Genomic DNA, 200,621 nt, shown 5'->3' with positions numbered 1-200,621 from the left:
CGCGCCATCATGACGGAGATGGGCGAGATGGGCTTCCTCGGCGCCATGCTGCCGGAACAGTACGGCGGTTCCGAAGCGTCGCACGTCGCCTATGGCCTGATCGCGCGCGAGGTCGAGGCGATCGACAGCGGCTATCGCTCGGCCATGAGCGTGCAGTCGTCGCTGGCCATGTACCCGATCTACGCCTTCGGCTCCGAAGAGCAGAAGATGAAGTTCCTGCCCAAGATGGCGGCGGGCGAACTGGTCGGCTGTTTCGGCCTGACCGAGGCCGACGGCGGGTCCGACCCGGCGTCGATGAAGACCACGGCGGTGGCGGTCGACGGCGGCTATCGCCTGAACGGCGGCAAATACTGGATCACCAACTCGCCCATCAGCGACCTGGCCATCGTCTGGGCCAAGCTGGACGGGACCATCCGGGGCTTCATCGTCGAGCGCGATTTCGACGGCTTCACCACGGGCAAGATCGGCGACAAGCTGTCGCTTCGCGCCTCGATCACCGGCGACATCGGCCTGAACGACGTCTTCGTGCCGGAAGCCAACATCCTGCCGGGCGTGCAGGGTCTGCGCGGGCCGTTCTCCTGCCTGAACAAGGCGCGTTTCGGCATCGCCTGGGGGGCGATGGGCGCGGCGGAATTCTGCTTCCACGCCAGCCGCGACTATGTGGCCGAGCGCACCCTGTTCGGCCGCCCGCTGTCGGCGCGCCAGCTGGTGCAGAAGAAGCTGGCCGACATGCAGACCGAGATCTTCCTCGGCTTCGAGGGCGCCTATGCCCTGGGCCGCCTGCTGGACACAGGGGCCTGGGTTCCCGAGGCCATCAGCCTGATGAAGCGCAACAACTGCGGCAAGGCCCTGGCTGTCGCGCGCGAGGCCCGAGACATGCACGGCGGGGCCGGGATCACCGGCGAACTGCACGTCATGCGCCACGCCATGAACCTGGAAACCGTCAACACCTATGAAGGCGCCCACGACGTCCACGCCCTCATCCTGGGCCGCGCCATCACCGGCGAAGCCGCCTTCTGATCCAAGCGTTGCAGAAAACGCGCGGCGGGCCGATCTTTTGCCGTCGTCGCGCGTTTGTCTCGCCTGCGGGGCGGCGGTCCTCGCCAGTCTGTCGGTCCAAGGCGGTCGGCGCGTGAAGGAAATCGGAATGACCAAACACAGCCTGCTGGCCGGCGCCGCCCTGGCGATCTTCAGCTTCAGCGGCATGGCCCAGGCGGCGCCCGTGATGGCGGCCAGCGCGGCGGTGCAGTCCCCCGTCGCCGCCATGCCCTATGACGCCCGGCGCGGCGTCTTCACCTTCGCCGCCGGGCTGGAGGAAAGCCTGCCCGCCGTGGTGCAGGTGACGACGCTGGGCCAGTCGCGCGGCCCCAGTTCGGCGCGCAATCCCAAGCCGTCGCAGGGCGGCTCGGGCGTGATCATCGACGCGCGCGAAGGCATCATCGTCACCAACCATCACGTCATCGAGAACGGCCAGAAATTCACCGTCGACCTGATCGACGGCCGCCTGTTCGACGCCACCCTGATCGGCGCGGACAAGGCGACCGACATCGCCGTGCTGAAGATCGACGCCACAGGCCTGTCGCAGGTGACGACGGTGGATTCCGATACCCTGCGCAGCGGCGATCTGGCCTTTGCGGTCGGTTATCCGCTGGGGCTGGATCAGACCCTGACCATGGGCGTCATCTCGGGCCTGAACCGCTCGGGCATGGGCGACGCCATCGAGGACTATATCCAGACCGATGCGGCGGTGAACTCGGGCAACTCGGGCGGGCCGCTGCTGGACAGCCGCGGGCGGCTGATCGGCATCAACACCGCCATTCTGTCGGGCGGTTTCGGCGGCGGCAACGACGGCATCGCCTTCGCCGTGCCGACGCGCATCATGATGTTCGTGGTCGACCAGCTGCGCGCCTCGGGCGAGGTCAAGCGCGGCCGGGTCGGCCTGGGGCTGGGCTCGCTGACAGCCGAGCGGGCCCGCGAGATCGGGCTGAACATCGTGCGCGGCGCCGTGGTCTATGACGTCGAGCCGGGCTCGTCGGGCGAGCAGGCGGGGCTGAAGCCGGGGGATGTGCTGACGCGCATTCAGGGTCGCCCCGTGGCCAACGCCGGGTCGGTTCAGGCCACGGTGGGCATCGCCCAGGCCGGAACCCGGATGCCCGTCGTCTATCTGCGCGACGGTCGCGAGGCCTCGACCCAGCTGACGGTCGAGCCGTCTGATCCGGCGGCGGTGCGTCTGGGGGCGCAGGCCGCTATCGCGCGCGGCCTGACCCTGCGCAATCCTGCGTCGGGCCGGGGCGCCCAGATCGCTGTGGTCGAGGCCGGATCTTCCGCAGCCGCCGCCGGTTTCGAAGCCGGGGACGTGGTGGTTCAGGCCGGCGGCGCCGAGATCTCGGACATGAAGGATCTGGCGCAGCGCCTTCAGGCCGCAGGCGAGGCGGTCGTGCCGATCATCGTCCTGCGCGACAATGAACGCGTCGAGATCGACCTTCCGGCCTGATCGGCGCCATCTGAAGCTCTACGGCATCGCCCGCGTGACCAGGGGTTGCGCGGGCGAAGTCTTGTGCGGATGCGGGTAAGCAGGCAGCAAAACGCCCGCGCTGCCGGGAGGGGGAGGGGAGGCAGGCGCGGGCGTCGCTTGGAGGAGGCATCGACCCGCCGATGCCCTGTAAGCGGAAAAATCCGGGGGGCTGGGGGGGCTGTTCAGGATCCGGGACTTTTCCAGGCTCCGACGGGCCGATGCTGCTTTTGTGAGCGCCCTTCCGGGCGGACGAAGGACCGAATGGGGGCGTTTTCGTGTCGCTTCAGATTTTTGCGATCGGTGAAATCAGACCTTGGACAGGATCAGGCTGGCGTTGGTGCCGCCGAAGCCGAAGCTGTTGGACATGACGTGCTTCAACTCGCCGTCGTGGCGCTGACGCAGGATCGGCATGCCTTCGAATTCGGGGTCCAGGTTTTCGATGTGGGCGCTCTCGGCCGCAAAGCCGTGCTTCATCATCAACAGGCAGTAGATGGCCTCCTGCGCGCCCGCCGCGCCCAGCGAGTGGCCCGTCAGCGACTTGGTCGAGGAGATCATCGGCAGGTCGTCGCCGAAGACGTTGCGCACCGCGCCCATCTCCTTGCTGTCGCCGACCGGCGTGGAGGTGCCGTGCGGGTTCAGGTAGTCGATCTTCGGATTGCCCGCCATGTCCAGCGCGATCTTCATGCAGCGCTCGGCGCCCTCGCCCGACGGAGCCACCATGTCGTAGCCGTCCGAGTTGGCGCCGTAGCCGGTGACTTCGGCATAGATGGTCGCGCCGCGCGCCACGGCGCGTTCGTACTCTTCCAGCACGACGATGCCTGCGCCGCCCGCGATGACGAAGCCGTCGCGGGTCGTGTCATAGGCGCGGCTGGCCTTGTCCGGCGTGTCGTTGAAGTTGGAGGACATGGCGCCCATGGCGTCGAACATGTTCGACATGGACCAGTCGATATCCTCGCAGCCGCCGGCGAAAACGACGTCCTGCTTGCCCCAGGCGATCTGCTCGGCGGCCGCGCCGATGCAGTGGGCGCTGGTCGCGCAGGCCGAGCTGATCGAATAGTTGATGCCCTTCAGTTCGAACCAGGTAGCCAGCACGGCCGAGGGGCCTGACGCCATCGCCTTGGGCACGGCGAAGGGGCCGACGCGCTTGGGCGAGCCCTTCTCGACCGTGGTGGCCGCAGCCTGCAGGATGACCTGGGTCGAGGGGCCGCCCTCGCCGACGATCAGGCCGATGCGCTCGTCCTTGATTTCTTCGGCGGTCAGGCCGCTGTCCTTCAGCGCCTCTTCAAAGGCGATGTGCGCCCAGGCCGTGCCGTTGGCCAGGAAGCGGGCCGCGCGGCGGTCGACCAGCGGCGCCCAGTCCTCGGCCGTATGACCCAGGGCGGGGGGCGCCCAGACCTGGGAGCGGAAGCCGTATCTGGCGTGGTCGGGCGCGTGCTGAACGCCCGACTTGGCGTTGCGCAGCGAGGCCGCGACCTCGTCCTGGCCGGTGCCGATGGAGGAGACGATGCCCAGTCCGGTGACGACGACACGCCGCATGGTGTTTCCAATCCTACAAAGTCTTCGGACGCCGCGTGGGCCGCGGCTGTCCATCAAGTGGGGTCAGGCGGCGCTCGGTTCCACCGGAGCCGCGCCGCCGAACAGGCCGACGCGCATATCGGCGCAAGTATAGATGACCTCGCCGTCCGCTTCGAGCACGCCGTCGGCGATGCCCATGACCAGCTTGCGGTTGATGACACGCTTCAGGTGGACCTTATAGACCACCTTCTTGATGTCCGGGGTCACCTGGCCGGTGAACTTGACCTCGCCGACGCCCAGCGCCCGACCCTTGCCGGGGCCGCCGATCCAGCCCAGGTAGAAGCCGACCAGCTGCCACATGGCGTCCAGACCCAGGCAGCCCGGCATGACCGGATCGCCGATGAAGTGGCACTGGAAGAACCAGAGGTCCGGGTTGATGTCGAGTTCGGCCTCGACATAGCCCTTGCCGTAGTCGCCGCCGTCGGCGCTGATGGTCTTGATGCGGTCGAACATCAGCATGGGCGGCGCGGGCAGTTGGGCGTTGCCCGGGCCGAACAGCTCGCCCCGGCCCGAGGCCAGCAGGCCTTCGTGATCGAACGACGACGGATATTGCGACGACTGGCTCAAGATTGATCAGCTCCGAAAGGTGTTGCTGGCGGGTTACACGACCCGAAGGCCGCGCTCAACCGTGCCGTCAATATGGAGGATCAGGAGGCGCGGCCGGTTCCGGCGGGGCGGGCGGCGTTGCACAGGGCGCGTTCCTGGGATCCGAAGACGGCCCTCTGCTGCACCCAGCCGCGCAGCTTGCGCGCCCGCACGCGGCACCAGCCGTCCTCGCACTCGTCCAGCGACACCAGGGCGTGCGGCGAAAGCAGGGCGCGGACCGAGGCGGTTTCCGACCGGCCCGATCGGATGGGCACAGCCTCGTCCGAGCGGTTGAACACGCTGCGGCGGCCCGAGGCGACGGTGCGGTGGATCCAGGCCACGGAGCCGTCGGGGTCGCAGATCTTTCGCCACTCGCGCGTCTCCGCGATCACCTGAACGGGCAGACCGGCGGCGCGGTATTCCCACAGGATACGGTAGTCGAGGCCCGGCCCCTGACGCGCCCTTACCTGCGAGGATTTCAGCGTCACCCAGCGCGGCACCTCCAGCCCCGTCGGGGTCGGGCGGCCATCAGGCATGGTCGATCCCGCCGCCAGCAGAACCCCGGTCATCAGGACCGCGGCGAGGGCCGCGACGCGAGGCGCCCTTTTGTTCCTGACCGCAGCTTTGCTAGACACCGAATATCGACCCGTTCCGAACGGGCGCCGCCCGTGGAAAACCCAGGTCCCCTATGTCCGCTCGCAAGCTTAAGGTCGTATTAACCAGACGCCTGCCTGACGCCGTCGAAACGCGGATGCGCGAACTTTTCGACGCCGAGCTGAACCTGACCGACCGGCCGATGTCGCGCGCTGAACTGGCCGCCGCCTTGCAGCGGGCCGAGGTGCTGGCCCCGACCATCACCGACCAGCTGGACGCCGAACTGATCGCAGGCGCGGGCGAACAGCTGAAGATGATCGCCAACTTCGGCGCAGGGGTGGACCACATCGACATCGACGCCGCCGTCGAGCGCGGGATCATCGTCACCAACACGCCCGGCGTCCTGACCGAGGACACGGCCGATCTGGGCATGAGCCTGATCCTGGCGGTCAGCCGCCGTATCGTCGAAGGCGCCGCCGTCGTCGAGGCCGGGCGCTTCGAGGGCTGGAGCCCGACCTGGATGTGCGGCCGCAAACTGTGGGGCAAGCGTCTGGGCATCGTCGGCATGGGCCGCATCGGCCAGGCCCTGGCCCGCCGGGCCAAGGCCTTCGGCATGCAGGTCCACTATCACAACCGCAAGCCCGTCCCGGACATGATCGCCGAAGAGCTGGGCGCCACCTGGTGGGACGACCTGGACCAGATGCTGGCGCGGATGGATGTCGTCTCGTTGAACTGCCCGGCGACCAGGGAGACGCATCATCTGCTGTCGGCCGAGCGTCTGGCCCGGCTTCAGCCGCACGCTATCGTGGTCAATACGGCGCGCGGCGAACTGATCGACGAGGCGGCCCTGGTCGAGGCGCTGAACCGCCGCGCCCTGTTCGGCGTCGGTCTGGACGTGTTCGAGCACGAGCCTAAGGTCCACCCCGGCCTGATCGGCCGTCCGAACGTGGTGCTGCTGCCTCACCTGGGCTCGGCCACCATCGAGGCGCGTCAGGACATGGGCGACCGGGTCATCGCCAACATCATGACCTATCAGAACGGCCACCGCCCGCCGGATCGGGTCATTCCGGCGATGCTTTAGGCGTGAGCTGACCCACAGACCGGGCAGGCGGGGTCGGCGGCGATCTTCGCCACGCGGCTGGTTCCGGCCAGACCGTCATAGAGCATCAGACGGCCGGTCAGCGGTTCGCCCGCGCCGGTGATCAGCTTGATCGCTTCCAGCGCCGCCATCGCGCCGATGACGCCCGCCAGGGCGCCCACCACGCCGACGCGGGCGCAGGTCTCGGCGTCGGGTGGAACCTCTGGAACCAGACACTGATAACAGGGACGCCCCTCGAACACCGACACCTGCCCCGACCAGCGGCCCAGGGCGCCCGACACCAGCGGCTTGCCCGCCGCCACGCAGGCGGCGTTGACGGCCAGACGCGTCTCGAAGTCGTCGGTGCCGTCCAGCGCCAGGTCGAAGTCCTGCATCAGGGCCGCTGCGCTGTCCGTCGTCACGCGCCGGTTGAAGGACTGCACTGTGACGTGCGGGTTCAGGGCGTTGAGGCGTTCGGCGCCCGCCTCGACCTTGGCGCGGTCGGGGTCGTCGGCAGTGAAGGCGATCTGGCGCTGCAGGTTCGACAGGGCCACCGTATCGTCGTCGATCAGCCCCAACGTCCCCACCCCGGCGGCGGCCAGATAGAGGGCGGCCGGGTTGCCCACCCCGCCCATGCCGACGATCAGCACGCGGGCGCGCTTCAGCGCCTGCTGGCCGGGGCCGCCGATCTCGGACAGCACCAACTGGCGGGCGTAGCGCTCGACCTCTTCGTCGGAAAAGCGAACCGGGGCGGCGGGGGCGGAAGGCTGGGTCACGCCGAACTGTCTAGCGCAGTCCGGCCGATGCGTCAGGTTGGATCCTTTTGGCTGGATCCTTCAGGCTGGGTTCTTCAGGCCGAAAGCGCCAGGACCTCGGAGGCCGTGACCAGCAAGGCCTCGGCCTGGGCCGCGCTCAACTGATCCAGCGAGGGGCGACTCATGTGCGGCCAGACAGGGCGAGGCATCTCCACCAGCGTCATCGGCCACTCCTCGAACAGGCGCACTGCGGTGTTCTGGTCCGACAGCAGGCGGATGTTCTCATGGCGCGGGTCGGCGCGCAGCCGGTCCATCAGCCGGTCCACATCGGCGCGGCGTCCTTCGATGGCCTGAAGGAAGCGTCCGTCGTGGCGCATCAGCACGCCCGTGACGCGGTCCCTGCGATTGTTTCTGATCGAGGCGCCGAGAATTTCGGCGAGAACCAGCAGACTCGTCGCGGCGTCGCCGACGGCGTCGCTGACGTAGATGGCGCGGTGCAGAGGCAAGAAGAACTCGAAGGAACGCGTACGGGGAGGGGCTCCTGTCACGCGGGCGCGCCAGAGGCAAGCGGAGCCATGAGCGTCCAGAGCGATCCCCTGCGGCGCAGGGCCGTCTTGCGGCGACGCCGGTTCCTCGCCATCTGACCCGCCATGAACACGACCGCTTCCAACTTTCCCGACTGGCACGGCACTACCATCCTGGCGGTGCGCAAGAACGGCCGCACCGTCATCGCCGGCGACGGCCAGGTCTCGATGGGGCCGACCATCGTCAAGGGCGCTGCGCGCAAGGTGCGGACTTTGGCGAACGGCAAGGTGCTGGCGGGCTTCGCCGGGGCCACGGCCGACGCCCTGACCCTGATCGAGCGTCTGGAAGCCAAGCTGGAGCAGTATCCGGACCAATTGGCCCGCGCCTGTGTCGAACTGGCCAAGGACTGGCGCACCGACCGCTACCTGCGCCGTCTTGAGGCCATGCTGCTGGTCGCCGACAAGGACACCATTCTGACGGTCACCGGCGTCGGCGACGTGCTTGAGCCGGAATACGGCGTGGCCGCCGTCGGCTCGGGCGGCAACTATGCGCTGGCCGCCGCCCGCGCCCTGATTGACGAGAACACCGAACTGGACGCCGAGCAGATCGCCCGCAAGGCCATGAAGATCGCCGCCGACATCTGCGTCTACACCAACGGCAATCTCACCATTGAAAGTTTGTAGGGCGCTATCACTCGCCGCGCGGCGGCTTGCTGCTTGAGCGCCTGATACGCGTATTTCTGGACCGTCTGAACCATGACCGACCTGTCTCCTCGTGAAATCGTCTCTGAACTGGACCGCTTCATCGTCGGTCAGGACGACGCCAAGCGCGCCGTCGCCGTGGCCCTGCGTAACCGCTGGCGCCGTAAGCGCGTGTCGGACGACCTGCGCGACGAGGTCACGCCCAAGAATATCCTGATGATCGGTCCGACGGGCGTGGGGAAGACCGAGATCGCCCGGCGTCTGGCGCGGCTTGCCGGCTCGCCCTTCCTCAAGGTGGAGGCCACCAAGTTCACGGAGGTCGGCTATGTCGGCCGCGACGTGGATCAGATCATGCGCGATCTGGTCGAAAGCGCCCTGGTCATGGTGCGCGACAAGCGCCGTTCGGGCGTGAAGGCCCGCGCCGAAGGTCAGGCCGAGGAACGCATCCTCGACGCCCTGGTCGGACCCGGTTCGCAGCCTGCGACGCGCGAGGCCTTCCGCAAAAAACTGCGCGCGGGGGAACTGGACGACAAGGAGATCGAGATCGCTCTGGCGGACACGACCTCCCCGCTGCAAGGGCTGGATGTGCCGGGCGGCGGCGGCAATGTCGGCCTGCTGAACCTGTCGGAGATGCTGGGCAAGATGGGAGGCGGCCGCACCAAGACGGTCAAGCTGACCGTGCGCGACGCCCTGGCGCCCCTCGTCACAGAAGAGAGCGACAAGCTGCTGGATCAGGAGAGCCTGACCAAGGAGGCCCTGCTGCTGGCCGAGAACGAAGGCATCGTCTTTCTGGACGAGATCGACAAGGTCGCCGCGCGTCAGGATCGCGGCGGCGGCGCCGACGTGTCGCGCGAAGGGGTGCAGCGCGACCTGCTGCCCCTGATCGAGGGCACGACCGTCTCGACCAAATATGGGCCGGTGAAGACCGACCATGTGCTGTTCATCGCCTCGGGCGCCTTCCACGTCGCCAAGCCGTCGGACCTGCTGCCGGAACTTCAGGGCCGCCTGCCGATCCGGGTCGAGCTGAAGGCCCTGACCCGCGACGACTTCAAGCGCATCCTGACTGAGCCGGAGGCCAATCTGATCCGTCAGAATCAGGCCCTGCTGGCGACCGAAGGGGTCGAACTGGTCTTCACCGACGACGCGGTCGAGGCGATGGCCGACGCCGCCGTGGCCGCCAACTCCACCGTCGAGAACATCGGCGCGCGCCGTCTGCAGACGGTGATGGAGCGGGTGCTGGAAGAGACCAGCTTCAAGGCCTCCGACCTGTCCGGCCAGACCCTGACCTTCGACGGCGACAAGGTGCGCGAGAAGGTCGGCGATCTGGCCAAAAACGTCGACCTGAGCCGGTTCATCCTGTGATGGCTGACGCCTTTCCTCCCCACGATGTGGGGAGGGGGACCACGAAGTGGTGGAGGGGCAAGGGCAGCAGAACCAAGTCGCCCCTCCGTCTCGTCGGCTTCGCCGCCGATCCACCTCCCCATTGCATGGGGAGGATAAATCAGCCCCGCATCGCCTCCACAGCATCGATCAGCCGTTCCAGCTCCGCAGGGCTCGACAGCCGGTGGTCGCCGCCCTCGATCAGGTCGAGCCGCAGGTCGCCGCCGTTCAGGCGTTCGGCCAGCTCGACCTGATGGCGCCACGGCACCACGTCGTCGGCGCGGCCCTGCAGGATGTGAACCGGGGCGCTGATGTCGATCACGCCGTCCAGCAGCAGCCAGTCGCGGGCCTCATCGAACATCCGCCGGGTCAGGACATAGGAGCCCAGGCCTTCTTCGGTGATGACCGTCTCGCCGTCGCGCAGGATGGCCTGGCGCTCGTGGTCGGCCAGACCCGGCCACATCAGCTTTTCGGTGAAGTCCTGCGCCGGATTGACCAGCACCACGCCCTTGACCCTTTCCGGCCGCGCCAGCGTCGCCAGCAGCGCCACCCAGCCGCCCATCGATGATCCGACCGGGATCACCGGCCCCTGAAGGCTGTCGATCAGGGCGATCGCGTCCTCGCGCCAGCGGCCGATGGTCGCCTGTTTCCAGTCGCCGCTCGACACGCCATGGGCGAAATGGTCGTAGCGGACGTAGTTCCAGCCGCGCTCGCGGGCGGCGGCGTCCAGCGCCAGGGCCTTGGTTCCCTCCATGTCCGAGCGGAAGCCGCCGATCCAGATGACCGTCGGGCCGTCGCCCTTGACCGCCTTATAGGCCAGGGTCTCGCCGTCGTGGCGGTTCAGGGTCTGGACGTCGGACATGGAAACTCCTCGGACTGTCATTCCTCACGGAATGGCTTTAGCAGAGACGATGATTGTTCACAGAGGCCGCGAGGCGCCCGCTTGTCTGCTCCCAAAGCCCTGTTCGTCAGCTCCAACCGCATCGGCGACTGCGTCATCTCCTCTGGCGTGCTCCGAGAGATTGCGCGCCAGTTGCCGGGCGTTCAGATCACAGTCGCCTGCGGCCGGCCGCCCGCCCCCTTCTTCCGTTCGGCGCCGAACGTCGAGCGCGTCATCATCCTCGACAAGAAGAAGGCCGCCGGACACTGGGTCGATCTGTGGAAACAGGTGCGCGGGACGCAGTGGGACATGGTCGTGGACATCCGCGGCTCGGCCCTGGCGTATCTGATCCCGGCGAAGCGGCGCATCGTCTACAACCGCCGCTGGGAGACGGGTCTGCGCAAGGTCGAGATGGTGTCGCGCCTGATGGGCTCGGATACGCCGCTGGACCCGGAAATCTTTCTTGACGATCAGGCGCGCGCCGAGGCGGCCGCCGTCATCGACCCGCAGCTGGCAGGCGGCGCCGGTCCCGGCCCGATCATCGCGCTCGCCCCCATCGCGCACCAGCCCGGCAAGTCGTGGCCCGCCGACCGCTGGGGCGCGCTGGTTGAGAAGCTCAAGGCCGAGCCGCGCTTCGACGGCTGGCGTTTCATGCCGGTCGGCGGCCCCGGCGACCGGCCGCCCGCCACCCCGGCGCTGGAGGCGGCGGGGCTGCGCGGCATCGACTGCGTGGGCAAGGGCGACATCCTGTGCTCGGCAGCCGCCATTGACCGGGCGACCCTGTTCGTCGGCAACGACAGCGGGCTGATGCACGTCTCGGCGGCGCTGGCGCGACCGACACTGGGCCTGTTCGGTCCGACCGAGTGGTGGCTCTATGGGCCGTGGGGCCCGAAGACGCGCACTGTCGCCTCGAATGAGACGCGCGGCCAGTTCGCCCCGATCGAGGACCTGAGCGTCGATCATGTGTTCGACGGGGTGCTGGCCTTGCACGACGCCTATGTCGCAAACGGGTTTAACCCCGAGAAGCCTTGAAATCCGGGCCTTCTATCGCCATATTCGCGCCGCTCGAAGGGAATGGCGCCTAGCGTCGATCGCCTTCGACCGCTCATTTCGCCTATCTTCTGATCACATAAGGAAACGACGCCCATTCGCCGTCCCATGCAAGCGCCGCCCGTAAAGGACGGGCCGCCCATCAACCAGGATATCCGCGCCGCCCGCGTTCTGCTCATCGACCAGAATGGGGAAAAACAGGGCGTCATGCCTTTGTCCGCCGCGCTGGAGGCCGCCGAAGAGGCAGGCCTGGACCTGGTTCAGATCGTCGCCAACGCCGAAACGCCGGTGTGCAAGATTCTCGACTACGGCAAGCATCGTTTCCAGGAACAGAAAAAGAAGGCTGAGGCGCGCAAGCGTCAGAAGGTCGTCGAGCTGAAGGAAATCAAGCTCCGCCCGAACATCGACAGCCACGACTACGATGTGAAGGCCAAGGCCATGCATCGCTTCTTCGACGACGGCGACAAGGTCAAGGTGACCATCCGCTTCCGCGGCCGCGAAATGGCCCACCCCGAACTGGGGATGAAGCTGATGCACAAGGTCCAGGCCGATTTCGAGGAAGAGGCCAAGGTCGAGTTCGCGCCCAAGATGGAAGGCCGTCAGATGATCATGATCCTGGCGCCGCGCTGATCTCGCATCGCTGATATCGCGTTTCAAAAACCCCGACCGAAAGGTCGGGGTTTTTTAACGCCTTGCACGCTGGGCGAACGCTGTCAGGTTAGGTGCGGTTCACGGGCGCCGACGGGAGGGGCGGAATGGGAGGCTTGCGGGCAGGGGCGATCGTCCTGGCGTTGGTTCTGGCCATGTCGATTTGGGCAGGACGTGTCGCGGCCGACGCGCCCGCGCTTGACGCCTATGGCGCCGCCCCCGCCGTTGACCATGTGGAGCTTTCGCCCAGCGGCGACCTGATCGCCCGGGTCATGGTGGTCGGCGAGAAGCGGGCCCTGGCGGTCAGCCGGATAACCACCGGCGAAAGCGTCTTCGCCGCCTCGATCGGGGAGGCCAAGGTCCGCGATCTGCGCTGGATCGGCGAAGAGCGGATTCTGATCATCACCTCGCAGACGCACAGCCTGCCGCTTCTTGGGGTGCCGCGCTCAGAACTGTTCTTTGGCATGATGCTGGAGTTGAAGACCAAGGACATCGTCCAGGTGCTCCGCGCGACCCCCGATGTTCTGGCGACCCTTTATGGCGGCGCGGCCGTTCGCCGGACGTCGCAGGGCGAGGCTGTCTTTGCGCGAGGCGTCAATGTCCTCACAGGTCAGATCGACCTTCACAGAATCAATCTGAGCAGCGGACGCGGCCGGTCGGTTTCCGCGATGGACCGCGATACGGAAGATTATGTCCTGAACGCCGAGGGCGAGGTGATCGCCGAGTCGCGCTATGTCGAACGTCATGGCCGTTGGTCGCTGCATCTACGTGAAGGATGGCGCCTGCGGCAGGCATGGGCGGTCGATGCGGCGCTGGATACGCCCAGTCTGGTCGGCATGGGGCGCAGCGCCAATACGGTCATCGTCAGCGCCAGGCGGCCCGACCTTTCCGACACCGCCGAATCCGAGACCGGCCATGTGCTGTTCGAGGTCGATGTCGCGAGCGGCGACTGGGTCCGTCTCCCGTTTGAGCGGCATCCGACCCGGCTGATCCACCATCCCCGCACCGGTCTGTTGATCGGCGGGAGTTATCAGGATGAAGACGGCGTCGGCTACGAGTTCCTGGACGCTGCGGCGGGGCGCCGGTGGCAGGCGATTGCGCGGGCCTTTCCCGGCAAGGCTCCGCAACTCATATCCTGGACCGATGCCTTGAATCTGGTCGTGGTCTTCATCGATACGGGCGAGTCAGGGGTCTATCAGCTCGTCGACTTCGATGCGGGCGAGGCCAACATCGTGGCCGAGGCCTATCCGACCATTCTGGCCGAGCAGGTCGGCGTTGTGCGGCCGATCACATATACAGCGGCGGATGGGTTGGAGATTCCCGGCTATCTGACACTGCCGCCGGGCGTGGAGACGCCGACGAACCTGCCCCTGATTGTTCTGGCGCACGGGGGGCCGGCGGCTCGCGACGTCGCCGGGTTCGACTACTGGGCTCAGGCTCTCGCATCCAGAGGCTATGCTGTTCTGCAGCCCAACTTCCGGGGCTCTTCGGGGTATGGGCGCGCCTTCATGGAGGCGGGCTACGGCGAATGGGGGCGCAAGATGCAGACGGACCTGTCGGACGGCGTGCGCTGGCTGGCGGCGGAGGGCGTCATAGATCCTGCGCGCGTCTGTATCGTCGGCGGCAGCTATGGCGGCTATGCGGCGATGGCAGGGCTGACGATCGATAAGGAGCCGTATCGCTGTGCGGTGTCCGTCAACGGCGTTTCCGACCTGAGGCGGATGGTCAACCGCGTGGCGAACCGTCAGGGCGAGCGGAACAGCCATGCCGTGCGCTACTGGAACCGCTTCATGGGCGCCGAAAAGCTGAATGATCGGGCGCTGGACGCCCTGTCTCCCGCCATGCTGGCGGATCAGGTCGAAGGCCCGCTGTTGCTGATCCACGGCAAGAACGACACGGTGGTCAGTATCGAGCAGAGCCGCGTCATGGCCGACGCCATGCGCCGCGCGGGCAAGCCGGTGGAGCTGGTCGAGCTGGAAAGCGAGGATCACTGGCTTTCCCGACCTGAGACGCGTCAGAGGATGCTGCGCGAAACCGTGCGCTTTCTGACAGTCCATAACCCGGCCGATTGAGCCATGGCGGCGGCCGAGGCGCTCTGTGATTGTCCGACGTCAGCTTCGGATAATTTTCAGCCGCCGTTCTAGTGACGGTTGATTCCGACCGAGCCGAAAATGGTCTAAGGCGGGATCATGTCCGTTTCCCTGTCTCCCAAGGCGCAGGCGCCGACCCTGGCGGTTCTGTTCGCCGTGGTGTTCATCAATCTGGTCGGGTTCGGGCTGGTGGTGCCGTTGCTGCCGTTCTTCGCGCAGAGCCTGCAGGCCGAGCCGTGGCAGATCACCCTGATGTTCTCGGCCTATTCCCTGGGCCAGTTCTTCGCCGAGCCCTTCTGGGGGCGGCTGTCGGACCGGATCGGGCGCAAGCCGGTGCTGCTGGCGACGCTGGCGGCCAACGCCGTGGGCTATCTGCTGCTGGCGTTCGCGCCCAACATCTGGGTCGCTGTGGCGGTGAGGCTGTTCACGGGCCTGGGCGCAGGCAATATCTCGACGGTTCAGGGCTATATCGCCGATGTCACCCCGCCCGAGCGCCGGGCCGGGCGCATGGGATTGATCGGCGCGGCCTTCGGTCTGGGCTTCATCGTCGGGCCGGGGCTGGGCGGCCTGCTGGCCCAGCCGCAGATGGGCCATGTCGGTTATCAGCTGCCGATCTTCGCCGCCTCAGGCGCGGCGGTGGCGGCGGCGCTGGGGGTGATGTTCTTCCTGCGCGAGAGCCGCACCAGGGCGGACCCGGCCGCGCCGCGTCCCGCCTTCCTGTCGGGCGTCAGCTTCGCCCGCACCGATGAGGTGATCTCGCGCGTCCTGATGGTCAGCCTGATCTATCTGGCGGGCTTTTCGGCGATGGAGGCCGCCTTCGGCCTGTGGGCCGAGCATCGCTATGCCTGGACAGCGCGCGAGGTGGGGCTCAGCTTCATGATCGTGGGGCTGATCTCGGCGGTGAACCAGGGGCTGGTGGCCGGGCGGCTGGCGCGGCGCTTCGGCGAGGCGCGGGTGCTGGCGGTCGGCATGCTGCTGTTCGGCCTGTCGATGGTGCTTCAGGTGGCGGCTCCGGTCGCCTGGTTCCCGGCGGGGCGGATCGACCTGGTGCTGTTCAGTCTTCCACTGGTCGCCGGGTGGATCATTCCGGTCATCATGGGGATCGGGGCCTGCGGCATGTCGCTGGCCATGCCCAACATCTCGGCCATGATCAGCCGCTCGTCGCCGCCGGACCGGCAGGGCGCCATGCTGGGGCTGAACATGGCGGCGGGCTCGATGGCGCGCATCGTCGGCCCTATCGTCGCCGGGGTGCTGTATTCGGCCGTCGGGCCGAACTGGCCCTTCCTGGCCGGCGCCGCCCTGACCGTTCCCGCAGCGGCCATGGCGATCAACGCCGGGCGCGCCGTGCGCCGTCGTTCGGCTCAGGCGTGACCGGGCCAGCGCGGACTCTTCTTGCCTCTGCCCGCCTCTTGGCGTAAAAGCCGCGCCTTCGCGTACCGGACCGCCGGGCGAACAGGCATGCCTGGGCGGTCTTAAATCAGGTTAGCGCTGGTCGGGCTCAAGTAGCTCGAAGAGCGGTAGCCCTCTAAAAGACAGAGAGTGAAAATGCCGAAGCTGAAGACGAAGTCGGGCGCCAAGAAGCGCTTCAAATTCACCGCGACGGGCAAGGTCAAGGCTGGCGTGGCCGGCAAGCGCCACCGTTTGATCAGCCACAACTCGAAGTATATCCGCCAGAACCGCGGCACTTCGGTCATGGCCGACGCCGACGCCAAGAAGATCAAGTCCTACATGCCGTACGCCTGATCGGCGCACGCAGACACGATCTCTCAACCGCATAGAATTTGAACTAAGTCCCTCAAGCAGCGAGGCCCCGCGGGCCGAGCGGTAGGGACTTCCCGAAGGGAAAAATCACAATGGCTCGCGTCACTCGGGGCGTTACGTCCCACGCCAAGCACAAGAAAGTCCTGAAGCAGGCTAAGGGCTTCTACGGCCGCCGCAAGAACACCATCCGCGCCGCCAAGGCCGCGGTGGATCGCGCCGGTCAGTACGCCTACCGCGACCGTCGCAACAAGAAGCGCTCGTTCCGCGCCCTGTGGATCCAGCGCATCAACGCTGCGGCCCGCACCGAAGGCTTCACCTACTCGCAGTTCATGCACGGTCTGAACAAGGCGGGCATCGAGCTGGACCGCAAGGTTCTGGCCGCCATCGCCGCCGATGAAGCCGGCTTCAAGGGCATCGCCGACAAGGTTCGCGCGGCCCTGGCCTAAGCCTTTCTCCCTCACGGGATGAAGCAAAAGCCCTCCGGTTCGCGCCGGGGGGCTTTTTGCTTTCGTTCCTAGCGGCTAGACGACCCTCATGACCGATCTCGCTCAACTGGAACTGGACCTCATCAACGCCATCGGCTCGGCCGAGAGCGTGGCGGGTCTGGAGGACATCCGCGTCGCCGCCCTCGGCAAGTCCGGCTCGATCTCGGGCCTGCTGAAAGGCATGGGGGCGCTGAGCCCCGATGAACGCCGCGAGCGCGGCCCCGTCATCAACGGCCTGCGCGACCGGGTGTCGTCGGCCCTGACTGCGCGCAAGGCCGATCTGGAAGCCGCCGAACTGGACGCCCGCCTGCAGGCCGAGCGCGTCGACCTGACGCTGCCCAGCCGCCCGCGCCGCAAGGGCGGGGTGCATCCGACCATGCAGGTGATGGACGAGATGGTCGCGGTCTTCGCCGACATGGGCTTCTCGGTCGCCGAGGGGCCGGACATCGAGGACGATTTCCATAACTTCACGGCCCTGAACTTCCCGCCCAAGCATCCGGCGCGGGAGGTGCACGACACCTTCTTCCTGAAGCCCGACCCGGAAACGGGCGAGCGCAAGGTGCTGCGCACCCACACCAGCCCGGTGCAGGTCCGCACCATGATGTCGCAGACGCCGCCGATCCGCATCATCGCGCCGGGCCGCACTTTCCGTAAGGATTCGGACGCGACCCACACGCCGATGTTCCACCAGATCGAGGGCCTGGTGATCGACCGCGACATCCACATGGGTCACCTGAAGACGACGCTGGAAACCTTCATCGCCCGCTTCTTCGAGCTGGACGACGTGCACGCCCGTTTCCGCCCGCACCACTTCCCCTTCACCGAGCCGTCGGCCGAGATGGACATCCGCTGCGACCGCTCGGGCGGCAAGCTGACCCTGAACGAGGGCGAGGACTGGCTGGAGATCTTGGGCTGCGGGATGGTGCACCCGAACGTGCTGCGCAACTGCGGCATCGACCCGGACGAGTATCAGGGTTTCGCCTTCGGCATGGGCGTCGACCGCCTGGCCATGCTGAAATACGGGGTGCCGGATCTGCGCCCCATGTTCGAGGCCGACACGCGCTGGCTGGCGCACTACGGCTTCTCCGCCTTCGCCGCGCCGAACCCGGCGTCGGGCCTCAGCTGAACTGGAACACGCCAATGACCGACCAGACCACGATGTCGCCCGAAGAAAAGCTGGGCCGTGAGATCGTCGCCCGCACCGAGTTTGAGAAGGAAGCCGTCTGGCTGCCGTCTCTGGCCGTGCATCACATGAACGCCGGACAGGTCTTCATCGACGGCAAGACCTTCACCGAATGCCTGATCGAAGGCCCGGCGGTCATGGCGATCATGAACGGCACCAGCTTTGACGGCTGCAATATGGGCGTGGCCGAAGACCCGCGCACCCTGCTGCTGGACCCGCGCGGCGAGATGATCGCCGGGGCGATCGGCATGTCCAACTGCCGTTTCGTGCGCTGCCGCTTCGTGCAGGTGGCCTTCACCGGGGCCAAGGAGGCGCTGGACGACATGGAGCAGGGCCTCTTGAGCGCGCGCGCCGAGGCGAGAACTCAGGCGCAAACGAAGGGATGAGGTCTGCAGGCGCCGGGAGCGGCGCCGCCGGCTTCCCTTCTGGTTTTTGAAAGATCACCCCAATGACTGACACCACCATCACCCTCGAAGCGCTCGGCCCCGGCCCCACCTATGTCGGCAAGAACGTGTGGCTGCCCCAGCTGTTCATGGAGACGGCGCGCGCCGGCCTGCCCGTCATCGAGAACCGCCGCTTCGAGAACTGTCTGATGGAAGGGCCGGCCGTCCTGCTGCCGCTGGAAGGCTGCAACTTCGATGGCTGCAACATGGGCGACGCCAAGGGCGATCCGCGCAACCTGATGCTGACGCCGCTGGGGCCGCAGCGCGTCACCGGGCCGATCCCGTTCAAGAACTGCCAGTTCATCAACTGCAACTTCCTGGGCGTCGGCTTCACCGGCCCGTCGGAGTTCATTGACAACATGGTGGCGGTTCTCTCCCAGCCGGGACCGGCGCAATGAAGTTCACGCTTTCCTGGCTGAAGGCCCACCTCGACACCGAGGCGCAGGTCGATCAGGTCGCTGAGGCCATGACCATGGCCGGGCTGGAAGTCGAGGAGGTCCATGACCCCATCGCCGCCCTGGCGCCTTTCACGGTCGCCAAGATCGTGTCGGCCGAACGTCACCCCAACGCCGACCGCCTGCAGGTCTGCCAGGTCGAGACCGTGGACGGGCTGAAAGAGATCGTCTGCGGCGCTCCGAACGCGCGCGCAGGGCTGACGACCATCTACGCCCCCATCGGCGCCTATGTGCCGGGCCTGGGCGTGACCCTGATCGAGAAGCCGGTGCGCGGCGTGGTGTCCAACGGCATGCTGTGCTCGGGCGCCGAGCTGGAGCTGCCCGACGACAGCGACGGTATCCTGGAGCTGTCCGACGAACTGCAGGTCGGGACCCCGGCGGCGGGCGTCTTCGGCGCCGAGCCGGTTGTCGACTTCGAGGTGACGCCGAACCGTCCCGACTGGCTGGGCGTGGCGGGCATCGCCCGCGACCTGGCCGCCGCCGGGCTCGGCAGGCTGACGACGCCGGAGATCGTGCCGGTCGCCGGGGCTTTCGACAGCCCCGTCTCGGTGACGCTGGAGGCGCCCGAACTGTGCCCGGTCTTCGCCGGTCGCGTGATCCGCGGCGTCCGCAACGGCCCGTCGCCGGAGTGGCTGCAGCAGCGGCTGACGGCCATCGGCCTGCGTCCGATCAATCGCCTCGTCGACATCACCAACCTGATTTCCTACGACCGCGCGCGGCCGCTGCACGTCTATGACCTGGCCAGCCTGTCGGGCGACGGGATCGTCGTGCGCGCCGGTCGCGGCGAGGCCGATCAGATCGAGACGCTGGACGGGAAGACCTATGCGCCGGGCGGCGCCGACTGCGTCATCGCCGACGCCGGGGGACAGCGCGCCATCGGCCTGGGCGGCGTCATGGGCGGCGTCTCCACCGGCTGCTCGGACGAGACGGTCGACGTCTTCGTCGAAAGCGCCTGGTTCGACCCCATCGCCACGGCCCAGACCGGCCGCTCGCTGGGGATTAACTCGGACGCGCAGTATCGCTTTGCGCGCGGAGTGGACACGGCCTCGGTCGTGCCTGGGCTGGAGCTGGCGACGCAGCTGATCCTCGACCTGTGCGGCGGCGAGCCGTCGACGGTCACGGCAGCGGGCGCCGCGCCGGCCGCACCCGCCGCCTTCGCCTTCGATCCGGCCTATGTGAAGCGCCTGTCGGGCATGGAGCTGAGCGACGACCGGATCTTCGAGATCCTGTTCGCCCTGGGCTTCACCGTCATGCGCGGCTCACCCTGGTCGGTGACGCCGCCGTCCTGGCGTCGCGACATCGAAGGCCCGGCCGATCTGGTCGAGGAGGTCGCCCGCATCGAGGGCTACGCCGCGTTGCCGGATACGCCCCTGCCGCCCGTCGCACCGGCCCCCGGCGGGGTGCTCAGCCCGCGTCAGGCGCGCGTGCGCACGGCCCGTCGCGCCCTGGCGGCCCTGGGCTATGCCGAGGCCGTCACCTGGTCCTTCACCAAGCAGTCGATCGCGGCCCTGTTCGGCGGCGGCGACGAGCGTCTGGTGCTGGAGAACCCCATCGCGGCCGATCTGGACTGCATGCGGCCCTCGGCCCTGCCGAACCTGATCCAGGCGGCGGCGCGCAACGCCGCGCGCGGCCACGCCGACGTCGCCCTGTTCGAGATCGGCCCCATCTATCTGGACGACCAGCCGACCGGCCAGCGCACCGTCATCGCCGGCCTTATCGCGCCGCACGCCGACCGTCACTGGGGCGGGACGGGGGAGGACCCCCTGTTCGCGCTGAAGGGCGACCTGCTGGCCGTGCTGGAAGAGATCGGCGCCCCGGTCGCCTCCCTGCAACTGGCGCAAGGGTCGAACCGCGACTGGTGGCACCCCGGCCGTTCGGCCCGGCTGCAACTGGGCCCCAAGAACGTCATCGTCGAGTTCGGCGCCCTGCACCCGCGCGTGCTGAAGGCGCTGGACGCCGACGGCCCCCAAGAATCGGGCATGCTGGCCTTCGAGATCGTGCTCGATTCCGTACCGGAACCGCGCGGCAAACCCGGGAAGGCGCGCGCCGCGGCGGACCTGCCGAACCTGATGCCCCTGACCCGCGACTTCGCCTTCCTGATGGACGAGGCCAGGGCCGTGGGCGACCTGACCCGCGCCGTGGCGGGCGCCGACAAGGCGCTGATCGCCGATGTCCGCGTGTTCGACGTCTATCGCGGCCAGGGCGTGCCCGAGGGCCAGAAGTCGGTCGCCATCGAGGTTGAGATCCAGCCCCGCGCCGCCACCCTGGCCGAGGCCGGGATCGAGGCCCTGATGGCCAGGGTCAAGGCCGCCGCCGCCAAGGCGGGCGGAACGCTGCGCGCCTGAAGACAGAAAAAACCGGCGGTCTGAGACACGGGCCGCCGGAACTTCTGCGGCCAAGCAATCTTCGGTTAACCTTAAAGCCCCAAGGCTGCCGTAAAAGGCACGGACGGTAGGCCAAGCCCGCGACGTCGGGCGGACCGTCCTTAGCCGGGAGCCTCGACCATGCACCGCCGCCAACTGATCCGCACCAGCCTCGGCCTCGCCGCCGCCGGAGCCCTGCCCGCCGGCCTCGGCGCCTGCGCCAGCCGCCCGCCGGCTGATCCCAATTATCCGATCGCCTCGGACAACAACGCCCAGGCCTATACCTTCGACGAACTGGTCGCGGCCGGGTCGCGCGAGCTGGGCATCGCCGCCGAGGCCGTGGGCGGCGCCATCGAGCGCATCTTCGCCGAACAGGGGGACCGTCCGACCGCCTATATCGCGGGCGAGGAAGGCGCGGGCGCCGTCGTCGCCGGCCTGCGCTACGGCCGCGGGGCTCTGCATATGAAGGACCTGTCGGCCTCGCAGGAAGTCTATTGGCAGGGCGCCTCCATTGGATGGGACTGGGGCGGCAACGCCAGCCGGGTCTTCACCCTGGTCTACGGCCTGTATCATCCCGACATGCTCTATCGCCGCTATCCGGGCGTTGAGGGCTCGGCCTATCTGGTCGCGGGCCTTGGTGTGAATTATCAGCGCGCCGACGGCATCGTCCTGGCGCCGATCCGTACCGGCGTCGGCGTGCGTCTGGGCGCCAATGTCGGCACCATGAGCTACAGCCGCCAGCGCAACATCCTGCCATTTTAAGTGTCGCTATGCTCGGGTCGCGGACCCTCGCGGCTTGAGCGACGCGGGGCGTTGATGCTTGCGAGCCGGGGCGACGACGCCATATCCCCTTGAGCTTCAAGGGAGATCGCTGATGACTGCTGCGTCCGACACGCGCGCTTTCTGGGATGAACGCTATGCCGGTGACGCCTATCGCTTCGGCGAGGCGCCCAACGCCTTTCTGGCGCGGCAGGCGGAGCGGCTGCGGCCGGGGCTGAAGGCCCTGTCCGTCGCCGATGGCGAGGGCCGCAACGGCGTCTGGCTGGCGCAGCAGGGGCTGGACGTCCTGACCTTCGACATTTCCCCGCGTGCGGTGGAGAAGGCGCGGGCGCTGGCGACGAAACGCGGCGTGGCGCTGGATGCCCAGATCGGCGGGCTCGACGACTGGGCATGGCCCGAGGGGACGATGGACGTGGTCGTCGGCGTCTTCATCCAGTTCGTCGGCCCGGCCGCGCGCGACCGGATGTTCGCCCGAATGAAGGCGGCGCTGAAGCCCGGCGGCCTGCTGCTGTTGGAAGGCTATCGGCCCGAGCAACTGGCCTATGGCACGGGCGGGCCGGGGGTGGAGGAGAACCTCTATACAGAGGCTCTGCTGCGCGAGGCCTTCGCCGACTTCGATATCGAGCGGATCGACATCTATGACGCCGAACTGAACGAAGGCCCGGGTCATTCGGGCGTCTCGGCCCTGATCGACCTGATCGCGCGCAAGCCGGGCTGACGTCAGGCTTCTGACGTCAGGATCGCCTCCAGTCCCTCGCGGTAGGAGGGATAGCGGGGGCGCCAGCCCAGTTCGGCCTTGGCGCGGGCGTTGGAGACGCGCTTGGAGTCCAGATAGAAGCGGCGCATGGCCTCGCTGACCTCGGGGGCGGTCCAGTCGACTTCGGGCGGACGCGGCAGGCCCAGGCGCTCGGCGGCCCATGCGGTGACGACGTCTGCGGCGGTCGGCTCGTCGTCGGTCAGATTGTAGACGCCGCCTGGGCGCGGTCGGGCCATGGAGGCGAACAGGCCTGAGACGATGTCGTCCACGTGAATGCGGTTGAATACCTGGCCGGGCTTTTTCACCAGACGCGCGGTTCCGGCGCGCAGGCGGTCAATGACGCTGCGGCCGGGGCCGTAGAAGCCGGGCAGGCGGAAAACCTGCAGCGTCAGCCCCATGCCCTGCGCCCCGTCCAGCCAGTCGCGCTCGACCCGCGCGCGGCGGGCGCCTTCCAGCGTGGCGGCGTTCAGCGGATCGCCCTCGAAGGCCCAGCCGCCCGCCCGGTCGCCGTAGACAGAGGTGGAGGAGACATAGCCGATCCAGTCGGGCCAGGCGTCGCCCGCCAGCGGCGTCAGGGCGCGCAGGGCGGGGCAGCCGTGAGCGTCCGGCGGCGTGGTGATCAGCACGGCCTGTGCGGCGGCCAGGGCCTCGCCCAGAGCCTTGGCGTCAGCCGGATCGACCGGCGTGATCCCCTGCGCCGCCAACGCCTGACGGGTCTGTGGATCGCGCGAGGTCGCGAAGGCCGCGCCGCCGCGCTGCAGGGCCTCGCGCGCCGCCGCCTGTCCCAGATAGCCGCCGCCGAACACCAGCAGGGACGGGGCGGCGGCGGGTTCGGTCATCAGGCTTCGGTTTCTCAGGCGGACAGGATGCGGACGGGGGCGGCGGCTAAGGCCGTTTCAGCCTCGTCGCGGAGGGCGTCGGCGCGGCCGGCGTTCCAGGCGGTGACGCAAGGGATCTTGCTGCGGTCAGCGCGGTCGGCGTAGCGGCGGGCGATCTCGGTCACATCGGCCATCAGGCCCTCGGCCAGGGTGATCGGCTTCAACCCCAGTTCGCGGAACTGGTCATTGGCGACGACCAGTTCGTTCTCGTCAGCCTCCTGACGCGGATTGGCGACGTTGTGGACCGGCGCGCCCGTCATCTCGGCCACCATCTGCGCCAGATCGCGGACACGGCGGCTCTCGGTCATCTGGTTGAGGATCTTGACCCGGTCGCCGCGCTTGGGCGGGTTGTTCAGCGCCAGCTCGACGCAGCGCACCGTGTCCTGAATGTGGATGAAGGCCCGCGTCTGGCCGCCCGAGCCGTGCACCGTCAGCGGATAGCCGACCGCCGCCTGCATCAGGAAGCGGTTCAGCACCGTGCCGTAGTCGCCGTCATAGTCGAAGCGGTTGATCAGGCGTTCGTCCTGCTTGGTCTCCTCGGTCTGGGCGCCCCAGACGATGCCCTGGTGCAGGTCGGTGATCCGCAGGGCGTCGTTCTTGGCGTAGAACTGGAACAGCAGGGCGTCCTGCGTCTTGGTCATGTGGTAGATGCTGCCGGGGTTCGGCGGGAACAGGATCTCCTGCTCGGTCGGGCCGTGGTCGGTCTCCACCGTGACCTTCAGATAGCCTTCGGGGATGCGCAGGCCCGCTGTCGTGTAACCGTAGACCCCCATGGTTCCCAGATGGGCCAGGTGGACGTCGCGGCCGCTCTCGACGATGGCGGCCAGCAGGTGGTTGGTGGCGTTCAGATTGTTGTCGACGGTGTAGAGCTTGTGCCGCGCCGACTTCATCGAATAGGGGGCGGCGCGCTGCTCGGCGAAGTGGACGACGCTGTCGGGCGCCCAGTCGCGGATCAGGGCGACCAGGCGGTCGAACTCCTTACCGACCGTCAGATTGACGAAGTCGATGGCGCGGCCCGAGACCTCCTTCCACGCGGCGATACGCTCGCCCATGGTGCGGATCGGGGTCAGGGAGCGGATCTCCAGCTCATTGTCGATGTTGCGGCGGCTGAGGTTGTCGACGATCAGCACGTCCCAGCCGCGCGCCGAGAGGTGCAGGGCCGTGGGCCAGCCGCAGAAGCCGTCGCCGCCCAGAATCATCACGCGCATCAGTCGAACCTCGTTTTCAACGTCTTCTCCTGCCTAGCCGAACGCGCGAGGGGGCGAAAGCGTGGCGCGTGAGGAGCGGCTAAAGCGACGCAGGACGGAAAAAACAGAGTCCAATTCGTCTGAATCGTCTGAAATCGGAGGGATTGGCTGGGGCCGCGCAGGGATAATGCGGCGGTGGGGCGGTAAGGCGGGCTAGACAGGGGAACGCAGAGGCCGGACCTTGAAATAAAAGAAGTTTTCAAAGCCTGATGTGCAGGCGCTGTTCGTCCTTCTCCCCTTGTGGGAGAAGCTGCTCAAGCAGCCGAAGGCGGTAGCACGCTTAAAGCCTTCTCCCCTTGTGGGAGAAGGTGGCAGGCGAAGCCTGACGGATGAGGGGTGGCGACGGCGCGTTTGCAAACCTGCCGCTACTGTCCCGCCTCGTCGTCTAAAGGTCGCGCTCACACCCCTCATCCGAGCGCCTTCGGCGCCCACCTTCTCCCACAAGGGGAGAAGGGAATTAAAGCAGGCTTTCGATCGCGGTGCGGGCGGCATCGCCGAGATCGGGGCGCTTCAGGGCGAGGGCGACGTTGGCGCGCAGCAGGCCGATCTTGTCGCCGCAGTCGTGGGTCACGCCTTCATACTCATAGGCGGTGAAGGTCTGCGACTGCATCAGCCGGGCCATGGCGTCGGTCAGCTGAATCTCGCCGCCGGCGCCGCGCTCCTGCGTCTCCAGCAGGTCGAAGATTTCCGGCTGCAGGATGTAGCGGCCCGAGATCGACATGGTCGACGGCGCCGTGCCCTGGGCTGGCTTTTCGACCATGCCCTTCATGCCGTAGCGGCGGCCGTCGTGGGAGGCCGGGTCGATGATGCCGTATTTGTGGGTGTCGGCCTCGGGCACGGCCTCGACGCCGATGACGTTGCCGCCGACCTCGGCGTAGACCTCGGCCAGCTGCTTCAGGGCGCCCGGCTGCGAATCCACGATCACGTCGGGCAGGATGACGGCGAAGGGCTCGGGACCGATGATGTCGCGGGCGCACCAGACGGCGTGGCCGAGGCCCTTGGGCTGCATCTGGCGGGTGAAGCTCATCTCGCCGGCCTGGGCCAGTTCGGCGTTCATTGTGGCCAGAATCTCGGTCTTGCCCTTGGCCAGGAGTTGGGCCTCAAGCTCGATCTGGTGGTCGAAATAGTCCTCGATCGCCTGTTTTGCGCGGCCGGTGACGAAGACGATGTGCTCGATCCCCGCCTCGCGCGCCTCTTCCACGATGTAGGAGAGGATCGGCCGGTCGACGACGTTCAGCAACTCCTTCGGCGTGGTCTTGGTGCCGGGCAGAACCCGCGTGCCGAGACCGGCTACGGGCAGGACCGCCTTGCGCAGAGGGGCTGGGCGAAGGCGGGCGGGGGAGGTCGTCATGGATCGTCCTGATCAGCCTTGGGGCCGCCTGTCATAGGCGGAAAGTGTGACGGTACCAAACATCTCCTCCCCATTGCATGGGGAGGTGGATCGGCGGCGCAGCCGACGAGACGGAGGAGCGTCTTCGTTCTGCCGTCCTAGCCCCTCCACCACTTTGTGGTCCCCCTCCCCATGAAATGGGGAGGAGAGGGCACGATCACTCTACCGTCACTGACTTGGCCAGGTTGCGGGGCTGGTCGACGTCGGTGCCCTTCTGGACGGCGGTGTAATAGGCCAGCAGCTGCATCGGCACGGCGTAGACCAGAGGCGCGATCAGGGCCGGGCAGTCGGGGGCGTGGACGCGGCGGATGCCGGCGCCGTGCGGGTCAGGCGCTTTTTCGGGGGCGATCATGATGACCGGGCCGCCGCGCGCGGCGACTTCCTGAAGGTTGGAAGCGGTCTTCTCGAACAGGTCGTCCAGCGGGGCCAGGGCCACGGTGGGGGTCTCCTCGTCGATCAGGGCGATGGGGCCGTGCTTCAACTCGCCCGCCGCATAGCCCTCGGCGTGGATGTAGCTGATCTCCTTCAGCTTCAGCGCGCCTTCCATCGCCAGGGGGAACATGGGGCCGCGACCCAAGAACAGGACATCGCGCGCCTTGGCCAGGTCCAGCGTCAGGGCATGGATGCCCGCATCCATCTGCAGGGCTTCGGAGATCAGACGAGGCGCCTCGAACAGGGCCTTGACCAGCTCGGCTTCCTGAACGGCGTCGATCTTGCCGCGCGCCACGCCCGCCGCGACGGCCAGCGACAGCAGGGCGGCGACCTGGGCGGTGAAGGCCTTGGTCGAGGCGACGCCGATTTCGGGCCCGGCGTGGGTCGGCCAGAGGGTTTCAGCCTCGCGCGCCATCGAGGAGGTGTGGACGTTGACGACGGCGGCGGTCTTCAGCCCCTGCGCCTTGCACCATTTCAGGCCCGCCAGGGTGTCGGCGGTCTCGCCCGACTGGCTGACGGCGACGGCCAGCGTGCCCGGCGACAGGGCCGGGTCGCGATAGCGGAACTCCGAGGCGATCTCGACGTCGCAGGGCAGGCCGGCGTATTTCTCAAAGGCGTATCTGCCGATCTGGGCGGCGTAGAAGGCCGTGCCGCAGGCGACGATCTGGATGCGGCTCAGGGCGGCGAAGTCCACGGCCTGAACCTTGGCCTTGCCAGAGACCAGGTCGAGGTATTCCGACAGGGTGTGCTGGACGCTGTCGGGCTGTTCGTGGATCTCCTTTTCCATGAAGTGGCGGTATTCGCCCTTCTCGACCAGGGCCGAAGAGGCGGAGACCTGCACCACGGCGCGGTCGGCCGGGCGGCCCGAGGCGTCGAACATGTGCGCGCCGGTGCGGGTCACGGCGACGTAATCGCCCTCTTCCAGATAGGAGATCTTCTGGGTGAAGGGGCCGACGGCCAGGGCGTCAGAACCCAGATACATCTCGCCCTCGCCCCAGCCGACGACCAGGGGGCTGCCGCGACGCGCGCCCAGAATCAGCTCGTCCTCGCCCTCGATCAGCACGGCCAGGGCATAGGCGCCGGTCAGACGGTCCAGTGTGGCCTTGAAGGCGTCCAGCGGCGCCATTCCGGCCGCAAGCTTGTGGTCCAGCAGGTGGGCGACGACCTCGGTGTCGGTCTGGCTTTCAAAGGTGCGACCCTCGGCCTCCATCTCGGCCTTCAGCTCGGCGAAGTTTTCGATGATGCCGTTGTGGACCAGGCAGACGCGTCCGGCCTTGTGCGGGTGGGCGTTGGTCGTGGTCGGGGCGCCGTGGGTGGCCCAGCGGGTGTGGCCGACGCCGACGGTCCCGGCGACCGGCTCGGCGGCCAGCACGGCTTCCAGTTCGCGGATCTTGCCCTTGGCGCGGCGGCGCTCGATGCGGCCCTCGAACTGGACCGCGATCCCGGCGGAATCATAGCCGCGATACTCAAGTCGCTTCAGGCTGTCGATCAGGCGAGGGACGACGGGGCCGGTTCCGGTGACGCCGATGATGCCGCACATGATGTCTGCTCCGAACGGAACGCAGCCGCCGCTCTTTGCGCCGGGCCGCGAAATTGAGGTAAGCGAGAGGGTTCAGTCTCCGCCCTTGGATATCCGCTCTAGGAAATCGCGGGGGCGGCGACATCAAAAAATGGGTTTCGGAAGGTTTCTTTGCAATTCCGGGGCCGCCAGCGAGGGACGGCCTCTTGGGCGAGAGAAAATACTTCGGCACCGACGGCATTCGTGGCCGCGCCAACACCCATCCGATGACGGCCGAGGTGGCCCTGCGCGTCGGCCTGGCCGCCGGGCGTTTGTTCCGCACCGACGACGACCGGCGCCATCTGGTGGTGATCGGCAAGGACACGCGCCTGTCGGGCTATATGATCGAGCCCGCGCTGGTGGCGGGGCTGGCCTCGGTGGGCATGGACGTGCGCACCTTCGGGCCGCTGCCGACGCCGGGCGTGGCGATGATGACCCGCTCGATGCGGGCCGATCTGGGCATCATGATCTCGGCCTCGCACAACGACTACGCCGACAACGGCATCAAGCTGTTCGGCCCGGACGGCTACAAGCTGTCGGACGAGATCGAGCTGAAGCTTGAGGCGATGATGGACGGGGCTCTGGACCAGGACCTGGCGCCGTCGAACAAGCTGGGCCGGGTCAAGCGCATCGACGACGCCCCGCCGCGCTATATCGAGATCGCCAAACAGGCCTTCCCCAAGCGGCTGAGCCTGAAGGGCCTGCGCATCGCCATCGACTGCGCCAACGGCGCGGGCTACCGCGTGGCGCCGACGACCCTCTATGAACTGGGCGCCGAGGTCTTCCCCGTCGGGGTGGAGCCTAACGGCCTGAACATCAACGCCGAGTGCGGCTCAACATATCCGGCCACGGTGTCGGAGGCGGTGAAACGCTATCGCTGCGACATCGGCATCGCGCTGGACGGCGACGCCGACCGGGTCATCATCTGCGATGAGAAGGGGCATGTGGTCGACGGCGATCAGATCATGGCCCTGATCGGTCTGGACTGGGCCAAGCGCGGGCGGCTGAACGGCAAGGGCGTGGTCGCCACCGTCATGTCCAACCTGGGGCTGGAGCGCCGCCTGAAGGCCGAGGGCTTGACGCTGGAGCGGACCAAGGTCGGCGATCGCTACGTCATGGAGCGGATGCGCGAGGGCGGCTTCAACATCGGCGGCGAACAGTCGGGCCACATCATCCTGAAGGACCACGCCACGACCGGCGACGGCCTGATGGCGGCGCTGCAGGTGCTGGCCGTCCTGGTCGAGGCGGGCGCGCCGATGAGCGAGCTGGCGCGCCAGTTCGAGCCGGTCCCGCAACTGCTTCAGAACGTCCGCTATACGGCTGGAAAGCCGCTGGAGGACGCGAACGTCAAGGCGGCGATGGCCGAGGCGGAAGCCGCCCTGAACGGCGCGGGCCGTCTTCTGGTCCGCCCCTCGGGCACGGAAAAGCTGATCCGCGTCATGGCCGAGGGCGACGACGAGGCCCTGGTCAAGCGCGTGGTCAATGATGTGGCCGAGGCGGTGAAGGCGGCGGGCTGATCGCCCGCCGCTTGCGCCGTCAGATGGCGGACAGGGCCTGATCCAGGTCGGCCCACAGGTCCTCGACGTTCTCGATCCCGACCGACAGGCGCACCAGATTGTCGCCGATGCCGCTGCGCGCCTTGGCCTCTAGCGTATAGTCCGAATGGGTCATGCTGGAGGGGTGGGAGGCCAGGCTCTCGGCGCCGCCCAGGCTGACGGCCAGTTTGAACAGGCGAAGCGCGTTCAGCGTGCGGAAGGCCTCGGCCTCGCCGCCCGGCAGTTCCAGCGAGAAGGTCGAGCCGGAGCCCTTGCATTGGGCTTCGAAGATCGCCTGCTGTTCTGGCGAAGCGTCCGGGCCGCCCGCCGTCAGGACGGCGCTGACGCGCGGATCGGCGCGCAGGCGTTCGGCCAGGATCAGGGCGTTGTCCTGCGCGCGCTCCATGCGGATGTGCAGGGTCTCCAGACTGCGCAGCAGCAGCCAGGCGGTGTGCGGGTCGGCGGTCGTGCCGCAGATGGTCCGCATCTCGCCGACGCGCGCCATGAGGTCCGCCCCGCCCATGCAGCCGCCCGCGATCAGGTCCGAGTGGCCGCCGACGTATTTGGTCAGGGAATAGAGGACGAGGTCGGCGCCCAGCTCCAGCGGGCTCTGCCACAGAGGGCCGAGGAAGGTGTTGTCGACGGCGACTGCCGGAGGTTCGGCCTGATCCAGGGCCCTGGCGCCCGACACCGCGCGGGCGATGTCGACCAGTTGGTTGGTTGGGTTGGCGGGGGTCTCCAGATAGACGGCGGCCAGGCGTCCGCCCGTCGTCTTTGCATCCGCGGCAGCCGCGATCATGGCCGCGTCCAGGGCGTCGGCGCCCTCGGCGGCGGGGACGCTGATCGCCTTGACGCCGTAGCGGGGCAGGATGCGGTCGAACAGGTATTCGGTGCCGCCATAGGCCGGGGCCGTATAGACGATGACGTCGCCGGGCCGCACCAGGGCCAGCATGGCGGTCGAGATCGCGGCCATGCCGCTGGAGAAGACCAGAGCCTTGTCCGCCTTGTCCCAGACGGCGAGGCGGTCTTCGAGAATTTCGAGGTTCGGGTTGTTGATGCGCGAATAGATCAGGCCCAGCGCCTCGTCCGGGTCACGCTGGCGCAGGCCATAGGCGACTTCGAAGAAGCGTTTGCCGTCCTCGGCCGATTTGAAGACGAAGGTCGAGGCCTGGAACAGCGGCGCCTTGATCGCGCCCTCCGACAGGGCCGGATCATAGCCGTAGCCCATCATCAGGGTTTCAGGCGCGAGGGTGCGGTCGCCGAGGACGCGCGTGCGGTGGCGGTTCATTTTTATGTTTCCTCTCCTGACCTGGTGATAGCCGACCACGGAAAGGCCCGCCAGCGGCTAGACTGTGGAGGAGGTTGCGTGGAGGCTGGAAAATTCGCCCCTAGCTGTGGACGACGATCAGGCGCTCAGGACGCGGGTCAGCGCCTCGATCCGCTGGCGGATGTCCGGCACGGCGATCGTTTCCCAGAAGGCGGCGCGGGCGGGGGGGCCGAGAGCGAACAGGACGGGATCAGGGGCGCCGCCGGCGTGCAGGACGCGTCCGTCTGAGTCCAGGTCGAGGCCGAGGTCGACCGCGTCGAGGCGGGCGCGGCCTTCAGCGATCAGGGCGGCGGTCAGCGGCGCGCGAGCGGCGTCGTGGCCGGGGCCGGTGCAGTCGATTAGCCAGGCGGCGGACAGCGTCTGTGTCGCGCCATTCCGTGTACGGACGGTCAGCGTCGCGCCTTTGCCATCAGCGGCGACCGCCTGGGCGCGGCCGGGGATGACCGTCAGGCGGCCTGCCGCCTTCAACGCCTCGAGTTCGGCGGCGACCTCAGGCGCGATGCGGTGGCGATGCACGTCCCACCAAGGGCGCAGATGGCGCAGGAAGCGGGCGCGCTCGGCGGATGTTGCGGCGCGCCACAGGTCGAGGGTGATCGGGCGATAACCCTCCATCACGCGGCGCCAACCGTGCTCGCGCGCCAGCCGACGGGCGGCGGCCAGACGGTCGGACAAGGCGCCGGTCAGCGCCTCGGGCGGCAGGTCGAGGGGGGCGTCGTGATGGGCGCCGTGGGCCAGCGGCAGCAGGCCGCGCCGCGATACGACCGTCGCATGGCCGCGCCAGTTCTGGGCCTGAAGCGCCAGGACGACATCGACCATGGTCAGGCCCGAACCGAGGATCAGTACGTCGTCGTCGACGGCGATGGCGCTCAGAGCGTCGGGGCTCCAAGGGTTGGCGATGCGTCGGGCAGCGACGCCCGCCACGGCTGGGCGCGGCGGCGGATTGCCGGTGGCCAGCACCATAGCGCGGCCGGACAGGCGGGCGCCGTCGGCGAGGATGACGGTCTCGCCCTCGATGCGGACAGCCTGGCCCTTCACGTGGCGGATCAGGCCGGGATGGGCGGCCTCGGTCTGCGCAAGCCGGTCCTGCACATAGCGGCCGTAGAGGCGGCGCGGCGCGAAGCCGTTGGGATCGGCGAAATCGGGGGCGTGGAGCGCCAGCCAGTCGGTGAAGTCGGCCGGCCGGTCGGGGCGGGCGCTCATCCGCTCCGAGCGGACGTTGAGGCGGTGCGCGTCCAGCACAGCCGAATAGGCGACGCCGAGGCCGACCTGTTCGCTGCGCTCGATCAGAACCGAGGCCTGCCCCTGTTCGGCCAGGCGCGCGGCCAGCATGGCGCCGGAGAACCCGCCGCCGACGATGACCACGGGGAGGGAGGCGGCGTCGTTCATGGAACGACCATTGTCCACGACGCCGCCGCCGGTCAAACCGGAATCAGATTTCCTGGTTGAAGGCGCCGATTTCCGGGTGGGCGGCGAGGCGCGGCTTCACCTCCTTGCGGAACAGGTCGCGCATGTCGTCGGCCGAGCGCATGCTCTCGACCACGACGACCAGTTCCGGCTTGTTGGAAGAGGCGCGGACCAGCACCCAGGAGCCGTCCTCCAGGTGGACACGCACGCCGTTGACGGTGATGGCCTCGACGATTCTGCGGCCCAGGATCGAGCCGCCGGACGCCGCCAGATCCTCGTATTCCTTCACGATCTTCGCCAGCACGTCGTACTTCAGCTCGTCGTCGCAGTGGGGCGACATGGTCAGGCTGGTCCAGGCGTCAGGCAGGGCGGTCTTCAGTTCGCTGAGGCTCCTGCCGGGATTGCGGTCCAGCATGGCCAGCACGGCGCCCGCCGCCACCAGGCCGTCGTCATAGCCGTGGCCCAGATCGCCCGACAGGAAGAAGTGGCCCGACTTCTCGAACCCGGCCAGGGCGCCCAGTTCGGCGGTCTTGCGCTTGATGTAGGAGTGGCCGGTCTTCCAGTAGACGGTGGTCGCGCCGTTGGCCTTGAGCACCTCGTCGGTCTTGTACAGGCCGGTCGATTTCACATCGACGACGAAGGTGGCGTTCGGGTGGATGGCGGACAGGTCGCGGGCCAGCATCAGGCCGATCTTGTCGGCGAAGATCTCCTCGCCCGTGTCATCGACCACGCCGCAGCGGTCGCCGTCGCCGTCGAAGCCCAGAGCCAGGTCGGCGCCCGTCTCCTTCACCTTGGCCGCCATCTGCACCAGCATGGCGTGATCTTCCGGGTTCGGATTGTATTTGGGGAAGGTGTAGTCGAGGTCGGTGTCCATCTCGATCACTTCGGCGCCCATCAGGCGCAGCACCTCGGGGGCGAAGGCCCCGGCCGTGCCGTTTCCGCAGGCGGCCACGACCTTCAGCGGGCGGGACAGCTTCACCTTGGACGCCACGTCCTTGATGTAGGTCTCGCGGAAGCCCTCGACGCGCTCGAGCCTGCCGCCGGGGCGGGCGACGCCCTGACCGTTCAGGACGATTTCCTTCAGGCGGCCCATCTCGTCAGGGCCGAAGGTCAGAGGCGCCTGTGCGCCCATCTTCACGCCAGTCCAGCCGTTCTCATTGTGGCTGGCGGTGACCATGGCTACGCAGGGGCAGTCCAGGGCGAACTGGGCGTAATAGGCCATCGGCGACAGGGCCAGGCCGATGTCCAGCACCTCCATCCCGCCTTCCAACAGGCCCAGGATCAGCGCCTGCTTCACCGACAGGGAATAGCCGCGGAAGTCGTGGCCGACGGCGATCTTCGGCGTCTGGCCGATCTCGTGGACATAGGTGGCCAGGCCGAGGCCCAGGGCCTGAATGCCCAGCAGGTTGATCTCTTTTTCCAGAATCCAGCGGGCGTCGTATTCGCGAAAGCCGGTCGGTTTGACCAGGGGCAGGGTTTCATACTCCGCTGTGTTGGGGCGGATGTCCTGACGGGGCTTTTGCATGGTTATTCCTGGATAGGCCGCTGAGAGGCGCGGGGTCGCAAATCTGTCTGGCCCTATAGCCTTGCCCCGCTCGAGAGGCCACAACGCGCGACCCTTGTTATGGCTGCCGTCTTTATCCTGATGCGGCGAAACCTTGACCGCCCCCGCGTCGGGGGCCTAGCGAGAACCTCAAGATACGGATGCTCCCGGAGACCCTGATGACCCGCCTGATCCTGCTGCGCCATGGCCAGAGCCAATGGAACCTGGAGAACCGCTTCACCGGCTGGGTCGACGTCGACCTGACGGCCGAGGGCGAGGCCCAGGCCCGGCGCGGCGGCGAGCTGATCGCGCAGGCGGGGTTCAAGCCTGCCGTCATGTTCACCTCGGTGCTGAAGCGGGCCAAGCGCACCGGCGCCCTGGCGCTGGACTCGGCGGGTCTCAAGAACGTGCCGGTCATCGAGGACTGGCGCCTGAACGAGCGCCATTACGGCGGCCTGACCGGGCTGGACAAGGCCGAGACGGCGGCCAAGCACGGCGAGGATCAGGTCAAGGTCTGGCGCCGCAGCTATGACGTGCCGCCGCCGCCGCTGGCGCCGGGCGGCGAGTTCGATTTCGCCGGCGATCCCCGCTACGCCGGTAAGGAGATCCCGGACACCGAGAGCCTGAAGACGACGCTGGACCGGGTGCAGCCCTATTGGGACGCCGAGATCGCCCCGCGCCTGAAGGCGGGCGAGGACGTGCTGATCGCCGCCCACGGCAACTCCCAGCGCGCCATCGTCAAATTGCTGTTCGCGGTGCCGGACGACAGGATCGTCGACGTTGAGATCCCGACCGGCAACCCGCTGGAGATCGATCTGGACGCGGACCTGAAGCCGGTCGCCGCCCGCTATCTGGACGAGGGGCGGGCGCAAGCCCTGCCAGTTATCGCGTGAGCGGGGCGGCGGACGACGCTGTCTTCATGCGGCGGGCCATCGATCTGGCCCTGAGCCGCATGGGCGAGACCTGGCCCAATCCGGCCGTAGCCTGCGTTCTGGTCAAGGACGGGGTCGTGCTGGCCGAGGCGGCGACGGCGCCGGGCGGACGCCCGCACGCCGAGGAACAGGCCGTGCCCGAGGCGGGCGAGGCCGTGAAGGGCGCGACTGCCTATGTGACGCTGGAGCCGTGCGGCGCCCGCTCGTCGGGCCGCAAGTCCTGCGCCCACTTTCTGGCCGAGGCCGGGGTCGAGCGGGTGGTGATCGCCGCGCTGGACCCGTCGCCCTTCGCCTCGGGTCGGGGCACGGAGCGGCTGCGCCAGTCGGGCCTGAAGGTCGAGACGGGACTGCTGTCGGAAGAGGCCGCCGTCCTGTGCGAAGGCTTCCTGCATCGGCTTGAAACGGGCCGTCCGATGGTGCGGATCAGCGAGGACGGCGCGGGCTTCGACGGCCGCTTCGCCGCCGCGCCGCGCGCCGATCTGACGACCGAGCTGAACCGGCTGGGCGAGGCGGGCTATACCCGCCTGTGGACCCAGGACGGCGAGCTGGCCGAGGCCCTGCGCGAACAGGGGCTGCTGACGGAGTAGGCGGCCCGGCCGTAGAGACGGGTCGGGAAAAACCCTTGTTTCCGAAAAGCTTCCTTAATCCGGCGTAAGCCATAAACGGCCCCATGAGCGAGGCCGTCGAACCCGTCCGCAGGAAACTGACTCAGGAAGAGGTCGACGCCGTCTGCCTGAAGCACGACCGGCTGTGGCAGGCGCGGCCGGGCGGGGCGCGGGCGGTCTTCGCCTGGATGGACCTGTCGGGCGTGTCCCTGCGCGGGCGGAACCTGGCCGACGCCGACTTCACCGCCGCCTGCCTGATCGGCTGCGACCTGACCGGGGCCAAGCTGGACAACGCCAACTTCTTCGGCGCGGACATGCAGGATGCGACCCTGGTCGACGCCAGCCTGCGCCGGGCCGATCTGCGCGGGGCCTGTCTGCGCGGCGCGGACCTGTCGGGCGCCGATCTGTTCGAGGCTGACCTGCGTGAAGGGACCATCGCCGCCAAGGACGCCAAGCTGGGCTTCCGCGTCGTCGAGGCGCGCAAGCGGTCGGAGACGGAGGCGCAGGGGGCCGTGCTGGCGGGCGCCAATCTTCAGCGGTCGCGCATGACCGGCGTGATCGCCGTGGCCGCCGACTTCACCGACGCTGTCATGAAGGACTGCAAGCTGGTCCGGGCAAATCTGAAACAGGCCAGCTTTCGCGGCGCCGATCTGGCCGGGGCGGACCTGTCGGGCGCCGACCTGTCGGGCGCAGACCTCAGCGACGCCATCCTGGTGGGGGTCAAGGCGGCCATGTGGCGGACCGACGGGGCCAATATGGACGGCGCCCTGGTCGATAATCGCCCGGCGGGCGAGCCGGTCAGCGAGATGCCTGCCGCCGAGATGCTGCGCGAACACGCCCAGTGGTGCGAGACGGGCGGCGCCGAGGGCCAGCCCTCGGTGTTCGACGGGGTCGACCTGCGGCCGCTGGAGAGCATTCGCGGGCTGAACCTGACGGCCCTGTCGGCCAAGGGAGCGGTCTTCTACGGCCTGGACATGGAAGGGGTTCAGCTCCAGGGGGCGCAGCTGGAAGGCGCCGACCTGCGCTCGGCCAATCTGCGTCGAGCGGACCTGCGCGGGGCGCGGCTGACGCGGGCGCGGCTGAACGGAGCGGACCTGCGCGAGGCGCAACTGGGGCCCTTGATGCTGACGGCGGATCGGCTGATGCCCGCCGATCTGAGCGGGGCGAACCTGCGCGGCGCCGACCTGACGGGAGCGGACATGCGTCGGGCCGTGCTGAGCGAGGCGGACCTCAGCCGGGCGATCCTGCACGGCGCCCAGACCCGGCAGGCCGACTTCACCGGGGCCCAGACCAGCGGCGCGCGCGGGCTGGACCTTTCCGACCTGAACGCGGGTTAGCATCCGCCCACGAAAAAGGGGCGACGCGAACGCCGCCCCTTGGATCGGTCACTCAGGCGAGAAGGCCTTAAGCCGCCTTCTTGGCCTTGGGTTCGGCCTTGCCCTCGATCAGGGGCGAGCCGGCGGCGATCTCGATGTTGCGGGGCTTGAGGGCCTCGGGCAGTTCGCGCTTCAGCTCGATGGTCAGAAGGCCGTGGGCCAGGGCAGCGCCCTTGACCACCACATAGTCGGCCAGCTGGAACCGGCGCTCGAAGTCGCGCTCGGCCAGGCCACGATGCAGGAAGGTGCGCTGGGCGCCGTCGCTGTCATTGGCGGCCTTCTTGCCGGTGACGGTCAGCAGGTTTTCCTTGGCCTCGATGTTCAGCTCATCGGCGGAGAAACCGGCGACGGCGATCTCGATGCGATAGGCGTCCTCGCCCGTCGTTTCAATGTTATAGGGAGGCCAGCCGTTTTCCGGGCCGGATCGCGCGGCGGTTTCCAACTGACGGACCAGACGGTCGAAACCGACGGCGGAACGGTACAGCGGCGAGAAATCATAGGTACGCATGGGTCATCCTTCTGACATTCAGCAAGGTTGAGCCGCCCGGCGATTTGGCCCCGGACGACGAAGGGTTTCAGCCCCGGCGGTCCGCATTCGGCCCCGTCAGGTCTGGAGAGCCCGAGGATCGGCGCTCTCGGATGAAGAGGTAGGAGGCCGTTTTTCGGGCGCAAGGGGCCGCGCGAAATCGCCGCTCCGCCGCATCGACGCCTTGCGGCGGCCGCGAAGCGCCGTAAGGATTTTACTTTCAGTATTGGGAAGCGGCCGGAGCCTTCATGCGAACCCTCGCCTTCATCGCCCTCGCCGGGGCCGTTCTCGGCTCGCCCCTTGTCGTCACGGCCGCCCTGGCGCAGGCGGCGCCGTCCGAGGCGGCGGCCCTGCCGCGCCGTCAGGGTCTGTCGATGGAGATGCCGACCCTTAGCGAGGACGCGGCGCTTCAGGCGGCCGTGGCCTCGACCGCCCGACCTGAGGCGGACCGCGCCCGCGACGGCGACCGCCACCCGTTCGAGACCCTGACCTTCTGGGGGCTGCAGCCGGGCCTGACGGTGGTGGAGATCGAGCCGGGTCGGGCCGGGTGGTGGCGCAACATCCTGGAGCCCTATGCGGCGGCGACCGGCGGGCGCTATGTCCCGATCAACCGTCCGACCGAGGGCATGGGCGTCGCCGACGGAACGGCGGACATGGTCGTGGTGGCCCGCGCCTTCCATAACTGGTCGCGCGACGGTCGGGCCGAGCCCTATCTGGCGGCCTTCTTCACGGCGCTGAAGCCTGGCGGAGTGCTGGCGGTCGAACAGCACCGCGCGGCCGATGGGCTGAACGTCGCCGATACGGCGCCGACCGGCTATGTCCCCGAAAGCTGGCTGATCCACGCCGCCCGCCGCGCGGGCTTCGAACTGGAGGCCCGTAGCGAGCTGAACGCCAACCCGAAGGACGATAGGGATCACCCCTTCGGCGTGTGGAGCCTGAAGCCGACCCGCACCTCGGAGCGCGACGGGCGGACGCTGACGCCCGATGAACGCGCGGCGCTGGACGCGATCGGCGAAAGCGACCGCATGACTCTGCGCTTCAGCAAACCCTACGCCGCCGACTGACGCGCCTTATGACAATGCAGTGCGTGGTTTTGACCCTGGCGCAGAAGCGCCTTAAGCCCCAGACGAACACCCTGAACGAGCAGGCAGGCGGCGAGAGGAAGCGCGCATGACAGAACGATCGACGCGGCGATCCGTCCTGGCCGGCGCCAGCGCCCTGGCCCTGGTCGCGCCCCTGTTCGGCCTGGCCGCCTGCGGCCGCAAGGACGAGGCGCCGACGCCCGCGCCTGAGGCGCCCAAGGGCCCGCCCGAAGGCTCGCTGGAATGGGCGGTCGCCGGTTCGTGGCGCACGGCGGACGACAAGGCGCGCGACGTCTGGCGCCACCCGGTCGAGACGCTGCGTTTCTTCGGCCTGCAGCCGAAGATGACGGTCGTGGACTTCTGGCCCGGCAGCGGCTGGTACGCCGAGATCCTGGCCCCCTATCTGAACCGGGGCGGCGGGACTCTGTATCTGGCGGGCTTTGTCGAGGGGCCGAACGCCGACCCGGCCCAGGTCGCCATCAACAATGCGCTGAAGGCCCGTATCCTGGGATCCAAGAAGCTGTACGGGCCGGTGCAGTTCACAGCCTTCGGGCCAGGCTCGGACCCGGTGGCTCCGGCAGGCACGGCCGATATGGTGCTGTTCATGCGCTATATTCACGCCTGGATGGCGGCGGGGATCGCCGAAAAGGCCTTCGCCGACGCCTTTACGGCCCTGCGGCCGGGCGGAATCCTGGGGATCGAACAGCATCGTCTTCAACCGGACGAGGATCAGGACCCGGCCGCCGCCAACGGCTATGTGCAGGAAGCCTTCGTCCGCCAACTGGCCGAAGAGGCGGGCTTCGTCTTTGTCGAGGCGTCCGAGATCAACGCCAATCCGGACGACACCAAGGATCATCCGTTCGGGGTCGAGACCCTGGCGCCGCGCCGTCTGACGGCGCCGATGGGCCAGCCCGCCGATCCCGAGTTCGACCGGACGAAATATGACGCCATCGGTGAAAGCGACCGCATGACGCTGAAGTTCAGGAAACCCGAGTGAGCCGCCCCGCCGCCTTCGCCGCTCACGCGCCGCTGATGGGAGTGCCGGGCGCCGCCTGTCCGCCGGGCGGCCAGGGCGACTGGTTCCGGGGCGCCGGGGGCCTGCGACTGCGCGCCGGTTTCTGGACGCCTTCGACCCTGCAGGCCAAGACGCCGCGCGGCACGGTGGTGCTGAGTCCCGGCCGCACCGAGCCGATCGAGAAGTATTTCGAGCTGATCGGCAACTTCCTGGCGCGCGGCTTCTGCGTGCTGGCGCACGACTGGCGGGGGCAGGGACTGTCGGCGCGGCTGCTGCCGGACCGGCTGCGCGGCCACGCCCGGGCGGTCGAGGAGTTCCTGGACGACTACGCCCGCCTGCTGGACGCCTATGAGGCGCGCGCGCCGAAGCCCTGGATCATGGTCGGCCATTCGATGGGCGGGTGTCTGAACCTGCTGACGCTGGAGACAGGCGAGAGCCGGTTCGGCGGCGCCGTCCTGTCCAGCCCCATGCTGCGGATCAAGACCGGCAAACGCTCGATGTGGACGGTCAAGCTGGCGGTGCGCTGGGCGCTGCGCCACGGCAAGGGCGGCGACTATGTGCTGGACGATCCGGACGACCCCTTCGACCACACCTTCGACAACGACGCCCTGACGTCCGACCGGGCGCGCTACGACCTGTGGCGTCAGCAGCTTTACGCCTGTCCGCACCTGGCCATCGGCGGACCGACCTGGGGCTGGCTGGCCTTTGCCCTGGATGCAGGCGAGCGGGCGCTGAAACCGCGCGCGCTCAAGAGCGTGAAGATTCCGGTCTGCGTGGTCCAGGCGGCCGAGGACGACAAGGTCTGGAAACAGACCAACCGCTGGGCGGCCCGGCGCATGGGACGCGGCCGCTATGTCGAGGTCCCCGCCGCCAAACATGAGGTGATCATGGAGGTCGACGAGCTGCGCGGGGTCTTCCTGCACGAGTTCGACGCCCTGGCCGACTATGTGGCGCCGGGGCCTGAGGACGCTCCGGCCTCTCCGGCGGCGCGGACGGCCGAACCCGCCTGATCGGTCAGGCGGCGGCCAGCAGGGGCAGGGCCTGATCCGTCAGGCGGGCGTCGCCGACCGCCAGGACGCGGCCGTCGGCCTCATGCGGGGGCTGGCCGCTCCAGTCGGTGAACCGGCCGCCCGCCGCCTCGACCAGAGGCTTGAGCGCCGACCAGTCCCAAACCTGAAGCTCGCTCTCGGCCACCAGGTCGATGCTCCCCGCCGCGACCATGGCGTAGGCGTAGCCGTCGCAGCCCAGCCGGGCCAGGCGGGCCGAGGCGCGCAGCCGGTCCCAGGCGGCCCGGTCGGCGCCGGTGAAGATTTCGGGGTCGGTGGTGGCGATCAGCGCCTGATCCAGTTGAGGGCAGGAGCGGGTCCTGAGCGCAGTCTCGCTGTCGCCTTTCAGAAGGCGCGCGCTGGACGGTCCGCCCAGGAATATCTCGCCCAGATAAGGCTGGCCGACGGCGCCGATGACGGGGGCGCCGTCCCGGCGCAGGGCGATCAGGGTGGTCCACAAAGGCAGGCCGGCGATGAAGGCGCGGGTGCCGTCGATGGGGTCCAGCACCCAGACGTGTTCGGCGTCGGGCCGATCCTCGCCGTACTCCTCGCCGATGACGCCGTGGTCGGGATAGCGGGCGGCGATCAGGCGGCGGATGGCGGCCTCGGCCGCGCGATCGGCTTCGGTGACGGGGTCGAAGGCGCCGGGGACGCCCTTGTCTTCCTGAGCGAAGGCGCCGCGGAAGAAGGGCAGGGCGACGCGCGCAGCCTCACGCGACAGTTCGACGGCGAAGGATTCCAGCTCGGTCATGCGACCCGGATACACGGTCCTTTGACGCAGGACGAGGGTCGGCAGATGGGAGGAGCGAGCGTCAGGCGGCGTTGAGCGTCGGGTGCAGGGGGGAGGTCGGCAGGGCGGCGGGCTCGGCGGACAGGCCGTCGTAGAAATAGGTGACGGGCGTTTCCAGCGCTTCGGCCAGTTCCCACAGACGGGCGGCGGACAGGCGGTTGGCGCCGCATTCGTATTTCTGGATCTGCTGAAAGCGGACGCCCACGCGATCGCCCAACTGCTGCTGGGTCAGGCCCAGAAGACGGCGACGTCGGCGCAGGCGACGGCCCAGGTGCAGGTCGATTTCGGCGGCCATGACCCTATCCCATCGTGGAGGCTGTGCCGGTTCGGCACGTGACAGGAGGAAGCTCGCAAACGGCGTGCCGACTTCCCCTCAGCGGGGAAGGCGCATGACATGAGGCAACCGCCGCGGCCTACGCGCATTAACGGCCAAGGCGGACAGCCTTTTCAGGAAGGAAGAAACATGGGTGGATTTGGATTCATCGCTTGGATCATCATCGGCATCGTCGCCGGATGGCTGGCGGAGAAGATCATGAAGCGGGACCACGGCCTGCTGACCAATCTGATCGTCGGCGTGGTCGGCGCGCTGATCGGCGGGTTCCTGGCCAATAATCTGTTGGGCGTGGACGCGGCCGGCAACTGGATCGTCGGCATCATCGTCGCCACGATCGGCGCCGTGGTGCTGCTGTTCCTGCTGGGCCTGGTGAAGCGACGCGCCTAGCGCCGGTCGTACGACCACGAACTAAGGGGCGGCCCGAAGGGCCGCCCCTTTTGTCGTGAACCAGACTTTTAGTAAGGTTCGTCGGTCGGTTCATCGCCGGTCGGCTCGTCGCTGCTCGGCGCATCAGCCGGAGCGGAGTCCGGGGTCGGCTCGGCCGTATCCGAAGGAATCGGCGGGGCCGACTGGACATCCGAAGCGCTGGCGTCGACAACGATGTCAGAGCCGTCCTGGCGGATGCCGGCCAGCGGCACCGGGCGGACCTGGCCATCGGCGGTGCGGACCGTCAGTTCCTGGCCGTTGGCGCCGTTCTGGACGCCGACCAGCTTGCCGATCTCGGAGCCGTCAGCGCTCTTGACGGTCGTACCCGGCGTCAGGGTCAGGCTCTGCGGTTGAGCCGCAGCCGCCTCAGCGGGAGCCGGTTCGGGCGTCTGCGACGTCGTGGCGTCCTGGGCGAAGGCAGGGGCGGCGATGAACAAGGCGCCGGCGATGCCGGTCAGCAGGGCGGTTTTGCGGATCATGAGAAACTCCTGGAAGGCGAGCTCGGCGCTCGCGAAAAAATGAACCCCTGTGATCGCGGATGGTTTCGTCTGCCCTGAAATGACCTTTTACTGGCCCCAAACGGCCGATTCTTGCTCACCGGAGGGTGGTTGACCAAATCCAGCGCAAAACATGACCCGTGGCGCATCACGCGCCGCCTCGCGGGCCTGGCTTATGAGTTGACGCCGCAGATGTTTGCGGCCGCCACCTTCCTGCTGGGCGGGGTGATGTTGCTGTCGGCGGTGACGCCGGCTTTCAATGACCGGCTGGCGGCGCTGGGCCGTTTCTATCCGCCGCTGCTGATCGACCTGTCGCACTTCGCCGCCAGCGTGACCGGTTTTGTTCTGCTGCTGATCTCGGCGGGGCTGTGGCGACGGCGGCGCGGCGCCTATTATGCGGCGCTGGCGGTCCTTCTGGTCGGAGCGGTCTTTTCGTTGCTGAGGGGGCTGGACTGGGCCCAGGCGATCGAACTGACGGTGGCGGCGGCCCTGTTGACGCCATGCCGGGCGGCCTTCAATCGCCGCTCGCGTCTGGGAGAGCCGCTGCGGCCGGGGTGGCTGCTCATGTTGGCGGCGGCGGTGGCGGCCATGCTGTGGCTGGGCTTCTTCGCCTATCGCGACACCGCCTATACGGACGAGCTGTGGTGGACCTTTCTGGTCGACAAACAGGCGTCGGGCTTCCTGCGCGCCGGGGCGGTGCTGACCCTGGCGGTGGCCATACGTTCGCTGACGACGGCGCCGGGCGCCAGCACCCACGGCCCCGCCGCCCCGGAAGAGGTCGAACGCGCCCGGCAGGCGCTGAGGAGCGCTGAACTGGCCGCTCCCGAGGCGGAACTGGCCCTGCTGGGCGACAAGGCCCTGTTGTTCAGTCCGTCCGGCCGCAGCTTCATCGCCTATCGCGTGCGGGGGCGCCGCTGGATCGCCATGGGCGAACCGGCGGGCCTGGCGGCGGAACGGCTGGAGCTGCTGTGGACCTTCGCCCAGCTGGCCGACAGTTACGGCGGGGCGGCGGTCTTCTATTCGGTGGGCGAAGGGCTGCTGGCGGACCTGGCGACCCTGGGTCTGGCGGTCCGCAAGGTCGGGGAGGCCGCCGTGATCGACACCGCCCGTTTCACGACCGAGGGCAAGGGCAGGCAGAACCTGCGCACCGCCGTCAACCGCGCCGAACGCGAGGGCGCCGGTTTCGAAGTGGCCCCGCCCGGCGCGGCGCGCGGGCTGGAGGCCGAACTGCGCGCCGTGTCGGACGCCTGGCTGAGGCACCATAACGGCTCGGAGAAGGCCTTTTCGCTCGGCCGGTTCGATATCGACTACCTGGACCGCCAGCCCCTGGCCCTGGTGCGCGAGAACGGCCGCATCGTCGCCTTCGCCAATCTGTTGAGCGGGGCGGGCGGCGGGGAGGTCATGATCGACCTGATGCGCTACGACCCCCAGGGACCGAACGGGGTGATGGACTATCTGTTCACCCGCACCGCGCAGTGGGCGCGCGATGAGGGACTGGCGCGGCTGGATCTGGGCATGGCGCCGCTGTCAGGCCTTGAGGACCGGCGGACGGCTCCGGTTTTCGCCCGGGTCGGCGCCCTGGTGTTCGAGGAAGGCGGCGCCGTCTACGGCTTCCAGGGCCTGCGCGCCTACAAGGCCAAGTTCGGCCCCGCCTGGCGATCAAAATTCATCGCCGCCCCGCCCAGCACGCCGCTGCCTCTGGCCCTGCTGGACGTGGCCCTGCTGACCAGCGGCGGCTGGCTGGGGCTGGTGGGGTTGAGGCGATAGCGATCTTTTCCCTTCCCTTCATGGGGAGGGTGGCGCGCAGCGCCGGGTGGGGAGGGCTGCGTGAAACGGCCATGCGCTTCTGCATCAGGCAAGACAAAGGCGGCGGGCTGTTCGCCGCGCCGCCCCCACCCGGCCTCGCCTGACGGCTCGGCCACCCTCCCCATGAAGGGGAGGGAGATATCGCATCAGTCGGCGCGGACGCGCTTCTTGCGGAAGGAGGGGTTCAGGACCTCCTTGCGCAGGCGGATCGACTTGGGCGTGACCTCGACCAGTTCGTCTTCCTCGATATAGGCGATGGCCTGTTCCAGGCTCATCTTGCGCGCCGGGGTCAGGCGCACGGCCTCGTCCTTGCCCGAGGCGCGGACGTTGGTCAGTTGCTTGCCCTTGATGGGGTTGACGTCCAGGTCGTCAGAGCGGCTGTTCTCGCCGATGATCATGCCCTGGTAGGTCTTTTCGCCGGCGCCGACGAACATGACGCCGCGGTCTTCCAGGTTCCACAGGGCGAAGGCCGCCGTGTCGCCGTCCGAGTTCGACACCAGCACGCCCTTCAGACGGCCCTCGATGGCGCCCTTGTGGCCCTCATAGTGGCTGAAGACGCGGTTCAGCACGCCCGAGCCGCGCGTGTCGGTCAGGAATTCGCCCTGATAGCCGATCAGCGAACGCGACGGGCACTTCAGCTGGATGCGGGTCTTGCCGGCGCCCGAGGGGCCCATGTCGGTCAGTTCGGCCTTGCGGGCCGAAAGCTTCTCGATGACCACGCCCGAGAACTCGTCGTCGACGTCGATGACGACGTCTTCGATCGGCTCCATGCGCTCGCCGTTCTCGCCGGTCTGATAGACCACGCGCGGACGGCTGATCGATAGTTCGAAGCCTTCGCGGCGCATGTTCTCGATCAGCACGCCCAGCTGCAGTTCGCCGCGACCGGCGACTTCATAGGCGTCGGAGTCCGGCGTTTGGGTGATGCGGATGGCGACGTTGGCCTCGGCTTCCTTCAGCAGGCGGTCGCGGATGACGCGCGACTGGACCTTGTCGCCTTCGCGGCCGGCCAGCGGGCTGTCGTTCACGCCCACGGTCATGGAGATGGTGGGCGGATCGATCGGCAGGGCGTCCAGCGCCTCGGTCACTTCCAGCGCGCACAGGGTGTCGGCCACGGTGGCCTTGGACATGCCGGCGATGGCGACGATGTCGCCCGCCTCGACGCCCTCGTCGATCGGCTGGCGCTTCAGGCCGCGGAAGGCCAGCACCTTGGTGATGCGGCCCTGTTCGATGGTCTTGCCGTCGCGCGACAGGGCCTTGATGGCCATGCCCGGAACCGCCTTGCCCGAGTGGATGCGGCCGGTCAGCAGGCGGCCCAGGAAGGGGTCGCTTTCGATCAGGACGTTCAGGATCTGGAACGGCTCGTTGACGCGCGCCTGGGCGGCCGGGGCCGGGACGTGGTCGACGATCAGGTCGTACAGCGGGTGCAGGTTGTCGTTCGGCTGGGCCAGATCCAGCGTCGCCCAGCCCGAACGGCCCGAGGCGTAGATGACCGGGAAGTCCAGCTGCTCGTCCGTGGCGCCCAGGGCGGCGAACAGGTCGAAGGTCTCGTTCAGCACGCGGTCCGGGTCGGCGTGGGCGCGGTCGACCTTGTTGATGCACAGGATGGGACGCAGGCCCATCTTCAGCGCCTTGGTCAGCACGAACTTGGTCTGGGGCATGACGCCCTCTTCGGCGTCGACCAGCAGGACGCAGCCGTCCACCATGCCCAGGATTCGCTCGACCTCGCCGCCGAAGTCGGCGTGGCCCGGCGTGTCGATGATGTTGATGCGCGTTTCGCCCGCCTTGCCGTTCCAAAGGATCGACGTGCACTTGGCCAGGATGGTGATGCCGCGCTCACGCTCCTGATCGCCGGAGTCCATGGCGCGTTCGGTCGTCGCCTCATTGGCGCGGAACAGGCCGGACTGGGCCAGAAGGGCGTCCACCATGGTCGTCTTGCCATGGTCGACGTGGGCGATGATAGCGACGTTACGAAGGTTCATGTCGGGCTCGGGCGGACTGTGTTCGGTCACGGATAGGCCGCGCCGCTGCAAGAAGATTGCAGAAAAGGGAAGGGTTCGGGGCGCCTCTTACAGGGATGCGGGCCAAAACGCCAGTCCGGTGCGCGTCCTGCCGATCAACCCAGCGGAAGGAAGGCGATCACGCCCAGGGCCAGGACGCCGATCAGCAGGGCGGACAGGGCGGCGACGGCGGCGACGCGCGGTCCGGCCCGGACCACGGCGCGCGGATCGACCATCAGCCCCAGCGCCGCCATGGCGATCAGCGTCAGGGCCGAAACCGAAACCTGCAGCGGCGGCAGGATCGCTTCCGGCAGCCAGCCCAGCGAGCGGGCGGCCATCAGGGCCAGGAAGACCAGGATGAACCAGGGCGCCATCTGGTGCAGCCTGGGCCCGCGTCCGCCTGCGGCCTGTTTTGATCGCATCAGGCCCAGCACCAGACAGACGGGCCCCAGCATCAGCACGCGCACCAGCTTGACCACGGCGCCCGTCTGCACGGCGGCCAGACCGGCGGGGGTGGCGGCGGCCAGCACCTGCGGCACGGCGTAGACGGTCAGGCCCGCCAGCACCCCGACGCGCGTGGCGTCATAGCCCATCAGGGCGCCGACCACGGGGACCAGAAGCACGACGGCGATGCCCAGAACGGCGGTGAAGCCGATGGCGGCGGCGACATCCTGTCCCTCGGCCTCAATGACGGGGGCGACGGCGGCGATGGCGGAGTTGCCGCAGATGGCGTTGCCGCAGGCGACCAGCAGGGCCATCGCGTGCGGCAGGCCGAAGGCCCGGCCCAGGGCGTAGCCGCCGAGGATGGCCAGGGCGACGACGCCGACGATGGCCAGCAGCAGCCACGGCCCCAACGCCGCGACGGCAGCGCCCGAGACGGTGGCGCCCAGCAGGGCCACGGCCACCTCCAGCAGGGTCTTGGCGCTGAAGCTGACGCCCGGCGACCACAGCGAAGACGGCGTCCAGACCAGACGCAGGGCGGCGCCGATCAGGATGGCCAGCACCAGCCCCTCGATCCACGCCTGCCCGAACAGGCGCGCCTCGAACAACTGAAGGCCGAAGGCGACGGCGCCGATGGCGGCGGACAGGGCCACGCCAGGCAGCAGCCGCAGAGGGCCGATCAGGCGGCGAGAGGGGGCGGCGGGGTCGAGGGCAACGGTCATGACCGCCGTATCGGCGCTGTCATCTGATCAATCCAACGCGTAGTTATGGACTTAACGATCAATATATTTCATCAATTACGCATGACGCTGGAACAACTCCGCATCTTCGTCGCCGTGGCCGAGCGCCTGCATATGACGCGGGCGGCCGAGGCGTTGCATCTGACCCAGTCGGCGGTCAGCGCGGCGGTTCAGGCGCTGGAGACGCGGCACGGAACGCGGCTGTTCGACCGGGTCGGGCGGGGGCTGGCGCTGAATGCGGCGGGGACGGCCTTTCTGCCGGAAGCCAGGGCGGTGCTGGCGCGGGCCGAGGCGGCCGAGCGGCTTCTGGACGAGCTGGCTGGGCTGAAGCGCGGCTCGGTGCGGCTGTTCGCCAGCCAGACCATCGCCGCCTATTGGCTGCCGCCGCGCATGGCCGCCTTCGCCCAGAGCCATCCGGGCGTGGAGCTGCATCTGTCGATCGGCAACACCCATCGGGTCGTCGAGGCCGTGCTGGCGGGCGAGGCGGAACTGGGTCTGATCGAGGGCGCCGAGGATGCGCCGCGTCTGGAGCGGATTCGTATCGGCGCCGATCGGCTGATCGTGGTGGCGGCGCCGGATCATCCGCTGGCCGGACGCGAGGCGGCGCTGAGGGCGGCGGACCTGAAAGCGCTGGACTGGGCCCTGCGCGAGCCGGGCTCGGGCACCCGCAGCGAGTTCGAGGCGGCCCTGCCGCGCGGTATCGCCGCGTTCGACCTGAAGACAGCGCTGGTGCTGCCGTCCAATGAAGCCATCCTGACGGCGGTGGCGGCCGGCGGCGGCGCAGGGGGCGGCCTTGTCACCGCCATCTCTGAACTGGCCGCCCGGCCCCTGATCGAGGCGGGGCGGCTGGTCCGTCTGCCGCTCGACCTGCCCGAGCGGCCCTTCTATCGATTGCGACACCGCGAGCGCGGCGCCAGTCGGGCGGCGGAGGCGTTCGCCGCCGCCCTCTAGTTCGGCTTAGACCTTGGCGGCGCGGCGGCGCACCCAGGCGTACAGGGCGTAGGTCAGAACCACGAAGGCGATCAGCCCCGCCCACATGGCCGGCCAGCCGCTGTCGGCCGGAAGCAGGGCGAAGGGCGCTTCGTTCTTGGCGCTGACGATCACGGCGGCGGTGAAGACGCCGAACAGGCTCTCGCCCACGATCAGGCCGGACGCCAGCAGCACGCCCATGCGGCGGGCCACATCGGCATAACGGGTCGACCGGACCGCCCGGTCGTACAGCCAGCCGCAGACCGCGCCGATGACCAGCATGGTGGTGACGGCCGCAGGCAGATAGACGCCGATGCCCGCAGCCAGCGGCGGCAGCTTGATCTTGTCGTTGGTCGTGCGGCGCAGGACGACGTCGAGGATGATGACCAGAACGCCGACCACGGCGCCGATGCCGATCAGGTCCCAGCGCAGGTCGCCCGAGATGACCCCCTTGGCCAGGGCCGAGATCAGGGTGGCCTGAGGCGCCGCTAGGGTCTGTGATCCTTGCACGATGGCGGGCGGGCCGCCTTCGAAGCCAAAGGCCTGGTTCATCATGTCCAGCACGAAGGGGATGACCAGGGCGCCGGCGACGACGCCGACCAGCAGGGCGGTCTGCTGACGCCAGGGGGTTGCCTCGACCAGTTGGCCGGTCTTCAGGTCCTGCAGATTGTCGTTGGCGATGACGGCCACGGCGAAGACGATGGCGGTGACGATCAGGGCGAAGGCGATCACGGATGGATCAGCGGGCACGCCCGCCACGGCGAGGACGCCCAGCATCAGCAGCGATGCAATGATGATGGCCAGGATGCCGACGCCGGAGACGGGGCTGTTGGATGAGCCGATCAGCCCGGCCATATAGCCGCAGATGGCCGCCACGGCGAAGCCGATGACCACGACATAGACCAGGCCGCCGATGACCAGCAGGGGCGCTGAACCGGCCAGGGCCGTGCCCTGGGCCACGATCGCCAGCAGGACGGCGATGCCGACCAGGGCGGCGACCGACAACAGGCCGACGATCTTGATGGGGATGTCTTGCTCGGTCAGCTCCAGCGCCTCGCCGTGGGCGCGACGCGATTGGGCGGTCAGGGCCGAGGCCAGACCCGCCACCAGCGGCCTGGCCAGCTTGGCCAGGGTCCACAGGGCGGCCACGCCGATGACCCCGGCGCCGATGAAGCGGACCTCCTGCGCCCAGACGGTCATGGCCAGGCCCTCGGCGCCGGCGTCGGCCGGGACGGAGGCGGCGACCGACGGCATGCCGTGGGCGGCCGCCCAGGCCGCGAACTCTGGCGAGGTCAGGATGGGTACGAAGATCAGCCAGGCCAGAACCAGGCCGAACAGCTGCGTCAGGCCGACGGCCAGGCCGATCAGGTGACCGGCGCCCAGAAGGGCGAACTGCATGGAGAAGCCGACGCCGGTGGCCCCGCCGCCCAGCGCGGCAGGAAGGCGCAGGAAGGCGGCGGTTTCGGCGGCGAAGACCCGCGCGGCGGCCAGGAAGCCGAAGAAGGCCGAGGCGATCGCCCCGCCGATGACCACGAACAGGCCCGAACGGTTCTCGCGCACGGCCTCTTCGGTCTGTTCAGCGCCGGGCGAGCCGACCTTGAGCACCTCGGCGGCGGCGACGCCTTCGGGGTAGGGCAGGCCGCCCTGAACGACCAGGGTGCGGCGCAGGGGGATGGAGAAGGTCACCCCCAGCACGCCGCCGAGGATGCAGATCATCACCGATTCCCAGAACGGGAAGTCCATCCACCAGCCGATCATGACCAGACCCGGCAGGACGAAGATGATCGAACTCATGGCGCCGCCGACCGAGGCGACGGTCTGGACGGTCATGTTCTCCCAGATGGTCGAGCCCCGGAACGCCCGCAGCAGGGCCATCGAAATGACCGCCGCCGGAATGGCCGAGGCGAAGGTCAGGCCGACCTTCAGGCCCAGATAGGTGTTGGCCGCCGTGAAGACCGCCGCCAGCAGACAGCCCAGGATCAGGGCGCGGATGGTCAGTTCGATGCGTTTGCCGGTTCCGGCGGGCGTGTCCGTCATGCGGGGCTCTTTTTCCGTTGTTGCGCGGAGGTAAGCCCGAAAGCGGTCTCGTGACAACGGGGGCCGCGCATCGCGACTGCGCGGCGATGACGGGATGACACCTTGGGGCGAATGCGGCACAACGCCCGCCATGTTCGACCCTCGCCCGACCGACGCCGCCTTTCCGACCCTGGACGAGGCGCGGCGCCTGCTGGAGCGGGTCTGGGGCCATGCCGACTTTCGGGGCCTCCAGGCCGATGTGATCCAGGAGGTTCTGGCCGGACGCGATGTGATGGCCGTGCTGCCGACCGGCGGCGGCAAGAGCGTCTGCTATCAGGTGCCCGCCATCCTGCGGCCCGGCGTCGGCCTGGTCGTGTCGCCGCTGATCGCCCTGATGACGGATCAGGTCGAGGCGCTGAAACAGCAGGGAGTGGCCGCCGCGCGTCTGGATTCGGGCCTGACGATGGACGAGCGTTCGGCCGTGTGGCGGGCGGCTCGGGCGGGCGAGCTGGACCTGCTCTATGTCTCGCCCGAAGGGCTGGCGTCCGGCGCCATGCTGGACCGGCTGGCCGAACTGCCGATCAGCCTGATCGCCATCGACGAGGCGCACTGCGTGTCTCAGTGGGGCCATGACTTCCGGCCCGATTATCGCACCCTGGGCCGCCTGGCCGAGACCTTCCCCGGCGTGCCCCGTATCGCGGTGACGGCGACCGCCGACGCCCGCACGCGCGACGACATCCTGGCCTCGCTGCGGCTGGGCGAGGCGCGGGTCTTCGTCGACAGCTTCGCCCGGCCCAATCTTCAGCTGTCCGCCGAACGCAAGGTCAACGGCTCGCGCGCCCGCACCGACGCCGCCGTCATCGAACTGGTGCGCGAACGGCGCGGCAAGTCGGGTGTGGTCTATTGCGGAAGCCGTGACGGCTGCGAGCGGGTGGCCGACGCCCTGAGAGACGCCGGAAGCAACGCCATCGCGTATCATGCCGGATTCGACGCCCGCGAGCGCGACCGGCGGCTGGAGCGCTTCCTGGCCGAGGACGGCGCCGTCATGGTCGCGACCATCGCCTTCGGCATGGGGGTGGACAAGCCGGACGTGCGCTTCGTCATCCACGCCGATCCGCCCGGTTCTCTGGAGGCCTATTGGCAGGAGATCGGCCGCGCGGGGCGAGACGGCGAACCGGCTGAGGGAATCACCCTTTACGGCCCGTCGGACATCGCCTGGTCCCTACGTCGCCTTGAGGGGCGGCCGATGGCCGAGGAGGTCAAACAGGTCCAGACCCGCAAGGTGCGCCAGCTGTTCGCCATGCTGGACGGCGCGACCTGTCGGCCCCAGGCCGTGCGCCGCTATTTCGGCGAGCAGGACGCCCAGCCGTGCGGCGTCTGCGACATCTGCGGCGACCCGCCCGCCACCTTCGACGCCGTGGTGCCGGCTCAGAAGGCGCTGGCGGCGGTCCAGCGTCTGGGCGAACGCTTCGGCCGGACGCGCGTGGTCGATCACCTGCTGGGCAAGACCAGGGACGTCCAGCCGTGGGAGGCCGGGCTGTCGACCTGGGGCATCGGCGCCGACCTGTCGCTGGCCGCATGGCGCGATGTGATCGACCATCTGCTGTTCGAAGGCCTGCTGGTCGAGGACCCCAACGACGGCAAGCCGATCATCCGATTAGGCGAGGCGCAGGCGGTAAGGGCCGTCTATCGCGGCGAGCGGCCGGTGCAGGTGCGTCAGGCGCCGATCCGGGCCTTGGCGCTGGACAAGCCGCGCCGCAACGCCGGGCGCAATCTGGCGGTCGAGGGGCTGGACGCCGATGTGCGCGCCCGCTTCGAGGCCCTGCGCGCCTGGCGCCGCGACCGCGCCGTTGAACAGCGCGTGCCGCCCTATGTCATCTTCCAGGACAAGACTCTGGTCGAGATCGCCCTGCAGGAGCCGCGCGGGCTGGACCAGTTGGCCGTCATCTCCGGCGTCGGCGCGGGCAAGCTGGAACGCTATGGCAAGGGCGTGCTGGAGGCGCTGGCCGCCTCTGACTGACCGGCGACCATGACCAAAGCGTAACTGGAAGGCCCCTCGCCGCCCTGTCATTTCTTGCTCCACACCGGGAGAGAGATTGGAATGAAGCGGTTTCTGGCGACGGGCGCGGCCTGTCTGGCGATGGCGAGCGCGGCTCAGGCTCAAGAAGCGAGCGACGCGGCCAAGCCGATGGACCAGCCGCGCGACTGGTCGGCGACCCTGGTTCAGGACGCCACCGGCCTGCACGACATCATGATCGACAGCCACCCCGGCACGTATGACCCCCTCAACCCCGCCTTCAGGCCGCGACTGGAGGAAGGCCTGACCGTCGCGCTGGAGCGGGCCAGGACCACCACCGACGCGGGCGGCTGGTGGTGGGCGCTGCGGGCCTATGTCGCCAGCTTCGAGGACGGCCATGTCGGCATCAACGTCACCCAGCCGAACTACGGCTTCGCCACGCGCTGGCCCGGCTTCCTGACCGTCTATCGCGGCGCCGATCAGGTGGTGGCAGACCGCGACGAAGCCGACGCCGCTACGCCCCCGATGGGCGCCAAACTGATCGACTGCGACGGCGTGGCCGCCGAGGCCCTGGCCGAGCAGCGCATCGGCCAGTTCCGGGGTCGCTGGTTCCTGGAGGCCCAACGCGTCCTCTTCGGCGAGTGGCAGTTCCTCAGCGCCCAGAATCCGTGGATCAGCGAGATGCGTCAGTGCCGCTTCGAGGCTGACGGCGCGACCCGGACCTACGCCCTCAGCTGGCGCGCCACGCCCGACGACCTCGGCGCCCGCCGCGCCAAACTGGCCCAGCGCGCCTGGCCCGACTTCGGCCTGAAACATTTCGACGACGGCGGCATGTGGATCTCGACGCCCTCGTTCAACGGCGATCCGTCCAGCGAGACCCACGCCGAGCTGACCGCGCTGATCGCCGACATGAAGACCAAGCAGGAGGCCCTGCGCGCGGCCCCCTATGTGGTGCTGGACCTTCGCGGCAACGGCGGCGGCTCGTCGCACTGGAGCCAGCTGATGGCGCAAATCCTGTGGGGCGACGACTGGATGATCGCCCACCCCGAGCCGGCCATCGAAGCCGTCGAATGGCGCGCCTCGGACGGCAACATCGCCCAGATTTCGGATTTTCTCGGCCAACTTCGCGCTTCGAACGGCTCTCCCGAGTACATCACCTGGGCCGAGACCGCCGTGGACGGCATGAAGACCGCCCAGGCTGCCGGTCAGACCTATTGGCGCAGCGCCAACGACGAAGCCCCGGAAGACGCCGGCCCGCCCCCGCCCGCGCCCCAGTTGATGGCGGGCCGGGTCTATGTCCTGACCGATTCCAGCTGCGGCTCGGCCTGCCTTGACGCCGTCGATCTGTGGAAGACCGCGGGCGCGGTCCAGGTCGGTCGCGAGACCTCGGCAGACACCGTTTACATGGAAATCCGCAACCCGACCCTGCCCAGCGGCCTGGCCCAGATCGCCGTGCCGATGAAGGTCTATCGCGGGCGGGCGCGCGGCAACAACGAGCCGCAGCGGCCCCAGTATGTCATCGAGGGCGACATGAGCGACGACGCCGGCCTGCTGGCCTCGATCCGCAGGCTTCAGCCGAACTGAAGCCTCAGCGCAGGAACCGGTCGACGGCCTGCTGGAACTGACGCGGTCGGTCGATCATGACCATGTGCTCGGCGCCCTCGATCCGCTCGAAGGTCGCCGGGCGGGGCAGGGAGCGGTAGCCGTCGCGGAACAGGCCGTCGACGTGGCTGCGCGGGCTGTCGGCGTCGGGGCTCCAGCCATAGACGACGGTGACCGGGGCCTGGATCAGAGGCAGGCGAGAGCGCAGATCCACCGTCATCACTTCGTACAGGCCCTGAGCCAGAACGCGCCGGTCGCCCCCCTGCCAGCCCAGGCCGTTGAACAGGCTGTCGGCGGCGCCGCCCAATTCAAGGCCCAGAGAGGCGGCCTGAGTGCGCAGGGCCTGATCGCCCAGCAGCATCAGGCCTTGATAGGCCAGCCGCGCCAGAGGCTCGACATCGCCCACCGTCGAGCCGGGGCTGATCAGGGACGGGAAGAAGGGCGAGGCGTCCACCACCATGACCCGGCCGACGCGGGGCCCGCCCTCGGCCGCGACGCGCAGGGCCATCTGCCCGCCCATCGAATGGCCGATCAGGGCGGGACGATCCAGACCCGCTTCATTGATGTAACGCAGGATCTCCGCCGCCGCCGGGCCGCCGATGCGGCCTTCGGCGTTGCCGGCCGCCGCCAGCGGGCCGAAGCCGCGCACCGTGATCAGGTGTACCCGGTAGCGGTCCTGCAGCGCGGCCGCTGTGCGGCTCCAGACCGCCGAGGTCGAGGCCAGGCCGGGGATCAGCACCACGTCCGGTCCCTGTCCGCGCGTCTCAACGACGATGCGCGAGGATTGGAAACCGGCGGGCGCGACGTCGGGGCTGACGGTCGCGACGGCGGGCGAACGCGCCGCAGCGGGCGCCGCCACGGTCGTCAGGCTCAGGAAAAGGGCGGTCAGGACAGCGGAAAACCGGCTCATGGCGCCAAACTGCCGTCAGATAGCGGCGAAACCTCGGCGACAGGCTTTTGGCGCGATGGATTGAAATTTGCGAAGATCAGGAGTGAAATCACCGGACCTGGGGAGGTTCTCATGAAGAAATCCATCATTGTCCTGTCCTCTGTTCTGGGTCTGGCTGCATCGCCCGCCCTGGCCGAGAACTGGAACGTCATTTCACGCAGCTCGGCCACCGCCTTCATGGTGGATGTCGATTCCATAGCCCAGGCCGGCGGCGTCACCAGCGCCCGGCTGGCCCGCGTCCCCGCCAAGGGCGAGCCGACCGATCTGTCGCACAGCATCGGGACCGTCAGCTTCCGCTGCGCCGCCAATCAGTCGAAGGCGGGCGAAGAGGTGTACTACGGTCCGGACGGCGCCGAGCAGGAGCGGATCGACGACGGCTATGATTTCGAGCCGGTCGTGCGCAATTCTCTGGACTCCTACGTCAAGGAGATCGTGTGCGAGGACAAGCGCGGGACGGCGACGTTCCCGACGATCCGCGCCTTTATCGAAGCCGGGCGCCCCGACTCGCGCTGACCATGAGGCGAGGCCCGGTCGGCTTGTCCGCCTGATCGCTTGGGGTTAAGGCCGGCCGGGCGTCGATGCGACGCCGCGTAACAGTATCGAGCCGTATCTTGCAGCCTTCATTTCCGGCGCTTGCCGACACTCAGGACGCCGCGCAGTTCGGCGTCGCCGATCCGGCGTCGGTGCGCCGCCTGCGTCAACTGGTTCAGGACCACGCCGAGGCCCTGGTGGCGGCCTTCTACGATGCGCTGCTGGCGCATGAGGAGGCGCGCGCCTTCCTGCATCATTCGGTGGTGCAGGAGCGGCTGAGCCCGTCTCTGCGTCGCTGGCTGATCGACCTGTTCGCGCCCGAGGTTGATGGCGACGAAGCCGCCTTTGTCGCGCGCCAGGTCAAGATCGGCGAAGTTCACGCCCGCATCAAGATTCCGATGCATCTGGTCATGGCGGGGGCGGCGGTGCTGAAGGGGCGACTGGCGGACGTCCTGGTCTGCGACCCGGCCGCCTTCGACCTGTTGCGGCTGTCCGGCGAGCGCATCGACCACGCCCTGCGCCTGATGAGCCAGTCCTATGAAAAGGGTGCCAGCAATCGCGCGCGGCTGGACGAGGCCTATCGCCTTTTCTCGTTGGACCAGGACATCCATTTCGAGCGCGAGAGCCAGCGCGCGGGCCTGATGGAATGGAGCCAGAAGACACTGTTCCGCATCCTGGCGTCGGGCGGGGTGGAGGGGGCGGGCGCGCTCAGCGCCTCGCCTTTCGGCCTGTGGATCCGTCACCGGGCCGACTTTCTGTTCGACGGCTCGCCGCATCTGGCGCGTCTGAACGCGGCTATGGAGCGTATCGACGGCGAGTTGTTGCCCCGTTTCACGCCGGGCGCGGCCTCGTCTGAACTGGTCGGGCCGCTGGAGGCGCTGGAGGCGGCGGTGGACGAGGTCGCCTTCCTGCTGAACGAGATGTTCCAGGGGCTGGCGGGGATGGAAGGCGGACGGGACCCGCTGACGCGCGCCCTGAACCGGCGCTTCCTGTCGTCGATCCTGAGCCGCGAGATCGGTTTCGCTAACGCCAACCACACGCCGTTGTCGGTGTTGCTGCTCGACGTGGACCATTTCAAAAGGATCAACGATACGCACGGCCACCCGATCGGCGACGAGGTGCTGCGCCAGGTGGCCGAGGCCGTGACCGAGAACGTGCGGCCCAGCGACTTCGTCTTCCGTTACGGCGGCGAGGAGTTCCTGATCGTCCTGGTTGAAACCGGTCTGCGTCAGGCCGCGATCATCGCCGAACGGATGCGTCAGGCCCTGGCGGCCAAGGCCATCACGGCGTCGGGCCTGGCGCCCTTCCACGTCACCGTGTCCATCGGCGCCGCCGAACATGGCGGCCATCCGGATGAGAACTATCTGGTCAAGCAAGCCGACGACGCCCTGTACCGCGCCAAGCAGAACGGCCGTAACCGGGTCGAGATCGCCTAGACGAGGCCCTCCCAGCGCCCTCGGCAGGCTGAACGAATAAGCGCTTTCGATCTCAAAAAACGGGGTTACTAATGCGTCCCGACGATCGGGGGACGCTATGCAGGAATTCGACGCGCTCTTCGCCTTTTACGCCCTTCTGCTCGGGCTGGCGGTGGCCAATGTCGCGACGGCCTTCGCCGAAATGTACAAGGCGCGCGGCCGGGTGATGATCGGGTGGACGGTCCCTCTTCTGGGCGCCGTCGTGCTGACAGCGGCCTGTCAGCAGTGGTTGTCTCTGTTCCGCGCCCAGGCCGACATGAGGCTGGGGGCGGGGGAGCTTTTGGTCTGTCTGGCGATGGCCCTGCCGTACATCTTCATCAGCCAGTCATCCGGCCCCGCTATGATGAAGTCGCGTCGCTGGAGACCTATTACGTCCAGCACCGCACGGTGCTCGTCGGCGCCCTGCTGATCCCGGTGCTCGCCAGCACCATCGTCAATGTCGCCTATATTCTGAAGCTGAACGAGCCGGTCGCGCCGGTTATCCCGATGATGCTGATCTATCAGGGCGTCCGTTTCGCCTGCATCATCCCCATGCTGATCTGGCCGGGCGCGGCGGTGCAGCGAGCGGGACTGATCGTCCTGCTCGCGCACACGGTCATGGTGATGCTCTAGGCGATTGTTTCGGAGCTGGGGTGACATCCGATCGCATGTGAACCGATTTCGCTCCAGCCGTCAGGCGTCGACGGCGGCGTCGAGGGCGTTTTCCTGAATGAACTCGCGGCGGGGCTCGACCACATCGCCCATCAACTTGGCGAACAGGTCGTCGGCGTCGTCGCCATGCTCGACCTTGACCTGAAGCAGGGTGCGGGCGTTGGCGTCCAGCGTCGTCTCCCACAGCTGTTCCGGGTTCATCTCGCCCAGACCCTTGTAGCGCTGGATGGCGATGCCCTTCTTGCCCGCGTCCAGAACGGCCGCCAGCAGGTCCAGCGGGCCGCGGATGGTCGTGGTCTTATCCTTGCGGCGATAGACGGCCGGCGTGGCGAACAGGCCGTCGAAGGCGGCGGCGCGCTCGGCCAGACGGCGGGCGTCCAGCGAACGGCCCAGCACCTCGTCCAGCACGATGGTCTCGCTGACGGCGCGGCGCACGCGGGTGAAGGCCACGCCGCCCTGGGCGGCCAGTTCGCCGCTCCACGGACCGTCGCCCTCTTCGGCGTAGAGGTTCAGCCGCTCAGCCGCGCGCACGGCGCGGTCGGACAGTTCGCCTGTGCTCTCGTCGAACAGGCCCGCCAACGCGCCCTGTTCGATGGCGAAGGCGGGGGCGCGGCTGGCCAGACGGTCGACCAGGGCCTTGAACGCCTTGGCCTCGCGAACCAGTTCCTGCAGGTCCATGCTGGCGCGCACCTCGCCCGAGGCCAGCTCCAGCGTCGCCTCGGCGCTGCCTTCCTCGATCAGATAGGCGTCCATCTCGGCCTGATCCTTGATGTAGCGGTGCTGCTTGCCCTTGGAGACCTTATAGAGCGGCGGCTGGGCGATGTAGACATGGCCGCGTTCGATCAGCTCCGGCATCTGACGATAGAAGAAGGTCAGCAGCAGGGTGCGGATGTGGGCGCCGTCGACGTCGGCGTCGGCCATCAGGATGATCTTGTGATAGCGCAGCTTGTCGGCGTCGAAATCGTCGCGGCCGATGCCCGTGCCCAGCGCCAGGATCAGGGTGCCGATGGTGTCGGACGACAGCATCCGGTCGAAGCGGGCGCGCTCGACGTTCAGGATCTTGCCGCGCAGGGGCAGGACGGCCTGGTTCTCGCGGTTGCGCGCCTGCTTGGCCGAGCCGCCGGCCGAGTCGCCCTCGACGATGAACAGTTCGGACTTGGCCGGATCGCGTTCCTGACAGTCGGCCAGCTTGCCGGGCAGGGAGGAGATCTCCAGCGCCGACTTGCGGCGGGTCAGGTCGCGCGCCTTGCGGGCGGCTTCACGGGCGGAAGCGGCCTCGATGATCTTGGAGACGACCAGCTTGGCCTCGACCGGGTGTTCCTCGAACCAGGTCGACAGACCCTCGGAGCACAGGCTTTCAACGGCCGGGCGCACCTCGGACGAGACCAGCTTGTCCTTGGTCTGGCTGGAGAATTTCGGGTCGGGCACCTTGACCGACAGGACGCAGGTCAGGCCCTCGCGCGCATCCTCGCCCGAGACGGAGACCTTCTCCTTCTTGGCCAGCCCCGAGCTTTCGATATAGGCGCCCATGACGCGGGTCAGGCTGGCGCGGAAGGCCGACAGGTGGGTGCCGCCGTCGCGCTGGTTGATGTTGTTGGTGAAGCACAACATCGTCTCGTGGTAGGAGTCGTTCCACCACAGGGCCAGGTCCAGCTCGATGCCGTCCTTCTGGCCGCGGATGACGATGACGTCCTTCAGGATCGGCGTCTTGGACTTGTCGAGGTGGCGCACGAAGGCTTCGACGCCGCCTTCATAGTGCAGCAGGATCTCGACCGGCTCGGGCCCGCGATTGTCGCTCAGCTTGATGACCACGCCTGAGTTCAGGAAGGCCATTTCGCGCAGGCGGTGCTCCAGCGTCTTCAGGTCGAAGTCAATGTGGCTGAAGGTGTCGATCGACGGGTAGAAGGTGACCTCGGTGCCGGTCAGCAGACGGCCCTTGTCCTCGCGCATCGGCGCGTCGCCGATGACGGCCAGCGACCGCACGGTGTCGCCGCGCTCGAAGCGCACGCTGTGCTTCTTGCCCTCGCGATAGATGACCAGCTCCAGCCAGTCCGACAAGGCGTTGACCACCGAGACGCCCACGCCGTGCAGGCCGCCGGACACCTTGTAGGAGTTCTGGTCGAACTTACCGCCGGCGTGCAGCTGGGTCATGATGACTTCGGCCGCCGAAATGCCTTCCTCGGTGTGGGTGGCCACCGGAATGCCGCGCCCGTTGTCGGTCACGGTGACCGAGCCGTCCTCGTTCAGGGTGACGGTGACCAGATCGGCGTGCCCGGCAAGGGCCTCGTCGATGGCGTTGTCCACCACCTCATAGACCATGTGGTGCAGGCCCGAGCCGTCGTCCGTGTCGCCGATATACATGCCGGGGCGCTTACGCACCGCGTCCAGGCCTTTGAGAACCTTGATGGAATCGGCGCCGTACTCGGGCGAGGGAGCAGTCTGTTCGGTCATGAAAACGTCGGCTCAGGGTCCGCAGGCGGACAGGGAAGAGGCGACACGCAGGCCGCCCGTCTCAGGCGTGCAAATCAGCACGTCCCGAAGTCTCCGATATATAGGAAATTTGACGGGAAAAGCGAGCCTTTAAGCCCTTCTCCCTCCCCTTCATGGGGAGGGTGGTCGACGCGGAGCGGAGACCGGGTGGGGAGGGCTTTGGCGATCCTGGTCTCGCCGCTTGAATAGCCTTGCCGCCCCCACCCGGCTTCGCCTTGCAGGCTCAGCCACCCTCCCCATGAAGGGGAGGGAGAAGGTCGAGCGCTGGCCTTCAGCTTGACAGCCCGCCGCCTTCCACCGCCACGAACTGCGCACGGCCTTCCAGCGCCGCGAACAGCGGGCGCTCCGTCCCGGTCATGAAGGCCTGAAGCTTCAGCGCCTCGATCTCGTCGAACAGGGCGGCGCGGCGGGTTTCGTCCAGATGGGCGGGGGCCTCGTCCAGCAGGAGGATCGGTTGGGCGGGGCGCCCGGATTCAGGATGGGCCAGGCGCGTCACCTGGGCCAGGATCAGGTTCAGCACCAGGGCCTTCTGCTCGCCCGACGAGCCTTCGGCGGCGGGCCGGTTCTTCTCGCGGTGCAGGGCGGTGAGGTCCGAGCGGTGCGGGCCGAACAGGCTGCGTCCGGCGGCGGCGTCGCGGACGCGGGCGCGCATCAGGCCTTCGCCCAGCGCCTCGATGATGTCGGCCTCGTCCGCGCCCGCCGCAGCCATCTCTTCGGCCGGACCGGCCAGCCCCAGATCGGCCTGAGGAAAAGGGCGGTCGGCGCGGGCGTCGATCCCGGCCTGAAGCTCTTGCAGGGCAGAGGCGCGCGCCACGGCGGCGCGGGCGCCGCTTTCGGCCAGCCGGGCCTCCAGCGCGTCCAGCCACAGGGGATCGGCCGGGCGTGTCTCGTCGGTCAGCAGGCGCAGCCGCTCGCGCAGGGCCTTTTCATAGGTCGAGACGACAGCGGCATGATCAGGATGGGCGGCGAAAACCAGCCGGTCGAAGAAACGCAGCCGCTCGACCCGCGCATCCGAGAACAGCCGATCTTGCTCCGGCGTGGCCCAGACGGGGCGCAGATGATCCAGCAGCCGCCCCGGCGGCGCTGTCTCGCCGTCGATACGCACGATGCGTCGCGCCGAAGGGCCCATCGTCTGGACGCCGGTGCCCAGACGCACTTCGTCGCCGTCGGCTGCCTGCAGCGTCGCCGCCACCGCCCAGGGCCGCCCGACCGCCTCGCCCGGTTCGCGCCGCCCCATCTCCGCTGCCGTCGCCCCGCGCAGCCCCTTGCCGGGGGTCAGCAGGCTGATGGCTTCCAGCAGATTGGTCTTGCCCGCCCCGTTCGGCCCGTGCAGCACCACCGTCCCGCCGGAAACCGGCAGGGTCGCGCCCGCGTAAGAGCGGAAGTCGGTGAGGGCGAGGGAGGTGAGGCTCAATCTATCCGCTCATCCCGGCGGACGCCGGGACCCAGTGCTTTGGCCGCAAGCGGCGCGGTTCAAAGGAGCGTCTCGAACAGATCAGCCCATTCAGGGTTCATACGCTCGATCAGGTCCAGCTTCCACTCGCGCCGCCATTCCTTGATGCGTCGCTCGCGAAGAAAGGCGGTCTCTCGACTGTTATGAGCCTCATACCAAACCAAACGAGAGACAGCGTAGCGGGCGGTGAACCCGTCGCGCAGCTTCTCGCGATGCTCGGCGACCCGTTTCAGCAAGTCATCCGTAGAGCCGGTATAGAGCGTGCCGTTGCGGCGACTGGCCAGAATGTAGACGTAGAACATCCGGCCGACCGTCCCCGGTTCTCACTGGGTCCCGGCGTCCGCCGGGATGAGCGGAAGAGGGGGCAGCACCGGCTAGCCCTACACCCGCAGCGGCATCAGCACGTACTGGACGCCCACGTCGGCCGGGTCGAGGACCAGCGTCGGGCTGGCCGGATCGGCGAACTTGAAGTGGGCGGTCTCGCCGGTGATCTGGCCGGCGACGTCCAGCAGGTAGCGGGCGTTGAAGCCGATTTCGAACGGCTCGTCGGAATAGCCGATCTCGACTTCTTCCTCGGCCTGACCGGCCTCCATGTTGCGGACGGTCAGCTTCACCCGGTCGTTGTCGAAGGCCAGCTTCACCGAGCGGCTCTTCTCGGCCGAGATGGTGGCGACGCGGTCCACGGCCTTGGCGAACAGGCTGTTGTCGATGTCGGCCTGTTTGTCGTTGCCCTTGGGAATGACGCGCAGATAGTCGGGGAAGGCGCCGTCGATGACCTTGGAGGTCAGGCTGGCCTCGCCGAACTCGAAGCGGATCTTCTGGGCCGAGACCTGGACCTCGACCGGGCCGGCGCCGTCGTCCAGCAGGCGGCGGACCTGATCCACCGTCTTGCGCGGCACGATGACGCCGGGGCCGCCCGCCGCGCCTTCCGGCGCCGGGGTTTCGGCCAGGGCCAGGCGGTGACCGTCGGTGGCCACGGCGCGCAGCAGCGGAATGCCGCCGTCGGCCACGGTGTGCAGATAAAGGCCGTTCAGATAGTAGCGCGTCTCTTCGGTCGAGACGGCGAAGCGCGTCTTGTCGATCAGGCGCGCCAGGTCTTCCTTGGGCAGGGTGTAGCGCGCGCCCGACGCCTCGGTCGACATGACCGGGAAGTCGCCCGCCGGCAGCACCGGCAGGTTGAAGCGCGAACGGCCCGCCGCCACCACCAGACGCGGATCGTCGCCCGAATAGGTCAGCGACACCTCGGCCCCGTCCGGCAGCTTGCGCACGATTTCATACAGGGTGTGGGCCGGGGCCGTGATCTGGCCCTCGACGTTCACCTGGGCCTCGGCCTCGTCGACCATCTCCATGTCCAGGTCGGTGGCGGCGAACGACAGGCGGTCGCGCCCGGCGCTCAGCAGCACGTTGGACAGGATTGGAATGGTGTTGCGACGCTCGACCACGCTCTGGACGTGCCCCAGGGCCCGAAGAAGCGCGGAACGTTCGATGGTCAGCTGCATATGGTCTCGCCCGGTCGCGGCCCTGTCGAAGCAGCGCCGCCGTAAATATGGGCGGGAACACTAGCGCATTGAGCGAAAGGGGCAACGGGCAGAGGCGCTTGCCCCCGATTTCCACAGGGTGGATTCTCTTTCCGTCATTCTCCGGCAAGCCGCGGAGCGGCGCAGACTGGGGAACCCAGCGGCGCGCGTCAGCGCGAAAGACGCGCGCACAACGCTTGCGGCCAAGATCGCCTTCGGCGCCGCTGGGTCCTCCGGTCAAGCCGGAGGATGACGAAGGAAAGGGTTTGGTCGCTCGGCTTACCCGCGCAGTTTGCGCGTCAGGGCCTCGACGTCGCGGGCGATCTGGTCGTCCTTGGGCATCAGCTCCTCGATCTTGCGGACCCCGTGCAGGACGGTGGTGTGGTCGCGCCCGCCGAAGCGGCGGCCGATGTCGGGGTAGGAGCGGGTCGTATGTTGCTTGCACAGATACATGGCGATCTGACGCGGGCGGGCGATGGCGCGGGTGCGGCGCTCGCTCAGCAGGTCGGCCTGTTTCAGGTTGAAGTGCTCGGCCACCGTCTTCTGGATCTCGTCCACGGTGATGCGGCGCTCAGGGCCGGTGCGCAGGGCGGCGCCCAGCAGGGTCTGGACTTCGTCGACGGTCAGGGTCGACAGGCGGCTTCCGGCCACGGCGGCCAGGGTGTTCACGGCGCCTTCCAGCTCGCGCATCGAGCCGGGGGTGCGGTCCACCAGATGTTCCAGCACCTCGGGACGGGCCTCGCCGGTGACGACGCCCAGCTTGGCCAGGGCGTTCAGACGCGACTGGGCGACGGCGACCTTCAGATCGCGATCCGCCGCCTCGACCGGGCAGGTCAGGCCCGCGGCCAGGTGGCTGCGCAGGCGCGGCTCGACATCGGTCAGGGCTACAGGCGCGCGGTCGGCCGACAGGACGATGCGTTTGCCGTCCTCGATCAGGGCTGTGAGGGTGTTCAGCAGTTCTTCCTGGGTGCTCGTCTTGCCGCCCACGAACTGGACGTCGTCCAGCAGCAGCATGTCGGCTGAGCGCAGGCTTTCCTTGAAGGCGGCGGTCGAGCGGTCCTGCATGGCGCGCACGAAGGTCGACAGGAAGCGTTCGGCGGTCAGATAGACCACCTTGGCGTCCGGGCGCAGGCGCTGCGCCTCCCAGGCGATGGCGTTCAGCAGGTGGGTCTTGCCGTAGCCGTAGGGGCCGCAGAAGAAGACGGGGTTGAAGTGGCCGTCGGCCCAGGACGCCACCTGTTTGGCGATGGCCAGGGCGAAGGCGTTGCCGTGGCCCTCGACGAAGCTGTCGAAGGTCAGGCGCTCCTGCAGGCCCGCAGCGCGCACGGCGCGGGCGCCGTCGGTGGCCGGGGCGAAGGCTGGGGCGGTCGGGGCGGCCGCAGGCGCGGCGCTGATCGAGGACAGGCGCGGGGCTTCACGCGAGGCCGAGGCCGGGGGCACGGAGCCCATCTCGGCGCGGCAGCGGACCTCCAGACGGCGCGACAGGCCGTCCAGGCCCAGCCACAGCTCGTTCATCCGACGCAGGGCGTTCTTGCGCACCCAGTCGCGCGCATAGGCGGTCGGGGTTACCAGGATCAGATTGCCCTGAGAGTCCACGCGCACCGCCGAAGGCGCGATATAGCTGCTGAAGGGTCCGTCGCCGATCTCAGCCTTCAGGCGGTCCGCCGCCTCAGTCCAGATACGGTTGGGATCCGTCATACCCGCCATCGCCACGCCCCCGATCATGAAGAACACCCGCCACAAGAGTTATCACCGACGAACGCCCTTCGAGACGAGGTCCGGGGACGACTTCTCTCGTCTCGCGAAGCCGGGCTTCGCAAGCGGGGTCGTACTCACAGACAGACATCTCGCGCCGGGGGAAATCATTGATTTCCCTCGTCTTCATCCAGAAAGGACGGAAGTGCGTTACCCCCTCAACTTACCCCCGGAACGGCGGAGATCAACGCTGATTCGAGTCGAGATTCGCACTTAAATTGATTGACTCCAGCAAACCCCGGCAGGGCTTAGGAAAATGGCGATTTCGCCTCAATCAATAACTGGAATCGGCAAGCATGACTTAGAGGCGGACAGCAAGACGGCGAGGGAGCTTGCGCTTCCTCGCCGTTGAAATTCTTACATTCTTTTACGAAATGCTTGTTAAGGGCCTTCCGTAGCCGTCGCATTGCGTCGTTTGACGAAGCCGTGAAGACCCGTCCGAGCGCCCGTGCGAAATCAGGCGGCCGACAGCTTCTTCAGCTGGGCGGCCAGACGGCTGACCTTGCGCGAGCCGGTGTTCTTGTGAACCACGCCCTTGGACACGGCGCGCATCAGTTCCGACTGGGCGGTGATGAACGCAGCCTTGGCGGTTTCCACGTCGCCGCCCGTGACGGCTTCCTGGAACTTGCGCAGGTAGGTGCGAACGCGGGTGCGGCGGGCCTTGTTCACTTCGGTCCGCGCTTCGATCTTGCGGATCGCCTTGCGGGCGCCTGCATTGTTGGCCATCGGGTAAAAACCTTCGAACGAAAACGCCGTAAACCACACGTCCACGGCGAGAAAATCTCAAGAGCGGGCGGCTATAGCGGAAAGCCCCCGAACGGTCAACGCGATCCGGCGGGAATTGAGTCGGGGCCGAGGTTTGCGCCTCGTTTCATCCGGCCCCGACATGGATTCAGCGGCCGGTGAAGGCGGGCTTCCGCTTCTCGACGAAGGCGGCCATGCCCTCCTTCTGGTCGTCGAAGGCGAACAGGGAGTGGAACAGGCGACGCTCGAACACCACCCCTTGCGCCAGGGTGGTCTCAAAGGCGGCGTTGACCAGTTCCTTATTGGCCATGACGGCCAGGATCGACTGTCCGGCGATCTTGGCGGCGGCGGCGCGCGCCTCGTCCAGCAGGGCGTCAGCGGCGACGACGCGGGACACCAGACCCGAGCGTTCGGCCTCGGCGGCGTCCATCATCCGGCCGGTCAGGCACATGTCCATCGCCTTGGCCTTGCCCACGGCGCGGGTCAGGCGTTGCGAGCCGCCGATGCCGGGCGCCACGCCCAGGTTGATCTCGGGCTGGCCGAATTTCGCCGTGTCCGAGGCGATGATGAAGTCGCACAGCATGGCCAGCTCGCAGCCGCCGCCCAGGGCATAGCCCGACACCGCCGCGATGATCGGCTTCCTGAAGTTCGCCACCCGGTCGTGCGCGCGAGCGAAGAAGTTGCCGCGATACATGTCGGCATAGGCCTGATCCGCCATCTCCTTGATGTCGGCGCCGGCCGCGAAGGCCTTGGCCGAGCCGGTCAGGACGATGCAGCGGACGCTGTCGTCGTCAGCCACGCTTTCCAGGAAGTCGCCCAGTTCGCCGGTCAGGGTGGTGTTCAGCGCGTTCAGCGCCTCGGGCCGGTTCAGGGTGACGACCGCATAGCCGTCCGCGCAGCGTTCGATCAGCAGGGTGGAATAGGCGTCGGCCATCAGGCGCTCCTCTCAACTCGTTCGGGGCAGGTCTAGCGTCTCGGGCCGCTCACAGGAACACCCCTCAACCCTTCTGGCAAACCGGACAGAAGAAGGTCGAGCGGCCGCCCTGGACGATGCGTTTCACCACGCCGCGACAGCCCTCGGTGCGGCACGGCTCATGCTCGTGGCCATAGACGTCGAAGCGATGCTGGAAGTAGCCCTGGCCGCCCTCGACGTTGGCGAAGTCCTTCAGGGTCGATCCGCCCGCCGCGATGGCGTCGGCCAGGACGTTGCGGACCTCGACCGCCAATCGCTCCAGTCGGGGGCGGCTGACCTTGCTCGCCGCCGTCAGGGGTGAAATGCGCGCCCGGTAAAGCGCCTCGCACACATAGATGTTGCCCAGACCCGCCACGATGCTCTGGTCCAGCAGGCTGACCTTGATGTTCTGCGCCTTGCCCGCGAAGGCTTCGGCCAGATGGGCACCGGAGAAGGCGTTGCCCAGAGGCTCTGGTCCCAGTTTGGCGAACCAGGCATGGCCCTCGACCGCCTCGGTCGGGATCAGCCCCATGAAGCCGAAGCGCCGCGCATCGGCGTAGCCCAGCCGTGTCAGCACGCCGCTGCGATCAGCCGTCAGGCTCATATGCTCATGCTTGCCGACGACGGGGGCGTCCGTCTCGAACAGGCCGGGGACGACGCCTTCCAGAGTAAAGCGGCCGGTCATCCCTAGGTGTGTGATCCAGGTCTCGCCGGTCGACAGGGGGAACAGCAGGTATTTCGCCCGCCGGTCCAGCCGTAGCACCGTCGCCCCGTCCAGCCGCTCGACGAAGCGTTCGGGAAAGGGAAAGCGCAGGTCCGGCCGGTTCTGGCGCGGCGCGCTCAGGCGAGCGCCTTCCAGCACGGGTTCCAGGCCGCGGCGGACGGTTTCGACTTCAGGTAATTCGGGCATGGACGACAGCTTAGGCGCGGGCGGCTTCTCGGGCGAGGGGGGAAGGGACTATAGGCGGGGGATGACCATGCTCCTCTACGGCCGCCCGCCCGCCGTGTTCGATCCGCCCGCGACGGCGACCCAGACCTCGCCCCTGATCCCCGGTTCTACGGCGTTGGAGGCGATCGCGCCCGGATCGGCCGACGGGGTGATGCTCTACGCGCCGCCGGGCGCGGTTGAGCGGCGCTATACGCTGGCGTTGTCGTTGAAGGCGTTGAAGCCCGGCGGGCGGCTGGACGTCATGGCGCCCAAGGACAAGGGCGGTTCGCGGTTGGGCAAGGAGCTGAAGGGCTTCGGGCTTGAGGTCGCTGAGACGGCCAAGGCCCATCATCGCCGCTGCATCGTCATCCGCCCCGAGACGGTCGAGGGACTGGACGCCGCCATTGAGGCGGGCGCGCCGCGCGTGGTTCCGGGGCTCGAGGCCTGGTCGCAGCCGGGCGTCTTCGCCTGGGACCGGATCGATCCGGGCACGGCTCTGTTGGCCGAAGTCCTGCCGCCTTTGAAGGGGGCGGGGGCCGATCTGGGCTGCGGTTTCGGGGCGCTGTCGACGGTGGTGCTGCGCGCGCCCGCCGTGACGGCCCTGCGGCTGATCGACATCGACCGGCGCGCGGTCGAGGCGGCGAAGCGCAATGTCGAAGATACGCGCGCCGGCTTCGGCTGGGCCGATGTGCGGACGCTGGAGGCGGCGGGCGACCTGGATTTCATCGTCAGCAATCCACCTTTCCACGACGGCGGCGCCGAAGACCGGCGGCTGGGTCAGGCCTTCATCCGCAAGGCGGCCGAGATGCTGAAGAAGGGCGGGACCGCCTGGATCGTCGCCAACCGCCATCTGCCCTATGAGGCCGAACTGGACGTGGCCTTCAAGCGGGTGCGGATGGTCCTGGATCAGGGCGGCTACAAGATTTTCGAGGCGGTGAAATGAACCCGCCCTCAAGCAGCCCGAAGGGCGTTAGGGCATGAGCAAGAAGATTCCAACATCCCGCGTGGACAAGCTGTTGGGCTCGATGGGCTACGGCTCGCGGGCCGAGATGGCCCGGCTGGGCAAGGCGGGCGGCATCGTGCTGGACGGCGCCGATCTGACTGACGTGTCCAGGCGCATTCCGGTGACGCCAGACCTGCCGAGCCGCATGGAGATCGACGGCGAGCCGTTGGATCCTGTGCCGGGCCTCGTCATCCTGTTGAACAAGCCGCTGGGCATGACCTGCTCGCACAAGGAGGACGGGGCGCTGGTCTATGACGTCCTGCCCGACCGCTGGCGGCGGCGCGACCCGGCGATCTCGACCATCGGGCGGCTGGACAAGCAGACGAGCGGCCTGCTGCTGCTGACCGACGACGGCGACCTGCTGCACCGGGTGATCAGCCCCAAGCGCCATGTAGCCAAGGTCTATCGCGCGACGCTGGCGCGGCCGCTGAACGGGACGGAGGGCGCGCTGTTCGCCTCGGGCGAACTGGTGCTGGAGGGCGAGGACAAGCCGCTGGCGCCCGCCGTGCTGGAGGTGGTGTCGCCGACCGAGGCGCGGTTGACGGTGACGGAGGGCCGCTATCACCAGGTGCGCCGGATGTTCGCGGCGGCGGGCAATCACGTCGAGGCGTTGCACCGCGAGAGGCTGGGCGGGCTGACGCTGGGCGACGATCTGGCGCCGGGTGCGTGGCGGCTGCTGAACGAGGATGAGATCGCTTCGATCTTCGCCTAAGGAAAGGGGCTGGGCGTGCTTGACCTCTTCCCCACAGTCGCGCACCTCCCTGTCATGACCCTGACCAAGATCTGCGGCCTGACGACGCCGGATACGCTGGATGCGGCGCTGGACGGCGGGGCGGCCTTTGTCGGGGCGGTGGTGTTTCCGAAGAGCCCGCGTCACATCCCGCCGCTGCACGCCGCCACCCTGTTCGATCGGGCGCGCGGGAAAGCCAAGGTCGTCGCCGTTCTGGTCGATCCCGACGACGCCCTGCTGAGCGAAGTCGCCCTGATCCTGCGGCCCGACTTCATCCAGCTTCATGGCCATGAGACGCCGCAGCGCGCGGCCCAGGTTCGTCGGTTGACGGGGGCGGGGGTCATCAAGGCCCTGCCGATCCGGGACGAAGCGGACTTCGCCGGCGTCGCCGACTGGACCGGCGTCGCCGATCACCTGCTGTTCGACGCCAAGCCGCCGCAAGGGGCCGATCTGCCCGGCGGCGTGGGGGCGTCGTTCGACTGGAGGCTGATGCAGAACCGGGCGCTTGCGGCAAACTGGTTCCTCGCGGGCGGGCTGTCTGCGGAAAATCTCACCGAAGCGGTGCGGATTTCAGGGGCGCCGATGGTTGATGTCTCCTCTGGCGTTGAAAGCGCGCCGGGTGTTAAGGACCGGGCCCTGATCAAAGCTTTTCTGGACGCCGCATCGCGGTCCTGATTTCGTCGCCTTCCTCCCTGAAGACTTTCGTGTGCCCGATATCGTGAACGCCCCACTGTCGAACTCCTACGCCTGGCCCGACGCCGAAGGGCGCTTCGGCCCCTATGGCGGCCGCTTCGTGCCCGAGACGCTGATGCCGCTGATCCACGAGCTGGACGCGGCCTATAAGGCGGCCAAGGCGGACCCCAGCTTCCAAGCCGAACTGGACGGCTATCTGGAGCACTACGTCGGCCGCGCCAGCCCGCTCTATTTCGCCGAACGGCTGACCGAGCATTTCGGCGGCGCCAGGATCTGGCTGAAGCGCGAGGACCTGAATCACACCGGCGCGCACAAGATCAACAACTGCATGGGCCAGATTCTGCTGGCCCGCCGCATGGGCAAGACGCGCATCATCGCCGAGACGGGGGCCGGTCAGCACGGGGTCGCCTCGGCCACCGTCTGCGCCCGCTTCGGCCTGCCCTGCACCGTCTACATGGGCGCCGTCGACGTGGCCCGGCAGCAGCCGAACGTCTTCCGCATGAAGCTGCTGGGCGCCGAGGTCTCGGCCGTCACGGCGGGGGCGGCGACGCTGAAGGACGCCATGAACGAGGCGATGCGCGACTGGGTCACCAATGTCGCTGACACATATTACATCATCGGCACGGCGGCGGGCCCGGCGCCCTATCCGGCGATGGTGCGCGACTTCCAGTCGGTGATCGGCAAGGAGATCAAGGCGCAGGCCCAGCGCCAGATCGGTCGCCTGCCCGACGCCGTCATGGCCTGCATCGGCGGCGGATCGAACGCCATCGGCGCCATGCACCCCTTCATTGAGGACGAGGCTGTTCGTCTGATCGGGGTCGAGGCGGCGGGCCACGGTCTGGACACCCCCGCCCACGCCGCCAGCCTGAAGGGCGGGCGCTCGGGCGTGCTGCACGGCAACCGCACCTATCTGTTGCAGGACGCCGACGGTCAGATTCTGGAAGGCCACTCCATCTCGGCCGGGCTCGACTATCCGGGCGTGGGGCCGGAACACGCTTGGCTGCACGACCTGGGCCGGGGCGAATATCTGTCGACGACCGACGATGAGGCGCTGGAAGCGTTCCAGACCCTGTGCAAACTGGAAGGCATTATCCCGGCGCTGGAGTCGTCGCACGCCCTGGCGCGCGCCGGCGAGGTGGCCCGGGAACTCGGCAAGGAGGGCGATCTGGTCATCGTCCTGTCCGGCCGGGGCGACAAGGACATTAACACCGTGGCCCAGCATCTGGGCGTGGAGTTGTAATGATGAAGACCCTGCTGATCGCCGCCGTTCTGACGGCCGCCTCGCCGAGCCTGACCCTGGCGCAGAACACCGCGGCGCCCGCCCCTCAGGCGCCGGTGCAGACGGCGCCGACCGTCCCGCCCGGCCCGGCGGCGACAGGAATGCCGGTCCTGCCTCCGGCGACCGAGGCGGCTGACTGCGGCGGCCTGCTGCGCAGCCCGGCCTTCTGCGTGACGGCGCAACTGGACCAGATCGGCGCCCTGGCCGACGCCTATACGGAACATCTGGCCTCGCTGAACTGGCTGGCGGCGGACGGCGACGACAACCGCGTCATCTTCGTGCGGCGCCGCGAGGGCGGCGGCTGCGACGGCCTGCAGATGATCGCCTTCTACGACGAGAGCAAACCGGCCGAGGCGACGGCGCCGGGCTATCTGGGCTTCGCCGTCATTCCAGGCGACGTCTGCACCTCGGGCCCGGCCTCGCCGGTCGCGGGAACCCTGCCGCAATGACAACTGCCCGTATCGACGCCCGTTTCGCCAAGCTGAAGGCTGAGAACCGGGCCGGCTTCGTTCCCTATGTCATGACCGGCGACCCCAGTCGGGACGAGGCGCTGGAGATCCTGAAGGGCCTGCCAGCCGCCGGGGCCGATCTGATCGAACTGGGTCTGGCCTTTTCGGACCCGATGGCCGAGGGGCCGCCGATCCAGCGCGCCGCCCTGCGCGGGCTGAAGGCGGGGATGACCCTGCGCGGCACGCTCGATCTGGTGGCCGACTTTCGCAAGGGCGATCAGGACACGCCGCTGATCCTGATGGGATATCTGAACCCGGTGGAATCCTACGGCTATGAGGTCTTCGCCCGCGATGCGGCCGAGGCCGGGGTGGACGGCATCATCGTCGTCGACTGCCCGCCGGAAGAGGCCGGGCCGCTGTCCGCCGCGCTGGACGCGGCCGAGGTTTCGCTGATCCGGCTGGCCACGCCGACCTCCGATGACGAGCGGCTGAAGGTCATCGCCGAGGGCACGTCCGGCTTCGTCTACTACGTCTCGGTCGCCGGGGTGACTGGGGTGAAGGAGGCCGTCGCTGCCGAAGTGGCGCCCGCCGTAGAGCGCGTGCGCCACGCCTCCGGCCTGCCGGTTGCGGTCGGCTTCGGCGTCCGCACGCCCGAACGCGCCGCCGAGATCGCCCGCGTCGCCGACGCCGTCGTCGCCGGTTCGGTTTTCGTGAACGAAGTCGCCGCCGCCCTTGAGGCGAACGAACCGGCTGTCCCGCGCGTTCTGGCCAAGGTGAAGGCGCTGTCCGATGCGGTGAAAACCGCGCGGACGAGTGCATCCCAAAATAGTGCTTTCCTCGCGGAAACCGTCTAAAGGCCCGCCCATGGTCGATAAGAATCCCGAGAACAAGCCGCGCGGCGGTTGGCTGTCGCGTTTCGCGCCGGGCGTGCGCAAGATCGTCAGCCCGCGCGACACGCCGGACAATCTGTGGGTCAAGGATCCCGACACGGGCGAAATGCTGTTCCGCTCGGACCTGGAGGCGGCCCTGTGGGTCACGCCGTCGGGCCGTCACATGCGGATCAACGCGCCGACGCGCCTGAAGGCCACCTTCGACGACGGCCTGTATGAGGCCATCGACACGCCCGACGTGCCCGAGGATCCGCTGAAGTTCTCGGACGGCAAGCCCTATCGCGACCGCCTGTCGGCGGCGCGCAAGGCGGCGGGCCGCAAGGACACCATGGCCATCGGCTATGGCCGCATCGGCGGCGTCCCCGCCGTGGTCATCGTTCAGGACTTCACCTTCATGGGCGGGTCGCTGGGCATGGCGGCGGGCGAGGCCTTCATCGCCGCCGCGCGCGAGGCGGTGAAGCGCAATGTTCCCTTCGTCTGCTACACCGCCGCCGGCGGGGCGCGGATGCAGGAAGGCGCCCTCAGCCTGATGCAGATGGCCCGCACCACCCTGGCCGTTCAGGAAGTGAAGGCGGCCAAGCTGCCCTACGTCGTGGTGCTGACCGACCCGACCACGGGCGGGGTCACGGCTTCCTACGCCATGCTGGGCGACGTCCACCTGGCCGAGCCGGGCGCCCTGATCGGCTTCGCCGGTCCGCGCGTGATCGAGACCACCATCCGCGAGAAACTGCCGCCGGGCTTCCAGCGCGCCGAATACCTCAAGGACAAGGGCATGGTGGACAAGGTGGTGTCGCGCGGCGACCTGCCGACCACGCTGGGCCTGATCCTGTCCATGCTGATGAGCGGAACCGCCCAGAAGCAGAAGGCGGCGTAAAGCCAGTCCCCATGGACCCGATCTCGGAACGCCTGCGCGCCCGGCATCCCCAGCGCATCGACCTGTCGCTGGATCGGATGCGGGCCCTGTGCGAGGCGCTCGGGAATCCGCAGGACAGGCTGCCGCCGGTGGTCCATGTCGCGGGCACGAACGGCAAGGGCTCGACGGTCGCCCTGATCCGCGCCATCGCCGAGGCGGCGGGCCTGCGGGTCCACGTCTATACCTCGCCGCATCTGGTGCGGTTCAACGAGCGTATCCGACTGGCCGGGACGCTGATCAGCGACGACGCCCTCAACGCCATCCTCGACCGGGTCGAGGCGGCCATGGCTGATACGGACGGCGAAGCCACGGTGTTCGAAAGCACCACGGCGGCGGGCCTTCTGGCCATGAGCGAGACCCCTGCGGACCTGGCGATCATCGAGGTCGGCCTGGGCGGATCGCTGGACGCCACCAACGTCATCCCGCGGCCCCTGCTCAGCGTCATAACGCCTGTCGATCTGGACCACGCCGAGTTTCTGGGCACGACCATTGAGGGCGTGGCGGGCGAGAAGGCGGGCATATTGAAAGCGGGCGCACGCGGCGTCGTGGCGCGCCAGTCCGAGGCGGCCATGGCGGTGATCGCGCGCCGTGCGGCCGAGGTCGGCTCGCCCCTGACCGTCATGGGCGTCGACTTCGACGCCTGGGCCGAACGCGGCGGCCTCGTCTATCAGGATCAGGAGCGGTTCCTCGACCTGCCCGCGCCTGCCCTGTCCGGCGCGCACCAGTTCGACAATGCCGGCGTCGCCATCGCCGCCGCGCTGGAGCTGGACCTGCCCGAAGCGGCCATCGCCGAGGGACTGAAGGCCGTGCGCTGGCCCGCGCGGATGCAGCGGCTGACGGCCGGCCCCTATGCCGACAAGGCCCAGAAGGCCGACGCTGAACTGTGGCTGGACGGCGGGCACAACCCGCACGCCGCCCGCGCCCTGGCCCGCGCCCTGTCCGACCGTCAGGCGCGTGCTCCACGCCCGACGGCCCTGATCGTCGGCATCCTGGCCAACAAGGACGCCGGCGGCTTCTTCGAAGCCCTGAAGGGGATCGACGCCCAGGTTTTCACCGTCGGCTTCGAGGGTACGGCCGCCGAGCCGGAGGCCCTGGCCGCCGTCGCGCAGGGACGGGGTTTCGGCGCCATGGCGGTTGAATCGGTGGACGCCGCGCTGGACCGCGCCCTGGCCCTGGGCGCCGGAAGGGTGGTCATTTGCGGCTCGCTCTATCTGGCGGGCGAGGTGCTGGGCGCCAGCCGCGAGACCTGGCCGGTCTGAATCAAATGCACCGCCTCTCCCTCCCCTTCATGGGGAGGGTGGTCGCGCAGCGACCGGGTGGGGAGGACCGGGCGATCATTGGCGCGACGGTCAGCCTATAGCCAAAGCACTGGATCCCGGCGTCCGCCGGGATGAGCGGGATAAAGAAAAAGGCGGCGCCCCGTTCGCGGCGCCGCCTCCACCCGGTTTCGGCCTGACGGCCTCAACCACCCTCCCCCATGAAGGAGAGGGAGAATTCTCAGTCCGCCTTCACGCCGGCTTCGGCCAGCCATTCGACGATCTTGCCCTTGGGCATGGCGCCGACCTTCATCGAGGTCATCTGGCCGTCCTTGAACAGCATCAGGGTCGGGATGCCCTTCACGCCCATCTTGGACGGGACCATGGGGCTGTCGTCGATGTTGACCTTGGCCACCGTGACCTTGCCTGCCAACTCGTCGGCGATCTGCTCCAGCGCCGGGCCGATCTGCTTGCAGGGGCCGCACCACTCGGCCCAGAAGTCCACCAGCACGGGGGTCGAGGACTTCAGGACGTCGGCGTCGAAGCTGTCGTCGGTGACTTTCACAGTCGCCATGAATGATCTCCTTAAGAGCGCTATCGCTCGCCGCGCGGCGGCTCGCTGCTTGAGCGCATTTGATAATCGCGCGCTGACGGTAGCGTCAGCGTTCGGCCACAGATGTGGGTGCGAATCCCCGACAAATCAACGCGCATTTTCGAGAGCGGCGTCCATCAGGCGTTGCGGGACCGCCATCAGCTTTGGCCCGTCGGTCCAGACCAGGGCCGCCTCGACCGCGCGCTCGGGATAGAGGCGGCGCAGGACGGCGACGTAGATGGCCATCTGCAGAATATAGGCCGGATCGGCGTCCTCGACGTGGTCGGGCGCGGGGCGGTTGGACTTGAAGTCGATCACCAGCACGCGCTCGGGCGTAATCACCAGTCGGTCGATGCGGCCTGAGATCGAGACCCCGCTGGGCAGGTCGGGCGCGGTCCCGGTCAGGGCGACCTCGGCGCGGCTGCCGGGGCCGAAGACGGGGGCGAAGCGGGCGTCGTCCAGAACGCCGAAGGCCGCGGCGATCATTTCGGCGCGCTGGTCCTCGCTCAGGTCGCGCTCGCGTGCCAGCATCCGGTGCGCGGCGTCTGGGCGGTCGTGCGAGGGCAGCTCAGGCAGACGCTCCAGCAGGCGGTGGATCAGGTCGCCGCGCCGGAAGCGGCCCAGCCCGGCGCCCACTCCCGAACTTGGGCCTTCGCCGCGCGCCAGGGGCGACGGGGCGGGGATGCGCTTCTGCTCCTGCATCGACGAGGGCGAGGCGAAGCGGGCGGCGGCGTCGCGCGGCGGGTTGGTCCCCGCCCAGGCGGGGGCCTCCGCGCGCATTTGGGCAGCAGCGACGGCGGCGGGCAGGCTGTCGGGGTCGGCGCCGTAGCGGCGAACGCCGCCGTCCAGTTCCCGCACCTGATCGCCCAGCCGGTTGAAGGTCTCTTCGATCACCGACCACCAGTCACCGGCCTCGGGCGCGCGTTTGGAGCCGCGTCCCATGACGATCACCCTGTCCCGCGCGCGGGTCAGGGCGACGTAGAGCAGGCGCAGAGATTCATCGCCGACCCGCGCCTCACGCGCCGCGCGAGCGTCGGCCGAGACGGGGCAGTCCTCCTTCGATGAACCGGGACACATCAGCCAGGCTTCGCCGCTCTCGGTGGCGACCGGCATCAGGGACGGCCCCTGCGCCTTCGCCTTCATCGTCGTGTCGGGCAGGATGACGACCGGCGCCTCCAGCCCCTTGGCGCCGTGGACGGTCATGACGCGGACCTCGCCGCGCGGGCCTTCCAGTTCGCGCTTCACCTCGACGTCGGCGGCTTCCAGCAGAGCGAGACAGGTCTCCAGATCGGTCCCGCCGCGTCCCTCGGCGGCCAGCACCTGATTGAGGGTCTCGTCTATGGCTTCCTCGGCTTCGCGCCCCAGACGGGTCAGGATGCGGGCGCGGCCTGATTGGCCGGTCGTATCCACCCGGTTCAGCAGGCGGGAGAAGAAGCCGAACGGATCGAGGTCGCGGGCGCTGCGCGCCGTGCGCAGCAGGTCCAGCGCCCGGCCCCACTCGGGCCGTTCGTCCGCTCGGCGCTTCAGTTCGCGCCACAGACCGTCGCGCTTCTCGCGGCCCGCGAGCTCGAACAGGCTGTCCTCGTCAACGTCGCAGAAGGGGCCGCGCAGCACCTCGGCGAGCGTCAGATCGTCGCCGGGGAAGAGGGCGAAGCGGGCCAGCGCCTTCAGGTCGTCGAAGACGATGTGCTGCGACAGTTTCAGCCGGTCGGCGCCCGCCACCGGCGCGCCCGCCGCCTTCAGGGCGCGGATGATCTCCTCGAACGTCGCGTCGCGGCGGCGGACCAAAATCAGGAAGTCTCCGTACCCACAGGGACGCGGCGTCCCATCCTTGGCGAAGACGACGGCGCCGGTCTCGACCTGACGCTTGATCTCGAGGGCCAGGGTCTGGGCCATGCGTTTGCGGGCGCTGGCGGTTCCTTCCTGATCGACGGGATCGGTCCAGGCGTCGCGCTCGGGCGGGGCCTCGTCCACGAACAGGGGCCACAGCTCGACGGCGCCGGGCTGGCCTTTGCGGGCGGCGGTGTGGTGGGGAATCTCGCCCGTCTCCCCGACCAGTGCGCGAGCGCGTTCGGGCGTGGCGAAGACTGCGTCCACGAAGGTCAGCACCGCTTCGGTCGAGCGGTAGGAGGTTTCCAGCGGCACGCCTTCAAACGCGCCGCCGGCTCCGGTGATCAGGCTGTCATAGACCTGCGCTTCCTGCCTCAGCCGCTCGGGCCGGGCGCCCTGGAAGGAGTAGATCGACTGCTTCTCGTCGCCGACCGCGAAGACGGTGCGGTCGGTCTCGGGGACGGTGAAGAACTCGCCGGTCAGGGCGCGCATGATGGCCCACTGTTCGGGGGCGGTGTCCTGAGCCTCGTCGATCAGCACGTGATCGACGCCGCCATCCAGCTTGTACAGCACCCACGCGGCGGTCGAGCGAACGGTCAGCAGTTCGACCGTGCGCGCCACCAGGTCCGAGAAGTCCAGCGCGCCGTGCGCCGTCTTGGCCGCCTCGTAGAGGGCGGCGTGGGCGTTGGCGAGGGTCAGCAGCTTGACGGTGTCATCGGCGACCTTGGCGGCGCGCAGCTGGTCGCGCGCGGCCAGGAACTTGTCCTGAAGGTCGGTCAGCCAGCCTGTGGCGTCGGGCGGCGCCTGCTTGGTCGCCATCGACTTGCGAGGCGAGCCGGAGCCGGTCAGGAAGACGACGCCAAGACCGTGGAAGCTCCAGTCGTGGTCGAGGGCGTGGATCAGTTCGGCGGCCCGGTCCTTGTCGGTCTTGGCACCGGTCGCCATCAGCTCGGCCATGCGGCGGACCTCGCCCCGGTCCAGCCAGCGCAGGAAGTCGGCCTCGATGTCTTCGGGCGACTTTTGCGGGTCTGAGCCGGTCAGGACGTAGGGGCCGGGCGCGCGGCCGTCGGCGACGCGGGCGACATAGTCGGTCAGTTCGGCGCGCTTGTTCTCGATCAGGGCCAGCAGATCCTGGAAACGACCCCAGTCCAGCTCGACTGCGAAATGGCTGTAGGCTTCGCCGATCGGCCCCTCGGCGTCGGCGAGGGCGGCGCGGGCCAGGTCTTCGCGCGCTGAGTGGGACAGGGCGATCGCCGCCTCGTTCTCCAGCACAGTGAAGCGCGGCGACACCCCTGCCTCGATGGGAAAGCGGCGCAGCAGTTTTTCGCAGAAGGCGTGGATGGTCTGGATCTTCAGCCCGCCGGGCGTCTCCAGGGCGCGGGCGAACAGGCGGCGCGCCTCGGACAGGCGGGCGGGGTTGAGGGCGGCGGGGTCGCTGTCGTCCAGCTTGGCCAGTTCCGCCGACAGTTCTCCGTCGTCCATGACGGCCCATTTGCCCAGCGTCTCGAACAGGCGGGCCTGCATCTCGGCGGCGGCGGCCTTGGTGTAGGTCACGCACAGGATGGCCGAGGGCGCGGCGCCGCCCAGCAGCAGGCGCGCCACCCGGCTGACCAGGGTGGTGGTCTTGCCCGATCCGGCGTTGGCGGTGACGAAGACCGAGCGGGCCGGGTCGGCGGCGCGGGTCTGAGGGTTGAGGCCGTCGCGGACGTGGAGGTTCATTCCGCCTCTCCTTCTTCGCCGCCGCCGATGACGTGCCATTCCCAGACGCGGGCCAGCAGGTTGTAGGGGCTGTAGCTGCCCATCAGATGAGGCGCGGCCCACGAGAGGTAGGGCGTCTCCGGCCGGTCGAACTCGGCGACGCGGGCCATCAGGCCTTGCAGGGCGGCGTCGGACAGGGCCTGCGCCTCCGGCCCGGCGGCGCGCACGGCGACCTCGCCCGCCTTCTTGCGGCCGACGACGCGGACATAGGTCAGTTCTTCCGGCGGGACGGGGCCGTTGGTCTCCTTGAAGCCGCCGGCGGCCAGTATGGAGCCCGTCAGGGTCAACTGGGGGGCGAAGCCTGCCTTGATCTGTTTGGCGGTCGGGATCTGGCCGGTCTTGAAGTCCATGACGGCGGCAGACAGGGCGCCGACCTCGATGCGGTCGGCGTAGGCCTTGACGGTGAAGGGGCCGCCAGGCGCGTCAAACTCCAATGCGCCCTGCTGCTCGATCAGCAGGTCGACGCCGCGCGCGCGGCGCTCGGTTTCGAACCCCGCCAGCCAGCGGGCGGCGTTTCTCGCCAGCGGCGCCTCGCGGGCCATGGCGGCATCCTCGAAGCCGTGGGCGCCCAGCTCCTCCAGCAGCAGACGCTCGATCACCGCGTCGAGATCGTCGGGCAGCAGGTCGGGCCAGTCCTCGGTCAGGCGCTCGATGGCCTTGTGCACGGCGTTGCCGCGCGCCAGGGCCTCGGCCGAGGCGCCGGGGCGCTCCATCGGTTCGAGGTTCAGGATGCGGCGGGCGTAGAGGGCGTAGGGGTCGCGGACCCAGCGTTCGACCCCGGTGACATGGAGGCTGCGCGGGCGGCGCTCGACTGGGGGCGTGGGCGCGGGACGCGGAGCGAGCTGTGCCGGGCCGGGCGGCGGGGCGTCCAGCGCTTCAGTCCAGTCGGCGACGCTCTCCGGCGCGCTGAGCTTGACCGGAGTGTCCGGGGCGTCGGCGCCGCGCGTCAGCATCTCCAGCCGCCACAGCCAGCGCGAGCGCACGGCGGGCTGGCCGCCGCGCCGTTCGCAGTGGACCAGGATGGCTTCATCGGCGCAGGCGGCCTGAACGAAATCCTGCGCCGTCTGGCCCAGGCGCCGCTCGGGCGCAGGCAGGGGCAGGGCGGCGCGCATCGGCCGCGACAGGAAGGGATCGACCGGGGCGGCGTTGGGCCAGACGCCTTCCTCCAGCCCGGCCAGGATCATGCGGTCGGCCCGCGCCAGCCGCGCCTCGATGGCGCCGAGGATGCGCAAGGACGGATGGGTGGCGCCGCCGGTCCGCACCGTGGTCTCGGCCAGCAAGGCGGCGATCAGGTCGGCGAACTCGGTGGGCGTGGTCTGTCCCAGCGGACCGCCGCCCTCGATCAGGGCCGACAGCAGGGAGGCCGCCGCCTCGCCGTCCGGTCCGGCCCAGGCGTTCTGACCGGCCAAGGCCTCGATCAGGGCGGTCAGGGTTCGCGCGGCCTGGTCCGGCGGACAGGGGCGGGCGGTCGCCAGCATCTCCAGCCGGCCGGAGAGCGCCTGCGCGCCCTTGAGGCGGGCCAGCTTCCAGTCGGGCAGGGGCAGGCCGCCGCGTCGAGGCTCGGCCGCCTTCAGCAGCTTCTCGCGCAGTTGGGACCAGCGGCGAGGGCGCGGGCCGCGCAGGGCGTGTTCCTCCAGCGCCTCGGCGGCGTCGGTGAGCGACGTCTCGCCCAGATCGAGGCGGACCAGCGGATGTTTCAGAAGGGCCAGCAGGGTCTGCGGCTTCAGCGGCTCGGCCAGGAAACGGGCGCCGAGGTCGATCAGGACCCCAGCCGTCATCCGCGACAGCGGCTGGCCGGTGGAGGAGTCCGGGACTATGCCCCAGCGCGCCAGTCGGGCCTCGACCCGGCGCGACAACTGCAGGTCCGGCGTCACCAGGGCGCAGGTGATCGGGCGGCCGTCGGGCGTGCGCTGCTCCAGGCTCTCGCGCATCATCAGGGCGACGGCGGTCGCGGCCTCCTCCTCGGCGCGGACGGACAGGACGGTCAGGCCCGACAGGCCCTCGGCGATGGGGTCGGCGGCGCGGCCGGCCTCGGCCGAGCGGGCGCGCAGGCGCTTGATCTCGCGGCGCCAGTCGTCGGTGGCCTCGGCGGGGCGCAGGGCTTCGTTGATCAGGCGCTGGCGGGCCAGACCGCGCGCCTCCACGGCGGGGTCGAGCGATGGCTGGAACCACGGTTCGACGGCCTCGCGCGCGACTTCGGCGCGGGTCAGCAGGGCCTTCAGCGCGGCCTGAGGGTGCTGATCGTCGATGCGGTCCCAGGCATCGGCGGCCAGATCAAGGTCGAGGCCGGGCAGGACGACCACGCCCTGCGGCGCCTTGGCCACGGCCTTCAGCACGTCTGCGGCGGCGGGAACGGTGCCGGTGGACCCGGCGGCGATGACGGGGGCCTGCGGCGGGCGGGCGTCCCAGGCCTCGGCCAGACGACGCAGCAGGGTCGCACGGCGCCAGGCGGGATCGACCAGTCCCAGCGCCTCCAGACGTTTGGGCCAGGCCTCGACGGCGAGGCCGAGGAAGCGGGCGCTCTCGCGCCAGTGCTCGGCCAGATCCTGTTCGGCCAGGGTCGTGATGCGCGACAGGTCGGAGACTTCTTCCAGTTGGCAGGAATCGAGGAAGGCGCCGAGCGCATCGGCCATTTCGAGCGCGCGCAGGGGCTTCATCCCCGGCTCGAAGTCCTCGGCGATCATGCGCGCCATCTCGAAGCGGCGTGTCAGGGGGGCGATGGCGGGCGGCAGGTCCAGACCCAGTTCGCCGGGGGCGAAGGGCGGCTCGTCCTCTTCCAGATCGCCGAGCGGTCGCACCTGCGGCAGCAGCACGGGGCGCTCGCCCGCCAGCTTGCCGAGCGCGAAGGAGAAGGCGCGGGCGGCGCGGCGGTTGGGCAGCAGGATGGTGGCGTCGGTCAGGGTCTCGGGCGGGGCGTCGCCCAGCCAGTCCAGCACCCCCGCCGCGAGGTCTTCGAGGAAGGGCCGCCAGGCGGGTACGGCGCGCCAGCGCGGCCCGCTTCCGGCGAATGGATCGAAGCGCCCCCCCGTCATGGTCAGGTCTCCGCCTTCAGCCGGGCCTCGGCTTCATCGCGCGCCTGCGGGTCGCCGACGTGCATCCAGTCGCCGTCCAGAACGCAGCCGAACAGGCGTCCCTCGGCGGCGGAGGCGCGCCACAGGGGGCTGAGGGAGAAGGGGCCGTCGGGGCCATGGTCGGCGTAATCGGGGCGGGTGATGTGGACGCCCATATAGGCGTAGGGCGCGCTGGCCGCCTCGCCTCGGAAGGTCAGGGCGCCGTCGTCGCCGAGGAAGAAGTCGCCGCCGCCCTCGAAGCCGATCGAGCCTTCGCGCCGGGCCAGCAGCAGGGCGGCGTCCATGCGCGCGGAATCCCACAGGCGGATCAGGTCGGAAAGGGCGTCGCCCCGGTCGATCCAGACGCTGTCGATATTGGCGACGAAGACGGGATCGTCGCCGAGCAGGGGACGGGCCTTCTTCAAGCCGCCGCCGGTCTCCAGCAGTTCGGCGCGCTCGTCGGAGATGCGGATCGTCGGGCGCGTGCGGGCGGCCAGATGGCTTTCCAGCCGGTCGGCGAACCAGTGGACGTTGACCACGGCGTCGGTGACGCCAGCCTCGGCCAACCGGTCGAGAACATGGTCGATCAGCGCTTTGCCGCCGACCTCGACCAGCGCCTTGGGGCGGTCGTTGGTCAGGGGGCGCATCCGCGTGCCGAGCCCGGCGGCGAGAACCATGGCGGTTGTGGGAGACGTCATCGACGCACATCCTTCGACACGTGGCGGTCCATCCAGGCGGCGACGGCTTCGAGGCCCGGCGCCTTCAGATTGGCGGTCAGGTGCGCCCACATGCGCGGCATGAAGGCGGCGTAGCGGGGCTTGCCGTCGCGGGCGATCAGGCGGGCGAAGATGCCCAGAATGCGCGCCTCGTTCAGGGCGGCCAGACCGGCGTAGGCGGCCATGAAGGTCTCGCGGTCGGTCTCGGGGCGCAGGGTGAAATAATGGTCGAGCGCGAGCGCCTCCAGTTCGGGCGCCACGTCGCGGCGCGCGTCCTGCAGCAGGGAGTGCAGATCCCATGACGGGTGGGCCTTCACCGCGTCCTGGAAGTCGATCATCCCAACCGAGGCGGCGCCGGTCCTGCCGTCCAGCCGGATCAGGTTCTCGGCGTGATAGTCGCGGTGGGCCATGACGGTCGCGCCCGCCTCGCCCGCCGCCGTGATTGGGGCCCAGGCCGCGCGCCATTCGGCGATGGCGGCTTCATCGAAGCTGAGGGCGGGGATCAGCTTGGGCAGCCATTCGACGAACAGGTCGGCGCCGCCTTGCAGCGCGGTCTGGTCATAGGTCAGCAGGGGCCAGTCGCCTGCAGGGCCGGTCAGGACATCGGGCGTCGGGGCGGCGTGCAGGATGGCCAGGGCCTCGACGGCGGCGCGATAGAGGGGGGCGGGGTCGGCGCCGTCCTTGATGACGCGGGCGAACAGGGCGTCGCCGAAATCCTCGATCACGGCCAGACCGTTCGGGGCGTCGACGGCGATGATTTCGGGCGCCGACAGGCCCAGCGACTTCAGGTGGGCGGCGACGGCTGCGAAGGCCTCGATGCGGCCGGCCGACAGGCGGGCGACCGCGTTCCAGCCGTGCGCATGGCGCTGTTCCGGCGTCCACGATGGATCGCAGGGCTGGCTCTCGGCGGCGGGGGCCTGATCCATCAGCATCAGGGAGGCGCCCGAGGGCGTGGTCAGCCGCTCGTAGCGCCGCGTCGAGGCGTCGCCGGGCAGGGGCGCGCGGACGGCCTCGGCCAGACCGGCCGAGCGCAGGAAGTCGAGACGGAGGGCTTCGCGTTCAGACATGGAGTTCCTTCAGTTTGGCTTCCCACGAGCCTGTGCCGGAAACGGTCGCAACTCTTCCAGAGAGGCCCCTATCGCCGCCCTCGCGGAGGGCGGCTGCTTGAGGGGCGGGTTCCGAGATTTCGATCGTCAGCCGGTCGGGACCGAGCATCCGGCCGGGGTCGTCGCCCAGCCGTTCGGGCCATTCGATCAGGGCGCAGCCTTCGTCCAGCGCCTCGTCCAGACCAATCTCAAAGGCTTCTTCGGGACGGCTGAGGCGATAGAGGTCGAAATGGGCGATGGGTGGGTCGCTCTCATAGAACTGGACAAGGGTGAAGGTCGGCGACGGCACGTCCTCGTCGGGGCGCGTCAGGGCGCGGATCAGACCCCGCGCCAGGGTCGACTTGCCCATGCCCAGCGGGCCGTACAGCAGGACGGCCTCGCCCGGCGCCAGCAGGGGGGCGATGGCTTCGCCGAGGCGGGTCGTGGCCTCGGCGTCGGGAAGGGTGAAGGTGTTCATGCTGGGGTCATCAGGCGAAGGTCGCGTCAGGATCGGCGGCCAGGGTCCACTCGACGAAGGTTTTCAGTTTCAGGGTGGCGGACTGGGCGTCGATGTCCAACGCCAGCGGCCGGATGGGGCGGCCGACGATCAGGTCGAAGGCGCGCCCCTTCTTGTTCAGCAGTTCGTGGAAGAGGGTGATGTCGCGCAACTCCTGCGACACATTGTCGAACAGGTGGAACAGGCGGCTGGTCGGACCAGAGACGTGGATCGGGATGACCGGCGCCTCATATTTGCGGGCAAGCGAAGCGGCGGTTGCGGCCCATTCGGGGTCGGTCAGCAGGCCGTCCGGGCCGACGCGGGCCAGGCGTCCGGCCGGGAACATGACGACGCAGCGTTCGGCCTCGAACGCCTCCCTGGCGGCCTGAAGCGTGGCTCGGGTCTTTTCGCGCGTGCGCTTGGCCGTGACCCATTCGACCGGGACCACGGTTTCCGACAGGCGCGGCGAGACGCGCAGGGCGTCGGCGTTGGCGAAATAGATCAGGTCGTTCCGCACCGTACGCAGGGCGTCATGCACGGCCAGGCCATCGGCGATGCCGGTCGGGTGGTTGCACACCACCAGACATCGACCCGAGGCGGGCAGGCGGTCCAGATGCGCCGTTCGCACCGTCAGCTCCAGCAGGTCCGAGACATAGTCCAGCGCCTGGCGACCGCCCATGGGGCCGATGGCGTCGGCCATGCGGCGCGCCTTGGCGTAGTCGAGCAGGCCGTAAAGGGCGGGGCGGACCAGCGGCCATGCGGCCGATCCCGTCAGCCGCGGCGCGCGCTCGGCGATCAGGACGTCGACGATGTGGGGAGCCGGACTCATCGCCTGCTTGTCGCCGAGGCGGCGGCGGCGGGCAAGCGCCATCCCGCTTGGCGCTGGCTGTAGGGCCGCCTATGCAGGAAGCCTGACCATTCATGGGGGAGTGTAGCGTAATGACCCGATCACATTGGATGACGGCGGCGGCTGTCCAGATGCTGTTGCTGGCGGGCGGTCTGGCGGCGACGCCGTCGCTGGCGCGCGAAGCGCCCGTCGCGGCTGCGGCGTCGGCCGAGGCTCCGGCGTCCGATCGTCTGGGCTTGAAGGATCTGGCGATGATGGAGCGCGTCGGCGACCCGCGCGTCTCGCCGGACGGGCGTCGCGTCATCTACGCCGTCACCACGACGGACTGGGCGGGCAACAAGAATCAGACCGGCCTTTGGATGGTCGATGTCGACGGCGCTGCGCCTGCGCGTCGTCTGCCGATCTCCGACGGCGGCGTCTCGGGCGCGCGCTGGGCGCCGGACGGACAGTCGATCTATTTCATGTCCGCACGCGGCGGGTCGAACCAGGTCTGGCGCGCGGACCGCGACGGCATGGCGGCGGCTCAGGTCACCACCCTGCCGGTGTCCGTGTCGGGTTTCCGCTTCACGCCGGACGGCCAGGCGCTGGTGCTGGGCGTGTCGGTCTATACCGACTGCGAGACGCTGGACTGCACAAAGGACCGGCTGGCCGCGCGGGCCAAGTCGACGCAGCAGGTCTATGAGCGGATGCCGCTGCGCGTGTTCGACCGCTGGGCCGACGGGCGTCAGAGCCATCTCTTCCTGCAGCCGCTGAACGGCTCGGGCTTCGCCGAGGGCCAGCCGCGCGACCTGACCGCCGGGCTGGATGCCGACGTGGGCGTCGGCGAGAGCAGTTTGACGATCTCACGCGACGGGCGCTCCTTCATCTATTCGGCGCGCAAACAGGCGGACCGCGCGCCTTTCACCAACGACAGCGACCTGTATCGACTGAGCCTGGACGGCGGCGCGCCGGTCAATCTGACCGAAGGGCATTCGGGGCCGGACGGGGCGCCCGCCCTGTCGCCGGACGGACGGCGGCTGGCCTGGCTGGCGGCCCCGCGTGAGAACGTCGGCGGCGATCAGCCGGTGGTCATGGTGGCCGATGCGAACGGCGCGAACGCTCGCGCTCTGACGAACTGGGATCGCGGCCCCAGCGGCCTGACCTGGCGTTCGGACGGCCGGGCGCTTTACGTCACCGCCGCCGACGAGGGTCAGAACCGCCTGTTCGAGATCGACGCCCGCACCGGCGCGGTGAAGGCCCTGACCGACATCGGCTCGGTCGGCGACTTCGACGAGGTCGGCGGCGTTCTGGCCTATGCGCATGAGAGCTTCACGGCTCCGACGCAGGTCTTCATCGCCAAGAACGGCCAGCCCGCGCGCCAAGCGACGCAGCACAACGCCGAGCTGCTGGCCCGCATCGACCTGCCCCGTCCCGAGGAGATCCGCTTCCCCGGCTGGAACGACGAGACGACGCACGGCTGGGTGTTCAAGCCCGCAGGCTACGTCGAAGGCCGCAAATATCCGGCCGTCTATCTGATCCACGGCGGGCCCAAGTCGCCCTGGACCGAAAGCTGGTCCTACCGCTGGAATCCGCAGGTCTATACAGCGGCGGGCTATGCGGTGGTGATGGTCAACTTCCACGGCTCGCCGGGTTATGGCCAGGCCTTCACCGACGCCATCAACGACCACTGGGGCGATCGTCCTCTGGAAGACCTGCGCAAGGGCTGGCAGGCGGCGCTGGCGGCCAATCCGTGGATCGACGGGGAACGGGCCTGTGCGCTCGGCGCCTCCTACGGCGGCTATATGGTCAATATGATCGCGGGCCAGTGGAACGAGCCGTGGCGCTGCCTGGTCAACCACGCCGGGGTGTTCGACGTGCCGCAACTGATGAACGCCATGGACATCTCGACCTTCATCCATGAGTTCGGCGGCGCGACCTGGGACCGCAAGGCCGTCTATGACGCCCACAACCCCGAGACCTACGCCGGCGACTGGAAGAAGCCGATGCTGGTGCTGCACGGCTCCAAGGACTTCCGGGTGCCGATGGAGCAGGGGCTGGCGACCTTCTCGGCCCTGCAGCGGCTGAACATTCCCAGCCGCTTCGTCCATGTGCCGGACGAGAACCACTGGGTGCTCAAACCGCAAACCTGGGTCGAGTGGCAGCAGGAGATTCTGGACTGGACGGCCGACTGGACGAAGGAAGGTCAGCAAACGGCCCCTTAAACAGGAGGCTTTGCGGGCGGCGCGCGGCGGTGTTAGGCCTTCGGCCAGACTTCACATCCGCATGAGGAGCGCCTGAATGCGCCGCCTGCCCCATCTCCTGTCCGGCCTCAGCGCCGCCGCCCTGCTGACCGCCACGGCCCTGCCGGCCCTGGCCGAGGGGGCGCTCGCCGCTCCGGCCGCAGCGACGGCCCCAGCGACGACCCAGGCCCGCGCCGCCTTCACCTATCAGGACATGATCTCGGCCAACCGGCTGGGCGACCCCCAGGTGTCGCCGGACGGCGAGTGGGTGGTCTATTCGCTGACCCAGACCGACGTGGCGGCCAACAAGCGCTCGAGCGCCCTCTACATCCTGGGCCTGAAGGGCGAGGCTCAGCCGCAGAAGCTGGCCATCTCCGAAGGCGGCGCCAACACCGCCCGCTGGGGCGCCGACGGCAAGCTGTATTTCCTGTCGGGCCGTTCGGGCTCGAGCCAGGTCTGGGTCTCGGCCGACAAGGGTGCGACGGCGACGCAGATCACGGCCCTGCCGACCGACGTCAACGCCTATCGCATCAACACAGCGGGCGATGCGGTCGCCGTGTCGCTGGCCGTCTATCCCGACGCGGCGGACCTGACCGCCTCGGTCGCGCGCGGCAAGACCGAGGCCGAGCGCAAGTCGACCGGCCAGGTCTATGACCGCATGTTCGTGCGCCACTGGGATACGTGGAGCGACCACACCCAGAACCACCTGTTCGTCCAGTCGATCGGCGCCGACGGCAAGGCGGGCGGCGAGCCGGTCTGGGTAACCAAGGGCTTCGATGGCGACACGCCCTCCAAGCCGTTCGGCGATGAGAGCGAATTCACCTTCGCGCCCGATGGCCAGTCGCTGGTCTTCTCGGCGCGCAAGGCCGGGAACAGCGAGCCGTGGAGCACGAACTTCGACCTCTACAGCGTCACAGTCTCTGAGCCCGGCCAACTGACCAATCTGACCGAGGCCAACCAGGCCTGGGACACCGGCCCGGTCTTCTCGCCGGACGGCCAGACGCTGGCCTATCGCGCTATGGCTCGTCCGGGTTTTGAAGCAGATAAATATTCGATCTTCCTGCGCGACGTGGCCACCGGCCAGACGCGCCAGATCGCGGCCAACTGGGACCGTTCGGCCGACACCCTGCAGTGGTCGAAGGACGGGAAGACGCTCTATACGACAGCGGGCGATGTCGGTCAGACCAAGCTGTTCGCCATCGACACGCGCAACGGGGTGGTCACGCCGCTGACGGGCGAAGGCCACGTCGGCGCCTTCGGTCAGACGTCCTCGGGCTTCGTCTTCGCGATGGACAGCCTGACCTCGCCCAGCGACCTCTACTTCAAGACCTGGCGCGGCCGCGAAATGCCGCGCCGCCTGACCAATGTGAACCCGCAACTGGCGACCAAGGCCTTCGGCGAGGCCGAGCAGTTCAGCTTCCCCGGCTGGAACGACGAGACGGTCCACGGCTACGTCATCAAGCCCGCTGACTATGTCGAGGGTCAGAAGTATCCGGTCGCCTTCCTGATCCACGGCGGTCCCCAGGGCTCGTTCGGCAACTCCTGGTCCTATCGCTGGAACCCCGGCACCTATGCGGGCGCGGGCTATGCAGTGGTGATGATCGATTTCCACGGCTCGACCGGCTACGGTCAGGAATTCACCGACGCCATCAGCCAGCACTGGGGCGACCGCCCGCTGGAAGACCTGCAGAAGGGCTGGGCCTTCGCCCAGTCGAAGTATGACTTCCTGGACGGCGACAACGCTTGCGCGCTGGGGGCCTCCTACGGCGGCTATATGATCAACTGGATCGCGGGCAACTGGCCGGGCGAGTTCAAATGCCTGGTCAACCATGACGGCGTCTTCGACACCTTCGGCATGGGCTACGGCACCGAGGAGCTGTGGTTCACCGAGTGGGAATACGGCGGCACGCCGTGGGAAAATCCGCAGGGCTATCAGAAGTTCAACCCGGCCAACCACGTGCAGAACTGGCGCGATCCGATGCTGGTGGTTCAGGGCGACCTCGACTTCCGCATCCCGACCTCGCAGGGCCTGTCGACCTTCACCGCCCTGCAACGGCGCGGGATCGAGAGCCGCCTGGTCTTCTTCCCGGACGAGAACCACTGGGTGCTGAAGCCCGCCAACAGCCTGCAATGGCACAACGAAGTGTTCGGCTGGCTGGACAAGCACCTGGCCAAGTAAGGTTCGGCCTGACTTCGGGGCGCGGTTCGTCAGGGCCGCGCCCTTCGTCTTTCGGGGAGGACGCATGACGCGACGAGGGCTTCTGGCGCCGCTGCTGGCGACTGTGGCGACGGCCGCTTGCGCGCCGTTGATCGGGCAGGGGGCGATGGCGCCGGCGCAGTTGGGGCCGCCCGGCTGGCGCACGGCGCGCGCAGCCTATGGCGCCGATCCGCGTCAGACCTTGCGCCTCTATCGATCGGCAGGGGCGAACCGCTTGCCGATCCTGATCCTGTTGCCGGACGGCGCGCCTGAAGCGGCGGACGAGCGGGCCGCACGCGATCTGGCCGAGGGCGGCTTCATTGTGGTCCTGGCCGACCGACGCGAGGCGCCGGACAGTCCGCACCCGGCCTTCATTTCCGACGCGGCGGCGGCTGTCGCCTGGGCGGCGAAACGGGTCCAAGATCTCGGCGGAGACGCCGGACGGATCGGCGTTCTGGGCCTGGGCGAAGGCGGCGGCGCGGCCCTGATGCTGGTCTTGGATCGACGCTATATGGCGGCGGCCGGCGCGCCTGCCGCCGTGTGCGCGGCGGCGGCCCTGAGCGCAAATGCAGGGCCGGACACGACCTTCACCGACCCTTCGGCCTATGGCGTCGCCTCTGATTCAGCGCCTGTGTGGCGTGGAGCGACGGGCGATATGGCGGGCGCAGTCGCCTTCCTGCGCGAAGCCTTGGCTTAGGTCTCGGTGGTCAACTGTCATGTCGGCGTGTTTCCCCTGTCTCGCCAAGGTCACGGTTTTCCGCTAGAGGAAGCCATGACAGACAAGATGACCCCCCAGGCGGCGCTGGACCGCCTCGAAACCCTCTACAATCAATCCGTCGCCAATCTGCGCCAGGCCGTGAAGACCTTCCTGGCGACCGGCGAGCGCGCCGAACCCGAAGCCCGGGCGGCGGGCCTGTTCGCCTATCCCCGTCTGACGGTGACCTGGCACGGCGAGCGGCCGCAGAATCTGGAAACCCGCGCCTATGGCCGCCTGTCGTGGCCCGGCGTCTATTCCACGACCATCACCCGACCTGACCTGTTCCGCCCCTATCTGCTGGAGCAGCTGACCCTGCTGGCGAGCGAATACGGCGCCGATTTCAAGGTCGAGCCGTCGGATCAGGAAATCCCCTTCCCCTATGTGCTGGACGGATCCGACGTGGTGCTGGACCGCACCATGACGGCGGCCATCGCCCGCTGGTTCCCGACGACGGAACTGGCTCACATCGGCGATGAGGTGTCCGACGGCCTGTGGGAGCCGGGCGAGGAGCATCCGCTGGCCCAGTTCGACGCCCTGCGCACCGACTTCTCCCTGGCGCGGCTGCGGCACTACACCGGCACCTCGGTAGAGGACGTGCAGAGCTTCATCCTCTTCACCAATTACAACCGCTACGTCGACGAGTTCGTGCGCTGGGCTACGGCCCAGATCGCTGATCCCGACAGCCCCTATGAGGCCCTGTCCTGCGCCGGGGGCGTGGTGGTGACGCGCGCCACCGACGATCCGGAGGCGGCCATCATGGACGCCGCCTGGCGCAAGCATCAGATGCCCGCCTATCACCTGACGCGGCCGGACGGTCAGGGCATCACCCTGGTCAACATCGGCGTCGGCCCGTCCAACGCCAAGACCATCTGCGACCACCTGGCGGTCATGCGGCCGCACGCCTGGATGATGATCGGCCACTGCGGCGGCCTGCGCGGCAGCCAGACCATCGGCGACTATGTGCTGGCCCACGCCTATCTGCGTGACGACCATGTGCTGGACGCCGTCCTGCCCGCCGACATCCCCATCCCCAACATCGCCGAGGTGCAGCGCGCCCTCTATGACGCGACCAAGCTGGTCTCGGGCGCGCCGGGCGAAGAGGTCAAGAAGCGGCTGCGCACCGGCACCGTCGTCACCACCGACGACCGCAACTGGGAACTGCGCTATTCCAAGTCGGCCCTGCGCTTCAACCAGAGCCGCGCCGTCGCCATCGACATGGAAAGCGCCACCATCGCCGCGCAGGGGTATCGTTTCCGCGTGCCTTACGGGACGCTGCTGTGCGTCTCGGACAAGCCGCTGCACGGCGAAATCAAGCTGCCGGGCCAGGCCAACCGTTTCTACGAGGGCTCGATCTCCGAGCATTTGCAGATCGGTATTCAGGCGGTGGAACTGCTGCGGGCCGAGGGCGCGCGCCTGCACTCGCGCAAGCTGCGCGCTTTCGACGAGCCGCCTTTCCGGTAAGAGGGCGCTATCGCGCGACGCGGTCGCGCGCTGCTTGAGTGCAGGCGCGGCGCCTCTCCCTCCCCTTCATGGGGAGGGTGGCTGAGGCCGTCAGGCCGAAGCCGGGTGGGGGCGGCTAGGCTGCTGATCAAGCTCCGCGGCGCTCTGCGCTCATATCGCCTGGCCCTCCCCACCCGGTCTCCGCTTCGCTGCGACCACCCTCCCCCTGAAGGGGAGGGAGAGGCTTGAGTTTGTTTTAAGAAAGAACTTTACAACATAAAGTTCTTGGCTCATCTTCTGCATCACAGGCAGGGAGAGACGCCATGACCCGCGACCAGGTTCAATCCGTTCACGACGACATCGCCTATATGAAGGCCCTGGCCCAGGAAGGGCGGCATGCGCCGCTGCTGGGCGGGCGCATCCTGATCATCGCCGGACTGGTGTTCGGCGTGGCGGCGCTTGCCCACTACGGCGTCCAGAGCGGCGTGATCGAGGTGTCGCCCATGGCCTATCCGCTGCTGTGGGGCGCAGCCATGGTGATCTTCTTCGGCGCCCTGATGGTCGAGATCAAGCGCTGTGGCCACAGGCCGGGCGCGCGGTCGGCGGGCAACCGCGCCGCCGGCGCGGGCTGGATGGGCGTGGGGCTGGCAACCTTCGTCATGTTCCTGTCGATGGGCGTGATCGCCTGGATGACAGGGCGCGGCGACGCCTTCGCTATCTTCCCGTCGCTGATCTTCGCCCTCTACGGCTCCGGCTGGGCGGTCTCGGCGACCATGAGCGGCCAGAGGTGGCAGTGGCGGCTGGCCATCGGAGCCTGGATCGCCGCGCCCCTGATCGCCTTTTTGATCGGCAGCCCCCTGTTGTGGCTGGGCTATGCGGCGGGGCTGTTCCTCTTTGCTTTCGTTCCCGGCCTGATCCTGGCGCGTCAGGAACCGGCGGAGGTGGTCTGACATGACTGCCGCAGAACCGGCTGACGATTTCGACATCGGCCGCATCGACGAAGTGATCCACGGCCGGGTGCGTCTGGGAATCATGGCCTATCTGTCGGGCGTGGAGAGCGCTGACTTCGGCGAGCTGAAGGCCCGGCTGCAGACCACGGACGGCAATCTGTCGGTGCATCTGCGCAAGCTGGAGGAGGCGGGCTTCGTCGCCGTGTCCAAGAGCTTTCAGGGCCGCAAGCCCCTGACGCGCGCCAGCATGACGACGGCGGGGCGCGACGCCTTTCTCGCCTATCTGGACGCCATGTCCGCCTTGGTGGCGGGGCGCTGAGGGCGGCTGGCGTCGGACGCTGAACCGTCTATGGAAGGCGGGTATGAGCGAACGCCCTTCATCCTCTGAGGCAGGCGGCCAGGCGCCATTTTCGGCGCTGGCTGTCGAGCCGTGCGTCTGGGTCGATCCGGTGGCGGTCGTGGCGGGAATCAATCTGCGCGAGGGGGCACTGGGGCTGATCGCCGGGGCCGGCGATCCGGCCGCGCATGGGGGGCGGATGTCCTTCGTCGCCTGCGAGCCGGATCTGTGCGTGATGGGGCGGGTGGACGAAGCGGCGCCTTTCGAGGCTATGCGGAGTCCGGCCTTTGCGGGCGGCGGGGTCGTCGGCCTGATGAGTTATGATGCGGGGGCCCGCCCGGCGACGGGCGAGCGGGGCGGGGACTGGCCCGATCTGATGCTGGCCCGTTATCCGGCCCTTCTGGCCTTCGATCACCAGAGGAAAGAAGTGCGCGCCGTGGGGCGGGGCCGCACCGGGGCGCAGGCGCGCGAACAGGCGCGTCGGGCGGCGGCCTGGCTGACGCAGGCGCGGGCGCCGACGACGCCGTCAGCGCCGGCTTCCGCCTTTGAGGGCGAGGCGGCGCCGGAGGTCTATGAGGCCGCCGTAGCGGATGTCGTGGGGCGCATCGCGGCGGGCGAGCTGTTCCAGGCCAACATCGCCCGCGCCTGGTCGGGCGGGCTGGCGGCGGGGCGTGATCCGTTCGATGTCTTTGTGCGGCTGTCGGCGGCGCGCGGCGCGGCCTACGGCGCTTTCTGGCGGCTGGGCGATCGGGCGATCGTGTCCAATTCGCCAGAACTGTTTCTGACCTTCGACGAGGCGAGCAGGCGGATCGAGGCCCGCCCGATCAAGGGAACGCGGCCGCGCGCTTCCGATCCGGGCCGTGACGACGCCCTGGCGGCTGAACTGACCGCCAGCGCCAAGGATCGGGCCGAGAATCTGATGATCGTCGATCTGATGCGCAACGATCTGGCGCGGGCGGCGCGGCCGGGCACGGTCCGGGTCGAGGGGCTGTGCGAGCTGGAACGCCACCCCACGGTGCATCATCTGGTCTCAACCGTCAGCGCCGAGGCGGCCGCAGGGTTCGGTCCGGCTGAGGTGCTGGAGGCGGCCTTTCCGCCAGGTTCCATCACCGGGGCGCCCAAGCATCAGGCCATGAAGGTGATCGCGGCGCATGAACCGCCGCGCGGGCCGTGGTGCGGCTCTCTGTTCGGCTGGGGACTGGCGGGCGACCGCCGTCTGACGGCGTCGGTGCTGATCCGCACGGCGACCTTCGTTGAGGGTGCGGCGGGCTGGCGCTGGCGCGCTCAAGCCGGGGCGGGCATCGTCGCCGACAGTGATCCGCACGCCGAGCGGCTGGAGACCGAAGCCAAGATCCAGGCGCTGCGCGAGGCGCTGGCGGGGTAGGTCAGCAGTCGGTGCAGACGACGCGATCAACTGTGCGAGGCCGCAGGAAGTAACGCCGCGACAGGGTGACCGGCTTGGGCAGGACGGCGGCGAACGGCGACCTGTAGATATACTGGGTCTCGCCCATGATCACCGTCTGCTCCTTCTCGACCACGTCGGGCGGCAGATCTGTGACGCGATTGCCGCGCTGGAGAGGCGACAGCGCCTTGCCGTTGCCGTGGCTCCACTCGATTGTAGCCACGCCCCGAGCGTCGACGGAGATGCTGGTGGTGCGGATGGACAGTTCGGCGGCGGGGAAGGGGCGCATGATCAGACCCCCGACGGCGTAGATGGCGTTGATACCGGCCCGATTGGTTCTTTCGCTCTGGGCGACCAGGTCCGACACGACCGAGGCGGCGTGACTGGCGCGGCGCTGGGCCATGAAGCCCTGGCTGAACTCGACCAGGCCGAAATAGAGCAGGATCATCACCGGCGCGATCAGGGCGAACTCGATCGCCGTGGCGCCGTCCCGGTTACCGAGCAGGCGGGCCAGGGGCGGCAGACGCAGGCGCCGGCTCATTGATAGGGCTCGTTGCGGAAGGCCAGGGTGGTGGTCAGCATCACCCGTCCGTCCTTGGTGCGCGACACCGCCTGGGCGATCATCGGCGTGACGATCGGCTGCTCGTACCAGATGCGGACCAGCACCCGCTCGCCGGGGCCGCCGGGCTCGAACTTCAGGCCGGTGGGGTCGAACAGGTCGCCGCTGGTCGGGTCCGGCGGGGCCTTGCTCGGGTCGGTCAGGGAAAAGTCGTCCAGTACGCGCACGTCGATGAAGGCACGGCGGCCGCAGTCGCCGGAAAACAGGCTCATCTCGGCGCAGAACTTGTCCTTGAACTGCTCGGGCGTCAGTTCCTGGGTCTGGGCCTGGCCGGTGCGCACCTGGCGGGCGGCGTCCGAGGCGGCGGTCTCGACCAGGGCGTCGACCAGCAGCATCAGGCCGATCTCCAATATGCCGAACAGCAGCAGGAAGAAAGGAAGGGCGACCAGGCCGAACTCGATGGCGTTCGAGCCCTCGCGTCGTTTCCGGTCGTGAGAACGTCGCGCCAAGGCCCGGCCTTTTAAGAGCCGCGCCCGGCGGGCGCAGCAGGGGCGCAGGTCGCGCCGCAGGTCACTTCGGTCGTCTCGCGGCCGCGCCAGACCCGCACTGTTCCGGCGCTGCTGGGCGCCACCACGATCTGGCGCTGGAACAGGGGGCGGCCCAGACCGTCCACGGCGATGACCTCGGTCACCCCATAGGCCTTTCCGGTGATGAACAGGGTGCGGGCGTCGGTGACGGCGACGTCGGCGATGGCGGGATTGGCGACGATGACGGACCCGGCGGCGGCGCCCAGCTGGACGCGTGTCGCCTGATGGATCGGAACTTCCAGTTGACGGCTCTGCGCCGTCGCCGCCGTGGCGCCCAGAACAACCGGCAGGCCGACAAGCAGCAGGCGGATCAGGGTCGCCCTGTGGGGCTGGGCCGATGCCGTCATGTCGGAACCTCCGAAGTCAAAAGAACGGGCGCGCGCGACGCCGCGCGTGAACTGTCGCGCGCAAAGGTCAAGATTTCCTGAAATTCGCGTGTCCTCGGAAGATTGGATCATTTCGTAGTAAACATATAAGTAACCATCATAATTTTGCGACAGGTGGCTAGATTTTACGCGTCCTTAATCCGATCCGGCGCACGATCATCAGGCATACGGGGATCAAGCGGGCAGAAAACCGGTGACCCTGAATGGTGGGACTGTTGCTCGCTCTGAACAAAAGGAAGACAACTCATGCGCAACTTCATCAATCGCTTCGCCAAAGACGAATCCGGCGCCACGGCCATCGAATACGGCCTGATCGCCGCCCTGATCTCGGTGGTCATCATCGGCGCGCTCGTCGCCATCGGCCCGAAGGTTCAGGCTATGTTCGGTACGGTTAAAACTGAACTTGAGACGGTGGTTCCCGACGAAGGCTAAGGTCTTTTTGGACTTAAGTGCGACGGCCGGAGTTTTTGCTCCGGCCGTTTTTCTTTGCAAGTGAGTTTAGTGTTGAGCGCTTCGCAATCGAGGAAACCGAGTTTTAAAGACTTGCTATCAGGGTGGTGAGATGGATTCTCTTTCGTTCCTTCTCCTCGCCGCTCTGCCGGTGCTCGCCGTCGTCGCGGCTCTGCACGACCTGACGACGATGAAGATCCCGAACTGGATCTCGATCGCGCTCGTCGTCGGCTTCTTTCCGACGGCGCTGGCGCTGGGGCTGCCGCTGAGCGTGGTGGGCGTTTCCGCCGGGATGGCGTTGGCGGCGCTGTTCATCGGCGCGGGGATGTTCGCCCTGAACTGGATCGGCGGGGGCGACGCCAAGCTGCTGGCGGCGGCGACCCTGTGGATGGGGCTGTCGGGCACGCTGCACTTTCTCCTCTATACGGGCCTGGCGGGCGGAGCCTTCTGCATGCTTCTGCTGACGGCGCGCAGTCGCCTGCCCATCCTGGCCCAGACGGGGCCGGGCTGGATGATGCGGCTGATGCAGCCCAAGGGCGACATTCCCTATGGCGTCGCCATCGCGATCGGCGCTCTTCTGGCCTATCCCGCCAGTCCGTTGATGGCCGCCTTCATCGCCGGTTGACCTGCGTTCGCCAAGGACTGTCCCGCTTAGGGACGCGTTAACCTCGATCCCTCATCATTGTTAACGGCAGGGGGCGGCCCGCGCGCTATCGCGTCGTCGCGTCTGCCGGAGACCGTCGATGAAGCCCGCCAAGATCGCCGTCATCTGTATCGCCGCCCTGGCTGCCATCGGCCTGGCGCTGGTGGTGCGCGCCATGGGCTCGCCCGGTCGGGAACCGGCGACGGCCTCGGCCGCCGTCGAGGCGCGGCCGATGGCCAAGGTGCTGGTCGCCGCGCGCGACCTTGAGGCCGGTCGACGCCTGGCCGACGCGGACCTGAGCTGGAAGGACTGGCCGGCCGAGGAACTGAATCCTCTCTTCATCACGGACGGCTCGACCCCGCCGCCCGCCAAGCCCGAGGGCGCCGCCGCAGAGAACGCCGCCGTCGACGCCAAGGGCGAGCAGAGCCGTGAGCAGGCGCGCGCCCATGCGGTCGAGCGCGCCTTGAAGGCCGCCGCTGAACTGAACGGTCCGGGCGCCAAGTCCGACTATATCGGCGCCGTGGTGCGCGAACCCATTCTGGCGGGCGAGCCGATCGTGGCGCGCAAGATCGTCCGCGCCGGGGACAGCGGCTATATGGCCGCCTATCTGGAGCCGGGCACGCGCGCCATGGCCATCCGCGTCAATGTCGAGACCGCCGCCGGGGGCTTCATCCTGCCCGGCGACCGGGTGGACGTGCTGATGACGCGTGAGATCAAGAACAACGACAGCGGCGCCGGGCCGCGTTTCACGACGGCGACCATCATGCGCAACATGAAGGTCCTGGCCATCGACCAGACCACCCGCGCCGCCGAAGACGAAAAGGCCGTGGTCGGCGCCACCGCCACCCTGGCCGTCAGCGAACGCGACGCCGAGCTTCTCGCCCTGGCGCGGTCCGAAGGGGACCTGTCGCTGGTGCTGCGCTCCTATGCCGATACGGCGGGGCCGTCGGGCCACGTTCCGGGCGCAGTACGGCGCGGCGGCGAGCGGACGGGCGCGGTGGTCAAGGTTTATCGCGGCGGCGACGCTCAGGAAGTGGCGACGCCATGAGGATTTCGCGCATGAATCGTTTCGCCGTCGTCGCCAGCGTCGCTGTGCTCGCTCTGGGCGGGGCGGGGGCGCCGATGGATCAGGCGGGCGCCCAGACGACGCGCGCCGCCATTACCGCGGGCTCGGCGCCGCAACTGGTCAACCTGCCGCGCGGGACCTCCTTTGCGGTCGACCTGCCGTCTGATGCGCGCGACGTCATCATCTCCAACCCGCGCGTGGCTGAGGCCATGCTGCATTCGCCGCGCCGCATCACCATGATCGGCCTGGAGGGAGGCGAGACGGACGCCGTGTTCCTGGACGCCGCAGGCCGCACCATTCTGGCGCTGCGCGTGCGGGTGGATGCGGGCGTCAGCGCCCTGCAGGATACGCTGAACCGCATCGCGCCCGGCTCGGACCTGCGGGCCGAAGCGGTCAATGACAGCATCATCCTGAGCGGTCTGGCCGCCAGCCCGGCCGACGCCGACCGCGCCGCCCAGGTGGCGCGCGCCTTCGTCAGCGCGCCCGAAAAGGTCATGAACATGATCTCGGTCGCCGGTTCGGACCAGGTGACGCTGAAGGTCCGCGTCGTCGAGGTGCAGCGCAATGTCATCAAGCAGCTGGGCTTCGACACCCAGGCCGTGATCGGCCGTGTCGGCGATACCCAGTGGCTGTTGGGCAACAACGCCACCTGGGGCGTCAACGGCTCGCTGCTTGGCGGGCTGGCGGGCGGGATCGCGCGCGACACGACCAAGAACTTCCAGATGCAGGCGCCCTGCATTGGGCCGGGGTGGCCGGAAGGCGCCCTATGCCCGGTCATTGTCGATGGCAGTCCGGGCGATCCTCCGAACTGGGAAACCGCACAGCCGGGCACCGGTCCCGGCTCCGACGGTCTGAACAAAGGCTCGGCGACGCTGAAGGCGTTCGAGCGCGTCGGTCTGGTCCGCACCCTGGCGGAGCCCAACCTGACCTCGGTCAACGGCGAGGCCGCCAGCTTTCTGGCGGGCGGCGAGTTTCCCGTACCCACCGGCCGCGATCGCGATGGTCAGGTCACGGTGCAGTACAAACCCTATGGCGTGGCGCTGGGCTTCCGCCCGGTCGTGCTGTCCGAAGGGCGCATCAGCCTGCAGGTCAAGGTCGAGGTGTCGGAGCTGACGCCCAGCGGCGGTTTGACGATCGGCGCCGGAACGCCGTCGTCGATCACCCTGCCGGGCCTGACCGTGCGGCGCAGCGAGAACACCATCGAACTGCCTTCGGGCGGGTCGATGATGATCGCGGGCCTGTTGCAGGAAAGCACGCGTCAGGCGGTGGATTCCCTGCCGGGCATGACCAACATTCCCGTGCTGGGGCAGCTGTTCCGCTCCCGCGACTATCTGATGGGTGAGACCGAACTGGTGGTCATCGTCGAGCCTTATGTCGTCACGCCGACGGCGCCGGGGCGGATGCAGACGCCGGCCGACGGCCTGCGCATCGCCCATGACGCCCAGACCATCTTCTTCGGCCAGCTGAATCAGGTCTACGGCTCGCCCGCGCCGACCGCCCAGGCGGGCCCCGGTTGGCGCGGCCCCGTCGGCTATGTGATCGAGTGAACGCCATGACCCGACTTTCCTCGCGGTATCTTCCCCTGATTGCTCTGACGGCGGGCGGATTAGCCCTGTCGGCCTGCGTCGGCGGCCCGGCGAGCCTGGGCGGCGAACCGCCGCTGACGCCCATGTCGCGCTATTCCCTCCAGGTCGAGGCGGGACTCGAGCGCATCGCTTTGGCGGTGCATGAGACGGGCGTCTCGGCCAATCAGCGCGCGGCCCTGGGCGATCTGGTCAACCGCTTCGCCATGGAGGGGGCGCCGGTCCTGGTCATCGAAGCCCCGTCCGGCGGCGACCCCGTGGCGGCCGAGGCGGCCTGGGGCGTCCGGGCGATCCTGCAACAGGCGGGGGTGCCGGAGAATCGCATCCAGGTCGCGGCCTATGTCGCGCCTGATCCGCGCGCGCCCGTGCTGGTCGGTTTCGAGACCGTCCGTGCGGTGGTGCCTCAGTGCGGAACGCAATGGGGCAATCTGGGCCGCAGCGGCGACAATCAGTCCGCCTCCAACTTCGGCTGCGCCGTCAACGCCAACCTGGCCGCCCAGATCGCCGATCCGCGCGATATCGTGGCGCCGCGCGGCATGACGCCGTCCGAGGCCGGGCGACGGGCGGTGGTGTTCGACGCCTATCGCAAGGGAACGGCGACCTCGGCGGCGCGTGAACCCCTGCTGTCGCAAATGCGCATCTCACAGGCCATTCAATGAGCAAGCTGGCCGATACCCATTCGAGCGGGTTCGACGCCCTGGACGGCTTTGATCTGGACGACGAGTTTCTGGATCTTGATGACGGTCGGCCCGTTCCGGCGCCGACGCCCACTCCCGCCGTCGCGCCGATGTCCGCCCGTGCTGAAGGCGCGTTCGTGGAGGCGGCGCCGCCCGCCGTTGCGACGCCTTCGGCCCTCAGCCCGGTGAGCGGGGCGGTGGAAGTCGCCATTCCGCGCATCGCGGTTCATATCTTCGCCGAGCGGCAGGACACGGCCGCCGCCGGCGAGCGCGCCGGTCAGGACCGCCGCATGGCCCGCGCCGCCACCCAGATCCGTCTGGGCGGGGTGCAGGCGGCCATCGAGGCCTATCAGAGCGAACCGACGCCGCCCCTGGTGATCGTCGAAAGCCTGAAGGACCCGCAGAGCCTGCTGGCCGAGATCGATCAACTGGCCCAGGTCTGCGATTCCGGCACCAAGGTCGTCATCATCGGCGCGGCCAACGACATCCTTCTTTATCGCGAACTGATGCGGCGCGGCGTCAGCGAGTATCTGGTGGCGCCGATCCAGCCGTTGCAACTGATCGCGGCGATCGGCGGCCTGTTTGCTGATCCGGCCCAGCCCTTCGTCGGTCGCACCATCGCCTTCGTCGGCGCGCGCGGGGGGGCCGGGGCCTCGGCCGTGGCGCACAACACCGCCTATGCGATGAGCGAGCGGATCGGCGTCAACACCGTCATCGTCGATTATGACCTGCCGTTCGGCACGGCGGGGCTGGACTTCAACCAGGATCCGCTGGGCGGGGTCGCCGACGCCCTGAAACAGCCTGAACGTCTGGACGCCACCCTGCTGGACCGGATGACGGTGCGCTGCACCGACAAGCTGAGCCTGTTCGCAGCGCCCGCCACCCTGGACGCCGACTGGGACTTCAGCCCCGACGTGTTCGAGGAAGTCACGGGGCGTATCCGCGCCACGGCGCCCTTCGTCGTTCTGGACCTGCCGCACCTGTGGTCGGGCTGGATGCGGCGAGCGCTGATTTCAGCGGACGAAGTGGTGGTGGTGGCGACGCCGGACCTGGCCTCGCTGCGCAACGCCAAGAACATGATCGACCTGATCAAACAGGGGCGACCCAACGACGCGCCGCCGCGTCTGGTGCTGAATCAGGTCGGCCTGCCGGGACGGCCCGAGATCCCCGTCAAGGATTTCGGCGCGGCGCTGGGCGTGCATCCCAGTCTGATCATCCCCTTCGACGCCAAGGTGTTCGGCACGGCGGCCAACAACGGCCAGATGATCATCGACTCGGCCGCCAAGACCAAACCGGCCGAGGCGTTCGAGACCCTGGCCCAGATCGTGTCTCATCGCGAACTGCCGACCGCTGGAAGCCAGACGCGGGCCAAGGTCGCAGCGGGCGGTTCGTCGCTGTTCGCCGGTCTGTTCAGCCGGAAGCGGGCCTAGGTGTTCGGCAAGCGGTCAGCCCCGGCGGCGGTTCAGGCGGCCCCGCGTCCGACGGTGGCGCCGGACCCCAGTCTGGCCGAGGCTGCGTCCCGGCGTCCGGCGCTGGATCCTGTCGACGGCTTTTCGCCTGAGGAACTGGACCCTCTGACGCCGACGACGCCCAGGCGTCCCGATCCGTTCGAGCACGCGCTGGGACAGTCGGATCAGTCGGCGCGTCCGGCGGCGGGCGGCGCCGGGCCGCGCGCCACCGCCGGCCTGGCTCAGCTCAAGAACGCTCAGGCCGTCGCCGAGATCGTGCGCGAGCAGAGCGATTATTATCACGCGACGAAGACGACCATCTTCAACGCCCTGATGAACACCATCGACCTGGCCCAGCTGGCGCAGCTGGATCAGAAGGCGGCGTCCGAGGAAATCCGCGACATCGTCGCCGAGCTGGTGGCGATCAAGAACGTCTCCATGTCGGTCGCCGAGCAGGAGCACCTGGTTCAGGACATCCTGAACGATGTGTTGGGTTATGGGCCGCTGGAGCCCCTTCTGGCGCGCGACGACATCGCCGACATCATGGTCAATGGCGCAGGACGCGTCTTCATCGAGGTCGGCGGCAAGGTGCAGCTGACCAACGTTCGCTTCCGCGACAACATCCAGCTTATGAACATCTGTCAGCGGATCGTGTCGCAGGTCGGCCGTCGCGTCGATGAAAGCTCGCCGATCTGCGACGCCCGTCTGCCCGACGGCAGCCGCGTCAACGTCATCGCCCCGCCGCTGGCCATCGACGGCCCAACGCTGACGATCCGGAAGTTCAAGAAGGACAAGCTGACGATGCGCAATCTGGTGGAGTACGCCTCCATCAGCCCCGAGGGCGCGCGCGTTCTCGGCGTTATCGGCGCGGCGCGATGCAACTTGGTCATTTCGGGGGGCACCGGCTCGGGCAAGACGACGCTGCTGAACACCCTGACGGCTTTCATCGACCCGACCGAGCGCGTCATCACCTGCGAAGACGCCGCCGAGCTGCAACTGCAGCAGCCGCACGTCGTGCGCCTGGAGACCCGCCCGCCGAATCTGGAAGGGCAGGGTCAGATCACCATGCGCGACCTGGTGAAGAACTGCCTGCGGATGCGCCCCGAACGCATCATCGTCGGCGAGGTGCGGGGTCCTGAGGCCTTCGACCTGCTGCAGGCCATGAACACGGGCCACGACGGCTCGATGGGCACGCTGCACGCCAACAGCCCGCGCGAGGCGATCAGCCGTCTGGAATCCATGATCACCATGGGCGGCTACGGCCTGCCGTCCAAGACCATCCGCGAGATGATCGTCGGCTCGATCGACGTCATCGTTCAGGCCGCGCGCCTTCGCGACGGCAGTCGCCGGATCACCCACATCACCGAGGTGGTGGGGCTGGAGGGCGACGTGATCGTCACCCAGGACCTGTTCGTCTACGACATCACCGGCGAGGACGCGCACGGCAAGATCACCGGGCGCCACCGCTCGACCGGCATCGCCCGCCCGCGCTTCTGGGATCGCGCCCGCTATTACGGTCTGGAGCGCGAGCTGGCCGAGGCCCTGGACGCGGCGGAGTAGGGCGGATGCTGCTTCCTGTGCTTGCGGCGGTTCTGGCCTTCATCACCATCGGCGGCGTCGGCTGGGTGCTGGTGGGCGGCGACGATTCCTCGGGTCAGGCGGTCAAGCGCGCCAAGGTTCTGGCGACCAGCCGCACCGAGTCGGTGGCGGCGGCCAAGCGGGCGGCGGCGGCCAATACGCCCGAGGCCCGACGCAAGCAGATCATGGTCCAGTTGCGCGAGGTCGACCGCCGCGAGCGCAAGGCGCGCATGACCACCAGCGCCAAGCTGAAACAGGCGGGGCTTGAACTGTCGCTGCGGACCTTCGTCATCATCAGCGTGGCGATGGGGCTGATCGGCGCCCTTCTGGCCTTTGTCCTGGGCGGCAACATCCTGATCGTGCTGGGCGTCGGGATCGCCATGGGGCTGGGCCTGCCGCGCTGGGTCGTGAACATGAAGGCCAAGGCGCGGATGAAGAAATTCGCCCTGGCCTTTCCCGATGCGGTCGACGTGCTGGTGCGCGGCATCAAGACCGGCCTGCCCGTCCATGACTGCTTCAAGGTCATTGCCCGCGAAAGCCCTGAGCCTCTGGCGGGCGAGTTCCGCCTTCTGGTCGAGGGGATGGGCGTGGGGCTGACGCTCGCCGACGCCCTGGACAAGATGTACACGCGGATGCCGACGCCGGAGCTGAAGTTCTTCGCCATCGTCATCGCCATCCAGCAGAAGTCGGGCGGCAACCTGGCTGAGGCCCTGAGCAACCTGACCTCTGTGCTGCGCGCCCGGCGGATGATGGGCGAGAAGATCAAGGCCATGTCGTCCGAAGCCGTGGCTTCGGCGGCCATCATCGGCTCCCTGCCGCCGGCGGTCATGATCATGGTGACCCTGACCAGCCCCAGCTACATGATGCTGCTGTTCACCGACGTGCGCGGCCACGTGATGCTGCTGGGCGCCGTCCTGTGGATGGCGACCGGCGTCTTCGTGATGAAGCGCATGATCAACTTCAAGTTCTGAGGAAGGGGCCAGGACCGTGAACGCCTTCATGCGCTTCATCACCGATCCGCAGAACCTGCTGAGCATCGGCGTAGGCGTGGCCGTCTTCGCCAGCGTCCTGACCCTGCTGTCGTCCTTCGTCGGCGGCGGCCCTCGGCTGGACAAGCGAATGAAGGCGGTGGCCGAACGCCGCGAGGAGCTGCGCCGTCGCTCGCGTCAGGCCCTGCGGGGCGGCGGGGGCGAGACGGGCGGCGGGCTGCGCCGCACCGACGACAGTTTCCGCAGCCGGGTGGTGGCGCGGCTGAATCTGGTCAAGCTGCTGGAAGACCCCAAGGTCGCCGAAAACATGACCCAGGCCGGCTTTCGCGGGCCGGGGCCGGTGAACACCTTCTACTTCTTCCGCTTCGCCCTGCCGTTCATCCTGATGGCGTTGACAGCCTTCTATCTGTTTGTGGTGATCAAGCCGGACCTGCCGGGCTTCACCCTGTTTTCCTTCGTGATCCTGGCGGCGGGCGTCGGCTTCTATGCGCCGAACGTCTATCTGAAGAACCTGATCGACAAGCGGCGTCAGTCGATCGTCGCGGCCTTTCCCGACTCGCTGGACCTGCTGCTGATCTGCGTCGAATCCGGCATGTCCATCGAGGCGGCGATCCAGAAGGTCAGTCAGGAGGTCGGCGGCCAGTCGATCGAACTGGCCGAAGAGCTTTCCCTTCTGTCCGCCGAGCTGAGCTATCTGCCGGAACGGCGCCTGGCCTATGAAGGCATGGCCAAGCGGACGCAGCATCCGGGCATCCGCGCCGTGGCGACAGCCATGACCCAGGCCGAGACCTACGGCACGCCTCTGGGCAGCGCCCTGCGGGTGATGGCCAAGGAAAACCGCGACCTGCGTCTGGCCGCCGCCGAGAAGAAGGCGGCCGCGCTTCCGGCCAAGCTGACCGTGCCGATGATCCTGTTCTTCCTGCCGGTTCTGTTCGTCGTCATCCTGGGACCGGCGATCATCAACATCACCGATACGATCAAGGGCGGCTGACGGCTGACAGGGGGAGACGTCAGCCCTGTTCGGCGACCTGTTTCAGCTTCTCGCTGATGGCCTCATAGGCCGGACGGATGCGGCCGCGATGCTTGTCGTGGAACAGTTCGGCCCGCAGCCCGGTGAAGACCATGCCGTGCGAGACGATGCAGGCGCCGCGATCCAACTCCTCGATCTCATAGTAGCGCAGGGTGCGGAACAGAAAGGCGCGGCGCTCGACCCAGACCAGCTGGGCGTTCGGCTCCCACTCGCCCAGATGCGCCTGCACCTGGCGTTCGCCCAGATCCGGCAGCCGCTCGGTCAGGCTGATCGGCGCGCCATAGCCCAGGGCGCCCTGAACCTCGACCTCATGGGGATTCCAGCGCTCCCAGCCGGAGAAGTCCGTCAGCACGTCCCAGAGGCGTTCAGCCGTGGCGCGCACGCCGATGCGGTGTTCGATGCGGATCGTTTCCATGCGCTCCCTGTGACATGGCTTTTTCGGTTTAGGAAGATGGTGCGGGCCTGAGCTTTCAGTCGAAGCGGCGTTTGTCCTTGGAGCGGCGCCGCCGTCGCGTTAAGGCCGAGGGCGAAGCAAGGAGCCGTCATGATCGCCCGCATCCAGCCCGAACGTCGCATGAGCCAGGCCGTGATCCACGGCGACACCATCTATCTGGCCGGTCAGGTCGGCGAGCCGGGCGAGGACGTCGTCGCCCAGACGCGCACCGCCCTGGCGGAGGTCGACGCCCTTCTGGCCGAGTGCGGCAGCGACAAGTCCAAGATCCTGTCGGCCCAGGTCTGGCTGGCCGACATCGCCGACTTCGCGGCGATGAACAGCGTGTGGGACGCCTGGGTCGATGCGGCCAATCTGCCCGCCCGCGCCACCTGCGAGGCGAAGCTGGCCACGCCCGACTATCGGGTCGAGGTCGTCGTCGTGGCGGCGCGCTGACATGGCGCGCGTCATCTCGAACGAGAGCGAGTTGGAACGGTTCAAAGCGACCCGAGTAACCGCCCTGTACCGCCTCGATCTGATCGAGAAGGGGGCGCAGCTGACCTATGAGGACGGCACGCCGGTCGACATGGCGTCCGAGGCGCAGCGCCTCAAAGATCAGGTCGCCGACATGGACCGCCGCATCGCCCGGCTGGAAGCGGCAGGCGAGGCGTGAGCCTGGACAGCGTCCGCGCCTTCTTTGCGGAAACGGCGCCGGACATCGCCATTATCGAGCTGGAGGTCAGCACCGCCACCGTGGCCGAGGCGGCGGCCGCTCATGGCGTCGAGCCGGGACAGATCGCCAAGACGCTGTCGTTGCGTGCGGGCGACCGCATCGTGCTGTTGGTGACGACGGGCGACGCCCGGCTGGACAACGCCAAGGCCAAGGCGGCCTTCGGCGGCAAGGTCAGGATGCTGGACCTGGCCGAGGTCGAGGGCGTGACCGGCCATCCGGTCGGCGGGGTCTGCCCCTTCGGTCTGGCGACGCCCCTGCCGGTCTATTGCGATGCGTCGTTGAAGGCCTGGGACGTGGTGATCCCGGCGGCCGGGGCCATCCACTCGGCCGTCCGCATCAGCCCTGAACGCATGGCCGAGCTGACAGGCGCGCAATGGGTCGACGCCTGCCGCTGAGCCTGATCAGGCGGCCAGTCGTTCCAGCACCGTGATGATGACGCGCTCATAGGCGTCGGTCAGGGCGCGCAGTTCGGCCTCGGGCACGCGCTCGTCGACCTGGTGCATGGTCTGGCCGACCAGGCCCAGCTCCAGCACCGGGCACAGGGCGCGGATGAAGCGGGCGTCCGAGGTGCCGCCGGTGGTCGAGGCTTCGGGGCGGCGGCCCAAAACAGCCTCGACCGCGTCCTGCACGGCGCTGATGAAGACGCCGGGTTCGGTCAGGAAGGCCTCGCCCGAGCACATGTGCTCCAGCTCGATCCGCAGACCCGTTTCGGCCTGAAGCATGCCCGCCTCGCGGTTCAGCCAGTCGATCAGGCCGTCGCCGGTGTGGGTCGGGTTGAAGCGGATGTTCAGCCGCGCCCTGGCCTCGGCCGGGATGATGTTGGTCGCTGGATTGCCCACGTCGATGGTGGTGACTTCGAGATTCGACGGCGGGAACTCGGGGTAGCCATCGTCCAGCACATGGGCGTCCAGCCGGGCCAGCAGGCGAGCGATGACCGGGGCCGGATTGGCGGCGCGATCGGGATAGGCGACGTGGCCCTGTTTGCCGTGGACGGTGATCCAGGTGTTCAGCGAGCCGCGCCGTCCGACCTTGATCATGTCGCCCAGATGGTGGGCCGAGGAGGGTTCTCCGACCACGCAGGCGTCGATGACCTCGCCCTCGGCGGCCAGGGTCTGGACCACCCGTTTGGTGCCGTGCAGGGCCGGGCCTTCCTCGTCGCCGGTGATCAGGAAGGACAGGGAGCCTTCGACCTCGCCTTCCGCCAGCACGCGCGAGACGGCGGCGACCCAGGCGGCGATGCCGCCCTTCATGTCCACGGCGCCTCGCCCATAGAGGACGCCGTCGCGGGTCTCGCCCTCGAACGGACCGGCGCTCCAGGCCTTCAGGTCGCCGATCGGCACCACGTCGGTGTGACCCGCGAAACAGAGGTTGGGCGAGGCCGTCCCGCGCCGGGCGTAGAGGTTCTCGATCCGGGCGTCATGGCCCACGCCGGTCGGCCCCTCGAACACCATGCGGCGGCAGGCGAAGCCCAGGCCGGTCAGGGCGCGCTCCAGCACGTCCATCGCCCCTTCGTCGGCGGGGGTGACGGAGGGGATGCGGATCAGGTCGCGGGTCAGGTCGACAGGATCAATGACGGAATGTGATGCGGCGCTCATGCCGCTATGCTTTAGGCATATCGCGCACCCGCGAGAAGGCCCGACGGCCGCGACAGCGCTCCCTTGTTTGAAGACGCCCCACGACCGTGACGACCGAAAGCATCGACACCGCCCCGACGGTTCCGCCTCAGCCGCCTCTGCCGCCTGGACCCCCGCCCGGTTCCTCTCATGACGACGGGCCGTCCAGTCCGTGGGGCATTCGCGACTTTCGTCTGTTGTGGCTGGGGCGGATGGTGGCGGTCCTGGGCATTCAGATCCAGTCCTCGGCCCTGCTGTGGCAGGTCTATGAGATCGCCCGGCGCGACCATCCGATCGAGGAGGCCAGCCTCTATCTGGGGCTGGTGGGCCTGTGCCAGTTCCTGCCGCTGCTGGCCTTCACCCTGCCGGCCGGGGCGATGGCCGACCGGCGCGACCGCAAGCATACCGTCACCCTGTCGATCATCGTCGAGGGGATGTGCGCGGGTGCCTTCCTGATGATGGCGCTGCACGGATCGCCGCCTCTGTGGGGCCTGTTGGCGGTCGCCGCCGTCTTCGGCGCGGCGCGCGCTTTCCTTGCTCCGGCCAGCCAGGCCTTCCTGCCGATGGTGGTGGGTCGCAAGGCCCTGCCGCCCGCTATCGCCGCCCAGTCCATCGCGTTCCAGACCGGCGCCATTGCGGGGCCAGCGCTGGGCGGGGTCATCGTCGGCGTGAACGTGCCGCTGGCCTACGCCTCGGCGATGGCGCTGTTTCTGGCAGCAATCGCCTGCTTCATCTTGATCCGCACCAAGGGCAAGCCTCAGGTCGATCCGTCCAAGCTGGGCCCGGTGCAGCAGGTCCGCGAAGGCTTGGCCTATGTGTGGAAGACCAAGATCGTGCTGGGCGCCATTTCGCTGGATCTGGTCGTCGTCCTGCTGGCCGGGGTGGCGCTGCTGACGCCGATCTTCGCGCGCGACATCCTGCATGTCGGGGCCATCGGTTTCGGCCTGCTGCGGGCCTCGTTCGGGGTGGGGGCGCTGATCATGGCCTTATATCTCAGCCGCTTCCCCATCGTGCGACACGGCGGGCGCTGGATGTTCGGGGCGGTGGCCGTGTTCGGCGTCTGCACCCTGATCTTCGGCCTGTCCAAGAGCGTCTGGCTGTCAGGGGCTGTGCTGTTCCTGGGCGGGGCGGCTGACATGATCAGCGTCAACATCCGCCAGACCCTGATCCAGCTGGCCACGCCCGATCACATGCGCGGGCGGGTGTCGTCGGTGTCCATGCTGTTCATCGGCGCGTCCAATGAACTGGGCGAGGCCTATTCTGGCGTCATGGTGCGCCTGCTCGGACCGATCGGCGCGGCGGTGTTCGGTGGTTTCGGGGCGCTGGCCGCGACGGGTGTCTGGGCCAAGGTCTTTCCTGATCTGAGGAAGGCGAACAAGCTGACCTAGAACCGCAAGAAAAAGGCCCCGTGATCCTCTGATCTCGGGGCCTCCATGTCTCTGGCGGTCACCCCCAGGGGCGGAAGTGTTTCGACAGCTTGAGCCCCTGGCTCTGGTAGTGGCTGCCGCCTTCGCCATAGAGGCGCGACGGGCGTTCCGTCAGCGGCTCATAGACCAGTCGGGCGACGATCTGGCCGTGTTCCAGCAGGAAGGGGGTGTCGTGGGTGCGGACCTCCAGCACGCCCTTTGAGCCCGCGCCATGCGCCTCGTCCGTGCCGAAGCCGGGGTCGAAGAAGCCGGCGTAGTGGACGCGGAACTCGCCGACCGAGGGGTCGATCGGGGTCATCTCGGCGGCCTGATCGACGGGGATCTCCACATCGTCCGACGAGGCCAGGATGTAGAACTCGCCCGGATCCAGCAGCAGCTCGCCCCGGCGCAGGGTCAGAGGCTCCCAGAAGTCGCGCGGGTCGTGGCCGTCGATGTGGTCCATGTTGACGACGCCCGCGTGGCGGCGGCCGCGATAGCCGACGACGCCGTTGTCGCCCGCGCGCAGGTCGACGCCGACGCTGCGGGTCTCCAGCTTGGGCGGCTCGCCTGCCTTGAGGCGCAATTGGTTCAGGCGGGTGCCCGGCTTGACCAGGATGGAGAATGTCTGAGGGGCGATCTCGAGATAGAGGGGGCCGTCATAGCCCTCGTCCACGTCGTCGAAGCTGCCGCCCTGATCGGTCAGCAGGCGCACGAAGACATCGACGCGTCCGGTCGAGCTCTTGGGATTGGCGCGGGCGTTCAGGCCGCGCGGCAGGTGCAGACGCTCCTGCAGGCGGGCGATGTAGACGCAGCCCTTCTCCATCACATAACCGCTGTCGGGCAGGTCGATGGCGTGCATGGCGACATCGGCGATGCGTTCCTCGACCTTGCGCTGGCCGGGCAGGAAGGAAGCGCGCACTCGCCAGGCCTGGTCAGACAGGCGCAGGTCCAGACTGGCGGGCTGGACCTGATCGACGTCGAAGGGGGTGTCGGCAGCGATGGCGCCGATCGCGATCAGGGTCTCAATACCCTGGAAGGGAAGGATGCCGGGCTGGTCGGGAATCTGAAAGCTGGTCATGCCGTCCTGTTCTCACATGGATTTTCCCGTCTGTGTAGCTTGTCGGCGACGACAGACGCTTGAACCCCGCGCACGGCGGGCTGCATATAGCGCATGCACTCCGCTCCTGCCTACTCCGCCGAGACCGAAGGCGTCGTCGTTCGCGTCCGCCCCTCCTATCTGGCGGGCCAGTCGGACCCGGCCGAGGGGCGCTGGGTCTGGGCCTATCAGGTCGAGATCGTCAATCTGAGCGGCGGCCCGGTGCAACTGGTGGCCCGGCGCTGGACCATCACCGACGCGCTGGGCCGGGTCGAAGAGGTGCGCGGTCAAGGCGTGGTCGGCGAACAGCCGGTGATCGAGCCGGGCGACAGCTACGCCTATGCTTCGGGTTGTCCGCTGACGACGCCATCCGGCTCTATGGTCGGCGCCTATTTCATGCAGGACGCAGAGGGGCGGATGTTTGAGGCCGCCATTCCCGCTTTCAGTCTCGACGTGCCCGATGCGCGAAGGGTGCTGAACTAGAGCGAGGGGCGCGGCAGGGGCGCCTAACTCGGCCCTCAAGCAGCGCGAAGCGCGGTAGGGCGCTATCAAGCCCTCAAGCAGCGCGAAGCGCGGTAGGGTCAAATAAAAAACCCCTTGCCAGAGCCGAGGGGGATGGGACTGCGTCAACCCGGAGAACCGCAGTCCCGCCCCGGAGCCCGCAGGAAACCGGCGGGGCGGACGGCGGCCCCTCTAGGGGGCGTTCGTGTCGGCCGTGGGGCCGAAAGGCGACGACGCGGCGGCTGCTCAAGTAGCGAACCGCCGCGTGGCGAGCGGTAGCAGGCCTTAAAGCTCAAGCAGCGAGCGACCGCGTCGCCGCGTAGCGAACTCCCTGCTCAAGCAGTGAGCCGCCGCGCGGCGAGCGATAGCAGATCTAGATGTACCTGCGCAGGCTGCGGGCCAGGTCGGAGGAGGCGTCCTTGCTGGCGCTCTTGCGGACCTGGGGCTGGTAGGCGACGCGGGCGTGTTCGACGCAATAGACGCCTTCCGAGGCGCGACGGCCGCAGAAGCTGAAGTCGCTGGTCGACGGGTCGCCGATCGGCCATTTGCACATGTGTGCGCCCAGGGTCAGCACGGTGGCGGTGCCCGGCAGTTCCGGCGCGGGGGCCGGGGCGGGCGACTGCGGCGCGGCGGCGGCGATCGGGCGCGGGGCGACGGCCTCGATGCGGCGCGGGGCCGACGGGGCCTGCACCGGCGCGGCCGGGGCGGCGGCGCGGGGACGGGCGGGGCGGAAGGTCGTGCGCGCGGGCTGCGAGGGGGCGGCCCGGCCCGACAGGCCCAGGCGGTGCACCTTGCCGATCACGGCGTTGCGGGTCACGCCGCCGCCCAAAGCCTTGGCGATCTGGCTCGCTGACTGGCCTTCCAGCCACAGCTTCTTCAGCGCGCCGACGCGGTCTTCGGTCCAACCTGGGTTCATGTCGTCCTCCTGCGGAGACGTCAGATTCAATATCTTGTGTCGGAGTCCGAATTTCGGCCCCTCATCACGCCTCTAATCGTAAATCACCTCTTAAAACACGCAATATGTGGGAATTCACCTGTCCACAGAAACTATATGTAGTATGGTTAATGTCCCGATTTGAATCAGTTTCTTGGCCTTCATCCACAGGGCGGGCGCCTTGCGAAACGGCCTCGCCTGTCGCATCTGAGGCCGCATGACGCACCTGACCGCCGGTTCCGACGCCCCTCATGGCCTCCCCCAGCCCCGCCGCTACGACGGGATCAACTGGGTGGGCTTGCGCACCCTCTACCTGAAGGAGGTCCGTCGTTTCTGGAAGGTGGGCGCCCAGACGGTGGCGGCGCCGGTGGTGACGACCCTGCTCTACATGATGGTCTTCGTGGTGGCGCTGAAGGGCGCCCGGCCGCCGCTGCACGGCACGCCCTTCGCCGAGTTCGTCGCGCCGGGCCTGATCATGATGGCCATCCTTCAGAACGCCTTCGCCAACGCCTCGTCCAGCCTGATTCAGGCCAAGATCATGGGCACGGCGACCGACTTCCTGACCCCGCCGCTCAGCCCGCTGGAACTGACCATCGGCTTCACCCTTGGGGCGGCGACGCGCGGGGTGGCGGTCGGCCTGGTGACGGCGATCTGCGTCATGCCGTTTGCCAAGCTGGGTCTGGCCAACATCGCCCTGATCGTCTGGTTCGGCCTGATCGCCTCCCTGCTGATGGGCATGATGGGGGTGCTGGCGGGTCTGTGGTCGGAGAAGTTCGACCATCTGTCGGCGGTGCAGAACTTCGTGGTCATGCCGATGACCTTCCTGTCGGGCACCTTCTACCTGATCGACAGCCTGCCTGAGCCCTTCGCCAGCATTAGCAAGTTCAACCCCTTCTTCTACCTGATCGACGGCTTCAGGGCGGGGTTCATCGGCCACGCGGAAGGCAGTCTGATGGTCGGCGTGGTCATGAGCGCCGTGCTGACCGTGGTCATGGGCGCGGCCTGTTGGCTGGTGTTCCGTTCGGGCTGGCGGCTGAAGAGCTGACGTTTTAAGCAGGGCGTTCAGCGCGAGGCGAGGGGCTTCGCGAAAGGGGCCCCGCCATGTCGTTTCATCTTCGTCTGAAGGCCGCTGTCAGCGGCGCCTGTCTGGCCGCTGTCTTTCTGACGGCCGCGCCGTCGCTGGCGCAGAACCGGGCCGCAGATCTGCGCGAGCAGGTCGGGGCCTATGTCCAGCCTTCGAACGCCGCGCGGCTGGAGGTGCTGCTGCGCCAGTTGCGCGATGAGGGTTTCACGCCCAGCGTCGAGACCTTTGAAGGCGGCGGGCGAGGCGAGCCGATGCAGGGCTCAAACGTCGTCGTCACCCTGGGCGAAGGGTCGAAGGAAATCCTGCTGACCGCCCACTATGACGCGGTGAAGCTGCGGGATGGGACGATGTCGCAGGGCGTAATCGACAACGCCGGATCGGTGGTCGCCTTGATCGAGGCGGCCAAGATTCTGCGCGAGGCGCCGCTGTCGCACCGCATCCGCATCATCTTCTTCGATCAGGAAGAGCTGGGCTTGATCGGCGCCAGGAAGTGGATCGAGGCGCACGGGATCGCCAACGTCGCCGCCGTGGTGAACTCCGACATCGCCGCCTATGGCGACACCATGATGTACGGTCAGAACAACGGGCCGCAGTCGGCCTTCGTCACCCGCGCGGTGCAGGAGCTGTGCGCCGAGCGGGCCATGCAGTGCGTGGGCTTCCCCGTCTATCCGCCGTCGGACGACCGGGCCTTCTCGGCGGCGGGCGCGCCGGTGGTCTCATTGGGCTTTCAGGACGAGGTCGGCGCCCATCAGATGTGGCTGGCCTTCAATGGCGGCGAGGCCAACGGCCTGGCCGAAGGCTTCGTCCCGCAGGTTTTCCGCCTGATCCACTCCAAGGACGACGCCATGGAGGCGGTCGAGGGCGAGGCTGTCGACCTGGCGGGCCGGACCTATGCCGCCCTGATCCAGAAACTGGATGCGCATCTGCGCTGAATTCGCGCCGCTCGCGGTGTTGACTAAGGGGAAATAGAGCCTGACAAGTTCGTCGCCCTTTTCTGAAGCGGTCCCGTCGCTGTCGCGCCGGGGCCGTCTCGCTTTATGGAGTCTGCCAAGTGTCCGGTCATCTGATGGGTGTCTACAATCGCGCGCCGCTGGAAGTGGAGCGCGGCCAGGGCGTCCGCCTGTGGTCCACTGACGGGACCGAATATCTGGACTGCGTCTCGGGCATTTCGACCAATGCCCTGGGCCACGCCCACCCCAAGCTGGTGCAGGCGGTCAAGGATCAGGCCGAGAAGCTGTGGCACGTCTCCAACATCTTCAAGATTCCGGGGCAGGACGCCCTGGCCGACGATCTGTGCGCCAAGTCCTTCGCCGACGTCGTCTTCTTCACCAACTCGGGGACCGAGGCGATCGAGTGCGCTCTGAAGACGGCGCGCAAATATCACGTCGCCAACGGCCAGCCTGAGCGTATCGACATCTACGGTTTCGACGGCTCGTTCCACGGCCGCACCTACGGCGCCATCAACGCTGCGGCCAACCCCAGCTACACCGAGGGCTTCGGCCCCAAGATGGAGGGTTTCCATCAGCTGAAGTGGGGCGACAAGGACGCCCTGACCGCCGCTTTCGAGAACCCGAACGCCGCCGCCATTGTTCTTGAGCCGGTTCAGGGCGAAGGCGGGTGCCGCGCCACGCCTGAGGAAGATCTGCGCTGGATGCGCGAGATGGCGGACAAGTACGGCGTCCTGATCATCTTCGACGAAGTCCAGTGCGGCATGGGCCGGACCGGCAAGCTGTGGGCCCACGAATGGGCCGGCATGACCCCGGACATCATGGCGATCGCCAAGGCTCTGGGCGGCGGCTTCCCCATCGGCGCCTGCCTGGCTACGGCCGAGGCGGCCAAGGGCATGACGGTCGGCGTTCACGGCTCGACCTTCGGCGGCAACCCGCTGGCGATGGCGGTCGGCAAGGCGGCCTTCGACGAGGTGTCGTCGGACGCCATCCTGAACAACGTCAATGAGGTCGCCGGCTATCTGAAGCAGCAGCTTCATGGTTTGGCCGAACGCTTCCCCGACGTGATCGTCGAAGTGCGCGGCAAGGGTTTGCTGCTGGGCGTCAAACTGGTCCCGAACAACCGCGAGTTCATGGGCTGGGCGCGCGACGAGGCCAAGCTGTTGGTCGCGGGCGGCGGAGACAATCTGGTCCGTGTCCTGCCGCCGCTGAATATCACCCTCGAAGAAGCCCGCGAGGCGGTCGAGAAGTTCGAGAAGGCCTGCGAGTTCGCCCGCACCAAGGTCGCGGGCTGACGTTGCTTCTCCCTCCCCGTCATGGGGAGGGCCGGTGGGGCCGTTTTATTCTACATCCAGATTTCCGCAGAGCCGCCCCCGCCCGGTCCCTGCGGGACCACCCCATCAAGGGGAGGGAGAAGGCTTGGTCATGGTTCGTCACTTCCTCGACATCCACCGCCTGGACGCGGCTGATCTGCGCGCCATTCTGGACGACGCCCACGCCCGCAAGCGCGCGCGCAAGGGCTGGCCTCAGGGCCGCGCCGACGCCGACGCGCCGGGCAAGGATCGCGTGCTGGCCATGATCTTCGAGAAGAACTCGACGCGCACCCGCTTCAGCTTTGACGCCGCCATCCGCCAACTGGGCGGCGCGTCCATCATCGCCACCGCCTCGGACATGCAACTGGGTCGAGGAGAGCCGGTCGAGGACACCGCCCGCGTCCTGTCGCGCATGGTCGACGCCGTTATGATCCGCGCCAACGACCATGAGGACGTCGAGCGCTTCGCCCGCGTCTCGACCGTACCGGTCGTCAACGGCCTGACCGACCGCAGCCACCCGTGCCAGATCCTGGCCGACCTGATGACCATCGAGGAGCATCGCGGCCCGATCGAGGGCAAGACGATCGCCTGGATCGGCGACGGCAACAACGTCTGCCACAGCTTCATGCACGCCGCGCCCAAGTTCGGCTTCCACCTGCACGTCGCCTGCCCGGCGGAATACCACCCCGACCTGCGCGATCTGGAAAAGGGCGGCGCCCGCGTCCACCTGACCAGCGACCCGCGCGAGGCGGTCAAGGGCGCCGACGTCATCGTCACCGATACCTGGGTGTCGATGGGGGATCAGGACTATGAGGCCCGGCTGGCGGCCTTCGAGCCCTATAGCGTCGACGAGGCCCTGATGGCCGAGGCTGCCGACGACGCCGTCTTCCTGCACTGCCTGCCCGCCCACCGGGGCGAAGAGGTGACAGACGCCGTCATCGACGGCCCGCAGTCGCTGATCTGGGACGAGGCCGAGAACCGCCTCCACGCCCAGAAGGCGGTCCTGGCCTGGTGCTTCGGAGCTTTTTAGGAAGCCCTAACGCGCTTCGCCCTGCTTGTGGGCGGGCCAGGCGCCTAGCTGAGATTGACGTCGACCACGTCGCCAGCGTCTGGCAAGGATTTGGTCAGATTGGCCTTTGCGATTTCGAAGGCGAACTTCATCAGGCCGCCGTCGCTGACCCAGATACGGCCGTCGTCCGCGTCGAAGCGCAGAAGCGTCAGGCGCGGATCATCCTTGCCCTCGGGATACCAGGCCGCCAGCACCGGGTTCCAATGACGCTCGATGACCTCGCGGTCGTGGCCGTGCACCGAGAGGGCGCCGTGAATGCAGGCCCAGACCTTCTGGTCCTTGGCGCCATAGCTGAACATGGCCGTCTGTCCCGGCGCGGCCGCGTCGCGCGCCAGGTCCGTGTCGTCGCGGGTGAAGAACCAGATGGTTCCGGTTTCGGCTTCGCGAAAGGCGGTCATCGGCTGGCTGTGATAGCCGGGACGGTCCAGCCCCAGCATGCCGGTATTGCTGGACTTCAGGCTTTTCCAGAAAGCCTCTTCGGCTTCGTGGGGCGTCAGTTCCCTGTCGGTCACGCTCGTCTCCTGTCTGTCGGCGGGGGAGACAAGACAACCAGCCAGGCGTCGGAGCGTTCCGCTAGAAAGGCGGCGCGGCGGGCAGGGGGCGCCCGCTGAGCTCCGCCATCAGATGAATCAGCAGGAAGAAGACCAGCGCAGCCGCCAGCAGCATGATGAAGCGCCACGGCATCATGCGGGGGCCGCGGGTGATGTCTGTCGGTCGCGCTCCGCGCCATCCGGCGAAGACGACGACCGCCACGGAGGCGATCAGCAGGATCAGGGTGAGCGTGGCGTCCATGACCGCGGCAGTTGGGGCGCCCGAGGGCGGGATGCAAGCGTCCCGCTGTCCACGATCTGCAGCTTGGCCGTATTTCTTGATGCGCGGTTAATCTAAACGCGGCATTAACCATGTCAGGCGCATCAGCGCCGTGTCGGCTGCCGTCGGCGTTTCGTGACGAGGCGCCACATCTTGCGGTTAACGACACGTTTACACGCTTTATCTGGAAGGATACCGTTCGCGCCATGGGTCGGGAGGCGAATCAGTGACCGCAGCGGCGCCGTGGAGCGTGAAGGGCATCGACCCCAAGGCGCGCGAGATCGCCAAGGATCTGGCGCGTCGCTCGGGCATGACCCTGGGCGAGTGGCTGAATTCGATGATCATGGACGAGCCGGACGAGGACGACGGCGTCGCCACCCTGCCGCGTCGGTCGCCCATTCCTGACCCCTATGACCGCCGCAGCCGCTCGCGCCGTCTGGACGACGTCTATGGCGATGAAGGCCGCCATGAAAGCATGGGCAGGATGGGCGCTTCGCTGGAAGTGATCGCCGAGCGTCTGGAGGCGGCCGAACGTCGCTCGACCCTGGCCATTCAGGGCATTGATCAGGCCGTGGCCGGTCTGGTGCGTCGGCTGGAGACGCAGGACGAGGCCGAGGCGGTCAAGGCGCGCCGCATCGACGACATCGCCGAGGAACTGCGCGAAGGTCATCGTCGTCTGCGCCGTCTGGAGCAGGACGCCGGAACCGAAGCGCGCGAGGGGCTAGACAGGCTGGACGCGGCCCTGACCGCCGTCTCCACCCGCCTGTATGAAATGGACGAGCGCCAGCGGGCGGGCGTCAGCGAACTGCGCGACCGCATCGAGGCCGTCGAGAAGGCGGTCGGGCCGGGCGCTGGAACCTCGCTGCTGTCGCAGGTCGGCGCGCGTCTGGACGACGCCCAGTCGCAGACCTCCGAAGCCCTGAAGGGGCTGGAGCGGTCGTTCGCCGCGCTGGACCTGCGGATGCGCGACGCCGAGCGCCGCATCGAGCCGGATCATGCGCGCGAAGGATCGCGCTTTGAAAAGCTGGCCGAGAGCCTGAGCCGGCAGGTCGAATCCAGCCGCGCCGAGATGATGCGTCGTCTGGATGCGGCCGAGACCGAAGGACGCGTCGAACGGATCGAGCGCGCACTGGCCGCCATCGGCGATCAGGCCCGCGCCGCCGAGCAGCGCTCGGTCGTCGCCGTCGAGGGCATGGGCCGCGAGATCATGCGCATCGCCCGCAACCTCAACGGTCGGGTCGAGAAGGTAGAGGCGGGAGGCGCAGGGGCGTCCGACATGCGTGTCGCCGCGCTGGAGCAGAAGCTGGAGCGCGATCTGGCCCGCCACGCCCAGGCGGTCGATCAGCGCTTGACCCAGGCTGATGATCAGCACGCCCTGGCGCTGGAGCGGCTGGGCGGAGAGATCGCCCGTATTTCCGACAGGCTCGGCGAACGCATCGCCCAGTCCGAGCGCCGCTCGGCCCAGGCGCTGGACGACATCGGCCGCCGTCTGGCGGAAAGCACCGACAAGATGCATCAGCGCCACGAGCGCGCCTCGGGCGACCTGGCTGAACGGATGCGTCAGAGCGAGGAGCGCACGGCGCGCCTGCTGGCCGAGGCTCGCGACAGCATCGAGCAGCGCGCCGGTCGCACCGAACGCCGCGACGTTCCGTTGGAAAGCGCTGAACCCGCGCCCTGGACCCCCGCTGAGAGCCCCAGCGGCGACTGGCGCGCGGCCGCTTTCTCCGACCCGGTCGAGCCCTGGTCGCAGGACCCGCTGGCGGGCGCCGTTCAGGCCGAACCCTTCCCGACCCAGACTGAACGCCATCCGGACGACGGCGTCTTCGCCGACCCGCTCGAAGCCGATTTCCTGGAGCCGGGACAGAGCGCGGCGCCGTTCGGCCGAGCGCCCGCCGAGACCGCATCGGACTCATCTTCGCTCCATGCGCCGGACGCCTTTGGCGGCGCTGACATCAGCGACATTCTGGCGGCGTTCGAAGATCCGGCGGCCGATGTCTTCGCCCGTCCCGAAACGGGCGCCGCGACGGCGGGTGACCGTCCGTTGACGCTGGACGATGACGACGGTTTTGCGGCGGAACTGGAGTTCGTCGATCCCGCGCCGCGTGCGACGGTCGCCGAGGAGCCGACGACGACGCGCGACGTGCTGGACGCGGCGCGCGCCGCGATGGCGCCTGAGGCCGCCGATGACGGCGCCCGCTCCGGCTTCGGTCTCAAGAAGCGCGGCGGCAAGTCCAAGCTGCAGGAGCGTCTGGACAAGCAGGCGGGCCGTCAGGGCTCGACCATGCGCAAGGCCATGGGCGCCTCGGCCGTGGCGGCCCTGGTGGTCGGCGGCGGCTACGCCAGCCTGCAGGTGGCCGAGGGCGCGGGCCTGCGCTTCCCCGGCGTGAGCGTGCCCGGCGTTGCGGCGGGTACAGCGGATGCGGAAGCCGGGCTGGATGCGCCTATCGCCGCTGTGGCGCTGGACGCCGTGCCGACCGAGGCCGTGCCGTCGCCCGAGGCGGCTGCGATGGAGGGGGCCTCTTTGTTCGCTCGCGCCAGTCTGATGCTGAACAACGGCGACGAGGCGGGCGTCGAACCGCTGACGCGTGCGGCCAATCTGGGCTATGCGCCGGCGCAACTGCGTCTGGCCATGCTCTATCAGGAAGGTCAGGCCGGGCTGGCGGTCGATGACGCCGAGGCGCGCGCCTGGGCCCGTCGTGCGGCCGAGGGCGGCGACGCCAAGGCCATGCACCATTACGCCATGCAGCTTTATGACGGGGTGGGCGGCGCCAAGAGCGGGCCGGACGCCCTGACCTGGCTGAAGAAGGCCGCCGAGGCCGGACGCGTCGACAGCCAGTACAACGTCGCCAAGATGCTGGAGCAGGGCGATCAGGGCGTCGCCGCCAATCGCACCGAAGCCTTCAAATGGTACATGATCGCGGCCCGTCGCGGCGATCAGCAGGCCTTGGCCTCGGTGCAGCGCCTGACGCCCGCCCTGTCGGCTGTCGAACGCCGCAAGGCCCGCGAGGCCGCCGACGCCTTCACCGCGCCGCCGCTGGCGTAGAGGCCGCGCGCAAACAGGCGCGGCCGGGGGTGGCGGTTCGCCGCAGGGGCCGCTAAGACCAGAGGCCTAGTCGCCTTTCCGGCGCCGATTGCCTGTCCTTCCAGCCGAAGGCGCGTGCCGTGGATATTTACCTGCCGATCGCCGAAGTCTCGGTGAACTGGCCGCTCCTGGTCATGCTGGGGGCGCTGGTCGGATTCGTGTCCGGCCTGTTCGGCATCGGCGGCGGTTTCCTGATGGCGCCGGTGCTGGTGTTTCTGGGGATTCCGCCGACGGTGGCGGTGGCCAGCCAGGCCAGCCACGTCGTCGCCTCCTCGACCTCGGGCGTCATCCGCTATTCCGGCATGAAGGCGGTCGATTACCGCATCGGCGGCATCATGGCGGTAGGCGGGGCGCTGGGCGCGCTCGCCGGGGTCGAACTGTTCCGCTACCTGCGTCTGCTGGGTCAGGCCGACCTGGTGGTGTCGCTGTCCTACCTGCTGTTCCTCGGCTCCATCGGCGGCATGATGCTGTACGAGAGCCTGACGCAGATCCTGCATCGCGTCCGGGGCGAGACCCCGCCGCGCAAGGAGCGCCGCCGCCCCATGTGGCTGTACGGCCTGCCGTTCAGGATGCGCTTCCCGCGCTCGGGCCTCTATATCAGCGCCATTCCGCCGTTCGGACTGGGCGTGTTCGCCGGGATTCTGTCGGCCATCATGGGGGTGGGCGGCGGCTTCATCCTGGTGCCGGCCATGCTCTATGTCCTGCGGATGAAGGCCAGCGTGGTGGTCGGCACCAGCCTGTTCCAGATCATCATCACGACCGCCATCACCACCGTGCTTCAGGCCGGGCGCAACCAGACGGTGGACATCGTCCTGTCGACCATCCTGCTGCTGGGCGGTGTCGTCGGGGCTCAGTACGGCGCGCGCCTGTCGGGCCGGTTCCGCGCCGAAGAGATGCGTGCGGCCCTGGGGCTGATCGTTCTGCTGGTCGGCATTCAGATGGGGCTGGAACTGTTCGTGCGGCCCAGCGATCTGTTCCTGCTGGCGCCGGGGGTGGCGGACTGATGTTTCAGGTTCTGCCGCCAGAACCGCCGCCCCAGATTGCGGCGCCCGAGATCATCATCGAACGCTCGGCCGCTACGACCGAGGAGGTGCGGGTCGCCGCCGCCCTGACCGACGCACGGGTGGATGTGGATTCTGGTTTCCGGGGGGCGTCCATCGTCCTCTACGGCGCCGTGTTCAACCCGACCGACACGCCCGCCGACGTGGTGGTGGTGGTGCGCGGGCCCGACGCGCCGGTGCGTCTGGTCAAGAAGGCGCGCAACATGGGCGTATGGCTGAACAGCCGCCCGGTGTTGTTCGAGGGGGCGCCCGGCTTCTACATGACCGCCTCGACGCGGCCGCTTAGCGACATCGCCGATTTCGGCCAGCTGCGTCGCCTGGGCGTGGGCGTCGACCACCTGCGCATCGACGCGCCAGAAGAGGCCCGCACCGTCACCCGCTATGGCGTGCGCGACGTGGTCGTCAGCCGTCTGGGCGAAGACTATCTGGACTGGCGCCGCGCCGTCATCCGGCTGAAGGAGGCGGCGGCCCTTTACGACACCGACCCCAAGGGGGTGGAGTTCGTCGACCGGGGACTGTTCCGCGCCGAGGTCAAACTGCCCGCCGTGGCTCCGACGGGGAAGTATTACGCCGAGGTCTGGCTGTTTCAGGAAGGGGCGCCGGTGTCGGTGTCCAACCTGACCCTGACGGTCGAGAAGGTGGGACTGGAGCGCGACATCTATGAGTTCGCCCACCGCCGCCCGTGGAGTTATGGCGTGCTGTGCGTGATCCTGGCGGCGATGACGGGTTATGCGGCGTCGCGGGTGTTTCGGAGCAGGTGACCCCTTTTCCGCTCGTCCCGGCGGACGCCGGGATCCAGTTCTTTGGCTTCATGCGTAGGGCGTGGAAATCTTGGACTTCTTTAAAGGCTGAGCACGTGGCTCTCACTGGGTCCCGGCGTCCGCCGGGATGAGCGGGAAGTAGGGCGAGGCCACAAGCGGCGAGCGACCGCGTTGCGAGCGTAGCGCCAACAAAAAGGGCGGCCCGCGAAGGCCGCCCTTTGTCGTTTCAGTCTGCGGCCGAGCCTCAGGCCGCCTTCTTCTCCGGCGCGAAGCGGCCGTAGAAGGTTTCGTCCTTGGCGGCCATGTCGCGCAGGAGCTGCGGAACCTTGAAGCGGTCGCCGTATTTGGCGGCCAGTTCGTCGGCCTTGGCCACGAAGGCCTTCAGGCCCGTCTGGTCGATGAAGGTGATGGGGCCGCCGGTCCAGGGCGCGAAGCCCCAGCCCAGGATGGCGCCCAGGTCGCCTTCGCGCGGGTCGTCGATGACGCCCTCTTCCCAGCAACGGGCCACTTCAACCGCCTGACGATACAGCAGGCGGGTCTTCAGCTCGTCGATGGCGGCCAGGGCCTCGGGGCTTTCGCCGAAGGCGTCGCTCTTGGTGGTCGGGGCCAGTTCGGCCAGGCCCGGCCAGATGACCTTGGGCTTCTGGTCGTAGTCGTAGAAGCCCTTGCCGTTCTTACGGCCATAGCGGCCCTGTTCGACCATGGTGGCGACGATCTGCTCGCCCTCGGTCGGGACATACTTGTCGCCCAGATCCTCGCGGGTCTGCTTGGCGATCTTGTACGACAGGTCGAGCGCCACGTCGTCGTGCATCTCCAGCGGGCCGCGCGGCATGCCGGTCATGCGGCCGACGTTGTCGATCAGCACGGGCGAATAGCCCTCTTCCAGCATGGCCATGCCTTCCATCAGGAAGGTGGAGAAGCAGCGCGAGGTGTAGAAGCCGCGGCTGTCGTTGACGACGATCGGCGTCTTCCTGATCTTCAGGACATAGTCCAGCGCCTTGGCCAGAGCCGCGTCGCCGGTCTTTTCGCCCATGATGATCTCGACCAGCATCATCTTGTCGACGGGCGAGAAGAAGTGGATGCCGATGAAGTCTTCCGGCCGCACGCTGGCCTCGGCCAGACCCGAGATCGGCAGTGTCGAGGTGTTGGAGCCGAACACGGCGCCTACGGCCAGCTGAGCCTCGGCGCGCTTGGTGACGTCGGCCTTGATCTCGCGGTTTTCGAACACGGCCTCGATGACCAGGTCCGAGCCCTTGATCAGGTCATAGTCCGTCGTCGCCGTGACCAGGGCCAGGGTGGCGTCATACTTCTCCTGCGTCATCTGACCGCGCGACAGCCGCTTCTTCAGCAACTCCTCGACGTGGACCTTGCCCTTGTCGGCGGCTTCCTGCGTCTGGTCGATCAGCACGGTCTCGATGCCGGCCATGACCTGAACATAGGCGATGCCCGCGCCCATCATGCCGGCGCCCAGGACGCTGACTTTCTTGGGGTCGGACTTGGGCACGCCCGCCGGGCGCACGGCGCCCTTGTCCAGCTCCTGCTTGGACAGGAACAGACTGCGGATCATGGCCTGGGCCTGCGGCGTCATCAGGGTCTTGATGAAGTAGCGCGTCTCGATGCGCAGACCCGCCTCGATCGGCACCTGAACGCCTTCATAGACGGCCTTCATCATGTTCAGCACGGCCGGGTAGTTGCCATAGGACTGCTTGCGCAGGATGGCGTTGCCCATGACGAAGACCTGCATCCCCGCCGGATGGTGCGGGCCGCCTCCGGGGATCTTGAACTTGGGATCGTCCCACGGCTGGACGGCCTTGCCGCCGTTCTTGATCCAGGCCTTGGCGGCTTCGACCGACTGGCCCTTTTCGACAACCTCATGGACGACGCCGGCGCCCTTGGCGTCGTTAGGGCGCCAGGACTTGCCCTCGGCCATCTGCATCAGGGCGTTCTGCACTCCGATCAGGCGCGTCAGACGCTGGGTGCCCCCGCCGCCGGGGAAAAGGCCGACCTTGATCTCGGGCAGACCCAACTGGATCTTCGGGTCGTTCTCGACGACGCGATAGTGGCAGGCCAGGGTGAACTCCAGCCCGCCGCCCAGCGCCAGGCCGTTGATGGCCGCCGCCACCGGCTTGCCCGAGGTCTCAAGCTGGCGGAATGCGCCGTTCAGCGCCCAGCCGGTGTCGAACGCCTTCTGCAGGTCGCCGCCGCCGGCCAGCATGCCCGAGGCCATGTCGCCCAGATCCGCACCGGCGCAGAATCCGGTCGGCTTGCCCGAGGTGATGATCACGCCCTTGATGGCGTCGTCGGTCTTGATCTTCTCCACCAGAGCCGGGATCTCGGCGATGACGGCGCCGGTCAGGGTGTTCATCGAACGGCCCGGCACGTCGAAGGCGACTGTGGCGATGCCGTCAGCGTCGATGTCGATCTTGAAGTTTTCCATGGTCATATGCTCCCGGATCAGACGCGTTCGATGACGGTGGCGGTGCCCATGCCGGCGCCGATGCAGAGGGTGGCCAGGGCGGTGGACTTGTTCGAGCGCTCCAGCTCGTCCAGCACCGTGCCCAGGATCATGGCGCCGGTGGCGCCCAGCGGGTGGCCCATGGCGATGGCGCCGCCGCAGACGTTGATCTTGTCGTGCGGGATGTCGAGCGCCTGCATGTAGCGCAGCACCACGGCCGCGAAGGCCTCGTTCAGTTCGTACAGGTCGATGTCGCCCGGCTGCATGCCCAGCTTGCCCAGCAGTTTGCGGGTGACGGGCTCGGGGCCGGTCAGCATGATCGACGGCTCAGAGCCGATCGAGGCGCCGCCCAGGATCTTGGCGCGCGGCTTCAGGCCCAGCGCTTCGCCCATTTCCTTGGTGCCGATCAGCACGCCCGCGGCGCCGTCGACGATGCCGGACGAGTTGCCGGGAGTGTGGACGTGGTTGACGCTGGCGACTTCGGGGTAGCGTTGGCCGATCACGGCGTCGAAGCCCATGCCGCCCATCATGGCGAACGAGGGGTTCAGGCCCGCCAGCGTCTGCATGTCCGTGTTCGGACGAACGGTTTCGTCACGATCCAGCTGGATGAGGCCGAGCTGGTTCCTGACCGCGATCACCGACTTGCCGAAGCGGCCCTCGGCCCACGACTTGGCGGCGCGCTTGTGGCTTTCGACCGAATAGGCGTCCACGTCATCGCGGCTGAAGCCGTATTTGGTGGCGATCATGTCGGCCGAGACGCCTTGCGGCACGAAATAGGTCGGGAAGGCCGAGGACGGGTCGGTCGGCCAGGCGCCGCCGTCGGAACCCATCGGCACCCGGCTCATGGCCTCGACGCCGCCGCCGACGGCCATGTTCGCCTCGCCCGACTTCACCTTGGCGGCGGCCACGTTCACGGCCTCCAGACCCGAGGCGCAGAAGCGGTTCAACTGATAGCCCGCCGTTTCCTGGCTCCAGCCCGCCGTCAGGACGGCGGTGCGGGCGATGTCCGCGCCCTGTTCGCCGACCGGAGACACCACGCCCAGCATGACGTCGTCGACCTTGGAGGTGTCCAGCCCGTTGCGGTCGCGCAGCGCTTCAAGGACCTGGGCCGCAAGGCTCAGGGCCGTGATCTCGTGCAGGCTGCCATCCTTCTTGCCCTTGCCGCGCGGGGTGCGCACGGCGTCGTAGATATAGGCGTCGGCCATGGAGCGTCTCTCTTCTTTGATGTCCCTACCGTTCGCTGCGCGGCAGCGAACTGCTTGAGGGACGGTTGGGTCTTGGTTGGGAGGCGGTGGGCGGACGGGTCCGATCATCGCGTCTGGAATTGAAACTCAGGCCGCTAGAAAGCCGACGTTTACGTCAACGTCAAGTAACAAGGCGCGTGAGGTCGCCAGATGTGAAAAGGGCGGGCCGCTTCATGCGGCCCGCCCTGTCATTTCAGCCTCAGCGGCGCGCCAGCCGCACCAGCTTGCCGTTCTCCTCGTCTGTCACGACCCAGACGGCGCCATCGGGCCCGACCGCCACGTCGCGGATGCGTTCGCCCAGACCGGTCAGCAGGCGCTCCTCGCCGACCACGCGGCCGTCGCGCAGCACCAGCCGGACCAGGTGCTTGCTGCCCAGACCGCCGATCAGGGCGTTGCCCTTCCAATCCGGGAACATGGCGCCGTCGTAGAAGACCATGCCGCCCGGCGCGATCACCGGGTCCCAGTAGTATATGGGCTGGACAGTGCCTTCCTGCGTCGTCGCAGCGCCGGGGATGGCGTCGCCGTTGTATTCGATGCCGTAGGCCGCGCCGGGCCAGCCGAAATTGGCGCCCGCCTTCTCCAGGTTCAGTTCGTCGCCGCCGCGCGTGCCGTGCTCGATGCTCCAGACCGCGCCAGTTCCCGGCTGGACGGCGATGCCCTGCGGGTTGCGGTGGCCGTAGGACCAGATCTCGGGCAGGGCGCCCTCGCGGCCGACGAAGGGGTTGTCGGACGGAACCGAGCCGTCGGCGTTGATGCGGATGACCTTGCCGTGGTGCGAGGTCAGGCTCTGGGCCGTCGGCCGCATCGGCTTGTCCGAGCGCTCGCCGATGGTGATGTACAGCTTGCCGTCCGGGCCGAAGACCAGGGAGGAGCCGAAGTGCTTGTCTCCGTCATAGGTGTCCTTGACCTGGAAAACGACCTGCACGTTTTCGATGCGGCTCAGGTCGTCCGACAGGCGCCCGCGCGCCACGGCCGTGCCGTTTCCGCCGTTCCGCGGCTGGGCGTAGGACCAGTAGATGGTCCGGTCCTGGGCGAAAGTCGGGCTGAGGATCACGTCCAGCAGGCCGCCCTGGCCGCGCGCCGCCACGGCGGGCAGGCCGCTGATCGGAGACCCGATCTGGCCTTCAACGCTGACGACGCGCATGCGGCCGGGCCGTTCGGTCACCAGCCACTGGCCGTCCGGCAGCAGGGCCAGGCCCCAGGGATGCTCCAGCCCCTCTGCGACGACGGCGTGTTGCATGGCGATGGCGGTGCTGACCGACGGCGCGCGCGTCTGGCCTTCGTGCGCGGGCTTCTGATCCGGGTTGTTGGGTGGGCGCGTCTCGACCGGGGCGCCGGTGGCGGCGGGTTGCGCCTCGCTCTGTCCATTGGCGCCGCAGGCGGCGAGAAGCAGGGCGGCGGCGGAAACGGCGAAGAGGGCGGGGCGCATGGCCGCTCCTGTACAGCGTGGCTTTGGATGGCGAAGATGCAGGCTCGCAACGCATTACGCGAGCCGAAAGACGCCGCGACCGATGGTCCCGCACGAAATCCATGTCGAAGCGGCTTGAACCGGACGGAAGGCGGCGATATACGCACCCCTCTCGCGCTCAGGGTCGTTTCGATCCGGCGAGATGCTCCGTATGGGGTTGGGTAGCTCAGATGGTTAGAGCGGTGGATTCATAACCCACAGGTCGGCGGTTCGATCCCGCCTCCAACCACCACGGATTCTTCATCTTCAGGATATTGGATTGCGGCTGGTCTGGCGTGCCGCGCGTGCGGGCTTCAAGGCCGGGGTTCAGTTATGTGGAAGCCTCGATGCGCCGCCGGCGATCTTGCACAGATAGTCGGTCTGAGGGCGACCCGTCTGCATGCCGCTGGGGGACAGGATGCCGCCGCGCGCCACGCATTCGGCGTCGAGCTTGGTCATTTCTTCCTGATAGGTCGGCAGGCCACGGCCGGTCGCGCATCCGGCCAGAGCCAGAGGCGCTGCGATGGCGGCGATGAGCAAAATGGGCGGGCGCATGGGCGTCTCCTTTGGTGCGGCCTTGGGGCGTCAGGGCCGATGGTTCCGCTAACGCCTGCGGGCGGCAAGCGCAAAGCCGGTTTCTGGCTGATTTAACCAGCCAGAACGCCGAGATGTTCCAACAGGATCTTGCTGCCCAGGGCGATCAGGGCCAGGCCGCCGAGCAGTTCGGCGACCTTGCCCAGCCGCGTTCCCGCCGCCTTGCCGATCAACAGGCCGATGCTCGCCATGACGAATGTGGTGAAGCCGATGCAGAAGGCGATCAGCCAGATATTGGCTTCCAGCAGGGCCAGGCCCACGCCTACGGCGCCCGCGTCGATCGAGGTGCCCACGGCGGTCGCGATCAGGGCCAACAGGCCGCGCGACACCGCCTTGCCGACGGGAGCGGTCGCCTCTGTCGCATCCTCGTCGCGCTTCAGCGCCTCCCAGATCATCCGGGCGCCGACCGCGCCCAGCAGGCCGAAGGCGATCCAGTGGTCGACCGCCTCGACGAAGCCTGCGGCGGCCACGCCCAGGGCGAAGCCGATCAGGGGGGTGATCGCTTCGACCACGCCGAACACGAGACCAGAGCGCAGGGCCTGGGGCAGGGTGGGGCGATGCTGGGCGCCGCGACCGATGGCGGCGGCGAAGGCGTCGGCGGACATGCTGAGCGACAGCACGGCAATGGCGAACGGGGACATCATGATGGAGACGGGAACTCGGCCGGGCATATGACAGCACGCTCCACACGCGGGCCGGCCCCACGGGTGCAGCATGCTGGTCTCGCTAGGCGGAAACAAAATCCGCTGATCGCGCCATGCCTCTTAAGGCAAGTATGTTGACGCGATCCCGACTGGGATATGTCGGAAGCTACTCCCCAACGGCCGCCCCTCTAGCGCCTCGTTCGCCGTCTATCAACCCGCACATGGCCCCGAATGGCCAAAGGCGACAAGACGCCCCATCTGTGATAGACGCCGCCGCCTCAACTCTTCGCCGCAGGACATCCGCCCTTGAGCATCACGCTCGATCTTTCGCGCGCCAGCGCTTCAGCCAAGACGCCCGTCAACCTCAGCGGTCTGACGCGTGACGAACTGCGCCAGGCCCTGATCGACGCCGGAATCTGTCCGCCGGAGAAGGCACGGATGCGCGCATCACAGGTGTGGCGCTGGATCCACCACTACGGCGTCACCGACTTCGCCCTGATGAGCGATATCGGCAAGGATACCCGCGCGGCGCTGGCCGAGGCCTTCACCCTGGCCCGTCCCGAGATCGTCGAGCGCCAGGTGTCCAAGGACGGCACCCGAAAATGGCTGATCCGCACGGCGCCGGGCATTGAGATCGAGACCGTCTACATCCCCGACGTGGGCCGGGCGGGCGCCCTGTGCGTTTCGTCCCAGGTCGGCTGCACGCTGAACTGCACCTTCTGTCACACCGGCACGCAGAAGCTGGTCCGCAACCTGACGACGGCCGAGATCGTGGCCCAGGTGCAGGTGGCGCGAGACGATCTGGACGAGTGGCCCTCGCCCAAGGAAGATCGTCGGCTGTCGAACATCGTCTTCATGGGCATGGGCGAGCCGCTGTACAATCTGGATCACGTCGCCAACGCCATCGACATCATCTCCGATAACGAAGGCATCGCCTTGTCGCGCCGCCGGATCACCGTGTCGACCTCGGGCGTGGTGCCGCAGTTGAACGCCCTGGGCGAGCGCACGGCGGCCATGCTGGCCATCAGCCTGCACGCCACCAACGACCCCTTGCGCGACCAGCTGGTGCCGCTGAACAAGAAGTATCCGCTGGAACAGCTGATGGCGGGCATCCGCGCCTATCCCGGCCTGTCCAACGCGCGCCGGGTTACGTTCGAATACGTCATGCTGAAGGGCGTCAATGACAGCCCGGCCGAGGCGCGGGCCCTGATCAAGCTGATCGAGGGCATTCCGTCCAAGGTCAATCTGATCCCGTTCAACCCCTGGCCCGGCACCGATTATCAGTGCTCGGACTGGAAGACGATCGAGACCTTCGCCGCCATCCTGAACAAGGCCGGCTACGCCTCGCCCATCCGGACCCCGCGCGGCCGCGACATCCTGGCCGCCTGCGGCCAGCTGAAGTCCGAAAGCGAGAAGCTGCGGGCCTCGGCGCGCCTGAAGGCCGAACGCGAAGCGGTCGACGCGGCTTGAGGTCATCGCCCGCCCGGACGCTTTGTCCGCCGACTGTGGCGCGGGCGCCCTAGCGGAAGGGTCAAGCTTTCGGGCAAGGATGTTTTGGTTTCGTTCCTCTTCAGATCGGGAGGCTAGGGTTCGTCGTGATGGAGACCTCGTCGTTGCCGGGCGTGCTGTCGACGCCTGAACTCCAGGCCTTTGCGACGGGCTTTCCGATCCTGATGCTGCATCTGGCCGTGACCTTCGGCCTTCTGGCGGCAGGGGCGGCGGTCTACGCCCTGCTGACGCCGTGGCGCGAGATCGCCCTGATCCGCCAGGGCAACCCGGCCGCCGCCGTGGCCTTTGCCGGGGTGCTGGTCGGGCTGGCGGTCCCGCTGGCGGTGTCCCTTTCGGTGTCGAACTCGATCCGCGACATCGCCATATGGGGCGTGGCGACGGTGGTGCTGCAACTGCTGGCCTTCCGCGTCGTCGATTTCCTGCTGCACGGCCTGCCGCAGCGGATAGAGAAGGGCGAAGTCTCCGCCGCCGTGGTCCTGGCCGGGGCCAAGCTGTCGACCGCCCTGATCCTGGCGGCCGGCCTGACGGGCTGAGGGGGCGGCTTTGCGCTTTCCCCACCTTCCCGACTGGACGATCTACGCAGCCGTCATCGCGGTGATCCTGATCGCCTCTCTGAACCGGGGCGAGCGCGCCGACGCCCCTCATGACCAACACGCAGATGAGGCGTCCGGTCCGCTGCTGGGACCAATCACGCCTTTCGATCCTTCCGTCACCGTCGACACGTCCGACGAGCATGAGCCTGTGTCCGGCACGGCCTTCTCCATCGCCGGAGACGGACGCTGGATCACCGCCCGCCATGTGGTTGAAGGGTGCCGCAAGCCCGCTTTGGTGATCGACAAGACTCGGGCTCTGGCGGCTGACGTGAGGCTGGCGGCGCGGGCGGATGTGGCCCTGTTGCTGACCGACGGCGGACCGCCCGCATTGCCGATCGCGGCCGAGGCGCCGTTGTACAAGGGCCAGCGCGCCTTCCATCCGGGTTTCCCGCAGGGCCAGCCGGGCGAGGTCGCCTCGCGCCTGATCGGTCGCGAAACGCTGAAGATCCGCGGCCATCGCTCCTATGACGAGCCGGTCCTGGCCTGGGCCGAGGCCGGGCGTACGCGCGGCCTGAAAGGCACGCTGTCGGGCCTGTCGGGCGCGCCGGTGCTGGACCGGCGCGGCCGGGTGCTGGGCGTGACCATCGCCGAGTCGCCCCGGCGAGGCCGCATCTACACCACGGCGCCCGACACCTTCGTGCCTGCGGTCGGCGCCCAGCAGCGCGCCGACGAAGCGGCCCTGGGTCAGGCGGTGACGACCCAGAACTACGGCGCCGTGTCTGACCGCCTGCGCCGCGACCTGCGCGTCGCCCAGGTGGTGTGTCTGACGACGTGAATGGAGCCTAGCGCGGCGCGCCGTGATCCTTGACCCATTTCGCCTTGGCGGCGTCGATGTCGGCGCGGGGAAGTTGAGACAGGGGCTTGGCGAACTGCCTCAGAAGGATCGCGGCGTTGGCGTCGCCGCCTTCTGCGGCCAACTCGACATAGGCTGCGCCCTGGACCGGGTCGCTGGCGCCGCCCTCGCCGACGAGGATCATCATGCCCAGAGCAAGCAGGGCGTGGGCCGAGCCGTTCTGCGCCGCCCGCGCATACCAGAGGCGAGCCTCGGCGGGATCGGGCGTCACGCCCTGTCCCACGGCCAGCATGACCGCCAATGAGATCATGCCGCTTTCGAAATTCTGTTCCGCAGCCTGACGAACGTAGCGGTACGCTGTCGCAAGCTCGGAGGGCGCCCCGCCGTCCAGCAGCAGCATGCCGAGGTTCCATTGGGCGCGCGGATCGCCGCTGTCCGCAGCAAGGGTCAGGTGGGTGCGGGCGGCGTCGACGTCGACCGGCACGCCCCAGCCGTTCTGATAGGCGCGTCCTAATAGGAACTGGGCGTCGACATTGCCGGGGTCCGTCCTGACGGCTGTTTGTATCAGCCGGGTTCCCTTTTTCAGATCCTGTTGGACGCCCGCGCCGAAGAGATAGGCCCGGCCCAAGGGATAGGCGGCGGCCGGCTGATACTTCGCGTCCAGACCATTGAGCCAGGCTATGGCTTCCGCATCGTCGGCAGGGTCATCGTTCATCAATCGCCGCATGCCGATGTTCAGTCGCGCGTTCTGCGATCCGTCTCGCAGAGCCTGCGCCCAGAGGCGTTCTGATCGCTCAGGGTCGCTTCCGGTAATCTCCAGCGCGGAAGCCAGGGAAGCAGCCGCCTCGGGATCGCCAGCGGCGACCAGAGGCTCCAGTGCGGCGATGGCTGCAGAGGGATCGGTCCGGAGCAGCGCCAAGGCGTCGTCCAGAGAGTTCTGCGCGGGCGAGAGCGCCTGTACGGGCGACCCGGCCAGCCAGATCGTTCCGACCGCCAGCAGGGTGGCGTATCCGGTCTTCAGCATAATACGGTTCTCCGATTTCCAGCTTGGCCGGAAATCGGAGCCCGTGGCAAGCCGCCCCTACTTCAGCGTCGCGCTGTCCAGGTTGAGTTCGGTCAGGGGGATGACCTCGACGTTGGGGTATTTCGCTCGCAGGCCGTCGATGAACTTGGAAGCGTCGCCGACGATGACGAGGCTGGCCCGGTCGGTCGGCAGATGCCGAGCGAAGGCGTTTTCAACCTGTTCGGCGGTGACGGCGCGAACCCGCCCGGCGTAGTCGGCCAGGTCGCTCATCGGCAGGTCGTAGAGAGCCAAGTTGGCGACCAGGCCGCCCAGACCGTCCACCGTTTCCAGCGAGCGTCCGAAGCCGCCGATCAGGGTGGCGCGGCGGGGCGCCAGCTCGGCCTCGGTCGCCGCCGTGGTCCCCAGTTTGCCGATCTCCTCAAGGATCAGGTCGGCTACCTCGGTCGCCGTCTCATTCTTGGTCTGGGTCGAGGCGGAGAAGACGCCGGTCTGCTGTTGGGCGCCGACCGAGGAGCGGGCGCCGTAGCTGAGGCCGCGCTTGATGCGGATCTCCTGGTTCAGGCGCGAGGAGAAGCCGCCGCCCAGCAGGGTGTTGCCCAGCGTCAGCGGGAAGTAGTCGGCGTCGGTGCGGCTGATCCCGCGAATAGCGGCGACCACGGCGGCCTGACCTGCGCCCGGCTGGTCGATGACGACGACGCGCGGCGCCAGCGCCTGACCGGCCTTGTCGATGGCGGCCGGGGCGGGACCGGCGTCGCGCCAGTCGCCGAAGGCCTGATCCGCCAGGGCGCGCGCCTCGGCCGGGGTCACGTCGCCCGAGAAGACGAGGGTCGCCTGCGAGGGCTGGAACCGCTCGGCGTGGAAGGCCGTCATGTCGTCGCGCGTCAGGCCGGGGATGCTGTTCACCGTGCCTGAGCCGGGTGCGCCATAGGGCGCCGCGCCGTACATCACGCGGCCGACCGACTGGCCGGCGATGGCCCCCGGCTGGCTGAGCGCCACGCGCAGGCCGTCCAGGGTCTGGGACTGCTGCCGCTCCAGCTCTTCCTGGGCGAAGGCCGGATTGCGCACCAGATCGGCCATCAGGGTCAGGGTCCGGCCGAACACGTCCTTGGGCGCATTGGCGTAGACATTGGTGAAATCGGCGCCCGCGCCCGCGCCGATGTTGGCGCCCAGCTGTTCGATGGCGGTGGCGATTTCCGGCGCCGACTGGGTCGTTGTCCCTTGAGTCAGCAGGCTGGCGGTCATGGAGGCGACGCCCGGCTTGCCTGCCGGATCGTGGGCCGAGCCGGCGTTGAAGTTCAGGCGCGCCGAAACCAGCGGCAGGCCCTTGGTCGGGGCGACCAGGACGCGCAGGCCGTTGTCCAGACGGAAGTCGGCGATGGCGGGCGTGGCGGGCGACACCTCAGGTCCCGGCTGAGGCAGGCGGGCGCGTTCGGCTTCAGGCAGCAGGACGGCGACCGGACCGGCTGGCGCCAGAGACGCCACTGTGACCGGGGCGTCGACGTTCTTCTTCTGCTCGCTGGGCGCGTTGGCGTCGTCGGCGGGCAGGTAGTTGATGGTGATCTGGCGCTGCGGCGTCAGATAGCGGCGGGCCACACGCTGCACGTCAGCGGTGGTGACGGCCTGGATCTCGGCGATCTCGCGGTCGGCGGCGGTCGCATCCCCGGTCATGATCAGCGCCATGCCCAGGGTCGTCGCGCGGTCGTCGATGCTTTCACGGCCGCGCAGGGCGTCGGCGACCAGTTCGTTCTTGGCTTCGGCCAGTTCGGCGGCGGTGACGGGCTCGTCGCGCAGGCGCGCGATCTCGACCTCAAGCGCGGCTTTGCCGGTCTCAACCGTCTGGCCGTCGGCCATGATGGCGTAGGCTGCCAGATTGCCCGCCTGCTGGGCGAAGTCAGGGTTGGAGCCCGCCGAGGCGGCGATCTGCTTGTCGTAGACCAGCGAACGGTACAGGCGGCTGCTCTCGCCGGTCGACAGGATGCCGTCCAGCACCGTCAGGGCCGCGCGGTCGGCGTCCTTATAGGCCACGGTGTTCCAGGCCAGGGCCACGGCGGGCAGGGGCACGTTCGGCGCATAGAAGGTGGCGGTGCGCGGGCCGGCGGGCTCGGGCTCCTTCACGTCATTGGCGGGCATGGGCGTCGACGGCCGCTTCAGCGGGGCGAAATACTCGTCGACCCAGCCGTCCAACTGCGCCTGATCGAAATTGCCCGCCACGATCAGCATGGCGTTGTCCGGCCGGTAATAGGTGGCGTGGAAGCGCAGCACGTCGTCCAGCGTCGAGGCGTCCAGCTCCTCGATCGAACCGATGCCCGGACGGCGATAGGGATGGTCCTGATAGATGGTCTCGGGCGCGAACAGGCCGAACAGGCGGCCGTAGGGGCTGGCCAGAATCCGCTGTCGGTATTCCTCCTTCACCACGTCGCGCTCGGATTCAAAGGTCTTCTGGTCGACGACCAGAGACCCCATGCGGTCCGCCTCGGCGAACAGGATGCGCTGCAGGTGGTTGGCCGGAACAACCTCGTAATAGGCGGTCACGTCGTCGGCGGTGAAGGCGTTGTTCATGCCGCCGACGTCCTCGGTCAGACGGTCGAACGTCTCGGACGGCATGTTCTTCGTCGCCTTGAACAGCAGGTGCTCGAACAGGTGGGCGAAGCCCGAGCGGCCCGCCGGATCGTCCTTTGATCCCACGCGATACCAGACCTGCACCGTGACGTTCGAGGTCGAGGCGTCGCGCGCTGTATAGACCTCCATGCCGTTGGCCAGCACCCGCTTGTGGAAGCCCAGCGGCGGCACCTGGACGCCGCCCTGGATCGCGGTTGCGCTCGCGGGCGGCGCCTTGGCCCAGGCGGGGGCGGCGGCGGGCAGGCCGAGCAGCAGCGCCGAGGCGCAGGCGGTCAGGATCAGACGATTCTTCATGAGGGCGGCTTTCCAACACCCGCAGTCGAAGAAACGGGCGCTGAAAACCTAACAGGACGAAGCGCCGCCGCGCACCTTACGGAGCTGTAATGAAATCAGGCTTGGCCACAGACCCGCCTCGGGGATGAAAAAGATGTAACTCGGTTATGCGTCGGGACGCTGATATCGGCGAAACAGGACGTTGAGGGACGTCCGTGCGAGGACGCCCATCATGACAAAATATAAGTTCGCGCCCCTTCTGGGGGTGGTTCTGGCCCTGCCCGCAGCCGGGGTTCTGGCGCAGACGCCTTCGCCTGGAACGCAGCCGTCCCAGAACCGTCCCGTTCAGACTCCGCCGCAGAAGGCGGATAAGGACGATCAGCCCGCCGCCGTGGGCGATGTCGTCGTCAGCGCCCGCGCCAATGATGTGCGGACCTCGATCGACTCCATCAGCTATAGTCTGGCCGACGATCTTCAGGCGGCGACCGGGACGCTGGCCGAGGCCCTGCGCAATGTGCCCTCCGTCGATGTCGATCCTCAGGGCAACGTCTCCCTGCGCGGCGACGGCAATGTCACCCTGCTGGTGGATGGCCGCCCGTCGGCCATACTGTCGGGACCGAACCGCGCCGATGCGGTGCTGCAACTGCCGGCCGATCGCTACGCCCGTATCGAGGTGATGACCAATCCGTCCGCCGCCTACAGCCCAGAGGGCTCGGGCGGGGTCATCAATCTGATCACCAAGCCGGTTCCGGCGGCGGTCGCCGCCGCTGCGGCCGCAGGGACGCCGGGCGCGGCTGTCACGACCGGATCGCTGCGCGCCAATGTGGGCGATCACGGACGCTGGAATGTCGGCGCCAGCGGCTCGCGCCAGCAGGGCAAGCTGACCCTGACCGGCGATCTCAGCTATCGCCACGACGAGCAGAGCCTGAGCTTCGGGCGTCTGCGCGAACAGCTGGATGCCACCGGTGCGACCACCGGCGCCACGACGACGGTTCAGGACATTGAATCGACTCAGGACGGCTTCTTCGGCCGCGTCGCCGCTGAATACCGGCTGACTGAAAAAACCATGCTGACCGGCGAGGCGCGCGCCAATCGCTTCGACATCGACAGCGATGTGCGCGGCGTGTTCGAGACGCGCGACGCCTCGGGCGCCCTGACGCGCGCCTATACCCGCGACGGCTCGGGCGGCTTCGCCATGAAGGGCTGGGGCGTCACCGGCCGGGTGCTGCACCAGTTCGATACGTCCGGGCACGAATGGTCGAACGAGCTGCGCTATGATCGCAACGATCAGGAGAACGACTCCCTGGCCGCCAACGTCTTCCGCATACCGACGGAGCCGACGGTATATGAGGCCCAACACGGCCTGAATGCGCAGGAGACCATCGGCTTCACCAGCGCCTACACCCGGCCTATGGGCGAGGGCGCCAAGCTGCGCGCGGGCTATGAGCTGAGCCTCACCCGCCCGGATCAGGACAATGAGGTCCGGCGCGGACCGGCCGAGAACGCCCTGCTGCTCGTGCCGTCGCAGAGCAACCGCTTCGAGGCGGAGCAGACGGTTCATGCCCTTTACGCCACCTATGAACGCCCGTTCGGCGAGAAGCTGTCCGGCCAGTTCGGTCTGCGGCTGGAACAGGCCGACATCCAGGTCGAGGACGTGACCAACGCCGTGCGCGCGTCTCAGGATTATTTCCGCGCCTATCCGACCTTCCACCTGCAGTATCAGCTGACCGAGACCCAGACCCTGCGCGGCAGCTATTCGCGGCGCATCCAGCGGCCCCAGCCATCGCAGCTGAACCCCTTCATCATCTATGGCGATCCGCTGAACCTGCGCTCGGGCAACCCGGACCTTGAACCGCAGGAGACCGACAGCTTCGAGGCCATGTGGCAGATGCGGCGCGGCCAGAGCTTCTATCAGGCCACGGCCTACTACCGCGACACGACCAAGGCCTTTACCGACGTAGCGACGGACGTGGGCGGCGGCGTGCTTTTGACCCGGCCCGAGAATCTGGGCGCCCGCCGCGATCTGGGGATCGAGCTGACCGCCAGCGGCCGCCTGCACCCGACCCTGCGCTACAACGCCAGCGTCAACGCCTTCCGTCAGGAGATCGACGCGGCGGGCATCCCCGGCGGGCGCGACCGCGAGGGCGAGATGGTGAGCGGTCGCCTCAGCCTGAACTGGCAGGCCACGCCCAAGGACTTCGTCCAGCTAATGGGCTTCTGGCAGGGCGATCAACTGCTGGCGCAAGGCAAGCGCGAGGGCGGCGGCATGGTGAACTTCGGCTATCGGCGCAAGCTGAACGACACCCTGTCGCTGCAGTTCACCGCCCGCGACATCCTCAACTCCTTCGGCGGCGACACCGTCTACGACACGCCCCTGTTCCGCGACCGTTCCAGTCAGGACCTGAACCTGCGAGCCTTCTATCTGGGGCTGAGCTGGTCCTTCGGCGGGCCGCGCCGTCAGCCCGAACAGTTCGACTTCTCCACCGGACCGACCGGCGGCTGAGCCCTGTCGCCACATCGCGCCCGACGCCCGTCGCCTCTGTGGCGGCGGGCGTTATCGCATGGGCCCTTGCGTGTCTGATCGGCCACACCCACCTCCTTTGCGACAGCTCAAGGCGTCGCTTTCGATAAGGGCGCATTGAGTTCAAATCCGCCTCCCGAGGGGAAACCGAACGACATGAATCTCGACCTCTATTCCGACCGCGCCAAACAGGCCGTCCAGTCCGCCCAGTCGCTGGCGTTAGCCCGTCGCCACCAGCAGTTCGCGCCCGAGCACCTGCTCAAGGTGCTGTTGGAGGAGCGTGACGGTCTGGCCCGCAAGCTGATCGATCAGGCGGGCGGCGATCCTTCCGCCGTCGAGCTTGTCACCGAGGGTCTGCTGAAGAAGCGGCCCCAGGTCGAGGGCGGCTCGGGCCAGCTCTATCTGGACGGCGACACCGCGCGCGTCTTCAGCGCCGCCGAGGACGCGGCCAAGAAGGCCGGTGACGCCTTCGTCACCACCGAACGCCTGCTGGCCGCCATCGCCAAGGAGGGCGGGGCCGCCGCCGAGGCGCTGAAATCCGCGGGAGTCACGGCCAAGAAGCTGGACGACGCCGTGGCCGAAATCCGCAAGGGCAAGACCGCCGACAGCGCGGGCGCCGAGGACAGCTTCGACGCCCTGAAACGCTACGCCCGCGACCTGACCGAGGCGGCGCGCGACGGCAAGGTCGACCCGGTCATCGGCCGCGACGAGGAAATCCGCCGCACCATCCAGGTGCTGGCCCGCCGCACCAAGAACAACCCCGTCCTGATCGGCGAGCCCGGCGTCGGCAAGACCGCCATCGTCGAAGGACTCGCATTGAGGATCGTCAACGGCGACGTGCCGGAAAGCCTGAAGGACAAGAAGGTGCTGGCGCTCGACATGGGCGCCCTGATCGCCGGGGCAAAATACCGCGGCGAGTTCGAGGAGCGGCTGAAGGCCGTGCTAAACGAGGTCGCCGCCGCTGAGGGCCAGATCGTCCTCTTCATCGACGAGATGCACACCCTGGTCGGGGCGGGCAAGGGCGACGGCGCGATGGACGCCTCCAACCTGCTCAAGCCCGCCCTGGCGCGCGGCGAGCTGCACTGTGTCGGCGCCACCACGCTGGATGAATACCGCAAGCACGTCGAAAAGGACGCGGCCCTGGCCCGTCGCTTCCAGCCGGTCTTCGTCGCCGAACCCACCGTCGAGGACACGGTGTCGATCCTGCGCGGCCTAAAGGAGAAGTACGAGGTCCACCACGGCGTGCGGATCAGCGACAGCGCCATCGTCGCCGCCGCCACCCTGTCGAACCGCTACATCACCGACCGCTTCCTGCCCGACAAGGCCATCGACCTGATCGATGAGGCCGCCAGCCGCGTGCGCATGGCCGTCGACTCCAAGCCCGAGGCGCTGGACGAGATCGACCGCCGCCTGGTCCAGCTGAAGATCGAGCGCGAGGCCCTGAAGAAGGAGAGCGATCAGGCCTCCCAGCACCGTCTTGAGAAGCTGGAAGACGAGATCGCCGACCTTGAAGGTCAGTCGGATGACATGACCGCCCGCTGGAAGTCCGAAAAGGACAAAGTGGGGCAGGGCGCCCAACTGCGCGAAACGCTTGACCGCCTGCGCGCCGAACTGGCCGCCGCCCAGCGCGCCGGCGACCTCGGCCGCGCGTCAGAGATCGCCTACGGTCAGATCCCGCAGCTGGAGAAGCAGCTCGCCGAAGACGAAGCCCCGGCGGCGGTCGCCGCCCCCCTGACGCCTGAGGTTGTGGACGCCGAGCAGATCGCCGCCGTGGTCAGCCGCTGGACCGGCGTCCCGGTCGACAAGATGCTGGAGGGCGAGCGCGAGAAGCTGCTCAAGATGGAGGACGAACTGGGCCGCCGCGTGGTCGGTCAGGACGAGGCCCTGGCCGCCGTCTCCGACGCCGTGCGCCGCGCCCGCGCCGGTCTGAACGACCCCAACAAGCCGCTGGGCAGCTTCCTCTTCCTGGGCCCGACGGGCGTGGGCAAGACCGAGCTGACCAAGGCCCTCGCCGGCTATCTGTTCGACGACGACAACGCCATCACCCGCATCGACATGAGCGAATACATGGAGAAGCACTCGGTCAGCCGCCTGATCGGCGCCCCTCCGGGCTATGTCGGCTATGACGAGGGCGGCGCCCTGACCGAGGCGGTGCGTCGCCGCCCCTATCAGGTCGTCCTGTTCGACGAGGTCGAGAAGGCCCACCCCGACGTCTTCAACGTCCTGCTGCAGGTGCTGGACGACGGCCGCCTGACCGACGGTCAGGGCCGCACCATCGACTTCAAGAACACCCTGATCATCATGACCTCCAACCTGGGCAGCCACTATCTGGCCGACCAGCCCGAGGGCGAGGATGTCGAGGTCGTCCGTCCCCTGGTCATGGAACAGGTCCGCGCCCACTTCCGGCCCGAGTTCCTGAACCGCATCGACGAGATCATCCTGTTCCACCGCCTCGGCCGGGAACAGATGGGCGGCATCGTCCGCATCCAGCTGGCGCGTTTGGAAAAGCTGATGGCAGACCGCCGCCTGACGCTGGCCTTGGACGACAGCGCCCTGACCTGGCTCGCCGACAAGGGCTACGACCCGGTGTATGGCGCAAGGCCGCTGAAGCGCGTCATCCAGAAGGAGCTGGTCGACCCGATGGCCAAGAAGCTGCTGGCCGGCGAGATCGAGGACGGGAGCGTGGTGGCTGTGTCAGCGGGTAGAGATGGGCTGGAGATAGGGAAGGCGCGGGTGCACTGATATGAGCGTTCTCGGGCGGGAGGAAAGCGGCCCCCGGCACGCACTGCATGATTTTATGGCGCAAGTGACGGCTGAAATGGGCTCTGAGTACGAGCGCATCTTTGCCCGATCTATTGAGGATCCAGCGACAGCCGGAGACGAAGGCGAGGAGAATTGGGCATCCCTTTTCCGCCAGTGGCTACCTCCAGGTTATCATGTGCAAACGAAGGGACGGTTGCTGGGGCATGATGGCCGCGCATCGCCTCAGATCGATCTTGTAGTGCTGAAACCTTCCTACCCTCGCAAGCTTCTCGAAAAGAAAATGTGGCTAGCGGGAGGAGTGGCGGCCGCTTTCGAATGTAAAACTACTCTCACCGCTAAGCATGTGAGAGATTCGATTGATCGATGTGTCGCGTTCAAATCGCTATCTCAACCTCGTACTGGTACTCCACGTCGCGAACTTACATCGCCGCTCATATACGGGATCCTGTCTCATTCACATTCTTGGAAGGGAGCGGCATCGAAACCGCTTGAAAACGTTGAGGCTGCGCTTTCATTAGAAGTAAAGGTCGATACTCCGAAAGAGCTAATTGATATTATTTGTGTAGCCGACTTGGCATCATGGGCCCGGGTTTATACGGCTAAGTACGATGCTAGTTGGCTGTCGGTCGAGCAGTCGGTTGAGTTAAGGCGCGCTCTTGGAAGCGATTGGGCTGTGACAACTTCAATGATATGCGCACCCGAAAGCCAAGGCGGTGTGTTTACGCCTATCGGCGCATTTCTTTCGGATCTTACGAGACGACTTGCTTGGCAAGATGCTAGCGTTCGCGACATTGCGGATTACTACCGATTGGCGAATTTGGACGGGCAAGGGCAAGGCGGCATGCGTTTTTGGCCCCCTAGGGTCTATTCAGACGAAACGCGCGCGCGTGTTTCTGCGGGCCAACTTTCGAATGGCGCAATGTGGGATGAATGGGCAATCGGAGGGTTCTAGACAACTTGGCGATATCGCCGTGTCGCTTGGATATCAGAATAGGACACACCTCCTTTCGTCATCCTCCGGCAAGCCGCGTTAGCGGCGCAGACCGGGGGACCCAGCGGCGCGCGGGAGCGCGAAAGTGTCACGCTCGGCGGCCGCGCGAAGATCGCCTTCGGCGCCGCTGGGTCCCCCGGTTCCGCGCTGCGCGCGGCCCGGAGGATGACGGAAGAAGAGGCTAGGGCCTCGCCGGAGGATGACGGAAGAAGGGGCGGGGCGTGGATGACGAAGGCGGAACGGCGGGTTAGCGTGGCCGTATGGCGACCCATCGCATCTTCATCGCGACCTACATCATGGCGAGCGGGCGCAATGGGACGCTCTACGTCGGCTCGACGTCCAATCTGGAAAGCCGCGTGTGGAAACACAGGACGCGCGCCTTTCCCGGCTTCAGCGACGCCTATGACTGCACCTGTCTGGTCTGGTTCGAGCAGCACGCCCTGGTGCTCGATGCGATCCGGCGCGAGCGGCGCATCAAGAAGTGGCTGCGCGACTGGAAGCTGGCCCTGATCGAGCGGGACAACCCGGACTGGCGCGACCTCGCCGCCGACTGGTTTTCTGATCCGAATTGGACCCCGCCGCCGGGCGTCGACTGAGCCTCACCCCAGCACCGGCATCACCTCCACCCCGTCGCAGACGAAGATGCTCATGTGCGGGTGGCCCTCGAACAGCCGGGCCGCCGCCTCGTGGCTGTCGGCGCGCACGACCATGAAGACGGTCAGCAGGTTGACCATGTCCGTGACGGCGCCGTCGTCGTCGATGCGTTTGGTCGGGCCCAGCGGGCCGCCCTGAAAGACGATGGAGTCGCGGTGCGCCGCTTCCCATTCGGCGACGGCGGCGACGCCGAGGCGGGCCGTCTCGGCCTGCTGGGCCTCGCTCATGGCGCGCCAGGCCCGCCATTTGGGGCCGGTCTTGTCGCTGGTGAAGACGGCCAGATAGTGGGTCTCGACGCTCATCGCAGCCTCCTGTGCGGCGCGAGCATCAACCCTTCGGGCCGTCTTCGACAAGCGGGGCCGGAAGGCGGCTCAGCCCTCGGCCAGCAGGTGGTCGATCAGGCCGCGCGCCTCGGGGCCCGCCCAGTCGGCTTCGCCGGTCAGGACGGCGCGGACGCGGCCCTGGCGGTCCATGACGATGGTCTGGGGCATGGCGCCCTTGCCGGGAAACTCGAACGCCAGCTGGAATTTCGGGTCGATGTAGAAGTCCAGAGGCGCGTTCTCGGCGATGAAGGCCCGCGCCTCGTCGGCCGTCTTGTCGAGGTCCATGCTGACGGCGACCACGGCGAAGTCGTCGCGCGCCTTATAGTGGTCGGCCAGGGCCGCCAGCGTCGGCATCTCGATCCGGCACGGGGCGCACCAGGTGGCCCACAGGTTCACCACCGTCACCTTGCCTGCGAAGTCGGCCAGGCGGACGTCGGCGCCGTCGGCGGCCTTGAACACATAGTCGGGCGCGGCGGGGGAGGCGGGCGCCTGCAGCGCCGCCAGCGATCCCTTGGCGAAGGCCGCCAGTTGCGGATCAAGGGGTTGGACCGGCGCCTGGGCCGCAGGCGGCGCGGACTCTTTGCCTACGCCCTTCTGATTGACGTATAGCAGCGCCGCGCCCATGCCGATCACGCCGATCACCGCGAACGTCGCCACGCCCGCCCAAGTCCGTCCAGAGCCGCTCATGTCCGATACGCCTTCCAAACCACAGCAAGATTCCCCCTCGCAGGGCCAGTCTCTATGGGGTGGGCGCTTCAGCGCCAAGCCTGCGGACATCATGCAGGCCATCAACGTCTCCATCGGCGTCGACAAACGCCTGTGGGCGCAGGACCTGGCCGGTTCGCGGGCCCATTGTCGCATGCTGGAAAAGCAGGGGATCATCGCCGCCGCCGACGCCCAGGCCATCCTTGGCGGGCTGGACGTGATCGAGGGCGAGATCCGGGACGGGAGCTTCCCCTTCCGCGACGCCTATGAAGACATTCACATGAACGTCGAGGCGCGCCTGTCGGAGCTGATCGGCGAGCCGTCGGGGCGCCTCCATACGGCGCGCAGTCGCAATGATCAGGTGGCGACCGACTTCCGCCTGTGGGTGCGCGACGCCTGCGACCGCACCGTGGCGCAGCTGCAAGACCTGCAGCGGACCCTGCTGGACCGGGCGGAACAGCACGCGGGCGACCTGATGCCGGGCTTCACCCATCTGCAGACGGCCCAGCCGGTGACGTTCGGCCATCACCTGATGGCCTATGTCGAGATGTTCGGCCGCGACGCCGGGCGCTTCGACGACGCCCGCGCCCGCATGAACGAGAACCCTCTGGGCGCCGCAGCGCTGGCCGGGTCGCCTTTCCCCATCGACCGCCACATGACGGCGCAGGCGCTCGGCTTCGACCGGCCGATGGCGAACTCTCTGGACGCCGTTTCGGATCGCGACTTCGCGCTGGAAAGCCTGGCCGCCGCCTCCATCGCGGCGGGCCACCTGTCGCGTCTGGCCGAAGAGATCGTGGTGTGGATGACGCCGATGTTCGGCTTTGCGACCCTGCCCGACGACCTGACCACCGGCTCGTCCATCATGCCGCAGAAGCGCAACCCGGATGCGGCCGAACTGGTGCGGGCCAAGACGGGCCGCATCAACGGCGCCCTGATCGCCTTGACCACGGTGATGAAGGGCCTGCCGCTGGCCTATTCCAAGGACATGCAGGAGGACAAGCCGCCGGTGTTCGAGGCTTTCGACGCGCTCGACCTGGCGCTGACCGCCATGACCGCCATGGTGGCCGTGATCCGCCCCAACACCGAGAAGATGGCCGCCGCCGCGGGCGCGGGCTTCTCGACGGCCACCGACCTGGCCGACTGGCTGGTGCGCGAACTGAACCTGCCCTTCCGCCAGGCGCACCACGTCACCGGCGCCGCTGTGAAGCGGGCCGAGGCGCTGGGTCTGGGCTTGGGCGAATTGCCGCTGGCGGAATTGCAGGCGCTGGATGGCCGCATCACCGAAGGCGTGTATGAAGTGCTGACGCCCGAAGCCTCCTGCGCCAGCCGCCAGAGCTTCGGCGGCACGGCGCCGGAACAGGTCCGCGCGCGCATCGCCGACTGGAGAAGCCGCCTGTGAAGAAGACCTTGATCCTCGCGGGCGCCGCCGCCCTGATGCTGAGCGCCTGCGGACGCATGGCCGATCTCGAGCCGCCGCAGGGCGCGACGCCGAAGAAGCAGACCGAGCGCGCCATCCGCGACCGCTCGGCCGACCATCTGCCCGAGGAGGCGATGCAGAACCTGCCGCCGCGCCAGATGCCCATCGACAACGGCACGAGCAACCCGTTCGGCAAGCCGCCGCCGATGAACTGAGCCTTCGCGCTCCTCTCTGACTGGACTCCCCGCCGGTGCACTATTTCGATCTCAAGGACGGCGTCCTGCATGCCGAGGGCGTCTCTCTGGAGGCGCTGGCGGACAGCGTCGGCACGCCGACCTACGTCTATTCCTCGGCCACCCTGCGCCGTCACTACGGCCTGCTGCGCGAGGCGTGCGACGCGCATAGGAGCGCGCTAGGCGACGCCCTGATCGCCTTTGCGGTCAAGGCCAACTCCAACCTGTCGGTGCTGGCGACCTTGGCGAAACTCGGCTGCGGCGCTGACACCGTGTCTGAGGGCGAGATTCGCCGGGCGCTGGCCGTCGGCATTCCGGGCGAACGCATCATCTTCTCGGGCGTAGGCAAGACCGACGCCGAGCTGGCCTTCGCCATCGAACAGGGCGTGCGTCAGATCAACGTCGAGTCCTCGACCGAACTGGACCGGCTGATCGCGGTTGCTGCGAGCAAGAACGCCGCTCCCGCCATCGCTATCCGGGTGAACCCCAAGATCGGCGCGGGCGGTCACGCCAAGATCACCACCGGCGGCGCCGGCGACAAGTTCGGCGTGCCGGTCGAGGAGGCGATGGCCCTTTACGCCCTCGCCTCAAGCTCGCCCCACGTCACGCCGGTGGGGCTGGCCTGCCACATCGGCAGCCAGATCACCGATCTGGCCCCGCTGGAAGCCGCCTTCCGCGTGCTGCGTCAGATGACGGAAGACTTGCGCGCCCAGGGGCACAGCGTCACCCGCCTCGACCTTGGCGGCGGGCTGGGCGTGCCCTATTATGGCGAGGCGGCGACGCCGTCCCCGGCCGATTACATCGCCATGGCCGCGCGTGTGCTGGATGGCCTGAACGTCGAGGCCGCCTTCGAGCCGGGTCGCCTGATGGCCGCCAATGCGGGCGTCCTGCTGAGCCGCGTCATTCAGGTCAATGAGCGGACGGACGGCCGCCGCTTCCTGGTGCTGGACGCGGCGATGAACGACCTGATGCGCCCGGCCCTTTATGACGCCTTCCACGACCTGAAGCCGGTGCGTCCGGTGACGGGCGAGGCTCTGCCCCACGACGTGGTCGGCCCGGTCTGCGAGACCGGCGACACCTTCGCGCGCGACCGCGACCTGCCGCCGTTGAAGGCGGGCGATCTGGTCGTCTTCATGAGCGCCGGAGCCTATGGCGCGGTGATGAGCGGCGAATACAACACCCGTCCGCTAGCCGCTGAAGTTCTGGTCGACGGCGACCGCAGTGCGGTCATCCGCCTGCGCCCGACCTATGACGAGATGTTCGCTCGCGAACCGATGGCGGACTGGCTTTAAGCCTCAGTCCAGGGCGCAGATGTCCGGCAGGCCGCGCATCCCGCCCGCATGGTCCAGGCCATAGCCGACCAGAAAGCGGTTCGGCGCCTCCCAGCCGACGAAGTCGGGCTCGGGCGCGCGGGGCTTGGGCCAGGGCTTGCGAGCGAAGACGCAGGTCAGCACCTCGGCGGCGCCTGCTTCCCTGGTGATGCGCACCGCCTCGGCCAATGACAGGCCGGTGTCGAACACGTCGTCCAGAATCAGCACCTTCTTGCCGGTCAGCGGGCGCTGATAGGGGGCGCGGACCTCGATCCGCCCCCGACTGGTCTGCTCGTCGCCGTAGGAAGCCAGCCACAGGGCGTCGAAACGGACATTGCGGCCTTCGCGCGAAAGGGCGCGGGTCAGGTCGGCGGCGAACCACAGCCCGCCGGTCAGCAGGACGGCGGCCACCGTCTGATCATCGACATGGGGGGCGATGCGGCGCGCCAGATCGGCCACGACGGCCTCGATCTCGGCCTGGGACAGAAGAACCGTGGGGGCGGGCGTCGATGGGGTGTCAGCCATGCCTCGCCGATACCCCTTCTGCGGCGCTGGAGTCGAGAGGCGCGGGCGCTGGACCAAGGTCGAGGGCGCCCAGACGGCGCAGGCCGCCGTCTTCGCGCGCGGCGGGTTCAGGGCGGGCGTTCTTGTCGGTCGGGCGAGACGGCGTCTTGCGCGCAGGCTCAAGAATGAACTTCGTCGTCATTCCCGCCGCCTTGCCTTGCGGGTCAGCGATGACCGTGGCGAAGCCCTCGACCTTGCCGGGCAGGATGGGCGGCCAGTCCGGGCGCACCACGCGGCTGGCGATCTCGACGCCGCGCTCATCCTGCAGGATCACGCGGATGGGGGGCGCCGACACTTCGGTCTCGCGAATATTCCGCACGGCGCCGGACACGACGATCCGGCCGGGATCATGCGGCGCCACGCGGGCCCTTTGAGCTTCGAACTCCAGTCCGACGATGTTCACGTCCAGACCCAGGGCGCCATAGGCGCCTGCCGTCGCCGGGAATTTGCGGACGATCTCTTCACGGAACAGAACGCCGCTGGTGATCAGCCCCAGCACGACCGCCGCCGCCGCGGCCCAGGCTGCGCCCGCCGCCGCCGCCTGCCGTGTACGGCGCCTGCGCTCGGCCCGGGCGCGGAAGGCGCGCGGCAGTTCGGGCGCAGGCGTTTCGGCCAGACTTTCAGGCGGGGTTTCGGACGCAGGGTCTGCCGCTGGGCTCAGGCCTTCCGTCGCCGATTCCAGCTCCAGCGGCGCATCCTCAAGGCTGGCGCGCCAATCGTGGCCGCACGTCTTGCAGCGCACACGACGGCCGTTGGGGCCGATCGCTTCGTCGGGAACAAAATAGCTGGTGGCGCAGGCGGGACAGGTCAGTATCATGTCAGCTGACTGTGAGGCTTATCGCCCCCTCCTGTCGCGGCGCAACGCCCCGGTCCAATACGAAACCCTATGCCCGATCCGATCCGCCGCGCCGCCGACCCTGATTCCGCGCCTGACGCCGTCCGCCTCAGAGGCGTGGGCTTCGGCTATGGGGGCAGGCCCGCCGTGCTGCGGGACGTTAACCTTAGTCTGCCAAACGGCTCTTTCCACTTCCTTACCGGACCTTCGGGGGCGGGCAAGTCCTCGTTGCTGCGGCTGCTGACTTTGGCGGCGCGGCCGCAGGCGGGTCGAATCAGCCTGTTCGGTCAGGACGTGACCCAGCTGCCCCGGCGCGAGGTCCCGGCGCTTCGTCGCCGCATGGGGGTGATCTTTCAGGATTTCCGCCTGCTGGACCATCTGTCGGCCTTCGACAATGCGGCCTTGCCGCTGCGGCTGGCGGGAGAACGCCCGGCGGACTACGGCGCCGACGTGCAGGAGATGCTGCGCTGGGTCGGGCTGGGCGGGCGGCTGGACGCCCTGCCGCCCACCCTGTCCGGCGGCGAGAAGCAACGGCTGGCTATCGCCCGCGCCGTGGTGGCGCGGCCGCGCCTGATCCTGGCCGACGAACCGACCGGCAGCGTCGACCGGCCGATGGGCGAGAAGCTGATGCGGCTGTTCCAGTCGCTGAACAAACTGGGCGCCACGGTCCTGATCGCCAGCCACGACGAGGCTCTGGCCGAGCGCAGCGGCGCCGCCGTCCTGCGGTTGGAAAGCGGGCGGCTGGCTCAGATCGCGCCGGCTTCATCGGCGGGACCGGAGGCGCAGTCATGATCGGCCTCATGCGCAACGCCCAGCCCGAACTTCTGCCGCGCGAGGCCGGTGGAGAACGCTGGCTGGTGGTGGTCATCGCCGTGCTGTGCTTCCTGGCCTCCATCGCCGCCGTCGGCGCCTTGGCGGCCGATCGGGCCGCGCACGGGTGGGCGTCGCATCTGCGCGCCGAAGCGACGGTGCAGGTGCGCCCGCGCGTCGATGAGACTGGCCCCGCCGCCGCCGCACGCGCCGCCGAGACCCTGGCCGGGGTCAAGGGCGTGGCCGAGGCGCAGGCGATGGACCGCAAGGCGGCCGAGGCCCTGTTGCGGCCGTGGGTGGGGGAGGCGGTGCTGCCCGACCTGCCTCTGCCCTATCTGGTCGTCGTCCGGCTGGACCCCGAGGCGCCCGCCAGCGCGCCGAGCCTGAGCCGCGCCCTGGCCGAGGCCGGGCTGGACGCCAGCGTCGACGACCACAGCCTGTGGCGCGGTGAGGTCGAACGGTCGGCGGGCCTGATCACGGCCCTGGCGGGCGCGGCCTTCCTGCTGATCGCGGCGGCGACGGCGGCGGCGATCGCCTACGCCACCCGAGCGGGCATGGCGGCCCAGGCGGCGGTGATCGAGACGCTGAGCCTGAACGGCGCGTCGGACGGAGCGATCGCCGCCCTGTTCCAGCAGCGGTTCGGCGTTCTGGCGGCGACGGCGGGCGCGGCGGGGGCCGGACTGGCCGCGCTGATGCTGGCGGCGTTGCGCCTGATCGGGGGTGAGGGCGGGCTGACCCCGGCCCTGCCGCTGGCCTTTGGCGACCTGCTGGCGCTGATCGCCTGCCCCTTGCTGGCGGGGGCGGTCGCGGTGCTGGCTGCGCGTTTGACGGCGCTGGCGAAGCTGGGCGGGCGTCGCTAGTTAGTTAAGCATGAAGTTCCTGACGCTGATCGCCGTGGTGGCGCTGATGTGGCTGACGGGCCTGTTCGTCTTCGCCGAGCGGGTTCGCGGTCTGACGCCTGCGCCCGAGCCGGCGCGGGCGGACGCCATCGTCTCCCTGACCGGCCCCTCGGCCGAGCGCGTCAACGCCGCCATCCGCCTGCTGGAGCAGGGCAAGGGCGACCGGCTGCTGATCTCGGGCGTCAACCGCGAGGTGCGCCGTCAGGAGCTGCGCGCCCTGACGCCGGGGTCCAAGAAGCTGTTCAACTGCTGTGTCGACCTGGGCTTCGAGGCCGAGAACACCGTCGGCAACGCCCAGGAGATCGCCGCCTGGGCGCGGGCCAAGGGTTATGACGATCTGATCGTCGTCACCTCGGACTATCATATGCCGCGCAGCTTGCTGGAGATTCGCGGGGCGGCGCCCGGCGTGCGGCTGACCCCCTATGCCATCTCCACGCCGTCGCTGGACACCCCGTCCTGGTGGCGCGCGACCGAGACCGCCCGGCGCATGACGCTGGAGTACATGAAATACCTGGCCGTCCTGGGCCGCGAGGGGATGCATCGCCTGACCGGCCGCCATCCCGAGCGCCCCGGCCCTGCCGCACCCGACGCCTCAGACCTCCGCAAGGCCGCTGCATGACGACCGTTCGATCCCTGATCTTCACCCTGTGGCTATATCTGTCGATGCCGCTGTTCGCCGTCCTGCTGTCGCCCGCGCTGCTGATGCCGCACCGGGCGGCGATGGGGGTGATCAAGCTGTGGGCGCGCTTCGTCCTGTTCGGCCTGCGCTGGATCGCGGGGGTGAAGGTCGAAGTGCGTGGGCTGGAGCATCGTCCGACCGGCCCGGCCCTGATTGCGGCCAAGCATCAGGGGATGCTGGACGTCATCGCCCCCTTCGCCTTCCTCGACGACGCCTGTTTCGTGATGAAGAAGGAGCTGATGCCGCTGCCTTTCTTCGGCTGGTTCGCCTGGAAGACGAAGATGATCGCCGTCGACCGCGCCGCCCACGCCAAGGCGCTGAAGGACATGGTGCGCCAGACCCGCGCCCGTCTGGCGGAGGGGCGTCAGATCCTGATCTTCCCCGAAGGCACGCGCACGGCTCCGGGCGCACCGGCCGACTACAAGCCCGGCGTCGCCGCCATCTATCGTGACGTGGACGCGCCCTGCTGGCCGGTCGCCACCAACTCGGGCGTCCATTGGCCGGCGCATGGTTTCAAACGCTATCCGGGCACGGTGGTGTTCGAGTTTCTGCCGCCGATTCCCGCGGGTCTGAAGCGGGCCGAGTTCATGAAGCAGTTGGAAAGCCGGATCGAAGACGCCTCGACCGCCTTGTTGCCGCCCAGAACCTAGGCTTTGGAGGGCGGGCCCCTATATCATCAGCTGTTGACCGGGACCCGCTCATGATTTCACGCTCCGCCTTTCGCCTCGCCCTGCTGACGGTCGCCCTCGGCGCCCTTCCGGCTGTCGCCTCTGCGCAGTCCCAGCCGTTCCAGCCGCTTGAAGCGCCGCAGACGTGGAAGGTCGACATCGGCGGCGGCTTTGTCCGAGGCTTCAGCGTCTCGGGCGACAAGTCCGAGGATTTCAACTTCACCGCCTGGGGCTCGGCCTCCTATCGTGACATCGTCTACGCCAACGGTCTGGACGGACTGGGCTGGAACGCCGTCAAGCGCGACGGTTTCCATGCGGGCGTTCAGTTGCGTCCGCGCTTTGCAGCGGGCGACATCGAGGGCATGGACCGGCCCGGCTACGGCGCCGATGCGGCCCTTTACGCCTTCAAACGTCTGCCGGGCAATGTCGTGGTCGGAGGCCGCATCCAGCATGACGCCACCGGCGACGACGCCGGTCTTGAGTACTACGGCTCGGTCAGCCACCAGCGCGTGACGCCCGTCGGCATGTTGCAGACGATGGCCTATATGCGCGGCGGCAGCGACGCGCGCGTCCAGCGCTATTACGGCGTGACCGCACAGGAAGCGGCCAATACCGACTACGCCGCCTTCACGCCGTCGGGCGGACTGTCGGCCGCAGGCGCCGCAGCCATGCTGGCTGTGCCGATCGGCGACCGTTACGGCGTCGGCGCTTTCGTCAACTACGAACAGCGTCTGGGCGACATCAAGGACAGCCCCCTGATCAAGGACGACTACGTCTGGCGCGCAGGCGTGATCGGCGTGGTGCGCTTCAACAGCGGCGGCTGAGTCTTCAGCTCGCCGCGAACTCGCTGAGCGCGTCGAGGACGGCGCGGTTCTGGTCTTCCGTCCCGATCGTCACCCGCAGGCAGTCAGGCAGGCCATAGCCGCCCACGCCGCGAACGATGATGCCCTTGGCCTGCAGATAATCCTGCGCCGCCGAGGCTGAGCGCTTCGCATCGGGGAAGCGGATCAGGATGAAGTTGCCTGAGGCCGGGAATACCTCGAAACCAAAGCCCCGAATGGCCTGGGTCAGGCGCGGCCGCCACTCGGCCACCAGATCACGCGAGGCCTTCTGGTGCGCCTCATCGCCCTGGGCGGCGATGGCCGCTTCGATCCCCGGCAGGGAGACGTTGAACGGCAGGCGAATGCGGTCGATGGCCTGCTCCACCGCCAGCGGCGCATAGCCATAGCCGACCCGCAGACCGCCCAGCCCATGCAGCTTGGAGAAGGTGCGGGTGACGACGATGTTGGGCGCCGTGCGCGCCAGATCGAAGGCGCTTTCCCAGTCCGGCTCGGTCACGAACTCGGCGTAGGCTTCGTCGATCACCAGGATGACGTGGGGCGGCAGGCCCGCGTGCAGGCGGCGGATCTCCTCGCCCGTGGCGAAGCTGCCGGTCGGATTGGCCGGGTTCGACAGATAGACCAGCTTCGTCCGCTCATCGATCAGGGCCAGCATGGCGTCGACATCGGCGCGGAAGTCCGGCTCGGCCGCCTGCCTGACTTCGGCCTGACAGGCGCGGGCCGAGATCTGATAGGCGACGAAGGCGTACTGGCTGGTGACGATATTGTCCCCGGCCTCCAGATAGGTCTGGTTCAGCAGGGCGAAGACTTCGTCCGAGCCGTTGCCGAAGATCAGCCGCTCCGGCTCCAGCCCGTGCGCCTCGGCCACCGCTGCGCGCAGGCGATCGGCCCGGCCGTCGGGATAGAGGTGGATCGAAGACGCGGCGGCGGCGAAGGCCTCGCGCGCCTTTTCGCCCGCGCCCAGCGCGTTTTCGTTGGAGGACAGCTTGATCGGTTTGGCCACCCCGGCGATGGCGCTCTTGCCGCCGACATAGGGCGCGATGTCCAGCACGCCGCGCTTGGGTTGAGGCGCGCCGCCGGACGGCGCCTGGTTCGCTTCGGTCATGCGCGCGTCATCCCCTGCCGGTCGAAAAACTTGAGCCGCTATGTTCAGAAGACGGGAGCGGCGCCGATGACGCCGGTCAGGCCGCCGGGCGCGCCGTCCAGCCTGATGTCTTCCGCCTGCACATAGCCTGTCAGGACGAACAGCTTCAACCCGCCTCCGCCCGACAGAAATTCGGCCGCCAGACCGGCCTGCGACAGGGCCTCGACGATACGGGCGTCCGGCCATGCGCTGTCCGTGACCCAGAAGGTGCGGTCCTCGCCGGTCGGTCCCGGCGCCTCGGTCGACACCATCAGGGCGCGCGGCGCCCCGGCGGCGTCATCGGGCAGGGCGGCGATGATCTTCAGCATGGGCAGGGCTAGCAGCCGCCCCCACCACGGCCGCGGCGACAGATCGATCAGGGCGCGCGTCTTGCGCGCCGCCCCGTCGCGCACGGCGATCAGGGCCTGATCCGCCTCGGCCATCGGCCGCGCCGCCAGACCCCAGCGGTCAGACGCCAGCATTTGCGACAGCGCTCCGCAGGCGATCAGCGGACGCCCTTCCGCCGCTTCCAGTCGCCCCAGCACGGCGCGCACCGCCGCTTTTTCGGACAGGCTCATTCCTGAAAGAACCGCGCGCAGGGCGATGGCGTCGCCGTCGACCGAACCGCGCGCTCCCGCCGCCAGCCGCGCGCGGACGGCCTCGGCCACGGCCCGTTCCAGCGACAGGCGCGCTTCGTCGGCGGGCGGCTCGATCAGCATGACAAGGGCGGCATCAGAACAGCTGCGGCGCGGGCGCCAGGGCGAACGGTCCCAGATAGGTGCGGCCGCCGCGGAACAGGATGGCCAACTCCACGCCCTGACCGTCGTCGCCGGTTCCGCCCTGCGGCGTGGCGGCGGCGGCCCTGGCCGCGGCGGCGCGGTCCAGCGCCCCGCCCTGCTGGGCGCCCGCCAGGCCGACGATGGCCGCCAGCGGCTTCTCGGCGCGCACGAAGACCTCGCCTTCAAGTTGGCCCTTGGCGTCCGCCGACAGGGCGTCGCTGGAGACGAAGGCCTTGCTTTCGCCCGCCTGAAGCTGGCCCTTCACGTCGATGAAGCGGCCGCCCGCCGCCGTCCATGCGGTCAGCAGTCCCTTGGCGTCCGCGCCCTTGCGCAGGGCCGAGGCCTTTTCGATCACCGCCTCGATCTGGGCGTTCAGCATCCCCGACTGGGTGAAGCCCTCGATCGGGCCGTTCGCGCGGCCCTCGCCGTCGACCAGGCGGAACAGCACGTCGACGTCATCGGTCGGCGTGTCCGAGCCGACCAGATGCGGCCGCATGTAAAACTGCACCAGCGCCGCCTGTTTCAGCGGGAAGGGCTCGGCGTCCGGCAGGGCGGTGAAGACCGGCTTCTCCAGCTCCAGCACGACATTGGGCCAGCGCTGGGTCAGGCCGTGCAGGCTCATGCGGATGCCTTCGGCGCGGATGGCGGTCTTGCCCTTTTCGCCGCGCGTGACGGTCAGACCGTCCGGCGCCGCCAGCACCCAGCGCGTGGGATTATAGGCGTTGGCCTGCGCCACCATCTCGGGCGCCTCGACGGCGTGGCCCGACGGCGCGATCACATCCAGATGCTTGATCGTCACCCGCGCGTGCATCGGCCAGCCCGTGGTCGAGACGCCGCCATGCGTGATGGTCCAGCCGCTCTGCTGCAGCCCGGCGATCTTGCCCTCCAGACGCTGTTCGATCTGTTGGGTCAGGAAGAACCACCAGCCGGTCCACAGGACCAGGCCCACGGCGACGATGGCGAAAGGGATGATCAAGCCCTTGCGGCTGTGATGCGGGACGGCGTCGGTCATGAGCGCGCTTTAGCAGGATGAGCGGCTGCTGACACGTCCTGTCAGCAGGAACAGGCGAGGCTGCCGCCCGTTCGAATTGCAAGCTGACAGGAGACGAGGATCATGGAGACGCAGCAGCTTCATCGCGGCCGGCTGATCGACCATCTGCAACTGGTGACGCCGAACCTTGAGGCCAGCCGCCGCTTCTACGGCGCGGTGCTGGAGGCCCTGGGCGTGCCGATCGGCGGCGAAGCCGAACGCTTCTTCTGGGCCGACGAATTGTTCGTCTCGGCGGTGGACAGCATCGCTGCGCAGGGCCGCGCGACCGGCCGCTGCCATCTGGCCTTCCAGGCGAAGGACCGCGCCATGGTCGAAGCCTTCCACAAGGCGGGGTTGGCGGCGGGCGGAACCGACAACGGCGCGCCGGGCGAGCGGCCCTATCACCCCGGCTACTACGCCGCCTTCCTGCTCGACCCGGACGGCAACAACATCGAAGCGGTGTTCCACGGCGAGGCCGAGCGTTCCGCCGCCAGCGTGGTCGTGACGTTCGAGAGCTAGGCTGGTCAGGCCGTCAGATCCGCCCACGCCGCCGCGCAGGCGCGGGCCGCCTCGTCCGGCGGTAGTTCGAGCAGCAGGCCGCGCTGGCCGCCGTTGATCAGCACCCGGTCGAACAGGATCGCCGTCTCGTCGATGAAGGTCGGGACGGCCTTGCGCTGGCCGAAGGGGCTGACGCCGCCGACCTTGAAGCCGGTCAGGCGTTCGGCGTCGGCGGGCTTCATCATCTGGGCCGACTTGCCCGCGGCGGCGGCGGCCAGCTTCTTCATGCTGACCTCGCAGTCGGACGGGACGACGACGCAGACAGGCTTGGCGTCCACCAGCGTCATCAGCGTCTTGAACACCTGCTCAGGCGCCCAGCCCAGCGCCTCGGCCGCCTGCAGGCCCACGCGCGGCGCGTCGGGGTCGTAGTCGTAGGGGTGCAGTTCAAAAGCGACGCCGGCCTTGGTCAGGGCGACGGTGGCGGGGGTGGTCTTGGACATGGCGTCCCCATCTCACCTTTCGTCATCCTCCGGCAAGCCGCGCAGCGGCGCTGACCGGGGGACCCAGCGGCGCCGAAGGCGATCTTTGCTGCAAGCGCGGCGCGTGGGCTTTCGCCCTCAGGGCGCCGCTGGGTCCCCCGGTCTCCGCTACGCTTCGCCGGAGGATGACGAAGAGGAGGCCAAGAACCCCTTGGTCAGCTCCACCGTTTCGGCCAGCCCCAGACGCAGCACCTCCGTCCCCGGCGGCAAGGCGGCGAACAGGCGCGTCGGACAAGCGGCGTCCAGCATGACGAAGACGCCCCGGTCGTCGGCCCGACGGATCAGCCGGCCGAACGCCTGAGCGATCCGCCCGCGCGCCAGGGCGTCGTCCCAGGAACGCCCGCCCGAGCCCGTGCCGAACCGCTCGCGCCGCGCCTTGTGCAGCAGGTCCGGGCGCGGCCACGGCACCCGGTCGAAGGCCAGAACGCGCAAGGACCGCCCCGGCACGTCCACCCCGTCCCGCACGGCGTCGGTGCCCAGCAGGCAGCTGTCCCGCTCGGCCCTGAAGACATCCACAAGCGCCCCGACCTCCAGAGGATCGACGTGCTGGGCGTAGAGCGGCAGGCCCGCGCGCGCCAGTTCCGGCCCCAGCCGTTCATAGACCGCCTTCAACCGCCGGATGGCTGTGAACAGGCCCAGTCCTCCGCCGCCCGCCGCCAGGAACAGTTCGCGCATGGCCGCCGCGATCTGGCGCGGGTCGTCCTTGACCAGGTCGTTGACGACGATGACCCGGCTGTTGGTGGCATAGTCGAAGGGACTGTCGACCTTCAGCGTCCGCGCCGGTTCGATCAGGCGCGCCGCCCCGGTCCGCAGGCGGGCCAGGTCAAAGGGATCTTCGGCCGCCGGGTCGGACAGGGTGGCGCTGGTCACCAGCACCCCGTGCGACGGCATGACCACCGCCGCCTCCAGCGGCACGGTCGGATCGATCCAGTGGCGACGCAGCGCCACGTCGTGGATGCGGCCGAAGGCGGCCTCGGCGCTCAACCAGTCCACATAGTCGGGGTCCGGTTCGTCGCCACCCTCCTCCAACGCCGCCAGCATGGAGCGCCAGCCGGGCAGGGTCATGCGGCCGCGCCGGTCCAGTCCGCGCAGCGAGCCTTCGATGCGGGCGCGGGCGGCGCCGTCCAGTTCGGCCGCCTCCTCGTCCAGAATGTCTTCGAGATGGCGCGACAGGGCCAGCAGGGGCGCCTCGACGGCGGCGATGGCGCGCGCGGCCTCGCGCGCGGCCTCCAGCACCGGCTCGGTGACGGGGCGCAGGGCGCATTCCAGCCCGAACTCGGCGCCGCCGTTCTCGGCCGCGCGGGCGCGCAGCTGCTCCAGCGCCGCGACCAGAAACCGCTCGATCGGCCCGATGGGGTTCACCTCGCCCGAGGCCGGGGCGATGCGGCCCGACACGCCTTCGCCGGGCAGTTGGGCGGCGGCCTGGAGCGCGTCCTTCAGGGCCTTGGAGGCGGCTTCGTTGTCGGCGGTCAGGTCGCCCAGACGCTGTTCCAGCCCGCGCCCGCGACGGCCTCGCCCCTCCGGCCCTCTGATCCAGCGGCGCAGTTCGGCCGCCTCCTGCCCCGACAGGCAGGCTGAGAAGGCGCTGTCGGCGGCGTCGAACAGGTGGTGGCCCTCATCGAAGACAATGCGCTTCAGCGCCGCCGTCTCGCCGTCCTGCTTCAGGCCGCGCGCCGTGCGGGCGCCGTCGAAGGCCGCCTGCGTCATCACCAGCGCATGGTTGGCCACCACCAGATCGGCCCGTCGGCTGGCGCGGATGGTCTTTTCAACGAAGCACAGGCGATAGTGGGGGCAGGCGGCGTGGACGCATTCGCCGCGCCGATCGACCAGATTGGCCGGTCCCGCCTGATGCATGGGCGCCGTCGCATAGAGGCCGGGCAGCCAGCCGGGATAGTCGCCCCCCGTCATGTCGCCGTCGCGGGTGTGGGCGGCCCAGCGCGCGGCCAGGGCCATGCCGATCAGGTCGCCGTTCCCCAGCTGCGCCGCCTGCACCATGTCCTGAAGGTTCAGCAGGCAGAGGTAGTTCTCGCGCCCCTTGCGCACCACCGTCTTGCGGCGTCGTTCGGCCTCGTCGGGCCACAGGGCGCGGCTTTCGCGGTCGATCTGGCGTTGCAGGGCGCGGGTGTAGGTCGATATCCACGCTGCGCCGGCGTTACGCTCGGCCCACAAGCTGGCGGGCGCTAGATAGCCCAGCGTCTTGCCCGTGCCGGTCCCCGCTTCGGCCAGCAGGACGCGCGGTCGGCCCTCCTCATTGCGGGGCGAGAAGGCGTAGGCGGCCTCGGCCGCATAGTCGGATTGGGCGGGTCGCGTCTCGTCCAGACCCGAGGCCTGCAGCAGCTTGTCCAGACGGATGCGGGCGCTTTCGGAATCGACTGGGGCGGACCCGGCCTCGCCGCGCGGCGCCTCGTCCTCCCACTCCTGCAGGCGAGCCCAGACGTCGAGGCCCGAGCCGCGCTGCTGACGCTCGCGCAACGGCCCGGCGCGCAGGGCTTGAAGCACGCGCGGCGCCCAGCCCCAACCCGCCCGCTCCAGCGTCAGGGCCAGCGTGTAGGCCTCCTCCCGTCCCGGATAGGCGGGCGCCGCCAGTTCAGCCAGCAGGTCGGCGGCGGCGGCGCGCAGGGCGGCGGCCTGCGCCTCGGCCCCTCTCGGCTCCTCGCGCCCCAGCGCCAGCGCCAGTCCGGTGGCCGACGGCGCGCAGAACCGGGCGGGGCGCACGAAGGCGAACAGCTCCAGCGCATCCAGCATCTCGCTCGAGCGCGGCGGCGGCGCCAGACCCAGACGTCGTGCTGTCAGCCCGGCGTGGGCGACGATGACGTCGCCGCCGGTGAACAGGCCCTCGGCGGCGCCGCGTCCGATCTTGCGCGCGCCCTGATCGTCGCACACGGCGCCGGCCCCCGGCGGCGTGGCCAGCGCGGGCGGCAGGTCGAACGTCAGGGACGACACGGTGCTGATCTCGGCGGATTCGACAGTCACCTTTGCTAGATAGCGTCGAAGGTGACGAAACGGAACGGGAACATGTTATAGGCTTGGCGTGACGACGCCGATCACTGCAACGCTTCCGCCTCTGTTCGCCGACTGGTTCGCCGGTCGGGGCTGGTCGCCGCGTCGGCATCAGCTGGACATGGTCGCGGCGGCGAAGGCCGGCCAGCACGCCCTGCTGGTGGCGCCGACGGGCGGAGGCAAGACGCTGGCGGGCTTCCTGCCCAGCCTGATCGATCTGGCCGAGCGGGGGCCGAGACCCGAGGCCGGGCCGGGATCGGGCGTTCACACCCTCTATCTGTCGCCGCTGAAGGCGTTGACCACCGACGTCGAGCGCAACCTGATGACGCCCATCCGCGAGATCGGGCTGAACATCCACGTCGAGAGCCGCACCGGCGACACCAAACAGTCGAAAAAGCAGCGCCAGCGCGACTTCCCGCCCGACATCCTTTTGACCACGCCGGAGCAGTTGGCCCTGTTCTGCGCCTGGGAGGGAGCGCGTAGCTATTTCGCCGATCTGAAATGCGTGGTGCTGGACGAGATCCACGCCATCTGGAGCGGCAAGCGCGGCGACCTGCTGGCGCTGGGGCTGGCGCGGTTGCAGACGTTCGCGCCGCAGATGCGGCGGGTGGCGCTGTCGGCGACGGTGGATGATCCGGGCAGGATCGCCGACTGGTTGTCGCCGTCTCTCGCAACACCGGACGCGGTGCGCGTCGTTCTCGGCGACCCCGGCGCCCCGCCGGTGGTGGATGTCCTGGTGTCGGAAGGCCGCGTGCCCTGGGCGGGCCACACCGGCGTCCACGCCATCCCCGAGGTTTACGACGCCATCAGGCAGGCAGGGCTCAGCCTGATCTTCGTCAACACCCGCTGGCAGGCCGAGTTCGTGTTCCAGTCGTTGTGGGCGATCAATGAGGACGATCTGCCGATCGCCCTGCACCACGGCTCGCTGGCCGCCGAGCAGAGACGCAAGGTCGAGGCGGCCATGGCGCGTGGCGACCTGAAGGCCGTGGTCTGCACCTCAACGCTGGATCTGGGCATCGACTGGGGCGACGTCGATCTGGTGATCCAGCTGGCCGCGCCGAAAGGGGCCAGCCGTCTGGTCCAGCGCATCGGCCGCGCCAACCACCGACTGGACGAGCCCTCGCGCGCCCTGATGGTCCCTGCCAGCCGCTTCGAGATGCTGGAGTGTCAGGCCGCGCGCGAAGCCGTGGCCGAGAACGCCTTCGACTGGGAGCCGGAACATACCGGCACGCTGGATACGCTGGCCCAGCACGTCATGGGATGCGCCTGCTCCGAACCCTTTGATCTGGCCGACCTATACGCCGAGGTGACGACGGCCGGCCCCTATCGCGGCCTGACCTATGAAGCCTTCGAGGAGGTCGTCGATCTGGTCGCCACAGGGGGCTATGCGCTGCGGACCTATGACCGCTTCGCCCGCATCGTGCGCACCCGCGACGGCAGGTGGACCGTCCGCAACGGCCAGATGGCCCAGCGGCACCGGATGAACGTCGGCGCCATCGTTTCGGCCGCCAATCTGAACGTGCGCGTCGCCGGGCGGCGAGGAGGCGGCAAACACCTGATCGCAGGCCGCAAGATCGGCGAGGCCGAGGAGTGGTATTTCGAACAGATGACGCCGGGCGACACCTTCGTCTTCGCCGGTCAGGTCTGGGCCTTTCAGGGCATCGTCAAGACGGACGCCCTCGTCTCGCCCGCCGTCGATAAAGACCCGAAGATTCCCTCCTACGGCGGCTCGAAATTTCCTTTGGGCACGTCGCTGGCCGAGCGGGTGCGGCGCATGGTGCAGGACCGCGACCACTGGCGCGTCCTGCCGCCCGACGTGCAGGAGTGGCTGGAACTTCAGGCGGTCCGCAGCGCCATCCCGGAGGCGCAGACCCTGCTGGTCGAGACCTTTCCGCGCGGGACGCGACACTTCATGGTCGCCCATCCGTTCGAGGGTCGGCTGGCGCATACGACGCTGGCCATGCTGCTGACGCGGCGGCTGGACCGGATGGGCGTCGGGCCTCTGGGCTTTGTGGTGACGGACTATTCTCTGGCCATCTGGTCGATCCGACCGATGGACGACCTTGACCTGGACGTCCTGTTCGAGCCGGACATGCTGGGCGACGATCTGGAGGCCTGGCTGGAGGAAAGCTTCATGATGAAGCGCTCCTTCCGCAACTGCGCGCTGATTTCCGGCCTGATCGAGCAGCGCCAGCCGGGGGCCGAGAAGACGGGGCGGCAGGTGACCTTTTCGACCGACCTGATCTACGACGTGCTGCGGCGGCATCAGCCGGACCATCTGCTGCTGAGGACAGCGCGCGCGGATGCGGCGACCGGCCTGCTGGACGTGGCGCGGTTGGGCCAACTGCTGAGCCGCATCCACGGCCGCATCGTCCATAAGGCGCTGGACAGGCCCTCGCCCTTCAGCGTGCCGGTGCTGGTGCAGATCGGTCGCGAACGGGTCGGCGGCGATGCGGCTGAGATGATCCTTGATGAAAGCGCCGAAGCCCTGATCGCCGAAGTCATGGAAGACGCGCCTGAGGCGCTGAAAGGGGCGGCGTGAACGACGCCCTGCGCGAAACCCTGTCGCCCTACCGTCATCCCTGCGGAGGGCTGAAGCTGATGGTGAACGGCGAGCCTTGCGTGCTGCGCTGTTCCGGCGCCCTGTGGCTGCCGGGGCGTCAGGCCCTGATCGCCTCGGACCTGCATCTGGAGAAGGGCTCGGCCTTTGCTGCGCGCGGCCAGATGCTGCCGCCCTATGACAGCCCCGCAACCCTGGCGCGGCTGGAAGCTGAGATCGAGGCGCTGGACCCGCGCATGGTCGTGCTGCTGGGCGACAGCTTCCATGATTCAAAAGCGGTGTCGCGCATGGACGGCGCCCAGCTGGCGCGGCTGGAGAGGCTGGCGGCCGGGCGCGACTGGGTCTGGCTGGAGGGGAACCATGATCTGGACGCTCTGGCCGGCGCCCTGGACCAGTTGCCGGGCCGGGTGGTCGAGACGATGGCGCTGGGCGGCCTGTTTCTGATCCACGAACCCCAGATCGAGCCGGCGCCGGGCGAGGTCGCAGGCCATCTGCACCCCGCCGCGCGCGTCGCCGCCTATGGCCGGGGGGTGCGGCGTCCGTGTTTCGTCACGGACGGGCGGCGGCTGATCATGCCCGCCTTCGGCGCCTTCACCGGGGGGCTGGATGTGCGCGATGCGGCGGTGGCGTCCCTGTTCGCGACCGCGCCGCTGGCGGCCCTGCTGGGGCGGGACAAGGTCCACGCCGTCGCCTTCGACCGCCTCAGCTGAGGCGGCGACGGCGCAAGGACGGTTCGGCCGGTCAGCCGACGTGGGGCGTGATGATGCCCAGGGGCAGGGTGGTGACGCTTTTCACCCCGCGCGTGACGATGTGACTCTCGCAGTTGGAGACGATGCCCAGCGTGAGCAGCTTGTCGCGCAGGAACTGGTCGAAGGCGTGCATGTCGGTGGTGATGATGCGCAGGACATAGTCTTCGCGCCCCGTGATGGTGGCGCACTGCACCACTTCCGGCCAGCCCTCGACGGCTTCCTCGAAGATCTGCAGATTGTCGCGCGTCGGCAGGCTCAGCTTGACGATGGCGTAGACCTCGAAGTCCAGACCCAGGAGTCCGGCGTCCAACAGCGTGACACGCTTGCGTATCAGGCCGCTATCCTCCAGTCTCTTGATCCGACGCCAGCAGGGCGAGGCCGACAGGCCGACCCGATCGGCCACCTCGGCGACGGACAGGCCTGCGTCCTGCTGAAGGATGTCAAGGATGCGCGCGTCGATGGGGTCGAGTTCGTCGGCCAAAGGCTTTCTCCGAATTTGCTTTCTGCGCAATAAAATACCCCAAATCGGTATTTGGCAAGAGCGTTTTTGGAAGAGCTAACATTGAGCCGACATGCTATGCCCTGCTTCATAAGGAAACGCGGCCGGTTCAACCGGACGGGAGGCATTGATGAAGAACACCCCGACGCTGTCGCTGCGCGTCCCGGAGCCTTCGGGCCGGCCGGGCGACACGCCTGATTTCAGCCATCTGAAGCTCGACGAGCCCGGCGCGGTCGCCCGCCCCGACGTCAGCACGGCCCCTGCCGAAATGCGCGACCACGCCTTCCGACTGATCCGCGTTCTGGATGATCAGGGCAAGGCCGTCGGGCCGTGGGACCCCAAGCTGGACCCCGAGACGATGCGTCGCGGCCTGAAGGCCATGATCCTGACGCGCGCCTTCGACGACCGGATGCACCGCGCCCACCGTCAGGGCAAGACCAGCTTCTATATGAAGTGCACCGGCGAAGAGGCCATCGCGGTCGCGCAAGGGATGATCCTGAGCCGCGAGGACATGGGCTTCCCCACCTATCGGCAGCAGGGTCTTCTGATCGCGCGCGACTATCCGCTCGCGACCATGATGAACCAGATCTATTCGAACGCCGAAGACCCCATCAAGGGCCGCCAGCTGCCGATCATGTATTCGGCCAAGGACTACGGCTTCTTCACCATCTCGGGCAATCTGGGCACGCAGTATGTTCAGGCCGTGGGTTGGGGCATGGCCTCCGCCATCCGCGGTGACGACAAGATCGCCATCACCTGGATCGGCGACGGCTCGACGGCCGAGAGCGACTTCCACTCGGCCCTGACCTTCGCCGCCGTCTATCGCGCGCCGGTCATCCTGAACATCGTCAACAACCAGTGGGCCATCTCGTCCTTCCAGGGCATCGCCGGCGGACTGGACACCACCTTCGCGTCCAAGGGCATCGGCTATGGCCTGCCCGCCCTGCGCGTCGACGGCAACGACTTCCTGGCCGTCTGGGCGGCGACCCAGTGGGCCGAGGAGCGCGCCCGGACCAACCAGGGCGCCACGATCATCGAGCTGTTCACCTACCGCGGCGCCCCGCACTCGACCTCGGACGATCCCAGTCGCTACCGCCCCGGCGACGAGCATGAGAAGTGGCCGCTGGGCGATCCGATCGCCCGCCTGAAACAGCACCTGATCGCTATCGGCGAATGGTCCGACGCACAGCAGGAAGAGGCCGAAAAGGAAGCGGTCGAGAAGGTCCGCGCCGCCGCCAAGGAATCCGAGGCCATCGGCACGCTCGGCCAGTCGCGCCCCAGCGTGAAGACCATGTTCGAGGAGGTCTATGCGACCGAGGACTGGCGTCTGGTCGAACAGCGCCGCGAAGTAGGAGTCTGAGTGATGGCCGAGATCAACGACAAGATTGAAGCCGACATGGTCGACCAGAAGAACGCCCCGGCGTCGGTCGCCCCGGACGCGCCCGCCGTTGCGCCGATGAACATGATCCAGGCCCTGAACTCGGCCCTGGACGTCAAGATGGCCGAAGACCCGACCGTCGTCTCCTACGGCGAGGACGCGGGTTATTTCGGCGGCGTCTTCCGCGTCACCGACCACCTGCAGAAGAAGCACGGCCTGAGCCGCAGCTTCGACGCTCCGATCTCGGAAACGGGCATCGTCGGCACAGCCATCGGCATGGCCGCCTATGGCCTGCGCCCGGTCGTCGAGATCCAGTTCGCCGACTACATCTATCCGGCCTACGACCAGATCGTCTCCGAAGCGGCCAAGATGCGCTATCGCTCGGGCGGCCAGTTCACCTCCTCAATGGTGATCCGCAGCCCCTACGGCGGCGGCATCTTCGGCGGCCAGACGCACAGCCAGTCGCCGGAAAGCCTGTTCACCCACATCGCCGGTCTGAAGGTGGTGATCCCGTCCAACCCCTATGACGCCAAGGGTCTGCTGACCGCGGCGATCGAGGACGACGATCCGGTCATCTTCTTCGAGCCCAAGCGCCTCTACAACGGCCCCTTCGACGGCTGGCACGAAAAGCCGGTCAGCCCGTGGAAGGCGCAGGAACTGGCCCAGGTTCCGACCGGCAAATACGTCGAGCCGATCGGCAAGGCCCGGGTGATGAAGGAAGGCTCCGACGTCACCATTCTGGCCTACGGCACGATGGTCTGGGTGGCGCTGGCGGGCGCCGAGCATGCGGGCGTGGACGCCGAGGTCATCGACCTGCGCACCCTGGTGCCGCTGGACATCGAGGCCATCGAGGCCTCGGTCAAGAAGACCGGCCGGTGCGTCATCGTGCATGAGGCGCCGAAAACCTCGGGCTTCGGCGGCGAGTTGAGCGCTCTGGTGCAGGAGCGCTGCTTCTATCACCTGGAGGCGCCGGTGGCGCGCGTGACCGGTTGGGACACGCCCTATCCGCACGCCTTTGAATGGGAATATTTCCCCGGACCGCAGCGGGTCGCCGACGCGCTGAAAGCCGTCATGTCGGGAGGCCGTTAAGATGGGTCGTTTCGTCTTCAAGCTGCCCGACGTGGGCGAAGGCACCGCCGAGGCCGAGCTCGTCGGCTGGCACGTCAAGGTCGGCGATACCGTCGCCGAGGATCAGATCGTCGCTGACGTCATGACCGACAAGGCCACGGTCGAACTGACCAGCCCGGTCGCGGGCGTCGTCACCGCCCTGCACGGCGAGCCCGGTCAGATGATGGCCGTGCGCGGCCCGCTGGCCGAGTTCGAGGTCGAGGGCGAAGGCAACGCCGCCGCCGCCGCCGATGAGCCAGCCCCTGCGCCCGTCGTCGCGGAGCCCGAGCCTGCTCCGGTCGCCGTCGAAGCGTCCAAGGCTGAAGCCGCTCCTGTGTCCCCTGCGCCGGGCGGCGCCGCGAACCACGTCTTCAAGCTGCCCGACGTGGGCGAAGGCACGGCCGAGGCCGAGCTGGTCGGCTGGCATGTCAAGGTCGGCGACACGGTTCAGGAAGACCAGATCCTCGCTGAGGTCATGACCGACAAGGCGACCGTCGAACTGACCAGCCCGGTCTCCGGCGTCGTCGTCGCCCTGCACGGCGAAGCCGGTCAACAGATCGCCGTCGGCGGCCCGCTGGTCAGCTTCAAGGTCGAGGGCAAGGGCAATGTCGCCGAAGCTCCGGCCGCCGCTCCGGCGCCCGCCGCCAAGGCCGCGCCTGCGCCTGCGCCTGTCGCCGCACCGGCCGCCAAGCCTGCTGCTGCGCCCAAGGCCGACGCCAGGCCCGTTCCCGCCCTGACCGGCCGCCAGCCCGGCGAGCGCCCGCTGGCCTCGCCCGCCGTGCGCAACCGCGCGCGGGATCTGGGAATCGACCTGGTCTTCGTGCCGGGCAACGGCCCCGCCGGCCGCATCGAGCACGCCGACCTGGACGCCTTCGTGGCGCGCGGCGGCACGTTCGCCCCGGCCACGGCCGCGGGCGGTTCGCTCTACGCCAAGGCCGAGGGAACCAACGAAGTCCGTATCATCGGCCTGCGCCGCAAGATCGCGGAGAAGATGGCCGAGAGCGTGCGTCGCATCCCGCACATCACCTATGTCGAGGACATCGACATGACGGCGGTGGAAGAGCTGCGCGCCCACCTGAACGCCCAGAACAAGGGCACGGGGAAGGCCAAGCTCAACGTCCTGCCCTTCATCGCCCGCGCCATCGTCGTGGCCCTGAAGGACCAGCCGAACATCAACGCCACCTATGACGACGAGGCGGGCGTGCTGACCCAGCACAACGCCGTCCATCTGGGCATCGCCGCCCAGACGCCGAACGGCCTGATGGTCCCGGTCGTCCGCCACGCCGAGGCGCGCGACGCCTACGATACAGCCGAGGAAATCGCCCGCGTCTCGGGCGCGGCCAAGGACGGCAGCGCCAAGCGTGAGGAGCTGTCCGGCTCGACCATCACCATCACCTCGCTGGGCACGCTCGGCGGCGTGGTGCACACGCCCATCATCAACCACCCGGAAGTCGCCATCGTCGGTCCGAACAAGATCGAGGAGCGCGTCGTGGTGCTGAACGGCCAGATGGTCGTGCGCAAGATGATGAACCTGTCCTCCAGCTTCGATCACCGCATCGTCGACGGCCATGACGCGGCGGTCTTCGTGCAGAAGATCAAGACCCTGCTGGAGAACCCGGCGACGTTGTGGATGAACTAAGAACCCAGCCTCTTCCTTCCGCTCATCCCCGCGGAGGCGGGGACCCAGGCTTTAGCTTCGGACCCCGCCCTTGGCCTTCTTCACCTACATCATGGCCAGCCGACGGAATGGGACGCTCTACACGGGCTCGACGGACGACATCGGTCTGCGCGCCTGGCAGCACAAGGAAAGGGCGGGCTCCAAGTTCACAGCCCGCTATGAGGTCGAAAGACTGGTCTGGTTCGAGATCCACGAAACCCGCGAGGCGGCGTTTCAACGGGAGCGGCAGATCAAGAAGTGGAACCGTCAGTGGAAGCTGCGGCTGATTGAAGACATGAACCCTGGCTGGCGCGATCTGACCGAGACTTTGAGCGCGTAGCCGAAACCTGGGTCCCCGCCTCCGCGGGGATGAGCGGAGAGTTTGATGCAGACCCTCAAGACCAAAGTCCTGATCATCGGCGCCGGAACCGGCGGCTATGTGGCGGGCATCCGTTGCGGCCAGCTCGGCCTGGACACCATTCTGGTGGACGCCTCGCCGGGCCTCGGCGGCACCTGCCTGAACGTCGGCTGCATCCCGTCCAAGGCCATCATCCACGCAGCGGGCAAGTATGAGACGGTGGCCAAGGCCGCGTCTGACGCGGGCACGCTGGGCATCACCGCCTCGACCCCGGCCATCGACCTGTCGAAGACGGTCGAGTGGAAGGACGGCGTGGTCAAGAAGCTGAACGCGGGCGTCGCCGCCCTGCTGAAGAAGGCCAAGGTCAAGGTCATCAAGGGCTGGGCCGAGTTTTCGGACGCCAAGACCTGCACCGTGAAAACCGACGACGGCGATATCCGCATTACCGCCGAGCACGTCATTCTGGCCACGGGGTCGGAGCCGGTCGAACTGCCCTTCCTGCCGTTCGGCGGCGACGTGATCTCGTCCACCGAGGCGCTGAGCCTGCCGGAAGTGGCCAAGAAGCTGGTCGTCGTCGGCGGCGGCTATATCGGCCTGGAGCTGGGCATCGCCTTCCGCAAGCTGGGCGCCGAAGTCGCCATCGTCGAGATGGCCGAGCGCATCCTGCCGCTCTACGACAAGGCTCTGACCGACCCCGTCGCCAAATGGCTGGAGAAGCACGGCGTCCAGCTGCTGCTGGGCGCCCGCGCGGGCGGCTTCGGAGACGGCAAGCTGAACGTCACCGACAAGGACGGAAACCCGATGCAGTTGGACGCCGACAAGGTGCTGGTCACCGTCGGCCGCCGCGCGCGGACCCAGGGCTGGGGCCTGGAGAACATGGGCGTGGCCATGAACGGCCCGTTCGTGAAGATCGACAATCGCTGCGCCACCAGCATGAAGAACGTCTGGGCCATCGGCGACCTGACCGGCGAACCCATGCTGGCGCACAAGGGCTCGGCGCAAGGTGAAGTCGTGGCCGAAATCATCGCCGGTCATGATCGCGTGTTCGACCCGACCACCATCGCCGCCGTCTGCTTCACCGAGCCGGAGATCGTCTCGGCGGGCCTCGGCCCTGACGACGTCAAGGGCCGGGACGACGTGATCCAGGCGGTCTTCCCCTTCGCCGCCATCGGCCGCGCCCTGGCCATCGAGGCGGGCGAGGACGGCGGCTTCGTCCGCGTCATCGCCTCCAAGTCGGATCACCGTCTGCTGGGCGTTCAGGCCGTCGGCCAGCATGTCTCGGAGCTGTCCAACAGCTTCGCCCAGATGCTGGAAATGGGCGCGGTGCTGGAGGATGTGGCCGGAACCATCCACGTCCACCCGACCCTGGGCGAAGCTTTCCACGAGGCGTCTCTGCGGGCTCTGGGCCACGCCATACACATCTGAGGACGCTATCGCTCGCGATGCGGTCGCTCGCTGCGTGAGCGCAGTCGAGCAGGCCGCGATCGTCGGCCCTTCGGGACCTCCCGACCCGACGCGGCCGGAGCGGTCTTTTGCTCCGCTCGAGGCAAGAAAAAGGGGCCGTGCGAACGACATCGCGCGGCCCCTTCGTGTATCTGGCGTTCGTCGTCAGTGCTTGGCGGGAACGCGCGTGTCGGTGGCTGGATCGACGGCGCCGGGGCGGCCCTCGGCGGCGGCCTGAGCCTGTTTGTCTTCCAGCTTGTCGGCGACCTTGCCGGCGCCGTCTTCGACAGCCTGAGCGGCCTTCATGGCGCCGGATTCGATGACTTCTCCGGTCTGGGCGGCCACGTCGGCAGCCTTGTCGCCGGCGGCTTCGGCGTTGGCCTCGGCCTTGTTCTGCTCGGCCTGGGTGCAGGCGGCGGCGCCGAGCGCCAGAACCGAGGCGACGGCGATGGTCAGGGTGCGGATGCGCATGGGTGATAGCCCCTCTGAGATTTGAACCTTGGCCTTAACGCCATCGACCCGCCGCGGGTTGCGATGGGGCTCAGTCCAGATCCACCGGCAGCGTCTGGCTGGCCAGCAGCCGCTCCGTCGTCTTCCAGTGATCCGGCCCCTGCCGTTCGACCCAGGCCTGCACCATGTCGCGGCCGAGGCCATAGTTGATGATGTAAGAGCGATACGTCTCGATGAAGCTCAACCGCTGCGCTGCACGGTCGCGCGCGACGAGGCTGTATTTCTGCAACTGGTCCAGCGCCGTCTCGCGGTCGATGCGCCCGGCCAGATAGGCGTCCGCCACAGTATACTCCGCCCGCGCCAGCTCGCGCGTCAGGGCCAGAAGCTGCGTCTGCGCCTCCGCCGTCGCCGGGTCCAGCCCCGCCAGTGGATACAGCACGCGCGCCTCGAAATCCGTCCGCTCATGGCCGGGGAAGGCCAGGTCGATGCCGTAATTGGCGCTGCCCTCGGCGATGAAGGACATGGGGCTGAACAGCGGATAGACGCTCATCTCGACCCAGCCCTTGTCCTTGACGAAGGTCTGCTCCAGCAGGGCGTTGTAGACGTGGTGGCCCGGATAGCCCTCGTGGCAGCCCAGATCGACCGCGCGGTCGATATAGATCGGCAGGTCGGTGTTCACCTGGATCAGGCTAAAGGCGCCGCCCTTGAACCAGTTGTAGCCGGACCACGGCTTGTCGTTCACGAACTCCAGGGTGAAGGTCTCGCCTGCGGGCAGGGTCATGTGGCGTTCGGTGCGCGCCTTGCACTCGCCGATGGCGGCGCGCATCACCGTATCCAGCCGGTCCTTGGGAATGACGTAACGGGCGCGGAAGGCGGCGACCCGTTCCGCCAGCGGCCCCTCGCCGGGGACCAGGGCGTCGATGCGCGCCAGTACCGGATCGTAGGACGACAAGGGCCGCAACTCCGGCCGCACGCCGAACAGGGCCTCGGCCTCGTCGGCGAAACCCATCTTCTCGCCCTGAAGCATCCGCAACCGCGCCGAGGCCGCCGCGACATGGGCCTTCAGATAGGCGCGGCGCTGACGGCTCTGGGCGTCCAGGCCGCGCTCGGGCAGGGCGTCCAGACGTCGGCTCAACGCCGCCGCGCCTTCGGCCAATTGGGGCAGGGCGCGCGGGTTGGCCTTGGCCGCCTCGGCCCACTCGGCCGGGCCGTAATAGGCGTCGACATAACCCGGCTCGCGCTCGCCGATCTCCAGCGTCAGGGCGACATAGTCGCGCGCGACGGCGTCCAGACTGTCGGCGTCCGGCTTCTGCGCCGCAGCGCAGGCGGCCAGAACGACGACGGCGCCCATCAGGGCGGCGATGGTGGCGACACGCATGGAAATCTCCCTCTCTCGCCCCTGACGCTAGGCGCTCCGGCCCCTCTCGCCAAGAAGCGACCAGCGGAAGGCAGTTCAGGGATTGAGACCGCCCCGCCCATGCTGTAAGCACCGCCCTCCGGCCTCGTCGCCGCAGACGCACCCGTAGCTCAGCTGGATAGAGTGCTGCCCTCCGAAGGCAGAGGTCACAGGTTCGAATCCTGTCGGGTGCGCCAGCCTCAATCATATCGTTGAAAACGCTACGGATTTACCGTCAGCAGCACCGTCTTTCGACGATTGCTACACATCCTTGCTACACAATTTTCCCGTCGATCATGGGCTAACCTATTCTGATCATTCAGGAAAACGTCGCAAAGACTGCTACACAAAGCTGCTACGCAATGTTCGAACGCATTTGGTCGAACGAGGTGGCGGTCGCATCTATTACCGGCGCCGTGTGCCAGAGGCTCTGCGGGGCATTATCGGTAGAAATGAAATCTGGAGATCGTTGAGGACGGACAGCCCAACGGTAGCCAAGCGTCGCGCCTTACGAGTGGCTGCCCAGATCGAGCAGGAATTCGAAATCGCCCGGTCAAAGGTCGGTCTGATCGTCGATCCGATCATGCTCGAAGCATTCGGCGAACCGGCGCCGCTCGCATCGCCGCCAGCCATTGTCGAGACGGAAGCCTCGACCGGCATCACGCTCGGCGATCTCTACGACGCATACATGGATGATCCGACGCGGGATTGGTCGCCAACGACGCGGATGGCCTACCAGACGACCAAGCGGCTCGTCATGGCGATCCTCGGCGCAGACACGCCAGCGCGCTCCATCACCCGTAGCCAGTGCCGCGACATGATCGAAGTGCTGCGCTGGCAGCCTCGAAACGCTTCCAAGCTTTTCCCGAAGCTCACCCCCGTCGAGATTGCTGAGAAGGCCAAGGCCGAGGGCCGCACTGACTTGATCAACGCCGCCAACATAAACACCTACCTGAACAAGCTCGGCGGCGTGCTGAACTGGGCCGTGAAGGAAGAGATGCTGGAGCGAAATCCGGCGCAGGGTCTGCGTGTGCCTGATCCGACCGCACGGCGCGACAAACGCCTGCCGTTTTCGACCCGTCAGCTACAGACGATCTTCTCGGCGCCGCTCTATACTGGCTGCCGCGACGATGGGCACGGCTACGCCACGCCCGGTCCGGAGCGACCACGCAACGCCCGTTTCTGGATTCCCCTGTTGTCGATGTTCGGCGGCCTGCGCTTGAACGAGGCCTGCCAACTCGACGTGGCTGACATCCGGCGGATCGACGGAGTGGACTGCTTCGTCATCACCGAGCGGTCCGACGGCGACCAAACCGACAAACGATTGAAGACCGCATCCAGCGAACGAGTCGTCCCGATCCACGTGACCTTGATCGATCTCGGTTTCATGGATTTCGTGCGCCAGAGAAAGCGGTCTGGAGAGACCAAGCTGTTCGCGGAGGTCGGAATGGGCGCCACCGGCTATCGCTCCACGACCTTCTCTGCGTGGTTCCGCCGTTTCGTCGCCAAGGCGGGAGCCGCCGCTCCGAAGACCTGCTTCCACAGCTTCCGTCACGGATTCCGTGATGCTCTGCGTGAAGCGCGGATCGACCGCGATATTGCGTTACTATTGGGTGGCTGGACGGCTGGAAGCGGGTCCGCTTCCGTGTCGGATGCCTACGGCAGCGGCTACCGGATTACGACACTGAAGGAAGCCATCGACAGGATATCATATTCGGGTCTCGACCTGTCACACCTTCGCGAATGAGAAGCAGGAGTGGTTTCCTTACAGCCTAGCCCACGCAGGCAACCTGTAAGCTGCTCTTACAAGTTGCCTTCAGAGCTTTGTGTAGCAGTCTTTGCGACGTTTTCCTGAATGATCAGAATAGGTTAGCCCATGATCGACGGGAAAATTGTGTAGCAAGGATGTGTAGCAATCGTCGAAAGACGGTGCTTCTGACGGTAAATCCGTAGCGTTTTCAACGATATGATTGAGGCTGGCACACCCGACAGGATTCCTCTGGTGGCTAACTTTGTTGTCCATGCCGCACTCCTGATTTGGAGCGTCCAGCCATCGTCATCAGGACGATTCAGGTCAACGCTGCGATAGGCGATAGGCGATAGGCGATACCCGAAGGCGAAAACTACGGCGTCTACTTCGAATGCAACAATCGGCTTGTCGTGAAGGAGCTGAAGGTTCGCGAGGTCGGTTACTACGTCCCTTCAGAAGCTGGCGTCCCGCACCCTGACGCCTCGCTTGCGCGGGTCGTGGTTAGGTTCACCGGTCCGGCAGAACTCATGCCGTGGAACAGCAGTAAGAGCGGCATCACCTACAGCCATCCGGCGTTCATGGCGGTGCGCGGGCGGATCATCGATTTCATCAGCTACTTCTCGCAGGTGTCCCGCCGCACCAAGCATCAGCGGGACGAGATCATCGCGCAGGCCTCTGGCATCATGGAGGAACTGGACCCCGCGCAAGCCAGCTCCGGGCGCAAGAAGATCCTGCCGCGGCCGCCCAGCACCAAGCGTCCGAGCCGGTTCGAGCAGGTGATGGAGGACAACAGCAGGATCGTCCGCGACCAGCCTTGGACCCTTGGCCTCGTGGAAGCGATGGGTCTGGTCGATGTCATCGGCGATCAACGCAGGTTCAAGACCCGGAACCGCGCGGCCTTGATGCTCTTGGATAGCAACTTCGAGATCGCGCTCAAGGAATTCATCGTCCACCGCAAGGACCTGTTCCCGGCGCACAAATACACCAATGCTTTCTTGGCGAACCTGATGACCAGTCGGACCAACGTCATCAAGGACGTGGCGTCCAAGATGACCTTGCCGCAGACGCTGCTGACCAAGGTCAGTCATTACTACGACCTACGGAATAACCTCACACACCAACGGGCGACCGTGGAGGTGTCCGATCGCGACGTGGAGGACTATCGGAAGGTCATCCAACGGGTGCTGCGGACATTGTTCAAATTAAAATTTCCGAGCGACTGATTAGGCGTAGGTCCCGGCTTTTCACAGTCGCAAGCAGCCATTGTTGGCGGAGCTGGATGTCCGGAAGTTGGCTGTTCGCCAATGGCCGCTCTTGGCGCTTAGGGGAAATCCCGAATCCCTGCAGAAATGCACACGTCGCGCGGGTGGCAGTGCGACGGTTGTCGGGGCGGTTGCGGGGGGAATGATGTCGGCGAGAGCCCGTTAGATGTCGGCTTCGTGGTCTTATGACAGGCGGGCGGTCTGGTAATCGGCTGCGACGTGGTCGCTCAACGGCATCAGGGGTAAGCGCGCGTCGAACTCCGCGCCCAGTTCGCCTGCGATGATTCACTTTCGATTTCAGATGACCTTTCGGACGCACCTGATCGAGAGATGATGCGGAACCTCAGGTACCGGGCGCGCTGCCGTTTAAACGGTCAGACTCTTCTGAGGGAACCTGAGGCAGTCTGCGTTCCAACCTCAGATTGACTTCTAGCAAGTGACTGATCTTGAACGGCCGCGGCGGGCACGAAACGAACTTTGGAAAGCAGCCAGCTTTGTAAAGCTCGGAAGAAAGGCCCTGTGGCGGCGTACGCCGTCCAACTTTCTCTGTCGGAGTCCAACTTGTTGTGACATCCGACAAAAAGATGGCGCACCCGAAGAGATTCGAACTCCTGACCCCCAGATTCGTAGTCTGGTGCTCTATCCAGCTGAGCTACGGGTGCGCACCGCCTTGCGGGCAGGGCCGGGTATCTAGCGGGTCGCTTTCGGGCTGGCAAGTCGGTTTTCTAAGAAAAACTTGAGAAAATGCAGGGTTGGCGTGAGCGGGCGCGGGGCCTAGGCATAAGGCGCCCTGCAACGTGCTGGAGAGATTGCGTGCGCGCCTTGCCATTTTCGACCTTCCGTCCTGCCCGCAGAATGTCGGCCCTGATCGCCGGGACGGCCGCTGCGACCCTGTTGCTGAGCGGATGCGCGACCTCGGCGGTGGACGTCGGCGTCGCGCCGGGAGCGCAGGCGCAGGCGCACGCAAGCCAGACCATCGCGCGCGGGCCGTTCGTGTCGGCGGCCAATCCGCTGGCGGTCGAGGCGGGGATGAAGGTGCTGACGCGCGGCGGGTCGGCCGTGGATGCGGCCGTGGCCGTGCAGGCGGTGTTGGGGCTGGCTGAGCCGCAGTCGTCGGGCCTGGGCGGCGGGGCCTTCATGATGTTCTATGATGCGCAGAGCGGGGCCGTCACCGTCTATGACGGACGCGAGACGGCGCCTGCCGCCGCCACGCCTGAGCTCTTTTATGAGAACGGACAGCCGCTCGCCTTTGTCGATGCGGTGTTGAGCGGGCGCTCGACCGGGGCGCCCGGCGTGGTGCCCATGCTGGCTCTGGCGCAGAAGCAGCACGGCGCCCTGGCCTGGTCGGAACTGTTCGGCGACGCCGAGAAACTGGCGCAGGACGGCTTTGTCGTCAGCGAGCGGCTGGCGGGCATGATCAACAGCGACGCGCCTCAGGCGAAGACCCGCTGGGCGAGCGAGTATTTCACCAAGCCGGACGGCGCTCGCTATCAGGCGGGCGAGACGTTGCGAAACCCGGCCTATGCCGAAACGGTGCGCCGTATCGCACGGGACGGGGCCGCCGCCCTGCAACAGGGGCCGTTGGCCGAGGCCATCGTCGCCGCCGTGCATGAAGGCCCGCGCCCTGGCGCCCTGACCACGGCCGACGTCGCCGGCTATCGCCCGATCGTGCGCGAGGCCGTATGCGGTCCCTACAAGATCTACACCGTCTGCGTGCCGCCGCCGCCGTCCAGCGGAGCCTCCATCCTGGAGTTGCTGGCGATGGCTGAGCGGACGCCGGACATCGACAAGGGCCCCGACAGCCCCGAGGCCTGGGCCGCCTTCGGCCAGCTTCAGCGGCTGATGTACGCCGACCGCGACCGCTATTTCGGCGATCCGGCTTTCGTCAGCGTTCCGGTCGCGGGTCTGCTGGATCCCGCCTATGTGGCCGAGCGAGCGGCCCTGGCGCCGGGCCTTCGCGGGGCGGCGCCTTATGGCGTTCCGGCGGGGGCGCCGAGCGTCGGCGCTGACGCTACGCGGGAACCGGCGGGGACGTCGCACCTAGTCGTGGTGGATGCGCAAGGCAACGCCGTCAGCATGACCACCACGGTCGAGAGCCTGTTCGGCTCGGGCCGTATGGCGGGCGGCTTCTTCCTGAACAACCAGCTGACCGACTTCTCCATGGTCCCGACCGCGTCGGACGGCACGCCTGCAGCCAACGCCGTGGCGGCGAACAAGCGGCCGCGTTCGTCGATGTCGCCTGCCCTGATCCTGGATCGCGAGGGGCGTCTGGTCGGCCTGCTGGGCTCGCCGGGCGGTTCGTCGATCCTGGCCTATAACGCCAAGGCCCTGATCGGCGCCCTGGCCTGGGGCCTGCCGCTGCAGCAGGCGTTCGACCTGCCGAACCTGGTGGCCAAGGGTGACGGCTTCGGCGCCGACACCGAGGGCTTCCCGGAGGCGGTGCGCGAGGGGATGGCGGCGCGCGGCGTGGAGTTGAAGCCCAATACGACCGAGACTTCCGGTCTGCACGGCGGCCTGTGGCGGAATGGGCGCTGGGACGGCGGCGCGGACAGCCGTCGCGAGGGCGTGGCGCGGACGCAGTAAAGGCTTCGAGGCCGCTTAGCGCGGCGGGCGGATCGTCAGTTGGAAGGCCACCAGGCCTTCCGACACGTCGGTGTTGATGCCCTGATAACCGCGCAGGCCCTTGGCTTCGATTTCGCGGTAGACGACGCCGAACGAGCTCTGCACCGCGCCCCGGCGATAGGCCACGCCGATGGAGGCGTCGCCGAGATAGGTGCCGGCGTCCTGGCTGACGCCCGAGCGGGCGAAGTCGCCGTCGCGTGTGCGGGCGAAGTTGTAGCCGACCGCCCGCTTGGAGCCTGCGGCGTACAGATACCAGCGCGGGCGCTCGCCGAAGGCCTCGTCGCCGTTGGGGGCCAGGCGGTCCAGGTTTTCGCCGATGCGCAGGGTGGCGCCCGCTTCGGCCGAGGGGCCGTCGCTGCCGACCCCGAAGCCGGCGTGCGGCGTCAGCGACACCTCCAGCCCGGACGGGGTGCGGCCGCTGGCCGCTGTCCAGCCGCGCGTATAGGTGACGTCATAGCTCTCGCCCGAGAAGGCGACGGGGTCGAGGGCGCGGGGCGGCGCGGGCGAGCCGTCCGCGTGGCGCAGCTCGCCGGTGGTCGTGATCCGCAGACGGTCGGTGAAGCCGTCGCCCGCGAACCAGGCCTCTTGCCGCAGTTGGCCTGTTTCGGCGCTGAGACGAGAGGCGTTGTTGAACTGGACCGGGGCGCCGAAGGCGGCGTCAGGATCAGCCGAGAAGGGCAGGCGGCTGTCGACCACGGAGGCGGCGTCCTCGAAACGAACGGCCTCGCCGCCGCGCGCGGCTATGGAGCCTTCGGCGTCGACCTGGGGCAGGGCGGAAACAGGCATGGCGGAAACAGGCAGGGGGGCGACAGCAGCCGCCCCGATCGCCAGTCCTGCCCATGCCATGCGCCGCATCAACGGTCCCTCCCGACCCGTTAACGGTTCCACTGTGCACGAACGCCGGGGAACCGCAACGGACTCTTTTGCGCCTTAATCCTTATCAAACGAACGAAGCCGCCCGGAGAGGGTTCCCCGGGCGGCTCAAAGGCGATGGCGATGAGGGCTAAGGCTTGCCTTACTGGCAGGCCAGGCACTCGTCGTAGTCGGTCGGGGCGGCCGAGAAGAGATCCGGCTGGTTCGGATCGATCTCTTCTTCCTGCTTGTCGTCGGCGCCGGCGAAGGCGGCGCGCTGCACCGACTTGGAGCGCAGATAATAGAGCGACTTCAGGCCCCGCTCCCACGCCGACCAGTGCAGCATGTGCAGGTCCCACTTGTTGACGTCGCCGGGGATGAACAGGTTCAGCGACTGCGCCTGGCAGATGTCGCCGGTGCGGTCGGCCGCCAGTTCGATGACCCAGCGCTGATCCAGTTCGAAGGCGGTCTTGTAGACGGCCTTCTCCTCGTCGCTGAGGGCGTCCAGATGCTGGACCGAGCCTTCGTTCTCGAGGATCGAGGACCAGACGGCCTCCGTGTCGATGCCCTTCTCGCCCAGCAGCTTCTGCAGATAGGGGTTCTTGACTGCGAAGGATCCCGACAGGGTCTTGTGGGTGTAGATGTTGGCCGGGATCGGCTCGATGCCCGCCGAGGTGCCGCCGCAGATGATCGAGATCGAGGCGGTCGGGGCGATAGCCAGCTTGTGGCTGAACCGCTCCATCACGCCGCGATCGGCGGCGTCGGGGCAGGGGCCCTTTTCCTCGGCCAGTGTGCGGCTGGCCTTGTCGGCCTCGCGGCGCAGGTGCTTGAACAGGCGCATGTTCCAGCTCTTGGCCATGGCCGATTCAAAGGCCACGCCCTGCGCCTGCAGGAAGGAGTGGAAACCCATCAGGCCCAGACCCACCGAACGCTCGCGCTGGGCCGAATAGACGGCGGCGGCCATCGACGACGGGGCGCGCGTGATGAAGTCCTCGAGCACATTGTCGAGGAAGCGCATGATGTCCTCGATGAAGCGGGGCTCTTCGCGCCACTCCAGGAAGGTCTCGGCGTTGACCGACGACAGGCAGCACACGGCGGTGCGCTCGACGCCCTTATGGTCCAGGCCCGTGTGCAGCATGATTTCAGAGCACAGGTTGGACTGCTTGACCGACAGGCCCAGATCCTTCTGGTGCTGCGGCATCTGCCGGTTCACCGTGTCCGAGAAGATCAGATAGGGCTCGCCCGTCTGCATCCGGATTTCCAGGATCTTGGTCCACAGGTTGCGGGCGTCCACGGTTTTGCGCACCTCGCCATTCTTGGGCGAGATCAGGTCGAACGGCTTGCCGTCGCGCACCGCCTCCATGAAGGCGTCGGTGATGTTGATGCCGTGGTGCAGGTTCAGCGAGCGGCGGTTGAAGTCGCCCGACGGTTTGCGGATTTCGAGGAATTCTTCGATTTCCGGGTGGTGGATGTCCAGGTAGACGGCGGCCGAACCGCGACGCAGGGACCCTTGCGAAATCGCCAGCGTCAGGCTGTCCATCACGCGGATGAAGGGGATGATGCCCGAGGTCTGGCCCGCGCCCTTGACCTTTTCGCCGATGGAGCGGACGCCGCCCCAATAGGTGCCGATGCCGCCGCCGTTCGAGGCCAGGGAGACGTTCTCGTTCCAGACGTTCTGGATGCCGTCCAGGCTGTCGTTGACCGCGTTCAGGAAGCAGGAGATCGGCAAGCCGCGATCGGCGCCGCCGTTCGACAGGACGGGCGTGGCGGGCATGAACCACAGCTTCGACATATAGTCGTAGACGCGCTGGGCGTGCTCCGCATCGTCGGCATAGGCCGTGGCGACGCGGGCGAACATGTCCTGATAGCTTTCGCCCGCCAGCAGATAGCGGTCTTCCAGCGTCTTCTTGCCGAATTCGGTCAGCAGGGCGTCGCGCGTGCGGTCCAGTTTCAGGCCGCCCACCACCTTCAGTTCCGGCTTCAGCTCGATCGGAGCCGGGGAAACCTTAGAAAATTCCGTCGTCTGCAACGCTTCGCCGCCAGCCATTTTCGTCCCTGTCCCGAACAAATGCGATTAGAAGGCCGTACCGGTTTGAGACACTACATCTAGTGGCTGCTCGCCGGTGCTCGGCTACATATATGGGTACACATCCCTAACCGCAGGTAAAGCTCTTGACGGGACCTTTTCAGACGAATCGGTGGGCGGCTGATCACACCCTGTGGAAATGACTCAGGAATTGGCCCGGTCACATTTTTCACCGAACGCGCGTCGATTTCTGCGGCGGCGAGACGGGAACGGCCAGGCAGCTTGGCCGTTAGCGCCCCATGGCCCCGCACCCTACCGCTTTTCTGACCCGCGCGCTGCGTGTCGCGCGCACTGAAATCGCCGCTGTGGCCGCCATGCTTGTCGTCGCCCTGGGGGTGCTGACCTTCATCGAGGTCGCCGACGACATGCGCGAGGCGGACGGTCAGGCCTTCGATCAGGCGGTGCTGGCGGCGGTGCGTCCCTTCGCCGACGATCCGGGGCGGCCCTGGGGGCCGTGGTGGCTGCATGAGGCGGCGGCGGACCTGACCTCGCTGGGCGGCATATCGGTCCTGTCCCTGTTCGCGATCATCGCCATCGGCTTCCTGTTGATCATGAAGAAGCGGCTGTCGGCGCTGATGCTCGTGGTCGGCCTGGCGGGCGGGGTGGCCCTGAGCGAGGGGCTGAAAGCGCTGTTCGAGCGGGAGCGGCCGCCGCAGATCTATCAGGCGGTCGATACGCTGAACGCCAGTTTCCCCTCGGGCCACGCCCTGCTGTCGACGGTCTTCTATCTGACGCTGGGCGTCATGCTGACGCGCGCCTTTCCGCGTCGGCGGCTGAAGGCCTATGTCCTGGGTTGTGCGGTGGTGATCGCCCTTCTGATCGGGCTGACGCGCATCTATCTGGGCGCCCACTGGGCCTCGGACGTATTTGCGGGCTGGAGCGTGGGCGCCGCCTGGTCGATGGCTCTGTGGCTGGTCGCCTACGCCGCCGAGCGCCGTCAGCGCCTGCATGATGCGCCGCTTCAGGACGCGCCCTGATCGCCCGCCCTCTTAGACGCCTGCCCCCTTAGACCAAGGTCTAGCGCCGCGACGGCGCAAGGCTGTCGGATAAAGAAGGACGACGTTTCAGGAGTTGCCCATGACCGATTTCGCCGCCCTCTACGCCGAACGGCTGACGACGCCCGAGGCGGCGGCCGCCCTGATACCGTCGGGCGCCAAGGTGGCTATGGCCCTGGGCGTCGGCCAGCCGCCGGCCCTGCTGAAGGCCCTGGCCGACCGGGCCGAGGCGCGGCAGGTCGGCGACATCAACCTCTACTACCTGCTGTCCACCGCCATCGCGGGCGAGACGGTGATGCGCTATGAACTGACCGACCGCATCCGCCCGCACAGCCTGTTCCACGGCGCCATCGAACGGAAGCTGGAGGCGCGCGCGATCGAGGAAGGCCGCCGCGCCGTCTGGTTCGTGCCGACCGGCTTTCAGCAGGCGCCTCGGGTGCTGACGCAGGAGATCGGCGTCGACACCCTGCTGGCGACCGTCTCGCCGATGGACGCCGAGGGCTATTTCAGTTTCGGGACCAACACCGACTACGCCCTGGCCGTATCGAAGAGCGCGCAGCGGGTGATCCTGGAGGTCAATCCGCACATGCCGCGCGTGTTCGGCGATTGCCGCGTCCACGTTTCTCAGGTCGCGGCCCTGGTGGAGCATTCGGCGCCCCTTCTGGAGGCGGGAAAGGCGCCGCAGCAGCCGCAGGATCTGGCCATAGGCGCCCTGATCGCGGGGCTGGTCGAGGACGGGGCGACGTTGCAGATGGGCATCGGCGCCCTGCCGGACGCCGTGTGCGCGGCCCTGCACGATCATCGCGATCTGGGCGTCCACACCGAGATGCTGACGCCGGGTCTGGTTGAACTGATGAAGGCGGGCGTCGTCACCAATGCGCGCAAGACCCTGCATCCTGGCAAGACGGTGTTCACCTTCTCGATGGGCGACCGCTCGACCTATCAGTTCCTGCACGAGAACCCGGCCGTCGAGGCCTATCCGGTCGACTATGTGAACGACCCGGCCGTCATCGCCCGCAATGACAGGATGGTCTCGGTCAACGCCACCCTTCAGATCGACCTGTTCGGGGCATGCTGCTCCGAATATCTGAACAGGCGGCAGTATACGGCGGCGGGCGGCCAACTGGACTTCGTGCGCGGAGCGGCGGCGTCGCAGGGCGGCAAGTCGATCATCGCCTGCCATTCGACGGCGGCGAAGGGGACCGCCTCGCGCATCGTGGCGCGGCTGGACGGTCCGGCGACGACGCCCCGCAACGACATCCACTACGTCGTTACCGAGCATGGGGCGGTCAATCTGAAGGGGCTGACCGACGACGCCCGCGCCCGCGCCCTGATCTGCCTGGCCGCGCCCGAGTTCCGCGAGGGGCTGGAGTTGGAGGCGAGGGCGATGGGTCTGATCTAGGCCCTAGCCCTCCCAGCCGTCGTCGAACGGGAATCGCTCCGCCCAGAAGTCTTGCAGGGCGGGCAGGGCGTCGACGCGGCGCACGACCTCGGCCATGCCCGGCGCTTCGGCATAGAAGCGGCGACGGCGCGGCGTCCAGCGGCTGGCGACGGCGACATAGAGGTCCAGCACCGTCATCTCCTCGCCCAGTAGGAAGCGGCCGGGCGTAACCTGGCTGTCCATCATCCGCCAGCACGCGGCGATGCGGTCGAGGGTGCGCTGCTGGATTTCGGCCTGAGCCTTTGGATCGTCGCCCCCGAGGCGGGACGGCTCGTCCCGCACCCAGAACATTGAATAGATGGAGGCGGGGATGAAGCTCATCCAGCGCAGAAACTGCGCCCGGCGCGGATCGTCCAGCGTCGGCGACAGCCGCGCTTGCGGATGGGCGTCCGCCAGCCAGATCAGGACGGCGGCGCTTTCGGTGACGACCTCGCCGCCGGGCGTGACCAGCGCCGGCACCTGGCGCATGGGATTGACCGCCGCCACCTTGTCGCGCTCCGCCTCGCCTTCCCAGGTCGGCGCCTCGACCACCCGATAGTCCAGTCCGATCAGCCGCAGCGTGGCCTCGACCGGGACAGAGCCGGATCCGGCGGCGCCGTAAAGCGTGAAAACCATCCCCATCTTCCTCCCCAATTTCCTGTCATCGAAACACCATATCTAGCGGTCGAGAGAAATGTGATCGCTAGATGTGCGCATCTTCCCTTGTCCTCGCGCGCTGACGGACGCATGGTGAAACGCATCTTCTCCGGATTCGCCCCAGGTCTTTTTCGATGAACGCTCCCGCTATCATTCGTCCCGGCACGCCCGGCCTGCTGACCCCTTCGGCCGCCTACAAGCCGTTCCGCTATCCGTGGGCCTTCGACATGTGGAAGAAGCAGCAGCAGGTCCACTGGATGCCCGAGGAAGTCCCGATGGGCGAGGACGTCAAGGACTGGGCCGCCAATCTGAACGACGGCGAGCGCAACCTGCTGACCCAGATCTTCCGCTTCTTCACCCAGGCGGACATCGAGGTGCAGGACAACTACATGGAGCGCTACGGCCGGGTCTTCAAACCGACCGAGGTGAAGATGATGCTGGCCGCCTTCGCCAATATGGAGACCATCCATATCGCGGCCTACGCCCTGCTGCTCGAGACGATCGGGATGCCGGACAGCGAGTTCGGCGCCTTCATGGAATACGAGGCCATGAAGGACAAGCACGACTACATGGGCCAGTTCGGGGTCGACAGCGACGCCGACATCTGCCGGACCCTGGCCATGTTCGGGGGCTTCTCGGAGGGGCTGCAGCTGTTCGCCAGCTTCGCCATGCTGATGAACTTCCCGCGCCAGTCCAAGATGAAGGGGATGGGCCAGATCGTGTCCTGGTCGGTGCGTGACGAAAGCCTGCACTGCGAGGGCATCATCAAGCTGTACCACGCCTTCAACAAGGAGACGGGCGCCGTCACCAAGGCCGTGGCCGACGACATCGTCGACTGCTGCAAGACGGTGATCGAGATGGAGGACAAGTTCATCGACCTGGCCTTCGAGATGGGCCCGGTAAACGGCATGACGCCCGACGACATCAAGGCCTACATCCGTTTCATCGCCGACTGGCGCCTGCGCCAGCTGAACCTGCCCGAGGTTTACGGCGTGACCGAGAACCCGCTGCCCTGGCTGCAGTCGCTGCTCAGCGGCGTGGAGCACGCCAACTTCTTCGAGGCGCGCGCCACCGAATACTCCAAGGCGGCGACGCAAGGGGCCTGGCACGGCGCCGACGGCGTCTGGGACAGCTTCGACAATATGATGAAGCGCCGCACGGACAGCGTCGAAGCCTGATCCGGCCCGCTGCGGCTAAGTAAAAAGGCGCCGCTGACGCAAGGTCGGCGGCGCCTTTTCTATTGCTGAAGACCTAGTTCGGACCCTGACGCCCGGCGTTGCAGCGGGCGCGGTCGCCGCGTTCGCAGGCGGCGACGGTGGCGCGCCAGTCGGCCATCTCGCGGTCATAGAGGACCTGGGCTTCCCCGGCGGCGCGCAGATCGGCCTCGTGGCGTTCGCGGGCGGCGCGGGCGTCGGCCTCCGTCTGATCAAGCTCGGCCTGCCAGCGCCGCTGCGCCTCGGCCTGCGCGGTCTGATTGGCGCGGTCTTCGTTCTCGGCCAGATCGTTCTGGGCGACGATTTCGGCGTTGAGGGCCTGGGTCCGACGCAGTTCGTCGGGGTCCTGCGCCGAATCCGGCGCGCGCCGGTAGCGCTCGCCCTTGATCAGCATTTCGGCGACGTGGTCGCGCGCCTGAGTCTGAGTCTGAGTCTGTGCCTGAGTCTGCGGCTGGTCGGCGCGGGGCGCCGTCGACTGGGCGCCGGCGGGCGCGGCGAGGGCTGTCAGAGCTAGCGTCAAGGCCAGGGTCTGGGGCAGGACCCGGGCGGCGTTTCGCGGGGCGGAAAAGCGAATCATCGAAATCTCCTTCGGACGCGGCGACGGAACGCTGCAAGCTTGGCGTTTCCGAGGCTTCAGGGAAACAACGCTTTGTGAGCCGGTTTGGCTGCCTGTCAGATCGGCAGGCGCAATTCGAACCGCGCGCCCCAAGGCCCGGTGTCGACCAGCGTCAGCGAGCCGCCGTGGTTCGCCGCCAGTTCGCGCGAAATGGTCAGTCCCAGCCCCGTGCCGTCCGTCTTGCTGCCGCTGACGAAGGGCTCGAACAGGCGCTCGGCCAGGCGCGGAGGGATGCCGGGTCCGTCATCGGCGATGAGGATGGCGGCCTCAGCCCCTTCGGTCGCGGCGCTGACGGTGATGGCGCCCTTGCCTCCGGTCTCGGCGTTCGCCTCGATGGCCTGGCGGGCGTTGCGCATCAGATTGACCAGGATGCGGTGAAGTTGGTCCGGGTCGGCGTTGACGGTGAAGCGGGCGGGCAGGTCGCGCACCAGCTTGACCCCGTCCGGCTCCAGTCCGGCGTCCTCGGCGGCGACGGCCACGGCGCGGGCCAGCAGCATCTTCTGACGCTGGGGCTCCGGTTCTTCGGTCTTGCCGTAGGCCAGGACGTTGCGCGCCAGGGTCGAGGCGCGCCCCAGCGCCCGCTCCAGCCGGGGCAGGGCCGTCGCCACCAGCGGGTCGGACGAGGTCGACAGCCGCTCGGACGCCATCTGGGCCGAGGTCAGCATGTTGCGCAGGTCGTGGTTGATCTTGGCCACCGCCTCGCCCAGCGCCGCCAGACGGGCGCGTGAGCGCAGGGACTGGCGCACCTCCTCCTGCATCCGCGCCAGTTCGCGCTCGACCCGGCCGATCTCGTCGCGACGGTTGGACGGCGGTTCGGCCGGGCTTTCGGGATCGGCGGCGAAGCGCTCGATCGAGCGCGTCAGCCGGCCCAGCGGCTGCAGCACAAGATAGGACAGGGCGGCGTACAGAAGGCCGCCCGCCATCGCCGCGATCAGCAGGGCCACGGCCAGGTTATTGCGCAGGAAAGTCGCCAGTTCCTTCTTCAGCGGCTGGGCCGGGGCCAGGATCTCGATTAGGTCGCCCGAGCGATAGCGCGGCGCCGCCTGCACCCGCAGCGAACGGTCCGGGTGGCCGAACAGGGTCTTCCACGGGTCCAGCAGCCGCGCGCCGACATTGCGCTGGCGCAGGTCGATCAGTTCGGGCGCGCGCGGCAGGTTGGGGGCCTGCAGCAGCAGGCGGCGCACGCCTTGTTCGCCGACCACGACCGACTGCACCCCGCCGATGCTGAGCAACTGCTCCGCCGTCGTATCCTCCACCGCCGAATAGGGCAGGGCCTCGACCCCGACCGAGGCCAGTTCGGCCGCCTGCAGCCGGTCCATCAGCCACCGCTCCTGGAAGGAGGCGGCGCTGGGCACGATGATCAGGCCGACGACCGACAGGGTGAAGACGACCGTCAGCACCAGCAGCCGCACCGACAGGCCGTCCGGCGACGGCAGGGCGAACCGGCGGCGCGGCTCGGGCCTTTCCGTCACCGGCGTGACCTCGGGCGCATGGGACTGCATCTCGCCGACCGTCATGACGCCTCCATGCGGGGGCGGCCGCGCAGCTTCTGGCCCAGCCTGAGCAGCAGGGGGAGCAGCATCGACAGGAAGGCCACGCCCATCAGGGGCCAGAAGAACTCGGCGAACAGGCTGCGGATGTCGGGGTTCGGGTTGGTGATCAGCACCTCATGCAGGCTGTCGCCGATCCAGCAATAGATGATGTGGGCGGGCAGCAGGCCGACGAAGGTGGCGATGACATAGGGGCGCAAGGGCGCCGCCATCACGCCCGCCGCCACATTAATCATGTGAAACGGCACGGTGACGACCAGGCGGGCGATCAGCACATACCAGAAGGTGTCCTTGTCCACGCCCGCGCAGACTCTGTTAAGCAGGCCCGTATCGGCGGCGGCGCGGCGGCGCAGGGAATCGCCCAGGGCCGTGCGCCCGACATAATAGACGGCCAGGGCGCCGACGGTGGCGGCGAAGGCGGTGGCCACGCCCCCGACCCACGGCCCGAACAGATAGCCCGCCGTCACGGTGATGAAGACCACGCCCGGCACCACGCTGGCCGTCAGCAGGGCGAAGACCAGCATCAGGGCGCCCAGCGTCAGCAGATAGCGTTGGGCGACCAGCGCCTCCAGCGCGGCGCCGTGCTCGCGCAGGGTCTCCAGCGACAGATAGCGATTCCAGCCCATGCCGAAGATCAGGGCGGCGGCGGCCAGCAGCACGGCCAGGGGCAGAAATCTTTTGACCCGGTCCAAACCGCGCTCCGTCCTCTTCCTTCTGCATCCCTAGCGGATTTCCAGCCGTCGCGCGCGCCTGTCGAGCGCACGGAAAAGCGGCTGTGGCGTTGACTCCCGTCCTGTCGCCGCTTATACGCCCGCCTCTCTCGCGGCTGACGCTTGTGTCTGTCGCCAACCCCAGTAACCCGGAGCCGACCGTGAAGCGGACCTATCAGCCGTCGCGACTCGTGCGCAAGCGCCGTCACGGCTTCCGTTCGCGGATGGCCACCGCGAATGGCCAAAAGATTGTCGCGCGTCGCCGCGCCAAAGGCCGCAAGCGCCTGACGGCCTGACGTCACGCGCCCATTTCCCTTCAGGGCGGGGCGCATGACCGATCTGATGAAAATCGATCGCCTGTTGAGGCGGCCCCAGTTTCTGGCGGCCGCCAAAGGCGTTTCTCAGGCCCGAGGCGCCGTGGTGGTCCAGCAGCTGGACCGCGCCGACGGCGACCCCTCAGTGCGCCTTGGATTCACCGCCACCCGCAAGATCGGCGGCGCCGTCGTGCGCAACCGCGCCAAGCGCCGTCTGCGCGAGGCCGCGCGCCTGCTGACGCCGCTCCACGGGCGGGCGGGATGCGACTATGTGTTCATCGCCCGCATGGGCACGGCGGACCGTGACTGGGACCGCTTGCTTGACGATGTGAAATCGGCCCTTACAAGGCTCGCAACCCCGCGCGCGGCTCCCGATATGGGAGAACGGGCCGTTTCGCCCGCTCCGATACCGACCCGCGTCCCCTCCGACCCGCGCCCCGCCGACCAGGACCGCTGATCCCGATGCAGACCCAGAATTCGCGCAACACCATCATCTTCTTCGTGTGCGCGGCCCTGATCATGGGCGTCTACTACTTCATGGTGATGCGCCCGCAGGCCGAGAGCCGCCGCCAGGCGCAGATCGTCGCCGCCGAGCAGCAGAAGGCGCGCGAGGCCTCGGCCGACGCCGGGCTGACGTCGTCGTCCGCCGCGCCGGGCGCCTTCATCAAGGACCGGGGCGAGGCCCTGGGCGCCGTCGCCCGCGTGCCGATCCAGACGCCGACGCTGAAGGGCTCGCTGTCGCTGCAGGGCGCGCGCATCGACGACCTGTACCTGACCCGCTATCGCGAGACGCTGGACAAGAATTCGCCGCCGGTCGAGCTGTTCCGCCCGCAGGGGATGGAGCACGCCTATTTCGCCCAGTTCGGCTGGAGCGGCCCCAACGTCCCCGGCGGCGTTCCCGGTCCCAACACCGTCTGGCGCCTGACCAAGGGCGAGACCCTGACGCCGACCACCCCGGTCGAGCTGACCTGGGACAACGGCTCGGGCCTGCGCTTCACCCGCCTGGTCTCGATCGACGAGCAGTATATGTTCACGGTCAAGGACACGGTGGCCAACCTGGGCACCCAGGCCATCGCCATCGCCCCCTACGGCCGTGTTGAGCGCCAGGGCGTTCCGGTCGACCTGGGCAAGCAGATGATCCTGCACGAGGGGGCCATCGGCGCCTTCGGTTCGGACGGCAAGTTCACCACCGAACAGGTCAAGTACAAGGACTGGGCCAAGAAGCCGCGCATCCAGAAGGAATCGGTCGGCGGCTGGCTGGGCGTGAGCGACAAATACTGGCTGGCGGCCCTGATCCCGACCCAGAACGAAGCCATCGAAGGCCGTTTCTCGGTGCGCGACGCGGACGGCATGAACATCCACGAAGCCGCCATGCTGGGCGCGACCCACACCATCCAGCCGGGCCGCCAGATCGAGGAGACCCAGCGTCTGTTCGCCGGCGCCAAGCGCGCCGAGGTGCTGAAGGGCTATGAGGAGTCGCTGGGCCTGCCGCGCTTCGTATACGCCATCGACTGGGGCATGTTCTGGTTCCTGACACGCCCGATCTTCACCGTGGTGGAGTTCTTCTACGGCGTGCTGGGCAACTTCGGCCTGGCCATCCTGGCCCTGACGGTCGTGGTCAAGCTGATTCTCTTCCCGCTGGCCAACAAGTCCTACGAGAGCCTGTCCAAGATGCGGACCCTCCAGCCCAAGATGGAGGAGATCAAGAAGAAGCACGGCTCCGACCCGCAGAAGCAGCAGCAGGAGATGATGGCCCTGTATCAGCGGGAGAAGATCAATCCGCTGGCGGGCTGTCTGCCGATGGTGGTGCAGATCCCGGTCTTCTACGCCCTGTACAAGGTGCTGTTCGTGACCATCGAAATGCGTCACGCCCCCTTCTTCGGCTGGATTCGCGACCTGTCGGCGCGCGACCCCTCGACGGTGTGGAACCTGTTCGGCGCCGTGCCGTGGGACCCGGCCACCCTGCCGGTGCTGGGCGCCATCCTGAACGGCCCGCTGCACCTGGGCGTGCTGCCGTTGGTCTATGGCTTAACCATGTGGTTGCAGATGGCGATGAACCCGCCGGCGCAGGACCCGATGCAGCGTCAGATCTTCGCCCTGATGCCGATCGTCTTCACCTTCATCATGGCCCCGTTCGCGGCCGGCCTGCTGATCTACTGGGCCTGGAACAACGTCCTGTCGATCATCCAGCAATATGTGATCATGCATCGCTTCGGGGCCGAAAACCCGATCGACAGCTTTATCGCCCGTTTCAAGAAGGCCTGATCGTTTGGACGCTTCTGACGAGCCCAAGGTCGGCGAATACGCCGACGCCGAGATCGAGGCGGCGCGCGTGCTGTTCGCGCGCCCCGCGACCTTCATCATGGGCTGCGCCAAGATCGAGCAGCTGCCGACGCCGGACCTGCCCGAGATCGCCTTCGCCGGCCGCTCGAACGTGGGTAAGTCCAGCCTGATCAACGGTCTGGTGGGCATGCACAAGCTGGCGCGCGCCTCGAACGAGCCGGGCCGCACGCGCGAGGTCAACTTCTTCGATCTGGACGGTCGGATGCGTCTGGTCGACCTGCCTGGCTACGGCTGGGCCAAGGCGTCGAAAACGACAGTGAAGAAGTTTCAGGACCTGGGTCGCGACTATCTGCGCGGCCGGGTGACGCTGAAGCGCGTCTATCTGCTCATCGACAGCCGTCACGGCCTGAAGAAGGTCGACGACGAGGCGCTGGACGCGCTGGACCTGTCCGCCGTCTCCTATCAGATCGTCCTGACCAAGGCCGACAAGCTGAAGGCGGGCGAGGCCGAGAAGGTGCAGGCGGCGACGCTAAAGGCCATCGCCAAACGCCCGGCCGCCTACCCCCACGTGGCCGTCACCTCGTCCGAGAAGGGCCTGGGTCTGCCGGAGCTACGCGCCGAGATCATGCGCACGACCGGCGTCGTTCTCGACTGACTCTCACGTTGGCGTGAACCGTTAAGCCGGACCGGCGTTGTCCCCTGGTTCTTAACGAGAGGGGAGCGCGTCATGCGTTCAGCGATCATCGGCGGCGTCGCCGTCGCCTGCCTGCTGGGTCTGTCGGCCTGCGGAAACAACAACAAGGCCGAAGGCCCAGCCGCTGAGGGGGCCGAGACCGCCTCGACGGCCCCGGCGACGCTCGACGCGCCCAAGCCCGGCCTGTGGCGCGTGTCCACCGCCATGGAAGGCATGCCCGGGGGCGCCTCGGTCCCGGCGCAGGACGTCTGCATCAAGGACGCCAAGCTGGAAGCGCCGGCTAGCGCCCAGCAGCCGGGCGCCGACTGTACGACCCAGCCGTTCGCGCGCCAGGGCGACGCCATGGTCGCTACCTCGTCGTGCACCCTGCCGGGCAATATGAAGGCCGATTCCACCATCCGCGTGACCGGCGACTTCAACAGCCGCTACGTCACCGAGGTCACCACCAAGATGGACCCGGCGCCGACGCCGCAGATGGCACAGACCAAGGTCACCATGACGGCCGAGCGCCTCGGCGACTGCCCCGCTGGTCAATAAGCGGCGCCAATAGACGACTGATCGTCACGGCCGGTATGGCGTCGCGCATGCGCGGCCCCATATCGGTCGGATGATCCCTCTGTCCATTCTCGACCTCGCCCCCGTGCCGGAAGGCTCCGACGTGGGCCAGGCGCTCGCCAACACCATCGATCTGGCCCGCCACGCCGAACGCCTGGGCTACAATCGCTATTGGCTGGCCGAGCATCACAACATGCCGGGCATCGCCAGCGCGGCGACCTCGGTGGTGATCGGCGCAGTAGCGGCGGCGACGAAGACCATTCGCGTCGGCGCCGGCGGGGTCATGCTGCCCAACCACGCTCCACTGGTCATCGCTGAACAGTTCGGCACCCTGAACGCGCTGCACCCCGGCCGCATCGACCTGGGACTGGGTCGCGCGCCCGGCTCGGATCAGGCCACGGCGCGGGCTTTGCGCCGGACGCTGCAGAGCGACCACGACGCCTTCCCGCAGGACGTGATGGAACTGATGCAGTGGTTCGAGCCCGCCGCGCCGGATCAGCGCATCATCGCCAATCCGGGCGAGGGGCAGGACGTGCCGATCTGGATTCTGGGCTCTTCGACCTATGGCGCCCAACTGGCGGCGCATCTGGGGCTGCCCTACGCCTTCGCCAGCCATTTCGCGCCCGGCGAGATGATGCGGGCCATCGACATCTATCGCCGGACCTTCCGCCCGTCGCAGCACCTGGACAAGCCCTACGTCATGCTGGGCTACAACGCCTTCGTCGCCGAGACGGACGAGGCGGCGCGCCTGCTGTTCACCTCGGTCCAGCAGGCCTTCGTCAACCTGAGAACCGGCCGCCCCGGCAAGCTGCCGCCGCCGGTCGAGGGCTATTACGAGCGGCTGGACGGCGCGGCCCGCGGCATGATCGACGCGGCCCTGGCCTGCTCTGCGGTCGGCGCTCCGGCGACAGCCAGGGCCGCCCTTGACGCCTTCATCGCCCAAACCGAGGCGGATGAGCTGATGCTCACCAGCCAGATCTGGGATCCGGCCGCACGCGTGCGATCGATCGAACTGCTGGCGGCGGCGACAGGACTGGCGGCTGCCTAACGCTCGCTTTCGGGCGCCTGGAACAGCAGGGGCGAGGCGACGCTCTCGGCGTCCAGATGACGCCAGGCCGCGCCCAGGCGGATGGCGTCGGCTAGATCCTGCGGGGATATGGGCTCGGCCTCCGTCAGACGCTGGCGCAGCCCGGCGCAGGCCGCCAGCACGGCGGCGGCGCGCCGTACCTCGGGGATCGATGATCGCGCACCCAGGCCGTCCAGAGACGCGAAGCGCCACCCCTCCTCGGGCGGTTCCGCCTGGATGAGGGCCCATTTCTCGGCGGGGGAAAGGCGGTCGGACAATCGCTCCCACACGCTGTCGTCGCCCCGTCGGCGATACTGGCCCGGTTGAGCGGGTAGGCCATGCCGACCAAAGACATCGCACGCGGCCGCCTCGATGGCGGCGACCTCTGCCAGCAGACTTTTCACGCCGTCCGTAGGCGCCTCTTGAGGGGCGACAGCGCGCGCATCGCTTCGGTCGTCGCGAGGGCGTCCGAAGCGACCCAGCATGAGTCTTAGCGGCTCAGCGTGCTGGTGACCGAGACATCATAGACCACGCGGGTGATGCTCTGGACCACTTCGAAGAATTTGCGCATCTCGGCCGCGCCCGCGCGCGGCGTGTAGAGTAGGTCGTCGGGCTGCATCTGGAAGTTGCTGGCGATGAAGAAGCCCTCGCCCTCGGTCAGGTTCAGGCGATAGACCACCGGCACGCCGCGTGAGGTGGCGGGTTGCTGGATTCCCAGCGCCTGGGCCACTTCCGGCCGCTCGAAGCGGAAGACCAGCACCGACTTGGCGTCGGCCAGGTTGGAGTCCAGTCCGCCGACGCCGCTGAGGGCCTCGGCCAGGGTCAGCGGACCGGGCGGCAGTTCGCTGCGCGCCACGGCGTTGAAGGCGCCGAAGGAGCTGAACCGGCGCGGTTGATAGACCAGGTTCACCTGATCGCCGCGCTGCAGCCGGACGTTCTCATTGAACTCGGTCGTGACGATCGACATCGGGGCCGTATAGGTGCGGCCCTGGCGCTGGATCTGGACATTGACGTCATAGATGGAACGCGAAGAGCCGCCGGCGGCGGCGATGATGTCCAGGATGCGGTCATGGTTGGCCGACAGAGGCTGGCGGCCGGGGTTACGCACCTCGCCCAGCACGGTCACGGCGTTGGAGGTATTGCCCGCCACGGTGACGATCACCTGGGGGTTGGCGACCTTGCCGACCAGGGCGCGGCGCACAGCCGCCGAGGCCTGTTCCGGGGTCAGTCCCTCGACCCGCACGTTTCCGGCGAATGGCACAGGTACGGCGCCGTTGCGATTCACCACGAGGGGTGGAAGGGTCTGATTGCCGGACGCCGCCGGCGCCGTGGCGCTGCCGCCTCCGAACAGGGAGCCGCCGGGCTCGAAGATGCTGACGGCCAGGGTGTCGCCGATGCCGATCACATCGGTGGGCGCTTCGCTGGAGGCCAGGGCCAGACTGCTGAACGAGGGGGGCGGCGCGGCCTTCAGGCGTTCGCTCAGCTCGAAGTCCAGATCGACCAGGGCGTAGTCGCCTGCACGCTCGGGCGAGGCGGCGCTCCCGACCACGTTGCGGCCCGACGGTCCGTCGCGCGGCAGGGTGGAGCAGCCCGCGAGCAGGGCGACGATCATCAGGCTGGCGGCGGTTCTGGTCATGATGGCCCTATTGCAGTTTGATCAGTTGCTTACTCGCAGGGCGTCCGCGCCGCCAGAGGGCGGCAGCACCTGTTGCTCCACGACGTCGAAGTGGCGCTCCCAATCCGGCGCGCAATACGGCGGGGCGACGGGCGGGTTGCGGGTCCAGTCTTCCAGCGCGCTCAGCCAGCCCAGCCCGTCCAGCGGGTCGATCAGGCGGGCGTGGGGCACCAGTTCGCGGTGCGCGGCGATGTCGGAGGCGATCAGAGGCACGCCCATGGCGCTGGCTTCGACGGCGGGCAGGTCGAAGCCCTCGACCGACGACGGCGCCACCATCGCGCGGGCGCCGCGCATCAGCGCCGACAGGGCGCAGTCGGGCAGGTTTTCCGCCTGATGCACCAGGCCGCGCAGATTGGGCGAGCGTTGCAGGTGATCCAGCACCGCCTCGTTTTCCCAGCCATAACGCCCGACTAGGACCAGGCGCGGCGTCTCGGCGCCCATCGTCTCCTGCAGCCGCCGCCAGACGGTCAGCAGGAAGGCCAGGTTCTTGCGGGCCTCGATCGTGCCGACGTGCAGGAAATAGGGGCGGGCGGCCGTGATGGCGGTGCGGCTGTCGAAGGTGCGTTCCAGCCCCAGGTGGGCGACGTCGATCGGCGGGGCGGCCAGGTTCGACCGGGCGGCGAAGCGGCTCAGTTCATCCGCTGTATAGTGGGAGTTGACGATAATGCGCGAGGCGTGGCGCAGCACATTCTCCATGCGCCGCTCATGCTTGGCCCCGTCGCCGGGACGGCAGAACTCGGGGTGCGTCACCGGGATCAGATCATGGACCATGATGATCCGTTCGATGCCGCCATGCGCCAAAGAGGTCAGGATGTCCGGCGTATTCAGACTGGTGTGGCCGACGTTGATATAGGCGCGCGCCGCAGGCGGGGCGGCGATGCGGCGCGACCGGAAATACTGTTTCCACACCCGCTTCGGCTTCTTGCGAAGCTGCGGGCTTTCCTCGGGGGCATGACCGATGACCGAGGCGTCGTCCTCGGGCGAGCTCAGGGCGTCGAACAGTTTACGGGCCTCGCCGTTGAGTTCGGACACCGCGCCGGGGCCGGTCCAGCGCATCCGAAGCTCGGTCAGGCGCTGGCGGAACCAGTCGTTGTCGACGCGCGCCAGTTGATCCTTGCGCGCCCGCACCGGCGTCATGCGATAGACGGGATGCTCGATCAGCCATTCGGCGTAGGCCAGACAGACCCGGTCCACGCCGGTCGGCGCGCTGCGTTCGGTCCGGCTGAGCAATCGACTGGCGTCGAAGAGCACGTCCTGCACCATCAGGAGACGTATCCTGCCTGCATCAATTCGGCGATGTGGATGATGGCGACCGGGCGGCGCTCATCGACGACGAACAGATTACTGATCTTGTTGGCGCTCAACAGATCGACCACGTCGCTCATCCGGGCCTGCGGATCGACCGTGATCGGGCTGCGGCTCATGATGTCTTCGGCGTGCAGGGCGCCGATGTCGTTGGCGAAGGCGCGGCGCACGTCGCCGTCGGTGATCATGCCCGCCAGGGCGCCGTCCGGCGCCAGCACGGCGACCGCGCCCTTGCGCCCCTCGGTGATGGCCGAAACGACGGTTCTGAAATCCGCGTCCAGAGGCACGCTGGCCGGGGCGGCGGCGTTGTCGCCCATCCATTCGCGCACGGTCTGCAGGCTCATGCCCAGCGAGCCGCCCGGATGGTGCAGGCCGAAATCCTCCCGCGTGAAGCCGCGCCGGTCCATCAGCACCATCGCCAGGGCGTCGCCCATCGCCAGCGACATCAGGGTCGAAGTCGTCGGCGCCAGGCCGTTGGGACAGGCCTCGGCCACCTTGGGCATGGTCAGGCAGACGTCGGAGTGGCGGCCCAGGAAGCTCTGCGGCCTCTGGGTGAGGCCGATCACCGGAATGTCGTTGCGCGCACAGAAGATCAGCGGATCGCGCAGTTCGCGGCTCTCGCCCGAGTTGGACAGGGCCAGAAGCGTGGTGTCCGGGCGCAGCATCCCCAGGTCGCCGTGGCTCATCTCGGCCGGGTGGACGAAGAAGGAGTTGGTGCCGGTCGAGGCCAGGGTGGCGGCGATCTTGCCGCCGATGTGTCCCGACTTGCCCATGCCCGTAACCACGACATAGCCCGGCCGTGACAGGATGACATCGGCCGCCCGCGCGATCGAGGAATCCAGCGACCGCTCCAGCGCCTCAAGCGCCTCTATGTTCAGGCGCACGACCTCGCGGGCGCGGTCTGACATGGCGGCGAGCTGTTCGGGAGTAGAAGGGGCGGAAATGGCGGTCATGACGGTTCCAGGCGCCGGGGCCGCTTCTGCGGCTCTTCGTACAGCAGCGGGAATTGCCCCAATAAGCTGCTTCGCACAATGGCGCGTTCGGAAAGCGCCGCTCAAAACTTTCCGATCCGCCCGTTTGAGAATCTTTTACAACCTTTGCGGTGTTGGGGCGTTGTGACGGTCTCACTAATGGGAAAGTCGAAACCTCAGCCTGATGTCCGATGCTCAGGGGGCCGTCCCCCCGCGCCTGCCTCACCCGCCCGTCTGCTTGCCGGGCCTCGCCCTGTTTCTTGACCTCGATGGCGTGCTTGCGCCCCTTGCGCCGACGCCGGACGCCGTGGGCCCTGACGTGCGCCGCACGGCGGTTCTGACGCGGCTGACGCAGGTCCTGCAGGGACGAACGGCCGTGGTCAGCGGTCGCACCCTGGCCGAGATCGATCGGATCAGCGACGGCGCCGCGCGCGCCGCATCCGGCGTGCATGGGCTGGAGCGTCGGCGAGACGACGGCGCCTTGCTGCGGACGGCCCCCTCGCCCGCCATCGGGCAGGCCTTGCAGGCTTTCCATGCCTTCGCCGCTGACAGACCCGGCGTTTTGGTCGAGGACAAGGGATTGTCCGCTGGCCTCCATTTCCGTCAGGCCCCAACCGAGGGCGAGGCGGCGACGCGGCTGGCGACCGATCTGGCGGCGGCGACGGGCCTGACCCTGCAGCCCGGCTCAATGGTGCTGGAGCTTAAGACCCCCGGCGCGGACAAGGGCACGGCCGTCCGCGCCTTCATGCAGGAGCCGCCCTTCCTCGGCGCTGTCCCCGTCATGGTCGGCGACGATCTGACCGATGAGGCCGGGTTCGAGGCGGCGCAGGCGCTCGGCGGCTTTGGCGTTCTCGTGGGCGCCCCGCGCTCGACCGCCGCCCGCTATGGTCTGCCCGGCGTGTCCGCCGTTCTGGACTGGCTGGAAGCCGTCGCCGCCGACGTTCACAAGGAGGCTCGCCATGAAGCCTGACCTCGATCTCGCCCCCATCGGCAACTGCTCCGTCAGCGCCCTGATCGACCGGCGCGGCCGCATCGTCTGGGCCTGCGCCCCGCGCATCGACGACGACCCGGTCTTTTCCGCCCTGATGGACGGCGAGGAGCCCGAACACGGCTTCTGGGCCGTCGAACTGGAGGGCCTCGCCTCTGTCGAACAGGCCTATGTCCGCAACACGGCCGTGCTGCGCACCGTCCTGACGGCCGAGGACGGGGCCGCCGTCGAGATCATTGACTTCTGCCCTCGCCATCTGAAGCACTCGCGCATCTATCGGCCGACCGCCTTTGCGCGGGTGTTGCGGCCCCTGTCGGGATCGCCGCGCGTGACCGTGCGCCTGCGCCCCTCGGCCGACTGGGGCGCGCGGGCGGCCGAGCGGACCTCGGGCTCCAACCACGTCCGCTATCTGTGCAGCGACGTGACGCTGCGCCTGACCACCAACTGTCCCGTCAGCCATGTGCTGAACGAGCGCACCTTCCGTCTGGAAGAGGAGATGGCCTTCTTCCTCGGCCCGGACGAAGGCTATGACCAGTCGGTGCTGGCGGGCGTCAACGCGGCGCTGGACCTGACCATCGCCCACTGGAAGCACTGGACGCGCACGCTTTATCTGCCGCTGGACTGGCAGGAGGCGGTGATCCGCGCCGCCATCACGCTGAAGCTGTGCGTCTACGAGGAGACCGGCGCCATCGTCGCCGCCATGACGACGTCGGTGCCCGAATTTCCCGAGAGCGGGCGCAACTGGGACTATCGCTACTGCTGGATTCGCGACGCCTATTACACGGTGCGGGCGCTGAACCGCCTGGGCGCGGTGGATATCCTGGAGAACTACCTCGGCTATCTGCGCAATCTGGTCGACGCCTCGGCGGGCGGCCATGTGCAGCCGGTCTATGGCGTGGGGCTGGAGCCCGCCATCGTAGAGCGCATCGTCGACAGCGTCGAAGGCTATCGCGGCATGAAGCCCGTGCGCGTCGGCAATCAGGCGCATGAGCATCTTCAGCACGACGTCTATGGCCAGATCGTCCTGCCGCTGGTTCAGGCCTTCTTCGATCAGCGCCTGCTGCGTCCCGGCACGGTCGAGGATTTCCGCGCTTTGGAAAAGGTCGGCGACCGCGCCTTCGCCATGCACGATCAGGTCGATGCCGGCCTGTGGGAGTTCCGCACCATCGCCAGGGTGCACACCTATTCCTCGGTCATGTGCTGGGCGGCCTGCGACCGTCTGGCCCGCGCGGCGCTTCACCTGGGCCTGAACGATCGCTGTGAACTGTGGCGCGAGCGGGCGCGCATCATCCGCGAGCGCATCGAGGCCGAAGCCTACCTTCCCGACGAGGGCCGCTTCGCCGCCAGCTTCGGCGGAACCGAGCTGGACGCCGCCCTGCTGCAGATGACGGACCTGGGCTTCCTCGACGCCCGCGACCCGCGCCAGGTGAAGACCTTCGAGGCGATCGAGCGCGACCTGAAACGCGGCCCCTATCTGTTCCGGTACATCCACCCGGACGATTTCGGCGAGCCCGAGACCGCCTTCAACTTCTGCACCTTCTGGTACATCGAGGCCCTGGCGCTGAACGGCCGGGTCGAGGAGGCGCGCGTCATCTTCGAGGAGATGCTCAGCCGCCGCACACACGCGGGCCTGCTCAGCGAGGATATTTCGATCCAGGACGGCGAACTGTGGGGCAATTACCCCCAGACCTATTCCCTGGTCGGGATCATCAACTGCGCCGTCCTGCTCAGTCGTTCATGGCAGGACGCGCGATGAGCCGCCTGATCGTCGTTTCGAACCGCGTCTCGGCGCCCAAGGACCCGGCGGCGGGCTCGGCGGGCGGTCTGGCCATGGCCCTGTCGGCGGCGCTGCGGAAATATGACGGCCTGTGGTTCGGCTGGTCCGGCGAGACGGTCGAGCATTTCACCGGCGAGCTCAACGTCGAGGATCGCGCCGGCGTCACGGTGGCCACCGTCGATCTGGAGCCCCAGGATGTCGATGAATATTACAACGGCTACGCCAACAAGACCCTGTGGCCGCTGTTCCATCACCGCGTCGACCTGACGGCCTATGAGCGATCCTATGGCGAGGGTTATGAGCGCACCAACCGCCGTTTCGCCGAGGTGTTGCAGCCGTTGTTGCAGCCCGACGACGTCATCTGGATTCATGATTACCACATGATCCCGATGGCGCGGGATCTGCGCCGTCTGGGGGTGAAGAACCGCATCGGTTTCTTCCTGCACACGCCCTGGCCTGCGCGGCAATTGCTTGTCACCCTGCCGCATCACCGACGCCTGGTGAAATCCATGTTCCACTTCGACCTGCTGGGCTTCCAGACCCGCGAGTGGATGGAACTGTTCCAGCGCTATGTGGAGGTCGAGGCCAAGGGCGTGGTCGGGCCGGGCGGCCGTGTCGAAGCCTTCGACCGCAGCGTTCAGCTCGGCGTCTTTCCCATCGGCATCGATGTGGACGGCTTCCTGGCGGCGCGCGATTCCCTGCTGGGCCAGAAGACCTATGACCGTATCGCGGCCAGCGCGGCCTTCCGCTCCATGATCGTGGGGGTGGACCGGCTCGACTATTCCAAGGGGCTGGAACAGCGCCTGCTCGGATATGAGCAGTTCCTGGAAGACAATCCGTCGATGCGGGGCGACGTTTTCCTGCTGCAGGTGACGCCGATTTCGCGCGATGACGTGGATACCTATCAGGATATCCGCGCGCGGCTGGAAGCTCTGGCCGGGCGCATCAACGGGGCCTATGCCGACATGGACTGGCAGCCGATCCGCTACCTGAACCGGACCTTCCGGCGCGACCAGCTGGCGGGCATCTATCGCGCCGCCAGGGTCGGGCTGGTGACCCCGCTGCGCGACGGCATGAACCTGGTGGCCAAGGAATACGTCGCCGCCCAGGACCCTGACGACCCCGGCGTGCTGATCCTGTCCCGCTTCGCCGGCGCCGCCGAACAGATGGGCGAGGCCCTGCTGGTCAACCCCTTCAGCCGTGAAGAACTGTCCGACGCCATCCGCAAGGCTCTGACCATGCCTCTGGAAGAGCGTATCCGAAAGTGGAAGGCCCTGATGCAGGTCGTCCGCGACACGGACGTCGCCCACTGGCGCGATCAGTTCGTGCGCGCCCTGCTTGCAGAGAGCTAGCCCTGCGGCGCAACGCCTCATTTGCGCGGTGCGGCGAGGCGGGAATGCGGCGAATTCGTCTGACTGCAACCCTTCAAGCTGCGGACGCAGAGGGCTGGGCGTGGCAATTGAGAGTCCTGATCGTCTGGTCTTGAACCATCTGTGTCGGGATGTTGTGGCATTCATCGCCGACCCCGGTTATGACGCCGTAAATAAGTCGTTCCAAAGTCCACAGGTTCATCGCTCGTTCAGGTTCGTCCAGACAGTGAAGCCCTGTTGTCAGACACTGAGGCGGGGACGATTTTTTGTGTTGAAACGGCGCCACAGTCGCCACAATCAACGCTAGAAGAGGGAACTGCCGCACTGCAATGTCGTTCGGGTTTGGAGCGCCGATGCAGGCAAATGTGTCGGGGATCGGATCAACTATGAGTGTGAGGACACTATGAAGCTGAAACTTCTGGCCAGTGTCGCTGCGGCGGGGCTGTTTGCAGCCGGCGCAGCATCGGCTGAGCCCGATGGCTGGTACGGCGCGATCGACGCCGGCTACCACATCATCGACGACATCAATACGGAAGCTTCGGCGACCGGCCACAACTGGAACTGGGAAGTCAACGACGGCTGGGCGGCCTTTGCTCGCCTGGGCTACCGTTTCAACCCGAACTGGCGTGTTGAGCTCGAAGGCGGCTACCGCTCGGGCGACATCGGCCGCGTTCGCGCCGTCTCGGGTCCGCAGGGCCTGTGCAACCTGACGCCGGCCACCGGTCCGTGCCACTCGCCGGAAGGCGACATCACGTCGACCACTCTGATGGCCAACGTCATCTATGACTTCGGTTCGCCGGACTGGACCATTCGTCCGTTCGTCGGCCTGGGCGTTGGCGCCAACCGCGTCAACACCGACACCGTCGGCCGCCTGCGTCAGACGCCGGGTGTGGCCTTCGCCGCTGACGACAGCTCGACCAAGTTCGCCGCCCAGGCGATCGCCGGTCTGGCCTGGGCCGTCTCGGACCGCGCCAACATCGACCTGACGTACCGTTATCTGACGGGCGACATGGAGTTCGACACCAACACCTCGGGCACGGGCGCCATTCCGTTCGGCACCCTGGCGGGCGACTATGACCAGTCGCACACCGTGACGCTGGGCCTGCGCTATGCGTTCGGCGCCGAGCCGGTGGCCCCGCCGCCGCCGCCGCCCCCGCCGCCGCCGCCCCCGCCGCCTCCGCCGCCGCCCCCGCCGCCGCCTCCGCCGCCTCCGGCCAAGCCGGCTGCGCGTCAGTTCGTGGTCTACTTCGACTTCGACCGTTCGGACCTGACGGCGGAAGCCCGCTCGGTGGTGACGCAAGCCGCCAACTACGCCAAGTCGGGCGCTCCGACGCGCGTGCTGGTGGTCGGCCACACCGACACCTCGGGCAACGCGGCCTACAACATGGGCCTGTCCAACCGCCGTGCGCGCACCGTGGCTGACGCCCTGGTCGCTCAAGGCGTCAACGGCGGGGTGATCTCGCTGGACGGCAAGGGCGAGACCCAGCCGGCCAAGGCCACCGGCGACGGCGTGCGTGAGCCGCTGAACCGCCGCGCCACCGTCGACATCAACTTCTAAGGCTCAAGGGGGCCGGCTCATCCCGGCCCCCGCGACCGAAGAAGCGTCGATAAGA

The 200,621-nt window shown here is 68.1% G+C and carries 181 protein-coding genes, 3 tRNA genes, 1 pseudogene and 1 riboswitch; of the genes and pseudogenes, 110 read left to right on the top strand and 75 right to left on the bottom strand.

What is annotated here, in order from left to right; translation table 11 throughout:
* The coding region (locus tag H556_RS0114175) for an acyl-CoA dehydrogenase family protein (RefSeq protein ID WP_024354724.1) at positions 1-1,020 on the top strand (1,020 nt) is incomplete at its 5' end.
* 127 nt (positions 1,021-1,147) lie between these two features.
* Entirely contained in the window at positions 1,148-2,494 is a 1,347-nt protein-coding gene (locus tag H556_RS0114170; protein WP_024355074.1) for a S1C family serine protease, read from the top strand.
* A 327-nt stretch (positions 2,495-2,821) separates the two neighbouring features.
* On the opposite strand, the gene fabB is transcribed toward H556_RS0114170, so the two are convergent.
* From fabB to H556_RS0114155, 3 genes are all read right to left on the bottom strand, one after another.
* On the bottom strand, positions 2,822-4,051 hold the full coding sequence (gene fabB / locus H556_RS0114165; RefSeq protein WP_024355073.1) for a beta-ketoacyl-ACP synthase I: 1,230 nt from the start codon (positions 4,049-4,051) through the stop codon (positions 2,822-2,824).
* Between the two features lie 63 nt (positions 4,052-4,114).
* Positions 4,115-4,657, bottom strand: a complete 543-nt coding sequence (fabA, locus tag H556_RS0114160) for a 3-hydroxyacyl-[acyl-carrier-protein] dehydratase FabA (protein WP_024355072.1) — start codon at positions 4,655-4,657, stop codon at positions 4,115-4,117.
* Positions 4,658-4,737: 80 nt separating this feature from the next.
* Positions 4,738-5,244 carry an SH3 domain-containing protein gene (locus tag H556_RS0114155; protein WP_024355071.1) on the bottom strand — a complete coding sequence of 169 codons (507 nt, stop codon included), beginning with the start codon at positions 5,242-5,244 and terminating at the stop codon, positions 4,738-4,740.
* Positions 5,245-5,363: 119 nt separating this feature from the next.
* Here H556_RS0114155 and H556_RS0114150 point away from each other — a divergent pair, with 119 nt between their 5' ends.
* Positions 5,364-6,350 carry a 2-hydroxyacid dehydrogenase gene (locus H556_RS0114150; RefSeq protein WP_024355070.1) on the top strand — a complete coding sequence of 329 codons (987 nt, stop codon included), beginning with the start codon at positions 5,364-5,366 and terminating at the stop codon, positions 6,348-6,350.
* On the opposite strand, the gene H556_RS0114145 is transcribed toward H556_RS0114150, so the two are convergent.
* Complete coding sequence (locus tag H556_RS0114145; RefSeq protein WP_024355069.1) at positions 6,347-7,123, bottom strand: HesA/MoeB/ThiF family protein; 777 nt, start codon at positions 7,121-7,123, stop codon at positions 6,347-6,349. The genes H556_RS0114150 and H556_RS0114145 overlap by 4 nt on opposite strands.
* 74 nt (positions 7,124-7,197) lie before the next feature.
* Entirely contained in the window at positions 7,198-7,608 is a 411-nt protein-coding gene (locus H556_RS0114140) for a BLUF domain-containing protein (protein ID WP_024355068.1), read from the bottom strand.
* A gap of 144 nt (positions 7,609-7,752) precedes the next feature.
* Here H556_RS0114140 and hslV point away from each other — a divergent pair, with 144 nt between their 5' ends.
* Together hslV and hslU are read left to right on the top strand one after the other, a co-directional pair.
* Positions 7,753-8,310, top strand: coding sequence for an ATP-dependent protease subunit HslV (gene hslV / locus H556_RS0114135; protein WP_003168021.1), 558 nt, complete (start codon positions 7,753-7,755; stop codon positions 8,308-8,310).
* A gap of 72 nt (positions 8,311-8,382) precedes the next feature.
* Positions 8,383-9,690 carry an ATP-dependent protease ATPase subunit HslU gene (gene hslU / locus H556_RS0114130; RefSeq protein WP_024355067.1) on the top strand — a complete coding sequence of 436 codons (1,308 nt, stop codon included), beginning with the start codon at positions 8,383-8,385 and terminating at the stop codon, positions 9,688-9,690.
* A 139-nt stretch (positions 9,691-9,829) separates the two neighbouring features.
* Here the strand turns inward: hslU and H556_RS0114125 are convergent, their stop codons facing one another.
* Entirely contained in the window at positions 9,830-10,570 is a 741-nt protein-coding gene (locus tag H556_RS0114125; protein WP_024355066.1) for an alpha/beta fold hydrolase, read from the bottom strand.
* Between the two features lie 81 nt (positions 10,571-10,651).
* On the opposite strand from H556_RS0114125, the gene H556_RS0114120 reads away from it, so the two are divergent.
* The 12 genes from H556_RS0114120 to H556_RS0114065 all read left to right on the top strand — a co-directional run bounded on the left by H556_RS0114120 (position 10,652) and on the right by H556_RS0114065 (position 22,564).
* The gene (locus tag H556_RS0114120; protein WP_024355065.1) at positions 10,652-11,620 is read left to right on the top strand and encodes a glycosyltransferase family 9 protein; all 969 of its coding nucleotides are present in this window, start codon (positions 10,652-10,654) and stop codon (positions 11,618-11,620) included.
* A gap of 126 nt (positions 11,621-11,746) precedes the next feature.
* On the top strand, positions 11,747-12,268 hold the full coding sequence (infC, locus tag H556_RS0114115) for a translation initiation factor IF-3 (protein WP_024355064.1): 522 nt from the start codon (positions 11,747-11,749) through the stop codon (positions 12,266-12,268).
* 125 nt (positions 12,269-12,393) lie between these two features.
* The gene (locus H556_RS0114110) at positions 12,394-14,358 is read left to right on the top strand and encodes an alpha/beta hydrolase family protein (RefSeq protein ID WP_024355063.1); all 1,965 of its coding nucleotides are present in this window, start codon (positions 12,394-12,396) and stop codon (positions 14,356-14,358) included.
* Between the two features lie 117 nt (positions 14,359-14,475).
* On the top strand, positions 14,476-15,747 hold the full coding sequence (locus H556_RS0114105) for an MFS transporter (protein ID WP_024355062.1): 1,272 nt from the start codon (positions 14,476-14,478) through the stop codon (positions 15,745-15,747).
* A gap of 174 nt (positions 15,748-15,921) precedes the next feature.
* The gene (rpmI, locus tag H556_RS0114100) at positions 15,922-16,119 is read left to right on the top strand and encodes a 50S ribosomal protein L35 (protein WP_003166435.1); all 198 of its coding nucleotides are present in this window, start codon (positions 15,922-15,924) and stop codon (positions 16,117-16,119) included.
* Positions 16,120-16,229: 110 nt separating this feature from the next.
* Positions 16,230-16,583, top strand: coding sequence for a 50S ribosomal protein L20 (rplT, locus tag H556_RS0114095; RefSeq protein WP_003166434.1), 354 nt, complete (start codon positions 16,230-16,232; stop codon positions 16,581-16,583).
* An 88-nt stretch (positions 16,584-16,671) separates the two neighbouring features.
* Entirely contained in the window at positions 16,672-17,748 is a 1,077-nt protein-coding gene (gene pheS / locus H556_RS0114090) for a phenylalanine--tRNA ligase subunit alpha (protein ID WP_024355061.1), read from the top strand.
* Positions 17,749-17,762: 14 nt separating this feature from the next.
* Positions 17,763-18,191: a hypothetical protein gene (locus H556_RS0114085; protein ID WP_024355060.1), complete on the top strand. Its 429-nt coding sequence runs from the start codon at positions 17,763-17,765 to the stop codon at positions 18,189-18,191.
* 62 nt (positions 18,192-18,253) lie between these two features.
* Complete coding sequence (locus H556_RS0114080) at positions 18,254-18,646, top strand: pentapeptide repeat-containing protein (RefSeq protein WP_024355059.1); 393 nt, start codon at positions 18,254-18,256, stop codon at positions 18,644-18,646.
* A complete protein-coding gene (pheT, locus tag H556_RS0114075) occupies positions 18,643-21,048 on the top strand; it encodes a phenylalanine--tRNA ligase subunit beta (RefSeq protein WP_024355058.1) in 2,406 nt (801 codons plus the stop codon). Before H556_RS0114080 ends, pheT begins: the two co-directional genes overlap by 4 nt.
* Before the next feature lie 159 nt (positions 21,049-21,207).
* Positions 21,208-21,828, top strand: a complete 621-nt coding sequence (locus H556_RS0114070) for a DUF1134 domain-containing protein (protein WP_024355057.1) — start codon at positions 21,208-21,210, stop codon at positions 21,826-21,828.
* 112 nt (positions 21,829-21,940) lie between these two features.
* Complete coding sequence (locus H556_RS0114065) at positions 21,941-22,564, top strand: SAM-dependent methyltransferase (RefSeq protein WP_024355056.1); 624 nt, start codon at positions 21,941-21,943, stop codon at positions 22,562-22,564.
* Positions 22,565-22,566: 2 nt separating this feature from the next.
* Here the strand turns inward: H556_RS0114065 and H556_RS0114060 are convergent, their stop codons facing one another.
* The 4 genes from H556_RS0114060 to glmS all read right to left on the bottom strand — a co-directional run bounded on the left by H556_RS0114060 (position 22,567) and on the right by glmS (position 28,090).
* Positions 22,567-23,442 (bottom strand): Rossmann-fold NAD(P)-binding domain-containing protein, encoded by an 876-nt coding sequence (locus tag H556_RS0114060; RefSeq protein WP_024355055.1) that lies wholly within the window; start codon positions 23,440-23,442, stop codon positions 22,567-22,569.
* A 14-nt stretch (positions 23,443-23,456) separates the two neighbouring features.
* Entirely contained in the window at positions 23,457-24,689 is a 1,233-nt protein-coding gene (locus H556_RS0114055; RefSeq protein ID WP_024355054.1) for an NAD-dependent epimerase/dehydratase family protein, read from the bottom strand.
* A 496-nt stretch (positions 24,690-25,185) separates the two neighbouring features.
* The gene (galU, locus tag H556_RS0114050; protein WP_024355053.1) at positions 25,186-26,079 is read right to left on the bottom strand and encodes a UTP--glucose-1-phosphate uridylyltransferase GalU; all 894 of its coding nucleotides are present in this window, start codon (positions 26,077-26,079) and stop codon (positions 25,186-25,188) included.
* 196 nt (positions 26,080-26,275) lie between these two features.
* Positions 26,276-28,090, bottom strand: a complete 1,815-nt coding sequence (gene glmS, locus H556_RS0114045) for a glutamine--fructose-6-phosphate transaminase (isomerizing) (protein WP_024355052.1) — start codon at positions 28,088-28,090, stop codon at positions 26,276-26,278.
* 185 nt (positions 28,091-28,275) lie between these two features.
* Between glmS and glmM the strand changes: the two genes are divergently transcribed.
* Positions 28,276-29,625 (top strand): phosphoglucosamine mutase, encoded by a 1,350-nt coding sequence (gene glmM / locus H556_RS0114040; RefSeq protein WP_024355051.1) that lies wholly within the window; start codon positions 28,276-28,278, stop codon positions 29,623-29,625.
* A gap of 19 nt (positions 29,626-29,644) precedes the next feature.
* Here the strand turns inward: glmM and H556_RS0114035 are convergent, their stop codons facing one another.
* From H556_RS0114035 to H556_RS0114025, 3 genes are all read right to left on the bottom strand, one after another.
* Positions 29,645-30,931, bottom strand: a complete 1,287-nt coding sequence (locus H556_RS0114035; RefSeq protein WP_024355050.1) for a cystathionine gamma-synthase family protein — start codon at positions 30,929-30,931, stop codon at positions 29,645-29,647.
* A 117-nt stretch (positions 30,932-31,048) separates the two neighbouring features.
* Complete coding sequence (locus H556_RS0114030) at positions 31,049-32,356, bottom strand: FAD/NAD(P)-binding protein (RefSeq protein WP_024355049.1); 1,308 nt, start codon at positions 32,354-32,356, stop codon at positions 31,049-31,051.
* 43 nt (positions 32,357-32,399) lie between these two features.
* On the bottom strand, positions 32,400-33,899 hold the full coding sequence (locus tag H556_RS0114025; RefSeq protein WP_024355048.1) for a phosphomannomutase/phosphoglucomutase: 1,500 nt from the start codon (positions 33,897-33,899) through the stop codon (positions 32,400-32,402).
* 197 nt (positions 33,900-34,096) lie between these two features.
* Here H556_RS0114025 and gpmA point away from each other — a divergent pair, with 197 nt between their 5' ends.
* From gpmA to H556_RS0114010, 3 genes are all read left to right on the top strand, one after another.
* Positions 34,097-34,810: a 2,3-diphosphoglycerate-dependent phosphoglycerate mutase gene (gene gpmA / locus H556_RS0114020; RefSeq protein ID WP_024355047.1), complete on the top strand. Its 714-nt coding sequence runs from the start codon at positions 34,097-34,099 to the stop codon at positions 34,808-34,810.
* Positions 34,807-35,436: a bifunctional diaminohydroxyphosphoribosylaminopyrimidine deaminase/5-amino-6-(5-phosphoribosylamino)uracil reductase RibD gene (locus H556_RS0114015; protein WP_024355046.1), complete on the top strand. Its 630-nt coding sequence runs from the start codon at positions 34,807-34,809 to the stop codon at positions 35,434-35,436. The genes gpmA and H556_RS0114015 overlap by 4 nt, the downstream gene beginning before the upstream one ends.
* An 83-nt stretch (positions 35,437-35,519) precedes the next feature.
* Complete coding sequence (locus H556_RS0114010) at positions 35,520-36,791, top strand: pentapeptide repeat-containing protein (RefSeq protein WP_024355045.1); 1,272 nt, start codon at positions 35,520-35,522, stop codon at positions 36,789-36,791.
* A gap of 67 nt (positions 36,792-36,858) precedes the next feature.
* On the opposite strand, the gene H556_RS0114005 is transcribed toward H556_RS0114010, so the two are convergent.
* Positions 36,859-37,338: an Hsp20 family protein gene (locus H556_RS0114005; protein ID WP_024355044.1), complete on the bottom strand. Its 480-nt coding sequence runs from the start codon at positions 37,336-37,338 to the stop codon at positions 36,859-36,861.
* A gap of 266 nt (positions 37,339-37,604) precedes the next feature.
* Here H556_RS0114005 and H556_RS0114000 point away from each other — a divergent pair, with 266 nt between their 5' ends.
* The 3 genes from H556_RS0114000 (at position 37,605) to H556_RS0113985 (ending at position 40,463) form a co-directional block, all read left to right on the top strand.
* Complete coding sequence (locus tag H556_RS0114000; protein WP_024355043.1) at positions 37,605-38,420, top strand: class I SAM-dependent methyltransferase; 816 nt, start codon at positions 37,605-37,607, stop codon at positions 38,418-38,420.
* A 106-nt stretch (positions 38,421-38,526) separates the two neighbouring features.
* Positions 38,527-39,435 (top strand): class I SAM-dependent methyltransferase, encoded by a 909-nt coding sequence (locus tag H556_RS0113990; RefSeq protein WP_024355042.1) that lies wholly within the window; start codon positions 38,527-38,529, stop codon positions 39,433-39,435.
* Positions 39,432-40,463 (top strand): alpha/beta fold hydrolase, encoded by a 1,032-nt coding sequence (locus H556_RS0113985; protein WP_024355041.1) that lies wholly within the window; start codon positions 39,432-39,434, stop codon positions 40,461-40,463. Before H556_RS0113990 ends, H556_RS0113985 begins: the two co-directional genes overlap by 4 nt.
* 4 nt (positions 40,464-40,467) lie before the next feature.
* Here the strand turns inward: H556_RS0113985 and hisN are convergent, their stop codons facing one another.
* Both hisN and H556_RS0113975 read right to left on the bottom strand, forming a co-directional pair.
* Positions 40,468-41,250 (bottom strand): histidinol-phosphatase, encoded by a 783-nt coding sequence (gene hisN / locus H556_RS0113980; RefSeq protein WP_024355040.1) that lies wholly within the window; start codon positions 41,248-41,250, stop codon positions 40,468-40,470.
* A gap of 118 nt (positions 41,251-41,368) precedes the next feature.
* A pseudogene (locus tag H556_RS0113975) lies at positions 41,369-41,584 on the bottom strand (helix-turn-helix domain-containing protein); the annotation flags it as partial.
* 168 nt (positions 41,585-41,752) lie between these two features.
* Here H556_RS0113975 and H556_RS0113970 point away from each other — a divergent pair.
* Positions 41,753-42,010 (top strand): GlsB/YeaQ/YmgE family stress response membrane protein, encoded by a 258-nt coding sequence (locus H556_RS0113970; RefSeq protein WP_024355038.1) that lies wholly within the window; start codon positions 41,753-41,755, stop codon positions 42,008-42,010.
* Between the two features lie 68 nt (positions 42,011-42,078).
* Here the strand turns inward: H556_RS0113970 and H556_RS0113965 are convergent, their stop codons facing one another.
* The gene (locus H556_RS0113965; RefSeq protein ID WP_024355037.1) at positions 42,079-42,528 is read right to left on the bottom strand and encodes a hypothetical protein; all 450 of its coding nucleotides are present in this window, start codon (positions 42,526-42,528) and stop codon (positions 42,079-42,081) included.
* A 129-nt stretch (positions 42,529-42,657) separates the two neighbouring features.
* On the opposite strand from H556_RS0113965, the gene H556_RS0113960 reads away from it, so the two are divergent.
* Complete coding sequence (locus tag H556_RS0113960; protein WP_024355036.1) at positions 42,658-44,313, top strand: phosphatidylglycerol lysyltransferase domain-containing protein; 1,656 nt, start codon at positions 42,658-42,660, stop codon at positions 44,311-44,313.
* A 185-nt stretch (positions 44,314-44,498) separates the two neighbouring features.
* Here the strand turns inward: H556_RS0113960 and typA are convergent, their stop codons facing one another.
* On the bottom strand, positions 44,499-46,331 hold the full coding sequence (gene typA / locus H556_RS0113955) for a translational GTPase TypA (protein WP_024355035.1): 1,833 nt from the start codon (positions 46,329-46,331) through the stop codon (positions 44,499-44,501).
* Between the two features lie 134 nt (positions 46,332-46,465).
* Complete coding sequence (locus tag H556_RS0113950; RefSeq protein WP_024355034.1) at positions 46,466-47,512, bottom strand: YeiH family protein; 1,047 nt, start codon at positions 47,510-47,512, stop codon at positions 46,466-46,468.
* Between the two features lie 81 nt (positions 47,513-47,593).
* Between H556_RS0113950 and H556_RS0113945 the strand changes: the two genes are divergently transcribed.
* Positions 47,594-48,481: a LysR family transcriptional regulator gene (locus H556_RS0113945; protein WP_024355033.1), complete on the top strand. Its 888-nt coding sequence runs from the start codon at positions 47,594-47,596 to the stop codon at positions 48,479-48,481.
* 6 nt (positions 48,482-48,487) lie between these two features.
* Here H556_RS0113945 and H556_RS0113940 read toward each other — a convergent pair whose 3' ends face one another.
* Positions 48,488-50,536, bottom strand: a complete 2,049-nt coding sequence (locus H556_RS0113940) for an OPT family oligopeptide transporter (protein ID WP_024355032.1) — start codon at positions 50,534-50,536, stop codon at positions 48,488-48,490.
* A gap of 130 nt (positions 50,537-50,666) precedes the next feature.
* Here H556_RS0113940 and recQ point away from each other — a divergent pair, with 130 nt between their 5' ends.
* Both recQ and H556_RS0113930 read left to right on the top strand, forming a co-directional pair.
* Positions 50,667-52,535, top strand: a complete 1,869-nt coding sequence (recQ, locus tag H556_RS0113935; RefSeq protein WP_024355031.1) for a DNA helicase RecQ — start codon at positions 50,667-50,669, stop codon at positions 52,533-52,535.
* Between the two features lie 81 nt (positions 52,536-52,616).
* Complete coding sequence (locus H556_RS0113930; RefSeq protein ID WP_029673673.1) at positions 52,617-54,116, top strand: S41 family peptidase; 1,500 nt, start codon at positions 52,617-52,619, stop codon at positions 54,114-54,116.
* Positions 54,117-54,120: 4 nt separating this feature from the next.
* Here the strand turns inward: H556_RS0113930 and H556_RS0113925 are convergent, their stop codons facing one another.
* A complete protein-coding gene (locus H556_RS0113925; RefSeq protein ID WP_024355029.1) occupies positions 54,121-55,044 on the bottom strand; it encodes an alpha/beta fold hydrolase in 924 nt (307 codons plus the stop codon).
* A 111-nt stretch (positions 55,045-55,155) separates the two neighbouring features.
* Here H556_RS0113925 and H556_RS15765 point away from each other — a divergent pair, with 111 nt between their 5' ends.
* The 4 genes from H556_RS15765 to H556_RS0113905 all read left to right on the top strand — a co-directional run bounded on the left by H556_RS15765 (position 55,156) and on the right by H556_RS0113905 (position 57,701).
* A complete protein-coding gene (locus H556_RS15765; RefSeq protein ID WP_024355028.1) occupies positions 55,156-55,596 on the top strand; it encodes a hypothetical protein in 441 nt (146 codons plus the stop codon).
* 98 nt (positions 55,597-55,694) lie between these two features.
* Positions 55,695-57,050, top strand: a complete 1,356-nt coding sequence (locus H556_RS0113915) for a diguanylate cyclase (RefSeq protein WP_024355027.1) — start codon at positions 55,695-55,697, stop codon at positions 57,048-57,050.
* A 97-nt stretch (positions 57,051-57,147) separates the two neighbouring features.
* Positions 57,148-57,498 carry a hypothetical protein gene (locus tag H556_RS15935; protein WP_024355026.1) on the top strand — a complete coding sequence of 117 codons (351 nt, stop codon included), beginning with the start codon at positions 57,148-57,150 and terminating at the stop codon, positions 57,496-57,498.
* The gene (locus H556_RS0113905) at positions 57,477-57,701 is read left to right on the top strand and encodes a hypothetical protein (RefSeq protein ID WP_024355025.1); all 225 of its coding nucleotides are present in this window, start codon (positions 57,477-57,479) and stop codon (positions 57,699-57,701) included. Before H556_RS15935 ends, H556_RS0113905 begins: the two co-directional genes overlap by 22 nt.
* Positions 57,702-57,761: 60 nt before the next feature.
* On the opposite strand, the gene gyrB is transcribed toward H556_RS0113905, so the two are convergent.
* From gyrB to mutM, 8 genes are all read right to left on the bottom strand, one after another.
* The gene (gene gyrB / locus H556_RS0113900; protein ID WP_024355024.1) at positions 57,762-60,191 is read right to left on the bottom strand and encodes a DNA topoisomerase (ATP-hydrolyzing) subunit B; all 2,430 of its coding nucleotides are present in this window, start codon (positions 60,189-60,191) and stop codon (positions 57,762-57,764) included.
* 310 nt (positions 60,192-60,501) lie between these two features.
* On the bottom strand, positions 60,502-61,644 hold the full coding sequence (gene recF, locus H556_RS0113895) for a DNA replication/repair protein RecF (RefSeq protein WP_024355023.1): 1,143 nt from the start codon (positions 61,642-61,644) through the stop codon (positions 60,502-60,504).
* Positions 61,645-61,703: 59 nt separating this feature from the next.
* Entirely contained in the window at positions 61,704-61,985 is a 282-nt protein-coding gene (locus H556_RS0113890) for a GIY-YIG nuclease family protein (RefSeq protein WP_024355022.1), read from the bottom strand.
* Between the two features lie 78 nt (positions 61,986-62,063).
* Entirely contained in the window at positions 62,064-63,182 is a 1,119-nt protein-coding gene (gene dnaN / locus H556_RS0113885; RefSeq protein ID WP_003166402.1) for a DNA polymerase III subunit beta, read from the bottom strand.
* Between the two features lie 297 nt (positions 63,183-63,479).
* On the bottom strand, positions 63,480-64,898 hold the full coding sequence (dnaA, locus tag H556_RS0113880) for a chromosomal replication initiator protein DnaA (RefSeq protein WP_245559504.1): 1,419 nt from the start codon (positions 64,896-64,898) through the stop codon (positions 63,480-63,482).
* Between the two features lie 513 nt (positions 64,899-65,411).
* Positions 65,412-65,681, bottom strand: coding sequence for a 30S ribosomal protein S20 (gene rpsT, locus H556_RS0113875; protein ID WP_024355020.1), 270 nt, complete (start codon positions 65,679-65,681; stop codon positions 65,412-65,414).
* A gap of 166 nt (positions 65,682-65,847) precedes the next feature.
* A complete protein-coding gene (locus H556_RS0113870; protein WP_024355019.1) occupies positions 65,848-66,633 on the bottom strand; it encodes an enoyl-CoA hydratase in 786 nt (261 codons plus the stop codon).
* A 64-nt stretch (positions 66,634-66,697) separates the two neighbouring features.
* The gene (gene mutM, locus H556_RS0113865; RefSeq protein WP_024355018.1) at positions 66,698-67,561 is read right to left on the bottom strand and encodes a bifunctional DNA-formamidopyrimidine glycosylase/DNA-(apurinic or apyrimidinic site) lyase; all 864 of its coding nucleotides are present in this window, start codon (positions 67,559-67,561) and stop codon (positions 66,698-66,700) included.
* 61 nt (positions 67,562-67,622) lie between these two features.
* On the opposite strand from mutM, the gene H556_RS0113860 reads away from it, so the two are divergent.
* The 8 genes from H556_RS0113860 to H556_RS0113825 are packed head-to-tail and all read left to right on the top strand — an operon-like array spanning position 67,623 to position 74,795.
* On the top strand, positions 67,623-68,522 hold the full coding sequence (locus H556_RS0113860) for a class I SAM-dependent methyltransferase (protein WP_024355017.1): 900 nt from the start codon (positions 67,623-67,625) through the stop codon (positions 68,520-68,522).
* A gap of 34 nt (positions 68,523-68,556) precedes the next feature.
* Positions 68,557-69,294: a 16S rRNA pseudouridine(516) synthase gene (locus H556_RS0113855; RefSeq protein ID WP_024355016.1), complete on the top strand. Its 738-nt coding sequence runs from the start codon at positions 68,557-68,559 to the stop codon at positions 69,292-69,294.
* 54 nt (positions 69,295-69,348) lie between these two features.
* On the top strand, positions 69,349-69,987 hold the full coding sequence (locus H556_RS0113850; protein WP_024355015.1) for a phosphoribosylanthranilate isomerase: 639 nt from the start codon (positions 69,349-69,351) through the stop codon (positions 69,985-69,987).
* 43 nt (positions 69,988-70,030) lie between these two features.
* The gene (gene trpB / locus H556_RS0113845) at positions 70,031-71,245 is read left to right on the top strand and encodes a tryptophan synthase subunit beta (protein WP_024355014.1); all 1,215 of its coding nucleotides are present in this window, start codon (positions 70,031-70,033) and stop codon (positions 71,243-71,245) included.
* A complete protein-coding gene (locus H556_RS0113840) occupies positions 71,245-71,733 on the top strand; it encodes a hypothetical protein (RefSeq protein ID WP_024355013.1) in 489 nt (162 codons plus the stop codon). The genes trpB and H556_RS0113840 overlap by 1 nt, the downstream gene beginning before the upstream one ends.
* Positions 71,730-72,587 carry a tryptophan synthase subunit alpha gene (gene trpA / locus H556_RS0113835; protein ID WP_024355012.1) on the top strand — a complete coding sequence of 286 codons (858 nt, stop codon included), beginning with the start codon at positions 71,730-71,732 and terminating at the stop codon, positions 72,585-72,587. Before H556_RS0113840 ends, trpA begins: the two co-directional genes overlap by 4 nt.
* A gap of 10 nt (positions 72,588-72,597) precedes the next feature.
* Positions 72,598-73,497, top strand: coding sequence for an acetyl-CoA carboxylase carboxyltransferase subunit beta (locus H556_RS0113830; RefSeq protein ID WP_024355011.1), 900 nt, complete (start codon positions 72,598-72,600; stop codon positions 73,495-73,497).
* A gap of 11 nt (positions 73,498-73,508) precedes the next feature.
* Entirely contained in the window at positions 73,509-74,795 is a 1,287-nt protein-coding gene (locus H556_RS0113825) for a bifunctional folylpolyglutamate synthase/dihydrofolate synthase (protein ID WP_024355010.1), read from the top strand.
* Between the two features lie 238 nt (positions 74,796-75,033).
* Here the strand turns inward: H556_RS0113825 and trxA are convergent, their stop codons facing one another.
* The 7 genes from trxA to H556_RS0113790 all read right to left on the bottom strand — a co-directional run bounded on the left by trxA (position 75,034) and on the right by H556_RS0113790 (position 85,190).
* Positions 75,034-75,366, bottom strand: coding sequence for a thioredoxin (gene trxA / locus H556_RS0113820; RefSeq protein WP_003168818.1), 333 nt, complete (start codon positions 75,364-75,366; stop codon positions 75,034-75,036).
* A 126-nt stretch (positions 75,367-75,492) separates the two neighbouring features.
* The gene (gene addA, locus H556_RS0113815) at positions 75,493-78,933 is read right to left on the bottom strand and encodes a double-strand break repair helicase AddA (protein ID WP_024355009.1); all 3,441 of its coding nucleotides are present in this window, start codon (positions 78,931-78,933) and stop codon (positions 75,493-75,495) included.
* Positions 78,930-82,004, bottom strand: a complete 3,075-nt coding sequence (addB, locus tag H556_RS0113810; RefSeq protein WP_024355008.1) for a double-strand break repair protein AddB — start codon at positions 82,002-82,004, stop codon at positions 78,930-78,932. Before addB ends, addA begins: the two co-directional genes overlap by 4 nt.
* A 2-nt stretch (positions 82,005-82,006) precedes the next feature.
* The gene (gene murU, locus H556_RS0113805) at positions 82,007-82,720 is read right to left on the bottom strand and encodes an N-acetylmuramate alpha-1-phosphate uridylyltransferase MurU (RefSeq protein WP_024355007.1); all 714 of its coding nucleotides are present in this window, start codon (positions 82,718-82,720) and stop codon (positions 82,007-82,009) included.
* The gene (amgK, locus tag H556_RS0113800) at positions 82,717-83,805 is read right to left on the bottom strand and encodes an N-acetylmuramate/N-acetylglucosamine kinase AmgK (RefSeq protein ID WP_024355006.1); all 1,089 of its coding nucleotides are present in this window, start codon (positions 83,803-83,805) and stop codon (positions 82,717-82,719) included. Before amgK ends, murU begins: the two co-directional genes overlap by 4 nt.
* Positions 83,798-84,301: a tRNA (adenosine(37)-N6)-threonylcarbamoyltransferase complex ATPase subunit type 1 TsaE gene (gene tsaE, locus H556_RS0113795; RefSeq protein ID WP_024355005.1), complete on the bottom strand. Its 504-nt coding sequence runs from the start codon at positions 84,299-84,301 to the stop codon at positions 83,798-83,800. Before tsaE ends, amgK begins: the two co-directional genes overlap by 8 nt.
* Before the next feature lie 10 nt (positions 84,302-84,311).
* Complete coding sequence (locus tag H556_RS0113790) at positions 84,312-85,190, bottom strand: GNAT family N-acetyltransferase (protein ID WP_024355004.1); 879 nt, start codon at positions 85,188-85,190, stop codon at positions 84,312-84,314.
* Between the two features lie 68 nt (positions 85,191-85,258).
* On the opposite strand from H556_RS0113790, the gene H556_RS0113785 reads away from it, so the two are divergent.
* From H556_RS0113785 to H556_RS0113755, 7 genes are all read left to right on the top strand, one after another.
* Entirely contained in the window at positions 85,259-87,367 is a 2,109-nt protein-coding gene (locus tag H556_RS0113785) for a dipeptidyl-peptidase 5 (protein ID WP_024355003.1), read from the top strand.
* Positions 87,368-87,443: 76 nt separating this feature from the next.
* A complete protein-coding gene (locus tag H556_RS0113780; RefSeq protein WP_024355002.1) occupies positions 87,444-89,564 on the top strand; it encodes a S9 family peptidase in 2,121 nt (706 codons plus the stop codon).
* 64 nt (positions 89,565-89,628) lie between these two features.
* The gene (locus H556_RS15755; RefSeq protein ID WP_024355001.1) at positions 89,629-90,279 is read left to right on the top strand and encodes an alpha/beta hydrolase fold domain-containing protein; all 651 of its coding nucleotides are present in this window, start codon (positions 89,629-89,631) and stop codon (positions 90,277-90,279) included.
* Positions 90,280-90,354: 75 nt separating this feature from the next.
* Positions 90,355-91,800, top strand: coding sequence for an AMP nucleosidase (locus H556_RS0113770; protein WP_024355000.1), 1,446 nt, complete (start codon positions 90,355-90,357; stop codon positions 91,798-91,800).
* 302 nt (positions 91,801-92,102) lie between these two features.
* The gene (locus H556_RS0113765; RefSeq protein WP_024354999.1) at positions 92,103-92,729 is read left to right on the top strand and encodes a hypothetical protein; all 627 of its coding nucleotides are present in this window, start codon (positions 92,103-92,105) and stop codon (positions 92,727-92,729) included.
* Between the two features lies 1 nt (position 92,730).
* Complete coding sequence (locus H556_RS0113760; RefSeq protein ID WP_024354998.1) at positions 92,731-93,048, top strand: winged helix-turn-helix domain-containing protein; 318 nt, start codon at positions 92,731-92,733, stop codon at positions 93,046-93,048.
* Between the two features lie 43 nt (positions 93,049-93,091).
* Positions 93,092-94,450, top strand: coding sequence for an anthranilate synthase component I family protein (locus H556_RS0113755; protein ID WP_024354997.1), 1,359 nt, complete (start codon positions 93,092-93,094; stop codon positions 94,448-94,450).
* 1 nt (position 94,451) lies between these two features.
* On the opposite strand, the gene H556_RS0113750 is transcribed toward H556_RS0113755, so the two are convergent.
* The 3 genes from H556_RS0113750 to H556_RS0113740 are packed head-to-tail and all read right to left on the bottom strand — an operon-like array spanning position 94,452 to position 95,961.
* A complete protein-coding gene (locus H556_RS0113750) occupies positions 94,452-95,009 on the bottom strand; it encodes a TadE/TadG family type IV pilus assembly protein (RefSeq protein ID WP_024354996.1) in 558 nt (185 codons plus the stop codon).
* Complete coding sequence (locus tag H556_RS0113745) at positions 95,006-95,536, bottom strand: TadE/TadG family type IV pilus assembly protein (RefSeq protein WP_024354995.1); 531 nt, start codon at positions 95,534-95,536, stop codon at positions 95,006-95,008. The genes H556_RS0113750 and H556_RS0113745 overlap by 4 nt, the downstream gene beginning before the upstream one ends.
* An 11-nt stretch (positions 95,537-95,547) precedes the next feature.
* Entirely contained in the window at positions 95,548-95,961 is a 414-nt protein-coding gene (locus H556_RS0113740) for a pilus assembly protein N-terminal domain-containing protein (RefSeq protein WP_024354994.1), read from the bottom strand.
* A 285-nt stretch (positions 95,962-96,246) separates the two neighbouring features.
* Between H556_RS0113740 and H556_RS0113735 the strand changes: the two genes are divergently transcribed.
* From H556_RS0113735 to H556_RS0113695, 9 genes are all read left to right on the top strand, one after another.
* Positions 96,247-96,432, top strand: a complete 186-nt coding sequence (locus tag H556_RS0113735; protein WP_024354993.1) for a Flp family type IVb pilin — start codon at positions 96,247-96,249, stop codon at positions 96,430-96,432.
* A 130-nt stretch (positions 96,433-96,562) separates the two neighbouring features.
* Positions 96,563-97,075: an A24 family peptidase gene (locus H556_RS0113730; RefSeq protein WP_024354992.1), complete on the top strand. Its 513-nt coding sequence runs from the start codon at positions 96,563-96,565 to the stop codon at positions 97,073-97,075.
* A gap of 118 nt (positions 97,076-97,193) precedes the next feature.
* Complete coding sequence (gene cpaB / locus H556_RS0113725; protein ID WP_024354991.1) at positions 97,194-98,141, top strand: Flp pilus assembly protein CpaB; 948 nt, start codon at positions 97,194-97,196, stop codon at positions 98,139-98,141.
* 11 nt (positions 98,142-98,152) lie between these two features.
* The gene (locus tag H556_RS0113720) at positions 98,153-99,706 is read left to right on the top strand and encodes a type II and III secretion system protein family protein (protein WP_245559502.1); all 1,554 of its coding nucleotides are present in this window, start codon (positions 98,153-98,155) and stop codon (positions 99,704-99,706) included.
* A 5-nt stretch (positions 99,707-99,711) separates the two neighbouring features.
* The gene (locus H556_RS0113715) at positions 99,712-100,401 is read left to right on the top strand and encodes a CpaD family pilus assembly protein (RefSeq protein WP_024354989.1); all 690 of its coding nucleotides are present in this window, start codon (positions 99,712-99,714) and stop codon (positions 100,399-100,401) included.
* Positions 100,398-101,849 carry a CpaE/TadZ family protein gene (locus tag H556_RS0113710; RefSeq protein ID WP_024354988.1) on the top strand — a complete coding sequence of 484 codons (1,452 nt, stop codon included), beginning with the start codon at positions 100,398-100,400 and terminating at the stop codon, positions 101,847-101,849. Before H556_RS0113715 ends, H556_RS0113710 begins: the two co-directional genes overlap by 4 nt.
* Positions 101,850-103,427 (top strand): TadA family conjugal transfer-associated ATPase, encoded by a 1,578-nt coding sequence (locus H556_RS0113705; RefSeq protein WP_024354987.1) that lies wholly within the window; start codon positions 101,850-101,852, stop codon positions 103,425-103,427.
* A gap of 5 nt (positions 103,428-103,432) precedes the next feature.
* On the top strand, positions 103,433-104,416 hold the full coding sequence (locus tag H556_RS0113700) for a type II secretion system F family protein (protein ID WP_081650962.1): 984 nt from the start codon (positions 103,433-103,435) through the stop codon (positions 104,414-104,416).
* Between the two features lie 16 nt (positions 104,417-104,432).
* Entirely contained in the window at positions 104,433-105,425 is a 993-nt protein-coding gene (locus H556_RS0113695; RefSeq protein ID WP_024354985.1) for a type II secretion system F family protein, read from the top strand.
* Between the two features lie 19 nt (positions 105,426-105,444).
* On the opposite strand, the gene H556_RS0113690 is transcribed toward H556_RS0113695, so the two are convergent.
* Positions 105,445-105,879, bottom strand: a complete 435-nt coding sequence (locus H556_RS0113690) for an SRPBCC family protein (RefSeq protein WP_024354984.1) — start codon at positions 105,877-105,879, stop codon at positions 105,445-105,447.
* Between the two features lie 129 nt (positions 105,880-106,008).
* Here H556_RS0113690 and H556_RS0113685 point away from each other — a divergent pair, with 129 nt between their 5' ends.
* The 3 genes from H556_RS0113685 to H556_RS0113675 are packed head-to-tail and all read left to right on the top strand — an operon-like array spanning position 106,009 to position 107,022.
* Positions 106,009-106,350 (top strand): RidA family protein, encoded by a 342-nt coding sequence (locus H556_RS0113685; protein WP_024354983.1) that lies wholly within the window; start codon positions 106,009-106,011, stop codon positions 106,348-106,350.
* Position 106,351: 1 nt separating this feature from the next.
* A complete protein-coding gene (locus H556_RS0113680; protein WP_024354982.1) occupies positions 106,352-106,567 on the top strand; it encodes a hypothetical protein in 216 nt (71 codons plus the stop codon).
* The gene (locus tag H556_RS0113675) at positions 106,564-107,022 is read left to right on the top strand and encodes a YbaK/EbsC family protein (protein WP_024354981.1); all 459 of its coding nucleotides are present in this window, start codon (positions 106,564-106,566) and stop codon (positions 107,020-107,022) included. Before H556_RS0113680 ends, H556_RS0113675 begins: the two co-directional genes overlap by 4 nt.
* A gap of 6 nt (positions 107,023-107,028) precedes the next feature.
* Here the strand turns inward: H556_RS0113675 and dapE are convergent, their stop codons facing one another.
* Positions 107,029-108,222 (bottom strand): succinyl-diaminopimelate desuccinylase, encoded by a 1,194-nt coding sequence (dapE, locus tag H556_RS0113670; RefSeq protein ID WP_024354980.1) that lies wholly within the window; start codon positions 108,220-108,222, stop codon positions 107,029-107,031.
* Positions 108,223-108,359: 137 nt separating this feature from the next.
* Between dapE and H556_RS0113665 the strand changes: the two genes are divergently transcribed.
* The gene (locus H556_RS0113665) at positions 108,360-109,628 is read left to right on the top strand and encodes an MFS transporter (protein WP_029673666.1); all 1,269 of its coding nucleotides are present in this window, start codon (positions 108,360-108,362) and stop codon (positions 109,626-109,628) included.
* A 58-nt stretch (positions 109,629-109,686) separates the two neighbouring features.
* Here H556_RS0113665 and H556_RS0113660 read toward each other — a convergent pair whose 3' ends face one another.
* A complete protein-coding gene (locus H556_RS0113660) occupies positions 109,687-110,724 on the bottom strand; it encodes a 2'-deoxycytidine 5'-triphosphate deaminase (protein WP_024354978.1) in 1,038 nt (345 codons plus the stop codon).
* Positions 110,725-110,817: 93 nt separating this feature from the next.
* On the opposite strand from H556_RS0113660, the gene apaG reads away from it, so the two are divergent.
* Entirely contained in the window at positions 110,818-111,225 is a 408-nt protein-coding gene (apaG, locus tag H556_RS0113655; protein WP_024354977.1) for a Co2+/Mg2+ efflux protein ApaG, read from the top strand.
* 391 nt (positions 111,226-111,616) lie between these two features.
* Here apaG and gcrA read toward each other — a convergent pair whose 3' ends face one another.
* The gene (gene gcrA / locus H556_RS0113650) at positions 111,617-112,159 is read right to left on the bottom strand and encodes a cell cycle sigma 70 cofactor GcrA (RefSeq protein ID WP_024354976.1); all 543 of its coding nucleotides are present in this window, start codon (positions 112,157-112,159) and stop codon (positions 111,617-111,619) included.
* Between the two features lie 235 nt (positions 112,160-112,394).
* Between gcrA and H556_RS0113645 the strand changes: the two genes are divergently transcribed.
* The 4 genes from H556_RS0113645 to argF all read left to right on the top strand — a co-directional run bounded on the left by H556_RS0113645 (position 112,395) and on the right by argF (position 116,551).
* Positions 112,395-113,222: an ABC transporter permease gene (locus tag H556_RS0113645; protein ID WP_024354975.1), complete on the top strand. Its 828-nt coding sequence runs from the start codon at positions 112,395-112,397 to the stop codon at positions 113,220-113,222.
* 56 nt (positions 113,223-113,278) lie between these two features.
* Complete coding sequence (locus tag H556_RS0113640; protein ID WP_024354974.1) at positions 113,279-114,193, top strand: M28 family metallopeptidase; 915 nt, start codon at positions 113,279-113,281, stop codon at positions 114,191-114,193.
* Positions 114,194-114,327: 134 nt separating this feature from the next.
* On the top strand, positions 114,328-115,503 hold the full coding sequence (locus H556_RS0113635; protein ID WP_024354973.1) for an aspartate aminotransferase family protein: 1,176 nt from the start codon (positions 114,328-114,330) through the stop codon (positions 115,501-115,503).
* 130 nt (positions 115,504-115,633) lie between these two features.
* The gene (gene argF / locus H556_RS0113630) at positions 115,634-116,551 is read left to right on the top strand and encodes an ornithine carbamoyltransferase (RefSeq protein WP_024354972.1); all 918 of its coding nucleotides are present in this window, start codon (positions 115,634-115,636) and stop codon (positions 116,549-116,551) included.
* A gap of 44 nt (positions 116,552-116,595) precedes the next feature.
* Here the strand turns inward: argF and H556_RS0113625 are convergent, their stop codons facing one another.
* Complete coding sequence (locus tag H556_RS0113625; RefSeq protein ID WP_024354971.1) at positions 116,596-117,102, bottom strand: pyridoxamine 5'-phosphate oxidase family protein; 507 nt, start codon at positions 117,100-117,102, stop codon at positions 116,596-116,598.
* Positions 117,103-117,163: 61 nt separating this feature from the next.
* Positions 117,164-117,382: a hypothetical protein gene (locus H556_RS0113620; protein WP_024354970.1), complete on the bottom strand. Its 219-nt coding sequence runs from the start codon at positions 117,380-117,382 to the stop codon at positions 117,164-117,166.
* A 244-nt stretch (positions 117,383-117,626) separates the two neighbouring features.
* On the opposite strand from H556_RS0113620, the gene H556_RS0113615 reads away from it, so the two are divergent.
* The 3 genes from H556_RS0113615 (at position 117,627) to H556_RS0113605 (ending at position 122,304) form a co-directional block, all read left to right on the top strand.
* Entirely contained in the window at positions 117,627-120,443 is a 2,817-nt protein-coding gene (locus H556_RS0113615; RefSeq protein ID WP_245559499.1) for an SEL1-like repeat protein, read from the top strand.
* Between the two features lie 119 nt (positions 120,444-120,562).
* Complete coding sequence (locus H556_RS0113610) at positions 120,563-121,486, top strand: sulfite exporter TauE/SafE family protein (RefSeq protein WP_024354968.1); 924 nt, start codon at positions 120,563-120,565, stop codon at positions 121,484-121,486.
* The gene (locus tag H556_RS0113605) at positions 121,486-122,304 is read left to right on the top strand and encodes a TIGR02186 family protein (protein WP_024354967.1); all 819 of its coding nucleotides are present in this window, start codon (positions 121,486-121,488) and stop codon (positions 122,302-122,304) included. The genes H556_RS0113610 and H556_RS0113605 overlap by 1 nt, the downstream gene beginning before the upstream one ends.
* A gap of 244 nt (positions 122,305-122,548) precedes the next feature.
* Here H556_RS0113605 and H556_RS0113600 read toward each other — a convergent pair whose 3' ends face one another.
* The 3 genes from H556_RS0113600 to H556_RS0113590 all read right to left on the bottom strand — a co-directional run bounded on the left by H556_RS0113600 (position 122,549) and on the right by H556_RS0113590 (position 127,432).
* Positions 122,549-124,741 (bottom strand): 3-hydroxyacyl-CoA dehydrogenase NAD-binding domain-containing protein, encoded by a 2,193-nt coding sequence (locus H556_RS0113600; RefSeq protein ID WP_024354966.1) that lies wholly within the window; start codon positions 124,739-124,741, stop codon positions 122,549-122,551.
* A gap of 17 nt (positions 124,742-124,758) precedes the next feature.
* Positions 124,759-125,964, bottom strand: a complete 1,206-nt coding sequence (locus H556_RS0113595; protein WP_024354965.1) for an acetyl-CoA C-acetyltransferase — start codon at positions 125,962-125,964, stop codon at positions 124,759-124,761.
* Between the two features lie 238 nt (positions 125,965-126,202).
* Positions 126,203-127,432: a PQQ-dependent sugar dehydrogenase gene (locus tag H556_RS0113590; protein ID WP_024354964.1), complete on the bottom strand. Its 1,230-nt coding sequence runs from the start codon at positions 127,430-127,432 to the stop codon at positions 126,203-126,205.
* A gap of 194 nt (positions 127,433-127,626) precedes the next feature.
* Between H556_RS0113590 and H556_RS0113585 the strand changes: the two genes are divergently transcribed.
* Positions 127,627-127,703 (top strand) — tRNA-Met (locus tag H556_RS0113585).
* A 74-nt stretch (positions 127,704-127,777) separates the two neighbouring features.
* Here H556_RS0113585 and H556_RS0113580 read toward each other — a convergent pair.
* Positions 127,778-128,005 (bottom strand): hypothetical protein, encoded by a 228-nt coding sequence (locus tag H556_RS0113580; RefSeq protein WP_024354963.1) that lies wholly within the window; start codon positions 128,003-128,005, stop codon positions 127,778-127,780.
* Positions 128,006-128,097: 92 nt separating this feature from the next.
* Positions 128,098-128,715 carry a manganese efflux pump MntP gene (locus tag H556_RS0113575; protein WP_245559497.1) on the bottom strand — a complete coding sequence of 206 codons (618 nt, stop codon included), beginning with the start codon at positions 128,713-128,715 and terminating at the stop codon, positions 128,098-128,100.
* Positions 128,698-128,880: riboswitch (yybP-ykoY riboswitch) on the bottom strand. It overlaps the preceding gene by 18 nt.
* Positions 128,881-128,994: 114 nt before the next feature.
* On the opposite strand from H556_RS0113575, the gene rlmN reads away from it, so the two are divergent.
* From rlmN to H556_RS0113560, 3 genes are all read left to right on the top strand, one after another.
* On the top strand, positions 128,995-130,158 hold the full coding sequence (gene rlmN / locus H556_RS0113570; protein ID WP_024354961.1) for a dual-specificity RNA methyltransferase RlmN: 1,164 nt from the start codon (positions 128,995-128,997) through the stop codon (positions 130,156-130,158).
* 128 nt (positions 130,159-130,286) lie between these two features.
* Positions 130,287-130,730, top strand: a complete 444-nt coding sequence (locus tag H556_RS0113565; RefSeq protein ID WP_029673662.1) for a DUF350 domain-containing protein — start codon at positions 130,287-130,289, stop codon at positions 130,728-130,730.
* A gap of 10 nt (positions 130,731-130,740) precedes the next feature.
* Positions 130,741-131,565, top strand: coding sequence for a S1 family peptidase (locus H556_RS0113560; RefSeq protein ID WP_024354959.1), 825 nt, complete (start codon positions 130,741-130,743; stop codon positions 131,563-131,565).
* 7 nt (positions 131,566-131,572) lie between these two features.
* Here the strand turns inward: H556_RS0113560 and H556_RS0113555 are convergent, their stop codons facing one another.
* Together H556_RS0113555 and H556_RS0113550 are read right to left on the bottom strand one after the other, a co-directional pair.
* Positions 131,573-132,607 carry a tetratricopeptide repeat protein gene (locus H556_RS0113555; RefSeq protein WP_024354958.1) on the bottom strand — a complete coding sequence of 345 codons (1,035 nt, stop codon included), beginning with the start codon at positions 132,605-132,607 and terminating at the stop codon, positions 131,573-131,575.
* Between the two features lie 57 nt (positions 132,608-132,664).
* Positions 132,665-135,520, bottom strand: a complete 2,856-nt coding sequence (locus H556_RS0113550; protein WP_024354957.1) for a M16 family metallopeptidase — start codon at positions 135,518-135,520, stop codon at positions 132,665-132,667.
* Between the two features lie 211 nt (positions 135,521-135,731).
* Between H556_RS0113550 and H556_RS0113545 the strand changes: the two genes are divergently transcribed.
* From H556_RS0113545 to H556_RS0113535, 4 genes are all read left to right on the top strand, one after another.
* Positions 135,732-138,002, top strand: coding sequence for a TonB-dependent receptor domain-containing protein (locus tag H556_RS0113545; protein ID WP_024354956.1), 2,271 nt, complete (start codon positions 135,732-135,734; stop codon positions 138,000-138,002).
* A 174-nt stretch (positions 138,003-138,176) separates the two neighbouring features.
* Positions 138,177-140,762: an ATP-dependent chaperone ClpB gene (gene clpB, locus H556_RS0113540; protein WP_024354955.1), complete on the top strand. Its 2,586-nt coding sequence runs from the start codon at positions 138,177-138,179 to the stop codon at positions 140,760-140,762.
* Position 140,763: 1 nt separating this feature from the next.
* Positions 140,764-141,735, top strand: coding sequence for a DUF6602 domain-containing protein (locus tag H556_RS16170; RefSeq protein ID WP_081650961.1), 972 nt, complete (start codon positions 140,764-140,766; stop codon positions 141,733-141,735).
* Positions 141,736-142,034: 299 nt separating this feature from the next.
* Entirely contained in the window at positions 142,035-142,370 is a 336-nt protein-coding gene (locus H556_RS0113535) for a GIY-YIG nuclease family protein (RefSeq protein WP_024354954.1), read from the top strand.
* Positions 142,371-142,373: 3 nt separating this feature from the next.
* On the opposite strand, the gene H556_RS0113530 is transcribed toward H556_RS0113535, so the two are convergent.
* On the bottom strand, positions 142,374-142,730 hold the full coding sequence (locus H556_RS0113530) for a YciI family protein (RefSeq protein ID WP_024354953.1): 357 nt from the start codon (positions 142,728-142,730) through the stop codon (positions 142,374-142,376).
* Between the two features lie 69 nt (positions 142,731-142,799).
* A complete protein-coding gene (locus H556_RS0113525; RefSeq protein ID WP_024354952.1) occupies positions 142,800-143,438 on the bottom strand; it encodes a TlpA family protein disulfide reductase in 639 nt (212 codons plus the stop codon).
* On the opposite strand from H556_RS0113525, the gene argH reads away from it, so the two are divergent.
* Genes argH through lysA form a run of 3 tightly spaced genes read left to right on the top strand, consistent with a single transcriptional unit; the run spans position 143,437 to position 146,398 of the window.
* The gene (gene argH / locus H556_RS0113520) at positions 143,437-144,855 is read left to right on the top strand and encodes an argininosuccinate lyase (protein ID WP_029673661.1); all 1,419 of its coding nucleotides are present in this window, start codon (positions 143,437-143,439) and stop codon (positions 144,853-144,855) included. The two genes, H556_RS0113525 and argH, sit on opposite strands and share 2 nt — an antisense overlap.
* Positions 144,852-145,088: an LPS translocon maturation chaperone LptM gene (gene lptM / locus H556_RS0113515; RefSeq protein ID WP_024354950.1), complete on the top strand. Its 237-nt coding sequence runs from the start codon at positions 144,852-144,854 to the stop codon at positions 145,086-145,088. Before argH ends, lptM begins: the two co-directional genes overlap by 4 nt.
* A 35-nt stretch (positions 145,089-145,123) precedes the next feature.
* A complete protein-coding gene (lysA, locus tag H556_RS0113510) occupies positions 145,124-146,398 on the top strand; it encodes a diaminopimelate decarboxylase (RefSeq protein ID WP_024354949.1) in 1,275 nt (424 codons plus the stop codon).
* Between the two features lie 3 nt (positions 146,399-146,401).
* On the opposite strand, the gene H556_RS0113505 is transcribed toward lysA, so the two are convergent.
* Positions 146,402-146,941 carry a phosphoribosyltransferase gene (locus H556_RS0113505; RefSeq protein WP_024354948.1) on the bottom strand — a complete coding sequence of 180 codons (540 nt, stop codon included), beginning with the start codon at positions 146,939-146,941 and terminating at the stop codon, positions 146,402-146,404.
* Entirely contained in the window at positions 146,934-147,797 is an 864-nt protein-coding gene (locus H556_RS15750; protein WP_024354947.1) for an MJ0042-type zinc finger domain-containing protein, read from the bottom strand. Before H556_RS15750 ends, H556_RS0113505 begins: the two co-directional genes overlap by 8 nt.
* 69 nt (positions 147,798-147,866) lie before the next feature.
* On the opposite strand from H556_RS15750, the gene H556_RS0113495 reads away from it, so the two are divergent.
* The 5 genes from H556_RS0113495 to H556_RS0113475 are packed head-to-tail and all read left to right on the top strand — an operon-like array spanning position 147,867 to position 151,695.
* Positions 147,867-148,607, top strand: a complete 741-nt coding sequence (locus H556_RS0113495) for a cell division ATP-binding protein FtsE (protein ID WP_024354946.1) — start codon at positions 147,867-147,869, stop codon at positions 148,605-148,607.
* Positions 148,604-149,485 (top strand): cell division protein FtsX, encoded by an 882-nt coding sequence (locus tag H556_RS0113490; protein WP_024354945.1) that lies wholly within the window; start codon positions 148,604-148,606, stop codon positions 149,483-149,485. The genes H556_RS0113495 and H556_RS0113490 overlap by 4 nt, the downstream gene beginning before the upstream one ends.
* Positions 149,486-149,495: 10 nt before the next feature.
* Entirely contained in the window at positions 149,496-150,143 is a 648-nt protein-coding gene (locus H556_RS0113485) for a YdcF family protein (RefSeq protein WP_024354944.1), read from the top strand.
* The gene (locus H556_RS0113480; protein WP_024354943.1) at positions 150,140-150,853 is read left to right on the top strand and encodes a lysophospholipid acyltransferase family protein; all 714 of its coding nucleotides are present in this window, start codon (positions 150,140-150,142) and stop codon (positions 150,851-150,853) included. The genes H556_RS0113485 and H556_RS0113480 overlap by 4 nt, the downstream gene beginning before the upstream one ends.
* Positions 150,854-150,903: 50 nt before the next feature.
* Positions 150,904-151,695 (top strand): MipA/OmpV family protein, encoded by a 792-nt coding sequence (locus tag H556_RS0113475; RefSeq protein ID WP_024354942.1) that lies wholly within the window; start codon positions 150,904-150,906, stop codon positions 151,693-151,695.
* Positions 151,696-151,699: 4 nt separating this feature from the next.
* Here H556_RS0113475 and hisC read toward each other — a convergent pair whose 3' ends face one another.
* Genes hisC through H556_RS0113460 form a run of 3 tightly spaced genes read right to left on the bottom strand, consistent with a single transcriptional unit; the run spans position 151,700 to position 154,624 of the window.
* Entirely contained in the window at positions 151,700-152,815 is a 1,116-nt protein-coding gene (gene hisC / locus H556_RS0113470; RefSeq protein ID WP_024354941.1) for a histidinol-phosphate transaminase, read from the bottom strand.
* Between the two features lie 44 nt (positions 152,816-152,859).
* On the bottom strand, positions 152,860-153,552 hold the full coding sequence (locus tag H556_RS0113465) for a hypothetical protein (RefSeq protein WP_024354940.1): 693 nt from the start codon (positions 153,550-153,552) through the stop codon (positions 152,860-152,862).
* Positions 153,553-153,565: 13 nt separating this feature from the next.
* Positions 153,566-154,624, bottom strand: a complete 1,059-nt coding sequence (locus tag H556_RS0113460; RefSeq protein WP_024354939.1) for a DUF2125 domain-containing protein — start codon at positions 154,622-154,624, stop codon at positions 153,566-153,568.
* Between the two features lie 102 nt (positions 154,625-154,726).
* Here H556_RS0113460 and H556_RS0113455 point away from each other — a divergent pair, with 102 nt between their 5' ends.
* Positions 154,727-155,161, top strand: a complete 435-nt coding sequence (locus H556_RS0113455) for a VOC family protein (protein ID WP_024354938.1) — start codon at positions 154,727-154,729, stop codon at positions 155,159-155,161.
* 5 nt (positions 155,162-155,166) lie between these two features.
* Here the strand turns inward: H556_RS0113455 and ybaK are convergent, their stop codons facing one another.
* Together ybaK and H556_RS0113445 are read right to left on the bottom strand one after the other, a co-directional pair.
* Positions 155,167-155,640 carry a Cys-tRNA(Pro) deacylase gene (gene ybaK, locus H556_RS0113450; RefSeq protein WP_024354937.1) on the bottom strand — a complete coding sequence of 158 codons (474 nt, stop codon included), beginning with the start codon at positions 155,638-155,640 and terminating at the stop codon, positions 155,167-155,169.
* A gap of 147 nt (positions 155,641-155,787) precedes the next feature.
* A complete protein-coding gene (locus tag H556_RS0113445; RefSeq protein WP_024354936.1) occupies positions 155,788-158,652 on the bottom strand; it encodes an ATP-dependent DNA helicase in 2,865 nt (954 codons plus the stop codon).
* A 58-nt stretch (positions 158,653-158,710) separates the two neighbouring features.
* Between H556_RS0113445 and H556_RS0113440 the strand changes: the two genes are divergently transcribed.
* On the top strand, positions 158,711-161,221 hold the full coding sequence (locus tag H556_RS0113440) for a ligase-associated DNA damage response DEXH box helicase (RefSeq protein WP_024354935.1): 2,511 nt from the start codon (positions 158,711-158,713) through the stop codon (positions 161,219-161,221).
* Entirely contained in the window at positions 161,218-161,949 is a 732-nt protein-coding gene (gene pdeM / locus H556_RS0113435) for a ligase-associated DNA damage response endonuclease PdeM (RefSeq protein WP_024354934.1), read from the top strand. Before H556_RS0113440 ends, pdeM begins: the two co-directional genes overlap by 4 nt.
* Positions 161,950-161,980: 31 nt before the next feature.
* Here the strand turns inward: pdeM and H556_RS0113430 are convergent, their stop codons facing one another.
* A complete protein-coding gene (locus H556_RS0113430) occupies positions 161,981-162,469 on the bottom strand; it encodes an Lrp/AsnC family transcriptional regulator (RefSeq protein ID WP_024354933.1) in 489 nt (162 codons plus the stop codon).
* A gap of 148 nt (positions 162,470-162,617) precedes the next feature.
* On the opposite strand from H556_RS0113430, the gene H556_RS0113425 reads away from it, so the two are divergent.
* From H556_RS0113425 to lpdA, 5 genes are all read left to right on the top strand, one after another.
* Positions 162,618-163,847, top strand: a complete 1,230-nt coding sequence (locus H556_RS0113425; protein WP_024354932.1) for a 3-methyl-2-oxobutanoate dehydrogenase (2-methylpropanoyl-transferring) subunit alpha — start codon at positions 162,618-162,620, stop codon at positions 163,845-163,847.
* Between the two features lie 3 nt (positions 163,848-163,850).
* The gene (locus H556_RS0113420) at positions 163,851-164,954 is read left to right on the top strand and encodes an alpha-ketoacid dehydrogenase subunit beta (RefSeq protein WP_024354931.1); all 1,104 of its coding nucleotides are present in this window, start codon (positions 163,851-163,853) and stop codon (positions 164,952-164,954) included.
* Position 164,955: 1 nt separating this feature from the next.
* On the top strand, positions 164,956-166,611 hold the full coding sequence (locus H556_RS0113415) for a 2-oxo acid dehydrogenase subunit E2 (RefSeq protein WP_024354930.1): 1,656 nt from the start codon (positions 164,956-164,958) through the stop codon (positions 166,609-166,611).
* 70 nt (positions 166,612-166,681) lie between these two features.
* Positions 166,682-166,969: a GIY-YIG nuclease family protein gene (locus H556_RS0113410; protein ID WP_024354929.1), complete on the top strand. Its 288-nt coding sequence runs from the start codon at positions 166,682-166,684 to the stop codon at positions 166,967-166,969.
* Between the two features lie 45 nt (positions 166,970-167,014).
* Positions 167,015-168,412 (top strand): dihydrolipoyl dehydrogenase, encoded by a 1,398-nt coding sequence (gene lpdA / locus H556_RS0113405; RefSeq protein WP_245559495.1) that lies wholly within the window; start codon positions 167,015-167,017, stop codon positions 168,410-168,412.
* 183 nt (positions 168,413-168,595) lie between these two features.
* Here the strand turns inward: lpdA and H556_RS0113400 are convergent, their stop codons facing one another.
* Together H556_RS0113400 and H556_RS0113395 are read right to left on the bottom strand one after the other, a co-directional pair.
* On the bottom strand, positions 168,596-168,901 hold the full coding sequence (locus H556_RS0113400; protein WP_024354927.1) for a hypothetical protein: 306 nt from the start codon (positions 168,899-168,901) through the stop codon (positions 168,596-168,598).
* Between the two features lie 70 nt (positions 168,902-168,971).
* Positions 168,972-170,258, bottom strand: a complete 1,287-nt coding sequence (locus H556_RS0113395) for a hypothetical protein (RefSeq protein WP_024354926.1) — start codon at positions 170,256-170,258, stop codon at positions 168,972-168,974.
* Positions 170,259-170,396: 138 nt separating this feature from the next.
* Between H556_RS0113395 and H556_RS0113390 the strand changes: the two genes are divergently transcribed.
* The 3 genes from H556_RS0113390 to H556_RS16575 all read left to right on the top strand — a co-directional run bounded on the left by H556_RS0113390 (position 170,397) and on the right by H556_RS16575 (position 173,249).
* Positions 170,397-170,473 (top strand) — tRNA-Arg (locus tag H556_RS0113390).
* A gap of 74 nt (positions 170,474-170,547) precedes the next feature.
* Complete coding sequence (locus H556_RS0113385; protein WP_336433134.1) at positions 170,548-172,023, top strand: site-specific integrase; 1,476 nt, start codon at positions 170,548-170,550, stop codon at positions 172,021-172,023.
* A gap of 413 nt (positions 172,024-172,436) precedes the next feature.
* Positions 172,437-173,249, top strand: a complete 813-nt coding sequence (locus H556_RS16575) for a hypothetical protein (protein WP_211216134.1) — start codon at positions 172,437-172,439, stop codon at positions 173,247-173,249.
* Between the two features lie 624 nt (positions 173,250-173,873).
* Here the strand turns inward: H556_RS16575 and H556_RS0113375 are convergent.
* Positions 173,874-173,950: transfer RNA gene (locus H556_RS0113375), tRNA-Arg, on the bottom strand.
* Between the two features lie 193 nt (positions 173,951-174,143).
* Here H556_RS0113375 and H556_RS0113370 point away from each other — a divergent pair.
* A complete protein-coding gene (locus tag H556_RS0113370; protein WP_024354923.1) occupies positions 174,144-175,871 on the top strand; it encodes a gamma-glutamyltransferase family protein in 1,728 nt (575 codons plus the stop codon).
* A 15-nt stretch (positions 175,872-175,886) separates the two neighbouring features.
* Here the strand turns inward: H556_RS0113370 and H556_RS0113365 are convergent, their stop codons facing one another.
* Entirely contained in the window at positions 175,887-176,765 is an 879-nt protein-coding gene (locus H556_RS0113365) for a lipid A-modifier LpxR family protein (protein ID WP_245559494.1), read from the bottom strand.
* A 160-nt stretch (positions 176,766-176,925) separates the two neighbouring features.
* Positions 176,926-178,809, bottom strand: a complete 1,884-nt coding sequence (locus tag H556_RS0113360) for a ribonucleoside-diphosphate reductase subunit alpha (protein ID WP_024354921.1) — start codon at positions 178,807-178,809, stop codon at positions 176,926-176,928.
* 278 nt (positions 178,810-179,087) lie between these two features.
* Here H556_RS0113360 and H556_RS0113355 point away from each other — a divergent pair, with 278 nt between their 5' ends.
* Complete coding sequence (locus tag H556_RS0113355) at positions 179,088-179,825, top strand: phosphatase PAP2 family protein (protein WP_024354920.1); 738 nt, start codon at positions 179,088-179,090, stop codon at positions 179,823-179,825.
* Positions 179,826-179,925: 100 nt separating this feature from the next.
* Entirely contained in the window at positions 179,926-181,245 is a 1,320-nt protein-coding gene (locus H556_RS0113350) for an acetyl-CoA hydrolase/transferase family protein (protein WP_024354919.1), read from the top strand.
* A 3-nt stretch (positions 181,246-181,248) separates the two neighbouring features.
* Here H556_RS0113350 and H556_RS0113345 read toward each other — a convergent pair whose 3' ends face one another.
* Positions 181,249-181,905, bottom strand: a complete 657-nt coding sequence (locus tag H556_RS0113345) for a glutathione S-transferase family protein (RefSeq protein ID WP_024354918.1) — start codon at positions 181,903-181,905, stop codon at positions 181,249-181,251.
* 149 nt (positions 181,906-182,054) lie between these two features.
* Here H556_RS0113345 and H556_RS0113340 point away from each other — a divergent pair, with 149 nt between their 5' ends.
* Positions 182,055-183,098 carry a ribonucleotide-diphosphate reductase subunit beta gene (locus tag H556_RS0113340; RefSeq protein WP_024354917.1) on the top strand — a complete coding sequence of 348 codons (1,044 nt, stop codon included), beginning with the start codon at positions 182,055-182,057 and terminating at the stop codon, positions 183,096-183,098.
* Positions 183,099-183,171: 73 nt separating this feature from the next.
* Here H556_RS0113340 and H556_RS0113335 read toward each other — a convergent pair whose 3' ends face one another.
* From H556_RS0113335 to H556_RS0113325, 3 genes are all read right to left on the bottom strand, one after another.
* Entirely contained in the window at positions 183,172-183,711 is a 540-nt protein-coding gene (locus H556_RS0113335) for a hypothetical protein (RefSeq protein ID WP_024354916.1), read from the bottom strand.
* Positions 183,712-183,806: 95 nt separating this feature from the next.
* A complete protein-coding gene (locus H556_RS0113330) occupies positions 183,807-185,267 on the bottom strand; it encodes a sensor histidine kinase (RefSeq protein WP_024354915.1) in 1,461 nt (486 codons plus the stop codon).
* The gene (locus H556_RS0113325; protein WP_024354914.1) at positions 185,264-185,992 is read right to left on the bottom strand and encodes a TVP38/TMEM64 family protein; all 729 of its coding nucleotides are present in this window, start codon (positions 185,990-185,992) and stop codon (positions 185,264-185,266) included. Before H556_RS0113325 ends, H556_RS0113330 begins: the two co-directional genes overlap by 4 nt.
* Before the next feature lie 179 nt (positions 185,993-186,171).
* Between H556_RS0113325 and rpmH the strand changes: the two genes are divergently transcribed.
* From rpmH to H556_RS0113295, 6 genes are all read left to right on the top strand, one after another.
* Positions 186,172-186,306, top strand: coding sequence for a 50S ribosomal protein L34 (gene rpmH, locus H556_RS0113320; RefSeq protein WP_024354913.1), 135 nt, complete (start codon positions 186,172-186,174; stop codon positions 186,304-186,306).
* A gap of 34 nt (positions 186,307-186,340) precedes the next feature.
* Positions 186,341-186,781, top strand: coding sequence for a ribonuclease P protein component (gene rnpA / locus H556_RS0113315; protein ID WP_024354912.1), 441 nt, complete (start codon positions 186,341-186,343; stop codon positions 186,779-186,781).
* Positions 186,782-186,786: 5 nt separating this feature from the next.
* Positions 186,787-188,589: a membrane protein insertase YidC gene (gene yidC / locus H556_RS0113310; protein WP_024354911.1), complete on the top strand. Its 1,803-nt coding sequence runs from the start codon at positions 186,787-186,789 to the stop codon at positions 188,587-188,589.
* A gap of 4 nt (positions 188,590-188,593) precedes the next feature.
* Entirely contained in the window at positions 188,594-189,262 is a 669-nt protein-coding gene (gene yihA, locus H556_RS0113305; RefSeq protein ID WP_003166775.1) for a ribosome biogenesis GTP-binding protein YihA/YsxC, read from the top strand.
* 72 nt (positions 189,263-189,334) lie between these two features.
* Positions 189,335-189,838 carry a DUF3617 domain-containing protein gene (locus H556_RS0113300; RefSeq protein ID WP_024354910.1) on the top strand — a complete coding sequence of 168 codons (504 nt, stop codon included), beginning with the start codon at positions 189,335-189,337 and terminating at the stop codon, positions 189,836-189,838.
* 70 nt (positions 189,839-189,908) lie between these two features.
* Positions 189,909-190,904, top strand: a complete 996-nt coding sequence (locus tag H556_RS0113295; protein ID WP_024354909.1) for an LLM class flavin-dependent oxidoreductase — start codon at positions 189,909-189,911, stop codon at positions 190,902-190,904.
* Here H556_RS0113295 and H556_RS0113290 read toward each other — a convergent pair.
* The 4 genes from H556_RS0113290 to H556_RS0113275 form a co-directional block, all read right to left on the bottom strand.
* On the bottom strand, positions 190,901-191,326 hold the full coding sequence (locus H556_RS0113290) for a hypothetical protein (RefSeq protein ID WP_155802493.1): 426 nt from the start codon (positions 191,324-191,326) through the stop codon (positions 190,901-190,903). The two genes, H556_RS0113295 and H556_RS0113290, sit on opposite strands and share 4 nt — an antisense overlap.
* An 86-nt stretch (positions 191,327-191,412) precedes the next feature.
* Positions 191,413-192,558, bottom strand: coding sequence for a polysaccharide biosynthesis/export family protein (locus tag H556_RS0113285; RefSeq protein WP_024354907.1), 1,146 nt, complete (start codon positions 192,556-192,558; stop codon positions 191,413-191,415).
* A gap of 21 nt (positions 192,559-192,579) precedes the next feature.
* On the bottom strand, positions 192,580-193,860 hold the full coding sequence (locus tag H556_RS0113280) for a glycosyltransferase family 4 protein (protein ID WP_024354906.1): 1,281 nt from the start codon (positions 193,858-193,860) through the stop codon (positions 192,580-192,582).
* Complete coding sequence (locus tag H556_RS0113275; protein WP_024354905.1) at positions 193,860-194,855, bottom strand: KpsF/GutQ family sugar-phosphate isomerase; 996 nt, start codon at positions 194,853-194,855, stop codon at positions 193,860-193,862. Before H556_RS0113275 ends, H556_RS0113280 begins: the two co-directional genes overlap by 1 nt.
* 202 nt (positions 194,856-195,057) lie before the next feature.
* Here H556_RS0113275 and otsB point away from each other — a divergent pair, with 202 nt between their 5' ends.
* From otsB to H556_RS0113255, 4 genes are all read left to right on the top strand, one after another.
* A complete protein-coding gene (gene otsB, locus H556_RS0113270; protein WP_024354904.1) occupies positions 195,058-195,843 on the top strand; it encodes a trehalose-phosphatase in 786 nt (261 codons plus the stop codon).
* Positions 195,833-197,617, top strand: a complete 1,785-nt coding sequence (locus tag H556_RS0113265; protein WP_024354903.1) for a glycoside hydrolase family 15 protein — start codon at positions 195,833-195,835, stop codon at positions 197,615-197,617. The genes otsB and H556_RS0113265 overlap by 11 nt, the downstream gene beginning before the upstream one ends.
* Positions 197,614-198,990: an alpha,alpha-trehalose-phosphate synthase (UDP-forming) gene (locus tag H556_RS0113260; RefSeq protein WP_024354902.1), complete on the top strand. Its 1,377-nt coding sequence runs from the start codon at positions 197,614-197,616 to the stop codon at positions 198,988-198,990. Before H556_RS0113265 ends, H556_RS0113260 begins: the two co-directional genes overlap by 4 nt.
* Positions 198,991-199,411: 421 nt before the next feature.
* On the top strand, positions 199,412-200,566 hold the full coding sequence (locus H556_RS0113255) for an OmpA family protein (RefSeq protein ID WP_024354901.1): 1,155 nt from the start codon (positions 199,412-199,414) through the stop codon (positions 200,564-200,566).
* The last annotated feature ends 55 nt before the right edge of the window (positions 200,567-200,621 follow it).

The sequence above is a fragment of the Brevundimonas naejangsanensis DSM 23858 genome (assembly GCF_000421705.1).
GTDB classification, from domain to species: domain Bacteria; phylum Pseudomonadota; class Alphaproteobacteria; order Caulobacterales; family Caulobacteraceae; genus Brevundimonas; species Brevundimonas naejangsanensis.
Note: the sequence above shows the minus strand (reverse complement) of the source record. Positions and strands in the feature narration are given on the sequence as shown.

Excerpts from the sequence above, each read along its gene's own strand:
- H556_RS0114170 (WP_024355074.1), top strand. The coding sequence starts at position 1,148 with ATGACCAAACACAGCCTGCTGGCCGGCGCCGCCCTGGCGATCTTCAGC.
- fabB (WP_024355073.1), bottom strand. The coding sequence starts at position 4,051 with ATGCGGCGTGTCGTCGTCACCGGACTGGGCATCGTCTCCTCCATCGGC.
- H556_RS0114155 (WP_024355071.1), bottom strand. The coding sequence starts at position 5,244 with ATGACCGGGGTTCTGCTGGCGGCGGGATCGACCATGCCTGATGGCCGC.
- H556_RS0114150 (WP_024355070.1), top strand. The coding sequence starts at position 5,364 with ATGTCCGCTCGCAAGCTTAAGGTCGTATTAACCAGACGCCTGCCTGAC.
- hslV (WP_003168021.1), top strand. The coding sequence starts at position 7,753 with ATGAACACGACCGCTTCCAACTTTCCCGACTGGCACGGCACTACCATC.
- hslU (WP_024355067.1), top strand. The coding sequence starts at position 8,383 with ATGACCGACCTGTCTCCTCGTGAAATCGTCTCTGAACTGGACCGCTTC.
- H556_RS0114125 (WP_024355066.1), bottom strand. The coding sequence starts at position 10,570 with ATGTCCGACGTCCAGACCCTGAACCGCCACGACGGCGAGACCCTGGCC.
- infC (WP_024355064.1), top strand. The coding sequence starts at position 11,747 with ATGCAAGCGCCGCCCGTAAAGGACGGGCCGCCCATCAACCAGGATATC.
- H556_RS0114110 (WP_024355063.1), top strand. The coding sequence starts at position 12,394 with ATGGGAGGCTTGCGGGCAGGGGCGATCGTCCTGGCGTTGGTTCTGGCC.
- H556_RS0114105 (WP_024355062.1), top strand. The coding sequence starts at position 14,476 with ATGTCCGTTTCCCTGTCTCCCAAGGCGCAGGCGCCGACCCTGGCGGTT.
- rpmI (WP_003166435.1), top strand. The coding sequence starts at position 15,922 with ATGCCGAAGCTGAAGACGAAGTCGGGCGCCAAGAAGCGCTTCAAATTC.
- rplT (WP_003166434.1), top strand. The coding sequence starts at position 16,230 with ATGGCTCGCGTCACTCGGGGCGTTACGTCCCACGCCAAGCACAAGAAA.
- pheS (WP_024355061.1), top strand. The coding sequence starts at position 16,672 with ATGACCGATCTCGCTCAACTGGAACTGGACCTCATCAACGCCATCGGC.
- H556_RS0114085 (WP_024355060.1), top strand. The coding sequence starts at position 17,763 with ATGACCGACCAGACCACGATGTCGCCCGAAGAAAAGCTGGGCCGTGAG.
- H556_RS0114080 (WP_024355059.1), top strand. The coding sequence starts at position 18,254 with ATGACTGACACCACCATCACCCTCGAAGCGCTCGGCCCCGGCCCCACC.
- pheT (WP_024355058.1), top strand. The coding sequence starts at position 18,643 with ATGAAGTTCACGCTTTCCTGGCTGAAGGCCCACCTCGACACCGAGGCG.
- H556_RS0114070 (WP_024355057.1), top strand. The coding sequence starts at position 21,208 with ATGCACCGCCGCCAACTGATCCGCACCAGCCTCGGCCTCGCCGCCGCC.
- H556_RS0114065 (WP_024355056.1), top strand. The coding sequence starts at position 21,941 with ATGACTGCTGCGTCCGACACGCGCGCTTTCTGGGATGAACGCTATGCC.
- H556_RS0114060 (WP_024355055.1), bottom strand. The coding sequence starts at position 23,442 with ATGACCGAACCCGCCGCCGCCCCGTCCCTGCTGGTGTTCGGCGGCGGC.
- H556_RS0114055 (WP_024355054.1), bottom strand. The coding sequence starts at position 24,689 with ATGCGCGTGATGATTCTGGGCGGCGACGGCTTCTGCGGCTGGCCCACG.
- galU (WP_024355053.1), bottom strand. The coding sequence starts at position 26,079 with ATGACGACCTCCCCCGCCCGCCTTCGCCCAGCCCCTCTGCGCAAGGCG.
- glmS (WP_024355052.1), bottom strand. The coding sequence starts at position 28,090 with ATGTGCGGCATCATCGGCGTCACCGGAACCGGCCCCGTCGTCCCTCGC.
- H556_RS0114035 (WP_024355050.1), bottom strand. The coding sequence starts at position 30,931 with ATGAACCGCCACCGCACGCGCGTCCTCGGCGACCGCACCCTCGCGCCT.
- H556_RS0114030 (WP_024355049.1), bottom strand. The coding sequence starts at position 32,356 with ATGAACGACGCCGCCTCCCTCCCCGTGGTCATCGTCGGCGGCGGGTTC.
- H556_RS0114025 (WP_024355048.1), bottom strand. The coding sequence starts at position 33,899 with ATGCAAAAGCCCCGTCAGGACATCCGCCCCAACACAGCGGAGTATGAA.
- gpmA (WP_024355047.1), top strand. The coding sequence starts at position 34,097 with ATGACCCGCCTGATCCTGCTGCGCCATGGCCAGAGCCAATGGAACCTG.
- H556_RS0114010 (WP_024355045.1), top strand. The coding sequence starts at position 35,520 with ATGAGCGAGGCCGTCGAACCCGTCCGCAGGAAACTGACTCAGGAAGAG.
- H556_RS0114005 (WP_024355044.1), bottom strand. The coding sequence starts at position 37,338 with ATGCGTACCTATGATTTCTCGCCGCTGTACCGTTCCGCCGTCGGTTTC.
- H556_RS0114000 (WP_024355043.1), top strand. The coding sequence starts at position 37,605 with ATGCGAACCCTCGCCTTCATCGCCCTCGCCGGGGCCGTTCTCGGCTCG.
- H556_RS0113990 (WP_024355042.1), top strand. The coding sequence starts at position 38,527 with ATGACAGAACGATCGACGCGGCGATCCGTCCTGGCCGGCGCCAGCGCC.
- hisN (WP_024355040.1), bottom strand. The coding sequence starts at position 41,250 with ATGACCGAGCTGGAATCCTTCGCCGTCGAACTGTCGCGTGAGGCTGCG.
- H556_RS0113970 (WP_024355038.1), top strand. The coding sequence starts at position 41,753 with ATGGGTGGATTTGGATTCATCGCTTGGATCATCATCGGCATCGTCGCC.
- H556_RS0113965 (WP_024355037.1), bottom strand. The coding sequence starts at position 42,528 with ATGATCCGCAAAACCGCCCTGCTGACCGGCATCGCCGGCGCCTTGTTC.
- typA (WP_024355035.1), bottom strand. The coding sequence starts at position 46,331 with ATGAACCTTCGTAACGTCGCTATCATCGCCCACGTCGACCATGGCAAG.
- H556_RS0113950 (WP_024355034.1), bottom strand. The coding sequence starts at position 47,512 with ATGACCGTTGCCCTCGACCCCGCCGCCCCCTCTCGCCGCCTGATCGGC.
- H556_RS0113945 (WP_024355033.1), top strand. The coding sequence starts at position 47,594 with ATGACGCTGGAACAACTCCGCATCTTCGTCGCCGTGGCCGAGCGCCTG.
- H556_RS0113940 (WP_024355032.1), bottom strand. The coding sequence starts at position 50,536 with ATGACGGACACGCCCGCCGGAACCGGCAAACGCATCGAACTGACCATC.
- recQ (WP_024355031.1), top strand. The coding sequence starts at position 50,667 with ATGTTCGACCCTCGCCCGACCGACGCCGCCTTTCCGACCCTGGACGAG.
- H556_RS0113930 (WP_029673673.1), top strand. The coding sequence starts at position 52,617 with ATGAAGCGGTTTCTGGCGACGGGCGCGGCCTGTCTGGCGATGGCGAGC.
- H556_RS0113925 (WP_024355029.1), bottom strand. The coding sequence starts at position 55,044 with ATGAGCCGGTTTTCCGCTGTCCTGACCGCCCTTTTCCTGAGCCTGACG.
- H556_RS15765 (WP_024355028.1), top strand. The coding sequence starts at position 55,156 with ATGAAGAAATCCATCATTGTCCTGTCCTCTGTTCTGGGTCTGGCTGCA.
- H556_RS15935 (WP_024355026.1), top strand. The coding sequence starts at position 57,148 with ATGCAGGAATTCGACGCGCTCTTCGCCTTTTACGCCCTTCTGCTCGGG.
- gyrB (WP_024355024.1), bottom strand. The coding sequence starts at position 60,191 with ATGACCGAACAGACTGCTCCCTCGCCCGAGTACGGCGCCGATTCCATC.
- H556_RS0113890 (WP_024355022.1), bottom strand. The coding sequence starts at position 61,985 with ATGTTCTACGTCTACATTCTGGCCAGTCGCCGCAACGGCACGCTCTAT.
- dnaN (WP_003166402.1), bottom strand. The coding sequence starts at position 63,182 with ATGCAGCTGACCATCGAACGTTCCGCGCTTCTTCGGGCCCTGGGGCAC.
- dnaA (WP_245559504.1), bottom strand. The coding sequence starts at position 64,898 with ATGACGGATCCCAACCGTATCTGGACTGAGGCGGCGGACCGCCTGAAG.
- rpsT (WP_024355020.1), bottom strand. The coding sequence starts at position 65,681 with ATGGCCAACAATGCAGGCGCCCGCAAGGCGATCCGCAAGATCGAAGCG.
- H556_RS0113870 (WP_024355019.1), bottom strand. The coding sequence starts at position 66,633 with ATGGCCGACGCCTATTCCACCCTGCTGATCGAACGCTGCGCGGACGGC.
- mutM (WP_024355018.1), bottom strand. The coding sequence starts at position 67,561 with ATGCCCGAATTACCTGAAGTCGAAACCGTCCGCCGCGGCCTGGAACCC.
- H556_RS0113860 (WP_024355017.1), top strand. The coding sequence starts at position 67,623 with ATGACCATGCTCCTCTACGGCCGCCCGCCCGCCGTGTTCGATCCGCCC.
- H556_RS0113855 (WP_024355016.1), top strand. The coding sequence starts at position 68,557 with ATGAGCAAGAAGATTCCAACATCCCGCGTGGACAAGCTGTTGGGCTCG.
- H556_RS0113850 (WP_024355015.1), top strand. The coding sequence starts at position 69,349 with ATGACCCTGACCAAGATCTGCGGCCTGACGACGCCGGATACGCTGGAT.
- H556_RS0113840 (WP_024355013.1), top strand. The coding sequence starts at position 71,245 with ATGATGAAGACCCTGCTGATCGCCGCCGTTCTGACGGCCGCCTCGCCG.
- trpA (WP_024355012.1), top strand. The coding sequence starts at position 71,730 with ATGACAACTGCCCGTATCGACGCCCGTTTCGCCAAGCTGAAGGCTGAG.
- H556_RS0113830 (WP_024355011.1), top strand. The coding sequence starts at position 72,598 with ATGGTCGATAAGAATCCCGAGAACAAGCCGCGCGGCGGTTGGCTGTCG.
- H556_RS0113825 (WP_024355010.1), top strand. The coding sequence starts at position 73,509 with ATGGACCCGATCTCGGAACGCCTGCGCGCCCGGCATCCCCAGCGCATC.
- trxA (WP_003168818.1), bottom strand. The coding sequence starts at position 75,366 with ATGGCGACTGTGAAAGTCACCGACGACAGCTTCGACGCCGACGTCCTG.
- addA (WP_024355009.1), bottom strand. The coding sequence starts at position 78,933 with ATGAACCTCCACGTCCGCGACGGCCTCAACCCTCAGACCCGCGCCGCC.
- addB (WP_024355008.1), bottom strand. The coding sequence starts at position 82,004 with ATGACGGGGGGGCGCTTCGATCCATTCGCCGGAAGCGGGCCGCGCTGG.
- murU (WP_024355007.1), bottom strand. The coding sequence starts at position 82,720 with ATGACGTCTCCCACAACCGCCATGGTTCTCGCCGCCGGGCTCGGCACG.
- amgK (WP_024355006.1), bottom strand. The coding sequence starts at position 83,805 with ATGTCTGAACGCGAAGCCCTCCGTCTCGACTTCCTGCGCTCGGCCGGT.
- tsaE (WP_024355005.1), bottom strand. The coding sequence starts at position 84,301 with ATGAACACCTTCACCCTTCCCGACGCCGAGGCCACGACCCGCCTCGGC.
- H556_RS0113790 (WP_024355004.1), bottom strand. The coding sequence starts at position 85,190 with ATGGCGCTTGCCCGCCGCCGCCGCCTCGGCGACAAGCAGGCGATGAGT.
- H556_RS0113785 (WP_024355003.1), top strand. The coding sequence starts at position 85,259 with ATGACCCGATCACATTGGATGACGGCGGCGGCTGTCCAGATGCTGTTG.
- H556_RS0113780 (WP_024355002.1), top strand. The coding sequence starts at position 87,444 with ATGCGCCGCCTGCCCCATCTCCTGTCCGGCCTCAGCGCCGCCGCCCTG.
- H556_RS15755 (WP_024355001.1), top strand. The coding sequence starts at position 89,629 with ATGACGCGACGAGGGCTTCTGGCGCCGCTGCTGGCGACTGTGGCGACG.
- H556_RS0113770 (WP_024355000.1), top strand. The coding sequence starts at position 90,355 with ATGACAGACAAGATGACCCCCCAGGCGGCGCTGGACCGCCTCGAAACC.
- H556_RS0113765 (WP_024354999.1), top strand. The coding sequence starts at position 92,103 with ATGACCCGCGACCAGGTTCAATCCGTTCACGACGACATCGCCTATATG.
- H556_RS0113760 (WP_024354998.1), top strand. The coding sequence starts at position 92,731 with ATGACTGCCGCAGAACCGGCTGACGATTTCGACATCGGCCGCATCGAC.
- H556_RS0113755 (WP_024354997.1), top strand. The coding sequence starts at position 93,092 with ATGAGCGAACGCCCTTCATCCTCTGAGGCAGGCGGCCAGGCGCCATTT.
- H556_RS0113750 (WP_024354996.1), bottom strand. The coding sequence starts at position 95,009 with ATGAGCCGGCGCCTGCGTCTGCCGCCCCTGGCCCGCCTGCTCGGTAAC.
- H556_RS0113740 (WP_024354994.1), bottom strand. The coding sequence starts at position 95,961 with ATGACGGCATCGGCCCAGCCCCACAGGGCGACCCTGATCCGCCTGCTG.
- H556_RS0113735 (WP_024354993.1), top strand. The coding sequence starts at position 96,247 with ATGCGCAACTTCATCAATCGCTTCGCCAAAGACGAATCCGGCGCCACG.
- H556_RS0113730 (WP_024354992.1), top strand. The coding sequence starts at position 96,563 with ATGGATTCTCTTTCGTTCCTTCTCCTCGCCGCTCTGCCGGTGCTCGCC.
- cpaB (WP_024354991.1), top strand. The coding sequence starts at position 97,194 with ATGAAGCCCGCCAAGATCGCCGTCATCTGTATCGCCGCCCTGGCTGCC.
- H556_RS0113720 (WP_245559502.1), top strand. The coding sequence starts at position 98,153 with ATGAATCGTTTCGCCGTCGTCGCCAGCGTCGCTGTGCTCGCTCTGGGC.
- H556_RS0113715 (WP_024354989.1), top strand. The coding sequence starts at position 99,712 with ATGACCCGACTTTCCTCGCGGTATCTTCCCCTGATTGCTCTGACGGCG.
- H556_RS0113710 (WP_024354988.1), top strand. The coding sequence starts at position 100,398 with ATGAGCAAGCTGGCCGATACCCATTCGAGCGGGTTCGACGCCCTGGAC.
- H556_RS0113700 (WP_081650962.1), top strand. The coding sequence starts at position 103,433 with ATGCTGCTTCCTGTGCTTGCGGCGGTTCTGGCCTTCATCACCATCGGC.
- H556_RS0113690 (WP_024354984.1), bottom strand. The coding sequence starts at position 105,879 with ATGGAAACGATCCGCATCGAACACCGCATCGGCGTGCGCGCCACGGCT.
- H556_RS0113685 (WP_024354983.1), top strand. The coding sequence starts at position 106,009 with ATGATCGCCCGCATCCAGCCCGAACGTCGCATGAGCCAGGCCGTGATC.
- H556_RS0113680 (WP_024354982.1), top strand. The coding sequence starts at position 106,352 with ATGGCGCGCGTCATCTCGAACGAGAGCGAGTTGGAACGGTTCAAAGCG.
- dapE (WP_024354980.1), bottom strand. The coding sequence starts at position 108,222 with ATGAGCGCCGCATCACATTCCGTCATTGATCCTGTCGACCTGACCCGC.
- H556_RS0113660 (WP_024354978.1), bottom strand. The coding sequence starts at position 110,724 with ATGACCAGCTTTCAGATTCCCGACCAGCCCGGCATCCTTCCCTTCCAG.
- apaG (WP_024354977.1), top strand. The coding sequence starts at position 110,818 with ATGCACTCCGCTCCTGCCTACTCCGCCGAGACCGAAGGCGTCGTCGTT.
- gcrA (WP_024354976.1), bottom strand. The coding sequence starts at position 112,159 with ATGAACCCAGGTTGGACCGAAGACCGCGTCGGCGCGCTGAAGAAGCTG.
- H556_RS0113645 (WP_024354975.1), top strand. The coding sequence starts at position 112,395 with ATGACGCACCTGACCGCCGGTTCCGACGCCCCTCATGGCCTCCCCCAG.
- H556_RS0113640 (WP_024354974.1), top strand. The coding sequence starts at position 113,279 with ATGTCGTTTCATCTTCGTCTGAAGGCCGCTGTCAGCGGCGCCTGTCTG.
- H556_RS0113635 (WP_024354973.1), top strand. The coding sequence starts at position 114,328 with ATGGGTGTCTACAATCGCGCGCCGCTGGAAGTGGAGCGCGGCCAGGGC.
- argF (WP_024354972.1), top strand. The coding sequence starts at position 115,634 with ATGGTTCGTCACTTCCTCGACATCCACCGCCTGGACGCGGCTGATCTG.
- H556_RS0113620 (WP_024354970.1), bottom strand. The coding sequence starts at position 117,382 with ATGGACGCCACGCTCACCCTGATCCTGCTGATCGCCTCCGTGGCGGTC.
- H556_RS0113605 (WP_024354967.1), top strand. The coding sequence starts at position 121,486 with ATGTTTCAGGTTCTGCCGCCAGAACCGCCGCCCCAGATTGCGGCGCCC.
- H556_RS0113600 (WP_024354966.1), bottom strand. The coding sequence starts at position 124,741 with ATGGAAAACTTCAAGATCGACATCGACGCTGACGGCATCGCCACAGTC.
- H556_RS0113595 (WP_024354965.1), bottom strand. The coding sequence starts at position 125,964 with ATGGCCGACGCCTATATCTACGACGCCGTGCGCACCCCGCGCGGCAAG.
- H556_RS0113590 (WP_024354964.1), bottom strand. The coding sequence starts at position 127,432 with ATGCGCCCCGCCCTCTTCGCCGTTTCCGCCGCCGCCCTGCTTCTCGCC.
- H556_RS0113580 (WP_024354963.1), bottom strand. The coding sequence starts at position 128,005 with ATGCGCCCGCCCATTTTGCTCATCGCCGCCATCGCAGCGCCTCTGGCT.
- H556_RS0113575 (WP_245559497.1), bottom strand. The coding sequence starts at position 128,715 with ATGCCCGGCCGAGTTCCCGTCTCCATCATGATGTCCCCGTTCGCCATT.
- H556_RS0113565 (WP_029673662.1), top strand. The coding sequence starts at position 130,287 with ATGGAGACCTCGTCGTTGCCGGGCGTGCTGTCGACGCCTGAACTCCAG.
- H556_RS0113555 (WP_024354958.1), bottom strand. The coding sequence starts at position 132,607 with ATGCTGAAGACCGGATACGCCACCCTGCTGGCGGTCGGAACGATCTGG.
- H556_RS0113550 (WP_024354957.1), bottom strand. The coding sequence starts at position 135,520 with ATGAAGAATCGTCTGATCCTGACCGCCTGCGCCTCGGCGCTGCTGCTC.
- H556_RS0113545 (WP_024354956.1), top strand. The coding sequence starts at position 135,732 with ATGACAAAATATAAGTTCGCGCCCCTTCTGGGGGTGGTTCTGGCCCTG.
- clpB (WP_024354955.1), top strand. The coding sequence starts at position 138,177 with ATGAATCTCGACCTCTATTCCGACCGCGCCAAACAGGCCGTCCAGTCC.
- H556_RS16170 (WP_081650961.1), top strand. The coding sequence starts at position 140,764 with ATGAGCGTTCTCGGGCGGGAGGAAAGCGGCCCCCGGCACGCACTGCAT.
- H556_RS0113535 (WP_024354954.1), top strand. The coding sequence starts at position 142,035 with ATGGCGACCCATCGCATCTTCATCGCGACCTACATCATGGCGAGCGGG.
- H556_RS0113530 (WP_024354953.1), bottom strand. The coding sequence starts at position 142,730 with ATGAGCGTCGAGACCCACTATCTGGCCGTCTTCACCAGCGACAAGACC.
- argH (WP_029673661.1), top strand. The coding sequence starts at position 143,437 with ATGTCCGATACGCCTTCCAAACCACAGCAAGATTCCCCCTCGCAGGGC.
- H556_RS0113525 (WP_024354952.1), bottom strand. The coding sequence starts at position 143,438 with ATGAGCGGCTCTGGACGGACTTGGGCGGGCGTGGCGACGTTCGCGGTG.
- H556_RS0113505 (WP_024354948.1), bottom strand. The coding sequence starts at position 146,941 with ATGGCTGACACCCCATCGACGCCCGCCCCCACGGTTCTTCTGTCCCAG.
- H556_RS15750 (WP_024354947.1), bottom strand. The coding sequence starts at position 147,797 with ATGATACTGACCTGTCCCGCCTGCGCCACCAGCTATTTTGTTCCCGAC.
- H556_RS0113495 (WP_024354946.1), top strand. The coding sequence starts at position 147,867 with ATGCCCGATCCGATCCGCCGCGCCGCCGACCCTGATTCCGCGCCTGAC.
- H556_RS0113490 (WP_024354945.1), top strand. The coding sequence starts at position 148,604 with ATGATCGGCCTCATGCGCAACGCCCAGCCCGAACTTCTGCCGCGCGAG.
- H556_RS0113485 (WP_024354944.1), top strand. The coding sequence starts at position 149,496 with ATGAAGTTCCTGACGCTGATCGCCGTGGTGGCGCTGATGTGGCTGACG.
- H556_RS0113480 (WP_024354943.1), top strand. The coding sequence starts at position 150,140 with ATGACGACCGTTCGATCCCTGATCTTCACCCTGTGGCTATATCTGTCG.
- H556_RS0113475 (WP_024354942.1), top strand. The coding sequence starts at position 150,904 with ATGATTTCACGCTCCGCCTTTCGCCTCGCCCTGCTGACGGTCGCCCTC.
- hisC (WP_024354941.1), bottom strand. The coding sequence starts at position 152,815 with ATGACCGAAGCGAACCAGGCGCCGTCCGGCGGCGCGCCTCAACCCAAG.
- H556_RS0113465 (WP_024354940.1), bottom strand. The coding sequence starts at position 153,552 with ATGCTGATCGAGCCGCCCGCCGACGAAGCGCGCCTGTCGCTGGAACGG.
- H556_RS0113460 (WP_024354939.1), bottom strand. The coding sequence starts at position 154,624 with ATGACCGACGCCGTCCCGCATCACAGCCGCAAGGGCTTGATCATCCCT.
- H556_RS0113455 (WP_024354938.1), top strand. The coding sequence starts at position 154,727 with ATGGAGACGCAGCAGCTTCATCGCGGCCGGCTGATCGACCATCTGCAA.
- ybaK (WP_024354937.1), bottom strand. The coding sequence starts at position 155,640 with ATGTCCAAGACCACCCCCGCCACCGTCGCCCTGACCAAGGCCGGCGTC.
- H556_RS0113425 (WP_024354932.1), top strand. The coding sequence starts at position 162,618 with ATGAAGAACACCCCGACGCTGTCGCTGCGCGTCCCGGAGCCTTCGGGC.
- H556_RS0113420 (WP_024354931.1), top strand. The coding sequence starts at position 163,851 with ATGGCCGAGATCAACGACAAGATTGAAGCCGACATGGTCGACCAGAAG.
- H556_RS0113415 (WP_024354930.1), top strand. The coding sequence starts at position 164,956 with ATGGGTCGTTTCGTCTTCAAGCTGCCCGACGTGGGCGAAGGCACCGCC.
- lpdA (WP_245559495.1), top strand. The coding sequence starts at position 167,015 with ATGCAGACCCTCAAGACCAAAGTCCTGATCATCGGCGCCGGAACCGGC.
- H556_RS0113400 (WP_024354927.1), bottom strand. The coding sequence starts at position 168,901 with ATGCGCATCCGCACCCTGACCATCGCCGTCGCCTCGGTTCTGGCGCTC.
- H556_RS0113395 (WP_024354926.1), bottom strand. The coding sequence starts at position 170,258 with ATGCGTGTCGCCACCATCGCCGCCCTGATGGGCGCCGTCGTCGTTCTG.
- H556_RS0113370 (WP_024354923.1), top strand. The coding sequence starts at position 174,144 with ATGTCGGCCCTGATCGCCGGGACGGCCGCTGCGACCCTGTTGCTGAGC.
- H556_RS0113365 (WP_245559494.1), bottom strand. The coding sequence starts at position 176,765 with ATGCGGCGCATGGCATGGGCAGGACTGGCGATCGGGGCGGCTGCTGTC.
- H556_RS0113360 (WP_024354921.1), bottom strand. The coding sequence starts at position 178,809 with ATGGCTGGCGGCGAAGCGTTGCAGACGACGGAATTTTCTAAGGTTTCC.
- H556_RS0113355 (WP_024354920.1), top strand. The coding sequence starts at position 179,088 with ATGGCCCCGCACCCTACCGCTTTTCTGACCCGCGCGCTGCGTGTCGCG.
- H556_RS0113350 (WP_024354919.1), top strand. The coding sequence starts at position 179,926 with ATGACCGATTTCGCCGCCCTCTACGCCGAACGGCTGACGACGCCCGAG.
- H556_RS0113345 (WP_024354918.1), bottom strand. The coding sequence starts at position 181,905 with ATGGGGATGGTTTTCACGCTTTACGGCGCCGCCGGATCCGGCTCTGTC.
- H556_RS0113340 (WP_024354917.1), top strand. The coding sequence starts at position 182,055 with ATGAACGCTCCCGCTATCATTCGTCCCGGCACGCCCGGCCTGCTGACC.
- H556_RS0113335 (WP_024354916.1), bottom strand. The coding sequence starts at position 183,711 with ATGATTCGCTTTTCCGCCCCGCGAAACGCCGCCCGGGTCCTGCCCCAG.
- H556_RS0113330 (WP_024354915.1), bottom strand. The coding sequence starts at position 185,267 with ATGACGGTCGGCGAGATGCAGTCCCATGCGCCCGAGGTCACGCCGGTG.
- rnpA (WP_024354912.1), top strand. The coding sequence starts at position 186,341 with ATGACCGATCTGATGAAAATCGATCGCCTGTTGAGGCGGCCCCAGTTT.
- yidC (WP_024354911.1), top strand. The coding sequence starts at position 186,787 with ATGCAGACCCAGAATTCGCGCAACACCATCATCTTCTTCGTGTGCGCG.
- H556_RS0113300 (WP_024354910.1), top strand. The coding sequence starts at position 189,335 with ATGCGTTCAGCGATCATCGGCGGCGTCGCCGTCGCCTGCCTGCTGGGT.
- H556_RS0113295 (WP_024354909.1), top strand. The coding sequence starts at position 189,909 with ATGATCCCTCTGTCCATTCTCGACCTCGCCCCCGTGCCGGAAGGCTCC.
- H556_RS0113285 (WP_024354907.1), bottom strand. The coding sequence starts at position 192,558 with ATGACCAGAACCGCCGCCAGCCTGATGATCGTCGCCCTGCTCGCGGGC.
- H556_RS0113280 (WP_024354906.1), bottom strand. The coding sequence starts at position 193,860 with ATGGTGCAGGACGTGCTCTTCGACGCCAGTCGATTGCTCAGCCGGACC.
- H556_RS0113275 (WP_024354905.1), bottom strand. The coding sequence starts at position 194,855 with ATGACCGCCATTTCCGCCCCTTCTACTCCCGAACAGCTCGCCGCCATG.
- otsB (WP_024354904.1), top strand. The coding sequence starts at position 195,058 with ATGTCCGATGCTCAGGGGGCCGTCCCCCCGCGCCTGCCTCACCCGCCC.
- H556_RS0113265 (WP_024354903.1), top strand. The coding sequence starts at position 195,833 with ATGAAGCCTGACCTCGATCTCGCCCCCATCGGCAACTGCTCCGTCAGC.
- H556_RS0113260 (WP_024354902.1), top strand. The coding sequence starts at position 197,614 with ATGAGCCGCCTGATCGTCGTTTCGAACCGCGTCTCGGCGCCCAAGGAC.
- H556_RS0113255 (WP_024354901.1), top strand. The coding sequence starts at position 199,412 with ATGAAGCTGAAACTTCTGGCCAGTGTCGCTGCGGCGGGGCTGTTTGCA.